Below are 230,686 nucleotides of genomic sequence, written 5' to 3' on the forward strand. Positions count from 1 at the left end.
AGCTCTCCAGCTGTGCGGTGAACGCCGCCGGGGACTCGTCCGGCCGCGCCCCGGCCACCGGCGTGGCGAGCGCCGCCCGCGCCTCGGGGATCCCGGTGAGCAGCGCACTGGGCCGGGCGACGGTGAACGCGGGCGCGAACCGCGCCCAGTCGATGTCGGCGACGGCCACGCAGGTGTCGTCGTGGTCCAGCGCCTGCTGGAGCGCGACCACAGCCGGGCCGGGGCGCAGCGGCCGCACCCCGCGCCTGCGAAGCTGCTCGTCGGCGGCCCCGGGGGACGAGCCGGCCCACGGCGCCCAGGCGATGGAGGTGCCGGGCAGGCCGCGCTCCCTGCGCGCCTCCACGAGGGCGTCCATGGCGGCGCCGACCGCCGCGCGGACGGCGAAGCCGCCGCCGCCCCAGGTGGCCGCGGTGGAGGAGAACACCACGAACGCCTCGAGTTCGGGAACGGTGACCGCCCCGTCGAGAAGCCGGGCGAGTCCGGTCTCCGCGCGCACGGCCCGCGCCAGCTCGGCGGGCTCGGTCTCGGCCAGCGGGACGCCCACGGCGGTCGGCAGCGCGATGTGCACGACGGCGGTGAGATGGCTCAGGCGTGCGAGGTGCCCGATCCGGGCGCCCAGGTCGGGGCAGTCCTCCACATGGTCGGGCAGCACGGTCACCTTCGCGCCCGCGGCGGTCACCCGCTCCTCCACGACCGCTGCCTGCTGGCCGCCCGCACCGGCGAGGACCACGTGGTCGGCGCCCTGTTCGGCCAGCCAGCCGGCCACATGGGCGGCGTGCTCGCCCGCCGCGCCGGTCAGCAGAACGGTGCCGTGCGGGGTCCAGTTGCGCACCGGCTCCCGGCCCTCGGTGCGGGCGCGCACCAGCCGGCGCCCCACTACTCCCGAGGCGCGCACGGCGAGCTGGTCCTCGCGGTCCGCTGCGCCGAGCACCCCCACGAGGCCGTCGAGCGCGGCCTCGTCCAGGGCGGCCGGCAGGTCGACGACGCCACCCCACCGCTCGGGGTGCTCCAGCGCCACGACCCTTGCCAGGCCCCAGAGCTGAGCGGCGACCGGATCCGGGGCGGGGTCGGTGCCCGCGGTGCGCACGGCGCCCGCGGTCAGACACCACAGCGGCGCGGAGACGCCGTTGTCACCCAGTGCCTGCAACAGGGCGACCGTCGCCGCGAGCGCACCGTCGGGGCAGCTCCCGTCCGCGGGTTCGGACAGCGCCTCCAGTGACAGCACGCCCTCCAGCGGGGGCAGCGCGGGGTCGGGCCACAGCCGGTTCACGGCGTCGGCGAGGGTGTCCCGGTCCGCGCCCGCGAGGGGCACGCGGAGCACCTCGGCCCCGTGGGCGCGCAGCGCCCGTGTCACGTCCGCCGCGGGGGCCGTGTCCGGGCCGACGACCAGCCAGCTGCCGTGCAGCGACACGGATCCGGGGACCGTGACCGGCTCCCAGGCCGTCCGGTAGCGCCAGTCGCCGGTCAGCGTGGAGCGCGTGTGGCGCTTGCGGTACGCGGCCAGGGCCGGAAGGACCGTGCGCAGCGCGGCCTCGCCCTCCTCGGGCGCGTCCAGGAGCCGTGCCACCGCGGCGGGCCCGCCGTGTTCCACCGCGCTCCAGAAGCCGCCGTCCTCGGCCACGGGTTCCGGCACGTCGGCGCGGGCCTCGGGGGGCGCGGGCCAGTACCGCTGCCGCTGGAAGGCGTAGGTCGGCAGGTCGACGCGGCGGGTGCCGCGGCCCGCGAACACGGCGTCCCAGTCGACGGTCCTGCCCTGCACATGGAGTTCGGCGAGCATGTTGAGGAGCGCGTGTGCCGCGGGCCTGTCGCGTCGCTGCGCGGCGGCGAGCAGCGGCTGCCGGGCATCGGTACGGTCGGCCAGGCAGCCCCGGGCGAGCGCGGTCAGCACCCCGCCGGGCCCCAGCTCCACGAACGTGGTGACGCTGTCGTCGCTCAGCCGCCGCACGGCATCGGCGAAGCGGACGGTCTCCCTGACCTGCCGGGTCCAGTACTCGGCGGAGACCGCCTGGTCCGCGGTGAGCCGTTCGCCGGTCAGTGTGCTGACGACGTCGATCTCCGGACGACGGAACGTCAGGCCCTCGGCGACGGACCTGAAATCGGCCAGCATCGCGTCCATGTGGGCCGAGTGGAAGGCGTGGCTGGTCCGCAGCTCCTTGTGCCTGCGGCCGCGCGCCGTCCACAGCGCCGCGACCTCGTCGACCGACGCGCGGTCGCCGGAGACGACGACGGCCGCGGGGCCGTTGACGGCGGCGATCGACAGGGCGGCGTCGGGGCGGCCCGCGAGCGAGCCGCGCACCTGCTCCAGCGACTCCCGCACCTCCTGCTCCGACGCCTCGAAGGAGACCATGCTGCCGCCCGCGGGCATCGCCTGCATCAGCCGGCCGCGCGCCGCGACCAGCGTGCAGGCGTCCGCCAGGGAGAGGACGCCCGCGACGTGCGCGGCGGCAAGCTCTCCCACCGAGTGACCGGCCACCGCGTCCGGGCGTATCCCCCATGACTCCAGGAGCCGGTGGAGAGCCACTTCGAAGGCGAACAGCGCGGGCTGGGCGTACTCGGTCCGGTCGAGCAGGTCCGCGTCGGTGCCGGACATCACCGCACGCAGCGGCGTCCGCAGGTACGGGTCGAACCGGGCGCAAGCGGCGTCCAGGGCTTCGGCGAACGCGGGGAACAGCGCGTGGAGTTCCTCGCCCATGCCGAGGCGCTGGCTGCCCTGCCCGGTGAACAGGAAGGCGGTGCCGCCCGCGACGCGCACCGCGCCTCGGACCACACCCCGGCCCGGCTTGTCCGCGGCCACCGCGGTGAGCCCCCGCAGCAGAGCGGCGTGGTCGGCCGCCAGGAGCACCGCGCGGCGGTCCAGGGCCGCGCGGGACCCGGCGAGGGTCCGCCCGAGGTCCGCCAGCGGTACGTCCGGGGTCTCGCGCAGCCGGTCGATGAGGCGGGCCGCCTGTCCGCGCAGCGCCTCGTCCGTGCGCCCGGACACCAGGATCGGCACGACGGGCAACGGGGTGCCCGCGGCCCCGGCGTCCGAACCATCCGGGGCTTCGGTGGGTTGCGCGTCCGGGGCCTGCGTGGATTCCGAGTCCGGGGCCTGTTCGAGGATCAGATGGGCGTTGGTGCCGCTCAGCCCGAAGGCGGAGACCCCGGCCCGCCGGGGCCGCCCGGTGTCCGGCCAGGCGACGGCCTCGGTCAGCAGCGACACGGCGCCGCTCGACCAGTCGACGTGCGGGGTCGGCTCGTCGATGTGCAGGGTGCGCGGCAGCACGCCGTGGCCGAGCGCGAGGACCGTCTTGATCGCACCGATGGCCCCGGCGGCGGCCTGCGTGTGGCCGATGTTCGACTTGACCGTGCCGAGCAGCAACGGCCGCTCGGCGGGCCGCTGTCGGCCGTACGTCGCGAGCAGCGCCTGCGCCTCTATCGGGTCGCCCAGCGTCGTGCCCGTGCCGTGCGCCTCCACCGCGTCGACATCGGCGGGCGCCAGTCCGGCGTCGGCGAGGGCCTGGCCGATCACCCTGCGCTGGGCCGGGCCGCTGGGCGCGGTGAGGCCGTTGCTCGCGCCGTCCTGGTTGACGGCGCTGCCCCGCACCACGGCCAGGACCTGGTGGCCGTTGCGCCGTGCGTCGGACAGCCGCTCCAGGAGCAGTACGCCCACGCCCTCGCCCCAGCCGGTGCCGTCGGCGGCGGCCGCGAACGACTTGCACCTGCCGTTGCCCGCCAGCCCTCCCTGCTTGCTGAACTCGACGAACGCGCCGGGGGACGCCATGACCGTCACACCGCCCGCGAGCGCCAGCGAGCACTCGCCGCCGCGCAGCGAACGCACGGCCATGTGGAGCGCCACCAGCGACGAGGAGCAGGCAGTGTCCACGGTCACCGCCGGCCCCTCCAGGCCGAAGGTGTAGGAGAGCCGGCCCGAGAGGACGCTGCCCGCGCTGCCGGTGAGCAGGAAGCTCTCGCTGCCCTCGGCGTCGCCGTACATGCCCGCGCTGTACCCCGATGACGAGGCGCCCACGAACACCCCTGTGTCGGTGCCCCGTACGGACGTGGGGTCGACCCCGGCCCTTTCGAGCACCTCCCAGGCGGCTTCGAGGAGGAGCCGCTGCTGCGGGTCCATCGCCAGCGCCTCGCGGGGGCTGATGCCGAAGAGCACCGGGTCGAAGGCGTCGGCGTCGTGGACGAAGCCGCCCTCCGGAGTGATGCCCGAATCCTCCAGGCCGCGCAGCCAGCTCGCGTCCCAGCCGCGCCCGTCGGGGAAGCCCGACATGGCGTCCTCGCCGTCCAGGACGAGCCGCCAGAGGTCTTCCGGTGACCGGACGCCGCCCGGGAGGCGGCAGCTCATCGCCACGACGGCGATGGGCTCGGTGCGTTCGTCGACGAGGCGCTGGTGCTGCTGACGCAGCCGCTCGTTCTCCACGAGAGATGTCCTCAGCGCCTGGACGATCTCTTCGACCTGCGTCCCCATCATCTGCTCCACACTGGTCGTCGCATCGGCAGTTCTCGCATCGGCAGTTCGCGCGTCAGCAGCTCGCACATCGGCACCTCGCGCGTCAGCAGCTCGCGCATCGGCAGTTCACGCGTCGGCAGTTCCGACATCAGGCGTCCTTCGTCCCCGTCGCCATCCGGACGAGGTCATCGATGTCCATGGCGTTGATCTCGTCCACCCGGTCCCCGGACCTGGGCACCTCCCGCCCCGCCCCGGCCTCTTCCCCGTCGGCGCCCCCGGCGAGGCGCAGCAGCTGGTCCAGCAGGCCTGCCGCGCGGATCCTGGCGATCGGCAAGGCGGCGAGCACGGCACGCGCCTCGGCGTCCTGCGAGGTCTCGGCGCCCGCGGCATCGGGCCCCGCGTCCGCCGGCAGCAGTTCGCGGCGCAGCCGGTCGCGCAGCGCCACCGGGGACGGCTCGTCGAAGACCACGGTGGTCTCGAGACGTACGCCGGTGGCCGCGGTGAGCCGGTTGCGCAGATCGACCGCCATGACCGAGTCGAACCCCAGCTCCTTGAAAGCCCGTCGGGGCTCCACCGCGTCGGCGGAGGGGTGCCCCAGCGCGGCAGCCGCCTCGGTGCGCACCAGCTCCAGGAGCGTCCTGTCGCGCTCCGCGTCCGACGCCGATGCGAGCCGCTCCCGCAGAACGGCGGCCGGCGAGGCAGCCGTTTCCTTGATCGGCTCGTCGGTCCTGAGCGCGGCGGCGGCCTCGGGGACGTCCTCGATCAGCGGCCGGGCCCTGGAGATGGTGAAGGCCGGCGCGAACCGCGTCCAGTCGATGTCGGCGACGGTCAGACAGGTCTCGCCCTGCTCCACAGCCTGGACGAGCGCCCGCACGGCCGACTCGGCCGCCATCGGCCGCAGTCCGCGGCGTACGAGGGTGTCCTCGGCGGCGTCGTCCACCATGCCGCCGCCCGCCCAGCCGCCCCAGGCGACCGAGGTCGCGGGCAGCCCCCGGGACCTGCGGTGCTCCGCCAGGGCGTCGAGGGAGCAGTTGCCGACGGCGTACGCGCCCTGCGCGGCGCCGCCCCAGACGGCTGCCCCCGAGGAGAACAGGACGAAGGCGTCCAGCGAACCGTCGGCGAACAGTTCGTCCAAGTACGCCGCGCCGGCCGCCTTCGCCGCCATGACGCGGGCGAACTGCGCCGGGTCGGAATCCCTGAGGCCCGCCTGCAGCGTCTCCCCCGCGGCGTGCACCACCGAGCGGATGGGCGCGCCGTCGGCCGCCTCCACCTCCTTGACCAGGGCGGCCAGGGCCGTACGGTCCGCGACATCGCAGGCCGCGAGGGTCACCCGGACTCCCATGGCGGTGAGTTCGGCCTCGAGCGCGGCCGCGCCGGGAGTGTCGGCGCCTCTACGCCCGGTCAGTACCAGGTGCTCCGCGCCGTGCCCGGCGAGCCAGCGGGCGACGTGACCGCCGAGGGCGCCCATGCCGCCGGTGACCAGCGCGGTGCCGCGCGGCTGCCAGGGCTTCGCGGCCTTCGTACGGTCGACGGGTGCCCGCACCAGCCTGCGTACGACCACGCCCTGGGAACGCACGGCCAGTTGATCCTCGTCACCGGCCCCGGCGAGCAGTCCGCAGACCCGTGCGGCCGACTGCTCGTCGAGCACGGCCGGCAGGTCGATGAGGCCGCCCCAGCGCTCGGGGTGCTCAAGACCGATCACCCGGCCGAGCCCCCAGGTCTGCGCCTGGACCGGCCGCGCGAGCGGCTCGGCGCGGCTCACCGCGACCGCGCCCCTCGTCAGGCACCACAAGGGTGCGGTGACGTCCAGGTCGGTCATGGCCTGGACGAGGGAGGTGGTCGCCGCGACGCCCGCGGTAACCACCGGGTGGAAGGGGTCGGGGCGTTCGTCCTGTGCGAGGAAGGAGAGGACGCCCTCGACGGGTCCGTCGACGAGCGCGTCCCCGAGCCACTGGAGGGCCATGGCGCGTCCCGTGTCGTCGGCCTCGAAGGACACGCGTACGGTACGCGCCCCGCGCCGGGCCAGCTCCTGCTCCACCGCACGAACGGGCTCGTCGTCCTTCACGCCCTGGGAGGTGACGATCAGCCAGGTCCCGGACGGCCCGCCGCCGCCCGGCGCGACGGCGCGCTCCAGCGGCTTCCAGACGACGCGGTACCGCCAGCCGTCCACGACGGACTGTTCGCGTTGCTGCCGTCGCCAGGAGGACAGTGTGGGCAGCACGTCCGACCAGGAGTCCCGGCCGTCCGCGCCGATCCCCAGGGTGTCTGCGAGCGTCCCGAAGTCCTGGTTCTCCACAGCGTCCCAGAACGCCGTGTCCACCGGGTCACCGCCGTGCGCCGCCGGGGCGGCTAGGACCATGGGCTTCGGCCAGTAGCGCTGCCGTTGGAAGGGATAGGTCGGCAGGTCCACATGCGTGGCCCGCTGCCCCGCGAACACCGCCTCCCAGTCCAGCTCGACGCCGTGGACGTGTGCTTCGGCCGCCGAGGTCATGAAGCGGTGCGCCTCGTCCTCGTCGCGACGCAAAGTGCCCAGGGCGACCGCGTCGCTGTCCGCCGCGTCGAAGGTCTCCTGCAGCCCCAGGTTCAGCACCGGGTGCGGGCTCACCTCGATGAACACGGACAGACCATCACTGGCAGCCGCCCGCACCGCCCGCTCGAACTCCACCGTGGAGCGCAGATTCCGGTACCAGTAACCGCCGTCCAGACCCGACGTGTCATCCAGCAGCGCACCGGTCAACGTCGAATAGAACGGCACCCGGCCCGACACCGGCACCACACCCGCCAGCAGACCCGCCAGCTCCTCCTCGATCAGCTCCACCTGAGCCGAGTGCGAGGCATAGTCCACCGCGATCCGCTTCGCCCGCACGCCTTGTCCCGTGCAGGACACCACCAGCTCATCCAGTGCCCCCGGCTCACCCGACACCACCACCGACGACGGACCATTCACCGCCGCCACCGAGATCCGGCCGTCCCACACGGTCAGGCGCTCACGCACCTCCGCCACCGGAAGCGACACCGACACCATCCCGCCACCACCCGACAACGCCAGCAGGGCCTTGGAGCGCAGGGCCACCACCCGCGCACCGTCCTCCAGCGACAAGCCCCCGGCGACCACCGCCGCCGCGATCTCACCCTGCGAGTGACCGATCACCGCCGCCGGCACCACACCACACGCCCGCCACAACTCCGCGAGCGACACCATCACCGCCCACAGGACCGGCTGCACCACATCCACCCGGTCAAACCCAGGCGCACCCTCCCCGCCACGCACGACATCCAGCAGAGACCAGTCCGTGAACGACTCCAACGCCGCACCGCACTCCGCCATCCGCCCCGCGAACACCGACGACGACTCCAACAACCCCGCCGCCATACCCACCCACTGCGCACCCTGACCCGGGAACACGAACACCGGACGCACAGCCCGGCCCGCCACACCCCGCACCACGCCGGCAGCCGAACCACCACCCAGCGCCACCGACTCCAGACCCGACCGCAGCTCCTCCACACCACCCGCAAGCACCACCGCACGATGCTCGAACCGCGACCGGCCAAGCGCCAACGACCGCCCCACAGCAGACAACTCCGCCAGTGAGCCACCGCCATCAACAGCCAGCCGCAACCGCTCCGCCTGCGCCCGCAGCGCATCCTCCGACTTGCCCGACAGCACGAACGGCACACCCGCACCCACCACCGGAGCAGACCCGGCCACGGACTCCGACACCACAGACTCCAGCTCCGGAGCCTGCTCGATGATGGTGTGGGCGTTGGTGCCGCTGACGCCGAACGACGACACCGCCGCGCGGCGCGGTTGTCCGGTCTCCGGCCAGACCACCGGCTCGGTCAGGAGCTCGACGGCACCGGCTGACCAGTCGACGTGGGAGGACGGCGCGTCCACGTGCAGGGTCCGGGGCAGGACGCCGTGCCGCATCGCCATGACCATCTTAATGATGCCCGCGACACCGGCGGCCGCCTGGGTGTGGCCGATGTTGGACTTGACGGAGCCGAGCAGCAGCGGCCGGTCGTCGGGCCGGTTCTGCCCGTACGTAGCGAGCAGCGCCTGCGCCTCGATCGGGTCGCCCAGCGTCGTACCCGTACCGTGCGCCTCCACCGCGTCCACGTCCGCCGCCGACAGGCCCGCGCTCGCCAGCGCCTGGCGGATCACGCGCTGCTGCGCGGGGCCGTTGGGGGCGGTCAGACCGTTGGACGCGCCGTCCTGGTTCACCGCGGAGCCACGGACCACCGCGAGGACCTCATGGCCGTTGCGGCGGGCATCGGAGAGGCGCTCCACCAGGAGCATGCCGACGCCCTCGCCCCAGCCGGTGCCGTCGGCGGCCTCGGCGAACGCCTTGCACCGGCCGTCCGTGGCCAGGCCGCGCTGGCGGCTGAACTCGATGAACGCCGACGGGGTCGACATCACGGTCACACCGCCGGCCAGCGCCATGGTGCACTCGCCCGACCGCAGCGCCTGGACCGCCAGGTGCAGGGCGACCAGCGACGACGAGCACGCCGTGTCGACCGTGACGGCGGGCCCCTGGAGTCCCAGGGTGTACGAGACGCGGCCCGAGACCACGCTCGCCGCGTTGCCGGTGCCGACCAGCCCCTCCGCGCTCTCGGCGGAGCCCAGCAACATTCCTGTGTAGTCCTGGCTGTTGGTGCCCGCGAAGACGCCGACGCGTGTGCCCCGTACCGAATCGGGGTCGATCCCGGCGCGCTCGAAAGCCTCCCAGGACGTTTCGAGGAGCAGCCGCTGCTGCGGGTCCATCGCCAGTGCCTCGCGCGGCGCGATACCGAAGAACGCGGCGTCGAACTCGGCCGCGCCTGCCAGGAACCCGCCTTCGCGGACGTACGAGGTGCCCTGCTGTTCCGGGTCCTCGCTGTAGAGCCGGTCGATGTCCCAACCCCGGTCGGCGGGCAGCGGGGAGATGGTGTCGGTGCCCGACTCCAGGAGCCGCCACAGCTCCTCCGGCGACTGGGCGCCGCCGGGGAAGCGGCAGCCCATGCCGACGATCGCGATCGGGTCATCGTCGAGGGCGGCCGGGGCCGCGAGCGGCTGGTCGTGCGCGGGGTCGGTACTGGTGCCCGCCAGTTCGTCGCGCAGGTGCCGGGCGAGGACGAGCGGGGTCGGATAGTCGAAGACCAGCGTGGCGGGCAGGGCAAGGCCGGTGCTGCTGCCTAGCAGGTTGCGCAGTTCCACAGCGGTGAGCGAGTCGAAGCCCAGGTCGCGGAAGGCGCGGGAGGGCTGTACCGCCTCCGTGGACGTGTGCCCGAGCACGGCTGCGGCCTGCCCGCTGACCAGGGCCAGCAGGATCTGCTCGTGCTCTCCCGCGGAGGCGCCCGACAGCCGGGCGCGCAGCGCTTCGGTGCCCTGTTCGGCCGACTTCGGCGCGGCGTCGGAGGCCGGCAGGGCGCGCACCTCGGGGAGTTCGCCGATGAATGCGGAGCGCCCGCTCGCCAGGAGCGTGGGGGCGAAGCGCGCCCAGTCCACGTCGGCGACGACGAGGTGGGCGGCGCCGTGTTCGACCGCCTGGCGGAGCGCGGCCATGGCCTGCTCGGGCGGCAGCGGCGGCATGCCGCCGCTGCGGACGCGTTCGGCGACCACCGGGTCGGCGGCCATGCCGGCCCCCGCCCAGGCGCCCCAGCCGATGGACGTGGCGGGCAGGCCGTGGGCGCGGCGGTCGGCCGCGAGCGCGTCGAGGAAGGCGTTGCCCGCCGCGTAGGCGCCCTGGCCGGCGTTGCCGAAGGTGGCGGCCAGCGAGGAGAAGAGGACGAACGCGGACAGGTCCAGGTCGCGGGTCAGTTCGTGGAGGTTGAGCCCGGCGTCGACCTTCGGCCGCAGGACCTTGACGACCTGCTCCGGGGTCATCGAGGCGAGCATGCCATCGTCGAGCACTCCGGCCGTGTGCACCACCGCGGTCAGCGGCTCGTCGGCGGGCAGCGATGTCAGCAGGGCGGCCAGCGCGTCGCGGTCGGCGGCGTCGCACGCGGCGACGGTGACCTCGGTGCCGAGCCCGGTCAGCTCGGCGACCAGCTCGGCGGCGCCGGGGGCGTCGTTGCCGCTGCGGCTGACGAGGACGAGGCGGGCGGCTCCGTTGCGGGCCAGCCAGCGTGCTGCGACGGCGCCGAGCGCGCCGGTGCCGCCGGTGACCAGGACGGTGCCGGAGGGCTGCCACGCCGTCCGGGTGGCCGCCGGTCCCGGGGCGGGCCTGGTGAGCCTGCGGGCGTGAACTCCCGTGGGGCGGATCGCGAGTTGGTTCTCGCCGTCGCGCGCCGCGAGGACGGCGAGCAGGCGACGTCCCGCGCGGGCGTCCAGCACGTCGGGCAGGTCGACGAGACCTCCCCAGCGTGCCGGTTCCTCGGCCGCCACGACCTGGCCGAGGCCCCAGAGCATCGCCTGTTCCGGGTGGGTCAGCGGGTCGGAGGCGCCCACGGAGACCGCACCGCGGGTGGCGAGCCACAGGGGCGCGGCGACCTGGGCGTCGCCCAGCGCCTGCACCAGTGCGAGGGTACGGAGCAGGGCTTCGGTGCCGTCCGCGCCACCGTTGGTCGGGCCCGTCAGGGACAGGACTCCGGCGACCGGCAGGGCCCGGCCCGGCTCGTCCGGTCCGCGCAGGGCTTCCCGGAGCCGCTCGGCGAGCGTGGCCCGCTCGTCATGTACGGCCCGCTCATCGTGTCCGGCCGTTCCGCCGGGTGTCCTCAGCCGTACGACGGTGGCACCCCGCCCGGTCAGGGCGCCGGCGGCCGCGTCGGTGGTGTCGTCGTCGGGGCCCACGACGAGCCAGGTACCGGCGGGCGCGGCGTCCTCGGCCTCCGGCACGGTCCGCCAACGGACCTCGTAGCGAAGGGAGTCGAGGGCGGACTGCTCCCGCCGGGCGCGCCGCCACTCGGCCAGTGCGGGCAGCACGACGCTCAGCGGCTGGTCCCCTTCCAGGGCCAGCGTCCCGGTCACGGCGTCCAGATCCGTGCGCTCCACGGCGGACCAGAATCCAGCCTCGGCGGGGTCCTCGCCGGCCGCGCCATCGGGGGCCGCCGTCCACATCAGGGACTCGGGCCAGTACCGGCTGCGCTGGAACGCGTAGGTGGGCAGGGGGACTTGACCGGCGCCGGGCAGGACGGCGGACCAGTCCGGGTTCCGTCCGCGCACGTGCAGGCGGGCCAGTGCGGTCAGTGCGGCCCTGGTCTCGGGGCGGTCGCCGCGCAGCACGGGGAAGGCGACGGCGGGTTCGGCCGCCGGGTCGGCGGTGCGGCCCGCCAGGCTGTCCGCCACCAGGGCGGAGAGCACACCGTCGGGACCCAGTTCGACGAAGGTGGTGACCCCCTGCTCGGCCAGGGTGCGGACGCTGTCGTCGAAGCGGACGGCCTGGCGCACATGGCGCACCCAGTGCTCGGCGGTGCAGATCTCCTCGGCGGGGACGATCGCGCCGGTGACGTTGGAGACGATCGGGATCCGCGGCGGACGGAACGTGATCCCCTGGGCGACCGCGCGGAAATCGTCGAGCATGGCGTCCATGTGCGGCGAGTGGAAGGCATGGCTCACCCGCAGCCGCTTGGTCTTGCGACCCTCGCCCTCGAAGTGCGTGGCAATCTCGAGAACCGCCGCCTCATCACCCGAAATCACCGTGGCGGACGGTCCGTTGAGCGCGGCGATCGAGACACCCTCGACCAGCAGCGGCAGGACCTCGTCCTCCGCCGCCTGGAGCGAGACCATCGCCCCGCGCTCCGGAAGGGCCTGCATCAGGCGGCCCCGGGCGGCGACCAGCGTGCCGGCGTCCTGGAGGGAGAGGACGCCCGCGACATGGGCGGCGGCCAGCTCGCCGATGGAGTGGCCCGCGAGCAGGTCGGGTTCGACACCCCAGTGGCGGAGGAGCCTGGACAGCGCGACCTCGACGGCGAACAGGGCGGCCTGGGTGTAGGCCGTCCGGTGCAGCAGACCGGCCTCGTCGCTCGCCTCCTCGGCGTACAGGACGTCGCGCAACGGGCGATCGAGGTGCGGGGCCAGCTCTGCGCAGACCTCGTCGAACGCCTCGCGGAACACGGGGAAGCGGGCGGCGAGTTCACGTCCCGTGCCGAGCCGCTGGCTGCCCTGCCCGCTGAACAGGAACGCGAGCTTTCCCTCCGTCACGGTGCCGCGCACCGGCCCCGCCTCGTCGGCCACGAGGGCGTCGAGGCCGCGCAGCAGCTCGTCGCGGTCCGCGCCGACGACGACCGCACGGTCCTCGAAGGCGGTGCGTGTGGTCGCCAGCGAGTGGGCGACGTCGACGGGGTCGTACTCGGGGTGCGCGGCGAGCAGAGCCCGCAGCCTGGCCGCCTGTCCGGCGAGCGCCGCCTTTCCGCGCGCGGATATCACCCAGGGGACGAGGCCGGGACGTACGTCCGCTGTGTCGCAATGTACGACTGCGTCGGGGCGTACATCCGCTGTGTCGGGGAGTGCGTCCGCGTCGGTGTCGGTGCGCCCGGCCTGCTCGTCGGCCTGTTCGATGATGACGTGGGCGTTGGTCCCGCTGATGCCGAACGACGAGACGCCCACGCGACGCGGCTCGCCCGTCTCGGGCCAGTCGGTCCGTTCCGTCAGAAGCCGCACCTGACCGGCCGTCCAGTCCACATGCGGTGTCGGGGCGTCCACGTGGAGGGTGGGCGGCAGCACTCCCTGCCGCATCGCCATGACCATCTTGATGATCCCGGCGACGCCGGCGGCGGCCTGCGTGTGACCGATGTTCGACTTCACCGATCCCAGCCACAGCGGGCGCTGCGCCGAGCGCTCCTGACCGTAGGTGGCCAGCAGCGCCTGCGCCTCGATGGGGTCGCCGAGTACCGTGCCGGTGCCGTGCGCCTCGACCGCGTCGACCTGCTCGGGGCCCAGGCGCGCGTCGGCGAGCGCCTGCTCGATGACGCGCTGCTGGGAGGGGCCGTTGGGCGCGGTCAGGCCGTTGCTCGCACCGTCCTGGTTGACCGCGGAGCCGCGGAGCACGGCGAGGACGCGGTGGCCGTTGCGTCGGGCGTCGGAGAGCCGCTCCACGAGGAGCAGCCCGACGCCCTCGGCGAAGCCGGTGCCGTCGGCCGCCGCGGCGAACGCCTTGCAGCGACCGTCCAGGGCGAGTCCGCGCTGTGCGCTGAAACTGCTGAACATGCCCGGGGTCGCCATCACGGTGACCCCTCCCGCGAGCGCCAGCGAGCACTCGCCCTTGCGCAGGGCCTGGGCGGCGAGGTGCAGCGCCACCAGCGACGAGGAGCACGCGGTGTCCACGGTGACCGCAGGCCCTTCGAGACCGAGGGTGTACGAGACCCGGCCGGACACCACGGCCGCGGCGCTGCCCGTGCCCATGTACCCCTCGAGCCCTGCCTCCGCCCCCATCAGCAGATAGGGGTAGTCCTGGCCGTTCGTGCCGGCGAAGACACCGGTCCGGCTGCCGCGCAGCGACTCCGGATCGATGCCCGCCCGCTCGAACGCCTCCCACGCCGTCTCCAGGAGCAGCCGCTGCTGCGGGTCGGTGGCCAGGGCCTCGCGCGGGCTGATGCCGAAGAACGCCGCGTCGAAATCGCCCGCGTCCTGGACGAAGCCGCCCTCGCCCGCGTACGACGCCCCGTCGGGCGCGGGCTGGAACACGCTGTCCAGGTTCCAGCCGCGGTCCGAAGGGAAGGGCGACAGGCCGTCGGTGCCCGCGGCGACCAGGTCCCACAGATCCTCCGGCGACCGCACGCCGCCCGGGTAGCGGCAGCTCATGCCGATGATGGCGATCGGCTCGGTGTCACGCTCCTCCATCTCGCGGATCCGCTCGTGTGCCGCTTCGAGATCGGTGCTGACCCGCTTCAGGAAGTACCGGAGCTTTTCTTCGTTCGCCATCGGGCGACCCCTCTGTCAGGAACTGCGGTGATCGTGGTGGGTGCCGCTGAGGGCGTTCAGGAGATGCCGAACTTCTTGCCGAGGAGCTCGAACATCTCGTCGTCGGAGGCGGATTCGATCTCCTCGCCGACCGGAGCCTCGTCGGCGGACCCGCCCTGCAGCCGGGCCATCAGTGCCTGCACGCGGCGCACCACCCGGGCCCGTCCCGCATCGTCCGGCGCGACCCCGGTCAGTTCCTTCTCGATCCGGTCCAGTTCCTCCAGCGCGGTCACGGCCATGGTCTCCCCGTCGCGTACGAGCTGCTCGCGCAGGAACCCGGCGAGGCGCTGCGGCGTCGGGTAGTCGAACGCCAGGGTGACCGGAAGCTTGAGGCCGGTCTTGGCGCCGATGCGGTTGCGCAGCTCGACGGCGGTGACGGAGTCGAAGCCCATCTCGCGGAAGGCGCGCTTGACCCCCACGGCCTCGGGTCCGGTGAGTCCGAGCACCGCCGCGACCTGCTCGCGCGCGGCCTCCAGGAGCAGTGCGTCCTGCTCCGCCTCGGAGAGCCCGGCGAGCCGCTGCACCAGCGCCGACTGCTCCTCACCGCCGGATCCCACCCGGCCCGTGCCGTCCTGCGCGATGCGGCGCACCTCGGGCACGTCGGCGAGGAGCGGGCTCGGCCGGGTCGCGGTGAAGGCGACGAAGAACCGCTCCCAGTCGATGTCCGCGATCAGCAGGCAGGTGGCGTCGTGCTCCACGGCCTGCCGCAGCGCGCCCGCGGCCGCCTCGGGCGCCATCTCGCGCAGCCCGTGCCGGTTGAGGGTCTCGCCGAACTCGCCTTCCGCCATGCCGCCGCCGCCCCAGGCGCCCCAGGCGATGGAGGTGGCCACCAGACCCGCGGCCCTGCGCTCCTGGGCCAGCGCGTCGAGGTAGGCATTGCCCGGTGCGTAGTTGCCCTGGCCCGGGGTGCCGACGATGCCGCCGAACGAGGAGAACAGCACGAAGGCCGACAGGTCGTGGTGGCGTGTCAGCTCGTCCAGGTTCCGCGCGGAACTGGCCTTGGCGTGCAGGGAGTTGGAAAGCTGGTCCGGGGTGAGCGTGTCGAGCAGGCCGTCGTCGAGCGCGGCCGCTGTGTGCACGACGCCGGTCAGCGGATGCTCGGCGGGCACGGCGGCGACGACCTCCGCCAGCGCGTCCCGGTCACCCGCGTCGCACGCGGTGACGGTCACACGGGCGCCCAGCGCGGTCAGTTCGTCCCGCAGGGCCTGGGCGCCGGGCGCGTCCGGGCCGCGACGGCTGACCAGCAGCAGGTGCTCGGCGCCCTCGCGGGCCAGCGAGCGCGCGACGTGCCCGCCGAGCGCGCCGGTTCCGCCGGTGATGAGCGTCGTGCCCTTCGGGTCCCAGCGCCGGGTGCCGGGGGCGGCGCCGAGCCGGGCGCGGTTGAGGCGGCGTACGAATGTGCCGGACTGCCGCACGGCCAATTGGTCCTCGTCACCGGCCCCGCCGAGCGCGCCGCTCAGCATCGCGGCCGTCCGTTCGTCCAGGGTCGCCGGAAGGTCGATCAACCCACCCCAGCGGTCGGGGTGTTCGAGCGCGGCGACGCGCCCCATGCCCCAGGCCATGGCCTGCTCGGGTCCGGCGATGGGGTCGGCGGGTCCCACCGACACCGCGCCGCGCGTGGCACACCAGAGCGGCGCGGACACTCCGGCCTCGCCGAGCGCCTGCAGCAGTGCGACGGTGGCCGCGTAGCCACGTGGCACGTCCGGCAGTTCGGGGTGCGGCGCGTGGTCGAGCTGGAGGAGCGACAGCACGCCCGCGATGTCGGCGGGCAGGTCGTGGCCGGCGAACAGGTCGCGCCGCAGCTTGCCCCCGTCGACCGTCACGGGCAGCACCTGGGCGCCGTGGTCGGCGAGCGCCGCGAGGCACCCAGCGGTCAGGGCGTCCTCGGCGTGGGTCTCGGGCACGACGACGAGCCAGTGGCCGGACAGCCGGGCGGCGGACGCATCGGGCAGCGGACGCCAGGCGACCTCGTACCGCCAGTCGTCGACGGTGGACAGCTCGCGGGTGCGGCGGCGCCACGAGGACAGCGCGGGCAGCATCGCACCCAGGGCCGAGCGGGCGTCGTCGCCGCCCTCGATGTCCAGTGTGCCGACGAGGCCGTCGAAATCCTCCTGCTCGACAGCGGACCAGAACTGGGCGTCGGCGAGCGACAGCTCGGCCGCCCCGCCGACGGGCGCCTCCATGACCGGACGCAGGTCGTCGATCCAGTAGCGCTGCCGTTGGAAGGGGTAGGTGGGCAGGTCCACGCGGGTGGCCCGCTGCCCCGCGAACACCGCCTCCCAGTCCAGTTCGACACCATGAACGTGTGCTTCGGCCGCCGAGGTCATGAAGCGGTGCGCCTCGTCCTCGTCACGACGCAGGGTCCCCAGCGCCACCGCGTCGTCCCGGCCCGCCTCCTCGAAGATCTCCTGCAACCCCAGATTCAACACGGGATGCGGGCTCACCTCGATGAACACGGACAGACCATCACTGGCAGCCGCCCGCACCGCCCGCTCGAACTCCACCGTGGAGCGCAGATTCCGGTACCAGTAACCGCCGTCCAGACCCGACGTGTCATCCAGCAGCGCACCGGTCAGCGTGGAGTAGAACGGCACCCGGCCCGACACCGGCGCAACCCCCGCCAGCAGACCCGCCAGCTCCTCTTCGATCAGCTCCACCTGAGCCGAGTGCGACGCATAGTCCACCGCGATCCGCTTCGCCCGCACGCCTTGTCCCGTGCAGGACACCACCAGCTCATCCAGTGCCCCCGGCTCACCCGACACCACCACCGACGACGGACCATTCACCGCCGCCACCGAGATCCGGCCGTCCCACACGGTCAGGCGCTCACGCACCTCCGCCACCGGAAGCGACACCGACACCATCCCGCCACCACCCGACAACGCCAGCAGGGCCTTGGAGCGCAGGGCCACCACCCGCGCACCGTCCTCCAACGACAGACCCCCGGCGACCACCGCCGCCGCGATCTCACCCTGCGAGTGACCGATCACCGCCGCCGGCACCACACCACACGCCCGCCACAACTCCGCGAGCGACACCATCACCGCCCACAGGACCGGCTGCACCACATCCACCCGGTCGAAGCCCGGGGCGCTCTCCTCGCCACGTACGACATCCAGCAGAGACCAGTCCGTGAACGGCTCCAACGCCGCACCGCACTCCGCCATCCGCCCCGCGAACACCGGCGACGACTCCAACAACCCCGCAGCCATACCCACCCACTGCGCACCCTGACCCGGGAACACGAACACCGGACGCACAGCCCGGCCCGCCACACCCCGCACCACATCCCCAACAGCACGCCCCTCGACCACCGCCGACAACGCACCCACCAAAGAACCCACATCACCCGCAAGCGCCACCGCACGATGGCTGAACTTCGTCCTGCCCGTGGCGAGCGAGTATCCGAGATCCGCTATCCCGACCTCTGGATGGCCCGTCACATATGTCTGCAAGCGGCGGAGTTGATCCTCAAGGGCCTGTTCCGTGCGGGCGGACAGGACAACCGGGAGCGGCACTCCGTCCAGCGGTGCCCTGCGGTCCGTGTCCTGCTGCTCACCCTCCTTCCGCTCACCCTCCGGCTGCTCACCCTCCGGCCGCTCCGCCTCGGGCCCGTGCTCCTCCGGCGGTTCCTGTTCGATGATGACGTGCGCGTTGGTGCCGCTGACTCCGAAGGAGGAGATGCCGCCGCGGCGCGGCTGGCCGGTCTCCGGCCAGGGCGTGGGGTCGGTCACCAGGGCCATGCGCCCGTCGGACCAGTCGATGTGCGTCGTGGGGTTCTCGACGTGCAGGGTGGGCGGCAGCGTGCCGCGCTGCACGGCCATGACCATCTTGATCAGCCCCGCCGCTCCCGCGGCGGCCTGGGTGTGACCGATGTTCGACTTGACCGAGCCGAGCCACACCGGGCGGCCTGCGGGTCGGTCCTGGCCGTACGTGGCGGCCAGCGCCTGCACCTCGATCGGGTCGCCCAGCGTCGTCCCCGTGCCGTGCGCCTCCACGAGATCGACCTGGGCCGGGGACAGGCGCGCGTCGGCCAGGGCCTGGCGGATGACGCGCTGCTGTGCGGGGCCGTTGGGGGCGGTGAGGCCGTTGCTCGCGCCGTCCTGGTTGATCGCCGAGCCGCGGACGACGGCCAGCACCTTGTGCCCGTTGCGCCGGGCGTCGGAGAGCCGCTCGACCAGGAACATGCCGATGCCCTCGCCCCAGCCCGTGCCGTCCGCGTCGGCGGAGAACGCCTTGCAGCGGCCGCTGCTCGACAGTCCGCGCTGCCGGCTGAACTCGGTGAACGCGCCGGGGCTCGACATCAGGGTGACCCCGCCGGCCAGTGCCATGGAGCACTCGTTCCTGCGCAGCGACTGGCAGGCCATGTGCAGCGCCACCAGCGACGAGGAGCAGGCCGTGTCGACGGTGACGGCGGGGCCGTTGAAGCCGAAGGTGTAGGCGACCCGGCCGGAGGCGACGCTGCTGGTGTTGCCGACGCCGAGGTAGATCTCGGTGCCCTCCGGCGGGACGAACACCGTGCTGCCGTAACCCTGGTAGGAGGTGCCGACGAACACGCCGGTCTGACTGCCGCGCAGGGTCGACATGTCGATGCCGGCCCGCTCGACGGCCTCCCACGACGCTTCCAGGACGAGCCGCTGCTGCGGGTCCATCGCCAGCGCCTCGCGCGGGCTGATCCCGAAGAACTCGGGGTCGAAGTCCGGGATGTCGTAGACGAATCCGCCTTCGAGCGTGTAGCTGCGGGCGGGCTCGTCGGGGTCCCGGAAGAAGAGCCCTTCAAAGTCCCAGCCGCGGTCCTCGGGGAACGGGGAGAGCGCGTCGACCTTCGACATCATGATCTGCCACAGGTCTTCGGGGGTACGCACGCCGCCCGGGAAGCGGCAGCTCATCGCGGTGATCGCGATGGGCTCGCTGTCCTTGGTCTCGGCGGCGTGCAGCCGGCCGCGGGTCTCCTGCAGGTCGGCGGTAACCCGCCGCAGGAAATAGCGGAGCTTGTCGTTGTCGGTCATGGCCTGGGTCCCCCCTCGGAGCGGTTCGGTCGGGTGCTGCGGTGTGTTCACGAGATGCCGAACTCCTTGCCGAGGAAGTCGAAGATCTCCTCGTCGCTCGCGGCGTCCAGGTCCTTGGGCGCCGCCGACGGTTCCGCGGCGACCCGGACATCGCCCCACTTCGCGAGCATGTCGTTGAGCCGCAGGGTGATCCGTGTGCGCTGCTCGTCGTCGGAGCCGACGGCGGCGAGCAGGTTCTCCAGGCGGTCGATGCCCGCGAGCACCGGTGCGTCCGAGGCGCCCGCCACGTCCGGGACGACCTCGGACCGCAGGTACGCGGCCAGTTCGGCCGGGGTCGGGTAGTCGAAGACGAGCGTCGCGGGGAGTCGGAGACCGGAGGCCGCGTTGAGCCGGTTGCGCATGTCGACGGCGATGAGCGAGTCGAAGCCCAGCTTCTTGAAGGCCATGTCCGGTTCGACGGCCGCCGCCGACGCGTGGCCGAGCACGGCCGCGGCGTGGGTGCGGACCAGGTCGAGCACCACGCGGTCGCGGTCCTCCTCGGAGAGCCCGGCCAGGCGCTGTGCCAGGCCGACTCCGCCGGTGCCGGTGGCGTCGTCGCCCGCGGCGGCGCGCGGCGCCGCGGCACGGACCAGCTTCCGCATCAGCGGCGGCAGCGTGCCGGCCATCGCCTGGGCGCGCAGGGCCGTGAGGTCCAGGCGCACGGGCAGCAGCAGCGGTTCGCCGGCCGCCGTGCCGAGGTCGAACAGGGTGAGGCCCGCCTCGGTGCTGAGGCCGGTGACCCCGCCGCCGCTCATGCGGAGCACCTCCGCGTCACTGAGGTGTCCGGTCATGCCGCTGGCCTGCGCCCAGAACCCCCAGGCGAGGGTGGTGGCCGGGAGCCCGGCCGCGCGGCGGTGGTGGGCGAGCGTGTCCTGGAAGGCGTTGGCCGCGGCGTAATTGCCCTGGCCGGAGCTGCCGAGGGTGCCCGCGGCCGAGGAGAACATCACGAACGCCTTCAGCGCGCTGTCCCGCGTCAGCTCGTGCAGGTGCACGGCGGCGTCGACCTTGGGGCGCAGCACCGCGTCGAGGCGTTCGTCGGTGAGCGAGGTGATGACACCGTCGTCGAGAACGCCGGCGGCGTGCACCACCGCGGTCAGCGGGTGCGCGTCGTCGATGTCCTCGACGACGCGCGCCAGTTGGTCCCGGTCCGCCGTGTCGCAGGCGACGGCGTGCGCTTGGGCGCCCGCGTCGCGCAGTTCGGCGAGCAGTTCGGCGGCGCCGTCGGCGGCGGCGCCCTGCCTGCTGAGGAGCAGCAGGTGGCGTACGCCGTGCCGGTCGACGAGGTGGCGGGCGAGGGAGCTGCCCAGGGTGCCGGTGCCACCGGTGATGAGTACGGTGCCCCGGTCGTCGAAGGCGGTGTCGGGCGCGGGATCGGCCGCCGGTCCGGTGCGGACCAGGCGGGGCACCAGCACGGTGCCTTCGCGCAGGGCGAACTGCGGCTCGGGCAGGGTGAGCGCCGCGGGCAGGGCCTGCCACGAGGCCTCGCTGTCGTCGGCGTCCACCAGGACGAACTGGTCGGGGTGTTCGGCCTGCGCCGAGCGGACGAGGCCCCAGGCCGGTGCGGCGGTCAGGCCGTCGACGGTCTCGCCCGCGACGGTGGCCACCGCGCCCGAGGTGCGGATCACCAGCCGTGCGGCGGTGAGGCGTTCGTCGGCCAGCCAGCGCTGGAGCAGGGCGAGCGTGGCACGGGCGACCGTGTGCGCGTCCTGTGCGATGTCGCCTGTCGCGTCACCTGTTCCGGCACCCGTCGTGTCCGTCGCGGCGTCGCCCGCGGTGAGGGCTCCGAGGGTGACGACCACGGCGTCGGGCAGCGGGGCGCCCTTCTCGACCTCCGTGAGGAGTGCGGCCAGGTCCGGGTGGGTGTCCGTGCGCACGCCCGCCGCGGTGAGGGGCGCGGGGTCGGTGCCCAGGACCGCCCAGTGCAGGCCCGTGGGCACGGCGGCCACGGGGGCCTCGGCCCACTCCAGCCGGAACAGCGAGTCGTGGTCGCCGTGTCCCGCGGTCTTGAGCTGCCGGGGGTCGACGGGGCGCATGTCCAGGGAGTCGACCGTCGCCACGGGGGCGCCCGTGCCGTCGGCCACCTGGAAGGCGATGCCGTTGGCGCCGCTCGGGGAGAGCCGCACGCGCAGCACCGACGCTCCGGTCGCGTACACGCGCACACCGCGCCACGCGAACGGCAGCCGCGGCTTGCCCGCGTCCTCGCCGCGTCCCTGACCCGGGCCGAAGGTGCCGAGCCCCATCGCCTGCAGGGCGGCGTCGAACAGCGCCGGGTGCAGCCCGAAGTCGGCGGCTTCGGCGCGGCCGTCCTCGGGCAGGGCCACCTCGGCGTAGATGTCCTCGCCCGACTGCCAGGCGGAGCGCAGGCCCTGGAACATCGGGCCGTAGTCGAAGCCGAGGAGTGCGGCCTGTTCGTAGACGCCTTCGAGTTCCAGCGCGGTGGCCGCGGGGGGCGGCCAGGCCGCGAAGTCGAAGCCGGGGTCCGGCGCGCCGTCGCGGACGGCGAGCACACCGGTGGCGTGCCGCAGCCAGGGGCGTTCGCCGGAGTCCTCCGCGGCGGGGCCGGCGGGGCGGGAGTGGACGGTCAGCGGGCGGTGTCCGGTGCCGTCCGGCGCCCCCACCACGAGCTGCACCTGGATGGCGCCCCGTTCGGGCAGCACCAGCGGTGCCTCCAGGGTGAGTTCCTCCACTAGGTCGCAGCCGACCTGCTGGGCCGCGCGCAGGGCCATCTCCACGAAGCCGGTGCCCGGCAGCAGGATGGTCTCCATGACGACGTGGTCGGCGGTCCAGCGCTGCGTCTGCGCCGACAGCTGTCCGGTGAACAGATGGCTGTCCGTGTCGGCGAGCGTCACCGCGGCGGCCAGCATCGGGTGGTCGGTCGCGCCGAGCCCGATGGAGGCCGCGTCACCCGGGCCGCCGGTCCTGATGGGCAGCCAGTAGCGGCGGTTCTGGAAGGCGTACGTGGGCAGGTCGGCCCGCCGTGCGTCGCGTCCGGCGAACAGTGCCGTCCAGTCGAGGCCGGCGCCGTGGACGTACGCGGTGGTCAGCGACGTGAGGAAGCGTGCGGGGCCGCCCTCTTCCCGGCGCAGCGAACCGAGCACGGCGCCGTTCGTCTGTGCGTCGTCCAGGGTCTCCTGGAGTCCGACGGCCAGGACGGGATGGGGGCTGATCTCGACGAAGACGGAGTGGCCGGAGCGGAGCAGTCCGCGGGTGGCCTCTTCGAGCCGGACGGTCCGGCGGAGGTTGCGGTACCAGTACTCGGCGTCCATGACCGTGGTGTCCAGGAGTTCACCGGTCACCGTGGAGTGCAGCGGCACGTCCGAGGCGCGGGGGGTGATGCCGGCCAGGACCTCGCCGAGCCGCTCGTGGATCCGCTCCACGTGGGCGCTGTGCGAGGCGTAGTCGACGTCGATCCGCTTGGCCCGCAGGCCCTCGGCGGTGCAGGTGGCGAGCAGGTCGTCCAGTGCGTCGGCGTCGCCGGAGACCACGACGGACGAGGGGCCGTTGACTGCCGCGACGGACAGCCTGCCGTCCCAGCGGGCGATCCGTTCCCGCACCCGGTCGACCGGTTCCGGCACCGATGCCATGCCGCCGAGGCCGGAGAGTTCCAGGATCGCCTTGCTGCGCAGTGCCACCACGCGGGCGGCGTCGTCCAGGGACAGCGCCCCGGCCACGCAGGCGGCGGCGATCTCGCCCTGCGAGTGGCCGACGACGGCGGCGGGTTCGACGCCGCCCGCCCGCCACAGCTCGGCGAGCGACACCATCACCGCCCACAGCGCGGGCTGTACGACGTCGACCCGGTCGAAGCCCGGTGCGCCGGGCTCGCCGCGCAGCACGTCGAGCAGCGACCAGTCGGTGTACGCCGAGAGGGCCGTCGCGCATTCACGCAGCCGCTCGGCGAACACCGGTGAGGAGTCGAGGAGTTCGAGCGCCATGCCCGCCCACTGGGCGCCCTGGCCGGGGAAGGCGAAGACGACCTTGGGCGGTTCGGCGGGGGCGGTGCCCTGGACGAGTCCGGGGGCTCCGGTGCCGTCCGCGAGGGCGGCGAGCCCGTGCAGCAGCTCGTCCCGGTCACCGGCGACAAGCGCGGCCCGGTGGGCGAGCCTGGCGCGGCCGGTGGCCAGCGACCAGCCGACGTCGGCGAGGGCTGCGTCCTGGTGGGCCAGCAGGTGCGAGCGGAGCCGGGCGGCCTGCTCGCGCAGGGCGTCCGCGGAGCCCGCGGACAGCACGAACGGCAGCGCGGGCGTGCCGATCAGGGGTTCGTCGGCGGCCGCGGCCGGTGCGTCCGCCGCCGGGTCGGCGGCGGGCTCCGTACCCGCGTCGTCGCCCTGTTCGAGGACGACGTGCGCGTTGGTGCCGCTGATACCGAAGGAGGACACGGCCGCGCGGCGCGGCCTGCCGGTCTCGGGCCACGGCACTGCTTCCTGGAGCAGCGACACCGCGCCCGCCGTCCAGTCGACGTGGGAGGTGGGCTCGTCCAGGTGGAGGCTGCGCGGCGCCGTTCCGTGCCGCATCGCCATGACCATCTTGATGATCCCGGTGACGCCCGCGGCCGCCTGGGCGTGGCCGATGTTGGACTTGATGGAGCCGAGCAGCAGCGGCCGGTCGGCGGGGCGGTCCTGGCCGTAGGTGGCGAGGACCGCCTGGGCCTCGATGGGGTCGCCCAGCTTGGTGCCGGTGCCGTGCGCCTCGACGACGTCGACGTCCGCGGTGCCGAGCCCCGCGTTGGCCAGGGCCTGGCGGATGACGCGCTGCTGGGAGGGGCCGTTGGGCGCGGTGAGGCCGTTGCTCGCGCCGTCCTGGTTGATCGCCGAGCCGCGGAGCACCGCGAGCACCGGGTGACCGTTGGCGCGGGCGTCGGACAGCCGCTCGACGAGCAGCACGCCGACGCCCTCGCTCCAGCCGGTGCCGTCGGCGGACTCGGCGAAGGCACGGCAGCGCCCGTCCGAGGCGAAGCCGCCCTGCCCGCTGAGCCCGGCGAAACCGGCCGGGGTGGCCATGACCATGACGCCGCCGGCCAGCGCCATCGAGCACTCGTCCTGCCGCAGCGCCTGGGCCGCCAGGTGCAGTGCCACCAGCGACGAGGAGCAGGCGGTGTCGACGGTGACCGCCGGGCCCTCCAGTCCGAACGTGTAGGAGACGCGGCCGGAGATGACGCTGGCGGTGGTGCCGGTCAGGATGTACCCGGCGTTGCTGTCCTCCGCCTGCTGGAGCAGTCCGGTGTAGTCCTGGCCGCTGGAGCCCACGAAGACGCCGGTGCGGGAGCCGCGCAGCGAGGTCGGGTCGATGCCCGCCGCCTCGACGGCCTCCCAGGCGGACTCCATCATCAGCCGCTGCTGCGGGTCCATCGCGATCGCCTCGCGCGGCGATATCCCGAAGAACGCGGGGTCGAAGTCGCCCGGGGCGGCGAGGAATCCGCCGCTGAGCCCCTCGATGTCCCAGCCGCGCTCAGCGGGTACGTCGGTGATGGCGTCCACGCCGTCGGCCACCATGCGCCACAGGTCCTCGGGGGTTTCCACGTTCCCCGGCAGCCGGCAGCTCATGCCGACGATGGCGATGGGTTCGTCGCTGTCGACGGCCCTGACCGGGCCGGGGGTTCCGGCGGGTGCGGCCGATCCCGCCAGGAGCGAGGCCACGTGCGCGGCGAGCGCGGCGGGGGTCGGGTAGTCGAAGACGAGGGTGGAGGGCAGGCGCAGCCCGGTGACGAGGTTCATGCGGTTGCGCATCTCGATCGCGGTGAGCGAGTCGAAGCCGAGGTCGTTGAAGGCGCGTCCGGCGCCGATCTCGTCCGGTGCGGCGTAGCCGAGTACGGCGGCGGCCTGGGTCCGCACCAGCTCCAGGACCGCTGCCGCCCGGTCGTCCTCGTCGAGGCCCGCCAGTCGCTGCGCGAGTGGTTCCTCGCCGGAGCCGCCGCTCTGCGCGGCGGGCCTGGCCGGCAGCCGCACCAGGCCGCGCAGCAGCGGCGGCACGGCGTCGGCCGTGGTGGCACCGCGCAGCCCGGACACGTCCAGGGGTGCGGGCACCAGGGTCGCGTCGTCCAGGGTGCGTGTGGCGTCGAACAGGGCCAGGCCGTCCGCCGACTCCAGCGAGCCGACACCGGACCTGCCGATCCGGCTCAGCTGGGTGTCGTCGAGGCTCGCGGCCATGCCGCTGCGCTCGGCCCACAGGCCCCAGGCGAGCGAGGTCGCGGCGAGGCCGCGGGCGCGGCGGTGCTGGGCGAGGGAGTCCAGGAAGACGTTGGCCGCGGCGTAGTTGCCCTGTCCCGCGCCGCCGAGGGTGGCGGCGACCGAGGAGAACATGATGAACGCGGACAGGTCCAGGTCCTTGGTGAGTTCGTGCAGCGCGACCGCGGCATCCACCTTGGGCCGCAGCACCGCGGTGACGCGCGCCGGCGTCAGCGCGTTGAGCACGCCGTCGTCGGTGATGCCCGCGGCGTGCACGACGGCGGTCAGCGGATGCTCGGCGGGGACGGCGGCCAGGAGCTCACCGAGCCGGGCCCGGTCGGCCACGTCGCAGGCCGCGACGGTCACCGTGGCGCCGAGGCCGGTGAGTTCGGCCTCCAGTTCGGCCGCGCCAGGCGCCTGCGGGCCGCTCCTGCTGACGAGCAGCAGCCGCTCGACTCCGTGCGCGGTGACCAGGTGCCTGGCGAACAGCTTGCCGAGCGTGCCGGTGGCGCCGGTCATCAGAACGGTGCCGCCGGGCCTGCCGAGGAGCGGTGCGTCGGCGGGGGCCTCGGGCGCCGCCGCGCGGGCGAGCCGGGGCACCCTCACCTGTCCCGCCCTGATGGCGCACTGCGGTTCGCCGCCGGCCAGGGCCTGCGGGAGCGCGCGGTGCGAGGCGGGCAGTCCGTCGAGGTCGACGAGGGTGAACCGGCCGGGGTTCTCCGACTGCGCCGAGCGGATCAGGCCCCACACGGTGGCCTGTGCGACGTCCTCGACCTCGTCGTCGGCGGTGGCGCCGACCGCGCCTCTGGTGACGAAGACCAGGCGGGTGTACGCGAACCGGTCGTCCTCTACGAGGATCTGGGCGAGCGCGAGGGCACGGGCGGCGGCTCCGTGCGCCGACTCGACGGTGTCCGTGCCGGGTTCGGACACACAGGGGACGAGGAGAACGTCGGGCACCGGCCCGCCCGCCTCGACGGCCTCGCCGAGCTCCACCAGGTCCGGGTACCGCAGGTTCGCGGGCAGCCCGAAGGAGATGTCGCCGAGGACGGCCCAGCCGCTGGTGTCCGGCGCCGTGCCGGTCTCCGTGAGCACCGGCCACTCGACGCGGAAGAGACGGTCGTGGTGGGCACTGCGGGCGACGTCGAGCTGCTCGGCGGAGACCGGGCGCAGCGCCGTGGCCTCGACGGAGGCGACGGGTGCCCCGGTGCCGTCGGCCAGCGCGACCGACACGGTGTGGCTGCCGGTCGGGGTGAGCCGCACCCGCAGCTCGGCGGCGCCCGCGGCGTACAGGGAGACTCCGGTCCAGGAGAAGGGCAGCCGCTCCTGGCCGGACTCCGTGCCGTCGTCGGAGCCCAGCATGGCCCGCGAGTGCATCGCGGCGTCGAACAGGGCGGGGTGCAGGCCGAACCTGCCGGCCTCGGCGGCCGGTTCCTCCGGCAGACGGACCTCCGCGAAGACCTCTTCGCCGCGCCGCCACACCGACCGCAGGCCCTGGAAGGCGGGCCCGTAGCCGTAGTTGGCGGCGTCGAGCGTGGCGTAGAAGTCGTCCATGGGAATCCGGACGGCCTCCGGGGGCGGCCAGGCGGTGAAGTCGCTCCAGTCGGGTGCCGCGGCCTGGCCGGGGGCGAGCACTCCGCTGGCGTTGCGGGTCCAGCCGTCCTCGCTCTGTGCGTCGTCGGCCCGCGAGTGGACGTACAGCTCGCGGTGTCCGCTCTCGTCGAGGGTGCCGACGCTCATCTGTACGGCGACGCCGCCCTCGGCGGGAAGGATGAGCGGCGCCTCCAGGTTGAGCTCCACGATCTGCCCGCAGCCGAGCTGGTCGCCGGCGTGGATGGCCAGCTCGACGAAGGCGGTGCCGGGCAGCAGGACGGTGCCGAGGACGGTGTGGTCGGCGAGCCAGGGGTGGGTCTGCAGGGAGAGTCTGCCGGTGAACAGCATGCCGTCGTCGCCGGCCAGGGCGACCGCGGCGCTGAGCAGCGGGTGCTCGGCCGAGCGCAGCCCCATGGCGGTGGCGTCGCCGGCCCAGGCGGCGGACAGCTTCGGCCAGTACGGCGCCCGCTGGAAGGCGTAGGTGGGCAGCGCGGTCATGAGCGCGCCGGTGCCTTCGAAGAGGGCCGTCCAGTCCGGGCCGCTGCCGTGGACGTGCAGTTCGGTGAGGGCGGTGACGAGCGCATGGCCCTCGGGCCTGTCGGTGCGCAGCGCGGGGACGAAGGCGGGCTCCGCGGCCCCCGCGGGGAGATCGGTCAGGCAGTCCTGGCCCAGGGCGGTCAGTACGCCGCCGGGGCCGATCTCCAGGAACGCGGTGACGCCGTGGTCGGCGAGCGCCCGGATCCCGTCGTGGAAGCGGACGGCGGCACGGACGTGGCGCACCCAGTAGTCGGGGTCGGCCAGTTCCTTGGCGGCGATGACGCCGCCGGTCACGTTCGAGACGAGGGGCAGTTCGGGCGCGCGGAACTCCAGGGTCCCCGCGAACTTCCCGAACTCTTCGAGCATGGCGTCCATGTGCGGCGAATGGAAGGCATGGCTCACCCGCAGCCGCTTGGTCTTGCGCCCCTCGCGCTCGAAGTGCGCGGCGATCTCGAGAACCGCCGTCTCATCACCCGAAATCACCGTGGCGGAAGGCCCGTTGAGCGCGGCGATGGACACTCCGTCGACCAGCAGCGGCAGGACCTCGTCCTCCGCCGCCTGCAAGGACACCATCGCGCCTCCGGTCGGGAGCGCCTGCATCAGACGACCCCGCGCGGCCACCAGAGCGGCAGCGTCTTCGAGGGACAGCACGCCGGCTACGTACGCGGCCGACAGCTCACCGATCGAGTGACCCAGCAGGTAATCCGGCTTCACGCCCCACGACGTCACCAGCTCGAACAGGGCGACTTCGAGGGCGAACAGACCGGCCTGCGTGAACTGCGTCCGGTCCAGCAGCTCACCCTCGCCCTCACCGAAGACGACCCCACGAAGCGGCGTCTCCAAGTGCCGGTCCAGCTCCCCGCAGACCGCGTCGAAGGCCTCGGCGAACACCGGGAACGCCGCGTGGAGCTCACGCCCCATGCCGACCCGCTGCGAGCCCTGCCCGGAGAAGAGGAAGCCGAGCAGTCCGCTCTCCGGGGCGGTGCCGCGGGTCACGCCGGCGGCCGACTCCCCGGAGACCAGCGCCCGCAGGCCGCGCAGCAGGCTCTCGCGGTCCGTGCCGACGACGGCGGCCCGGTGGTCGAGGGCCGCACGGCTGGTGGCGAGCGAGAAGGCCACGTCCAGCGGGCTCGCTTCGGTGGTCTCCGCGTACGAGAGGACCTGCGCGGCCTGTGCCAGCAGGGCCTGCTCTGTCTTGCCCGACACCGTCCACGGCAGCACGGGGAGCCCGGCCGCCGGGCCGGTCTCCTGCGGTGCGGGGGCCTCCGCGGCGGGCGCCTCCTCGATGACCGTGTGGGCGTTCGTCCCGCTCATGCCGAACGAGGAGATGCCGAACCGCTTCGGGCGGTCCGTCGCGGGCCAGGGCGTCGCCTCGGTCAGCAGCCGGACCGCACCGGCCGACCAGTCGACGTGCGGGGTGGGTTCGTCGATGTGCAGCGAGCGGGGCAGCGTCCCGTGCCGCATCGCCTCGATCATCTTGATGATGCCCGCGACACCGGCGGCCGCCTGGGTGTGGCCGATGTTGGACTTGACGGAGCCGAGCAGCAGCGGCCGGTCGTCGGGCCGGTTCTGCCCGTACGTAGCGAGCAGCGCCTGCGCCTCGATCGGGTCGCCCAGCGTCGTACCCGTACCGTGCGCCTCCACCGCGTCCACGTCCGCCGAGGACAATCCGGCGTTGGCCAGGGCCTCTTGGATGACGCGCTGCTGCGAAGGCCCGTTGGGGGCGGTCAGACCGTTGCTCGCACCGTCCTGGTTCACCGCGGAACCGCGTACGACCGCGAGGATCCGGTGGCCGTTGCGGCGGGCGTCGGAGAGGCGCTCCAGGAGCAGCAGACCCGCACCCTCGGCCCAGCCAGTGCCGTCGGCAGCCTTCGCGAAGGCCTTGCAGCGGCCGTCCGTGGCCAGGCCGCGCTGCCGGCTGAACTCGATGAACGCACCGGGCGTCGACATGATCGTCACGCCGCCGGCCAGCGCCAGCGAGCACTCGCCCTGTCGCAGCGCCTGCGCGGCCAGGTGCAGCGCGACCAGCGACGACGAGCAGGCCGTGTCGACGGTGACGGCGGGACCCTCCAGGCCGAACGTGTAGGACAGCCGCCCCGACACCACGCTGGCCGCGGTGCCCGTCAGACCGTAGCCCTCGACGCTGTCCGGCGAGAACTGCAGCAGCGACGCGTAGTCCTGGCCGCTGGACCCGGCGAACACGCCGACGCGCTCACCCGACAGCGACAGCGGGTCGATGCCCGCCCGCTCGAACGCCTCCCACGCCGTCTCCAGGAGCAGCCGCTGCTGCGGGTCCATCGACAGCGCCTCGCGGGGGCTGATGCCGAACAGGCCCGGGTCGAACTCCGTCGCCCCGTCGAGGAATCCGCCCGACTGCACATAGGACGTGCCCGCGGCGTCGGGGTCGGCGTCGTAGAGCCGCGTGGTGTCCCAGCCGCGGTCGTCCGGGAAGGGCGACATCGCGTCGCCGTCCTCGGCGACGAGCCGCCACAGGTCCTCGGGGCTCGCGACCCCGCCGGGGAAGCGGCAACTCGTCGCGACGATCGCGATGGGCTGCTGCTCCTCGGACTCCACCTCGCGCAGACGCTGCCGGGTCTGATGGAGGTCGGCCGTCACCCGCTTGAGGTACTCGAGGAGCTTTTCGTCAGCCACCATTACCGCTAACCCCTTTGTATAGAACCGAAGTACGGTGCCGTCGCATCAGGAGGCCCCAAGTTCGTTGTCGATGAATGCCAGGACCTCGTCGGCCGAGGCCGACTGCAGCTTCTCGGCGACGGCGGCCCCGTCACCCCCTGCGGGCTCCTCGTCCCAGCCGGCGAGGATGTCCCTCAGCCGCGCCCCGATCCGGTGCCGCGCGGTGCGGTCCGCTGAGAGCGTCGCAAGGCTCGCCTCGAGCCGGTCGAGCTCCGCGAGGACCGGCACGGTCTGCGGCTCCGCGTCGCGGCCCGCCTCGCCCTTGAGGAAGGCGGCGAGGATGACCGGCGTGGGGTGGTCGAACGCCAGCGTCACCGGCAGCCGCAGGCCGGTGCGGGTGCTGAGCCGGTTGCGCAGCTCCACGGCGGTCAGCGACTCGAAACCGAGGTCCCGGAAGGGCCGCTTGGGTCCGATGGCCTCGATGTCGGTGTAGCCCAGCGCCCCGGCCGCCTCGGTACGCACCAGCTCCAGGAGCATCTGGCCGATTTCCACGTCCGAGAGCTCGGCCACGGCACGCCGGAACTCCGCCGTGTCGTCCGCGCCGGTCTCCCCCGCCTGCTCGGCCGCCCGCGCGATCTCCCGCATCTGCGGCACATCACCGATCAGCGGGCTGGGCCGGGCCGCCGTGAGCGCGGGACCGAAGCGGTCCCAGGCGATGTCCGCCACCAGTTGCACGGGACCGTCCTGTGCCACCGCCCGGTACAGCGCCGTGACCGCGGGCTCGGTCGGCAGGGCGGCAAGACCGCGCCGGCTCGTCCGCTCCAGGAACGTGTCGTCGTCGAGGGCTGGACCGCCCTCGGCCCAGGGGCCCCACGCGATGGACGTGGCGGCGAGTCCCAGCTCCCTGCGGTGCTCGGCGAACGCGTCCAGGTAGGCGCCAGCCGCGGCGAAGGCTCCTTGCCCCGCGCCGCCGACCGTGCCGGCGACACCGGAGAACAGTACGAACGCCGAGAGGTCGAGTTCCCGCGTCGCCTCGTGCAGGTTGCGCGCACCGGTGGCCTTGGCCCGCAGGGCATGGGCGAGACGCTCGGGGGTCAGCGCGTCGACGACCCCGTCGTCCAGCTCGCCCGCGGCGTGCAGCACCGCGGTGATCCGTTCCCCGTCGGCCATCAACTTGCCTACCAGAGCGGCCAGTTCATCTCGGTCGGCAACGTCGCACGCGGCGACCGTGACCCGCACGCCCATCTCCGCGAGCTCGTCGCGCAGCCGCTCGGCGCCCGGCGCCCGCAGCCCACTGCGGCCGATCAGGACGATGTGTTCCGCGCCGCTGCCGCCGAGCCGGCGGGCCACCCGCGTCCCTATCGCCCCGGTGCCGCCGGTGAGCAGCACCGTGCCCTCCGGTTCCCAGGTCCGGCCCGCCGCCGTCGCCGGCGCGGGCAGCAGCCGCCGGGCGAACACGCCCGCCGACCGCACCGCCAGCTGGTCCTCGTCGCCGCCCGCGGCGAGCAGCGCACCCAGCCGGGCCACCGCACGCTCGTCGAGCACCTCGGGAAGGTCGATCAACCCGCCCCAGCGGTCCGGGTGTTCGAGCGCGGCCACGCGGCCGAGCCCCCACACCTGCGCCTGCGCCGGGCGTGCCGCACCGTCCCCGGGACCCGTGGACACCGCCCCGCGTGTCAGGCACCACAGCGGCGCCGTCACGTCCGCGTCGCCCAGCGCCTGCGTCAGGGCCAGCGTGGCGGCCAGACCGGCCGTGGTCTCCGGCAGCCCGGGGACCGGCGCCTCGTCCAGGGCGCACATCGAGAGGACGCCTTCTACGGTGGTGCGGCCGTCCAGCGCTCCGGTCAGCTCCCCGGCCAGCGCCACGCGGTCGAGCACGTCGCCCGGCACGCACTGCACGACGTCGACTCCCAGCCCGCGCAGTCCTTCCGCGACGGCCCCGACTGCCTCGCCGGCCTCACCGCCCGCGCCGGTCCCGGGTGCCACAAGGAGCCAAGTCCCGCTCAGGGACGCCGCGTTCTCGGCGAGTGGCTTCCAGTGGATTCGGTGCCGCCAGGAGTCGGCGGCGGCGTTCTGACGTCGCTGCCGCCGCCACGACGAGAGGGCCGGAAGCACCTCGCCCAACGGAGAGTCCGACACCTCCTCCAGGTCCAGCGTCGCGGCCAGCGCCGCGAGATCGCCCTGCTCGACGGCGTCCCAGAACTCGGCGTCCACCGGGTCCGCCACGCCTGCGGCCGGGAGGGCCATGGCCTCGGGCCAGTAGCGCTGCCGTTGGAAGGGGTAGGTGGGCAGGTCCACGTGCGTGGCCCGCTGCCCCGCGAACACCGTCTCCCAGTCCAGCTCGACGCCGTGGACGTGTGCTTCGGCCATCGAGGTCATGAAGCGGTGTGCCTCGTCCTCGTCGCGGCGCAGGGTCCCCAGCGCCACCGCGTCGTCCCGGCCCGCCTCCTCGAAGATCTCCTGCAACCCCAGATTCAACACCGGGTGCGGGCTCACCTCGATGAACACGGACAGACCATCACTGGCAGCCGCCCGCACCGCCCGCTCGAACTCCACCGTGGAGCGCAGATTCCGGTACCAGTAACCGCCGTCCAGACCCGACGTGTCATCCAGCAGCGCACCGGTCAACGTCGAATAGAACGGCACCCGGCCCGACACCGGCACCACACCCGCCAGCAGACCCGCCAGCTCCTCCTCGATCAGCTCCACCTGAGCCGAATGCGACGCATAATCCACCGCGATCCGCTTCGCCCGCACGCCTTGTCCCGTGCAAGAGGCCACCAGCTCATCCAGCGCCCCCGGCTCACCCGACACCACCACCGACGACGGACCATTCACCGCCGCCACCGAGATCCGGCCGTCCCACACGGTCAGGCGCTCACGCACCTCCGCCACCGGAAGCGACACCGACACCATCCCGCCACCACCCGACAACGCCAGCAGAGCCCGCGACCGCAGAGCCACCACCCGCGCACCGTCCTCCAACGACAGACCCCCGGCGACCACCGCCGCCGCGATCTCACCCTGCGAGTGACCGATCACCGCCGCCGGCACCACACCACACGCCCGCCACAACTCCGCAAGCGACACCATCACCGCCCACAGGACCGGCTGCACCACATCCACCCGGTCAAACCCAGGCGCACCCTCCCCGCCACGTACGACATCCAGCAGAGACCAGTCCGTGAACGGCTCCAACGCCGCACCGCACTCCGCCATCCGCCCCGCGAACACCGACGACGACTCCAACAGCCCCGCCGCCATACCCACCCACTGCGCACCCTGACCCGGGAACACGAACACCGGACGAGCCGAGGACCCCGCCACACCACGCACCACACCGGCAGCCGAAGCACCACCCAGCGCCACCGACTCCAGACCCGACCGCAACTCCTCCACACCACCCGCAAGCACCACCGCACGATGCTCGAAACGCGACCGGCCAAGCGCCAGGGCGTTGCCGAGGTCCTTGAGCGGGACGTCCGGGGTATTGGCCAACGCAGCCTGGATGCGCTCCGCTTGGGCCCGCAGCGCCTCGGCCGAGCGGGCCGAAACAACGAGCGGCAGCACCGTGTCCCCGAAGGGGGGCGTGGTGTCGCCCGGCGCGGCGGCCTCGACAGCCGGTGCCTCTTCAGCCGGGGCCTGCTCAAGGATCACGTGGGCGTTGGTGCCGCTGATTCCGAACGACGAGACACCCGCACGGCGCGGCTCTCCCGTCTCCGGCCAGGACGTCTGCTCCGTCAACAGCTCGACAGTCCCTGCCGACCAGTCCACATGGGTGGAGGGTTTGTCGACGTGGAGCGTCCGCGGGAGCGTTCCATGGCGCATCGCCTGCACCATCTTGATCACGCTCGCGACGCCCGCCGCGGACTGCGAGTGACCGATGTTCGACTTGACCGAGCCCAGCAGCAGCGGCCGGTCTTCCAGACGCTCCTGCCCGTACGTCGCGATCAGCGCCTGCGCCTCGATCGGGTCGCCCAGCGTCGTACCCGTACCGTGCGCCTCCACCGCGTCCACCTGCGACGACGACAGACCGGCGTTCGCCAGCGCCGCCCGGATCACCCGCTGCTGCGACGGACCGTTCGGAGCCGTCAGACCATTGGACGCACCGTCCTGGTTCACCGCGCTGCCCCGCACCACCGCGAGAACCCGGTGACCGTTGCGCCGCGCGTCCGAGAGCCGCTCCACCAGCACCATGCCGACGCCCTCGGACCAGCCCGTGCCGTCCGCCGCGTCCGCGAACGACTTGCACCGACCGTCGGCAGCCAGACCGCGCTGTCGCGAGAACTCCGCGAAGATGCTGGGGTTCGTGAGTACGGTCACGCCGCCGGCCAGCGCCATGGTGCACTCGCCCGACCGCAGCGCCTGCGTCGCCAGGTGCAGCGCGACCAGGGACGACGAGCACGCCGTGTCGACGGTCACCGCAGGCCCCTCGAAGCCGAACGTGTACGAGACACGGCCGGAGATGACGCTGGTCGCGTTGCCGGTCAGCAGATGCCCCTCGGCGCCCTCGGGCAGTCGCATCCCGACCCCGTAGTTGGACGAGGCGGTACCGGCGAACACACCGATGTGGTGGCCCCGTACGGAGTCGGGGTCGATGCCTGCGTGCTCGAAGGCCTCCCAGGAGGTTTCCAGGAGCAGCCGCTGCTGCGGGTCCATGGCGACTGCCTCGCGCGGCGAGATCCCGAAGAACGCCGGATCGAACTCCGCCGCACCGTAGAGGAATCCGCCCTCCAGCGTCGCCGACGTCCCGCCGTCGGCCACCTCCGAGTAGAGGCCGTCCAGGTCCCAGCCACGGTCGGTGGGGAAGGCCGAGATGCCGTCGGCTCCGGTGGCCACGAGGCGCCAGAGGTCGTCGGCGTTCGCCACCCCGCCCGCGTAACGGCAGCCCATGCCGACGATCGCGATCGGCTCGTCGTCCGCGAGTCGCGTCACCGGAGCGACCGCCGCGGGCTCCGGCTGCGTGCCCAGGGCCTCCCCGAGTACGTAGTCGGCCAGCGCCTCGGGTGTGGGGTAGTCGAAGATCAGGGTCGCGGGCAGTCGCAGGCCGGTGGCCCGGTCGAGCCGGTTGCGCAGTTCGACGGCGGTCAGCGAGTCGAAGCCGAGGTCCTTGAACGGCCGGGTGACGCCCACCCCTTCGACGCCGCTGTGGCCGAGGACCGCGGCCGCCTGACCACGCACCAGGTCGAGCACGGCCTTGCCGCGTTCCGCGCGGGACAGTCCCGCGAGGCGCTGCAGCAGCTTCACCGATCCGGCGAGCGCTCCCGCCCGGCGCCGCGAGCTGGTGCGGACGAGTCCGCGGAACACGCCGGCGAGCGCGCCGACACCGGCCTGGGCGCGCAGGACGGCCAGGTCCAGGTGGACGGGGAGCAGCGCCGGGCGGTCGAGGGCGAGCCCCGCGTCGAACAGCTCCAGACCTTCGTCGGCGGTCAGCGGAACCACTCCGGACCGGGACATCCGGCTCGTGTCGCCGTCGTGCAGCCGTCCGACCATGCCGTCCGCGATGCCCCACGGGCCCCAGGCCAGTGATGTGGCCGCGAGGCCGCGGCCCGCGCGGTCCTGTGCGAGGGCGTCGAGGAACGCGTTGGCTGCCGCGTAGTTGCCCTGTCCCAGCGAGCCGAAGGTTCCGGCGACGGAGGAGAACAGGACGAACATCGACAGGTCAAGGTGTTCGGTGAGTTCGTGCAGATGCACCGCGGCGTCGACCTTGGGCCGCAGCACGGCGTCGAGCCGGTCGGCGGTCAGCGAGGACACGACGCCGTCGTCGACGACACCGGCGGCGTGCACCACTCCGGTCAGCGGCCGCTCATCGGGAATCGCGCCGAGCACCGCGGCAAGTCCGTCCCGGTCCGCGACGTCGCAGGCCGCCAGGGTCACCTCGGCACCGGCCCGGGTCAGCTCGGCTGCGAGCTCCGCCGCACCCGGCGCCTCGGCGCCTCGGCGGCTGGTCAGTACCAGGCTGCGTACGCCGTGCCGGGCGACGAGGTGCCGCGCTATCAGGGCACCGAGGGCGCCGGTCGCGCCGGTCACCAGGACCGTGCCGTGCCGCTCGGGCTCTGTCCCCGGCACCGACACCTGCTCCGACGCGGACTCGGGCTCGGCGGGGGCTTCCTGGGGCGTGGCCCGGGCGAGGCGCGGTACGAGGACGCGGCCCTCGCGGACCGCCACCTGCGGTTCCCCGCCGGCCAGGATCTCGGTGAAGACGTCCAGGGAGGTGTCGTCCAGGTCGGCGAGGAGCAACCGTCCCGGGTTCTCGGACTGGGCGGACCGCACGAGACCCCAGGCAGCGGCGCCCGCGAGGTCGACCGGGCCCGCGCCGTCGCCCGCGGTGACCGCGCCCCGGGTCACGACGGCGAGGAGCGCGTCGCCGTACCGCTCGTCGGCCAGCCACTCCTGCACCGTCGCGAGGACGGCGTTCGCGATGTCACGCACGCTGGCGGCCAGGCCGTCTCCGGTGTCGTATGCGGGGGTGTAGAAGACGACGTCCGGCACCCGGTCCAGGGAGGCGAGGTCCTCGTACGTGGGGATGCCGAGCGCTTCGAACGCGGCCGACTCCCCCAACAGCGCCCAGTCCCTCGCGCCTTCCTTCGACGACGCCGAAGCCGACGCGGAGCCCGACGCGGAGCCCGACGGTGACACGGGTGCCGTCCGCGGCGACCACTCCAGGGTGAACAGGGCGTCCGTAGTGCCGGTCTCGCTCCGGAGCAGCTCGGGCGAGACCGGGGCGAGCCTCACACGGTCCGCCACCGCGACCAGTCCGCCGGTCTCGTCGGCCACGGCCACCGAGACGCCCTCGCGTGCGGGACGAACCCGTACGCGAAGCGCGGTCGCGCCCACAGCCGCCAAGGACACTCCGGACCACGCGGACGGCACACCGCCCGGCGCCGCGTGCAGGGCGGCGTCGAGGAGCGCCGGGTGCAGACCAAAACCGTCGACGTCCGTACCTTCGGGCAGCGCGACCTCGGCGTACAGCTCGTCGCCGCGCCGCCACAGCGACCGCAGCGCGCGGAACTCGGTGCCGTGGTCGTAGCCCTCGTCGGCGAGGTCGTCGTACACGCTCTGCGCCGTCACCTCGACGGCGTCCCGCGGCGGCCAGACGGCGAAGTCCGCCTCGTCCACCGACTGCGGCCGGGCAGGGGCCAGTTCGCCCGTGGCGTGCAGGTTCCACTCCGCCTCGGGGCCGTCGGCCTCGGCTCGCGCGTACACCTCCACCGTGCGGCGCCCTGCCGCGTCCGCCGCGCCCACGGCCAGCTGGACGGCGACACCCGCCCGCTCCGGAAGCACCAGCGGATTCCGTACGTTCAGCGTGGCCAGCGAATCGCAGCCGAACCGCTCCCCCGCGTGCAGCGCCAGCTCGACGAAGACCGTGCTCGGCACGACGACCGTGCCGTACACCAGATGGTCGCCGAGCCACGGGTGCGTCTCGACCGAGAGCCGCCCGGTGAACAGGAACCCGTCCGAACCGGCCAGCCGCAGCCCGGCCGCCAGCAGCGGATGCCCGGCACCACTGAGGCCCGCCGCCGTGATGTCGCCCACGGGGGCGGCGGGAGCGGAGAGCCAGTAGCGGTCGTGCTGGAAGGCGTAGGTGGGCAGGTCGATACGGCGGGCGCCGGTACCGGTGTAGTACGTCGGCCAGTCAACTGCCCTGCCGCGTACGTGGAGTTCCGCGAGGGCGGTGAGGAGTGCGTCGGGCTCGTCTCGGTTCTTGCGGAGGGCGGGCACGAAGGCGAGCTCGCCGGAGTCAGAGGCAACACAGTCCTGCGCCATCGCGGAGAGCACACCGTCCGGGCCCAGCTCCAGGAACGCGGTCACGCCTTCCGCTTCCAGAGTGCGGATGCCGTCCAGGAAACGAACGGCCTCACGCACGTGACGCACCCAGTACTCGGGATCCTGGATCTCCTCGACCGACAGGACCTCACCCGTCACATCGGACACGATCGGAAGCTGCGGGGCATTGAAGGTCAGGCTCGCCGCGACCGCCCGGAAGTCGTCCAGCATCGCGTCCATACGCGGCGAATGGAAAGCATGACTGACCCGCAGCCGCTTGGTCTTACGACCCTCGCCCTCGAAGTGCGCGGCGATGGCAAGCACCGCCTCCTCATCGCCTGAAATCACGGTGGCGGACGGCCCGTTGAGTGCGGCGATGGACACACCGTCGACCAGCAGCGGCAGGACCTCGTCCTCCGCCGCCTGCAACGACACCATCGCGCCGCCCGTCGGGAGCGCCTGCATCAGGCGACCCCGGGCAGCCACCAGAGCGGCAGCATCTTCGAGAGAGAGCACCCCGGCCACGTAAGCGGCCGACAGCTCACCGATCGAGTGACCCAGCAGATAGTCCGGCTTCACGCCCCACGACGTCACCAGCTCGAACAGCGCAACTTCCAGCGCGAACAGGCCGGCCTGCGTGTACTGCGTCCGATCCAGCAGCTCACCACCCTCGAAGACCACCTCGCGCAGGGGCCGGTCCAGGTGACGGTCCAGCTCCGCGCACACCTCGTCGAACGCCTCGCTGAAGGCGGGATACGCCTCGTAAAGCTCCCGTCCCATACCGGCCCGCTGCGAACCCTGACCCGAGAACAGCACACCCGTCCTGCCAGAAGTCACCGAGCCTTCCACGGTCCGCTCACCGATCAGGACCGCACGGTGCTCCAGCACCGCACGCGACGTCACCAGCGAAAATCCGACATCGAGCGGCGACAGGCCGGGGTTCTCGGTGACGAACGACCTCAGCCGCTCCACCTGCGCCGCCAGCCCCGCCTCCGACTTCGCCGACACCACCCACGGCACCACCGGCAACACCACCGGAGCCACAACCACCGCCGGCTCCTCGACCTCCGGCGCCTGCTCCAGCAGCACATGCGCGTTCGTACCGCTGATACCGAACGAGGAGACACCCGCACGACGCGGTGCGCCGGTCTCCGGCCACTCCACCGACTCCCTCAGGAGCTCGACGGCACCGGCAGACCAGTCCACATGCGAGGACGGCTCGTCCACGTGCAGGGTGCGCGGGAGCACGCCGTGGCGCATCGCCTGCACCATCTTGATCACGCCCGCGACACCGGCAGCCGCCTGCGTGTGGCCGATGTTCGACTTGATCGAACCCAGCAGCAACGGCCGGTCCTCCGGACGCTCCTGCCCGTACGTCGCGAGCAGCGCCTGCGCCTCGATCGGGTCGCCGAGTCGGGTGCCCGTGCCGTGCGCGTCCACGGCGTCGATCTCATCGGCGGTGATGCCCGCGTTGGCGAGGGCCTGGCGGATGACGCGCTGCTGGGACGGTCCGTTGGGCGCGGTCAGGCCGTTGGAAGCGCCGTCCTGGTTCACCGCACTGCCCCGGACGACCGCGAGGACGTCATGGCCGTTGCGGCGGGCGTCCGAGAGACGCTCCACCAGGACCATGCCGACGCCCTCGGACCAGCCCGTGCCGTCGGCGGCCTCCGCGAACGGCTTGCAGCGGCCGTCGGGTGCCAGACCGCGCTGACGGCTGAACTCGACGAAGATGCCCGGGTCGGCCATGACGGTGACGCCGCCGGCCAGGGCCATCGTGCACTCGCCCGACCGCAGCGCCTGCACCGCGAGGTGCAGGGCGACCAGCGAGGAGGAGCACGCGGTGTCCACCGTGACGGCCGGGCCTTCCAGGCCGAACGTGTAGGCCACCCGGCCCGACACGACGCTGGTCGCGCTGCCGGTCAGGGCGTTGCCCTCGAAGCCCTCGGGCAGCTGGGCCCCGGCTCCGTACACGTTCGAGGACGCGCCCGCGAACACTCCGGTCGCGCTCCCCCGGACGGTGGCCGGGTCGATGCCCGCCTGTTCGAAGGCCTCCCAGGCGGTTTCGAGGAGCAGTCGCTGCTGCGGGTCCATGCCCAGGGCTTCACGCGGCGAGATCCCGAAGAAGCCCGGGTCGAAGTCGCCCGCTCCGGACAGGAAGCCGCCCTCGCGCACGACGGTCATGCCGGTGTCCGCCGATTCGGCGGGATTCAGCCGGGCGGCGTGCCAGCCGCGGTCCTCGGGAAACGCCGTGATCGCGTCGCCGCCGTCGAGCAGCAGCCGCCACAGCTCGTCGGGCGAGCGTACGTCGCCGGGGAATCGGCAGCTCATGCCGACGATGGCGATGGGGTCGCCGTCCGCGGCGGCCGCGTCGGGCAGCGTGCTCGTGGTCTCCGGGACGACGCCCAGGACCTCGGTCAGGAGGAAGGCCGCGAGCGCGGCGGGGGTGGGGTAGTCGAAGACGAGGGTCGCGGGCAGTCGCAGGCCCGGGACACTGAGCGCGGCGTTCAGACGGTTGCGCAGCTCGACGGCGGTCAGCGAGTCGACACCCAGTTCCTTGAACTGCTTCTCCGAGCCCACCGTTTCGGGCCCGGCGTGGCCGAGCACGACGGCTGCCTGGGTGCGGACGAGGTCCAGCATCTCGCGGTCGCGTTCCTCCGGGGCGAGCCCCGCGAGTCGCTGTCCGAGCGTAGACGCGCCCGCCGCGGCGGCCAGGGCCTTGCGCCGGCCGGGGGCTCGGACGAGCCCTCGGAACAGGCCGGGCAGCACGCCCGCGGTGGCCTGTGCCTGGAGAGCGGTGAGTTCCAGGGCGACGGGCAGCACGGCGGCGCGTGCGCCGTCCAGGGCCGTGTCGAAGAGGGCGAGGCCCTGCTCGTCGGTGAGCGGCAGGATGCCGGAGCGGGTCATCCGCTCCACGTCGGCCGTGTCGAGCCGGCCGAGCATGCCGTCCGCCGAGGCCCACGGGCCCCAGGCCAGTGAGGTCGCGGTCAGCCCGTGAGCCCTGCGCTGCTGGGCCAGGCCGTCGAGGAAGGCGTTGGCGGCCGCGTAGTTGGCCTGGCCGGGGCCGCCGAGTACGCCCGCCGTGGAAGAGAAGGTGACGAACAGGGACAGGTCGAGGCCCGCGGTCAGTTCGTGCAGGTGGGCCGCGCCGTCGACCTTGGGACGCAGTACCGTGTCGAGCCGCTCGGGCGTCATCGACGAGACCACTCCGTCGTCGAGCACCCCGGCGGCGTGCACCACGCCGGTCAGCGGCCGTTCGTCGGGGATCGCCGCGAGGACCGCCGAGAGCGCGTCGCGGTCGGCGACGTCGCAGGCGGCGAGTGCCACGTCGGCGCCGGCCGACTTCAGTTCGTCCGCCAGTTCCCTCATGCCGGGCGCGTCCGCACCGCGACGGCCCACCAGCACCAGGCCGCGTACGCCGTGCTCGGCCACGAGGTGGCGTGCCACCAGGGCGCCGAGCGCGCCGGTGGCACCGGTGACGAGCACCGTCCCGTGCCGCTCCACGGGCTCGGGCACGGTCAGGACGACCTTGCCGACGTGGCGGGCCTTGGCGAGGAAACGGAACGCCTCCGGGGCGTGGCGTACGTCCCACGTGCGGATCGGGAGCGGCTTGAGCGCGCCGCTCTCGAAGAGTGCGAGGACCTCGGTCAGCAGTTGGCCGATCCGCTCGGGCCCGGCCTCGATCAGGTCGAACGCCTGGTACGCGACGCCGGGGCACGCCTCGGCCACCGCGTGCGCGTCGCGGATGTCGGTCTTGCCCATCTCCATGAACCGGCCGCCGCGCGGCAGCAGGCGCAGCGAGGCGTCCACGAACTCCCGGGCGAGGGAGTCCAGGACGACGTCGACGCCGCGTCCTTCGGTGGCGTCGAGGAACCGGCCCTCGAAGTCGAGGGTGCGGGACGAGGCGATGTGCGCGTCGTCGAGCCCGAGGGAACGCAGCACGTCCCACTTGCCGGTGCTCGCCGTGCCGTAGACCTCGGCCCCCAGGTGCTGGGCGAGCTGCACGGCGGCCATGCCGACGCCGCCGGCCGCGGCGTGCACGAGGACGGACTCCCCGGACCGCAGTCCCGCCAGGTCGACCAGCGCGTAGTAGGCGGTCATGAAGACGACCGGGGCCGATGCCGCTTCGGTAAAGGACCAGCTGTCCGGGATCCGTGCCAAGGTGCGGCGGTCGGTCACCGCCACCGGGCCGAACCCGCCGGAGAAGAGACCCATGACGCGGTCGCCGGGCGCGAGTCCGGTGACGCCGGGGCCGACCTCAAGGACGACACCGGCGCCCTCGATGCCCATGGTGGCGTCACCGGGGTACATGCCGAGGGCGATCAGGACGTCGCGGAAGTTGACTCCCGCGGCGCGCATGCCGACCCGGACCGCTCCGGGGGCGAGCGGCGCGGCGGCGTCGGAGCACAGGGTCAGGGCGAGGTTGTCAAGAGTGCCCTTCTCCGTGATGTCGAGCCGCCACGGGCCGTCGCCGGACGGGGGCACCAGGGCGCCGTCGGACGTGACGCGAGCGAGCCGCGGCACGAGGACATCGCCTGCCCGCAGGGCCAGTTGGGGCTCGCCCGTGGCCAGCGCCGTGGTCAGCACGGCGTACGAGTCGTCGTGTCCGTCGAGGTCGACCAGGACCAGGCGGCCGGGGTTCTCGGACTGTGCCGAGCGGATCAGTCCCCAGGCCGCGGCACCCGCCAGGTCGGACACCTCGTCCTCGCCGCTCGCCGCGACGGCGCCGCGGGTCGCGACGACGAGCGGGATGTCGTCGGCGAAGCGCGTGTCGGCCAGCCACTCCTGGATCAGCGCGAGCAGCTCCTGGACGTCGCGGCGCACACCGCTCGCCAGATCGGCCGCAGCCTCGGAGGCGTGCAGGACGACGACAGCGTCGACGTCCTGGGACACGGAGGCCAGATCCCGGGCCGGCTCGGCACCGTGGGGCACCGCCCGGTCCTCGTCGCCGAGCAACGCCCACCGCCGGGCGGGCTCGTCCGCGGGCGGCGGCGACACGGCCAGCGGCGACCATGCGAGGTGGAACAGCTGGTCCGGCTCGGTACCGGGCACCGCCAACTGCTCGGCGGACACCGGACGCAGCACCAGGGAGTCCACGCGGGCCACGGGTGCCCCGGTGCCGTCGGCGACCTCCAGGCCGACGCCCGACACCGTGGGGGTGATCCGCACCCGCAGCGCGGCGGCACCCACCGCGTACAGCGACACTCCGGACCAGGCGAAGGGCAGGCCGACGCCGGCGGCCGCGCCGGCGTTCTCCTTGGCTGCGTTCTCCGCACCGTGCAGGCCCAGCGCGTGCAGGGCGGAGTCGAGCAGCGCGGGGTGGAGCCCGAACCGGTCGGCGTCCGCGCCGTCGGGCAGCGCGACCTCGGCGAAGATCTCCTCACCGCGCCGCCATGCCGCGCGCAGCCCCTGGAACACCGGCCCGTAGCCGTAGCCACGCTCCGCCAGGTTCTCGTAGTGCCCCTCGACGGCAACGGGAACGGCGTCCCGCGGCGGCCACGCGGCCGGCTCTCCTCCGTCGGCGGCATCGGCGGCGGACGCACCGGCGACGACATCGGCCGACGCCAGCATGCCTGCCGCGTGCTGCCGCCACGGCGCCTCGTCGTCACCTTCGGCGGGCCGCGAGTGCAGGGCGACGGAACGCCGCCCGTCCGCGTCCTCCGCACCGACCGTCACCTGAACCGCGACTCCGCCGCGTTCGGGCAGCACCAGGGGCGCCTGCAGCGTCAGCTCTTCGAGGACACCGCATCCGAGGCGCTCGCCGGCCTGCAGCGCCAGCTCCACGTAGGCCGTGCCCGGCAGGAGGACAGAGCCCAGGACCACATGATCGCCAAGCCAGGGGTGCGACTGCAACGACAGCCGCCCCGTCATCATCAGGCCGTCCGCGTCGGCGAGCGTCATCGCCGCACCGAGCATCGGGTGCCCCACCGACCGCAGCCCGAACGCGGTCGCGTCACCGGCCCACACCGCAGCGGCGGGCCAGAAGTGGTCGTGCTGGAAGGCGTAGGTGGGCAGGTCGATACGGCGGGCGCCGGTGCCGGTGTAGTACGTCGGCCAGTCAACTGCCCGGCCGCGTACGTGGAGTTCGGCGAGGGCGGTGAGGAGTGCGTCGGGCTCGTCTCGGTTCTTGCGGAGGGCGGGCACGAAGGCGAGCTCGCCGGAGTCAGAGGCAACACACTCCTGCGCCATCGCGGAGAGCACACCGTCCGGACCCAGCTCCAGGAACGCGGTCACGCCCGCGGACTCCAGGGCGCGGATACCGTCCAGGAAACGGACCGCCTCACGGACGTGGCGCACCCAGTACTCGGGATCCTGGATCTCCTCGGCCGACAGGACCGCACCCGTCACGTCGGACACGATCGGCAGCTGCGGTGCGTTGAAGGTCAGTTCCGAGGCAACCGCCCGGAATTCGTCGAGCATCGCGTCCATACGCGGCGAATGGAAGGCGTGGCTGACCCGCAGCCTCTTGGTCTTGCGACCCTCGCCCTCGAAGCGGGCGGCGATCTCGAGAACCGCCGCCTCGTCACCGGAAATCACCGTGGAGCGTGGTCCGTTGAGCGCCGCGATCGAGACGCCCTCGACCAGCAGCGGCAGGACTTCGTCCTCCGCCGCCTGCAACGAGACCATCGCGCCGCCCGCCGGGAGCGCCTGCATCAGACGACCCCGCGCCGCCACCAGCTCCGCCGCGTCTTCCAGCGACAGCACCCCGGCCACGCAGGCGGCCGACAGCTCACCGATCGAGTGACCCAGCAGATAGTCCGGCTTCACGCCCCACGACGTCACCAGCTCGAACAGCGCCACTTCCAGCGCGAACAGGCCGGCCTGCGTGAACTGCGTCCGGTCCAGCAGCTCACCACCCTCGAAGACCACCTCGCGCAGGGGCCGGTCCAGGTGACGGTCCAGCTCCGCGCACACCGCGTCGAACGCCTCGCTGAAGGCGGGATACGCCTCGTACAGCTCCCGCCCCATCCCCGCCCGCTGCGAACCCTGACCCGAGAACAGCACACCCGTCCTGCCAGAAGTCACCGCGCCTTCCACGGTCCGCTCACCGATCAGCACCGCCCGGTGCTCCAGCACCGCACGCGACGTCACCAGCGAGAACCCGACATCGAGCGGCGACAGGCCGGGGTTCTCGGCGACGAACGACCTCAGCCGCTCCACCTGCCCCGCCAGCCCCGCCTCCGACTTCGCCGACACCACCCACGGCACCACCGGCAACACCACCGGAGCCACAACCACCGGCTCGGCCTCCACCGGCGCCTGCTCCAGCAGCACATGCGCGTTCGTGCCGCTGATACCGAACGAGGAGACACCCGCACGACGCGGTGCGCCGGTCTCCGGCCACTCCACCGACTCCCTCAGGAGCTCGACGGCACCGACAGACCAGTCCACATGGGTGGACGGCTCGTCCACGTGCAGGGTCTGGGGCAGAACTCCCGCCCGCATCGCCATGACCATCTTGATGATCCCGGCGACGCCCGCGGCGGCCTGCGTGTGACCGATGTTCGACTTCACCGAACCGAGCCACAGCGGACGCCCCTCGGGGCGCTCCTGGCCGTACGTCGCGAGCAGCGCCTGCGCCTCGATCGGGTCGCCCAGCGTCGTACCCGTGCCGTGCGCCTCCACGGCGTCGATGTCCGCCGCCGAAAGGCCCGCGCCGGCCAGGGCCTGGCGGATGACGCGCTGCTGGGACGGGCCGTTGGGCGCGGTCAGGCCGTTGGAAGCGCCGTCCTGGTTGATCGCCGAACCGCGGACGACCGCGAGGACCTCGTGGCCGTTGCGGCGGGCGTCCGAGAGGCGCTCGACCAGCAGTACACCCACACCCTCGCCCCAGGCAGTGCCGTCCGCCGCCTCCGCGAACGCCTTGCAGCGGCCGTCAGGAGCCAGGCCGCCCTGCCGGGAGAACTCCACGAACGTGCCCGGCATCGACATGACGGTGACGCCGCCCGCCAGCGCCATCGAGCACTCGCCGTCGCGCAGGGCCTGCGCCGCGAGGTGCAGGGCGACCAGGGACGACGAGCACGCCGTGTCCACCGTCACCGCCGGGCCCTCAAGGCCCAGCGTGTACGAGACGCGGCCGGACAGGACACTCGCCGAGCTGCCCGTGGCGCCGTAGCCCACGACCTCGTCACCCGCGCCGCCCAGCACATAGCCGTAGTCCTGGCCGTTGGTGCCGGTGAACACGCCGATACGGTCGCCCCTGAGCGACGTCGGGTCGATGCCCGCCCGCTCGAAGACCTCCCAGGAGGTCTCCAGGAGCAGCCGCTGCTGCGGGTCCATCGCCAGCGCCTCACGCGGCGAGATACCGAAGAACGCCGGATCGAAATCCGCCGCGTCATGCAGGAAACAGCCCTCTGCGACGTAGGAGGTACCGACGCCGTCGGGGTCCGGGTCGTACAGCGAGCCCAGGTCCCAGCCGCGGTTCTCCGGGAAGCCCGATATGCCGTCGGCACCGGCCGTGAGCAGCTCCCACAGCGCTTCCGGAGACTCCGCTCCACCGGGGAAACGGCAGCTCATTCCGACGATGACGATCGGGTCGTCGGCGCGGTCCACGGCCACCGGCGCGCTGTCCGCCGCGACGGCGCCTTCGCCGAACACCTCGGTCCTGAGATGTCTGGCGAGTACCGCCGGGGTCGGGTAGTCGAAGATCAGGGTGGCCGGCAGAGAAAGACCGGACTCCTTGGTCAGCCGGTTGCGCAGCTCGACCGCCGTGAGCGAGTCGAAGCCCAGCTGCTGGAACGCCCGGTCGGCCGGCACCGCGTCGGCGCTGCGGTGCCCGAGGACGGCCGCGGTCTCGCGGCGTACCAGTTCGAGCAGTTCGGCGTCGCGCTCGGCGGTGGAGAGGCCCGCGAGCTGTCGCCGCAGCTCGGAGTCCGCGTCGTCGTGCGCGCCCCCGGCGGCGCCTTCGGAACTCTCCGCGAGCTCGCGCACCTCGGGCAGGCCCGTGAGGAGCGGGCTCGGGCGCATCGCGGTGAACGCGGGCGCGAACCGCTCCCAGTCGACATCGGCCACGGCGACATGGGTGTCGTCCTCCGTCAGCGCCTGGTGGAGCGCGGTGACCGCCGACTCCGGTGCCAGCGTGGGCAGTCCACGCCTGCGCAGCTCCGCCTCGCCGACGTCCTCGATCATGCCGCCCTCGCCCCACGGCCCCCAGCTGATGGAGGTCGCGGTCAGGCCGCGGGCCCGCCGGTCCTGGGCGAGGGCGTCGAGGTGAGCATTGGCCGCGGCGTAGGCAGCGTGACCACCGCTGCCCCAGACGGCGGAGATCGACGAGAACAGCACGAAGGCATCCAGTCCCTGGCTGTCGCCGTCGCCCGGATACCCGCCGCTGTCCGGGGCACCGAACAGGGCATCGAGGTGCGTGGCGCCATCCACCTTCGCCCGCAGCACCTCGGTGAATTCCTCGGCGCTCATGTCGGACAGCGCCGTCATCTGCCCCAGGCCGGCAGCATGGATGACGGAGCGGACCGGCGTACCGGCCTGCCGGAGACCTACCACCAGCTCTTCCAGCGCTTCCCGGTCGCTCACGTCACACGCGGCGACCTCCACCACCGCACCCAAGCCCTCCAGCTCGGCCACCAACTCGACCGCGCCAGGAGCGTCCGGACCACGACGGCTCGTCAGCACCAACCGCTCAGCACCGTTACCGGCCGCCCAACGAGCCACATGCGCACCCAGCGCACCCGTACCACCCGTCACCAGAACCGTCCCACGCGGCGACCAACCACCCGACGCAGCACGACTGCTACCAGGCGCGTGCACCAGGCGACGCCCGTACACACCCGAAGCACGTACCGCGAGCTGATCCTCACCAGCAGAACCGGCACCGGTACCGATGCCCGTGCCTGTGCCGGTCAGCGCGGCACACACACGGGCCACCGCCCGCTCGTCCAACGTCTCGGGCAGATCGATCAACCCACCCCAACGGCCCGGCTGCTCCAGCGCGGCCACCCGCCCCAGACCCCACACCTGCGCCTGCACCGCATCCACCGCACCATCGGAGCGGCCCACCGACACCGCACCCCGCGTCAGACACCACAACGGCACGGACAGCTCCGCATCGCCCAGCGCCTGCACCAGCGCCAACGTGCCCAGCGCCGCACCCTCCCGGCCCAGGGCCAGCAACGACACCACACCGGCGAACCCGGAGGCATCCTCGGCAAACCGCGCAGCCAGCGCCCCACGGCTCACCTCACCACCCTCCACCAGCCACTCCACGACCTCGCCGCCACGCGCACGCATCCCCGCAACCACCGGATGATCCGCACACGCCGACGACGACACCACCAGCCACCGCCCGGACAGCCCGGCACGATCCGCACCACCCGGAACCGGCTGCCACGTCACCCGGTAACGCCACGCATCGGCGACCGCCACCTCACGGGACTGCCGACGCCACGACGACAGGACCGGCAGCGCCGCGCCCAACGACTCCAGCTCGTCCGAGCCCAGAGCCGCCGCGAAGGCATCCACGTCCTCCTGCTCCACCGCGGCCCAGAACGCACCGTCCGCCGAGGAGGCGAGCGAGGTGGACGCATCCGCCATGAATGGCGAACCGGCCTCCGGCCAGTAGTGCTCGTGCTGGAAGGCGTAGGTGGGCAGATCCACGCGACGCGCACCCGAGCCGGCGAAGTACGCCGACCAGTCAACGGTCTTGCCATTCACGTGCAGTTCAGCGAGGGCGGTGAGCAGGCTCTTGTGCTCCTCACGACTCTTGCGCAGAACGGGTACGAAGGTGAGCTCATCGCTCCCCTCGGAGCCGGCCGTCACGCAGTCCTGCGCCATCGCGGACAGCACGCCGTCCGGGCCCAGCTCCAGGAACGCGGTCACGCCTTCGGCTTCCAGCGTGCGGATGCCGTCCAGGAAACGGACGGCCTCACGGACATGGCGCACCCAGTACTCAGGGTCCTGGACCTCCTCGGCGGACAGAACCTCACCCGTCACGTCCGAGACGATCGAAACCTGCGGGGTGTTGAAGGTCAGGCTCGCCGCGACCGCACGGAAGTCGTCGAGCATGGCGTCCATGCGCGGCGAGTGGAAGGCGTGACTGACCCGCAGGCGCTTGGTCTTACGACCCTCGCCCTCGAAGTGCGCGGCGATCTCAAGAACCGCCGCCTCGTCACCCGAAATCACCGTGGATCGTGGCCCGTTGAGCGCCGCGACAGACACACCCTCGACCAGCAACGGCAGGACCTCGCCCTCCGCCGCCTGCAACGACACCATCGCGCCACCGGTCGGGAGCGCCTGCATCAGACGACCCCGCGCGGCCACGAGGGCGGCAGCGTCTTCGAGGGACAACACCCCGGCCACGTACGCGGCCGACAGCTCACCGATCGAGTGACCCAGCAGATAATCCGGCTTCACACCCCACGCCTCTACGAGACGGAAGAGCGACACCTCCAGCGCGAACAGGCCCGCCTGCGTGAACTGCGTCCGATCCAGCAGTTCGCCGCCCTCGAAGACCACCTCACGAAGAGGCGTCTCCAGGTGCCGGTCCAGCTCCGCACACACCGCGTCGAACGCGTCCGCGAAGACGGGATAGGCCTCGTACAACTCCCGGCCCATACCGACCCGTTGCGATCCCTGGCCCGAGAACAGCACACCCGTCCTGCCGGGCGACACCGAACCCTCGGCCACCCGCTCGCCGCCGATCAGCACCGCACGGTGCTCCAGCGCCGCGCGCGTCGTCGCCAGCGAGAAACCGATATCCACCGGCGACGGCTCAGAGCCTCCGGGGCGCTCCGCGACGAACGACCTCAGCCGCTCCACCTGCGCCGCCAGTGCCGCCACGGAGCGTCCCGAGACCAGCCAGGGCACCACCGGCAACGACACCGGAGCCACAGCCGCCTCCGGCTCCTCCGCCTCCGGCGCCTGCTCGACGATCACGTGGGCGTTCGTGCCGCTGATCCCGAAGGACGAGACGCCCGCACGGCGCGGCTCGCCCGTCTTCGGCCACTCCACCGGCTCGCTGACCAGCTCAACAGCCCCGGCCGACCAGTCCACGTGGGAAGACGGTTCGTCCACGTGCAGGGTCTTGGGCACCACACCATGGCGCATCGCCATGACCATCTTGATGACGCCCGCGACACCGGCGGCGGACTGCGTGTGACCGATGTTCGACTTGATCGAACCGAGCAGCAGCGGCCGGCCCTCGGGGCGCTCCTGACCGTAGGTGGCCAGCAGTGCCTGCGCCTCGATGGGGTCGCCGAGCATCGTACCCGTACCGTGCCCCTCGACGACGTCGACCTGTGTCGGGGAGAGCCGGGCCCCGGACAGCGCCTGGCTGATGACGCGCTGCTGGGACGGCCCGTTGGGGGCAGTCAGACCGTTGGACGCGCCGTCCTGGTTGACGGCGGAACCGCGGATGACCGCGAGGACCTCGTGGCCGTTGCGGCGGGCGTCCGAAAGGCGCTCCAGGAGCAGCAGGCCCACGCCCTCGCCCCAGCCCGTGCCGTCCGCCGCCTCCGCGAACGCCTTGCACCGGCCGTCCATGGCGAGGCCCCGCTGACGGGAGAACTCCACGAAGACACCGGGGTTGGACATGACGGTGACGCCGCCGGCGACGGCCTGGGTGCACTCGCCCGAGCGCAGGGCCTGGATCGCCCAATGCAGGGCGACCAGGGACGACGAGCACGCCGTGTCGACGGTCACCGCAGGACCCTCGAAACCCAGCGTGTAGGAGACGCGGCCGGAGAGGACGGATGCCGCGTCGCCGGTCAGGGCGTGCGCGTCCGAGCCCGGGGCGGCCCCCGCTCCGATGCCGTACCCCTGGGTGGAGGCTCCGATGAAGACGCCGGTGCGGCTGCCGCGCACGGAGAGCGGGTCGATGCCGGCGCGCTCCAGTACCTCCCAGGTGGTCTCCAGGAGGAGCCGCTGCTGCGGGTCCATCGCCAGCGCCTCACGCGGGCTGATCCCGAAGAGGCCCGGGTCGAACTCGGCGGCGTCGTAGAGGAATCCGCCCTTGTTCGCGTAGGAGGTACCCACGTGTTCCGGGTCGGGGTCGTACAGCTTCTCGAGGTCCCAGCCGCGGTCCGTGGGGAACTCCGCGACGGCGTCGCCACCGGACGCCACCAGTTCCCACAGCTGCTCCGGGGAGCGCACGTCACCGGGGTAGCGGCAGCTCATCGCGACGATGGCGACGGGCTCCGACTCCTCCGACTCGGCATGGCGAAGCCGCTGGCGCGTCTGCTGGAGCTCGGCGACCACCCGTGCCAGGTATTCGCGCAGCTTCTCTTCATCCGCCATCAGTACATCGCTCCCGTGAGTCGTGCAGGAAAGTTCGTGCTTGTCACGTCAAGAGATCCCGAGGTCGTTGTCGATCAGGTCGAACAACTCCTCGTTCGTCGCGGACTCGAGCCTCTCCGCGGCGTCCGTCCGGTCCTCGGGCCCGTGGGTCTCGTTGAGCCTGGACAGGAGGGATTCCAGGCGCATGACCACCCGTACGCGCCCGATGTCGTCGTGTGCGCGGGCGGCGAGGACCTGTTCGAGGCGGTCGAGTTCGGCGCCGGGAGGCAGATCACCCTCCGTGTCCTGCAGGATCTCTGCCTGCAGGTGGCGGGCGAGCGCGGCCGGCGTCGGATGGTCGAACACGGAGGTCGCGGGCAGTCGCAGGCCGGTCGCGGCGTCGAGCCGGTTGCGCAGCTCGACAGCGGTGAGCGAGTCGAAGCCGAGTTCGCGGAAGGCCCGGCCCGGTTCGACTCCGTCCGGCGTCGCATGCCCGAGTACCGTCGCCGCGTGCTCCCGCACCAGGTCGAGGAGCAGCCGTTCCCGGTCGGCCTCGGCCAGCACGGTCAGTTCCGCGCGGAGCGCGTGTACCTCGCCCGTCTCCTCGGCCCGGCCCGCGTCCGGAGCCGCCATAGCCCTCACCTGCGGAAGGTCGCCGATCAGGGGGCGCTCGCGGGCCATGGTGAAGACGGGGGCGAAACGCTCCCAGTCGACATCGGCCACCACCACGGACGTGTCGTCGTTCTCCAGGGCCTGCCGCAGCGCGGTCATGCCCGTATCCGGCTGGATGAGACGCACGCCCTGGCGGTCGAGGAGAATCTTCGCGTCGTCGCTGACCATGCCGCCACCGGCCCACGGGCCCCACGCCACCGACAGGGCGGGCACGCCCTCGGCCCTGCGCTGTTCGGCGAGGGCGTCCGTGTAGGCGTTGGCCGCCGCGTAGGCGCCGTGGTCGCCGACGCCCCAGATCGCCGAGACGGAAGAGAAGTAGACGACCGCGTCGAGGTTCTCCCGGTCGAGGAGCTCGTCCAGGTGCCTGGCCCCCGCGACCTTCGCCGACGCGATGTCCGCGAAGAGTACGTCGTCCGTCACCGCCAGGGGCGCGAGCACGCCGACTCCGGCGGCGTGCACGACGGTGCGCACCACGTCGCCGTCCGCGGCGAGCTTCTCCAGGAGCGCGGCCACCGCCGCGCGGTCGGTCACGTCGCACGCCGCGACGGTGACCCTGGCGCCCGCTTTCTCGATGTCCACGACCAGGTCGTCGACGCCTGCGGCCTTGCCACCGCTGCGGCTGGTGAGGACGACGTGCTCGGCCCCGCCGCCGGCGAGCCACCGCGCGACATGGCCGCCGAGCGCGCCGGTGCCTCCGGTGATGACCGCCGTGCCCGACGGCTTCCACGGCCTGGCGGGCACCGGACCGTCGAGCGGAGCGGGCACCACGCGCCGGGTGAGCACACCGGCCTCGCGCACGGCCACCTGGTCCTCGTGGTCGGTCCGCGCGAGAACGGAAACCAGGCGGTTCAGCGCGGTCGCGTCCACCCGCTCCGGCAGGTCGATCAGGCCGCCCCACAGCTTCGGGTGCTCCAGCGAGGCGACCCGCCCGAGCCCCCACGTCTGGGCCTGCGCCGGCCGCGCGAGGACATCGGAGCGGCGCACCGAGACGGCGGTCCGCGTGGCACACCACAGGGGCGCCTCAAGACCCAGCTCGGTCATCGCGCGCAGCAGGGCCAGCACGGCGAACGAACCGACGGGCAGCGCATCGTGCGCGGGGTGCGGCCGCTCGTCGAAGCTGAGCAGCGACAGCACTCCGGAGAGCGTCCCTGGCTCGGCGACCGCTTCGCAGAGCCGCTCGGCGACGTCCTTCACGGTGTCCCTGCCGCCGTCCACGGGCAGCACGGTCACGTTCGCGCCGTGCTCGCGGAGCGCGGTCGCGCAGTCGGTCAGGGCTGTGCTCGCGGCATCCGCCTCGGGCACCGCGAGCACCCACGTCCCGTTCAGCAAGGAGGTCTTCTGCGCGGCCGTGGCGCCCGAGGTTGCCGAGGTGCCCTGGGTGCCCGCATCCGCGAGCGGGTGCCACGTCACGCGGTACCGCCATCCGGCGACGGCCGAGTCCTCGCTGCGCTTCCGGTGCCAGCTGGAGAGGGCGGGGAGCACGCTCGCCAGAGTGGACTCTCCGCTGTCCGCGAGTTCGAGGGTCCTGGCCAGCTCGTCCACGTCGCCGCGCTCGACCACGCCCCAGAACTCGGTGTCCACCGGGCCCTGTCCACCATCCGTCCGGACGGCCACCGGTACGCGCGCGGCGCTCGGCCAGTAGCGGTCGTGCTGGAAGGCGTAGGTGGGCAGGTCTACGCGGCGGGCGCCGGTACCGGTGTAGTACGCGGTCCAGTCAACTGCCTTGCCGCGTACTTGGAGTTCCGCGAGGGCGGTGAGGAGTGCGTCGGGCTCTTCACGGTTCTTGCGGAGGGCGGGTACGAAGGCGAGCTCGCCGGAGTCAGAGGCAACACAGTCCTGCGCCATGGCGGAGAGCACGCCGTCCGGGCCCAGCTCCAGGAACGCGGTCACGCCTTCCGCTTCCAGAGTGCGGATGCCGTCCAGGAAACGAACGGCCTCACGCACGTGACGCACCCAGTACTCGGGATCCTGGATCTCCTCGACCGACAGGACCTCACCCGTCACATCGGACACGATCGGAAGCTGCGGGGCATTGAAGGTCAGGCTCGCCGCGACCGCACGGAAGTCGTCCAGCATCGCGTCCATACGCGGCGAGTGGAAAGCGTGGCTGACCCGCAGCCGCTTGGTCTTACGACCCTCGCCCTCGAAGTGCGCGGCGATGGCAAGCACCGCGTCCTCGTCGCCTGAAATCACGGTGGCGGACGGCCCGTTGAGTGCGGCGATGGACATACCGTCGACCAGCAGCGGCAGGACCTCGTCCTCCGCCGCCTGGAGCGACACCATCGCGCCACCGGTCGGGAGCGCCTGCATCAGACGACCCCGAGCCGCCACCAGCGCCGCAGCCTCTTCGAGGCACAGCACCCCGGCCACGTAAGCGGCCGACAGCTCACCGATCGAGTGACCCAGCAGATAGTCCGGCTTCACCCCCCACGCCTCAACCAGACGGAAGAGGGAAACCTCCAGCGCGAACAGACCCGCCTGCGTGAACTGCGTCCGATCCAGCAGTTCGCCGCCCTCGAAGACCACCTCACGAAGAGGCCGGTCCAGGTGCCGGTCCAGCTCCGCGCACACCGCGTCGAACTCGTCCGCGAAGACGGGATACGCCTCGTACAACTCCCGCCCCATGCCCGCCCGTTGCGAACCCTGACCCGAGAACAGCACGCCCATCCGACCCGGCGAAGCCGAGCCCTGAACCGTCCGCTCGCCCAGCAGCACCGCCCGGTGCTCCAGCACCGCACGCGACGTCACCAGCGAGAAACCCACATCCACCGGCGACAGCTCAGAGCGCTCGGCGACGAACGACCTCAGCCGCTCCACCTGCGCCGACAAGGCTCCCGCGGAACGTGCCGACACCACCCACGGCGTCACCGGCAGCGCCACCGGAGCCGTAGCCTTCGCCGGCTCCTCGGCCTCCGGAGCCTGCTCCAGGATCACGTGCGCGTTCGTACCGCTGACGCCGAACGACGACACCGCGGCGCGCCGCGGTTCGCCCGTCGCCGGCCAGTCGACCGAGTCCGTGAGGAGTTCCACGGCGCCCGCCGACCAGTCCACGTGGGAGGACGGCTCGTCGACGTGCAGGGTCTGCGGCAGTACGCCTTCGCGCATCGCCATGACCATCTTGATGACGCCCGCGACGCCTGCGGCGGCCTGCGTGTGGCCGATGTTGGACTTCAGCGAGCCCAGCCACAGGGGGCGGTCCTCCGGACGGTCCTGGCCGTACGTCGCGATCAGCGCCTGCGCCTCGATCGGGTCGCCCAGCGTCGTACCCGTACCGTGGCCTTCCACGACGTCGATCTGTGCGGGTGAGAGGCCCGCCCCTTCGAGGGCCTGGCGGATGACGCGCTGCTGGGAGGGGCCGTTGGGTGCGGTCAGGCCGTTGGACGCGCCGTCCTGGTTGACGGCGGAGCCGCGCACGATACCCAGCACCTGATGGCCGCTGCGGCGGGCGTCCGAGAGACGCTCCAGGAGCAGCAGGCCCACGCCCTCGCCCCACCCCGTGCCGTCCGCCGCCTCCGCGAAGGACTTGCACCGGCCGTCCGTGGCCAGCGCGCCCTGCCTGCTGAACTCCATGAACGCCGCGGGGGTCGACATCACGGTGGCGCCGCCCGCCAGGGCCATAACGCACTCGCCCGACCGCAGCGCCTGCACCGCGAGGTGCAGGGCGACCAGCGACGACGAGCACGCCGTGTCCACCGTCATCGCCGGGCCTTCCAGGCCGAACGTGTAGGAGAGGCGGCCCGACACGACGCTGGCCGCGTTGCTCGTGGCGAGGGAACCCGCACCGGCGTCGGCCGAACCGAGCAGGACCGTCGCGTAGTCCTGGCCGTTGGTTCCGGTGAACACGCCGGTGCGGCTTCCGCGTACCGATGCCGGGCTGATCCCGGCGCGCTCGAAGGTCTCCCAGGCGGTCTCCAGGAGCAGCCGCTGCTGCGGGTCCATGCCCAGGGCCTCGCGGGGCGAGATGCCGAAGAGGGAGGCGTCGAACTCCGCGACGTCGTGGACGAATCCGCCCTCGTGGGCCTGGGTGGTGACGGGCTGCCCGTCGTCGCCGCGGTACAGCCGGTCGATGTCCCAGCCGCGGTCGTGCGGGAATTCGCTCATCCCGTCGCCGCCCGATGCCACCAGGCGCCAGAGGTCCTCCGGGGTCCGGACGCCACCCGGGTACCGGCAGCCCATGGAGACGATGGCGATGGGCTCGTCGTCGGCGTGTGCCGACAGTCGGTCCGCCGTCTCCCCTGCCGCTTCCGCGGTCGGGTCGGCGGCGCCGAGCTGGGGTGCGAGGAGGCGCAGGGCGATATCGCCCGATGTGGGGTGGTCGAAGACGAGGGTGGTGGGCAGGGTCAGGCCGGTGGCTGCGTTCAGACGGTTGCGGAGTTCGACGGCGGTGAGCGAGTCGAAGCCCAGCTCGCTGAAGGCCCGGTCCGGGGCGACGGCGTCGGGCGACGGGTGGCCGAGCACAGCCGCGGCCTCCGCCCTGACCAGGTCGAGCAGCGCCCGGTCGCGTTCGGCCGTCGACAGCGCGGCTAGCCGCTCGCGCAGCGCCTCCGCGACGTCCCGTCCGCTCGCGCCGTCGGCCTCCGGCGCCCGCAGGGCTTCGGCGGCTTCGGGGATGTCATCGATGAGGGGCCTCGGCCGCGCCATGGTGAAGGCGGGTGCGAACAGCGCCCAGTCGACGTCCGCGACGGTCAGGCAGGTCGCCCCCGCACCGACCGCCTGGACCAGGGCGCCGACCGCGAGTTCCGGGTCCATTCCGCCGAGTCCGCGGCGGGCGAGCATCTCCTGTGCCGTGCCCACGGCCATACCGCCTCCGGACCAGCCGCCCCAGGAGATGGACGTGGCCGTGAGGCCGCGGGCCCGACGGTGCTCCGCGAGGCCGTCGAGGTAGGCGTTGCCCGTGGCGTAGGCGCCCTGTCCGGCGCCGCCCCACACACCGGCGCCGGAAGCGAAGAGGACGAAGGCGTCCAGCGAGTCGCGGGTGTCGGCGCCGAAGATCGCGTCGAGGTTGGCGGCGCCGGTCGCCTTGGCGGCGAGGGCGTCGGCGAAGGCGGCCGGGTCCGCGTCGGCGAGCCCCGCCTGTGTGGTGACGCCAGCGGCGTGGACCACCGTGCGGATGGGCCTGCCGTCCGCCTCCTGCACGCGGGCGACGACTTCGGCCAGCGCCTCGCGGTCGGCGACGTCGCAGGCCGCGATCGTCACCCGGGCGCCCGACGCGGTCAGTTCGGCCTCGAGTTCGGCGGCACCTGCCGTCTCCGCGCCCCGTCGGCCGGTGAGTACCAGATGCTCCACGCCGGCGCGGGCGAGCCACCGCGCGGTGTGGGCGCCGAGGGCGCCCAAGCCTCCGGTGATCAGGGCCGTGCCCTGCGGGCGCCAGGGCTCGGGCGTCTGGTCGTCGCCCTCCGGAGCCCGGACGAGACGGCGTCCGAACACGCCGCCCGAGCGCAGTGCCACCTGGTCCTCGCCGGCCGGGTCCGTGAGGACGCCCGGCAGTCTCGACCAGGCACGTGCGTCCAGTGCATCCAGCTCCGCGGGAAGGTCGATCAGCCCGCCCCAGCGGTCGGGGTGCTCCAGGCCGAAGACCCGGCCCAGCCCCCAGGTCTGCGCCTGCACGGCGCCGGAGACCGATTCGGACCTGCCGATGGACACGGCGCCGCGCGTCACACACCACAGCGGAGCGTCCACGCCCTGCTCCACCAGGACCTGCATCAGAGCCAGCAGGGCGGCGACACCGCCAGGGAGCGTCGGGTGGGCGTGGTCGGGTGCCTCGTCGAGCGCGGTCAGCGACACGATGCCGGCGACCGGCCGGCCCTCGGGCAGCGCTCGGCGCACCGCCCGGGCGAGTTCAACGCGGTCGGCACCGCCTGCCGCGACGGGCACCGTCACGACCTCGGCGCCACCGGCGGAGAGCGCCCGACCGACGGCCTCCGCCGTCTCGTCGGCTCCGGCATCGGGCACGACCAGCAGCCAGGGCTCGCCGATTCCGGTGTCCGTCCGAAGCTTCAGCGGCTTCCAGGTGATGCGGTAGCGCCAGCCGTCGACCTTCGACGCGTCCCGCCGCTGCCGCCGCCACGCGGACAGCACGGGCAGCAGGTCGCCGAGCGCCGCCTGTGTCTCGTCCTCGACGCCGAGCGTGCCGACCAGCGCCGCCAGGTCTCCCTGCTCGACGGCCTCCCAGAACCGGGCGTCCACCGGATCGGCCGGGGCGACGACCGAAGCGGGGGCATGCCCCTGCGGCCAGAACTGCTGGTGCTGGAAGGCGTAGGTGGGCAGGTCGACGCGGCGGGCGCCGGTGCCGGCGAAGTACGTCGTCCAGTCAACTGCCTTGCCGCGTACGTGGAGTTCGGCGAGGGCGGTGAGGAGTGCGTCGGGCTCGTCACGGTTCTTGCGGAGGGCGGGTACGAAGGCGAGCTCGCCGGAGTCAGAGGCAACACAGTCCTGCGCCATGGCGGAGAGCACGCCGTCCGGGCCCAGCTCCAGGAACGCGGTCACGCCTTCCGCTTCCAGAGTGCGGATGCCGTCCAGGAAACGAACGGCCTCACGGACGTGACGCACCCAGTACTCGGGATCCTGGATCTCCTCGACCGACAGGACCTCACCCGTCACGTCCGAGACGATCGACAGCTGCGGGGCGTTGAAGGTAAGCCCCTGCGTGACCGCACGGAAGTCGTCCAGCATCGCGTCCATACGCGGCGAGTGGAAAGCGTGGCTGACCCGCAGCCGCTTGGTCTTACGGCCCTCGCCCTCGAAGTGCGCGGCGATCCGCAGGACAGCCGCCTCGTCACCCGAAATCACCGTGGAGCGCGGACCGTTGAGCGCGGCGATCGAGACGCCCTCGACCAGCAGCGGCAGGACTTCGTCCTCCGCCGCCTGCAACGAGACCATCGCGCCGCCCGCCGGGAGCGCCTGCATCAGACGACCCCGCGCAGCAACCAGAGCGGCGGCGTCTTCGAGAGACAGCACACCGGCCACGTACGCAGCCGACAGCTCACCAATGGAGTGACCCAGCAGATAATCCGGCTTCACCCCCCACGACGTCACCAGCTCGAACAGCGCCACTTCCAGCGCGAACAGACCCGCCTGCGTGAACTGCGTCCGATCCAGCAGTTCGCCACCCTCGAAGACCACCTCACGAAGAGGCCGGTCCAGGTGACGGTCCAGCTCCGCACACACCCCATCAAACGCGTCCGCGAAGACGGGATACGCCTCGTACAACTCCCGCCCCATGCCCGCCCGTTGCGAACCCTGACCCGAGAACAGCACACCCACCCGACCCGGCGAAACCGAGCCCTGAACCGTCTGCTCACCCAGCAGCACCGCCCGATGCTCCAGCACCGCACGCGACGTCACCAGCGAGAAACCCACATCCACCGGCGACAGCTCAGAGCGCTCGGTGACGAACGACCTCAGCCGCTCCACCTGCCCCGCCAGCCCCGCCTCCGACTTCGCCGAGACAACCCACGGCACCCCCGGCAGCGCCACCGGAGCCACAACCACCGCCGGCTCCTCGGCCTCCGGCGCCTGCTCCAACACCACATGCGCGTTAGTGCCGCTGACGCCGAACGACGAGACGCCCGCACGGCGCGGCTCACCCGTCTCCGGCCATGCCACGGACTCGGTGAGCAGCTCAACAGCCCCTGCCGACCAGTCGACCTGGGGCGTCGGCTCATCCACGTGCAGGGTCTGCGGCAGCACACCCTCCCGCATCGCCATGACCATCTTGATGATCCCGGCGACACCCGCGGCGGCCTGAGTGTGACCAATGTTCGACTTCAGCGAACCGAGCCACAGGGGCCGGCCCTCCGGACGGTCCTGGCCGTACGTCGCGATCAGCGCCTGCGCCTCGATCGGGTCGCCCAGCGTCGTACCCGTACCATGCGCCTCCACCACGTCGATCTGTTCGGGGGCGAGCCTCGCGCCGGCCAGGGCCTGGCGGATGACGCGCTGCTGGGACGGGCCGTTGGGCGCGGTGAGTCCGCTGCTCGCGCCGTCCTGGTTGACCGCGGAACCCCTTACGACGGCCAGCACTTGGTGTCCCAGGCGGCGTGCGTCGGAGAGGCGCTCCACCACGAGCACGCCCGCGCCCTCGGCCCAGCCCGTGCCGTCCGCGCTCGCGGCGAAGGACTTGCAGCGGCCGTCGAACGACAGGCCGCGCTGGCGGCTGAAGTCCACGAACGTGCCGGGAGTCGCCATGACCGTCACACCGCCGGCCAGCGCCATCGAGCATTCGCCCGACCGCAGCGCCTGCACCGCGAAGTGGAGAGCGACCAGGGACGACGAGCACGCCGTGTCCACCGTCACCGCAGGCCCTTCGAGGCCCAGCGTGTAGGAGACGCGGCCGGACAGGACACTGCCCGAGTTACCCGTACCCAAGTAGCCTTCCACGCCGTCCGGTACGGACTGCAGCTGGCTGATGTAGTCGTGGTACATCAGGCCCGCGAACACCCCCGTCCGGCTCCCCTTGAGCGAGGTCGGGTCGATGCCGGCGCGCTCGAAGGCCTCCCAGGACACTTCGAGGAGCAGCCGCTGCTGCGGGTCCATCGCCAGCGCCTCGCGCGGGCTGATCCCGAAGAAGCCGGGGTCGAAGGCGCCGGCCTCGTGCAGGAAGCCGCCTTCGTGCACGTACGACGTGCCGGACTCGCCCGGGTCGGAGCTGAGGAGCCCTTCCACGTCCCAGCCACGGTCGGTGGGGAACGGGGATATCCCGTCCCCGCCCGCGGCGACAAGCTCCCACAGCTGCTCGGGGCTGTTGACACCACCGGGGTAGCGGCAGCTCATGCCCACGATCGCGATGGGCTCGCGCTCCCGGTCCTCCATCTCGCGCAGCCGATGGCGAGTCTCGCGCAGGTCCGCCGTGGCCCGCTTGAGGTAGGCGAGGAACTTCTCCTCGTTCGCCATGGGGTGTCACTCCTTGAAGAGGTGATCGACGTGGATCGGGATGTTCGAGGGGGTGGAGGTGTCCGGGGTGTGCGGAGGCAGAGATGGAGGGAGCCCGGAACCCTCAGGACGTTTCGAGCTCCTCGTCCAGCAGGTCGAAGATCTCGTCGGCCGTGGCCGATTCGAGGTCCTGGCCGCCCGGTGCGTCGCCCTCGGCTCCGCCGCCGTTCCAAGCGGACATGAGCCCCCGCAGCCGGTCGGTGACCGCGGCCCGGTCGGCGTCGTCCGACGCGACTGTGGCCAGAGCCCTTTCCAGCCGGTCGAGCTCGGCGAGGAGGGCCAGCGCCGAGCTCGCCCCGTCCTCGACGAGCTCGTCCCGCAGGTGGGCGGCCAGCGCTTCCGGGGACGGGTGGTCGAAGACCAGCGTCGAGGGGAGCCGCAGGCCGGTCTCGGCATTGAGCCGGTTGCGCAGCTCCACCGCCGTGAGCGAGTCGAAGCCGATCTCCAGGAAACCGCGGGTGACTTCCACGGCCGCGGGAGAGCCGTGGCCGAGCACGTCGGCGATGGCGGTGCGCAGGATGTCGAGCAGGATCCGGTCTCGCTCCGCGGTGTCCGCGGCGGCCAGTCGCTGCTTGAGGTCGGCTGCCGACGCGCCCGCCGGACCGCTCTTGCCTGCCGCCGTCGGCCGGACCGGTCCGCGGATCAGCCCGCGCAGCAGCGGCGGGATCGCGTCGGGCCGCACCTGCGGGGAGCCCGCGGTGAGCCGCGTCGGCATGAGCACCGCGTGGCCCGCCGTCCGGCCGGTGTCGAACAGCTCGATGCCCTGTTCCTGTGTGAGGGGCGCGAGCCCCGAGCGGGCCATGCGGGCGATGTCGGCCTCGTCCATCCGGCCTGCCATGCCGCTCTCCGCCCAGGGGCCCCAGGCGAGGGAGACGGCGGGGAGGCCCTGGGCGCTCCGGTGCTGGGCCAGTCCGTCGAGGAAGGCGTTGGCGGCCGCGTAGTTGGCCTGTCCGGGGCCGCCGAAGGTGCCGGCGGCCGAGGAGAACAGTACGAATTCCCGTACCGCGAGTTCCATGGTCAGCTCGTGCAGGTGCCAGGCGGCGTCGACCTTGGGACGGAGCACGTCCGCGAGCCTCTGCGGGGTCAGGGACGCGAGGACGCCGTCGTCCACGATGCCCGCGGCGTGCACCACCGTGGTGAGCGGGTGCGCCGCGGGGATCTCCGAGAGCACCGCGGCGAGCGCGGAACGGTCCGATGTGTCGCAGGCGGCGAAGGTGACCTCCGCACCCGACTCGGCCAGCTCCTCGGCGAGTCGCGCCGCGTTCGGCGCGTCGCCCCCGCGACGGCTGACCAGCAGCAGGTGGCGCGTGCCTCGCTCGGCGAGGCGACGAGCGACCAGGCCGCCGAGGAAACCGCTGGCGCCGGTGATCAGCGCGGTGCCCGGCTGACCGACGGTGTCTCCCTGGTCTGCGTCTGCCTGATCTGCGTCTTCCCGGTCGGCGGCGTCAGGGTCGACCACCGACTCGGCGTCCAGCTCGGCGACCGCGACGCGGTCCAGGCGCGGGACGAGTATCTTCCCCGCACGGACCGCGAGTTGCTGCTCACCGCAGGCGACGGCCGTCACGAGGCTCTGCGCGGACACGTCCGCGTCGTCGATGTCGACGAGTACGAACCTGCCCGGAGCCTCGGACTGCGCGGAGCGCAGCAGCCCCCACACGGCCGCCTGTGCCAGGTCGGTCACGTCCTCGCCGTCGACCGCTACCGCGCCCCGCGTCGCGACGACCATCAGGACGTCGGTGAACCGCTCGTCGGCCAGCCATGCCTGGACGGCTTCCAGGGCCTCGGCCGTACGTTCATGAGCGGCGTCCGAGGCGGCCGTGTCCGTGGCGGACGGGGCGAAGGCGAGCAGGACGGCGGGCGGCGGAGTGGGCGCGGCCGCCAGGTCGTCGAGGCCGGCGAAGGCGTCTACGCCGACACCGGATGCCGCGAGACCGAGGTGGTCCGCCCCGAGCACGGCCCAACGGGCGTCGGGGAAGGTGCGGTCGACCGCGGCGGGTGACCAGCCGAGGCGGAACAGCGAGTCGTGGTGCGTGGACTGCCGCGCGCCGTCGAGCTGTGCCGATGTGACGGTGCGCAGCACCAGGGACTCGATGACCGCGACGGGCGCGCCCTTCGGGTCCGCGAGGGTCAGTGAGACCCCCTCCGGGCCCTTGGCACCCGTGGACCCGTTGGCACCCGTGGAGTCCTGGGAGCCCTGGGCGTCCTTGGGGGTGATCCGCACGCGGAGGGCGTCGGCGCCCGCCGCGTACAACGTCACGCCGTTCCAGGCGAACGGCAGACGGTTGCGGCCCCCGCCGTCACCGTCGGCGTCGTGCGACGTGCTCAGGCCCATCGCGTGGAGCGCCGAGTCGAGGAGCGCGGGGTGCAGTCCGAACCGTGCCGCCCCGGTCTCCGTGCCGTCGGGCAGGGCGACCTCGGCGAAGACCTCCTCGCCGAGCCGCCATGCCGCACGCAGCCCCTGGAACACCGGGCCGTAGCCGTAGCCGATGGCTGTGAGGTAGTCGTAGAGCCCGTCGACGGGCACTTCGGTGGCGCCTTCCGGCGGCCAGACCGTGAGGTCGCCCGCGTCGGGCCGGTCGCCGCCCGACGTGAGGGTGCCGCTCGCGTGGCGCGTCCAGGACGCCTCCGCCCGGCCGAGGTCGCGGGAGTGGATCTCCACGGCCCGGCGGCCTGCCTCGTCGGCGGGGCCCGCCCACAGCTGGAGGCCGACGGCCCCTTCGGGGGACAGGACGAGCGGTGCCTCGATGGTCAGTTCTTCGAGGTGGTCGCAGCCCACGTCGTCACCGGCCTTGACGGCCAGTTCGACGAACGCGGTGCCGGGCATCAGCACCGTGCCCATCACCGTGTGGTCGGCGAGCCAGGGGTGGCTGTCCAGCGACAGCCGGCCGGTGAAGACGTACTCGTCGGAGTGGCCCAGCTCGACCTTGGCACCCAGCAGCGGGTGATCGGCCGTCCCGAGCCCCGCCTGCCGGACGTCTCCCGCCGCCGCACCGCCTTGGAGCCAGTACTGACCGTGCTGGAAGGCGTACGTGGGCAGGTCGACCCGGCGGGCACCGGTGCCTGCTTCGGAGAAGTACGTCGCCCAGTCAACTGCCCTGCCGCGTACGTAGAGCTCGGCCAGCGCGGTGAGCAGGCTCTCCGATTCTTCGCGGTTCTTGCGCAGAACGGGTACGAAGGTGAGCTCATCGCCGCCCTCGGAGCCGCCGCTCACGCAGTCCTGCGCCATGGCGGAGAGGACTCCGTCGGGGCCCAGCTCCAGGAACGCGGTCACGCCCTGGGCTTCCAGAGTGCGGATGCCGCCCAGGAAACGGACGGCCTCACGGACATGGCGGACCCAGTACTCCGGGTTCTGAGTCTCCTCGGCCGACAGGATCTCACCCGTCACGTCCGAGACGATCGAAAGCTGCGGGGCATTGAAGGTCAGGCTCTCCGCGACCGCACGGAAGTCGTCCAGCATCGCGTCCATACGCGGCGAGTGGAAGGCATGACTGACCCGCAGGCGCTTGGTCTTGCGACCCTCGCCCTCGAAGTGCGCGGCGATCTCGAGAACCGCCGCCTCATCACCTGAAATCACCGTGGAGCGCGGGCCGTTGAGGGCCGCTATCGAGACGCCCTCGACCAGCAGCGGCAGGACTTCGTCCTCTGCCGCCTGCAACGAGACCATCGCGCCTCCGGTCGGGAGCGCCTGCATCAGACGGCCCCGCGCGGCGACGAGAGCGGCAGCGTCTTCGAGGGACAACACGCCGGCGACGTACGCGGCCGACAGCTCACCGATCGAGTGGCCCAGCAGGAAGTCCGGCTTCACGCCCCACGACGTCACCAGTTCGAACAGCGCCACTTCCAGCGCGAACAGACCCGCCTGCGTGAACTGCGTCCGATCCAACAGCTCACCGCGCTCGAAGACCACCTCGCGAAGAGGCGTCTCCAAGTGCCGGTCCAGCTCCGCACACACCGCGTCGAACGCGTCCGCGAAGACGGGATACGCCTCGTACAACTCCCGCCCCATGCCCATCCGCTGCGAACCCTGGCCGGAGAACAGCACGCCCACCCGGCCGCGCGCTCCCGCGTCCCGTACCAGTCCTGCGGCAGTTCCCTGGTCGGCGAGGGCGGTGAGCCCGTCGAGGAAGGCGTCGCGGTCGGTCGCGACCAGCACGGCTCGGCGTTCGTGGACGGATCGGGTGGTGGCCAGCGAGTACGCGACATCCAGCGGATCGAGGCCGGGGTCGGCGACGACCGTCGTGCGCAGGCGTTCCGCCTGGCCGCGCAGCGCTTCCTCGTCCCGTGCGGACAGCACCCACGGCAGTGCCGCGGGCCCGCCCTGTGTGCGGGGCGCGGGCGGTGCGATGGCGGCGGGGGCCGGCTCCGGGGCTTGTTCCAGGATGACGTGGGCGTTCGTGCCGCTCACGCCGAACGAGGAGATGCCGCACCTGCGGGGGTGGTCGGTCTCCGGCCAGTCCCGCCGCTCGGTCAGGAGTTCAACGGCGCCTTCGGTCCAGTCCACGTGGGTGGAGGGCTTGTCCACGTGCAGGGTCTTCGGGAGCACTCCGTGCCGGAGCGCCATGACCATCTTGATGATCCCGGCGACCCCCGCGGCAGCCTGCGTGTGACCGATGTTCGACTTCAACGAGCCGAGCAGCAGCGGCAGTCGGCCGTCCCGGTGCCTGCCGTACGTCGTGAGGACGGCCTGCGCCTCGATGGGGTCGCCCAGCGTGGTGCCGGTGCCGTGCGCCTCCACCGCGTCCACCTGGTCCGCGGTGAGGCCCGCGTTGACCAGGGCCTGGCGGATGACGCGCTGCTGCGAGGGTCCGTTGGGGGCGCTGATGCCGTTGCTGGCGCCGTCCTGGTTGATGGCGCTGCCCCTGACGACGGCCAGCACCCGGTGGCCGTTGCGCTCGGCGTCGGACAGCCGCTCCAGGAGCAGTACTCCGACGCCCTCGCCCCAGCCCGTACCGTCGGAGGCTTCCGCGAACGCCTTGCAACGGCCGTCGGACGACAGGCCGCCCTGGCGGCTGAACTCGGCGAAGACCGCCGGCGTCGCCATGATCGCGGCGCCGCCGGCCAGCGCCATGGAGCACTCGCCCTGGCGCAGTGCCTGCGCGGCCATGTGCAGGGCGACCAGCGACGACGAGCACGCGGTGTCGATGGTGACGGCCGGGCCTTCGAGGCCGAGGGCGTAGGCGATGCGGCCGGAGATCACTGCGGTGGCCGTGCCGGTGAGGAGGTAGCCCTCGACGCCCTCCGGCGGCTGGTGGACGTCGCTCGCGTACCCCTGCGACGAGGCGCCGATGAACACACCCGTGCTGCTTCCGCGCGCGGAAGCGGGGACGATCCCGGAGCGCTCGAAGGCCTCCCAGGAGGTCTCCAGGAGGAGCCGCTGCTGCGGGTCCATCGCCAGCGCCTCACGCGGGCTGATCCCGAAGAACCCTGCGTCGAAGGCGGCCGCACCGCTGAGGAAGCCACCCATCGGCGTGAAGCCCGGACCACTGCCGTCGTCGGCGAAGGCACGCTCCCAGCCGCGGTCGGCGGGGAACCCGGAGATGGCGTCGGTGCCGGTGGCGGCGAGGTCCCACAGCTGTTCCGGCGTCCGTACGTCACCGGGGAAGCGGCAGCCCATGCCGACGATGACGATCGGGTCGTCGTCGGCGGCAGCGGCACCGGCGGTCGGGGCCGTCGCGGCGGTGTCGTCCTCGTGGCCGAGGGACTCGGCGAGCAGGTATTCGGCCAGGACGGTCGCCGTCGGGTAGTCGAAGACCAGGGTGGTGGAGAGCCGCAGGCCGGTGGCGGCCTTCAGGCGATTGCGCACCTCCACGGCGGTCAGCGAGTCGAAGCCGACCTCGCGGAAGGCCCGGTTCGCCTCCAGCGCCATGGCATCGGCCAGGCCGAGCACGGCAGCGGCCTCGGTGCGTACGAGGTCGAGAACCGCGGCGGGACGCTCGTTCTCCGGCAGTTCGGCGAGGCTGCGCTGGAACGCGGAGAGGTCGCCCGTCTCGGCGGCCTCGACGGCCGCCGCGTCGTCGAGGATCCGGCGCACTTCCGGCAGGTCCGCGAGGAGCGGGCTGGGCCGGGCCACGGTGAACGTCGGTACGAACCGTTCCCAGCGTACGTCCGCGACCGTCAGCATGGTCTCGTCGTGCCCCACCGCGTCCTGCATCGCGTCGATGGCGAGCTCGGGGTCCATCACGGGCAGACCGCGTCTGCTCAGGATCTCCTCGGCCGAGCCCTTGGCCATGCCGGCGCCGCCCCACGCGCCCCAGGACATCGCGGTGGCGGCCAGGCCGTCGGCGCGGCGCTGCTGCGCGAGCGCGTCGAGGTAGGCGTTGGCCGCGCCGTACGCTCCCTGGCCACCGCTGCCCCAGATGCCGGAGATCGACGAGAACAGGATGAAGGCGTCCAGCTTCTCGTCGCCGAAGACCTCGTGGAGGTGGGCGGCGCCAAGGACCTTCGCCCGGAGGACATCGGCGTACTCCGCGCGACTCGTCTCGGTGATCACGCTGAGCTGGCCGACACCGGCGGCGTGCACGACCGCCGTGACGCGGTCGCCCGCGTCGCGCAGCCCCTGGACCGTCGCGGCCAGCGCGTCGCGGTCCGCCACGTCGCACGCGGCGAGGGTGACCCTGGCACCGAGTGCGGTCAGCCGCTCCTCCAGTTCCCGCGCGCCGGGGGCGTCGGCGCCCCTGCGGCTGGTGAGCACGACGTGCTCGGCGCCCTGGTCGATCAGGCGGTGCGCGATGAACGATCCCAGGGCACCCGTACCACCGGTGATCAGCACAGTGCCGCGCGGCGTCCACCGGGTCCCGGCGGAGCCCTGGCCGGGCCTGGCGCGCTGGAGGCGGCGCCCGAAGACACCGGACGCGCGCACCGCCACCTGGTCCTCGGCATCCTCGCCACCGCTGAGCACGCCACAGATCCGGGTCCACGCGCGGTCGTCGAGGATCTCGGGCAGGTCGATCAACCCGCCCCAGCGCTCCGGGTGTTCGAGGGCGACGACACGGCCGAAGCCCCAGTTCATGGCCTGCTCGGTGCGGACAGGGCCGTCCGAGCGGCCCACCGAGACCGCGCTCCGGGTCAGGAGCCACAGCGGGGCCAGGCGTCCCGCGTCACCCAGTGCCTTGACCAGCTCGACATTGGCCGCGAGGCCCGCCGGGATCACCGGGTGCTCCGGGTCCGGCCCGTGGAGCAGTGCCAGCAGGGACACGACCCCGGCCGGCTCCGGCGCGTCGGCCAGCCGGGCGGCAAGAATTTCGCGGTCCACCTCGGTGCCGGAGACGGTGAGCACCGAGACGTCGGCACCGTGTCGCGTCAGCCCGCGCACGGTCTCGCCCACCGTCTCGTGGTCGGCCTCGGCGGCGGGGACGACGAGCAGCCAACTGCCGGACAGGGCGGGCGCGGCCGCCGTCACGGGCTTCCAGGTCACTCGGTAGCGCCACGCGTCGACCGTCGACTCGTCCCGTCGCTGCCGCCGCCACGACGACAGCACCGGGAGCACTTCGCCGAGCGAGTCCCGGGTGGCACCGCCGAGTTCGAGGGTCTCGGCCAGCGCTTCCAGATCGCCGCGCTCCACGACGTCCCAGAATTCGGCGTCCACCGGGTCCGCCGCTCCCGCCACGGAGACCTCTTGGGCCTCCGGCCAGAACTGCTGGTGTTGGAAGGGGTAGGTCGGCAGGTCCACATGCGTGGCCCGCTGCCCCGCGAACACCGCCTCCCAGTCCAGCTCGACGCCGTGGACGTGGGCTTCGGCCGCCGAGGTCATGAAGCGGTGCGCCTCGTCCTCGTCACGACGCAGGGTCCCCAGCGCCACCGCGTCGTCCCGGCCCGCCTCCTCGAAGATCTCCTGCAACCCCAGATTCAACACGGGATGCGGGCTCACCTCGATGAACACGGACAGACCATCACTGGCAGCCGCCCGCACCGCCCGCTCGAACTCCACCGTGGAGCGCAGATTCCGGTACCAGTAACCGCCGTCCAGACCCGACGTGTCATCCAGCAGCGCACCGGTCAACGTCGAATAGAACGGCACCCGGCCCGACACCGGCACCACACCCGCCAGCAGACCCGCCAGCTCCTCCTCGATCAGCTCCACCTGAGCCGAATGCGACGCATAATCCACCGCGATCCGCTTCGCCCGCACGCCTTGTCCCGTGCAAGAGGCCACCAGCTCATCCAGTGCCCCCGGCTCACCCGACACCACCACCGACGACGGACCATTCACCGCCGCCACCGAGATCCGGCCGTCCCACACGGTCAGGCGCTCACGCACCTCCGCCACCGGAAGCGACACCGACACCATCCCGCCACCACCCGACAACGCCAGCAGGGCCTTGGAGCGCAGGGCCACCACCCGCGCACCGTCCTCCAGCGACAAGCCCCCGGCGACCACCGCCGCCGCGATCTCACCCTGGGAGTGGCCGATCACCGCCGCCGGCACCACACCACACGCCCGCCACAGCTCGGCGAGCGACACCATCACCGCCCACAGGACCGGCTGCACCACATCCACCCGGTCAAACCCAGGCGCACCCTCCCCGCCACGCACGACATCCAGCAGAGACCAGTCCGTGAACGACTCCAACGCCGCACCGCACTCCGCCATCCGCCCCGCGAACACCGACGACGACTCCAACAACCCCGCAGCCATACCCACCCACTGCGCACCCTGACCCGGGAACACGAACACCGGACGCACAGCCCGGCCCGCCACACCCCGCACCACATCCCCAACAGCACGCCCCTCGACCACCGCCGACAACGCACCCACCAAAGAACCCACATCACCCGCGAGCACCACCGCACGATGCTCGAACCGCGACCGGCCAAGCGCCAACGACCGCCCCACAGCAGACAACTCCGCCAGTGAGCCACCGCCATCAACAGCCAGCCGCAACCGCTCCGCCTGCCCCCGCAGCGCATCCTCCGACTTACCCGACAGCACCAACGGAACAACCGCACCCACCACCGGAGCAGACCCGGCCACGGACTCCGACACCACAGGCTCCACCTCCGGAGCCTGCTCCACGATCACATGCGCATTCGTGCCGCTCATGCCGAACGACGAGACGCCCGCACGGCGCGGCTCTCCCGTCTCCGGCCAGGCACGCTGCTCGGTGACCAGCTCCACCGCACCCGCGGACCAGTCGACGTGGGAGGACGGCTCGTCCACGTGCAGGGTCCGGGGCAGCACTCCGTGGCGTACCGCCTGGACCATCTTGATCACACCGGCGACACCTGCGGCGGCCTGGGTGTGACCGATGTTCGACTTCAACGCACCCAGGAGCAGGGGCTGTTCGGCGTCCCTGCCCTGGCCGTACGTGGCCATGAGCGCCTCGGCCTCGATGGGGTCGCCGAGACGTGTGCCCGTGCCGTGTGCCTCCACCGCGTCGACGGCCTGGGCCGAGAGGCGGGCGTTGGCGAGGGCCTGGAGGATGACGCGCTGCTGTGACGGGCCGTTGGGGGCGGTCAGGCCATTGGACGCGCCATCCTGGTTCACCGCGGAGCCACGTACGACCGCGAGGACCTCGCGGCCGTTGCGGCGGGCGTCGGAGAGGCGCTCCAGGAGCAGCACGCCCACGCCTTCGGACCACGACGTGCCGTCGGCCGTCGAGGCGAACGACTTGCAGCGGCCGTCGGCGGCGAGCCCACCCTGGTCGCTGAAACCGTAGAACGCCGCAGGGGTGGACATGACGGTCGCGCCGCCGGCGAGCGCCAGGGAGCATTCGCCGGACCGCAGGGCCTGCACGGCGAGATGCAGCGTCACGAGCGAGGTGGAGCAGGCTGTGTCGACCGTCACGGCGGGCCCTTCGAGGCCGAGCGTGTAGGCGATGCGGCCGGAGACGACGCTCGCGGACGTGCCGGTCAGGACATAGCCGCCGGTGCCTTCCGGCGGCGGCTGGAGCAGCGTCGAATAGTCCTGTCCCGTCGTGCCGGCGAAAACGCCGGTGCGGCTGCCCTTCAGCGTGTCGACCGTGATCCCGGCCCGCTCGAAGGCCTCCCAGGACGTTTCGAGGAGCAGCCGCTGCTGCGGGTCCATCGCCAGCGCCTCGCGCGGCGAGATCCCGAAGAACGCCGGGTCGAAGCCGCCGACGCCGTCGAGGAAGCCGCCCTCCATGGCGAACGAGGGGCCCCCGGAGTCGGTGGCGTCGCCGAGGCTCTCCCAGCCTCGGTCGAGCGGGAACGAGGAGATGGCGTCGACGCCCGAAATGGTCAGCTGCCAGAGGTCTTCGGGGCTGCGCACGCCGCCCGGGTAGCGGCAGCTCATGCCGACGATCGCAATGGGCTCGAGGTCGGCCGCCTCGAGTTCCTGCAGACGCTGACGGGTCTGGTGCAGATCCGCGGTAACCCACTTGAGGTAATCCCGCAGCGTCTCTTCGTTCGCCATTCAATCCCACCCTGAGCAGTCAGCACTTAATAGCGATGGAGGACCGGGAACTGGGTGGAAAGTCGTTCGACGCCCCCACTACTGGAGGAGGAATTCCTCGGCATGAATTGACCGAGACCACACAACCCTTAACCCATAGCCTTCACATTGCGCATCCTCGAAAGCCGACACGCTCCTGTAATTGCATCGGCATTCCAGCAGATCAACTCGCAATGTGAAGCTATTCGACCCCCTCTTGGCCGCACAACCCCTATGGGTTCGGCCCGTCCCCCTAGCCAACCGCCCCTGTCGGTCCAGGGGTCGGCGGCGGGTACGGTGCCCAGGAGCCGGGCCTCGCCGCCCGTTTCGGGCGGGTTCCGGGTCACGGGCCCGCAGGGGGCGGGGCGCGGCGGCAGCCCGCTCGGCCGCCGCCGCGTGGCTGGCCGCACCCGCCCCGCCGGTGGGCGGGGCGAGTCTGGGGCCGTCAATTCGAGCGGCCGAGCTTCTGGTTGATGAAATCGAAGATCTCATCGTCCGATGCCGATTCGAGCTCCTGACTCACATCGGCCTGTTCGGTCTCAGCTCGCCCGTCCGACCACTTGGCGAGGAATGCCTGGAGTCGCATCGCGACCCTTGTCCTCGTCAGGTTGTCGGGCTCCTTTTCTGACATGGCGGCCTCGAGCTTGTCCAGTTCCGCGAGGAGCAATACGCCCGAGGCGTCCGACGCATCCGAGTCGAACCGGAGTTCCGTGTACAGGAACGCGGCCGCCGCTGCCGCCGTCGGACGGTCGAAGGCCAGGCCCGCCGGCAGCCGGAGCCCGGTGGCCCGTGACAGCCGGTTGCGGAGTTCCACGGCCGTCAGGGAGTCGAATCCGAGCTCCCGGAAGACCCGGTCGGCTCCGACCTCGTCCACCGGGTGGCCGAGGACTGCCGCCGCGTGGGTCCTCACCAGCCGCACCAGTTCGGCCTCCCGCTCCGGCTCGGACATGGCCTCCAGCCGTCGGCGCAGCTCGTCGGCGACGTCGTCGTCGACGTCCGTCGGCTCGGCGCCGCCCGCCAGGGCATCCGCGGCCTCCGGCAGCTCCGCGAGGAGCGCGCTGGGGCGCATGGCCGTGAACGACGGCGCGAACCGCGCCCAGTCCACGTCGGCGACGGTGAGCAGCGGGTCGGCATCGGCGACCGCTTGGCGCAGCGCGGTGAGGGCCAGCTCCGGCGCCATCGGGGGCAGGCCCCGCCTGCGCAGCAGCTCCGCCTCCTCGGCCTGCCCGGCTTCGCCGTCCCGCACGGTGCCTTCCGTCGTGTCGCCGTCGGCCCACGGACCCCAGGCCACCGACGTCGCGGCGAGGCCGCGCGCCCGGCGGTTCAGCGCCAGTGCGTCCAGGTAGGCGCCGGCCGCCGCGTACACGCCCTGGCCGCCACCGCCCCAGACACCGGCGATGGTGGAGAAGAGGACGAAGGCGTCCAGTTCCGTGTCGGCGAGGACCGCGTCGAGATGGGCGGCGCCGACCACCTTGGCGGCCAGCCGTTCGTCGGCCTCCTCCATGCGGATGGTGTCGAGCGGGGCGAGGTGGTTGCCGCCGACGGTGTGCACCACCGCCCGCACGGGGCCGCCCTCGTCGGCGAGCCGCCGGACCAGCGCGTCGAGCGCCTCGCGGTCGGTCACGTCGCAGTGCGCGACGACCGCGCGCTCGCCGAGCGCCGTCACCGCCGCCTCGACCGGTTCCTGCCCTTCGGGGGTCATCAGAACCACCCGGTCGGCCTCGGTGCCGGCCAGCCAGTGCGCGACGTACGAGCCGAACGGCGTCGTGGCATCGGTGACGAGCACCGTGCCACGCGGGGCCCACTCGCCGCCCGTGGTGTTCGCCGACGCCCGCAGGAGCCGGGGCACGAACACTCCGGCGGGGCGCACCGCGGCCTGGTCCTGGCCGCTGCCGCCGCCGATGAGCGCGAGGATTCGGTCCACCGCCCGCTCGTCCGCGTTCGCAGGCAGGTCGATCAACCCGCCCCAGCTCTGCGGCTGTTCCAGCCCAGCGACCCGGCCGAGGCCCCACAGCTGGGCCTGTGCCGGTTCCGGCGCCGCGTCGGAGCGGCCCGTGTTCACGGCTCCGCGGGTCAGGCACCACAGGGGCGCCTTCACACCCGCGTCGCCCAGTGCCTGCACCAGGTCCAGCGTGGCCGCCATGGGCTCCTGGCCGAGGGCCAGCAGGGAGACGACGCCCGCGATGCCCTCGGGGCCCGCGGCCTCGCCGGCTCCGGCAAGCTGCTCGGCCAGTCCGGTCCGGTCACGTGTGCCCGGGTCCACGGACAGCCGGGCGGCGGCGGCGCCGTGCGCCTCGATCCCGGCGACGACCGGGTGGCCGAGGTGCTCGTCGGCTGCCACGACCAGCCAGGTGCCGGACAGCGGCACACCCGTGTCGTCCGCGACCGCCTTCCATGCGACCCGGTAGCGCCAGGCGTCGACCGTGGACTGCTCGCGGGACTGGCGGCGCCACGACGACAGCAGTGGCAGCACCTCGCCCAGCGGCTGGTCCGCGGTGAGTCCGGCCCCGTCGACGAGTCCGGACAGGTCCTCCTGCTCCACCGCGGCCCAGAACCGTGCGTCCATCGACGACACGGCATCCGTCTTCGGGGCGGCGGGACCGCCCGGCTTCGGCCAGTAGCGCTGCCGCTGGAAGGCGTAGGTGGGCAGGTCGACCCGGCGGGCGCCGGTTCCGGCGCAGTACGCGTTCCAGTCGACTGCCGTGCCGCGCACGTGGAGTTCGGCGAGGGCGGTGAGCAGGGCCTGCGGCTCGTCGCGGTCCTTGCGCAGGGCCGGTACGAAGCCGAACTTCTCCGGGTCGACGGTGGTGTCGGTGAGGCAGTCCTGCGCCATGGCGGAGAGGACTCCGTCCGGCCCCAGCTCCAGGAACGCGGTCACGCCCTGGGCTTCCAGAGTGCGGATGCCGCCCAGGAAACGGACCGCCTCACGGACGTGCCGGACCCAGTACTCAGGGTCCTGGACGTCCTCGGCGGACAGGACTGCACCCGTCACGTCGGACACGACGGCCAGCTGCGGGGCGTTGAAGGTCAGTCCCTCCGCGACCTTGCGGAAGTCTTCCAGCATCGCGTCCATGCGCGGCGAGTGGAAGGCATGGCTGACCCGCAGGCGCTTGGTCTTGCGACCCTCACCCTCGAAGTGCGCGGCGATCCGCAGGACCTCCGCCTCGTCACCCGAAACCACCGTGGAGCGCGGGCCGTTGAGGGCGGCGATGGACACGTCATCCGTCAGCAGTGGCAGGACCTCGCTCTCGGCAGCCTGGAGGGACACCATCGCCCCGTCCGTCGGAAGCGCCTGCATCAGACGGCCCCGGGCGGCCACCAGCTCCGCCGCGTCTTCGAGAGACAGCACCCCGGCCACGTGCGCGGCCGACAGCTCACCGATCGAGTGACCCAGCAGATAGTCCGGCTTCACCCCCCACGCCTCGACGAGACGGAAGAGCGCGACTTCGAGAGCGAACAGACCGGCCTGCGTGAACTGCGTCCGATCCAGCAGCTCGCCCACACCCGCACCCTCGCCCTCATCCTTGCCCTCGTCGAAGACGACCTCACGAAGGGGCCGGTCCAGGTGCCGGTCCAGCTCCGCGCACACCGCGTCGAACGCGTCCGCGAAGACGGGATACGCCTCGTACAGCTCCCGGCCCATACCGGCTCGCTGCGAACCCTGACCCGAGAACAGCACCGCGAACTGTCCGGACGTGACCGAGTCCACGATCACGTTCGAGTCCGTGCCGTCCTCGGCCAGTGCCTCGATGCCGCGCAGCAGTGCGTCCCTGTCCTTCCCGACGACGACGGCCCGGTGGGCCAGCGCGGCGCGGCTCGTGGCGAGCGAGAACGCCACGTCCGACGCGTCGAGTCCGGGCCGGCGCAGCAGGTGCGACCGCAGGAGCCTGGCCTGCGCCGTGAGGGCGCGCGCCGACTTCGCGGACAGCATCCACGGCAGGACCGGGGACGACGAGGCGGTCGGGGCGACCGGCCGCGGCTCCGCGTCGACGTCGGGCGCGGGAGCCTGCTCGATGATCGTGTGGGCGTTGGTGCCGCTGATGCCGAACGAGGACACCGCCGCGCGCCGCGGTCCGCCCGTCTCGGGCCAGGCCACCGACTCCCTCAAGAGCTCGACGGCCCCCGCCGACCAGTCCACCTGCGTGGACGGCTCGTCGACGTGCAAGGTCCGCGGCAGCACACCGTGGCGCATCGCCATGACCATCTTGATGATGCCGGCGACACCGGCGGCGGCCTGCGTGTGACCGATGTTCGACTTCACCGAGCCGAGCAGCAACGGCTGTTCCTGCGTCCGCTCCCGGCCGTACGTCGCGAGCAGCGCCTGTGCCTCGATCGGGTCGCCGAGCCTGGTGCCCGTACCGTGCGCCTCCACCACGTCCACCTGGGACGCCGACAGACCGGCCGAGGCGAGGGCCTGGCGGATGACGCGCTGCTGCGCGGGCCCGTTGGGGGCGGTCAGACCGTTGGACGCACCGTCCTGGTTCACCGCGCTGCCGCGCACGACCGCGAGGACCTCGTGGCCGTTGCGGCGGGCGTCCGAGAGACGCTCCACCAGCAGCATGCCGACACCCTCACCCCAGGCCGTGCCGTCCGCCGCATCGGCGAACGCCTTGACGCGCCCGTCCTCCGCCAGACCGCGCTGGCGGGAGAACTCGATGAACGCGCCAGGCGTCGACATCACGGTGGCACCGCCGGCCAGGGCCAGCGAGCACTCACCCGACCGCAGCGCCTGGATCGCCAGGTGCAGCGCCACCAGGGACGACGAGCACGCCGTGTCCACAGTGATCGCGGGTCCTTCGAGGCCGAACGTGTACGAGAGCCTGCCCGACACGACGCTTGCCCCGTTGCCGGTGCCCATGTGGCCCTCGGCACTGTCGGCGGACATGAACAGCAGGGCCGAGTAGTCCTGGCCGTTGGTGCCGGTGAAGACTCCGGTGCGGCTTCCGCGCAGCGACTCCGGATCGATGCCCGCCCGCTCGAACGCCTCCCAGGAGGTCTCGAGGAGCAGCCGCTGCTGCGGGTCCATTCCAGTGGCCTCGCGCGGCGAGATCCCGAAGAAGACGGGGTCGAAGTCCCCCACGTCACGTAGGAATCCGCCCTCGGCCACATACGAGGTGCCCGCGTGGTCAGGGTCCGGGTCGTACAGCGAATCGAGGTCCCAGCCCCGGTCCACCGGGAATCCGGTCACCCCGTCCGTACCGGCCGCCAGCAGTTCCCACAGCTCTTCCGGCGTACGGACACCGCCCGGGAAGCGGCAGCTCATGCCGACGATCGCGATCGGGTCGTCCGGGTCGGTCACCACCGTCGCCGTCGCCGCTGCCGCCATCGCCTCGAGGGCGTCGACGTGCTCGGCCTCCTCGCCGAACAGCTCGGCCCGCAGGTGTTCGGCCAGAACCGTCGGGGTCGGGTGGTCGAACACCATGGTCGCGGGGAGCTTGAGCCCGGTCGCCTTGGCCAGGCGGTTACGGAGCTCCACCGCGGTCAGTGAGTCGAAGCCGAGCTCCCGGAAGGTGCTCGCCGCGGTGACCGAGTCCGCGCTTCCGTGTGCGAGGACGACCGCCGCCTGGCTCCGCACCAGTTCGAGCAGTGCCCGGGTCCGCTCCGCTCCGGTGGCCGCGGCCAGCCGGTCCCGCAGGGCCGAGGCTTCGTCGCCCGCCGCCGCGGTCACCTCCTCCTGGAGGTCCCTCACCTCGGGCAGGCCCGTGAGCAGCGGGCTCGGGCGCAGCGCGGTGAACGCGGGCGCGAACCGCGTCCAGTCGACATCGGCCACGGTGATGTGGGTGTCGCGCTCGGCGAGCGCCTGTTGCAGGGCGGCAACGGCCCGCTCCGGAACCATGGCGGGCAGCCCCCGGCGCAACAGCTCCGCCTCGGCATCGCCCGCCGCCATGCCGCCGTCGGCCCACGGGCCCCAGCTGATGGAGGTCGCGGTCAGGCCGCGGGCCCGCCGGTCCTGGGCGAGGGCGTCAAGGTGGGCGTTGGCCGCGGCGTAGGCGGCCTGGCCGCCGCTGCCCCACACGCCGGCGATCGAGGAGAACAGGACGAATGCGTCGAGCTCCTCGTGCGGTTCGGAGGTATTGGACGTGTCGGAGGTGTTCGAGGTGTACCCCGCGAAGACGGCGTCGAGGTTCGTCGCGCCGGTCACCTTGGCGGACAGGACGGCCGCCAAGGCGTCGTCGTCCAGCGTGTCCAGCGGGTGCGAAGCGGCCACACCCGCGGTGTGGATGACGGAGCGGACCGGCGTACCGGCCTGCCGGAGACCTTCCACCAGCTCTTCCAGCGCTTCCCGGTCGCTCACGTCACACGCGGCGACCTCCACCGCCGCACCCAAGCCCTCCAGCTCGGCCACCAACTCGACCGCGCCAGGAGCGTCCGGGCCACGACGGCTCGTCAGCACCAACCGCTCAGCACCGTTACCGGCCGCCCAACGAGCCACGTGCGCACCCAGCGCACCCGTGCCGCCCGTCACCAGGACCGTCCCACGCGGCGACCAACCACCCGACGCAGCACGACTGCTACCAGGCGCGTGCACCAGGCGACGCCCGTACACACCCGAAGCACGTACCGCGAGCTGATCCTCACCAGCAGAACCGGCACCGGCACCGGCACCGATGCCCGTGCCTGTGCCGGTCAGCGCGGCACACACACGGGCCACCGCCCGCTCGTCCAACGTCTCGGGCAGATCGATCAACCCACCCCAACGGCCCGGCTGCTCCAGCGCGGCCACCCGCCCCAGACCCCACACCTGCGCCTGCACCGCATCCACCGCACCATCGGAGCGGCCCACCGACACCGCACCCCGCGTCAGACACCACAACGGCACGGACAGCTCCGCATCGCCCAGCGCCTGCACCAGCGCCAACGTGCCCAGCGCCGCACCCTCCCGGCCCAGGGCCAGCAACGACACCACACCGGCGAACCCGGAGGCATCCTCGGCAAACCGCGCAGCCAGCGCCCCACGGCTCACCTCACCACCCTCCACCAGCCACTCCACGACCTCGCCGCCACGCGCACGCATCCCCGCAACCACCGGATGATCCGCACACGCCGACGACGACACCACCAGCCACCGCCCGGACAGCCCGGCACGATCCGCACCACCCGGAACCGGCTGCCACGTCACCCGGTAACGCCACGAGTCCACGGTCGACAAGTCGCTCGACCTGCGCCGCCAGGAGGAGAGCACAGGCAGCGCCGCGCCCAACGACTCCAGCTCGTCCGAGCCCAGAGCCGCCGCGAAGGCATCCACGTCCTCCTGCTCCACCGCGGCCCAGAACGCACCGTCCAGGTCCGACGACGGCGAGGCCGCAGCGGCCCCGGCACCGCCCATCAGCAACCCGCCGCCCTCCGGCCAGAAGCGCTCGCGCTGGAAGGCGTAGGTGGGCAGGTCGACGCGGCGGGCGGTGGTACCGGCGAAGTGCGCCGGCCAGTCAACTGCCCCCCCTTGTACGTACAGTTCGGAAAGCGCGGCGAGGAGCGCGTCGGGCTCTTCGCGGTTCTTGCGGAGTACGGGTACGAAGGTGAGCTGCTGCTCGTCCTCGGAGCCGGACGTCACGCAGTCCTGCGCCATGGCGGAGAGCACGCCGTCCGGGCCCAGCTCCAGGAACGCGGTCACGCCTTCGGCTTCCAGCGTGCGGATGCCGTCCAGGAAACGGACCGCCTCACGGACGTGCCGGACCCAGTACTCCGGGTCCTGGATCTCCTCGGTCGACAGGACTGCACCCGTCACGTCGGACACGACGGCCAGCTGCGGGGCGTTGAAGGTCAGTCCCTCCGCGACCTTGCGGAAGTCGTCCAGCATCGCGTCCATGCGCGGCGAGTGGAAGGCATGGCTGACCCGCAGGCGCTTGGTCTTGCGACCCTCACCCTCGAAGTGCGCGGCGATCCGCAGGACCTCCGCCTCGTCACCCGAAACCACCGTGGAGCGCGGGCCGTTGAGCGCCGCGACAGACACACCATCGACCAGCAGCGGCAGGACCTCGTCCTCCGCCGCCTGGAGCGACACCATCGCCCCGCCCGCCGGGAGCGCCTGCATCAGACGGCCCCGGGCGGCCACCAGCTCCGCCGCGTCTTCGAGAGACAGCACCCCGGCCACGTGCGCGGCCGACAGCTCACCGATCGAGTGACCCAGCAGATAGTCCGGCTTCACCCCCCACGCCTCGACGAGACGGAAGAGCGCGACTTCGAGAGCGAACAGACCGGCCTGCGTGAACTGCGTCCGATCCAGCAGCTCACCCGCACCCTCGCCCTCGTCGAAGACCACCTCGCGAAGAGGTGTCTCCAAGTGCCGGTCCAGCTCCGCGCAGACCTCGTCGAACGCCTCGCTGAAGGCGGGATACGCCTCGTACAGCTCCCGGCCCATGCCGACCCGCTGCGAGCCCTGACCCGAGAACAGCACACCTGTCCGGCCAGGAGTCACCGAGCCTTCCACGGTCCGCTCACCGATCAGGACCGCACGGTGCTCCAGCACCGCACGCGACGTCACCAGCGAGAACCCGACATCGAGCGGCGACAGATCGGGGTTCTCGGCGACGAACGACCTCAGCCGCTCCACCTGCCCCGCCAGCCCCGCCTCCGACTTCGCCGACACCACCCACGGCACCACCGGCAACACCGCCGGAGCCACAACCACCGCCGGCTCATCGACCTCCGGCGCCTGCTCCACGATCACGTGCGCGTTCGTGCCGCTGATACCGAACGAGGACACCGCAGCACGGCGCGGTGCGCCGGTCTCCGGCCAGGCACGCTGCTCGGTGACCAGCTCCACCGCTCCGGCGGACCAGTCCACCTGCGGCGTCGGCTCGTCCACATGGAGCGTCTCGGGCACCAGCCCGTGCCGCATCGCCTGCACCATCTTGATCACACCCGCCACACCGGCAGCCGCCTGCGTATGACCGATGTTCGACTTGATCGAACCCAGCAGCAACGGCCGGTCCTCCGGACGCTCCTGCCCGTACGTCGCAATCAGCGCCTGCGCCTCGATCGGGTCGCCCAGCCTTGTACCCGTACCATGCGCCTCCACCGCGTCCACCTGCGACGACGACAGACCCGCACTCGCCAACGCCGCCCGGATCACCCGCTGCTGCGACGGACCGTTCGGAGCCGTCAGACCATTGGACGCACCATCCTGGTTCACCGCCGAACCACGGACCACCGCGAGAACCCGGTGCCCATTGCGGCGGGCATCGGAGAGCCGCTCCAGCAGCAGCATGCCGACACCCTCACCCCAGCCGGTGCCGTCGGCCCCGGCCGCGAACGACTTGCAGCGACCATCAGCAGCCAGACCACGCTGACGCGAGAACTCGATGAAGCTGCCGGGCGTGGCCATGACGCTCGCGCCGCCGGCGAGCGCCATTGAGCACTCGCCGGACCGCAGCGCCTGCGCCGCGAGGTGCAGGGCGACCAGGGACGACGAGCACGCCGTGTCCACCGTCACCGCAGGACCCTCAAGGCCCAGCGTGTAGGAGACGCGGCCGGAGACCACACTGCCCGAGGTGCCTGTCGCGAGGTATCCCTCGACTCCTTCGGGCACGGTGGCCAGTTGCGCCACGTAGTCGTGGTACATCAGGCCCGCGAAGACGCCGGTGCTGCTGCCGCGCAGCGAGCCCGGGTCGATGCCCGCGGACTCGATGGCCTCCCAGGAACCTTCGAGGAGGAGCCGCTGCTGCGGGTCCATCGCCAGCGCCTCACGCGGCGAGATCCCGAAGAAGCCGGGGTCGAACTCGGCGGCATCGTGCAGGAATCCGCCCTCGCGGGTGAACGACGTGCCGGGACGGTCCGGGTCGGGGTCGTACAGCGCGTCCACGTCCCAGTTACGGTCCGTGGGCAGTCCGGTGATTCCCTCGCCACCGGTGGCCACCAGGTCCCAGAGCTTGTCCGGTGACTCGGCGCCACCGGGGAACCGGCAGCTCATACCGACGATGACGACCGGGTCGTCCGCCGTGTCGACGGCCGCGCGAGCCGCAGGCACGACTCTTGCCGTCTGGACGCCGACGATCTCGGTTCGGATGTGATCGGCCATTGCGACCGGTGTCGGATAGTCGAACACGAGGGTGGCCGGCAGGCGCAGCCCGGAGGCCCCGCTCATCCGGTTACGGAGTTCGATGGCCGTGAGCGAGTCGAAACCCAGCTCGGTAAAGGCCCGCTGGGGCTGCACCGCGTCGCCTGAGGCATGGCCGAGCACGGCGGCAGCCTCCGCACGCACGAGGTCCAGCACGAGGTCACGCTGTTCGGTTTCGGGGAGTGCGAGGAGCGTACGCGCGAAGGACTCGGACTGATCCGCACCCGACTCCGCCACCCGCCGACTCGGCACCCGCACCAACCCACGCAACAGCAACGGCGTCAACTCCGGACGCGCCCGCAACGCCGCCAGATCCACCCGGACCGGCACCACCACCGACGCATCCACACCCCCCGCCACATCGAACAACCCCAAACCCTGACCCGACGACAACGGCACCAGACCACCCCGCGCCAACCGCCGCAGATCCCCCTCACCCAACTGCCCCGTCATCCCACTCGCCTGCGCCCACAACCCCCACGCCAACGACTGACCCACCAGACCCTCACCACGCCGCACTTCCGCCAACGCGTCCAGGAACGCGTTCGCCGCCGCATAGTTCGCCTGACCCGCACCACCGAACACACCAGCCGCAGACGAGAACAGCACGAACAACGACAGATCCAAGCCACGCGTCAACTCATGCAGATGCCACGCCGCGTCCACCTTCGGACGCAACACCGCACCCAGACGCTCCGGAGTGAGAGAGGACAGCACACCATCGTCCAGGACACCGGCCGTGTGCACGACACCCACCAGCGGATGCCCGGCAGGTATGTCTCCCAGCACCGCCGCCAGAGCCTCACGGTCGGCCACATCACACGCGGCCACCCGCACCGAAGCACCCAGATCAACCAGATCCGCCACCAACTCTGACGTTCCCGGAGCCTGATCCCCACGACGCGACACCAGAAGCAGATGCCGCACACCCCGCTCCGTCACCAGATGCCGGGCCACCAGACCACCCAGAACGCCACTGGCACCGGTCACCAGGACCGTGCCCCCACCATCCAGATCACCCACCGGCCGCTCAGCCGCGGCAACCGCCCGGGACAGGCGCGGCACGAACACCTCACCCCGCCGCACCGCCACCTGCGGCTCACCCGAAGCCACAACGGCGGACAGCAACGTTTGCGACGCCTCGTCCTCATCATCGAGGTCGACCAGGACGAAACGGTCCGGGTTCTCCGACTGCGCCGAACGCAGCAGACCCCACACCGCAGCCTGCACCGGATCCGGCACCTCGGACTCACCACAGGCAACCGCACCCCGCGTCACCACGACCAGCCGCCCCTGACCAGCCTCCTCATCCGCCAGCCAGCCCTGCGCCACCTCCAACGCCCGCACCGCCACCTCATGCGCCCGCGCAACCACACCCTCCGCAGTACCCGCAGCACCGACACTCAGGTCCTCGACCCGCACCCCAGACGCATCCACATCCACATCCGCAGGCACAGACACCGCCAACCACTCCACCCGGAACAACGCATCCCGAGCCACATCACCACCACCCGCACCCCGCAACTGCTCAGCAGTCACCGGACGCAACGCCAACGACTCCACCGACGCCACATGCGCACCCGTGCCATCAGCCAGCAACAACGACACACCCGAACCCGAACGCACAATCCGCACCCGCAACACCCGAGCACCCACCGCCGAAAGCGACACCCCCGACCACGCAAACGGCAGCCCCACGCCGCCCTCGACCGCCTCCGGGTCACCATCGGCAGCGAGCCCGATCGCGTGCAAGGCCGAGTCAAGCAGCGCCGGATGCAACCCGAAGCCCTCGGCGTCCGCCCCCTCGGGCAGCACCACCTCGGCGAAGACATCACCGCCCTGTCGCCAGGCCGAACGCAGACCCTGGAACAGCGGCCCGTACTCGTAGCCCGAATCGGCGAGTTCCTCGTACAGAGCGTCGATCGTCACCGCCTGGGCGCCCGCCGGCGGCCACTGAGCCAGCCCTTCCGTCACCGGCGCGGCAACCTCGGCCAGCACACCGCTCGCGTGCCGCGTCCAGACTCCGTCCACGGCATCGGCGGGACGCGAGTACACCGTCAGCTCGCGTCGTCCGGACTCGTCGGCCGCGGCGACCGCGACCTGGACGGCGACTGCGCTCTGGTCGTTGAAGACCAGCGGAGCCTCGATGGTGAGCTCTTCCACCAGGCCGCATCCGACCTGGTCAGCTGCGTGCAGCGCCAGTTCCACGAACGCGGTGCCCGGCAACAGCACCGAGCCCCACACCGCGTGATCCGCCAGCCACGGATGCGTCTCGACCGACAGTCGGCCGGTCAGCAGGATGCCATCGGTACCCGCGAGACCGACCGCACTCGACAGCAGCCCGTGGTCGACCGAGTCGAGTCCTGCGGACGACACGTCCAGGTTCCCCTGCCCGAGCGCCCCACTCAGCCAGTAGCGCTCGCGCTGGAAGGGGTAGGTGGGCAGGTCCACATGCGTGGCCCGCTGCCCCGCAAACACCGCCTGCCAGTCCAGCTCCACACCATGGACGTGGGCCACGGCCATCGAGGTCATGAAGCGGTGTGCCTCGTCCTCGTCACGGCGCAGGGTCCCCAGCGCCACCGCGTCGTCCCGGCCGGCCTCCTCGAAGATCTCCTGCAACCCCAGATTCAGCACCGGGTGCGGGCTCACCTCGATGAACACGGACAGACCATCACTGGCAGCCGCCCGCACCGCCCGCTCGAACTCCACCGTGGAGCGCAGATTCCGGTACCAGTAACCGCCGTCCAGACCCGACGTGTCATCCAGCAGCGCACCGGTCAGCGTGGAGTAGAACGGCACCCGGCCCGACACCGGCACCACACCCGCCAGCAGACCCGCCAGCTCGTCCTCGATCAGCTCCACCTGAGCCGAGTGCGACGCATAATCCACCGCGATCCGCTTCGCCCGCACGCCTTGTCCCGTGCAAGAGGCCACCAGCTCATCCAGCGCCCCCGGCTCACCCGACACCACCACCGACGACGGCCCGTTCACCGCCGCCACCGAGATCCGGCCGTCCCACACGGTCAGGCGCTCACGCAGCTCCGCCACCGGAAGCGACACCGACACCATCCCGCCGCCGCCGGACAACGCCAGCAGGGCCCGCGACCGCAGGGCCACCACCCGCGCACCGTCCTCCAGCGACAGACCCCCGGCGACCACGGCCGCCGCGATCTCACCCTGCGAGTGGCCGATCACCGCCGCCGGCACCACACCACACGCCCGCCACAGCTCGGCGAGCGACACCATCACCGCCCACAGGACCGGCTGCACCACATCCACCCGGTCAAACCCAGGCGCACCCTCCCCGCCACGCACGACATCCAGCAGAGACCAGTCCGTGAACGGCTCCAACGCCGCACCGCACTCCGCCATCCGCCCCGCGAACACCGGCGACGACTCCAACAGCCCCGCCGCCATACCCACCCACTGCGCACCCTGACCCGGGAACACGAACACCGGACGAGCCGAGGAACCGGCCACACCACGCACCACACCCGCGCCCGAACCGGCGCCCAGCGCCACCGACTCCAGACCCGACCGCAGCTCCTCCACACCACCCGCAAGCACCACCGCACGATGCTCGAACCGCGACCGGCCAAGCGCCAACGACCGCCCCACAGCAGACAACTCCGCCAGTGAGCCACCGCCATCAACAGCCAGCCGCAACCGCTCCGCCTGCGCCCGCAGCGCATCCTCCGACTTACCCGACAGCACGAACGGCACACCCGCACCCACCACCGGAGCAGACCCGTCGGCCACCGACACCGACACCACAGACTCCAGCTCCGGAGCCTGCTCCACGATCACGTGCGCGTTCGTGCCGCTGATACCGAACGAGGACACCGCAGCACGCCGCGGCTCACCCGTCACCGGCCAGGCACGCCGCTCCGTGACCAGCTCCACCGACCCCGCCGACCAGTCCACCTGCGACGACGGCGCATCCACATGCAGCGTCTCGGGCAGCACTCCATGGCGTACTGCCTGAACCATCTTGATGATGCCGGCGACGCCTGCGGCGGCCTGCGTGTGGCCGATGTTGGACTTGATCGAGCCGAGCAGCAGCGGCCGGTCCTCCGGGTGCTCCTGGCCGTACGTCGCGATCAGAGCCTGTGCCTCGATCGGGTCGCCGAGACGGGTACCCGTGCCGTGCGCCTCCACCGCGTCCACCTGCGACGCCGACAGACCGGCGTTCGCCAGCGCCGCCCGGATCACCCGCTGCTGCGACGGACCGTTCGGAGCCGTCAGACCATTGGACGCACCATCCTGGTTCACCGCCGAACCACGGACCACCGCAAGGACCTGGTGACCATTGCGGCGGGCATCGGAGAGCCGCTCCACGAGGAGCATGCCGACCCCCTCGGACCAGCCCGTGCCGTCAGCCGCGTCGGCGAACGCCTTGCAACGGCCGTCGGCCGCGAGGCCCCGCTGCCGCGAGAACTCCACGAACGTCGCCGGGGTCGCCATGACGGTGACACCGCCGGCCAGCGCCATCGTGCACTCGCCCGAGCGCAGCGCCTGGATCGCCCAGTGCAGGGCGACCAGGGACGACGAGCACGCCGTGTCCACGGTCACCGCAGGACCCTCGAAGCCGAACGTGTACGAGACACGGCCGGACGCCACGCTGCCCGAGTTGCCCGTGCCGATGAACGCCTCGACGCCGTCGGGCACGGAGCCGAGCCGGGCCGCGTAGTCGTGGTACATCAGGCCCGCGAAGACACCGGTCCGGCTGCCGCGCAGCGAGGCCGGGTCGATGCCCGCACGCTCGACTGCCTCCCAGGAGGTCTCCAGGAGGAGCCGCTGCTGCGGGTCCATCGCCAGCGCCTCACGCGGTGAGATGCCGAAGAACGCCGGGTCGAACTTCCCCGCCTCGTAGAGGAATCCGCCCTCGATGGTGCGGGACTTGCCTTCCTGGTCGGCGTCCGGTTCGTAGAGGCCGTCCAGGTTCCAGCCACGGTCGGTCGGGAATCCCGCGATTCCGTCCCCTGCCGTGGCGACCAACTGCCAGAGGCCCTCGGGGTCGGTCACCCCGCCGGGGTAGCGGCAAGCCATGCCGACAATCGCGATCGGCTCGTCATCCGCGAGTCGCGTCGCCGGAGCGGCCGCGGCCGCCTCGGGCTGCGCGCCCAGCGCCTCCGCGACCAGGAACTCCGTCAGTTCGCTCGGCGTCGGGTAGTCGAAGACGAGGGTCGCCGGCAGGCGGAGGCCCGTCGCCGTGTTGAGCCGGTTGCGCAGTTCGACGGCGGTCAGCGAGTCGAAGCCGAGCTCCTTGAACGCGCTCCGGGACTTGATCGACTCGCCGGAGCCGTAGCCGAGCACCGCCGCGACCTGACCGCGGACCAGGCCGTCGACGAAGCGGATCCGCTCGTCGGGCGACAGGCCGGACAGGCGTACGGCGAAGCTCGATCCGGACTCCCCCGACGTGGCCGCACGGCGGCCAGGGACACGGACCAGCCCGCGGAAGAGGTGTGGCACCCCCTCCGTCGCGGCACGCTTGCGCCACACCGGGAGGTCGAGCCGCACGGGCACCAGCGCCGCGCGCCCCGCGCCTTCGGCGGCGTCGAAGAGTTCGATGCCCTGCTCGGCAGAGAGCGGCGGAACGCCGGACCGGGCCATACGCTGCGCATCGGCATCGTCGAGCCGCTCCAGCATCCCGCCCTCGGCCCACGGACCCCAGGCCAGCGACTGACCCGCCAGACCCTCACCACGCCGCACTTCCGCCAACGCGTCCAGGAACGCGTTCGCCGCCGCATAGTTCGCCTGACCCGCACCACCGAACACACCAGCCGCAGACGAGAACAGCACAAACAGCGACAGATCCAAGCCACGCGTCAACTCATGCAGATACCAGGCCGCGTCCACCTTCGGACGCAGCACCGCAGCCACCCGCTCCGGGGTGAGGGAGGACAGCACACCGTCGTCCAGGACACCGGCCGTGTGCACGACACCCACCAGCGGATGCCCGGCAGGTATGTCTTCCAGCACCGCCGCCAGAGCGTCACGGTCGGCCACATCACACGCGGCCACCCGCACCGAAGCACCCAGATCAACCAGATCCGCCACCAACTCTGACGTTCCCGGAGCCTGATCCCCACGACGCGACACCAGGAGCAGATGCCGCACACCCCGCTCCGTCACCAGATGCCGGGCCACCAGACCACCCAGCGCACCACTGGCACCGGTCACCAGGACCGTGCCCCCACCATCCAGATCACCCACCGGCCGCTCAGCAGCAACAACCGCCCGGGACAGGCGCGGCACGAACACCTCACCGCCCCGCACCGCCACCTGCGGCTCACCCGAAGCCACGACCGCGGGCAGCACCGCACGCGACGCCGCATCGCCGTCGAGGTCAACGCTCAAGTCTCCGGAAGTACCTTCGGCCAGTGGGTCGAGATCGGCAAGGACGAAACGGTCAGGGTTCTCCGTGTGCGCGGTCCGCAGCAGACCCCACACCGCAGCCTGCACCGGATCCGGCACCTCGGCCTCACCACAGGCAACCGCCCCACGGGTCACGACCACCAGCCGCGACTGTCCGAACTTCTCATCCGCCAGCCAGCCCTGCACCAGCTCCAATGCGCGACCGGTTACTTCATGCGTGCGGCCAACGACGTCACCGGCGCCACCGATGCCGTCGACCGTGCCCACACCCGCACTCGTACTCGTACCCGTACTGGTTCCGGCGAACGACACCGCCACCACGCCCGGCACCGACTCGCCCGCACCGAGTGCGGCGGCGAGCGCCTCCAGGTCGGCGTAGCGCACACCGGGCACGGCAACCGCGTCGCCGAGCACGGCCCAGCGCGCCTCGACCCGCTCCTCCGTCACCGCGTGGCCGACCCAGTCCACCTGGAACAGGGTGTCACGGGTTGCGCTGTGGCCGGCCGAGGCAACCTGCTCCTGCGACACCGCGCGCAGCGCGAGCGAATCGACGTGGGCGACCGGGGCACCGGCGCCGTCGGCCACGGTCAGGGACACACCGGAGCCCGCAGGGCTGATCCGGACCCGCAGGACCGTCGCCCCCACAGCGGAGACCGAGACCCCGCTCCACGCGAACGGCAGCCCCGCCGCACCGGACTCCGCGCCGGCGTCGATGCCACCCGGCAGGCCCAGGGCGTGGAGCGCGGCGTCGAGCAGCGCCGGGTGCACACCGAACCCGGTGGCATCCACCCCTTCGGGGAGAGCCACTTCGGCGTACACTTCGTCGCCCTTCCGCCAGGCGGCCCGAAGCCCCTGGAACACCGGGCCGTATCCGAGGCCCAGTTCCGCAAGGTCGTCGTACAGACCCGTCACCTCGACGGCGATCGCGTCGAGCGGCGGCCACTGCTCCAGCGCCTCACTCACGGCCACGGGTCCCGCGGACAGCGTTCCGACCGCGTGCTGTGTCCACTCCGCGTCGGCGTCCTCCGCCGGCCGCGAATGCACCGTCAACGCACGGCTTCCGTCACTTTCGACAGCACCCACGGCCACCTGCACGGCCACCGCGCCGTGTTCAGGGAGCACCAGCGGCGCCTGGAGCGTCAGATCACCCAATACCCCACAGCCGACGGCTTCTCCCACGTGGAGCGCCATGTCCACGAACGCAGTTCCCGGCAGCAGCACCGAGCCCATCACCACGTGATCGGCCAGCCACGCATGCGAGTCGACCGACAACCGACTCGTGAAGAGGAACTCGTCCCCCTGAGCCGGCACCACCTTCGCACCCAGCAACGGGTGCTCCCCCGCGCTCTGCCCCAGCGCTCGCGCATCACTCAACCCCACCGGCGACGACACCAGCCAGAACTGCTCATGCTGGAAGGCGTAGGTGGGCAGGTCCACGCGACGGGCACCGGTGCCGTCGAAGTACGCCTTCCAGTCAACTTCCTTGCCATGTACGTGGAGTTCGGCGAGGGCGGTGAGGAGTGCGTCGGGCTCGTCACGGTTCTTGCGAAGGGCGGGTACGAAGGCGAGCTCGCCGGAGTCAGAGGCAACGCAGTCCTGCGCCATGGCGGAGAGGACTCCGTCCGGGCCCAGCTCCAGGAACGCGGTCACGCCCTGGGCTTCCAGAGTGCGGATGCCGCCCAGGAAGCGGACGGCCTCACGGACATGGCGGACCCAGTACCCCGGGTTCTGAATCTCCTCGGCCGACAGGATCTCACCCGTCACGTCCGAGACGATCGAAAGCTGCGGGGCATTGAAGGTCAGGCTCTCCGCGACCGCACGGAAGTCGTCCAGCATCGCGTCCATACGCGGCGAGTGGAAGGCGTGGCTGACGCGCAGCCGCTTGGTCTTACGACCCTCGCCCTCGAAGTGCGCGGCGATCTCGAGAACCGCCGCCTCGTCGCCGGAAATCACCGTGGAGCGTGGTCCGTTGAGGGCGGCGATGGACACTCCCTCGACCAGCAGCGGCAGAACCTCATCCTCCGCCGCCTGGAGCGACACCATCGCCCCGTCCGCCGGGAGCGCCTGCATCAGACGACCCCGCGCCGCCACCAGCTCCGCCGCGTCTTCCAGCGACAGCACCCCGGCCACGTACGCGGCCGACAGCTCACCGATCGAGTGACCCAGCAGATAATCCGGCTTCACCCCCCACGACGTCACCAGCTCGAACAGCGCCACTTCCAGCGCGAACAGGCCGGCCTGCGTGAACTGCGTCCGGTCCAGCAGCTCACCACCCTCGAAGACCACCTCGCGCAGGGGCCGGTCCAGGTGACGGTCCAGCTCCGCGCACACCGCGTCGAACGCCTCGCTGAAGGCGGGATACGCCTCGTAAAGCTCCCGTCCCATACCGGCCCGCTGCGAACCCTGACCCGAGAACAGCACACCCGTCCTGCCAGAAGTCACCGAGCCTTCCACGGTCCGCTCACCGATCAGGACCGCACGGTGCTCCAGCACCGCACGCGACGTCACCAGCGAAAATCCGACATCGAGCGGCGACAGGCCGGGGTTCTCGGTGACGAACGACCTCAGCCGCTCCACCTGCGCCGCCAGCCCCGCCTCCGACTTCGCCGACACCACCCACGGCACCACCGGCAACACCACCGGAGCCACAACCACCGGCTCGGCCTCCGCCGGCGCCTGCTCCAGCAGCACATGCGCGTTCGTACCGCTCACACCGAACGACGAGACACCCGCACGACGCGCGTCCCCCGTCTCCGGCCACGCGACGGACTCGGTGAGCAGCTCAACAGCCCCTGCCGACCAGTCGACCTGGGGCGTCGGCTCGTCCACGTGCAGGGTCCGGGGCAGAACTCCCGCCCGCATCGCCATGACCATCTTGATGATCCCGGCGACACCTGCGGCGGCCTGAGTGTGACCAATGTTCGACTTCAGCGAACCGAGCCACAGGGGCCGGTCCTCCGGACGGTCCTGGCCGTACGTCGCGATCAGCGCCTGCGCCTCGATCGGGTCGCCCAGCGTCGTACCCGTACCGTGCGCCTCCACCGCGTCCACCTGCGACGACGACAGACCGGAGTCGGCCAGGGCCTGGCGGATGACACGCTGCTGGGACGGGCCGTTCGGAGCAGTCAGGCCGTTGGACGCACCGTCCTGGTTCACCGCGCTGCCGCGCACGACCGCCAGCACCTCGTGGCCCAGGCGGCGTGCGTCGGAGAGGCGCTCCACCAGGAGCATGCCGACGCCCTCGGACCAGCCCGTGCCGTCCGCGCCGGCCGCGAACGACTTGCAGCGGCCGTCGGAGGCGAGGCCGCCCTGGCGGGAGAACTCGATGAACGCGCCGGGGGTGGACATCACCGTCACACCACCGGCCAGCGCCATCGTGCACTCGCCCTTGCGCAGGGCCTGGACGGCCAGGTGGAGAGCGACCAGCGACGACGAGCACGCCGTGTCGATCGTCATCGTCGGTCCCTCAAGACCGAAGGTGTACGCCACTCGGCCGGACAGGACACTGCCCGACGTACCGATCCCGAGGAAGCCCTCGACGCCTTCCGGCACGGAGGCGACCTGTGAGGCGTAGTCGTGGTACATCATTCCGGCGAACACGCCGGTACGGCTGCCGCGCAGGGACGTCGGGTCGATACCGGCCCGCTCGACGGCCTCCCATGTCGCTTCGAGGAGGAGCCGCTGCTGCGGGTCCATCGCCAGCGCCTCGTTCGGCGAGATGCCGAAGAACGCCGGGTCGAACTTCCCCGCGTCGTAGAGGAATCCGCCCTCAGCCGTGTACGACGTGTCGCGGCTGTCCGGGTCGGGGTCGTACAGTCCGCTCACGTCCCAGCCACGGTCGGTCGGGAACGGCGCGATGCCGTCGCGGCCGTTCACCGCCAGCTGCCACAGGTCCTCCGGGCTGAGCACCCCGCCCGGGTAGCGGCAGCTCATGCCGACGATCGCGATGGGTTCGTCCGTCGCACCCAGCACCGCGGGGAGCCCGTGGTCCAGGTCGTCCTCGCGCGGCGCGACCTCGTCCAGGATGAACTCGGCCAGCGCTTCCGGCGTGGGGTAGTCGAATACGAGCGTCGCTGGCAGCCGCAGGCCGGTCTCGGCGTTGAGCCGGTTGCGCAGCTCCACCGCCGTGAGCGAGTCGAAGCCGAGCTCCTTGAACGCCTGCCCCGGCACAACGGCGTCTCGCGACGCGTGACCGAGCACGAGAGCGACCTCACCGCGCACGAGCTCCATGACCATGGCTGTACGGTCCGCCTCGCCGAGGCCACCAAGCCGGTCCGCGAGCACCGACTCGGCCGCGGCCGACTTCGCGGTACGGCGATTCGGGACGCGTACGAGGCCGCGCAGCAGCGGCGCCACACCATTGGACGCGGCACCCCGGCGGAGCACCGCGAGGTCGAGCCGGAGCGGAAGCACCGCTCCACAGCCCGTGAGCTCGGCGGCGTCGAAGAGAGCAAGGCCCTGCTCCGCCGTGAGTGCGGGGAGGCCGGCACGGGCCATGCGCTGCAGGTCGGCGTCGCCGAGCCGCCCCAGCATCCCGCCTTCGGCCCACGGACCCCAGGCCAGCGACTGACCCGCCAGACCCTCACCACGCCGCACCTCGGCCAACGCGTCCAGGAACGCGTTCGCCGCCGCATAGTTCGCCTGCCCAGCCGAACCCAGCGCCGCAGCCGCAGACGAGAACAGCACGAACAGCGACAGATCCAGACCACGCGTCAGCTCATGCAGATGCCACGCCGCGTCCACCTTCGGACGCAACACCGCACCCACCCGCTCCGGGGTGAGGGAGGACAGCACGCCATCGTCCAGGACACCGGCCGTGTGCACGACACCCACCAGCGGATGCCCGGCAGGTATGTCCCCCAGCACCGCCGCCAGAGCCTCACGGTCGGCCACATCACACGCGGCCACCCGCACCTCAGCACCCAGCTCCCCAAGCTCGGCGATCAGCTCCGAAGTCCCCGGAGCCCGCTCACCACGACGCGACACCAGAAGCAGATGACGCACACCCCGCTCCGTCACCAGATGCCGGGCCACCAGACCACCCAGAACGCCACTGGCACCGGTCACCAGGACCGTGCCCCCACCATCCAGATCACCCACCGGCCGCTCAGCCGCGGCAACCGCCCGGGACAGGCGCGGCACGAACACCTCACCGCCCCGCACCGCCACCTGCGGCTCACCCGAAGCCACAACGGCGGACAGCAGCGTTTGCGACGCCTCGTCCTCATCATCGAGGTCGACCAGGACGAAACGGTCCGGGTTCTCCGACTGCGCCGAACGCAGCAGACCCCACACCGCAGCCTGCACCGGATCCGGCACCTCGGACTCACCACAGGCAACCGCACCCCGCGTCACCACGACCAGCCGCCCCTGACCAGCCTCCTCATCCGCCAGCCAGCCCTGCGCCACCTCCAACGCCCGCACCGTCACCTCATGCGCCCGCGCGACCACGCCCTCCGCAGTACCCGCAGCAACGACGCTCAGGTCCTCGACCCGCACCCCAGACGCATCCACATCCACGTCCGCAGGCACAGACACCGCCGACCACTCCACCCGGAACAACGCATCCCGAGCCACATCACCACCACCCGCACCCCGCAACTGCTCAGCAGTCACCGGACGCAACGCCAACGACCCCACCGACGCCACATGCGCACCCGTGCCATCAGCCAGCAACAACGACACACCCGAACCCGAACGCACAATCCGCACCCGCAACACCCGAGCACCCACCGCCGAAAGCGACACCCCCGACCACACAAACGGCAGACCCGGCGAACCACCCTCGCTCGTCCCGCCGTCCCCGGACGTCAGTCCCATGGCGTGCAGCGCGGCGTCCAGCAGTGCGGGATGCACGCCGAACCCGTCGACGTCTCCGTCCTCGGGGAGGGCCACCTCCGCGAACACCTCGTCATCGCGCTTCCAGACGGACTGCAGCCCCTGGAACACCGGCCCGTACCCGTATCCCAGTCCGGCGAGGCCTTCGTAGAAGCCCTCGACGTCCACGGCCACCGCATCGCGTGGGGGCCACTCCTCAAGCCCCTCACCCACGGCCTCGGCCTCGGCCTCGACCGACAGGACACCCCGGGCATGACACACCCACTCGCCCTCGGCATCATCAGCCGGCCGCGAATGCACACTCACCGCACGACGACCGTCCGCACCCGCCGCCGCCACCGACAACTGAACCGACACCCCACCACGCTCAGGCAGCACCAACGGCGCCTCCAGCGTCAACTCCTCAAGACCCCCACAGTCAACCCTCTCCCCCGCGTACAACGCCAGATCCACAAACGCCGTACCCGGCAACAACACCGAACCCAGCACCACATGATCCGCAAGCCACGCATGCGACTGAAGGGAGAGGCGGCCCGTCAGCACGAGCCCGTCACCCTCGGCCAGCGATATCGCCGCGCCCAGGAGCGGGTGCTCCGTGGAGTGCTGACCGACACCGGTCATGTCGCCGAGAAGCGTCATCGGCGCCGCAGCCCAGTACCACTGTCGCTGGAAGGCGTACGTCGGCAGGTCGACACGGCGTGCACCGGTACCGGCGTAGTAGGCCGGCCAGTCGACGCCCGTGCCACGTACGTACAGTTCGGCCAACGCGGCAACCAGCGAACCCGGCTCCTCACGATCCTTCCGGAGCACAGGCACAAAGGTGATCTCGCCGGAATCGGAGGAGGCGCAGTCCTGCCCCATCGCGGACAGCACACCGTCCGGACCCAGCTCCAGGAACCTGGTCACACCCTCCGCTTCCAGCACCCGGACCCCGTCCAGGAAACGGACCGCCTCACGCACGTGACGCACCCAGTACTCAGGGTCCTGGAGCTCCTCGGCCGACAGGACCTCACCCGTCACGTCCGAGACGATCGACAGCTGCGGGGCATTGAAGGTCAGCCCCTGCGCAACTGTCCGGAAGTCGTCGAGCATCGTGTCCATACGCGGCGAGTGGAACGCATGGCTGACCCGCAGGCGCTTGGTCTTGCGCCCCTCGCCCTCGAAGTGCGCGGCGATCTCAAGAACCGCTTCCTCATCACCTGAAATCACCGTGGAGCGCGGGCCGTTGAGCGCCGCGATGGAAACACCCTCGACCAGCAGCGGCAGGACTTCGTCCTCCGCCGCCTGCACCGAGACCATCGCGCCTCCGGTCGGGAGCGCCTGCATCAGACGACCCCGGGCAGCAACCAGCTCCGCCGCGTCTTCCAGCGACAGCACCCCGGCGACATACGCGGCCGACAGCTCACCGATCGAGTGACCCAGCAGATAGTCGGGCCGCACGCCCCACGACGTCACCAGCTCGAACAGCGCCACTTCCAGCGCGAACAGGCCGGCCTGCGTGTACTGCGTCCGATCCAGCAGCTCACCACCCCCGAAGACCACCTCACGAAGAGGCGTCTCCAAGTGCCGGTCCAGCTCCGCACAAACCCCATCAAACACGTCCGCGAAGGCGGGATAGGTCTCATACAGCTCCCGGCCCATACCCGCCCGCTGCGAACCCTGACCCGAGAACAGCACACCCGTCCTGCCCGCCAAGGCCACACCCCGCACAGCCCGGTCCCCGACCAGCACCGCCCGATGACCCAGCACCGCACGCGACGTCACCAGCGAGAAACCCACATCCACCGGCGACAGCTCAGAACGCTCGGCAACGAACGACCTCAGCCGCTCCACCTGCCCCGCCAGCCCCGCCTCCGACTTCGCAGACACCACCCACGGCACCACCGGCAACACCACCGGAGCCACAGCCGGAGCCGCAACCGGAGCCACAGCCACCTCCGGCTCAGCCTCCACCGGAGCCTGCTCCAGCACCACATGCGCGTTCGTACCGCTGATACCGAACGACGAGACGCCCGCGCGACGCGGCGCCCCCGTCTCCGGCCACGCCACCGACTCCGTCAGCAGCTCGACGGCACCCGCCGACCAGTCGACGTGCGAGGACGGCTCGTCCACGTGGAGGGTCTGCGGCAGCACACCCTCCCGCATCGCCATGACCATCTTGATGATGCCGCCCACGCCGGCCGCCGCCGCGGCGTGGCCGATGTTGGACTTGATCGAGCCCAGCCACAGGGGGCGGCCGTCGGCCCGTTCCTGGCCGTAGGTCGCGATGAGCGCCTGGGCCTCGATCGGGTCGCCGAGACGGGTGCCCGTGCCGTGCGCCTCCACCGCGTCCACCTGCGACGCGGACAGGCCGGAGTTCGCCAGGGCCTGGCGGATCACACGCTGCTGGGACGGGCCGTTCGGAGCCGTCAGGCCGTTGGACGCACCGTCCTGGTTGATCGCGCTGCCCCGGACCACCGCGAGGACCTCGTGGCCCAGGCGCCGTGCGTCGGAGAGGCGCTCCACCAGGAGCACGCCCACGCCCTCGGCCCAGCCCGTGCCGTCCGCCGCCTCCGCGAAGGGCTTGCAGCGGCCGTCCGCCGCGAGGCCGCGCTGGCGGGAGAACTCCACGAACGCGGCCGGGGTCGCGAGGAGCGCGACGCCGCCCGCGAGCGCCATGCTGCACTCGCCCTGGCGCAGGGCCTGCGCGGCAAGGTGCAGGGCGACCAGGGACGACGAGCAGGCCGTGTCGATGGTCACGGCGGGGCCCTCAAGGCCCATCATGTACGCGATGCGGCCGGAGACCACGCTGGTCGCGGTGCCCGTGATGAGGTGGCCTTCGCCGCCCTCGGGGGTCTGGGCGGCGCCGGCGCCGTAGCCGGACGAGGAGGCTCCGGCGAAGACGCCGATCTGCTCGCCACGCACCGACGTCGGGTCGATGCCGGCGCGCTCGAAGACCTCCCAGGAGGCTTCGAGGAGGAGCCGCTGCTGCGGGTCCATCGCAAGGGCCTCACGCGGGGAGATCCCGAAGAAGCCGGCGTCGAAGTCGCCCGCCCCGTGCAGGAAGCCGCCTTGGAGGGTGTAGCTCGTGCCCGGGTTGGCCGGGTCGGGGTCGTAGATGCCTTCCAGGTCCCAGCCGCGGGCCGTGGGGAAGCCGGTGATGCCGTCGCCGCCTTCGGCGAGGAGCCGCCACAGGTCCTCGGGGCTCTCGACCTCGCCGGGGTAGCGGCAGCTCATGCCGACGATGGCGATCAGGTCGTCGTCCTCGGCGGGCGCGGTGTCGCCGGCCGGAGCGCGGGTGCCCGCGGCGGACGACTGGCGGGTGTCGGACGCGCCGTACCCGTCGCCGAGTTCGGAGGTGAGTTCGGCGTCGAGGAACCGGGCGAGGACGGCCGGCGTCGGGTGGTCGAAGACCATGGTGCTCGGGAGGCTCAGGCCCGTCTCGGCGGCGAGCCTGTTGCGCAGTTCGACCGCGGTGAGCGAGTCGAAGCCGAGCTCGCGGAACGCCCGGTCGGGCTCGACCCCGTCCATCGAGCCGTGCCCGAGTACGACTGCGGCCTGGCCCCTGACCAGCTCGGTCAGTGCTTCGGTGCGCTCGGTCGCGCCCAGGTGCCCGAGCCGTTCGCCCAGTGGGGACGTGCCATCGGCCGGGCCGCTCGTCCCGTCGGGTCCCGCAGGGGTCGTCAGCGCCTCTCGCGCCTCGGCGAGGTCGCCGATCAGCGGGCGGGGGCGGGCCGCGGCGAAGACCGGCACGAAGCGCGCCCAGTCCATGTCCGCGACCGTCACCAGGGTGTCGTCGCAGTCGAGTGCCCGCTGCAGCGCGGTGATCGCGGGGGCGGGCGCCATGGAGCGGATGCCCAGGCGCAGCAGCTGCTCGCCCTCCTCGCCGTCGGCCATGCCGCCGCCGGCCCAGGCGCCCCAGGCGACCGCGGTCGCCGGGACGCCGCGTGCCCTGCGGCGCTGGACGAGTCCGTCGAGGTAGGCGTTGGCGGCGGCGTAGCCACTCTGGCCACCGCTTCCCCAGACTCCGGCGACGGAGGAGAAGACGACGAAGGCGTCGAGGTCGTGGCCGTCGAGCAGTTCGTCCAGGTGGACGGCGCCGGAGACCTTGGCGGACAGCTCCGCGGCGAGTGTCTCCGTGGTGGCTTCGGACAGCAGCGTGGCCGTGCCGACGCCCGCGGCGTGCACGACGGTCCGCAGGGCGCTCTCCTCGCCGTCCGTGTCCGGCGTGGCGGTGGTCTGCTCGATCAGTGCGGCGACGGCTGCGCGGTCGGCGATGTCGCAGGCGACGACGGTCACCTGGGTGCCGAACTCCTGGAGTTCCTCGACGAGTTCGGCGACTCCGGGTGCGTCGGGGCCCCGGCGGCTGGTGAGGATCAGGTGCTCCGCACCGCCCTTGGCCAGCCAGCGGGCCACGTGGCTGCCGAGCGCGCCGGTGCCGCCGGTGATGAGTGCGGTGCCGCGGGGCGTCCACGTCGAGCCGTCGGTGTTCTCCCCTCGGGGGGCGCGGACGAGTCGGCGTACGAAGGTTCCGGAGGAGCGCACCGCGGCCTGGTCCTCGCCGCCGTCGGCCAGGACCGCGCACAGCCGGGCGGCCGCACGCTCGTCGAGCGTGGCCGGCAGGTCGACGAGTCCGCCCCAGCGGTGGGCGCACTCCAGGCCGACGACCCGGCCGAGTCCCCACAGCGCGGCCTGGGCGGCGCTGGTCAGCGGGTCGGAGCGGCCGACGGAGACGGCTCCGCGGGTACCGAGCCAGAGCGGCGCGTCGATCTCCGCGTCGCCGAGAGCCTGTACCAGTGCCAGCGTGCCGGCCATGCCGGCCGCTACGACGGAATGGGTGGGGTGCGGCTCCTCGTCCAGGGCCAGGAGGGAGAGCACGCCGGCCGGCTGCCCGGAGTCCCGAAGGACCTGGGCGAGTTCGTGCGCGATTGCCGCGCGGTCGGTGGCGGCGGCGTCGATCTCCAGCGGCAGCACCGTGGCGCCGTGCGCGGCGAGGGCGTCGACCGTGCTGCGCACCAGGCCGTCAGTGCTGCACACCGAGGGGTTGTCGCCGTCGCCGCGAGGGACGGCGACAATCCAGTTGCCCGCCAGCGCGTTGCCCGACTGCGCGTTGGCCGCCAGCGCGTTGACCGACGGCTGTCCGGCGGGGCCGGCCGTGACAGGCTTCCAGCTGATGCCGTAACGCCACTCGTCGGCCGTGGAGTTGTCGCGGCTCTGCCGTCGCCAGGCGGCGAGCGCCGGGAGCGCGTCGGCCAGCGGGGCGGAGTCGTCGGGGCGTACCGCGTCGACGAGCGACTGCAGGTCCTCGCGTTCGACGGCGTCCCAGAACCGGGCCTCTTCGGGAGTGTTGCCGCCCTCGCCGCCCACGACAGGCTGGTCCTCGGGGACGTGCGGCCAGTACCGCTGCCTTTGGAAGGCGTAGGTGGGCAGGTCGACGCGGCGGGCGCCGGTGCCCGAGAAGTACGCCGCCCAGTCGACCGCCTTGCCACGCACGTGCAGTTCGGCGAGCGCGGCGGCGGACGTGCGCGCCTCGTCGCGTCCCTTGCGGAGCGCGGGGACGAAGAGGGTGTCCTCGGTGCCGGATCCGGACGTGACGCAGTCCTGGGCCATGGCGGAGAGCACTCCGTCGGGGCCCAGTTCCAGGAAGGCGTTCACACCCTGGGTCTGCAGGGTGCGGATGCCGTCCAGGAAGCGGACGGCGCCACGGACGTGGCGCACCCAGTACTCCGCCGTACGGATCTCCCGTGCGGGGATCACCACGCCGGTGACGTTGGAGACGATGGCGATCTCGGGCGCGTTGTAGGTGAGGCTCTCCGCGACGGCACGGAAGTCGTCGAGCATGGCGTCCATGCGCGGGGAGTGGAAGGCGTGGCTGACCCGCAGCCGCTTGGTCTTGCGGCCCTCGCCCTCGAAGTGCGCGGCGATTTCGAGAACCGCCGCCTCGTCACCGGAAATCACCGTGGAGCGCGGACCGTTGAGCGCCGCGATGGAAACACCCTCGACCAGCAGCGGCAGGACTTCGTCCTCCGCTGCCTGCAACGAGACCATCGCGCCACCCGCCGGGAGCGCCTGCATCAGACGGCCCCGAGCCGCCACCAGCTCCGCCGCGTCCTCCAGGGACAGCACCCCGGCGACATACGCGGCCGACAGCTCACCGATCGAGTGACCCAGCAGATAGTCCGGCTTCACGCCCCACGACGTCACCAGCTCGAACAGCGCCACTTCCAGCGCGAACAGGCCAGCCTGCGTGTACTGCGTCTGATCCAGCAGTTCGCCAGCCTCGAAGACGACCTCGCGGAGAGGTGTCTCCAGGTGACGGTCCAGCTCCGCACAGACCGCGTCGAACGCATCCGCGAAGGCGGGATACGCCTCGTACAGCTCCCGTCCCATTCCGACCCGCTGCGAACCCTGACCCGAGAACAGCATCGCCAGGCGTCCGGGTGCCGCCACTCCGCGCACCACTGCCGGGCCGTTGCCGAGATCGCTCAACTCACGTACGCCGTCCACGAGTCCGGAACGACCGTCGGCGAGGATCACCGCGCGGTGTTCCAGGGCGGCACGTCCGGTGGCGAGCGAGTAACCGACGTCCAGGGCGCCGGATTCGTGTGCGGTGACGTTGTCCAGGTGGGCGAGGAGTTCGCTCGCCTGTGCCTTGAGCGCCTCGCCGGTCGCGCCCGAGACCAGCCAGGGGACGATCGGCAGGGTCCGGTTCTGCCCGGACCCGTCGGCATCGGGTCCGTCCTCGCGCGCGGGCGCCTGCTCGACGATGACGTGCGCGTTCGTGCCGCTCACGCCGAAGGAGGAGATGCCCGCGCGGCGCGGCTGCCCGGTCTCCGGCCACTCCACCGCCTGGGTCAGCAGCTCGACGGACCCGGCCGACCAGTCCACGTGCGGCGTCGGCTCGTCGACGTGGAGGGTGCGGGGCAGGGCCGCGTGCCGCAGCGCCATCACCATCTTGATCACACCGGCGACGCCCGAGGCAGCCTGCGCGTGACCGAAGTTGGACTTCATCGAGCCGAGGAACAGCGGCCTGCCCTCCGGCCTGTCCTGACCGTACGTCTCCACGAGGGCCTGGGCCTCGATGGGGTCACCGAGGACGGTGCCGGTGCCGTGGGCCTCCACGGCGTCGATCTGCGCGGGCGAGAGGCCGGCGTTGGCCAGCGCGGCCCGGATGACCCGCCGCTGCGAGGGGCCGTTCGGCGCGGTCAGGCCGTTGCTCGCCCCGTCCTGGTTCACGGCCGAGCCGCGGATCACCGCGTAGATCTCGCGTCCGTTGCGGAGGGCGTCGGAGAGCCGCTCCACCACCAGGACACCCACGCCCTCGGCCCAGCCGGTGCCGTCGGCGGCGGCCGCGAAGGACTTGCAGCGGCCGTCCGCCGCGAGGCCGCCCTGCTGGCTGAACTCCGCGTAAGCGCCTGGGTTGTTCATCACGGTCACACCGGCGGCCAGCGCGAGGGAGCACTCGCGCTGGCGCAGTGCCTGCACCGCCTGGTGGAGGGCCACCAGCGACGACGAGCACGCCGTGTCGATCGTCACGGCCGGGCCCTCCAGGCCCAGGGAGTAGGAGACGCGTCCGGAGACGACGCTTCCCGCGGTGCCGGTGACGTAGTAGCCCGCGACGTTCTCGTTCGACTGCCGCAGGCTCGTCTCGTACCCGGACGACTGGGCTCCGACGAAGACACCGGTCGCACTGCCGCGCAGCGACGAGGGGTCGACTCCTGCCCGCTCCAGGGCCTTCCAGGACTCCTCCAGGAGCACGCGCTGCTGCGGGTCCATCGCCAGCGCCTCGCGCGGCGAGATCCCGAAGAAGCCCGCGTCGAAGTCCGTGACCCCGTCGACGAAGCCGCCCTCGAAGGTGACCGCGTTGGCGTGGGCCTCCTCGTAGAGCCGCTCCAGGTCCCAGCCGCGGTCGGTCGGGAACCCGTTGACCGCGTCGGTCCCGGACGCGACCAGGTTCCACAGGTCCTCGGGGCTCGTCACCCCGCCCGGGTAGCGGCAGCTCATCCCGGTGATCGCGATCGGTTCCCGCGCCGCATCGGTGAGCTGGGTGTTCTCCCGCCGCAACCGGTCGACCTCTTTGAGCGACGCGCGCAGCGCTTCGAGAACCTTGTCAGCCGAACTAGCCATCATGCACTCCACACTTCACGCGTCATCAGGATTCGCCGTCGCCCAGCGCCATCTGGATCAGGCTCTCGGCGTCCATCTCGTCGATCGACTCGGTCTCGTCGCCCGCGGGCGGAGGGGTTTGCGCCCCACCGCGCCGGTCCGCGAGCTTCAACAGGGTGTCCAGCACTCCGGCGGCCCTGAGTTGGTCAAGCGGCACTGTCGCCAGTGCGCCACGGACGGCGGCCTCGTCCAGGTCGTCATGGCCGCCGGGGCCGCCGTCGGTGCGTGTCCCGTCCCCCTCGGGGAGCAGCTTGCTCCGCAGGTACGTGACCAGCGCCGTGGGCGTCGGGTGGTCGAAGACCAGTGCGGCCGGAAGCCGCAGGCCCGTCGCCTCACCCAGTCGGTTGCGCAGCTCCACCGCGGTCAGGGAGTCGAACCCGAGGGTGCGGAACGCCCGGTCGGACCGTACGTCGGTGGGTGCGGCGAGCCGCAGCACGGTCGCCGCCCGCTCCTGCACGAGTTCCAGGAGCAGGTGTTCCTGTTCGAGTCCGGAAAGCTCGAGGAGGTTCTGCCGCAGCGTCTCGGCGCGGTCGGCGCCGGTGGACGCGGACGCGCCGTCCGCCTCGTCCTCCTCGGGTGCGAGCGCCGCCCGCACCTCGGGCAGGTCGCCGATCAGCGGGCTCGGCCGCAGGGTCGTGAAGGCCGTGGCGAATCGCGGCCAGTCCACGTCGACCGCGACCACCGGTGCCTCGTCGTGCTCGATGGCCTGCTGCAGCGCGGTGATCGCGAGGCCGGGCGCCATCGGTGCCAGGCCGAGACGGGTCAGCTGCTCGCCGGTGTCGCCGGCGGCCATGCCACCGTCGGCCCACTGGCCCCATGCCACGGATGTGGCGGCCCAGCCGCGGGCACGGCGGCGCAGGGCCAGCGCGTCCAGTGCCGCGTTCGCCGCGGCGTACCCGGCCTGCCGGGCGCTGCCCCACACTCCGGCGATGGAGGAGAACAACACGAACGCGTCCACCGTCCCGCCGAGCAGCTCGTCGAGGTGGGCGGCGCCGGCCGTCTTGCCCGCGAGGACGTCGGCGAACGCTGCCGGTTCGGTGTCGGCCAGGGCGGCGCTGTCACTGACGCCCGCCGTGTGCACGACCGCGCGCACGGGGTCGCCCTCGGAGTTCAACCTCTCGATCAGCGCGGCCACTTGGCTGTGGTCGGCGACATCGCAGGCCTCCACCGTCACCTTGGCGCCGAGCTCCGTCAGCTCCGCCTCCAGCTCGGCCGCTCCGGGGGCCGCGGCGCCCCTGCGGCTGGTCAGGACGAGCCGTTCCGCTCCCCGTTCCGCCAGCCATCGGGCGACGTGGCCGCCCAGGGCGCCGGTACCGCCGGTGATCAGTACGGTGCCCTCGGGACGCCACGGGCGTACGGCGGGCGCTCCGTTCAGCGGGGCGCGGACGAGGCGTCGGCCGAACGCACCTGCCGAACGCACCGCGATCTGGTCCTCGCCCGCGCCGCCGACGTCGCCGGTGCCCGGTCCGGATGCCTCCGCCGTCCGCCCCGCGAGGATTCCGCACAGGCTGTCGGCGATCCTGGCGTCGACCCCGTCGGCCGGCAGGTCGACGAGACCGCCCCAGTTTCCGGGGCGCTCCAGGCAGACGACTCGTCCGACGCCCCAGACCTGGGCCTGCGCCATGCTCACCGTGCGGTCCGTGGTGCCGACCTGGGCGGCGCCCATGGTGGCGCACCACAGGGGCGCCTGGAGCTCCACGTCGTCGAGGGCCTGCACCAGCGCGAGCGTCGACGTGACGCCGACGGGAACCGCGGGGTGTACCGGGTCGGGCGCTTCGTCCGCGCCGAGGAAGGACAGCACACCGCCGATGCGGGACGGGTCGACTGTGCAGCTTTCCGTAGGGTTCCCCTCCAGGAGTTCACCGAGAAGTCCGGCGAGCGCCTTGCGTCCGGCGTCGGCGGAGGACACCGCCAGGGTCACGACGTGGGCACCGTGCCCGGACAGGGCACGACCACAGGCGGAGACCGAGGCGTCGTCCCGCAGCACGTCGGGAACCAGGACGATCCATGTGCCGGACAGTTCGGCCGACTTGGCCTTCGGCAGCGGCTTCCAGTCGACGCGGTATCGCCAGCCGTCGACGGTGGAGCTGTCGCGGCTGTTGCGCCGCCAGGAGGCGAGGGCCGGCAGGACCGCGCGCAGCGGCTCCGCCTCGGCCTTGTCCAGGGTGCCCATCAGGGCGTCCAGATCCTCACTCTCGACGGCCTGCCAGAACTCCGCCTCGTGCGGAGCCATCCCGCTCTGCTCGGGCGCGGTGGTGTCCGTGGTCTCGGGCCAGTAGCGCTGCCGTTGGAAGGGGTAGGTGGGCAGGTCCACATGCGTGGCCCGCTGCCCCGCGAACACCGCCTCCCAGTCCAGCTCGACACCATGAACGTGTGCTTCGGCCGCCGAGGTCATGAAGCGGTGCGCCTCGTCCTCGTCACGACGCAAAGTGCCCAGGGCGACCGCGTCGCTGTCCGCCTCCTCGAAGATCTCCTGCAACCCCAGATTCAACACGGGATGCGGGCTCACCTCGATGAACACGGACAGACCATCACTGGCAGCCGCCCGCACCGCCCGCTCGAACTCCACCGTGGAGCGCAGATTCCGGTACCAGTAACCGCCGTCCAGACCCGACGTGTCATCCAGCAGCGCACCGGTCAACGTCGAATAGAACGGCACCCGGCCCGACACCGGCACCACACCCGCCAGCAGACCCGCCAGCTCCTCCTCGATCAGCTCCACCTGAGCCGAATGCGACGCATAATCCACCGCGATCCGCTTCGCCCGCACGCCTTGTCCCGTGCAAGAGGCCACCAGCTCATCCAGCGCCCCCGGCTCACCCGACACCACCACCGACGACGGACCATTCACCGCCGCCACCGAGATCCGGCCGTCCCACACGGTCAGGCGCTCACGCACCTCCGCCACCGCAAGCGACACCGACACCATCCCGCCACCACCCGACAACGCCAGCAGAGCCCGCGACCGCAGAGCCACCACCCGCGCACCGTCCTCCAACGACAAGCCCCCGGCGACCACCGCCGCCGCGATCTCACCCTGCGAGTGACCGATCACCGCCGCCGGCACCACACCACACGCCCGCCACAGCTCGGCGAGCGACACCATCACCGCCCACAGGACCGGCTGCACCACATCCACCCGGTCAAACCCAGGCGCACCCTCCCCGCCACGCACGACATCCAGCAGAGACCAGTCCGTGAACGACTCCAACGCCGCACCGCACTCCGCCATCCGCCCCGCGAACACCGACGACGACTCCAACAACCCCGCCGCCATACCCACCCACTGCGCACCCTGCCCCGGGAACACGAACACCGGACGAGCCGAGGAACCGGCCACACCACGCACCACACCCGCGCCCGAACCGGCGCCCAGCGCCACCGACTCCAGACCCGACCGCAGCTCCTCCACACCACCCGCAAGCACCACCGCACGATGCTCGAACCGCGACCGGCCAAGCGCCAACGACCGCCCCACAGCAGACAACTCCGCCAGTGAGCCACCGCCATCAACAGCCAGCCGCAACCGCTCCGCCTGCGCCCGCAGCGCATCCTCCGACTTACCCGACAGCACGAACGGCACACCCGCACCCACCACCGGAGCAGACCCGTCGGCCACCGACACCGACACCACAGACTCCAGCTCCGGAGCCTGCTCCACGATCACGTGCGCGTTCGTGCCGCTGATCCCGAACGAGGACACCGCAGCACGGCGCGGTGCGCCCGTATCCGGCCAGGCACGCTGCTCGGTGACCAGCTCCACCGCTCCGGTGGACCAGTCCACCTGCGGCGTCGGCTCGTCCACATGGAGCGTCTCGGGCACCAGCCCGTGCCGCATCGCCTGCACCATCTTGATCACACCCGCCACACCGGCAGCCGCCTGCGTATGACCGATGTTCGATTTGATCGAACCCAGCAGCAACGGCCGGTCCTCCGGACGCTCCTGCCCGTACGTCGCAATCAGCGCCTGCGCCTCGATCGGGTCGCCCAGCCTTGTACCCGTACCGTGCGCCTCGACGACATCGACATCTGTGGCGTCGAGTCCGGCGTTGGCCAACGCGGCCCGGATCACCCGCTGCTGCGACGGACCGTTCGGAGCCGTCAGACCATTGGACGCACCATCCTGGTTCACCGCGGAACCACGGACCACTGCCAGGACCTGGTGCCCATTGCGGCGGGCATCGGAGAGCCGCTCCACGAGGAGCATGCCGACACCCTCGCCCCAGCCGGTGCCGTCGGCCCCGGCCGCGAACGACTTGCAGCGACCGTCGGGGGCGAGCCCACGCTGGCGGGAGAACTCCACGAAGGTGCCCGGCGTCGCCATCACCGTCACGCCACCCGCAAGTGCCATCGAGCACTCGCCCGACCGCAGCGACTGGATCGCCCAGTGCAGCGCGACCAGGGACGACGAGCACGCCGTGTCCACAGTGATCGCCGGTCCCTCCAGACCCAGCGTGTACGAGACACGTCCTGACATCACGCTGCCCGCGGTGCCGGTGCTGAGGTAGCCCTCCAGGCCCTCTCCGACCGTGCTCGCGTGCGCGGCGTAGTCGTGGTACATCAGGCCGGCGAACACGCCCGTGTCGCTGCCCCGCAGGGCCAGCGGGTCGATGCCCGCGGACTCGACCGCCTCCCACGACGACTCCAGGAGCAGGCGCTGCTGCGGGTCCATCGCCAGGGCCTCGCGCGGCGAGATCCCGAAGAACGCTGCGTCGAAGTGCGTGGCGTCGTGCAGGAACCCGCCCTCGCGGGTGTACGAGGTCCCTGGGCGGTCGGGGTCCGGGTCGAAGAGTCGGTCCACGTCCCAGCCGCGATCGGACGGCAGGCCCGATATGGCGTCCCCAGAGGTGGACAGCAGCGTCCACAGGTCCTCCGGGTCGGTGACCCCGCCGGGGTAACGGCAGCTCATGCCGACGATCGCGATCGGGTCGTCGTCCGCCACGGCGACCGTGCCCCGTACCTCGGCGGGCCCCTGCTGGGTACCGAGCGCCTCCGCCACCATGAAGTCGGCCAGCGCGGCCGAGCTGGGGTAGTCGAATACGAGCGTCGCGGGCAGCCGCAGGCCGGTGACGGCGCTGAGCCGGTTGCGCAGCTCCACCGCGATCAGCGAGTCGAACCCGAGGTCGTTGAAGGCGTGCTGCGGCGCGATCGCGTCGCCGGAGGTGTGCCCCAGAGCCTGGGCGACCTCGTCACGCACCAACTTCAGTACGTACTGGTGGCGTTCGGTTTCGGGGAGTGCGAGGAGCGTACGCGCGAAGGACTCGGACTGATCCGCACCCGACTCCGCCACCCGCCGACTCGGCACCCGCACCAACCCACGCAACAGCAACGGCGTCAACTCCGGACGCGCCCGCAACGCCGCCAGATCCACCCGGACCGGCACCACCACCGACGCATCCACACCCCCCGCCACATCGAACAACCCCAAACCCTGACCCGACGACAACGGCACCAGACCACCCCGCGCCAACCGCCGCAGATCCCCCTCACCCAACTGCCCCGTCATCCCACTCGCCTGCGCCCACAACCCCCACGCCAGCGACTGACCCGCCAGACCCTCACCACGCCGCACTTCCGCCAACGCGTCCAGGAACGCGTTCGCCGCCGCATAGTTCGCCTGACCCGCACCACCGAACACACCAGCCGCAGACGAGAACAGCACAAACAACGACAGATCCAAGCCACGCGTCAACTCATGCAGATGCCACGCCGCGTCCACCTTCGGACGCAACACCGCACCCAGACGCTCCGGAGTGAGAGAGGACAGCACACCATCGTCCAGGACACCGGCCGTGTGCACGACACCCACCAGCGGATGCCCGGCAGGTATGTCTCCCAGCACCGCCGCCAGAGCCTCACGGTCGGCCACATCACACGCGGCCACCCGCACCTCAGCACCCAGATCAACCAGATCCGCCACCAACTCTGACGTTCCCGGAGCCCGCTCACCACGACGCGACACCAGAAGCAGATGACGCACACCCCGCTCCGTCACCAGATGCCGGGCCACCAGACCACCCAGAACGCCACTGGCACCGGTCACCAGGACCGTGCCCCCACCATCCAGATCACCCACCGGCCGCTCAGCCGCGGCAACCGCCCGGGACAGGCGCGGCACGAACACCTCACCGCCCCGCACCGCCACCTGCGGCTCACCCGAAGCCACAACGGCGGACAGCAGCGTTTGTGGTGTCTCATCCCCGTCGAGGTCGACCAGGACGAAACGGTCCGGGTTCTCCGACTGCGCCGAACGCAGCAGACCCCACACCGCAGCCTGCACCGGATCCGGCACCTCGGACTCACCACAGGCAACCGCACCCCGCGTCACCACGACCAGCCGCCCCTGACCAGCCTCCTCATCCGCCAGCCAGCCCTGCGCCACCTCCAACGCCCGCACCGCCACCTCATGCGCCCGCGCAACCACACCCTCCGCAGTACCCGCGGCACCCACGCTCAGGTCCTCGACCCGCACCCCAGACGCATCCACATCCACATCCGCAGGCACAGCCACCGCCGACCACTCCACCCGGAACAACGCATCCCGAGCCACATCACCACCACCCGCACCCCGCAGCCTCTCTGGCGAGATCGAGCGCATGGCCAGCGAGTCCACCGACGCCACCGCGGCGCCCGTGCCGTCGGCCAGCAACAGGGACACCTCTGCGCCGTGGCGGCGGAGCCGGACGCGCAGGGCGCGGGCGCCGACCGCGTGCAGGGAGACACCGGACCACGCGAACGGCAGCTCGACGGCGCCCTCGCCGTCCTCGGGCCGGCCCTGCGGGCCGAGGCCGATCGTATGCAGCGCGGCGTCCAGCAGGGCGGGGTGCAGGCCGAACCCGTCGACGCCGGTGTCGCCGGGCAGTGCGACCTCGGCGTAGAGGTCCTCGCCGTGCCGCCACGCCGACCGCAGCCCTTGGAAGAGCGGACCGTAGGCGTAGCCGGTCTCGGCGAGGGTCTCGTAGTGGGTGTCGACCGGGATGGCCTTGGCCCCGGCCGGCGGCCACTGGGCGAGGGTCTCCGCGGTGGGCGGGGCGGTGGACAGGTTCTGCCGGGTCACCGTTCCGGTGGCGTGGCGGGTCCAGCCGTCGTCCTGTGCGTCGGCGGGGGCGGAGTAGAGGTGCACCGTGCTGCGGCCCGAGGGGTCCGGAAGCGTGGCGGTCACCTGGATCGCGACGGCACCGGCGTCCGGCAGGACCAACGGCGCCTCGATGGTGAGCTCTTCGAGCAGGTCGCAGCCGATCTGGTCGGCGGCGTGCAGCGCGAGGTCGACGAACGCCGTGCCGGGCAGCAGGACCGAGTCGAGCACAGTGTGGTCGATGAGCCAGGGGTGCGTGTCGGACGACAGCCGTCCGGTCAGTACCAATCCATCGGTGTCCGCCAGGGTCATCGCCCCGGACAGCAGGGCGTGGCCTGCCGGGCGCATGCCTGCCGAGGAGACGTCGGTGCTCGCCCCGTCGGCCGGCGCGAGCCAGTAGCGCTGCCGTTGGAAGGGGTAGGTGGGCAGGTCCACGCGGGTGGCCTCCTGCCCCGCGAACACCGCCTGCCAGTCCAGCTCGACACCATGAACGTGGGCTTCCGCCGCCGAGGTCATGAAGCGGTGTGCCTCGTCGACGTCGCGGCGCAGGGTGCCCAGCGCCACCGCGTCGTCCCGGCCGGCCTCCTCGAAGGTCTCCTGCAGGCCGAGGTTGAGCACCGGGTGCGGACTGACCTCGACGAAGACCGTGTGCCCGGCGTCCAGCGCCGCGTGCGCGGCCGATGCGAACCGGACCGTGGAGCGCAGGTTGCTGTACCAATAGCCGCCGTCGAGTTCGGCCGTGTCCAGCGGGCCGCCGGTCACCGTGGAGAAGAACGGCACCGTGCCCGAACGCGGGGAGACGCCCTTCAGCGCTTCGGCCACCTCGTCCGCGATGGACTCGACCTGGGCCGAGTGCGAGGCGTAGTCCACCTCGACGCGCTTGGCGCGCACGCCGACGGCCTTGCAGGAGTCGACCAGTTCGGCCAGTGCGTCCGACTCGCCGGAGACGACCACCGAGGCGGGGCCGTTGACGACGGCCACAGAGATGCGGCCGTCCCAGGCGGCCAGTCGCTCACGCACCTCCTCCAGAGGCAGCGACACGAACACCATGCCGCCCTTGCCGGAGAGTTGGAGCAGCGCCCGGGCGCGCAGGGCCACCACACGCGCGCCGTCCTGCAGCGACAGGCCACCGGCGACGCAGGCCGCCGCGATCTCGCCCTGGGAGTGGCCGATGACCGCCGCGGGCGCCACGCCGCAAGCCCGCCACAGCTCGGCGAGGGAGACCATCACCGCCCACAGGACCGGCTGGACCACGTCGACGCGGTCGTAGCCCGGGGCGCTCTCCTCGCCGCGTACGACGTCCAGCAGAGACCAGTCCGTGAACGGCTCCAGCGCCGCCGCGCACTCCGCCATCCGCCCCGCGAACACCGGCGAGGACTCCAGCAGCCCGGCCGCCATGCCCACCCACTGCGCACCCTGACCCGGGAACACGAACACCGGACGCACGGGTCCGTCCGCGGCGCCTTGTACCAGGTCGGGGGTCGCTCCGCCCGCCGCGAGGGCCGCAAGACCGGAGCGGAAACCGTCCGCGTCCTGTGCCACGACCGCCGCCCGATGGGTGAAGCGCGCCCTGCTCGTCGCCAGAGCCCGACCGAGCACGGCCGGTTCGGGTGCCTGCGTGCCGTCGATGAGCTGCCGCAGCCGCTCGGCCTGGGCCCGCAGTGCGTCCTCCGACCTGGCGGACAGCACCAGGGGCACGTCCCCGCTCACGACGGGAGCGAGAGCGGCGGCGGGTGCCTGGTCCAGGGCCTGCTCCGGAGCGTGCTCCGTGACCTGCTCCGGAGCCTGCTCCAGGATGACGTGGGCATTGGTGCCGCTGATGCCGAACGAGGAGACTCCGGCCCGGCGCGGCTCGCCGGTCTCCGGCCAGTCGGCCGGCTCGGTCAGGAGCGCGACCGTCCCTGCCGACCAGTCGACCTGGGGTGTCGGCTCGTCCACGTGGAGGGTGCGCGGCAGCACTCCGTGGCGCATCGCCATGACCATCTTGATGATGCCGGCGACGCCTGAAGCGGCCTGCGCGTGGCCGATGTTGGACTTCAGCGAGCCGAGCAGCAGCGGCCGGTCCTCCGGGCGCTCCCGACCGTACGTCGCGATCAGCGCCTGCGCCTCGATCGGGTCGCCGAGACGGGTACCCGTGCCGTGCGCCTCCACCGCGTCCACCTGCGACGCCGACAGACCGGCGTTGGCCAACGCGGCCCGGATCACCCGCTGCTGCGACGGACCGTTCGGAGCCGTCAGACCATTGGACGCACCATCCTGGTTCACCGCCGAACCACGGACCACCGCAAGGACCCGGTGCCCATTGCGGCGGGCATCGGAGAGCCGCTCCACGAGGAGCACGCCCACGCCCTCGGACCAGGCGGTGCCGTCGGCGCCAGCGGCGAAGGCCTTACAGCGGGCGTTGACGGCGAGGCCGCCGTGCCCGCTGAACTCCGTGAAGACTCCCGAGTCGGCCATGATCATGGCTCCGGAGGCCAGCGCCATCGAACACTCGCCCGAGCGCAGCGACTGGATCGCCAGGTGCAGCGCGACCAGCGAGGAGGAGCAGGCCGTGTCCACCGATACCGCGGGCCCTTCCAGGCCGAAGGTGTAGGCGACGCGCCCGGACACGACACTGCCCGCAGTCCCGGTCAGCACATGCCCGGCGACACCTTCCGGCAGTTGCGCGAGCGAGGTGGCGTATCCGGAGGACGAAGTGCCGGTGAAGACGCCGGTCCGGCTGCCGCGCACCGTGGCGGGGTCGATGCCCGCGCGTTCGAAGACCTCCCAGGAGGCTTCGAGGAGCAGCCGCTGCTGCGGGTCCATCGCGAGCGCCTCACGCGGCGAGATGCCGAAGAAGCCCGCGTCGAACTCCGCGGCGTCGTAGACGAATCCGCCCTCCTGGGGCAGGCCGTCGGCCCCGCCGTCCGCGGTGGTCGGCAGTCGCCAGCCACGGTCCGTGGGGAAGGCCGCTATGCCGTCCGTCCCCGTGGTGACGAGCTGCCACAGGTCCTCCGGCGAGCTGACGCCGCCGGGGTAGCGGCAGCTCATCGCCACGATGGCGATGGGTTCGTCGCTGTCCGCCGTGCCGGTGCGCACCACGGCCGCGGACGTCCCGTCCGTGCCGGGCGTCTTGACCAGTTCGGCGTGCAGATGGTCGGCCATGACGGTCGGCGTCGGGTAGTCGAAGATCAGTGAGGCGGGAAGCCGCAGGCCGGTGGCCGCGCCCAGGCGGTTGCGCAGTTCGACGGCCGTGAGCGAGTCGAAGCCGAGGTCCTTGAAGGCCCGGTCCGGGCGCACGGCGCCCGCCGACGTGTGCCCGAGCACCGCGGCGGACTGGCTGCTCACCAACTCCACGAGGGTCTGCCGCCGTTCGGCCTCGTCGAGTCCGTGCAGCCGCTGGACGAGGGTGGAGGCCGTCTCTCCCGCAGCGGCCGCGCCGCGCCGCCTGCCCTGCCGGCGTGCGCCCGCGAGCCCATCGAAGAGGGCGGGCCGTGCGGTCCTGCCGCGCAGGGCCGCCGGGTCCGGCTTCATCGGTACCAGCAGCGCTTCGTCCACGGCCAGGGCGGCGTCGAAGAGCGCGAGGCCCTCCTCCGCCGTCAGTGCGCGCAGCAGCCCGCCGCGCGGGGTGCGTCCCGCGTCCGTCCCGCGCAGTTGGTCGATCATGCCGCCGGCCTGCTCCCACGGGCCCCAGGCCAGGGAAGTCGCGGCGAGGCCCTGGGCCCGTCTGGCCCGGGCCAGGGAGTCGAGGAAGGCGTTCGCGGCCGCGTAGTTGCCCTGTCCCGGCGCCCCGAGCAGTCCGGACGTCGAGGAGAAGAGGGCGAACACGCGCAGGTCGAGGTCGCGGGTGAGCCGGTGCAGGTGCCAGGCCGCGTCGAGCTTGGGCCGCAGCACCGCCTCAAGACGGTCGCCGGTGAGCGAGGAGATGACGCCGTCGTCGAGGACTCCGGCGGCGTGGACCACGCCGGTCAGCGGGTGCTCGGCGGGGATGCCGGCGAGCAGCGCGGCGAGCGCGTCGGCGTCGGCGGCGTCGCAGGCCGCGAGGGTGACGTCGGCGCCGAGTCCGGTGAGTTCGGCGGCCAGCTCCCGTGCGCCCGTGGCGGCCGCGCCGTTCCGGCTGGTGAGCAGCAGGTGCCGGACGCCGTGCGCGGTGACGAGGTGCCGTGCGAGGACAGCTCCGAGCGCTCCGGTGCCGCCGGTCACCAGGACGGTCCCAGTGCCGTCGAGCGACTGCGGGACGGTCAGCACCACCTTGCCGATGTGGCGCGCCTGGCTGAGGAACCGGAAGGCCTCCGGGGCGCGGCGCACATCCCAGTCGCGCACCGGCAGCGGGCGTAGTGCGCCGCGTTCGAAGAGCGCGACCACCTCGGCCAGCATCTGTCCGATCCGCTCGGGTCCCGCCTCGATGACGTCGAACGCCCGGTAGTTGACGCCGGGGTGTGCGGCGGCGACCGCTTCCGGGTCGCGGACGTCGGCCTTGCCCATTTCCACGAACCGGCCGCCGCGCGGCAGCAGCCGCAGCGAGGCGTCCACGAACGGTCCTGCGAGGGAGTCCAGTACGACGTCGACGCCGCGTCCCTGGGTGTCGGACCCGAACTGTTCCTCGAACTCGAGCGTGCGCGAGGACGCGATCCGTTCGTCGCTCAGCCCCAGTTCCCTGAGGGTGTCCCACTTGCCCTGGGAGGCCGTGCCGTAGACCTCGGCGCCCAGGTGCTGTGCCAGCTGGACGGCGGCCATGCCCACGCCGCCCGCGGCGGCGTGCACGAGCACCGATTCGCCGGGCTGCAGCGCGGCCAGGTCGACCAGGCCGTAGTAGGCGGTCAGGAACACGATGGGGACCGAGGCCGCCTGGGTGAACGACCAGCCGTCGGGAATCCTGGCGACCATCCGGTGGTCGGTCACCGCGGTCGGCCCGAAGCCGCCGCTGAGCAGGCCCATGACGCGGTCGCCGGGCGCGATCCCGGTGACATCGGGGCCGACCTCGACGACGACGCCCGCGCCCTCGATGCCCATCGTGGCGCGTCCCGGGTACATGTCGAGCGCGATCAGTACGTCGCGGAAATTCAGCCCTGCGGCGTGTACGGCGACGCGTATCCTGCCGCTCTCCAGGCCGTCGAGGGCCTCCGGGTGGGGCAGCAGGCCCAGGCCGTCGAGGGTTCCCCTGTTCTCGCTGTCGAGCCGCCAGGCGGGGACGCCGGGCGGCGGCAGCAGTGCGCCGTCACGCCCCGCGCGCACGAACCGGGGTGCGTACAACGTCCTTCCGCGCAGGGCGAGTTGCGGCTCTCCGCTGTCGAGCGCCGTCCGCAGGGCCGGTACGTCGAGTGCGTACGGCTCCTCGGCGTCGAGCAGGACGAATCGGTCCGGATTCTCCGACTGGGCCGAACGCAGCAGGCCCCACACGGGGGCGGCGGCCAGGTCGGGCGCAGCGGCCGAGCCGGGCACCGTTGCCACGTCACCGTCGGGGCCGGCTGCACCCCTGGTCAGCACCAGCAGCCGGGCGGCGTCGAACCGCGGGTCGGCCAGCCACTGCTGCACGAGTGCGAGCGCGCGGTGCGCGGCGTGGTACGCGGCGGTGTCGTCGTCCGCCCCGGCGGGACGTGCGGTGAAGTCGGCGATCACGACGTCGGGCACATCGGCACCGCCGTCCACGTCATCGCCCAGCGCGGCGAGGTCCACGAAGGCGTCGAACGCCTCGAAGGCCGCGGGCCGCCCGTCCTCGTCGGCAGCGAGCGCGACAGCCCACCGCGCCTCGTCGGACGGCCGTTCCGCCCTCGGACCGGCTTCGGCGACCTCGGTCCAGTCCAGCTGGAACAGCCCGTCCATGGCGGCCGTGGCCCGGGTCCCGAACTGTTCGGCGGACACCTCGCGCATTGCCAACGTCTCGACAACCGCCACGAGTTGACCCGCGCCGTCCGCCAGGTGCAGCGACACCGCGTCCCGTCCCGCCGGGCTGATCCGCATTCGCAGCGTGGTGGCGCCGGTGGCCCGCAGACAGACTCCTCCCCAGGAGAACGGCAGCCAGCCGCGTCCGTCGGCGTCAACCGGTTCGCCGGCCGCATCCCGCTCCGCGGCGCCGCCGAGCAGCCCGCTCACCGCAAGGGCGTGCAGTCCGGAGTCGAGCAGCGCGGGGTGCACGCCGAAGCCGGCCACGTCGAGGTCGGCCACCGCCACTTCGGCGAGCACCTCGTCGCCTCTGCGCCAGGCCCTGCGCAGCCCCTGGAAGGCCGGGCCGTAGCCGAACCCGCGCGCGGAGAGCTGCTCGTACACGTCATCGACGCCGATCGGGGTGGCGTCCCGCGGCGGCCATACCCGTAGCTCGTCCCGCACGAGCGACGCGGCGGCGTCCTCCGCTGCCGCGTCGGCCGGCGCGAGGAAGCCCGTGGCGTGCTGGGTCCAGTCGCTCTCGTCCTCGCCGTCGGGCCTGGAGTGCACACCGACGGACCGGCGGCCTTCCGCCTCCGGGGCACCGACCACCACCTGGACCTGGACCCCGCCGGACGCGGGGAGCACCAGCGGCGCCTGCAGGGTCAGCTCCTCCACCGTTTCGCAGCCGACGCGTTCGCCCGCGTGCAGTGCGAGGTCGACGAAGGCCGTGCCGGGCAGCAGCACCGCACCCATGACGGCGTGATCGGCGAGCCACGGCTGCCGCTGCGCAGACAGCGAACCGGTGAACAGGAACTCGTCGGTGTGCGCGAGACCGACCGCGGCACCGAGCAGCGGATGCTCGCCCGTACGCAGTCCGAGCCCGGTCACGTCACGGGGCGCGGCCCAACTGCTCCTCGGCCAGTAGCGCTCGCGCTGGAAGGCGTAGGTGGGCAGGTCCACGCGACGGGCGCCCGTACCGGCAAAGTACGCCTGCCAGTCAACTGCCCCTCCGCTTACGTGAAGTTCAGCGAGGGCATTGAGCAGGCTCTCCGGCTCGTCGCGGTTCTTGCGAAGGGCGGGTACGAAGGTGAGCTCGCCGGAGTCAGAGGCAACGCAGTCCTGCGCCATGGCCGAGAGCACGCCGTCCGGACCCAGCTCCACGAACGCGGTCACGCCGTCCGCTTCCAGGGTACGAATGCCGTCCAGGAAGCGCACCGCCTCACGAACGTGCCGGACCCAGTACTCCGGGTCCTGGACGTCCTCGGCGGACAGAACCTCACCTGTCACGTCGGACACGATCGACAGCTGCGGCGCGTTGAAGGTCAGGCTCGCCGCGACCGCACGGAAGTCGTCGAGCATCGCGTCCATGCGCGGCGAGTGGAAGGCGTGACTGACCCGCAGGCGCTTGGTCTTGCGGCCCTCGCCCTCGAAGTGCGAGGTGATCTCAAGAACCGCCGCCTCGTCGCCGGAAATCACCGTGGAGCGTGGGCCGTTGAGGGCCGCTATCGAGACGCCCTCGACCAGCAGCGGCAGGACCTCGTCCTCCGCCGCCTGCAACGAGACCATCGCGCCGCCCGCCGGGAGCGCCTGCATCAGACGACCCCGCGCCGCCACCAGCTCCGCCGCGTCCTCCAGGGACAACACTCCGGCCACGTGCGCGGCCGACAGCTCACCGATCGAGTGACCCAGCAGATAATCCGGCTTCACACCCCACGCCTCTACGAGACGGAAGAGCGACACCTCCAGCGCGAACAGGCCCGCCTGCGTGAACTGCGTCCGGTCCAGCAGCTCACCCGCACCCTCGCCCTCGTCGAAGACCACCTCACGAAGCGGCGTCTCCAAGTGCCGGTCCAGCTCCGCGCACACCGCGTCGAACGCGTCCGCGAACGCCGGGTACGCCTCGTACAGCTCCCGGCCCATACCGGCCCGCTGCGAACCCTGACCCGAGAACAGCACCGCCACCGGCTCGTCCTCGCCCGTGGTGGAGCCCACCGCGTCGGCGGTGCCGGGGTCCTCCGCCAGTACCGCGGCGCGACGCAGCAGGGTCTCGGTGTCCTTGCCGATGAGGACGGCCCGGTTCTCCAGCGCGCTCCGGGTCCGCGCCAGCGAGTAGCCGATGTCCACGGCGTCGAGGCCGGCGCCGTCGGCGTGCGCCAGCAGGCGTCCGGCCTGGGCGGCGAGTGCCGGCAGGGACTTGGCCGAGAGCAGCCACGGTACGACCGGCAGGGACACCGTCGCAGGCTCGGTGGCCTGCTCGGCCTCCGGCGCCTGTTCCAGGATCACGTGCGCGTTGGTACCGCTCATGCCGAACGAGGAGACGGCGGCGCGGCGCGGCTCGCCCGTCTCCGGCCACTCCACCGGCTCCGTGAGCAGTTCGACGGCCCCGGCCGACCAGTCCACGTGGGAGGACGGCTCGTCGACGTGCAGGGTGCGCGGCAGCACGCCTTCGCGCATCGCCATGATCATCTTGATGACGCCCGCCACACCCGCGGCACCCGCCGTGTGACCGATGTTCGACTTCAGCGAGCCCAGCCAGAGCGGCCTCCCGCCGGTGCGCTCCTGGCCGTACGTCGCGATGAGGGAACGCGCCTCGATCGGGTCACCGAGGCGGGTGCCCGTGCCGTGCGCCTCCACCGCGTCGACCTGCGCGGCGGAAAGGCCCGCGTTGGCGAGGGCGTCCCGGATGACGCGCTGCTGCGAGGGGCCGTGCGGAACGGTGAGCCCGCTGCTCGCGCCGTCCTGGTTGATCGCCGAGCCCCGGATGACGCCGAGTACGCGGTGGCCGTTGCGGCGGGCTTCCGAGAGGCGCTCGACCAGCAGCATGCCGACGCCCTCGCCCCAGCCGGTGCCGTCCGCCGCCTCGGCGAACGCCTTGCACCGTCCGTCCTCGGCGAGGCCCCGCTGCCGGGAGAACTCCAGGAACGCGCCCGGGGTGGCCATGACCGCCACGCCGCCCGCGAGCGCCATGGCGCATTCGCCCTGGCGCAGTGCCTGGGCGGCCCAGTGGAGTGCCACCAGCGACGACGAGCACGCGGTGTCCACGGTCGCGGCGGGGCCCTCGAAGCCGAGGGTGTAGGCGATGCGGCCCGACATGACGCTGGCGGCGCTGCCGATGGCCAGGTAGCCGCCGAGTTCGGCCGTGTCGTTGTGCAGGAGCGAGGCGTAGTCCTGCGCGTTGGATCCGATGAACACCCCGGTCCGGCTGCCGTGCAGGGATACCGGGTCGATTCCCGCCTGTTCGAAGGCCTCCCAGGAGGTTTCGAGGAGGAGTCGCTGCTGCGGATCCATCGCCAGTGCCTCGCGCGGCGAGACACCGAAGAACTCGGCATCGAAGTCACCGACGGAGCTGAGGAATCCGCCCTGATTGGCATAGGACGTGTCCGGGTTGTCCGGGTCGGGGTCGTAGAGCCCTTCCACGTCCCAGCCGCGGTCGTCGGGGAAGTCCGATATCGCGTCGACGCCGTCGGCGACCAGCCGCCACAGCTGCTCGGGCGAGCGGACGTCACCGGGAAAGCGGCAGCTCATGCCGACGATGGCAATCGGCTCCTGCTCCTCGGACTCCGCCTCTTGGAGCCGCTGCTTCGTCTGGCGAAGCTCAGCGGTCATCCACTTCAGGTGGTCCAGGAGTTTCTCGTCACTCGCCATCGAAACAGCACCGCCCCTTGAGAAAAGCTTGGTTTGCACACGCGTTCACCGGTTCGGTCAGAACTTCCCGAACTCGCGTTGGATGAGGTCGAACATCTCGTCCGATGTCGCCGACTCGAGGTCGGAGTCCATCGCCGCGGCCGCGGGCTCGCCCGCTTCGGGCGGCGGCGACGTCATGCGGACCTGTGCTCCGCTCCACGTCGTCAGCAGGCCCTGCAGCCGCTCTGTGATGTCCACGCCGTCGACGTCATCCGTGGACAGGCCGGAGAGCATCCGCTCCAGCTCGTTGAGCACGGCGGCGACCGAAGTCGAGACCTCCGCCGAGAGTTCCTGCGCGAGCTCGGCGCGCAGATACTGCGCCAGCGCGGCAGGGGAAGGGAAGTCGAAGAGCAGGGTGGTGGACAGCCGCAGCCCGGTGTGCCGGGCCAGCCGGTTGCGCACCTCGACCGCCATGAGCGAGTCGAAACCCAGTTCGACGAAGCCGCGCCGGGGCCGGACCACGTCCGCCGTGGTGTGCCCCAGCACGTCCGCCGCCTCCGTGCGCACCAGCTCCAGGAGAATGCGGTTCTGCTGCGACTCGTTGGCCTGCGCGAGCCGTCCGCGCAGCTGGGCCGCCGCGTCGCCGCCGCGGCCGTCGCCGTCCGCGCCGCTGTGGTCCTGCTCCAGAGCCCTTTGCACGTCGGCCAGTTCGCCGAGGAGCGGGCTGGGCCGCCGTGCGGTGAAGGCGGGGGCGAGCCGCTGCCAGTCCACGTCCGCGACCGTGAGGAGCGTCGCGTCGTCCGCCAGCGCCTGCTGGAGCGCGCCGACGGCCGACTCCGGTGCCATCACGGCGAGACCTCGCCGAATCAGTTCCCCGCTGGTCCCTTCGGCCATACCGCCCTCGGCCCACGGCCCCCAGCTGACGGAGGTCGCGGTCAGGCCACGGGAACGCCGGTCCTCGGCGAGGGCGTCGAGGTGAGCATTGGCCGCGGCGTAGGCGGCCTGGCCGCCACTGCCCCACACACCGGCAATGGACGAGAACAGCACGAAGGCATCCAAACCCTCGCCGTCGTCCGGACTACCGCCACTGTCCGGACCGCCGAACAGAGCGTCGAGATGCGTGGCGCCGTCCACCTTCGCCCGCAGCACCTCGGTGAATTCCTCGGCGCTCATCTCGGACAGCGGCGTCACCTGTCCCAGGCCGGCGGCGTGGACGACGGAGCGGACCGGCGTACCGGCGTCCTTCAGCCCTTCCACCAGCCCGGCCAGCGCTTCCCGGTCGCTCACATCACACGCGGCGACCTCCACCGCCGCACCCAAGCCCTCCAGCTCGGCCACCAACTCGACCGCACCCGGAGCATCCGGACCACGACGGCTCGTCAGCACCAACCGCTCAGCACCATTGCCGGCCGCCCAACGAGCCACATGCGCACCCAGCGCACCCGTACCACCCGTCACCAGAACCGTCCCACGCGGCGACCAACCACCCGACGCAGCACGACTGCTACCAGACGCACGCTCCAGACGACGCCCGTACACACCCGAGGCGCGTACGGCGAGCTGGTCCTCGCCGCCCGCATCGGCGAGGACGCCGCACACCAGCCCCAGCGACACCTCGTCCACCACCTCGGGCAGATCGATCAACCCACCCCACCGCTCCGGGTGCTCCAGCGCGGCCACCCGCCCCAGACCCCACACCTGCGCCTGCACCGCATCCACCGGACCGTCCTCCGGCCCCACCGCCACCGCACCACGCGTCACACACCACAACGGCCCCGACACACCCATGTCGCCCAACGCCTGTACCAGCCCCAGCACCGCAAGGCCCGGCTCGGTCTCCCCCGGCCCCAGCAGCGACACCACGCCGACCTCACCGGAGAGCCCCGCCACCCTCGCGCCCAAGGCATCGCGGTCGACCACATCGCCTGCGCCCATCGGCACGACCACCACCTCGGCACCGAGCTTCAGCAGCGCGGCGACCAACGGGTGATCGACATCGGCGTCCCTGCACACCACGACCCACTGCCCCGGCACGGCCTCGGCCGCTTTGTGCCCGGTCGGCTTCCACGTCACCTGGTAGCGCCAGGAGTCCACACCGCCCGCCGCACGGGCCGCGGCCGGCTCCTTGAGCCAGAAGTGCTCGCGCTGGAAGGCGTACGTCGGCAGGTCCACGCGACGGGCGCCGCTGCCCGCGAAGTACGTCGGCCAGTCGACCGCCCTGCCACTCACGTGCGATTCCGCGAGGGCGGTGAGCAGGCTCTCCGGCTCGTCGCGGTTCTTGCGGAGGGCGGGTACGAAGGTGAGCTCATCGCCACCCTCGGAGCCAGCCGTCACACAATCCTGCGCCATCGCGGACAGCACGCCGTCCGGACCCAGCTCCAGGAAGGCAGTCACGCCTTCCGCTTCCAGCGTGCGGATGCCGTCCAGGAAACGGACGGCCTCACGGACATGGCGCACCCAGTACTCAGGGTCCTGGACCTCCTCGGCCGACAGAACCTCCCCCGTCACGTCCGAGACGATGGCGACCTCGGGCGCGTTGTAGGTCAGGCTCTCCGCGACGGCACGGAAGTCGTCGAGCATGGCGTCCATGCGCGGGGAGTGGAAGGCGTGGCTGACCCGCAGCCGCTTGGTCTTGCGGCCCTCGCCCTCGAAGTGCGCGGCGATTTCGAGAACCGCCGCCTCGTCACCGGAAATCACCGTGGAGCGCGGGCCGTTGAGCGCCGCGATGGAAACACCCTCGACCAGCAGCGGCAGGACTTCGTCCTCCGCCGCCTGCACCGAGACCATCGCGCCTCCGGTCGGGAGCGCCTGCATCAGACGACCCCGGGCCGCCACCAGCTCCGCCGCGTCTTCCAGGGACAGCACCCCGGCGACATACGCGGCCGACAGCTCACCGATCGAGTGACCCAGCAGATAGTCGGGCCGTACGCCCCACGACGTCACCAGCTCGAACAGTGCCACTTCGAGTGCGAACAGGCCGGCCTGCGTGTACCGCGTCTGATCCAGCAGTTCGCCAGCCTCGAAGACGACCACGCGGAGAGGTGTCTCCAGGTGACGGTCCAGCTCCGCACAGACCGCGTCGAACGCATCCGCGAAGGCGGGATACGCCTCGTACAGCTCCCGTCCCATTCCGACCCGCTGCGAACCCTGACCCGAGAACAGCACACCGGTCCTGCCTTCGGCGGCCACGCCCCATATGGTCCGCTCGCCGATCAGCACCGCACGGTGCTCCAGCACCGCACGCGTCGTCGCCAGCGAGAAACCCACATCCACCGGCGACGGCTCAGAGCCTCCGGGGCGCTCCGCGACGAACGACCTCAGCCGCTCCACCTGCGCCGTCAGCGCCGCCTCGGACTTCGCCGCGACCACCCACGGCACCACCGGCAATGTCACCGAAGCCTCGGTCGGCTCCGGCGCTTCCGCCTCCGGTGCCTGCTCCACGATCACATGCGCGTTCGTGCCGCTGACGCCGAAGGACGACACCGCCGCGCGGCGCGGCTCGCCCGTCTCCGGCCACTGCACCGGCTCCGTGAGGAGCTCGACGGCGCCGGCCGACCAGTCCACGTGGGAGGACGGCTCGTCGACGTGCAGCGTTCGCGGCAGTACGCCGTTGCGCAGCGCCAGGACCATCTTGATGATCCCGGCGACCCCCGCGGCAGCCTGCGTGTGACCGATGTTCGACTTCAACGAGCCCAGCCACAGCGGGCGTTCGCCGGTGCGCTCCTGGCCGTACGTCGCCAGCAGCGCCTGTGCCTCGATGGGGTCGCCCAGTGCGGTGCCCGTGCCGTGCGCCTCCACGGCGTCGATGTCCGCCGCCGAAAGGCCCGCGCCGGCGAGGGCCTGGCGGATGACGCGCTGCTGGGACGGACCGTGCGGCGCCGTCAGGCCATTGCTCGCGCCGTCCTGGTTGACCGCGCTGCCCCGGACCACCGCCAGGACCTCGTGACCGTTCCTGCGGGCGTCCGAAAGGCGCTCCACCAGCAGCATGCCGACGCCCTCGGACCAGCCCGTGCCGTCCGCCGCCTCCGCGAAGGACTTGCAGCGGCCGTCCCCGGCCAGGCCGCCCTGGCGGGAGAACTCGGCGAAGGTCACCGGGGTGGCCATCACCGTCACGCCGCCGACCAGCGCCATGGAGCACTCCCCCGCGCGCAGGGCCTGCGCCGCGAGGTGCAGGGCGACCAGGGACGACGAGCACGCCGTGTCCACTGTCATCGCCGGGCCTTCCAGGCCGAAGGCGTACGAAATCCGGCCGGAAAGCACGCTCGTCGCGTTGCCGGTCAGCAGGTGGCCGCCCAAGCCCTCCTCTTCACCGGAGTTCGGCCCGGACGCGTAGCCCTGGCTCGCCGCTCCCGCGAAGACCGCGACCCGGCTCCCGCGTACCGAGGTCGGGTCGATGCCCGCGCGTTCGAACGCCTGCCACGCCGTTTCGAGGAGCAGTCGCTGCTGCGGGTCCATCGCCAGCGCCTCGCGCGGCGAGATCCCGAAGAAGTCGGCGTCGAACTCCCCCGCATCATGCAGGAACCCGCCCGAGCGAACGAACGTGGCCCCCGGATCCGTCACCCATCCGCGGTCGACCGGGAACCCGGTGATCCCGTCGTTCCCCGACGCCAACAGCGACCAGAGGTCTTCCGGGGACCGGACGCCGCCGGGCAGGCGGCAGCTCATGCCGACAATCGCGATCGGGTCGTCCCAATCGGTCGTCGTGGCCGAGGGAAGCGTCTCCCCCGCGGTCTCCGCACCGTCCCCGACGAGCCGCGAGCGGAGGTGTTCCGCAAGGACCTTGGGGCTCGGGCAGTCGAACACCAGGGTGGTGGCGAGTTCGAGGCCGGTCTCCTTGCGCAGGCCGTTCCTCAGTTCCACTGCGGTCAGGGAGTCGAACCCCAGCTCCTTGAATGCCCGGTCCGCGGACACCTTGGCCGTGTTCGCGTGCCCCAGGACGGCCGCGACCTGCCGCCGGACCAGGTCGAGCAGAACCGTGTCCCGTTCGGCGCCCGACAGGCCGAGGAGTCTCGTCCGCAGCTCGGACTGCCCGGGGACGTCGGCGTCGGCGTCCGCGTCGGTGCCGCCGGCCGCGTCGCGGTCATCGGCCGCAACGCGCTCATCGGCCAGCTCGCCGAGAAGAGCGCTCGGGCGCAGCGCGGTGTACGTTGCCGCGAACCGTGTCCAGTCGACGTCGGCCACGGTGACGTGCGTGTCGCCCTCGGCGAGCGCCCGCCGTAGGCCGTCCAACGCCTTGACCGGAGACATCGCAGCCAGGCCACGGCGGTTCAGATGCGCCGCAGCCTCACCCTCGGCCATGCCGCCCTCGGCCCACGGCCCCCAGCTGACGGAGGTCGCGGTCAGGCCACGGGAACGCCGGTCCTCGGCGAGGGCGTCGAGGTGAGCATTGGCCGCGGCGTAGGCGGCCTGGCCGCCACTGCCCCACACACCGGCAATGGACGAGAACAGCACGAAGGCATCCAAACCCTCGCCGTCGTCCGGACTACCGCCGCTGTCCGGACCGCCGAACAGAGCGTCGAGATGCGTGGCGCCGTCCACCTTCGCCCGCAGCACCTCGGCGTAGTCGTCCGCCCCTGTCTCGGCGAGAGCGACGAACTTGTTGACACCGGCGGTGTGGACGACGGAGCGGACCGGCGTACCGGCGTCCTTCAGCCCTTCCACCAGCCCGGCCAGCGCTTCCCGGTCGCTCACATCACACGCGGCGACCTCCACCGCCGCACCCAAGCCCTCCAGCTCGGCCACCAACTCGACCGCACCCGGAGCATCCGGACCACGACGGCTCGTCAGCACCAACCGCTCAGCACCATTGCCGGCCGCCCAACGAGCCACATGCGCACCCAGCGCACCCGTACCACCCGTCACCAGAACCGTCCCACGCGGCGACCAACCACCCGACGCAGCACGACTGCTACCAGACGCACGCTCCAGACGACGCCCGTACACACCCGAGGCGCGTACGGCGAGCTGGTCCTCGTCACCCGGATCGGCGAGGACGCCGCACACCAGCCCCAGCACCACCTCGTCCACCACCTCGGGCAGATCGATCAACCCACCCCACCGCTCCGGGTGCTCCAACGCGGCCACCCGCCCCAGACCCCACACCTGCGCCTGCACCGCATCCACCGGACCGTCCTCCGGCCCCACCGCCACCGCACCACGCGTCACACACCACAACGGCACGGACAGCTCCGCATCGCCCAGCGCCTGCACCAGGGCCAGCGCGCCCAGCGCCGCACCCTCCCGGCCCAGGGCCAGCAACGACACCACACCGGCGAACCCGGAGGCATCCTCGGCAAGCCGCGCAGCCAGCGCCCCGCGGCTCAGCTCACCGCCCTCCACCAGCCATTCCACGACTTCTCCGCCACGCGCACGCATCCCCGCAACCACCGGGTGATCCGCACACGCCGACGGCGACACCACCAGCCACCGCCCGGACAGCCTCTCGCCACCCAGGACACCGAGCACCGCTTCCCACGCCGTCCGATATCGCCATGCGTCAGCCGACGACGACATCGACAGCGCCACGCTCTCCGGCCAGTAGCGCTCACGCTGGAAGGCGTAAGTGGGCAGGTCGACACGGCGGGCGCCCGCGTCGGCGAAGTAAGGCGTCCAGTCAACGGCCTTCCCGTTCACATGCAGTACAGCGAGCGCGGTGAGCAGGCTTTCCGGCTCTTCGCGGTTCTTGCGCAGAGCGGGTACGAAGGTGAGCGCCCCGCCCTCGGAGCCGCCACTCAGGCAGTCCTGCGCCATGGCGGAGAGGACGCCGTCCGGGCCCAGCTCCAGGAACGCAGTCACGCCTTCGGCTTCCAGAGTGCGGATGCCGTCCAGGAAACGGACGGCCTCACGGACGTGCCGGACCCAGTACTCGGGATCCTGGATCTCCTCGGCCGACAGGACCTCACCTGTCACGTCCGAGACGATCGAAAGCTGCGGGGCGTTGAAGGTCAGCCTCTGCGTGACCGCACGGAAGTCGTCCAGCATCGCGTCCATACGCGGCGAGTGGAAGGCGTGGCTGACGCGCAGCCGCTTGGTCTTACGACCCTCGCCCTCGAAGTGCGCGGCGATCTCGAGAACCGCCGCCTCGTCGCCGGAAATCACCGTGGAGCGTGGTCCGTTGAGGGCGGCGATGGACACTCCCTCGACCAGCAGCGGCAGAACCTCATCCTCCGCCGCCTGGAGCGACACCATCGCGCCGTCCGCCGGGAGCGCCTGCATCAGACGACCCCGCGCCGCCACCAGCTCCGCCGCGTCTTCCAGCGACAGCACCCCGGCCACGTACGCGGCCGACAGCTCACCGATCGAGTGACCCAGCAGATAGTCCGGCTTCACGCCCCACGACGTCACCAGCTCGAACAGCGCAACTTCCAGCGCGAACAGGCCGGCCTGCGTGAACTGCGTCCGATCCAGCAGCTCGTCCTCGCCCTCGCCGAAGACCACCTCGCGAAGAGGCCGGTCCAAGTGCCGGTCCAGCTCCGCGCACACCGCGTCGAACGCCTCGCTGAAGGCGGGATACGCCTCGTACAGCTCCCGCCCCATCCCCGCCCGCTGCGAACCCTGACCCGAGAACAGCACACCCGTCCTGCCAGAAGTCACCGAGCCTTCCACGGCCCGCTCACCGATCAGCACCGCACGGTGCTCCAGCACCGCACGCGACGTCACCAGCGAGAAACCCACATCCACCGGCGACAGCTCAGAGCGCTCCGCGACGAACGACCTCAGCCGCTCCACCTGCCCCGCCAGCCCCGCCTCCGACTTCGCCGACACCACCCACGGCACCACCGGCAACACCACCGGAGCCACAACCACCGCCGGCTCGGCCTCCACCGGCGCCTGCTCCACGATCACATGCGCATTCGTGCCGCTGATACCGAACGAAGAGACACCCGCACGACGCGGTGCGCCGGTCTCCGGCCACTCCACCGACTCCCTCAGGAGCTCGACGGCACCAGCAGACCAGTCCACGTGCGAGGACGGCTCGTCCACATTGAGGGTCTGCGGCAGCACACCGTGCCGCATGGCCAGCACCATCTTGATGATGCCGGCGACACCTGCGGCGGCCTGCGTGTGGCCGATGTTCGACTTGATCGAACCCAGCAGCAGCGGCCGGTCCTCCGGACGGTCCTGCCCGTAGGTCGCGAGCAGCGCCTGCGCCTCGATCGGGTCGCCCAGCGTCGTACCCGTACCGTGCGCCTCCACCGCGTCCACCTGCGACGACGACAGACCGGCGTTCGCCAGCGCCGCCCGGATCACCCGCTGCTGCGACGGACCGTTCGGAGCCGTCAGACCATTGGACGCACCGTCCTGGTTCACCGCCGAACCACGGACGAGGGCAAGCACTTCATGGCCCAGGCGGCGTGCGTCGGACAGGCGCTCCACCAGGAGCACGCCCACGCCCTCGCCCCAGGCCGTTCCGTCCGCCGACTCGGCGAACGCCTTGCAGCGGCCGTCCGGGGCCAGGCCGCCCTGGCGGGAGAACTCGATGAACGCGCCAGGGGTGGACATCACCGTCACACCACCGGCCAGCGCCATCGTGCACTCGCCCGACCGCAGGGCCTGGATCGCCCAGTGCAGGGCGACCAGCGACGACGAGCACGCCGTGTCCACCGTCACCGCAGGACCCTCAAGGCCCAGCGTGTACGAGACGCGGCCGGACAGGACGCTGGCCGAGCTGCCCGTGGCGCCGTAGCCGGCGGTGGACTCGGTCGCGGTGTCCATGAGGTGCGCGTAGTCCTGGCCGTTGGTGCCGGCGAAGACCCCGGTACGGCTGCCGCGCAGAGACGTCGGGTCGATTCCCGCCCGCTCGACGGCCTCCCATGTCGCTTCGAGGAACAGCCGCTGCTGGGGGTCCATGGCCAAGGCTTCGCGCGGCGAGATGCCGAAGAATTCCGCGTCGAAGTCCGGGGCGTCGTGGAGGAATCCGCCCTCGCGCGTGTACGAGGTGCCCACACCTTCGGGGTTCGGGTCGTAGAGGGCTGCCAGGTCCCAGCCACGGTCCTCGGGAAGCCCGCAGACTCCGTCCGCTCCGGTGGCCAGCAGCTCCCACAGCTCTTCCGCCGAGCCCACGCCGCCGGGGAACCGGCAGCTCATGCCGACGACGACAATCGGGTCGCCGTCCGTACCGCCCACGTCACCCGTGGCGCGGGTACCTTCCGATCCGTACGGCGACGGCCCGCTGTCGCCGCTCTCCGTCAGTTCCGACCAGAGGTGACGTGCCAGCGCCTCCGGGGACGGGTGGTCGTACACGAGAGTCGTCGGCAGGCTCAGCTCGGAAACCGCGTCGAGCCGGTTGCGCAGTTCCACCGCGCTCAGGGAGCTGAACCCCAGGTCCAGGAACGCCCTGCCCGGGGGCACCGCTTCCGGAGACGCGTGGCCGAGGAGCGCGGCGGCCTCGCTACGGATCACGTCGAGGACGAGACGCAGGCCGTCCTGTTCGGGCATGCCGCGCAACCGGGCGGAGAGCGCCGACGAGCGGCGGTCGGACTCCGCCGCCCGGCCGGTGGCGCTGTCCTGGGCGGCGTCGCTGAGTTCGGGCAGCAGATCGCGCAGGAGCGGGTTGGGCCGTCGGGTCGTGCGCTGTTCGGCTGCCCGTTCCCAACGGACGTCCGCGACGGCAAGGGTGGTCTCGTCGTCCTGGAGTGCCTGCCGCAGTGCCACTAGGGCGAGTCGGGGGTCCATCGCGCCGACCCCGGTGCGTGCGAAACGCTCCTCCTGGCCCTCGCCGAGGCCGCTGCCCCGCCAGTGGCCCCACTGGAGCGAGGTGGCCGTGAGGCCGTGGGACCTGCGGTGCTGGGCCAGCGCGTCGAGGAACGCGTTGGCCGGGGCGTAGTTCCCCTGGCCCGCGCCGCCCAGTACACCGGCGACGGACGAGAAGAGGACGAAGGCGGAGAGGTCCGTGCCGAGGTCACGGGTGAGCTCGTGCAGGTTCACCGCGGCCCGTACCTTCGCCCGGAGGGCACGGTCGAGTTGGCCGGTGGTCAGCGTGTCGAGCAGCCCGTCGTCCAGGAGCGCCGCGCTGTGGAAGACCGCCGTCAGTGGCAGTTCGGCCGGGACCGTCGCGAGCAGTGCGGCCAGCGCGTTCCGGTCGCCCGCGTCGCAGGCGGCCAGAGTGACCTTGCTGCCCTTGGCTCCCAGTTCCGTCGCGAGGTCCTGTGCGCCGGGGGCGTCCTGGCCCCGCCTGCTGACGAGCAGCAGGTGTTCGCAGCCCTGGTCGGCGAGCCAGCGGGCGACATGGGCGCCGAGCGCGCCGGTCCCGCCGGTGATCAGTACGGTGCCGTGTGGCGGTGTCCACGCCGTGGCCGTGGGGTCCGCCGCGTCCGGTCCGGGCCGGTCGGGGGCGAGTCCGGGGCGGTGCGGGGCGTGCGCCAGCCGGCGGGCATGCAGGCCGGTGGCGCGGACGGCCAGCTGGTCCTCGCCGTCGGCAGCAGTGAGAACCCGGCGCAGGCGGTGCGCCGACCGCCGGTCCAGTTCGGCCGGGAGGTCTACCAAACCGCCCCAGAGCTGGGTGTGTTCGGCGCTGATGACGCCACCGAGTCCCCAGAGCAGGGCCTGCGTCGGATCGGTCACCCGGTCGGTCCGCCCCACCGACGCGGCTCCGCGGGTCGCGATCCACAGCGGGGCCTTGTGGAGCGACTGCTGGAGGGCCTTCTCCTCGATGTGGGCGAGGGCCTTCACGAGGGTGAGGGTGCTCGCGAGGCCGGCGGGCACCGCGTCCGCGCCGGGGTGGGCGCTCGTGTCCAGGGCGAGCAGCGAAAGGATGCCGGTCACCGCTGCCGGTTCGCCGCCTCCCTCGGAGTCGGCGTCGGCGAGCGCGGTGCGTATTCGTGCGGTGAGCGCCTCGCTGTCGTGTCCGGACCCGACCCGCACGACCCTGACGTCGGCGGGGGCGAGCGCGCTGACGCACTGCTGTACGTACTGCTCGATCTCCGAGGCGTACTCGGCGACGTACTCCGCCTCGGGATCCGCGACGTACTCCGTGTCGGGCTTCGTGTCGGGCTTCGTGTCGGGCTCGGCGACGTACCCCGTGCCTGGCTCCGGTGCGATCACGAGGCAGGTCCCGGAGAGGACCCCTGGCCCGGCGGGCTCGGAGATCCGCTGCCACGTCACGCGGTAGCGCCAGGCGTCGACCGTGGCGAGGGCCGTGCGCTGCTGCCGCCACGAGGCGAGGGCGGGCAGCGCGGCGGCAAACGATTGCTCCGTGTCCACCGCGAGCGTCCGGGAGAGTGCCTCCAGGTCCTCGCTCTCGACCGCTGCCCAGAACGTGCCGTCCTCGGGGGCGGCACCTGTCGCCGTTCCGCCGCCGGAGCCACCGGCGGTTCCGGCGGAGTCGGCGGGGTCGGTGCTGTGCGGCCTGCTCACCGCATCGAGCCAGTAGCGGCGGTGCTGGAAGGCGTACGTGGGCAGGTCCACGACGCGGCGCGGGCCGGTCCCGGCGAGCACGGCGCGCCAGTCGACCTCCACACCGTGCGCCCACGCCTCGGCGAAGGAGAGGAGCAGCCTGCGGGTCTCGTCCTCGGCCCGGCGCAACGTACCCAGCGCCACGGCGTCGCTGCCCAGCGAGTCGAACGTCTCCTGCAGTCCGAAGCCGAGCACGGCATGCGGACTCACCTCGACGAACACTCGGTGCCCCGCCGCGAGCGCGGCCCGCGTCGCTGCCTCGAACTCGACCCTCGACCGCAGGTTCCTGAACCAGTAGTCCGCGCCGAGCTCCACCGTGTCCAGCGGCCCGCCCGTCAGCGTCGAGTAGAACGGCACGGCCGCGGACCGGGGAGCGAGCCCCGTCAGGGCCTGCGCCAGTTCCTCCCGTACACCGTCGATCTGCGCCGAGTGCGAGGCGTAGTCCATGGGGATGCGCCGCGTCCGCACGCCGGCCGCCGCGCACTCGCCCTCCCACTCCTCCAGGGCGTCCAGGTCACCGGAGACCACCGCCGAGCCCGGCCCGTTCACCGCGGCCAAGGACAGCCGGGACCCGTACCGCACCACGCGCTCGCCGACCCAGTCCGCGTCCCGTGCCACCGAGGTCATCCCGCCGCGGCCCGACAGCGGCAGCGTCACCCTGCGCCGCAGCGCCACCAGCCGCGCCCCGTCCTCCAGCGACAGGCCGCCCGCCACCACGGCGGCCGCGATCTCGCCCTGCGAATGGCCCAGTACTGCGCCCGGCACCACGCCCACCGACCGCCACACCTCGGCCAGCGACACCATGATCGCCCACAGCACCGGCTGCATGACGTCCACGCGGTCCGACGACGGCGCGCCCTGCTCTCCCCGCACCACGTCCAGCAACGACCAGTCCACGTACGGCGCCAGGGCCGCTCCGCATTCCGTCAGCCGCGCCGCGAACACCGGCGAGGACTCCAGGAGCCCGGCGGCCATGCCCGCCCACTGCGCGCCCTGGCCGGGGAACACGAACACGGGCCGCGTCGCACGACCCGCCACGCCGCGCACCACGCCGGGAGCCGAGCCGCCCTGCGCCAGCGCCGCCAGGCCGGCCCGGAAGTCCGCCTGCCGCTCGGCGATCACGGCCACGCGGTGCTCCAGCTGGGCCCGCGTCGTCGACAGGGACCAGGCCACGTCGGCCAGATCGGCCACGCCGACCACATTGGTCACTTCGGCCAGATCGGCCACGCCGGCCACATTGGTCACGTCGGCCTCATCGGCCGCGTCGTCGGGGGCCGGCTGTTCGGCCTCCGGACGGTCCTCCAGATAGGCCAGCATCCGCGCGGCCTGGCCTGCGACGGCCTCCGGCGACTTGCCGGACAGCACCCACGGCAGGACGTCGCTCGTCACCGGTGCCAGATTGCCGTGTGCTGCGTGGGCGGACCCGCCCCCGTTCGCCGCGCGCACCTCGGTGGCGCTCTTCGAGGCGCTCGGCGAGGCTCCCTCCTCGGCGCGTTCCGAGGGGGCCTGCTCAAGGATCACGTGGGCGTTGGTTCCGCTGATACCGAACGACGAGACGCCCGCGCGACGCGGCTCCCCCGTCTCCGGCCACGCCACCGACTCCGTCAGCAGCTCGACGGCACCCGCCGACCAGTCGACGTGCGAGGACGGCTCGTCCACGTGCAGGGTGCGCGGCAGCACACCCTCCCGCATCGCCATGACCATCTTGATGACGCCCGCGACACCGGCGGCGGCCTGGGTGTGCCCGATGTTCGACTTCAACGAGCCCAGCCACAGCGGGCGTTCGCCACGCCGCTTCTGGCCGTACGTCGCGATGAGCGCCTGCGCCTCGATGGGGTCGCCCAGTGTCGTACCCGTGCCGTGCGCCTCCACCGCGTCGACGTCGTCCGCCGAAAGGCCGGCGTTCGCCAGCGCCTGGCGGATGACGCGCTGCTGAGAGGGTCCGTTGGGGGCGGTCAGGCCATTGCTCGCGCCGTCCTGGTTCGCGGCCGATCCACGGACCACCGCGAGCACCCGGTGGTTGTTGCGGCGGGCGTCCGACAGGCGCTCCAGGAGCAGCATGCCGACGCCCTCGCCCCAGCCGGTGCCGTCCGCCGCGTCCGAGAACGCCTTGCAGCGGCCGTTCGCGGCGAGTCCGCGCTGCTTGCTGAAGTCGATGAACGTCGCCGGGGTCGTCATCACCGTGACCCCGCCCGCGAGCGCCAGGGCGCATTCGCCCGACCGCAGCGACTGCATCGCCAGGTGCAGGGCGACCAGCGACGACGAGCACGCCGTGTCCACCGTCACCGCAGGGCCTTCGAGGCCCAGCGTGTACGCCACCCGGCCGGTCACCACGCTGCTCGCGGTGCCGGTGCCCAGGAAGCCGTCCACGCCCTCGGGCACCGCCCCGAGGCTCGCCGCGTGGTTGTGGTACATCACCCCGGCGAACACGCCGGTACGGCTGCCGCGCAGTGACAGCGGGTCGATCCCGCCCCGTTCGATGGCCTCCCAGGTCGCTTCGAGAAGCAGCCGCTGCTGCGGATCCATCGCCAGCGCCTCACGCGGCGAGATCTTGAACAGCTCGGCGTCGAAGTCGCCCGCGTCGTGCAGGAACCCGCCTTCTTGCGTGTACGACGTGTTGGGGCGCCGCATCTCCGGGTCGTAGAGGGATTCGACGTCCCAGCCGCGGTCCGCGGGGAACTCCGTGATCCCGTCCCGGCCCGCCGCGGCCAGTTCCCACAGCTCCTCGGGGGAGCCGACGTCGCCGGGGTAGCGGCAACTCATCGCCACGATCGCGATCGGCTCGCGATCCTTCTCCTCCACGGCACGCAGTCGCTCGCTCGTCTCGTGGAGCTCGGCAGTCACCCGCCGGAGGTATTCGCGGAGCTTGTCCTCGTTCGCCATCAGCGAGTCACCTGCCGAACTTGTTGTCGATGAAGTCGAACAGCTCGTCGTCTGAGGCTGTGTCGAGGGTGTTGCCCACTTCGTCCGTCGTCACCGCCGCCTGCCCGCGCGCCTCGTTCCACTTGGCCACGAGCGCGTTCAGCCGGGCGGTGACCTCAGCCACCGGCTCCTCGTCGGCCGTGTCCAGATCGGCGAACACGGCCTCCAGCTGGTCGAGTTCGTCGAGCACGGAGCGGGCTGCGGCCTTCGCCGGAGCGGCCTCGCCCAGGATGTGCTCGGCGAGCATCATCGGCGTGGGGTAGTCGAAGACCAGCGTCGCGGGCAGCCGCAGGCCGGTCTCGGCGTTGAGCCGGTTGCGCAGTTCGACTGCGGTGAGGGAGTCGAAGCCCATCTCCGTGAAGGCGTCATGGGGTTTGACATCCGCACCCCGGGCGTGCCCCAGCACCTCCGCCACACGGTCGCACACCAACTGGAGTGCGAGCAGCTCACGTTCGGCGTCGGGCAGGGGACGCAGCCGGTCGGCGAAGGTTCCGCCGCCGCCACCGGAGACGGAGCGCCCGTCGGCCGCACGTGGGGCCGCCCTGCGGACAAGCGAGCGGAACATGACCGGCAGCGGCGTGCCCGCCGACTGCCGGCCCAGCGCGGCCAGGTCCAGCCGGACGGGGACGAGCACGGCCTCCGGCAACGCACCGGCGGCGTCAAAGAGTTCGATGCCCTGCTCGGCAGAGAGCGGCGGAACGCCGGACCGGGCCATACGCTGCGCATCGGCATCGTCGAGCCGCTCCAGCATCCCGCCTTCGGCCCACGGACCCCAGGCCAGCGACTGACCCACCAGCCCCTCACCACGCCGCACTTCCGCCAACGCGTCCAGGAACGCGTTCGCCGCCGCATAGTTCGCCTGACCCGCACCACCGAACACACCAGCCGCAGACGAGAACAGCACGAACAGCGACAGATCCAAGCCACGCGTCAGCTCATGCAGATGCCAGGCCGCGTCCACCTTCGGACGCAACACCGCAGCCACCCGCTCCGGGGTGAGGGAGGACAGCACACCATCGTCCAGGACACCGGCCGTGTGCACGACACCCACCAGCGGATGCCCGGCAGGTATGTCTCCCAGCACCGCCGCCAAGGCGTCACGGTCAGCCACATCACACGCGGCCACCCGCACCTCAGCACCCAGATCAACCAGATCCGCCACCAACTCTGACGTTCCCGGAGCCCGCTCACCACGACGCGACACCAGAAGCAGATGACGCACACCCCGCTCCGTCACCAGATGCCGGGCCACCAGACCACCCAGAACGCCACTGGCACCGGTCACCAGGACCGTGCCCTGGCCGTCCAGATCACCCACCGGCCGCTCAGCCGCGGCAACCGCCCGGGACAGGCGCGGCACGAACACCTCACCCCGCCGCACCGCCACCTGCGGCTCACCCGAAGCCACAACGGCGGACAGCAACGCCTGCGACGCCTCGTCCTCATCATCGAGGTCGACCAGGACGAAACGGTCCGGGTTCTCCGACTGCGCCGAACGCAGCAGACCCCACACCGCAGCCTGCACCGGATCCGGCACCTCGGACTCACCACAAGCCACCGCACCCCGCGTCACCACCACCAACCGCCCCTGACCAGCCTCCCCATCCGCCAGCCAGCCCTGCGCCACCTCCAACGCCCGAACCGCCACCTCATGCGCCCGCGCAACCACACCCTCCCCGACACCCGCAGCACCCACGCTCAGGTCCTCGACCCGCACCCCAGACGCATCCACGTCCGCAGGCACAGCCACCGCCGACCACTCCACCCGGAACAACGCATCCCGAGCCACATCACCACCACCCGCACCCCGCAACTGCTCAGCAGTCACCGGACGCAACGCCAACGACTCCACCGACGCCACATGCGCACCCGTGCCATCAGCCAGCAACAACGACACACCCGAACCCGAACGCACAATCCGCACCCGCAACACCCGAGCACCCACCGCCGAAAGCGACACCCCCGACCACGCAAACGGCAGACCCGGGGAGCCATCCTCGACTGCCTGGAATCCCGCACCCGAAACAGCCATGGCGTGCAGAGCGGCATCGAGCAGCGCCGGGTGCAGCCCAAAGCCGCCAGCCTCAAGACCGTCGGGGAGGGCCACCTCCGCGCACACCTCGTCATCGCGCTTCCAGACGGACTGAAGCCCCTGGAACACCGGCCCGTAGTCGAGTCCTTGAGCCGCGAGACGGTCGTACACATCGGCTGTCTTCAACTCGACGGCATCATGCGGAGGCCACACCTCCAGCCCGTCACCCGCACCCACGGTCCCGGCGTTGTCCGACAGCACGCCCTCCGCGTGCCGCGTCCATTCGGCACGCATGTCGTCGGACGGACGCGAGTACACGGTGAGTGCCCGGCGTCCGCTCTCGTCGTCGGGGGCGCCCACGACGACTTGCACCTGCGTGTCGACCCGCTCCGACAGAACCAGGGGCGCTTCCAACGTCAACTCGTCCAGCGATCCACACTCGACGTACTCGCAGGCGTGCAGCGCCAGGTCGACAAATGCCGTACCGGGCAACAAGATCGTGCCCTTGACAACGTGATCGGCAAGCCAGGGGTACCTGGCCAGCGACAGCAGGCCGGTGAACACCACGCCCGCGCCCCCGGCCAGCGGAACGGCCGCACCCAGAAGCGGATGCTCGTCCGGACTCTGCCCAAGACCACTTGCGTCGCCGTCGTACGCACGCTCATCCGTCAGCCAATAGCGCTGGTGCTGGAAGGCGTAGGTGGGCAGATCCACGCGACGGGCGCCGGTGCCGGCGTAGCAGGAAGTCCAGTCGACCGGTGTGCCGCGGACGTGGAGTTCAGCGAGTGCGGCGAGCAGGCTCTCCGGCTCCTCACGACTCCTACGCAGAGCGGGTACGAAGGTGAGCTGCTGCTCGTCCTCGGAGCCGGACGTCACGCAGTCCTGCGCCATCGCGGAGAGCACGCCGTCCGGGCCCAGCTCCAGGAACGCGGTCACGCCTTCGGCTTCCAGCGTGCGGATGCCGTCCAGGAAACGGACCGCCTCACGGACGTGCCGGACCCAGTACTCGGGATCCTGGATCTCCTCGGTCGACAGGACTGCACCCGTCACGTCCGAGACGATCGAAAGCTGCGGGGCGTTGAAGGTCAGTCCCTCCGCGACCTTGCGGAAGTCGTCCAGCATCGCGTCCATGCGCGGCGAGTGGAAGGCATGGCTGACCCGCAGGCGCTTGGTCTTGCGGCCCTCGCCCTCGAAATGCGCGGCAATGGCAAGCACCGCGTCCTCGTCACCCGAAACCACCGTGGAACGCGGACCGTTGAGGGCCGCGATGGAAACGCCCTCGATTAGCAGCGGCAGGACCTCGTCCTCCGCCGCCTGGAGCGACACCATCGCCCCACCGGTCGGGAGCGCCTGCATCAGACGACCCCGAGCCGCCACCAGCGCGGCAGCATCTTCGAGAGAGAGCACCCCGGCCACGTACGCGGCCGACAGCTCACCAATGGAGTGACCCAGCAGGAAGTCCGGCTTCACGCCCCACGACGTCACCAGCTCGAACAGTGCCACTTCGAGTGCGAACAGGCCGGCCTGCGTGAACTGCGTCCGATCCAGCAGTTCGCCACCCTCGAAGACCACCTCGCGAAGAGGTGTCTCCAAGTGCCGGTCCAGCTCCGCGCAGACCGCGTCGAACGCCTCGCTGAAGGCGGGATAGCTCTCGTACAGCTCCCGGCCCATGCCGACCCGCTGCGAACCTTGACCCGAGAACAGCACACCCGTCCTGCCGGGCGACACCGAACCGTCAACGACCCGCTCACCGAGAAGCACCGCACGGTGCTCCAGCACCGCACGCGACGTCACCAGCGAGAACCCGACATCGAGCGGCGACAGATCGGGGTTCTCGGCGACGAACGACCTCAGCCGCTCCACCTGCCCCGCCAGCCCCGCCTCCGACTTCGCCGACACCACCCACGGCACCACCGGCAACACCGCCGGAGCCACAACCACCGCCGGCTCATCGACCTCCGGAGCCTGCTCCACGATCACATGCGCGTTCGTACCGCTGATCCCGAACGAGGACACCGCAGCACGCCGCGGCTCACCCGTCACCGGCCAGGCACGCTGCTCGGTGACCAGCTCCACCGCTCCGGCGGACCAGTCCACCTGCGGCGTCGGCTCGTCCACATGCAGCGTCTCGGGCACCAGCCCGTGCCGCATCGCCTGCACCATCTTGATCACACCCGCCACACCGGCAGCCGCCTGCGTATGACCGATGTTCGACTTGATCGAACCCAGCAGCAACGGCCGGTCCTCCGGACGCTCCTGCCCGTACGTCGCAATCAGCGCCTGCGCCTCGATCGGGTCGCCCAGCCTTGTACCCGTACCATGCGCCTCCACCGCGTCCACCTGCGACGACGACAGACCCGCACTCGCCAACGCCGCCCGGATCACCCGCTGCTGCGACGGACCGTTCGGAGCCGTCAGACCATTGGACGCACCATCCTGGTTCACCGCCGAACCACGGACCACCGCGAGAACCCGGTGCCCATTGCGGCGGGCATCGGAGAGCCGCTCCAGCAGCAGCATGCCGACACCCTCACCCCAGCCGGTGCCGTCGGCCCCGGCCGCGAACGACTTGCAGCGACCGTCAGCAGCCAGACCACGCTGACGCGAGAACTCCACAAACGTGCCCGGCGTCGCCATCACCGTCACGCCACCCGCGAGCGCCATCGTGCACTCACTCTTGCGCAGCGACTGGATCGCCCAGTGCAGCGCGACCAGGGACGACGAGCACGCCGTGTCCACCGTCACCGCAGGACCCTCAAGGCCCAGCGTGTAGGAGACGCGGCCGGAGACCACACTGCCGGAGTTCCCGATGCCGAGGTAGCCCTCGACGTCGTCGGGCGCCGTCCTCAACCGGGACGCGTAGTCGTGGTACATCACACCAGCGAAGACGCCGGTGCTGCTGCCGCGCAGCGAACCCGGGTCGATGCCCGCGGACTCGATGGCCTCCCAGGAACCTTCGAGGAGCAGCCGCTGCTGCGGGTCCATCGCCAGCGCCTCACGCGGCGAGATGCCGAAGAAGCCCGCGTCGAACTCCGCGGCGTCGTACAGGAACCCGCCCTCAGTCGCGTACGACGTACCCACCTGACTCGGATCACTGTCGAACAGCCCTGAGATGTCCCATCCCCGGTCGGTCGGGAACCCGGAGATCCCGTCCCCTCCCGAGGCCACCAGCCGCCAGAGGTCGTCCGGCCCGGCAACCGCACCCGGGTAGCGGCAGCTCATGCCCACGATGGCGATCGGCTCGTCGTCAGCTACTTCCACAGCCGCGCCGACGGTGATCCCTTCGGCGGTTCCCAGCGCCTCGGCCAGCACGAAGTCGGCCAGCGCCGCAGGACTCGGGTAGTCGAAGATCAAGGTGGCCGGCAGGCGAAGGCCGGTCGCCGACACGAGCCTGTTCCGCAGTTCGAGCGCCGTGAGCGAGTCGAAGCCGAGATCCTTGAATGCCTGCCCCGCCACAATCGCGTCCCCGGACGCGTGGCCCAGCACTGTCGCGATCTGCGCCCTGACCATTTCGTCGACCAGTGCGGCCCTCTCGCTCGCGGGCACCGCCGCGAGACGCTCCGCAAGCGTTGATCCGCTGCCTCCGGTACGGGCCGCGCGCCGCCGGTTCCCCTGCACGAGGCCCCGCAGCAGTACGGGAAGCGTGCCTGCTCCAGCACGTCGGCGCAGGGCGGGAACGTCCAGCTTGACGGTCAGGAGTGCGGCCCTATCCGTACCGTGGGCCGCGTCGAACAGGGCGAGACCGTCTGCGGGTGCCAACGACATCACGCCGTCCCGCGCCATGCGCTGCAGGTCGGCGTCGCCGAGCCGCCCCAGCATCCCGCCTTCGGCCCACGGACCCCAGGCCAGCGACTGACCCGCCAGACCCTCACCACGCCGCACCTCGGCCAACGCGTCCAGGAACGCGTTCGCCGCCGCATAGTTCGCCTGCCCAGCCGAACCCAGCGCCGCAGCCGCAGACGAGAACAGCACGAACAGCGACAGATCCAGACCACGCGTCAGCTCATGCAGATGCCACGCCGCGTCCACCTTCGGACGCAACACCGCACCCACCCGCTCCGGGGTGAGGGAGGACAGCACGCCATCGTCCAGGACACCGGCCGTGTGCACGACACCCACCAGCGGATGCCCGGCAGGTATGTCCCCCAGCACCGCCGCCAGAGCCTCACGGTCGGCCACATCACACGCGGCCACCCGCACCTCAGCACCCAGCTCCCCAAGCTCGGCGATCAGCTCCGAAGTCCCCGGAGCCCGCTCACCACGACGCGACACCAGAAGCAGATGACGCACACCCCGCTCCGTCACCAGATGCCGGGCCACCAGACCACCCAGAACGCCACTGGCACCGGTCACCAGGACCGTGCCCCCACCATCCAGATCACCCACCGGCCGCTCAGCCGCGGCAACCGCCCGGGACAGGCGCGGCACGAACACCTCACCCCGCCGCACCGCCACCTGCGGCTCACCCGAAGCCACAACGGCGGACAGCAACGCCTGCGACGCCTCGTCCCCGTCAAGGTCGACCAGGACGAAACGGTCCGGGTTCTCCGACTGCGCCGAACGCAGCAGACCCCACACCGCAGCCTGCACCGGATCCGGCACCTCGGACTCACCACAGGCAACCGCACCCCGCGTCACCACGACCAGCCGCCCCTGACCAGCCTCCTCATCCGCCAGCCAGCCCTGCGCCACCTCCAACGCCCGAACCGCCACCTCATGCGCCCGCGCAACCACACCCTCCCCGACACCCGCAGCACCCACACTCAGGTCCTCGACCCGCACCCCAGACGCATCCACATCCGCAGGCACAGACACCGCCGACCACTCCACCCGGAACAACGCATCCCGAGCCACATCACCACCACCCGCACCCCGCAACTGCTCAGCAGTCACCGGACGCAACGCCAACGACTCCACCGACGCCACATGCGCGCCCGTGCCATCAGCCAGCAACAACGACACACCCGAACCCGAACGCACAATCCGCACCCGCAACACCCGAGCACCCACCGCCGAAAGCGACACCCCCGACCACGCAAACGGCAGACCCGGCGAACCACCCTCGACCGTCTCCGGAGCAACTCCGGCGGCGAATCCGACCGCGTGCAGGGCGGCGTCCAGCAGTGCGGGATGCACGCCGAACCCGTCGACGTCCGCCCCCTCGGGCAGAACGACCTCGGCGTAGACGTCGTCACCCTGCCGCCAGACGGACTGAAGCCCCTGGAACAGGGGCCCATAGCCGAGGCCTTGGTCCGCCAGCCGGTCGTACACATCAGCCGTCTTCAACTCGACGGCGTTACGCGGGGGCCACTCCTCAAGCCCCTCACCCGCGGCCCCGGCCTCCACCTCGACCGACAGGACACCCCGGGCATGACACACCCACTCGCCCTCGGCATCATCAGCCGGCCGCGAATGCACACTCACCGCACGACGACCGTCCGCACCCGCCGCCGCCACCGACAACTGAACCGACACCCCACCACGCTCAGGCAGCACCAACGGCGCCTCCAGCGTCAACTCCTCAAGACCCCCACAACCAACCCTCTCCCCCGCATACAACGCCAGATCCACAAACGCCGTACCCGGCAACAACACCGAACCCAGCACCACATGATCCGCAAGCCACGCATGCGACTGGAGGGAGAGCTGTCCGGCAAACAGCCAGCCATCTTCGTCCGCGAGCGAAACGACCGCATCCAGCAACGCGTGCTCCACGAGCCGCGCTCCGAACCCCGTGCCATCGACGGCATCCGCCGGAAGGGACTTCAGCCAGTAGCGCTCGTGCTGGAAGGCGTACGTCGGCAGGTCGACACGGCGTGCACCGGTACCGGCGTAGTAGGCCGGCCAGTCGACGCCCGTGCCACGTACGTACAGTTCGGCCAGCGCGGCAACCAGCGAACCCGGCTCCTCACGATCCTTCCGGAGCACAGGCACAAAGGTGATCTCGCCGGAATCGGAGGAGGCGCAGTCCTGCCCCATCGCGGACAGCACACCGTCCGGACCCAGCTCCAGGAACCTGGTCACACCCTCCGCTTCCAGCACCCGGACCCCGTCCAGGAAACGGACCGCCTCACGCACGTGACGCACCCAGTACTCAGGGTCCTGGAGCTCCTCGGCCGACAGGACCTCACCCGTCACGTCCGAGACGATCGACAGCTGCGGGGCATTGAAGGTCAGCCCCTGCGCAACTGTCCGGAAGTCGTCGAGCATCGTGTCCATACGCGGCGAGTGGAACGCATGGCTGACCCGCAGGCGCTTGGTCTTGCGCCCCTCGCCCTCGAAGTGCGCGGCGATCTCAAGAACCGCTTCCTCATCACCTGAAATCACCGTGGAGCGCGGGCCGTTGAGCGCCGCGATGGAAACACCCTCGACCAGCAGCGGCAGGACTTCGTCCTCCGCCGCCTGGAGCGACACCATCGCCCCGCCCGCCGGGAGCGCCTGCATCAGACGACCCCGGGCAGCAACCAGCTCCGCCGCGTCTTCCAGCGACAGCACCCCGGCGACATACGCGGCCGACAGCTCACCGATCGAGTGACCCAGCAGATAGTCGGGCCGCACGCCCCACGACGTCACCAGCTCGAACAGCGCCACTTCCAGCGCGAACAGGCCGGCCTGCGTGTACTGCGTCCGATCCAGCAGCTCACCACCCCCGAAGACCACCTCACGAAGAGGCGTCTCCAAGTGCCGGTCCAGCTCCGCACAAACCCCATCAAACACGTCCGCGAAGGCGGGATAGGTCTCATACAGCTCCCGGCCCATACCCGCCCGCTGCGAACCCTGACCCGAGAACAGCACACCCGTCCTGCCCGCCGAGGCCACACCCCGCACAGCCCGGTCCCCGACCAGCACCGCCCGATGACCCAGCACCGCACGCGACGTCACCAGCGAGAAACCCACATCCACCGGCGACAGCTCAGAACGCTCGGCAACGAACGACCTCAGCCGCTCCACCTGCCCCGCCAGCCCCGCCTCCGACTTCGCAGACACCACCCACGGCACCACCGGCAACACCACCGGAGCCGCAACCGGAGCCACAGCCACCTCCGGCTCGGCCTCCACCGGAGCCTGCTCCAGCACCACATGCGCGTTCGTACCGCTCACGCCGAACGACGAGACGCCCGCGCGACGCGGCGCCCCCGTCTCCGGCCACGCCACCGACTCCGTCAGCAGCTCGACGGCACCCGCCGACCAGTCGACCTGGGGCGTCGGCTCGTCCACGTGGAGGGTCTGCGGCAGCACACCCTCCCGCATCGCCATGACCATCTTGATGACGCCCGCGACACCGGCTGCCGCCTGTGTGTGACCGAGGTTCGACTTGACCGAGCCGAGCAGCAGCGCGCGGTCGCCCGACCGTTCCTGGCCGTACGTGGCAAGCAGCGCCTGCGCCTCGATGGGGTCGCCCAGCGTCGTGCCCGTGCCGTGTGCCTCGACCGCGTCGACGTCCGCGGCCGTCAGGCCCGCACTCGCCAACGCCGCCCGGATCACCCGCTGTTGGGACGGGCCATTGGGCGCCGTCAGGCCGTTGGACGCGCCGTCCTGGTTGACGGCGGAGCCGCGCACGATACCCAGCACCTCATGGCCCAGGCGCCGCGCATCCGACAGGCGCTCCACCAGGAGCACGCCGACGCCCTCGGACCAGCCCGTGCCGTCCGCGCGCGCCGCGAACGACTTGCAGCGGCCGTCGGAGGCGAGGCCGCGCTGGCGGCTGAAGTCCACGAAAGTGCCAGGGGTCGCCATCACCGTCACGCCACCGGCCAGCGCCATCGTGCACTCGCCCTTGCGCAACGACTGCACCGCCAGGTGCAGGGCGACCAGGGACGACGAGCACGCCGTGTCGATGGTCACGGCGGGGCCTTCGAGCCCGAAGGCGTAGGCCACGCGGCCGGAGACGACGCTGCCCGAGTTGCCGACGCCGATGAACGCTTCGACGCCGTCGGGCACTGCCCCGAGCCGGGCCGCGTAGTCGTGGTACATCAGGCCCGCGAAGACGCCGGTACTGCTGCCGCGCAGCGAGGTCGGGTCGATGCCGGCGCGCTCGAAGACCTCCCAGGAGGCTTCGAGGAGGAGCCGCTGCTGCGGGTCCATCGCCAGCGCCTCACGCGGGGAGATCCCGAAGAAGCCGGCGTCGAAGTCACCCGCCCCGTAGAGGAAGCCGCCTTCTTCGGTGGCCGACTTGCCGTCCTGGCCCGCGTCGGCCTCGTAGAGACCGCCGAGGTTCCAGCCTCGGTCGTCCGGGAAGCCGGAGACGCCGTCGGTGCCGGTGGAGACGAGCTGCCAGAGGTCCTCGGGGCTGGTCACGCCGCCCGGGTAGCGGCAGCTCATCCCCACGATCGCGATGGGCTGCTGCTGCTCGGCCTCCATGTCGCGGAGGCGTTGTCGCGTGCGGCGCAGATCCGCGGTCGTCCTCTTCAGGTAATCACGGAGCTTCTCTTCTTTTTCCACTCAACCCAACCCGTCGCGGCGGTCAGCAGGTGAATATCGGCCCACCATCAAACGGTCTGTCAACGAGCCTCAATTCGTCATCGATGGGCACCAATGAGCGTCATTGAGCTCGGCCGGTCCCGTGGAGTGGCACGTCTGGCGTGTTCCGACCGGAATACCCGAGTGGCTTCTTCGGTGAATTCGCAGCACCGCACACTCCGAAATGATCCTCCCTACTCGGGGAATCTACGGGTGGCTCGTCGAACCGGACAACCCCTACGCGGTTGCCGCAGCCCCCTAAGGCTGTCCCGTAATCCCTGGCGGGTGTGCGACGACAGCCCTTAGCCGGGAACCCCCTACCCGGAGTGCGTACCCCGGGCGAGGAGGAGTGCGCCGCGCAGGGAGGAGAGCCCGCCGAGTGCGGCGGCCCGGACGGGGGCGAGCGGGTGGCCGGGCCTGGTGAGGGCGGTCGCGGCGGCTGCCACCCGGTCGGTGTATCCGGGCAGGCCGTCGGCGAATCCGCCACCGATCAGGGCCAGGGAGGGGTGCACGAGTTCGTTGAGGTTGACGACGGCGACGGCCAGGGCGGCGCAGCTTTCCTCCACGGCGGCGACGGCCCAGGGCTCGTCGTCGCGCAGGCCTTGCCCGAGTTCGTCGAAGGTCGTCGTGGTACCGCGCAGCCGCGCCGCCCTGCGCAGGGTGGCCGGGCCGGATGCGATGGCCTGTACGCAGCCGTGGCGGCCGCAGTCGCAGCGCGGTCCTGTCCTGTCGACGATCATGTGGCCGACTTCGCAGGAACCGCGGTCCGCGCCGGGGCAGAGCCGGCCGTCGAGGACCGTGCCGCCGCCGATGCCGGTGCCGACGCCGAGGTAGACGAGGTTCCGGCAGCCCGCCGCGTCGGCCTCGGCGAGGGCGGCGAGGTCTCCGTCGTCGGCCCAGGCGACCTCGCTCCCGGGGAACAGGGGGTGGAGCGCGCCACGCAGGTCGAGTCCCGTCCAGGAGGGGCGGTTCGGCCAGGTGGTCACCCGGCCGGTGCCGTCGACGGTTGCGGGCATGGCGATGCCGACGGAAGCGACCGGGCCGGGCGTTCCGGCGAGGAGCGCGCGGACCTGCGTGGCGAGGACGGACAGATCGTCGCGTGCGGACAGGTCGTCGCGTGCGGACACGTCGCCGCGTGCGGTGCTTTCGGGGCTCGGCCAGGGGAACACGGCCTCCTGGGATTGCGTACCGTTCTCGGCGCGCAGGGCGACTTTGGTGCCGCCTATGTCGATTCCCAGATACGTCACCGTGTTCTCCATGGCCGGGCTCCCTCGTCCGCTATTCGCCGGAAGTGTTTCCGGTGGCGGGCACGGCGAGAATGTCGAAAGAAAGGTTGAGGTATCGGGCGGTCATGCCTTTGTCGACGGTGATGCCGAATGCGTACCTGTCGATTCGGGTGGTGGCGCTGAAGCGGATTCCTTCGGCCCTGTATTCCGGCTGTCCGACGGTGAGTTCGACGGGCTGAGCGGTGGCTTTGACGGTCAGTTCTCCGCGCAGGACGTATCCGGCGCCCGTGTCCTGGACGGCGTTCGAGGCGAAGGTGAAGTGGGGGTGCGCCGCGGTGTCCAGGTACTTGGGTGAGCGCACGACCTTGTCGCGGCTACCGCTGCCGGTCGTGAAGCTGTCGGCGGCGACGACGGCCGTGGCCGACGACTGCGTGGGATCGGCGGCGATGTGCACCTGGCCCGAGGCGAGGGCGAACGTTCCGTCCACGGCGCCCAGGCCGAAGACGTGTCGTGTGGTGAAGGCGATCGTGCTGCGTCCGGCGTCGATGGTGTAGGTGCCGGGTGCGGGAGTGGTGGGCTGGTCGTCAGTCGTGCGTGGCATGTGAGTCCTTGGGGGAGGTGGTGGGTCTGCGGCGTCCGGAAGAGGTCAGCGGCGTCCGAGAGGGGTGCGCTCGGTCGTGGCACCCTCGTTGCGCAGGTCCACGGGGAGATCCTTTCGGCGCTTCACGTTGAGCTTCCGGTAGACGCGTGTCAGGTGCTGCTCCACCGTACTTGCGGTGATGTGCAGTTTCCCGGCGATCTCTCGGTTCGTGCAGCCCATCACGGCCAGTGCGGCGACCCGCCGTTCGGAGCCGGTGAGGGAGGTGATGCCGTCGGCGCCCACAGGAGCCGGCTCGAATCCGCCGAATCCGCTGAAGTCGCCGGAGGCCGCCATGAGTTCCTTGCTCAGCGGACCCGCGTCGCACAGCTTCGTCACGTGCCAGGCCCTGCGGAAGACCATGCGGGCCCGCCGGTGTTCGTCGAGTGCGTGATAGCTGCGGCAGAGGTCGACGAGCACCCTGGCCTGTTCGTAGCCGTCGCCGCAGTCCTCCAGGAGGTCCAGTGCTTCGGTGAGCAGTTCGGGCTGTCTGCTGACGGGGCCGAGCGCGGCCAGGAGGCGCAGTGCCGAGCCGCGGGCGCGTGGATCGTCGGCACCGGCTCTGGTCAGCTCGTCGTAGACGAGGCGCTTGGCCTGGTCCGGGTTGCCGAGGCGCAGCCAGGCCTCGGCGGCTCCGGTGCGCCAGGGGATGAGCGCCGACGCGTCCAGGCCCCAGGCGCGCATGAGTTCGCCGCAGGACAGGAAGTCGGCGAGGGCGGCGTGCGGGTGGTTGGTGGCGAGGTGGAAGTGTCCGCGGGCGTCGAGATAGTGCAGTCCGTATCGGCTGCGGAACATGGCGTCGGTCGTGGAGTGCGTGAGGCACTTCGCTGCTTCCTCGTAGTCGCCGGTTCTGGTGGCGGCGAGGACGAGGCTGCCCAGCGGCAGGCCGATGGCGATTCCCCAGGCCTTGGGCGCGAGGTGGGTCAGTGCCTGGCGTGCGTGGTCGGCGCCGGCCGTCAGGTCGCCCTGTCTGATGGCCGCTTCGGCGCGCATGGCGGCCAGCGTCGCGGTGCGCACCGGGGTCTGCCGGGGGGCGGCCGGGTCGTTCAGGCGGTCGCACCAGTCCGCGGCGCTGCCGGGGCGCCCGGCGCAGATCAGTACGGACAGGGCCAGTTGGACGGCCTCTTCGGTCCAGGGGCTGCGGCGGCCGACGCCGGTCTCCGCGAGGATCTGTTCGGCGCGGTCGGCGGCCTGCCGGTCGGGGCCGCGGGTGATCAGGTCGCCGAGGTCGGCGGCCGAGCGCCACCACGGGTCGCTGAGCGGGGTGAGCAGGTGGCCGATGTCGCCGCCGCGGGTGAGGGGGTGGCGGCTTCTGCGGGCGAGCGGGGGGTGGGTGGCGGCCAGCCACCTTTCGATGTCGCGGGCTTCGGTCCATTGGTCGCCCGCGGTGCTCCTGAGGTGTCTGAGGACGGTCTCGGCCTCGTCGGTCCTGCCGTGCCAGAGCAGGTGCCTCAGGAGGACGAGGCGGTCGCCTTGGTCGAGCCGGCCGCTGCGTACGGCGGCGACGAGCGGGGTGAGGTGGCGGGCCGCGGCGGAAGGGCTGAGTTCCCATTCGGCCTGGGCGAGGCGTGCCCTGATGGCCGGCCTGTCCTGTTCGTCGGGGCTCGATCGGTGGGCGAGTTTGAGGCACTCGGTGGCCAGCCATGGGTCTTCGCCGAGCATCGCCTGTTCGGCCGCTTCCAGGAGCACCCGCACCGCCCAGGGGCCGTGGGTGTGCCTGGCTTCCACGAGGTGCCGGGCGACGCTCATCGTGGGTGCGCCCCGGTCGTGCATCAGCTGGGCGGCGCGGCGGTGCAGGGCGAGGCGGTCCTGCGGGGAGATGTCGTCGACGACCGCGGCACGGGCCACCGGGTGGCGGAAGGCGCGCTTGTCGATGAGTCCGGCGGCGTCCATGTCGTGCAGGGCCCGGCTGACGGTCTCCGTGTCGAGCCCGGCCAGCTGGCTCAGTTCGTCGACGCCGCACTCCTCGCCGAGCACGGCGAGGGAGCGGGCCACCTGGAGGACGGCGAGCCGGTCGCGGTGCAGGCAGCTCAGCAGGGCGAGTCCGTATCCCTGGGCGCGGGGCTCGCCGGCGATGTGCCGGTCCTCGATGAGGGCGTGCAGGAGCAGGGGGTTGCCTCCGCTGGCGCGGAAGAACGCGTCGGTGTCCCAGGGTGACGCGTCGTCGGTGCTGGTCTCGGCCGGAGGGGCGTCGGCGGTAAAGGTGTCGGCCAGGGGGGTGTCGTCGGCGGGTGTCCCGGCCCCGCCCTGCAGCACCGCGGCGACGCCTTCGCGGGTGAGGGGTGCGAGGCGCAGCTGGTGGAAGTGCGGCTGCCTGCGCAGCTCGGCGCGGAACGGCGAGTGCTGCCTCTCGAACTCCGCCTCGTCGGTGAGGACCACCAGGACGCGGGCCGAGGCGAGCCGGCGCGCGATGTAGAGGAGGCAGTGCAGGGAGGGGACGTCGGCGTGCTGGACGTCGTCGACGGCGATCAGCAGGGGCGCCCGGGCGGCGAGGTCGAGGACGGCCACGCCGAGGCCGTGGACGATGCGCACGACCGCGGCTTCGACGGCGTCGTGGTCCGGCCGGGAAGGGGCGTCCGCGGACGCCCCTTCCCTCAGTAGCCATTCCACTCGGGCGCTGAGTTCGCCCGGCAGGGCGTCGCTGCGCAGGAGTTGGCTGAGCACCCCGAAGGGCAGGGACTGCTCGGCGCGCGAGCAGGTGGCGCGGAGTACGCGGACGTCCTCGGGGGCCCGGTCCGCGCACACTCTCAGGAGTTCGGTCTTGCCCGTCGTCGTCGGGCCGTTCAGCAGGACGATCTGTCCCCGCCGTCCGCGGCACTCGTTCATCAGCCGGTCCAGGTACCGTACCTGTTCGTCCCGCTCGACCAAACGCACCCGTTCACCCCTGCCCCCGCTGTGTGCACCGCCGGTTGTAGCTGCCCGTCACTCCGCCGGCTTGTGCGCGACGGCCATGACGTAGTCGATGCCCGCGAGTTCCTTCTTCAGGAGCTCCTGGTCGCTCCAGTTGCGGGACATGCCCTTGTAGCTGGTGGAGTTGACCTTGGCCTTGTACGAAGGGCTGGCGAGCCTGTTGACCATGAACTGGCGGTACTGCTCCCACACGCGGTCGCGGATGGAGTCGACGCGTGCCTGCTCGAAGCCGGCTTCGCCGAGCTCCTTGGTGTAGGTGTCGGCGGTGTACCAGTTGGCCTCGTCGTAGCTGATGAGGATCCAGCTCAGGGCGCGCGACTTGAGTTCCTTGCGCACCACGTCGTCGTTGGTGGGCAGGACGTCGGCGACGGCGAGGACACCGCCGGGCCGCAGCACGCGGAACGCCTCCTTGAAGAAGTCGCTGCGCGGATAGAAGTGGAAGGCGGATTCGAGGGCCACCACGCGGTCGAAGGTGTTGTCGGGGAAGGGGATGTCGGTGGCGGAGCCCTGCTGGAAGTCGAGCTTGTCCGCGACTCCTTCCTTCGTGGCCCTGTTGCGTGCGTGCTCGATCTGGTGGGGTGTGATGTTCAGACCGTGGATCTTCTTGGGCTGTCGGTTGCGCAGCCAGGAGAAGTCCTGGTCGCCGTAGCCGAATCCGAGGTCGAGGACGGTGTCGCCGCTCTGCATCCCGGCGGCGTCGGCCAGTTTGGTGGCCATTTCCTCGGCTGCTTCGTCGAGACTGGTGACGCCGTCGTTCCAGTAGCCGAAATTGCAGTACGTCGTGGTGCGCTCGACGAACTCGAAGCTCGGCGGCATGAACTGGTAGAGGCGGCGGGTCCGTTCGACGGGGTCGCCCGTCGTCATCATCTTGACCAGCTTGCCGAACTGCTTCACTGCTTCGAACATCTGCGGAGCTGCCTTTCCCGTGCTGTGTGGCATGAGGGGAGTTCAGGGCTGCGTGTGCTCGAGTCGGCCACGCAGATCTTCGACGAGCGCGGCCAGGTCGTCGCGGTCGCGGGTGGTGCCGAAGAGGTAGAAGTCGGGGCGTACGAGCATGCCGGTCGCGGTGCCGGCGGCCGCTTCGGCGAGGTAGGGGAGGTAGACGTCGTCGATGTCGACGACGTCGTGCTCCCCGGCCTTCTCCGGGGCCGTGCCCGCGGGCAGCACCCGCACCGGACGGGTGCCCAGGGCGTCGAGGAACGCCAGGTCCGCGGGGTCGAGGAGGAGCTGCGGGTCCTCGGTGCAGAGCAGGGTGAATCCGGTGCCGACGATGTCGTCGAAGAGGCCGGTTCTGCCGCCCCGTGCCACTCGGGCCTGCGGGACGAGGTCGCCCGCGCCGGGCTGGGGTGCTTGGCCGGTCCCGGTGCGCAGCAGTCCGCCGGTGAGCGACTGGGCGAGGGCGGGGCCGCCCGGCGCCGCCTGGTCGCGGCCGCCGCGGGCACGGGCGCGGGCGGCCAGCAGGAAGGCGTCGCGCCCCGCGGCCGCGGCCCGGTCGGTCTGGCAGATCACCTCGCCCAGGGCGATGGACGTCTCGATGGCCGACCGTACATGGGAGCTGCGTTCGACGGTGTAGGTGTCGAGGAGCTGTTCGTCGGCGAGGCCGCCGAGTACCAGGTGCAGCTTCCAGGCGAGGTTGACGGCGTCGCGGAAGCCCGAGCACATGCCCTGCCCGACGAAGGGCGGCATGACGTGTGCGGCGTCGCCCGCGACGAGGAGCCGGCCCGAGCGCCACTGGTCGGCACAGCGGGCCTGTGTGGTGTAGACGGCGTGCCGTTCCAGGGTGGCGTTGTCGGGGTCGAGGCCGAAGAGTCCGAGGAGTTTCCAGACGTTGTCGATGTGGCCGAGTTCTTCGACGGTCTCGCCGGGTACGCGCATGAACTCCCAGCGCCGGTGCCCGGGTCCTGCCGAGACGGCCGTGCGCGGCCGGGCCGGGTCGCAGATCTGCAGGTTGTTGGGCTTGTACTCGCGCTTGTCGTGTGTGACGACATCGCAGATCAGCCAGTCGTGGGCGAAGGAGTAGTCGGTCACGGCGGGGTCGATGCGGCCGCCGACGAAGCTGTTGGCGCCGTCGCAGCCGATCACCCAGCGGGCGGAGTACGTGTGCCGGCCGCCGTCGGCGTCCTCGGTGACGACGTCGACCCGGTCCTCGTGCTCGGTCAGGTCCACGGCGGTCCGACCGCGGTGCACGGTGACGCCGGGCAGTTCCGCGCCGCGTTCGGCGAGCTCCGCCTCCAGGCCCGGCTGGTACATGGATGTCGACTCGGGCCAGCCCGAGGGGCTCTGTCCGGGTACGTCCATGTGGATGAGGGTCTGGCCGCGGCCGTTCTCCCACACGTACTCGCCGGTGGGTTCGCGGATGCCGTCCAGGCGGTCGGCGACGCCCGCGGCGGCGAGGATCCGGGCCGCCTCGCCGTCGTACGCGACGGCCCGGGGCATGCTGTACGGCTGCGGCCAGCGTTCGACGACCGTGACGGTGTGACCGTGCTGGGCCAGCAGGATCGTCGCCAGCTGGCCGACGGGACCGTAACCGACGATCAGCACATCGGAGTTCACCACTTCTGTTCTCCCTGAGCGTTCACGCGAAGGGCCCGGACCATGTTCAGGACCCCAGTTCGTTGTCGATGAGCCCGAAGATCTCGTCGTCGGTGGCCGAGTCGAAGTCGAAGTCGTCGTCCTCGGCGCCGAGTTCGTCGGCTCCGCCGCCCAGGGACCACCACTTCGCGGTCAGTGCCTCCAGGCGGGCCACGACGTGCGCGTGCAGTTCGCCGTCGGCGCCTGCCGTGGCGAACGCCGCATCCAGCCTGTCGAGTTCGGTGAGGACCGCAGGTCTGGCCCCGGGGACCGTGCCGAGCCTGTCGCCGAGGTGGTCCGCGAGGACGGTGGGGGTGGGGTAGTCGAAGATCAGCGTGGCGGGCAGCCGCACACCGGTGGCGGCGGTGAGGCGGTTGCGCAGGTCCACGGCTGTCAGCGAGTCGAAGCCGATGCCGCTGAACGCCTGGTCGGCCTCGATCGACGCGGCGGTGTCGTGGCCGAGTGCGATGGCCGCCTCGGTGCGCACCAGGTCGAGGAGTGCCTCGGCCCGTTCCGCGGCGGGCAGGGCGGTCAGGCGCTGGGTGAGCGAGGGCCCTTCGGCGGCCGCGGTGGCGCGTGCGGTTCTGCGCGGGGCGCGGACCAGGCCGCGCAGCAGCGGCGGCAGGTCCGCCGGGTCCGCGTCGCCGAGTGCGGCGAGGTTCAGTCGGGCGGGCATCAGCTGGGCGTGGCCCGACCGCAGGGCGGCGTCGAGGAGTCGCAGGCCCTCTTCGCTGCTCAGGGCGTCCATGCCGGCGCGTCCGCCGCGGCGCAGTTCGCCGGTGCCGAGCTGCCGTGTCATGCCGCTCGTCCGTGCCCACAGTCCCCAGGCGAGGGAGGTGGCCGGCAGGCCGTGCGCCTGCCGGTGCTGGGCCAGGGCGTCCAGGAAGGCGTTGGCCGCGGCGTAGTTGGCCTGGCCCGGGGTGCCGAGGAGGCCGGACGCGGAGGAGAACAGGACGAAGGCGGCCAGGTCGGTGTCCCTGGTCAGTTCGTGCAGGTGCCAGGCGGCGTCCGCCTTGGCCCGCAGCACGGGCTCGAACCGTTCGGGGCCGAGGGAGGTGACCACGCCGTCGTCGAGGACGCCGGCGACGTGCACGACGGCGGTCAGCGGGTGAGCGACGGGGATCGCTGCGAGGACGGCGGCCAGGGCGTCACGGTCGCCCGCGTCGCAGGCGGCGAGGGTGACCCGGGCGCCCTGCTCGGCCAGTTCGGCGCGCAGGGTGCGGGCGGCTTCGGAGGCGTCGCCGGTCCTGCTGACGAGCAGCAGGTTCCGTACGCCGTGTTCGGCGGCCAGGTGCCGGGCGACGAGGCCGCCCAAGGTGCCGGTGCCTCCGGTGATCAGGACGGTGCCCTCGGTGTCGAGGGTGCGGCCGTGTTCGGGTGCGGTGGCGGGCAGTCGGACGAGGCGGGGCACGAGTGCGCGGCCCGCGCGGATCGCGATCTGCGGTTCCCCGGAGGCGACGGCGGCCAGGGCGGCCGTCCGCGAGGCTTCGTGTCCGTCGAGGTCGGCCACGGCGATGCGGCCGGGGTGCTCGGACTGCGCGACGCGCACCAGGCCCCACACGGCGGCCATCGCAGGGTCGGGGGCGTCGCCGGTCCCGGTCCCTTCGGGCCGGCAGCCGCCGCGGGTGAGGATCAGGAGGCCGGGTCCTTCATGCCTCTCGTCCCCTTCGTCCAGGTGGTTCTGGACGGCCCGCAGGACGCGCTCGCACAGTTCACGTGTCCGCTCGGGGCCTTCGGCCGCCGTGGTGTCGGTGAGGTCGACGAGGAGCGGGCCCGGGGACTGCGGGCTGCTGTCGGTCAGGGGCAGCGGGGTCCAGTCGAGGTGGTGCATGAGGTCGTGCGGGGTCCGGTGGCCGCGCAACTGGTCGGCGGCGACGGGCCGGAACACCAGCGAGGCGAGCGAGAGGACCGGTGCGCCCGCGGGGTCCGTGGCCTCCAGGGAGAAGGCGTCGGGTCCCGCCGGGGCGAGCGTGACGCGCAGCGCGGTGGCTCCGGAGGCGTGCAGGGTGAGGCCGTTCCAGGCGAACGGGAGGAGCAGCCGGTCCTTGCCGATGCCGGACAGGGCGCCGAAGCTCGCCGCGTGCAGGGCGGCGTCGAGGAGCCCGGGGTGCAGGCCGAACTCCTGGGCGTCGGTGACCCGTTCTTCGGGCAGGGCGACTTCGGCGTGGACCTTGTCGCCGTGGGTCCAGACGCTGTGCAGTCCGCGGAAGAGCGGTCCGTACGCGTATCCGGCCTCGCGCATCGCCGGGTAGAAGCCGTCGGCGTCGGCGCTCCGCGCGGCCGGCGGCGGCCAGGTCCCGGTGGCGGTCGGCGGGGCGTCGGCCGTGGCGGGGGCGAGCAGGCCGTCGGCGTGCCGGGTCCAGGGCGTGTCGGGGGCCGCGTCGGCCGGGCGGGAGTGGACGGTCACGGGCCTGCGGCCCGTCCCGTCCGGGGCGGCGACGGCTATCTGGAGCTGGACGGCGCCCTGTTCGGGCAGGACGAGCGGGGCGGCGATGATCAGTTCGTCGACGTGGGAACAGCCGGTCTCGTCGCCGGCCCGTACGACGGCGTCGACGAGTGCGGTTCCGGGCACCAGGACGGCGCCGCCCACGGTGTGGTCGGCGAGCCAGGCGTGGGTGGACAGGGAGAGCCTGCCGGTGCAGAGCACTCCGCCGCCGTCCGGCAGGGTGACGAGGCCGCGCAGCAGCGGGTGTGCCGCGTCGGCGAGTCCGGCCGCGCCGGCGTCGCCCGCCGCCGTGCCGGGGTCCAGCCAGTAGCGGCGGCGTTGGAACGCGTAGGTGGGCAGGTCGACGCGGCGGGCGGCGCTGCCTGTGAACAGCGGGGCCCAGTCCACGGGGACGCCGTGGACGTGCAGCCGTGCGAGCGCGGAGACGACGGCCCGCGGTTCGCTCTGGTCGCGCCGCAGCGTGGGCACGGCGGCGACGGCTTCGCCCGCTTCGGCGAGGCAGTCCTGGACCATCGCGGTGAGCACTCCGCCGGGGCCGAGTTCGAGGAACGTACGGACTCCGTCGTCGTGGAGGGTGCGTACGGCGTCGTGGAAACGGACGGGCCGGCGGATCTGGTCGGTCCAGTAGTCGGGCGAGCACAGGGTCCCGGCGTCCGCGGACGCGCCGGTGCTGGTCGAGACGAAGGCAGTGGTGGGCGGCCGGAAGGTGAGCCGTTCCACGACGGCGCGGAAGCCGTCGAGCATCGGCTCCATGAGCGGCGAGTGGAAGGCGTGGCTGACGTGGAGCCGCTTGGTGACGTGCCCCCGTGCGGCGAGTTCCTCGGCCAGCCGCAGGACTTCGGTCTCGTCGCCGGAGAGCACCACGGACGAGGGGCCGTTGACCGCGGCGACGCTCACCCGGCTCTCGAGGCCGGCGAGCAGTGGCAGCACATCGTCCTCGGGCGCGTCGACCGCGACCATGGAGCCGCCGTGCGGGAGCGCCTGCATGAGCCTGCCGCGCGCGGCGACCAGGGCGCAGGCGTCGGCCAGCGAGAGCACTCCGCCGACGTGTGCGGCGGCGATTTCACCGACCGAGTGTCCGGCGACGACGTCGGGACGTACTCCCCAGGACTCCATGAGCCGGTACAGCGCCACTTCCACGGCGAACAGCGCGGCCTGGGCCATCGCGGTCTGCTCCAGGAGCGCCGGGTCGTCGCCGAAGACCACGTCGCGCAGGGGGCGGGGCAGCCGTGGGTCCAGTTCGGCGCACACCTCGTCGAAGGCTTCGGCGAACACCGGTTGGGTGGCGTCCAGTTCGCGGCCCATGCCGATGCGCTGGGCGCCCTGTCCGGTGAAGAGCACCGCGCAGCGTCCGGTGGCCGCGGCGCCCTGAGTGAGCGCGGCGGCCTGTTCGTCGCGGGCCAGGGCCCGCAGTCCGGCGAGGAGCCCGTCCCTGTCGTCGGCGACGACGACGGCCCGGTGCTCCAGTGCGGAGCGGGAGGTGAGGGAGTACGCGATGTCGGCGGCATCGGGTGCCGGGGTCCCTTCGGCGAACTCCACGAGGCGTTCGGCCTGGGCGCGCAGCGCCTGCGGGGTGCGGGCGGAGAGCAGCCACGGCACGGTGGGCAGCTGCCGCGATCGGGTCGGGTCGTCGGCGTGCTCCGGGGCCGTGGCGGTTGGGGTGCCGTCCTCGGCGGGGGCCTGTTCGAGGATGACGTGGGCGTTGGTGCCGCTGATGCCGAACGACGACACTCCGGCCCGTCGTGCCCGGTCGTCGACGGACCAGTCGCGGGGCTCGGTGAGCAGTTCGACGGCGCCGGTGGTCCAGTCGATGTGCGGGGACGGCTCGTCGACGTGCAGGGTGCGGGGCAGCACGCCGTGCCGCATCGCCATCACCATCTTGATCACGCCTGCCACGCCGGCGGCGGCCTGGGTGTGCCCGATGTTGGACTTCAGGGATCCCAGCCACAGCGGGTGGTCCGCCGGCCTGTCCTGGCCGTAGGTGGCGAGGAGGGCGTGTGCCTCGATGGGGTCGCCCAGGGTGGTGCCGGTGCCGTGTGCCTCCACGGCGTCCACGTCGGCCGCGGTCAGCCCGGCGTCGGCGAGGGCCTGCCGGATGACGCGCTGCTGCGATGTGCCGTTGGGGGCGGTGAGTCCGTTGCTCGCGCCGTCCTGGTTGATGGCCGTGGCGCGTACGACGGCCAGGACCGGGTGGCCGTTGCGGCGGGCGTCGGACAGCCGCTCGACGAGCAGGAGGCCCGCGCCCTCGGACCAGCCGGTGCCGTCGGCCGAGGCGGCGAAGGCACGGCACCTGCCGTCGGTGGACAGCCCCTGCTGCCGGGAGAACTCGACGAATCCGTCCGGTGTCGCCATCACCGTCACGCCGCCGGCCATGGCCAGGTCGCACTCGCCCGACCGCAGGGCCTGGCAGGCCATGTGCAGGGAGACGAGGGACGACGAGCAGGCCGTGTCCACGGTGACGGCGGGGCCTTCGAGGCCGAAGGTGTACGCCACGCGTCCGGAGAGCACGCTCGCCGCGTTGCCGGTGACGAAGTACCCCTCGACGCCGCGCCGGTCGGGGCTCTGTCCGGAGCCGTAGTCCTGGTGCATGGCGCCGACGAACACGCCGGTCCTGCTGCCGTGCAGGGACTGCGGGTCGATGCCCGCCCGTTCCAGGACCTCCCACGCCGTCTCCAGGAGCAGCCGCTGCTGCGGGTCCATCGCCAGTGCCTCGCGGGGCGAGATCCCGAAGAAGGCGGCGTCGAAGTCGCCCGCGTCGTAGAGGAAGCTCCCGTGCCGGACGTACGACTTGCCGGTCTTGGCGGGGTCGGGGTCGTAGAGGTCGTCGACGTTCCAGCCGCGGTCGGTGGGGAACGCGGCCACGGCGTCGCCGCCGGTGTCGACGAGTTTCCACAGGTCTTCCGGGGAGGCGATGCCGCCCGGCAGTCTGGTGCTCATGCCGACGATGACGATCGGGTCGTCGTCGGGTCCGGCGGCAGCCGGGTCCGGCACGGGCGGCTGCTCGGGACCGGTCCCGAGCAGCCGGCCGCGCAGCCGGTCCGCGAGGGCCGTGGGCGTCGGGTGGTCGAAGACCAGCGTCGACGGCAGCGTCAGCCCGGTCGCCTCGGCCAGGCGGTTGCGCAGTTCGACGGCGGTCATGGAGTCGAAGCCCTGGTCGCGGAAGGCGCGGGTGGCGTCGACGGCGTCGGCGCCGGTGTGGCCGAGCACGGCGGCGGCCTGGGCGCGGACCAGGTCGAGCACGGTCCGGTCGCGTTCGGGCCCGGTCAGCGCGGCGAGCCGGGCCGCCAGGCCGGTGGCGGGCCGCTGTTCGTCCCCGTCGGGCGTCGTGGGCGCGGCCTGTGCGGCGCGTACGTCGGGCAGGTCCTGGAGGAGGGGGCTCGGGCGGCTCATGGTGAACGCGGCGTGGAACCGCGCCCAGTCCATGTCCGCGACGGCCACGCAGGTGTCGTCGTGCTCGACGGCGCGCACCAGTGCGGCGAGGGCGCTGTGCGGGTCCATGCCGAGCAGGCCGAGCCGCCGCAGTCGTTCGGCGGTGCCCGCCTCGGCGCCGAGTCCGATGCCGCCTCCCCACGAGCCCCAGGCCACGGCCGTAGCGGTCCGGCCCGCGGCACGGCGCCGTTCGGCGAGGGCGTCGAGGTAGGCGTTGGCCGCGGCGTAGGCGCCCTGGCGGCCCGCTCCCCATACGCCGGCGCCGGACGACATGAGGACGAACGCGTCGAGGGGGGTGTCGCCGAGGAGTTCGTCGAGCAGTGCCGCGCCCGCGGCCTTGCCGGCCAGGACCCGGGTGAACTCCTGGGCGTCGGTGGCGTCCAGGGGGCTGTCCTGGCCCACGCCCGCGGCGTGCACCACCGCGGTGAGGGGGTGCTCGCCGGGGGCGTTCGTCAGGAGGTCCGCAAGAGTGTCGCGGTCGGTGGCCTCACAGGCGGCGACCGTCACGCGTGTTCCCCGGGCGCGGAGTTCGGCGGCCAGTTCCTCGGCGCCCGGTGCGTGCGGGCCGCGCCGGCTGGTCAGGATCAGGTGTTCGGCGCCGGCCTCGGCGAGCCGGCGTGCCGCCTCGGCGCCGATGCCGCCGGTGCCGCCGGTGACCAGTACGGTGCCGTGCGGTTCCCATCGGCGGGCGGGGGGCGCGTCGCCGAGGGGTGCGGGGGTCAGGCGACGCGCGAAGACTCCGGTCGGCCGTACGGCCAGCTGGTCCTCGCCGTCACGCCGGCCGAGCGCTCCGGCCAGTCTGCTCAGGGCCCGCTCGTCGAAGGTCTGCGGCAGGTCCACGAGGCCGCCCCAGGTCTGCGGCCGCTCCAGGGCTGCGACCCTGCCGAGGCCCCACACCATGGCCTGTGACGGGCTGATCGCCGGGCCGCCGGGGCCGGTGGTGACGGCACCGCGGGTGAGCGTCCACAGGCGGGCGCCGCTGTCCGTGTCGGCGAGGGCCCGCACCAGCGCGGCCGTTCCCGCCAGGCCCGCGGTGTGGCCGGGGGCCTCGGGCACGGCGCGTTCGTCGAGTGCGAGGAGGGACAGCACTCCGTCGAAGTCGCCCTTCTCGTCGGCGTGTTGCCGGATGACCTCGGCGAGTCCGCCGGCTTCGGCGTGGCGCGGGTCCACGTCGATCCGCTCGAACCGCGCGCCCAGGGCCCGCAGCCCGTCGAGCAGCGTGTCCGGGTCCTGCCCGCCGGTGGCGGGATCGGTGGCGCCCGCACCGGTGGTGGGGACGACGGCGAGCCAACGGCCCGTGAGGGTTCCCGCGGTATCACCGGCCAGCCGCTGCCAGGTCACGCGGTAGCGCCACGCGTCGGCGGTGGACCGTTCCCGGTGCCGTCTGCGCCAGTCGGAGAGCACCGGCAGCGCGGCGGCGACCGCGCCCAGGTCGGCGCCCGTGTCCTGGCCTTCCGCGCGCAGGGCCGTGGCGAGGGCCTGCGGGTCGGCACTGTCGACGGCTTCCCAGAACGCCGCTTCGGCGGGGTCCGCTGTCGTCGTGGCACCGGATGCGGGGGCCGCTTCGAGCCAGTAGCGGCGGTGCTGGAACGCGTAGGTGGGCAGTTCCACGTGGCGCGCGCCGCTGCCGTGCGGGGACGGCGACCAGTGCACCGGGAGGCCGCGCACCCAGGTGGTGGCGAGCGAGGTGAAAAAGCGCCGCGGGCCGCCCTCGTCGCGGCGCAGTGTGCCGCACGCCAGTGCTTCGGCACCGGTGTGCTCGACGGTCTCCTGGACCGCGGGGGTCAGCACCGGGTGCGAGCTGATCTCCAGGAAGAACCCGAAGCCCTGCGCCAGCAGGGCGCGGGTGGCTTCCTCGAAGCGGACGGTCTGGCGGAGGTTGCGGTACCAGTACCGCCCGTCGAGTTCGCGGGTGTCCAGCCAGCGGTTGTCGACGGTGGAGTAGAAGGGGATGTCCGAGGAGCGCGGGGCGATCGGCTCCAGCGCCCGGAGGAGTTCGTCCTCGATCTGTTCGACGTGCGCCGAGTGCGAGGCGTAGTCCACGGGGATGCGGCGCGCCCGCACCCCGTCCTCGGCGAGTTCGGCGGCGAGGGCGTCCAGTGCGTCGAGGGTCCCGGCGAGGACGACCGAGGAGGGGCTGTTGACCGCGGCCGTGGCGATCTGTTCCCCGTACCCGGTGGCGGAGAGGCGTCTGGCGGCCTCGTCGGAGGCGAGCGCGACCGGCATCATGCCGCCGCGGCCCGCCAGGTGCTGGGCGATGGCCCTGCTGCGCAGCGCCACCACTCGGGCCGCGTCCGGCAGGGACAGCGCCCCCGCCACGCAGGCGGCGGCGATCTCGCCCTGGGAGTGGCCGACCACCGCGTCGGGTTCGACGCCGTGGGAGCGCCACATCCGGGCGAGGGAGACCATGACGGCGAACGACGCGGGCTGGACGACGTCGCAGCGGTCGAGGGTGGGTGCTCCGGGGACCTGCCGGACGACGTCGAGGAGCGACCAGTCGACGTGCGGTGCGAGCGCGTCGGCGCACTCCGTCATGGCCTGGGCGAACACCGGTGAGGAGTCGAGGAGTTCGGCGCCCATGCCGGCCCACTGGGAGCCCTGGCCCGGCAGGACGAACACCACCTTGCCCTCGAGGTCCGCGCTGCCGGTGAGCACGCTCGGCGTGGGGGTGCCTTCGGCCAGGGCGGCAAGGCCGTGCCGGGCTTCTTCCCGGTCGGCGGCCACGACGACGGCCCGCTGCTCCAGGGCTGCGCGGGTGGTAGCCAACGCCTGTGCCACGTCGGCGAGTTCCTGCTCGGGCCGGGTGGTCAGATGGGCGTCGAGGCGGGCCGCCTGGGCCTGCAGTGCCTGGTGTCCACGCGCGGAGACCGGCAGTGTCAGGGGGCCTTCGCCGCCCGTCCGCTCGCCGTCGCCGTCCGGGACGGGCGCGGGTACGTGCTCCAGGATGACGTGGGCGTTGGTGCCGCTCACTCCGAACGAGGAGACCGCGGCCCTGCGGGGCCGTCCCGTCTCCGGCCAGGAGCGTGCCTCGGTGAGCAGTTCGACCGCGCCCGCCGTCCAGTCGACGTACGAGGAGGGCTCGTCGACGTGCAGGGTCTGCGGCAGCACACCGTGCCGCATCGCCATGACCATCTTGACGACGCCGGCCACGCCCGCGGCGGCCTGTGCGTGCCCGATGTTGGACTTCAGCGATCCGAGCCACAGCGGGCGGTCCGCAGGCCGGCCCTGGCCGTAGGTGGCGAGGAGTGCCTGGGCCTCGATGGGGTCGCCCAGGGTGGTGCCCGTGCCGTGTGCCTCTACGGCGTCGACCTGGTCGGTGGTGAGCCGGGCCTGGGCCAACGCCTGCCGGATCACCCGCTGTTGAGCGGGTCCGCTGGGTGCGGTCAGGCCGTTGCTCGCGCCGTCCTGGTTGATCGCGGAGCCGCGCAGCAGTGCGAGGACCTGGTGGCCGTTGCGCCGTGCGTCCGACAGCCGTTCCAGGAGGAGTACGCCGACGCCCTCGGACCAGGAGGTGCCGTCCGCGGCCTCGGCGAACGCCTTGCACCTGCTGTCCGGGGCGAGCGCGCGCTGCCGGGAGAACTCGACGAACGAGCCGGGCTCGGCCATGACGGCCGCGCCGCCGGCCAGTGCCATGGTGCAGTCGCCCGCGCGCAGCGCCTGCGCCGCCAGGTGGAGGGCCACCAGGGAGGAGGAGCACGCGGTGTCGACGGTGATCGCGGGGCCCTCGAGGCCCAGGGTGTAGGCGACGCGGCCGGAGACGACGCTGCCCGCGGTGCCGATCCCGAGGTAGCCCTCGGTGCCCTGCGGGGCGTGTGCGACGCCGCTTCCGTAGTCGTGGTGCATCAGGCCGGAGAAGACGCCGACGTGCTGGCCGCGCAGTGACGTCGGGTCGATGCCGGCCCGCTCGAAGACCTCCCAGGAGGTTTCCAGGAGCAGCCGCTGCTGCGGGTCCATGGCGAGCGCCTCGCGCGGCGAGATCCCGAAGAAGGCCGCGTCGAAGTCGCCGGCGTCGTGGAGGAATCCGCCCTCGCGGACGTACGTCGTTCCCTGCCGGTCGGGGTCGGGGTCGTAGAGGGCGGCGATGTCCCAGCCGCGGTCGGCGGGAAACCCGGTGACGGCGTCGAGGCCCTGCTCCACGAGCTGCCACAGCTGTTCGGGGGAGGTGACGCCGCCCGGCAGCCGGCAGCCCATGGCCACGATGGCGACGGGGTCGTCGTCGGCGGCCGGCGGGACCACGGGGACGGGGGCCGGCACGGCGGTGTCGTCCAGGAGGACGTCGCGCAGGTGGCGGGCGAGCGCGGCCGGGGTGGGGTGGTCGAAGGCCACGGTGGCCGCGAGGTGCAGGCCGGTCGCCCCGGCCAGCCTGCCGCGGAGCTGGACAGCGCCCACGGAGGTGCAGCCGTGCTCCTTGAACGCCCGGTCGGCGCCGATGGCCTGGCCGCCGGTCAGGCCGAGGACCTGCGCGGCGTGGGTGCGTACGAGGTCGAGGAGCACCCGGTCGCGTTCGGCGTCCGGCAGGGCGGTGAGCTCCTGGCGCAGGGCGGCACCGTCAGCGCTGTCCCGGGGGGCCGAGCGCTCGGTCACCTCGATGATGTCGCGGAGCAGCGCGGGTATCTCGTCGGCGCGCAGCGCCTCGGGGACCGTGCGCAGCGCCATCAGGACGGCGTGGTCGGCGGTCCTTGCCGCGTCGAGCATGGCCCGGCAGTCGTGCGCGGAGAGCCTGCCGATGCCTGTGCGGGGCGCCGGGGCGCCGTCGGCGCCGAGTCCGTCGCCGGGGCCCCACGCCAGGGAGAGCGCGGGTTGCCCGACCGCGCGGCGGTGCTGGGCCAGGGCGTCGAGGAAGGCGGCGGCCGCGCCGTGTCCGGGCTGCCCGGCCTCGCCGAGCAGCCCGGCCGCCGAGGAGAAGAGCACGAAGGCGGCGAGGTGGTCGTCGGCGGTCAGCTCGTGCAGGTTGAGGGCGGCCGCCGCGGCGGCGGGCAGGAAGCCGGTGGTCCGCGGTTCCTGACGACCCCAGGTGTGGAACACCGCGGTGAGGGGCCGTTTGTTGCGGGCCAGTACGTCCGCGAGCGCGGCGCGGTCGGTGAGGTCGCAGGCCTCCAGGGAGACCCGGGCGCCGGCGCGGATCAGCTGGGCCTTGAGGTCGGCCGCGGCGCTGTCCGTCTCCCCTCCCCCGCTGACCAGCAGCACATGGCGTACGCCGTGGCCGATGACCAGGTGGCGGCCGGCCTCGGCGGCGGCCGCGCCGTCGGCCTCGCTGATCAGTACGGTGCCCCGGGGGTCGAGGGCGGGTTCGCGCGCGTCGGCCGCGAGGGTCGCCGCGCGGGCGAACCGGGGCAGCAGGACGACTCCGGAGCGCACCGCGAACTGCGGTTCGTCGTGGAAGAGGGCGAGCGGCAGCGCGGCGGCGGTCCGGTCGTCGCCGTCCAGGTCGGCCAGGACGAGGCGGCCGGGGTGTTCCGTCTGGAGGCACCGCACGTGGCCCCACAGGGCGCTCTGCCACAGGTCGGCGATGTCCTCGTCGGGCGCGGAGGCGACCGCCCGGCGGGTCGTCAGGAGCAGCGTGCCGTCGGCGAACCGCTCGTCGCGGAGCCAGTCCTCCAGGTCGCGGGCGTGCTGCCGCAAGCCGTCGTGCCCGGCGTCCCGTCCCGCGGCGAGCACGGTGACGTCCGGGGCGGGTGCGCCTGCCGTCACCGCGGTGCGCAGAGCCGCCGGGTCGGGGTACGCGGTCGCTTCCAGGCCGCGGTCGAGGAGTTCGGCGGTGAGGTGTGCGGTGTCCCGGCCGACCAGCGCCCAGCGTCCTGCGGGCACGGCCGGCGGGGGGACGGAGGTCAGGGGGACCCAGTCGAGGCGGAACAGCGACTCGTAGTGGCTGGTGCCGGACGCGCGCAGCCTGGCGGGCTGTTCGAGCAGGACATGGCGGGTGATCTTGCCGGATGCGGTACGGGGCACCTCGGCGATCTCGTAGAGCTCCTCGGGCACCTTGAAGTACGAGAGCTGTTCCCGGCAGGCGGCGAACAGGGCCTGCGGGTCGATTCCTTCGGGGCCGGGGACGATGCAGGCCACCGGTACTTCGCCGAGCGTCTCGTGCGGTTTGCCGACGACGGCGACGTCGGCCACGCCCGGCACCCGCCGCAGCACCGACTCGACCTCGCCGGGGTGGATGTTCTCGCCGCCCCGGATGATCAGTTCCTTGATGCGGCCGGTCACCGTGAAGTACCCGGCGGCATCGCGGCGGGCCAGGTCGCCGGTGTGGTACCAGCCGTCCTGGATCGCCTGGGCGGTGGCCTCGGGCTGGTTGTGATATCCGGCCATCACGCTCGGGCCGCTCACCCAGACCTCGCCCTCGGTCCCGCTGCCCACGTCCAGGCCCGTCTCCGGGTCCACCAGGCGCACGCCGAGGCCGGGTACGGGCAGGCCGCAGGAGCCCTCGACGCGGGCGCCGCTGGGCCAGTTGATCGTGATCGAACCGCAGGTCTCCGTGGAGCCGTACGCGTCGAGCAGCGGGGCGCCGAACGCCTCCTCGAAGGAACGGCGCAGCTCCGCCGTGGTGATCGCGCCGCCGACCAGGCACATGCGCAGCTCGGGTGCGGTGAAGCCCTGCCGTCGGGCGGCCCGGACCAGGTGGTGGTACATGGTGGGCACTCCGGCCAGGAAGGTGGCGGAGTCCTCCTTGAGCGCGTCGAGGACCTCTTCGGCCTCGAATCCGTCGACGATCCGCGCGCTCGCGCCTACCGCGGTGACGCCCAGCACACAGGCGATGTGGGACAGGCTGTGGAAGAGCGGCAGCGGCCAGAGCACGCGGTCGTCGGCGGACAGTCCGGGGACGGGGGCGTAGCAGGCGGCCACGGACCACAGGCAGTTGCGTTGTGTGGACAGCACGCCCTTGGGCCGGCCGGTGGTGCCCGAGGTGTAGAGCATCCAGGCCAGGTCGTCGAGTCCGAGGTCGTCCCGCGGCCCGGTGGCGGGTTCGGTGGTGGCCAGCGCCTCGAAGGCGAGGCTTCCCGCGGGCGCGTCGGCGGGTACGCCGCGGCTGCCGATGACCACGACGCGCAGGTCGCGGCGGTCGTCCAGGACGCGGGCGAGCTGCGGGAGGTGGGCGGCGTCGGTGATGATGACGCGGGCGCCGCTGTCGTCGAGGAGGTGGGTCAGTTCGGCATCGGTGGCACGGGGGTTGAACGGCGAGCCGATCGCGCTGGCCCGGGTGATGGCGAGGTAGCTCTCCACCATCTCGACGCAGTTGCCGAGGTAGATGGCCGCACGGTCCCCCGGCTGCAGCCGCAGTCCCGCGAGGTGGCCCGCCAGCCGTCCGGTGCGCTGTTCCAGCTCGGCGTAGGTCACGCTCCTGCGAGTGTCCAGAAAGGCGACCTTGCCCCCGAACCGATCGGCGTGTGCCCGCAGGAGTTCGGGCAGCGGCCGGATCAGTTCAGTACGCAACATGTCACCACATCCGTCGGTTGAGCGGAGTACCTCGCGCGGCCCGTATCCGCCGCCGGCTCACGGCGCAGGGCCGGTCGTCGATCAGTGTCGCGGCACGACGCGCTGTTCTGTACCCCTGTCCTCCCCCTAGGTCATCCCTATGTTTCTCCCGTACCGCGAAGGAGAAGTTCCCGGAACCCCAGCGCGAAGAACGCCCGGCGCGGCGAACTCCCCGGCGCGGCGAATTTCTCGGTCTCCGCGCATTCGACACCTCCGCGGTACGCGCATTTCGGAATGCGGCCGCATTGTGTGCCGGGAGAATGCTAACTTGATCTTTAACCTGTGCGGCGTGGACGTGGGGTCGTTGGCTTCTTCGTTCGTCGCTTTGCGGGGGCCGTTTTGCCGACCGTGTGCACGTCGTGGCGTGGGGTTGGCCGGGTGTTCTTGCGGCCGGGTGGCCGGCCTGGGCCGGGGTGGGAGGATTTCGGTGCTCCGGCGGGACAGGCTGCCTTGGGGCGGAGGTGCCGGAAATCGCGGCGGACTCGTGCGGGGGTGAGTCTGTCGGGCGGGCTCGGTTTCTCCCACGGCCGCCGGAGGTCGGCTGCCAGCGGGCGGGCCAGACGTAGCTGGGTGAAGACGGCGAGGATCAGCCAGGTCCAGCGGTCGGCTGCTTCGGGGGTGCGGATCTTGGGGCAGGTCCAGCCCAGGGTCTGCTTGAAGAGGCGGAAGGTGTGCTCGATGTCGAAGCGCCGCAGGAATGCCTGCCAGAGCAGGTCGACCTGGGTGGCGGTGGCGTCGGTGCCCGACCACCACAGCCACACCGGCTTCGGTGTCGCGCCGCTGGGCAGGTGCTCGACCTGCAGGCGGATCACGGTCCCCTCGATGACCGGCAGGGAGCCCAGCTGGGCGGTCCAGGCCGAGCGGTGGGTCAGTCTCGGGTGGAGCCGGTCCCAGGCCCGTGCGGTGGCGGTGCCGTAGAGACGGGTTGCGGTCACCGTCTGCGCGTCGGGTGTGTTCCAGGTGGTCGGGTCGCCGAAGACGAACTCGCCGCCGTGGCGGGGCGGGCGGCCCCGGGCGCCGGGCTCGCGGGGCGGGACTGCACGGCGCAGGACGCGGTCCGAACGCATCCGGCCCAGCACCTGCACCGGCAGATCCTTCAGCAGGAAGGCCAGCCGTGGCACGTCGTATCCGGCGTCCACCACGATCAGAACGTCCGGATCGCCGTCCTTCCACTGCCCGGCCGCCATCAGCCGCTCGACGAGCTCACGCATCTGCCCGGCCGTGACCGTGGCAGCATCATCCCCCGGGGCCAGACGCAGCGCGTCCAGCGGCGCCGTCCACGAACTGCGGCCCGTCTCCAGTGCGCAGATCACCGAGTACGGCCAGCCGGGCACGGGAATGTGCTGGTCCTTGCCCCGCCCGTAGGTGTGACACAGGATCCGCTGCGGTGAGGTGTGCGCGCTGGGCCGCAGCCAGCAGGTGATATCGGCGGCCAGGACCAGCCGGCCGTCCGCCGATCGCGGCAGAGGCACCGCGGTCAGGGCCCGCCGAAGCCGGGCCACATCGACCTCGCCCGCGGCCAGAGCGTCGTAGAGCCCACCATGCCCGCGACGATGCTCGCCCACCAGCGACAGCTCCACCAGCGACCGAACCGGACCATCGGCGCACAACACGGCGTCCGCGAGCTCGAACAACGCATCCGCCCGCCTGGTCAGACAGGAATAGAACTCACCCCGGAAGCGTGACAGTTCCGCAAACGGATCCTGCCGTACGACGCGATGCGACAGACTCATTCCCACGGCCTTCGTGCTGAGTGTTGTGTGTTCCTTGGTCGGATCACATGCTCAGACGAAGGCCGCCTGCACGTACGGCAGTTACCGGTCCGAGTGATCAAGTACGAGGACTCGTTCGGGCCCCGAGGTTAAAGATCAAGCTAAGGGCTGTCCGGTAATCCCTGGTGGATCAGCGTGCGGCGTCAGACGCGGTGCGTCGCAAGGCGGAGGGACGCCCGAATACTGGATGTGTTCGGGCGTTCCGACAACGCGGCGAGGGATGGGGTCTCCCCTGCTCGAGCGCAGCCGAGAGCTTGGGGAAGTGGCTGTCGTCGCACACCCGCCAGGGATTACGGGACAGCCCTCAGGGCCCGGCCGTCGTGGACGGCCGGGCCCTGCTTGCGGTGCGGTCAGCAGGTGGCGACCGCCGGGCACAGAGCGAGCAGATCTGCGGGCTCGCGCAGCACGGCGTCGGGCCCGGCGGCCAGCAGGGCGGCCGCGTCGCTCTCGCCCCACAGGACCGCGACGGCCGCCACGTCGGCGCCACGGGCGCTGGCCAGGTCGGTCACGGCGTCGCCGACCATCATCGCACTGCGTGCCTCGGCGCCCAGCAGGTCGAGGGCGTGCAGCACGATGTCCGGTGCGGGCTTGGGGTGGGCGATCTCGTCGGAGCCGATGACGTGGTCGAACAGGTCGAGGACGCCGAGCTGCTGGAGCAGCGAACGGGCCCGGGGACCGCTCTTGCCCGTGGCCACGGCGAGCCGGAAGCCCCGCTCCCGCAGGGTGCGCAGCAGCTCGGGGATCCCGTCGAACATCGGGACCAGGTGGGCCATGCGGTAGCTCTCGCGGACGAAGGGCTCCTCCATCTCCAGCGGGAGGTCCATGATCCGCATGATGTCGGGGAAGTAGCGGCCCAGGTGACGGTTGTACTCCTCGAACGGCGCCGGGCCCTCGCCCACGACCTCCGCGTAGGCGATCGAGAACGCCTTGCGCATCACCGCGGTGCTGTCCACGATGACCCCGTCGAGGTCGAAGACCACGACACTCTTGGGGTGTTCCAGGGGTGCGCTGGTCACGGTCGTGGTGTCCTGGGCGAGGCCGGTGAGGCTCGGGTACATGCGGTGCTCCCTCGTTGTCGCGTGCTGCCGGGCGACGTGTCCGCGGGCCGAGGCGTAGAGGCGCTCGATGACCCCGATGGTCCTGCGGGCCTCGGCGACGGCCCGGCCTCTGCTGTCCGGGTCGGCCAGCTCGGCCGGGAGCGCGTCGAGCTGCCGGCCGTACTCGGCGCCGATCGGGTCGTGTACGACGGGCACCTCGGTGATCTCGCCGTCGCGGGTGTGTGTGAGGGCCGATCCGTCGTGGCGGTTCGGGCTGAAGCCGAAGGTGCAGCGAAGTGTCGCGGTGCCCTCGCTGCCCTCCACACGGATGAGCGTGACGTCGAGCGGCTCGTGCGAGGCCCAGCTCGCGCGCAGCGAGACGGATAGGCCGTCCTCCGTGACGAGGAATCCGCGCGCGGTGTCCTCGACGTCGGCGGCCACCTCCGGTGCGCCGTGCGACTCGTCGTCGTTGCGCCAACGGGCCTGTGCGGTGGAGCTGTTGACAAAGTCGCCGGAGACCGTGCCGGAGACCTGCTCGACCGCGGCGGCGCCGAGCAGCGGCGAGACGGCATCGAGCAGGTGCCAGCCGAGGTCCACCAGCGCACCGCCGCCCGAGAGCTGGGCCTGGGTGAACCAGCCGCCCGCGTCCGGCACTCCGCGCGCCCTGACCCAGGACGCGTCGATGTGGCGGACGCGCCCCACGGAGCGAGCCTGTTCGTACAGGGCGCCGATGTCGGCGCGGAAGCGGGCCGCACTGCCGGCCAGCAGGACGGCACCGCCCTCGCGTTCGGCGGCGGCCAGCCGGTCCGCCTCCTCGGAGGTGAGGCACACCGGCTTCTCCACGAATACGGATATGCCCTTGGCCAGCAGCTTCTCCGCGATGTCGGCGTGCAGATGGTTGGGCACCGCGACGACCGCGAGGTCCACGGAGTCCGGGGCGAGCTCCACGACGTCCGTGAGCAGCGGGACGCCTCGGTGCTCGGGGCCTTCGACTGCCGGGTCCACTACGGCGGTGACTTCGTAGGACGGGTGCTCGACGAGCCTGGGCAGCCAGATCGACCGGCCCGCCCAGCCGAGACCGACCACCACCGTGCGTACGGGCCTCCCGCCCGCCGGCCCCCCGGTCGGCCGCTCGCTCATGCCGTGGCCACGGTCTCGGCGATCACCGACGCGATGTCGTGCATCTGCTGTTCGGTGCCGAGCAGGGTGCGGTGGTGCAGCCAGATGGAGTCCCGCGTGAGGGCCTCGGAGTTCGGGCACCGGCGGGCCAGCTCGTCCACCGAGAGGTCCGGGGCGTTGGTCTCCCAGAACCCGTCGCTGCGGTAGACGGCGCGGAAGCCGACGAAGGCCGGCAGGCCGCGCTCGATCAGGGTGTCCACGAGGGCGTTGCGCCGCTCCTCGCCGAGCTCGGGGACCCGGAACATGGCCATGTAGTGCGGGTTGCGGTCGTTGCGCTCGTCCCTGGACTGCGGCACGACGCCCGGTATCTCGGCGAGCAGGCTCTCCAGGAGCGGCCACCGCTGCTCGCGCGTGTCGATCTGGCCGCCCAGGCGGGCCAGTTGGGCGCGCAGCACCGAAGCCGTGAACTCGTTCATGCGGAAGTTCGACCCGGATGTGCCGTGGAAGTACTTGCGGTCGGTGCGCGGTCGCCCGCAGCTGTGCCGCAGGAACGCGGCCTCGTACTGCTCGGCGTCGGGGAAGAGCACCGCGCCACCCTCGCCCGCGGTCATCAGCTTGCCGTTCTGGAAGCTGAAGGCGGCGACGGAGCCGAGCTCGCCGACCTTCTGCCCGCGCCACTGCGCGCCGTGGGCGTGCGCGGCGTCCTGGATCAGCGGCACGCCGGAGTTGGCCGACAGCTTCTGCAGAGCGTCCATGTCGGCGAAGTGCCCGGCCATGTGCACCGGCATGATGGCCCGGGTCCGGGGGGTGATGGCCGCCTCGACGGCAGCCGGGTCGAGGCAGTAGGTGTCCAGGTCGACGTCGACGGGGACGGCGACGGCCCCCAGCCGCTGCGCCGCCTGCGAGGACGAGATGAATGTGAAGGCGGGGACGATGACTTCGGTTCCCGGGCCGACTCCGAGCACCTGCAGCGCGAGCTCCAGGGCGTGCGTGCCGTTGGTCACCGCGAGCGCGTAGGGAGCGCCGTGGTACTCGGCGAACTCCCGCTCGAAGGTCTCGACCTCGCTGCCCCCGATCCGCCACCACTGGCCCTGTTCCAGCGCGCGTTGCAGCCCCGTCCGCTCGGTGTCGTCGAACTGGGGCCAGGCGGGGAATTCAAACGTCTGCGGTGAACGACCGGTCATGATCTCCACACTTCCTCACGGATTCACTTCACTTGAGCCCGAAGCTATCCCAGGAAAAGAATCGCCCACCCCCCTCGATTACCCCCTAGAACCCCCCTCAATGAGAACTCGCGACGAAAGTCGACGACATTCCGAAAAGGACCCCCTGTCCGCCATTCGACGGACAGGGGGCACACCGGAATTCATAGGGGTTCTCAATTCTGCACGCCGCCCTAATATTCAGACAGGTCGCCGCCGCGCGCTTCCCCCCGCCCGCCGCGACGACCCGTGGCACGGCCCGGTCCGCGTCCCCCCGTCGCGGTCCGGGCCCATTCCCCGTGGTGGCCGCCGAGCACCGGAGGGGTGAGTCCGGCCGGGTGGCGGCGTGGGCTCGGCCCCGAAGCGCATGCCCGGCCGAGTGGCGGCGTGGATTCCGCTCCGGGGTGTCCGGATCACACGGCGGGGAGCGCGTAGATCCGCTTCCCGTGCATCACGGCCAGCCGGTCGCCCCCCGCCACCACGTACCACTGCTGGATGTCGCCGGTCTTGTCGTTGTAGGTCCAGCGCAGCTTCCCGGTCGCCGCGTCGAAGGAGTGCACGCCGCCGTCCTCGTCGAACTCGGTCGCGCCGTACAGGACGCCCTTCACCTTGGCGAACTGCCACGCCTGCGTCGCCGATTCCCGCAGGTCCTCGTTGTGCCAGAGCTGCTTTCCCGTACCGGGATCCACCGCCCACATGCCGCGCGCGCTGTCGGCCGCGTAGAGCACCCCGTCCAGGACGTGCGGGTCGTTGAACGAGCTGAACTCCTCCGTCCGGAGCGACCAGCGTTCCTTGCCCCCGGCCAGCTCGAAGGCCCGCAGCCGTCGGCCGTCCGCGACGATCACCAGGTCCTTGTGCACGGCGAAGCGACGGTTGTTGGACCGGCTGATCTTCTTCGTCCACACCTGCCGGCCGGTCGCCGTGTCGCGGACGGTCACGTTCTCCCGGTAGTCGGTGTAGACCAGGCGCCCGTCGACGGCCGCGGCGGTAATTCCGAACTCCTCGGTCCCCGCATCGCGCTGCTCGCTCCAGGCGATCTTGCCGGACGTGGTGTCGATCGCGGCGATCACGTTGTTCGGCGTCGTGAAGTCCTTCTCCAGGATGCCGGCGAGTACGTACACATGGCGGTCGTCGGCCGCGATCGGGCGCGGCTGCTCGTACTGCTTGCCCAGGCGGCTGCGCCAGGTCTCCTTGCCGGTGGCCGGATCCAGTCCGACCACGTCGCCGTCGTACTCGGCGCTGGCGAGGTAGAGCGTGCCGCCGCCGAGGATGAGCTTGGCACCGGGTGTGGTGACGCCGCGGCGCGACCACTTCTCCTTGCCGCTGACCATGTCCCGTCCCACCAGCGGGTCGCCCGACACCAGGGCCACGTTCCCGATCACCGCGAGCGCTTCGTTGCCGGACAGGCTGGTGTTCGCGGCAGCCGCCCGCCACAGCGGCTCGGGCGCGGTGCCCGGCGGCGGGGTGGTGAAAGTGTCACCGCTCCTGCCCCCGCCCGGCTTCGAACCGCCGCCCGGGACATCCGCTTCCTCCTCGGGGCCGCACCCCACGACAACGGCCCCGAACACGGCCAGCCCCAGCCCGGTCCCGGCCAGCCTGAGTATCCGCCTGCGCGACACCACGTGTCCGTCACGACTGCCCATGCCTGTTCCCACTTCCGTCCAACTGTTCCGACGTCCCCCAGGGACCCCTTGAGCGTCGCCAGGCTAACCATCGATTTTCGGCCGACTGCCGGATGGCACACAGCCGGGACACAGCCGTGAAGATCTCGTCACAGGGCAACCGTCGCGCCACCCGCACCGCCGTTCCCGGGCGCCCCGAAGCGCGCCAGGCAGTGCCACACCTTCTTGACCGCCTGTGGGTCGTGGTGGCTGTCGCGTGCCGCGTCTCCGACGAGACGAGGATCGAGTACGCCACCGACGGCGATCCGTGTGCCCAGTTCGACGTACTCCCGACCCCGGTAGCCGGGGTGGAGGCGAAGCGTCTCGGTCCCGAGGCGGAAACCCGGGTGCCACTCGACGGGGCAGCCGAGACGGCGTGCCGCGGCCTCGACAGCCGTGCCTCGGTAGCACGGGTCCAGGACCAGCGCCTCCACATGCCGGTCCAGCAGGACCGGTCCGTGCACCTGGGCCTCGATGTAGTCGTCGAGGTCGTCCTGGCTGTCGCCCAGGGCGAGGTCGATGAGCCCCATGCGGGCCGCGACCCCGAAGTCCGAGGGTTCGAGGAAGCTGTCCGGGTAGCAGAACGTGGTCCGCGCCAGTGTCCGCGCGGTCAGCCGGAAGTGCGCGGAGCCGAACCGCGGCGCACCTCCGACCGGCTTGCGGCGGAAGTTCAACGCCCCGTACACGGGTCGCTCAGGAGCGGATGCCGCGTCGTACGCCCCACCGAAGATCCTGCTCTCCCAGCGCCACCGGTCCCCACCGGGATGAGCGGTCAGTCCGCCGTTGCTGGTCCCCGTGACGAACTGGGAGCTGTAGACACCGTCTTCGGCCAGGGCTTCGAGGATCGGCCTGCCGTGCAGCAGGCGGTCCGGGTGGAAGTTGAGGGTCACCCGCAGCGCCGGGTCCAGCGGAGGACCCGACGCAAACTCCGCGACGTGACGGATGGCCATTGTCTGCGGCGTGCAGGGCGCGTCGGAGCTCATCCGCGCAGTGTCTCCCGGGCCGCTCGACCGGCACACCTGGATTCCCCATGGCCGGCACCGCGGACCGGCCCCGGAGCTCAGGTCAGGGACTTCCCGGACTCGACGACGACCCCGTAGAGGTCGGAGATCGTGGCGAGCGCGCTGTGATGGATCTGGTCGGCCGTCAGCTCGGTGCCCGCCGAACGCAGCGGGCGCGTCGCGCAGGCGTCGGCGACCACCGTGGGCCGGTTTCCTCGCAGGAACGCGCCCTCCGTGGTGAACGTCACGCACATGTGCGTCATGAAGCCCGCGACGATGACGTCCTTGTTGCCGGCGGCGTCGACGTGCTCGGCCAGGTCGGTGTCGACGAAGGCGTTCGGGGCCTTCTTCACGACTACGGGCTCGCCCTCGACGGGCGCCACGCTCTGGTGGATCCGGCCGATCTCCGCCCGGATGTCGTAGGGAGTGCCCTCGCCGCCGTCGTTGATGACATGGATGACCTTCGTGCCCGCCGCGCGGGCCCTGCCCAGCAGCGCGGCGGCCGAGTCGAGCGCGGTCTGCCAGCCCTCCAGCTCCATCACGCCACCGACGTAGGTGTTCTGGTAGTCGACCAGGATCAGGGTCGAATCGGCGAGCGACGCGGGTGTCTCGTCGAAGCCGTTGAGTTCGCGCAGAGTCGTCGTAGCCATGGAATTGCCGCCTCAGGTCTTGTGCCGCGCTGCGTGCCGCCTTGCACGCCACGTCTTGTGCCGCGCTGCGTGCCGCGCATCGAGCCAGGATTCGTCGCCCACCCACGCGGTGAGCTGTCTCCAGAACGCTACGGTCGGCCAGGGCGTGTCGGCAATGCCATCTAACATGCAGATACCGACATCGCGACGCGGCTGCCCACCGGGCGGAGACCCCCGCGAACGCCGGGACCGCATGAACGCCGAGAGACCATGAACGCCGAGAGACCCATGAACGCGGAGACCCCATGAGCGCCGTCGAACGACTCGTCGTCATCGTCCTCTTCGAAGGTGTCGACCTGCTCGACGTCACCGGACCACCGGAGGTCTTCGCCCTTCTGCGACGCGAGACGGACGACGAGTCGGGCTACACCGTCGTTCTCGCCGCCGAGACCATGGACCCCGTCACCACCTCCGCCGGCGTGCGCATCCTCCCGGACACCAGCTTCGAGCGGGCGGCCGCGAGGAACATCGACACCCTCCTGGTGCCCGGGTCGGTGGAGGTGGACGACCGGCGCCGGGTTCACGCCCTCACCGATCCCGTCGTGGTCGGCTGGGTGAAGAGACTCGCCGCCGGAACGCGGAGGGTCACATCCGTCTGCGTCGGAGCACACATCCTCGCCGCCGCCGGACTGCTCGACGGCAAGCGCGCCACCACCCACTGGTCGACCGCGCAACAACTCGCCGCCGACCACCCCGAGGTCGAGGTCGACGCGGACCCGATCTTCATCCGCGAAGGCGACGTGTGGACCGGTGCGGGCATCAGCGCCTGTCTCGACCTGTCGCTCGCCCTCGTCGCCGACGACTTCGGGGAGACCGTCGCGCTGCGCGTCGCCCGGCAGCTCGTGATGTATCTGAAGCGGCCGAGCGGACAAAGTCAGTTCAGCGTTCCCCTCGAACCGGTCTCCACGACCCGGCGCATCGAGGACCTCCGTCACCACATCATGGGCAATGTCGGCGCACCGCTCACCGTCGCGGAGCTCGCCGCGCACGCCCATGTCGGCGAGCGGCAGCTCACCCGGATCTTCAAGGCCGAGCTCGGCATGACCCCGAGCTCGTACGTCGAATCGGTCCGCGTCGAACGGGCACGCAACCAGCTGGAATCCACCGACGCCACCCTGGAACGCATCGCGTCCACCTGCGGGTTCGGCACGACCGACACCCTCATCCGAGCGTTCCGCCGGAAGCTGGACACCACACCGACGGAGTACCGGCTCCGGTTCCGGGCCGGCACCGATGACCTGGCGCCACGGGGCGGCCCAGGACGGAAGAGCTGAGAGCCGTCCCCGATAGGTTGACGTGCATGACGCACAACGAGGACGAACGGTCGCGAGCACACCGCCGTTGCCCGCCCGCTCCAGGTCGTCCAGCGTGCAGCGGTCGCTCGCGCCGGGGGTGTGCCCGCCGCAGATGTGTGTTGCGGCATCACCCTGCTACGAGTCCACGGGCCATGGTCCTGCCGTCACCGTTTCGCGACACACTTGGGCCCGTGTGCGGGCCTGATGAGCCGAGGATCTACGCCGTGTCCGTCACCGCGCGCAGTGCGAGCTCCCGGCTCTTGCGCACGTGGAGGAGGGTGATCGCCGCCGCCGCGTCGGCGTCTCCCGCGGCGATGCGTTCGTACATATCACCGTGTTGGGCACGCATGGGGGCGGGTTCCGTGTTCAGGCCGAAGAGCAGTCGCAGCTGACCGTTCAGCCGCTGCATGAGCTGGGCCAGCAGCGGGTTGTCGGCGAGGGTCACGATCCCGTCGTGGAAGGCGGTCCCGGCGCTGTTCTCCCGAGTCCGGTCCCCGGCGGTGGCGGCCGCCTCCGCCTTTTCCAGTGCGGTCCGCAGCTCCGCCAGGGCGCCGGGCTCACCGGGTGCGGCCAGGGCGACGCGGCGGGCGGCGAGGCGGGACGCCTGGATGGCCAGCGGCTCCCACACGTCGTACAGGTGCTCCACCTCGGCGCGCTCCAGCCGGCGCACCCGCACGCCGCTGTGCGGCAACAGGTCGAGCAGCCCTTCCTCCACCAGGGCCCGCAGCGCCTCGCGCACCGGCACCCGGGACATCTGGAGGTCCTGGGCGATCTCGCGCTCCACCACCCGGGTGCCCTGGGCATAACTGCCGTCGATGATGCGATCCCTGACGGCCCGGCGCGCGACCTCGCTCAACGGGGTGCGCGTCGCCGGGGCGGACGGTTGTTCCCCGTCGCCCTTCCGGCCGGTACCTGCCGTCACGTGTGCCGTCCTCCCTGTGCCTTCCCGGCGCCCCGGCCTGACCCGGGGCGTCCCGTCACCTTATGCGTGCGCTGGGGCGACGGGGCGCCACCGGGGTCACCGGGGTCACCGGGGTCACCGGGGTCACCGGGGTCACCGGGATCCGTCAGACCAGTCGGCCGTCGCGGGCGACCACGCGTCCACCGTGCACCACCATGTCGCGCGCGGGCATGTCCACCACGACCTGCGGCAGGCACTCGGCGCGGACCAGGACGAAGTCGGCCGGCGAGCCCGGGGAGAGGTCGGCGCGGGGCAGCCGCATGACATCGGCACCGCCGTGCGCGCCGGCTTCGTAACAGGCGGACAGCTCCTTGTCGAGGCGCACATCCGTGACCCAGCCGAGCAGGTGCGTCCGGTGGAACATGTCCGCGTTGCCGAAGGGGCTCCAGGAGTCGCGCACCCCGTCCGAGCCGAGCCCGACGCGTACGCCGTGCTCGCGCAGCTTCTCGATCGGCAGGACCAGCGACGCGCTCGGCGCCACGGTGGTCAGGGCGATGTCCAGATCGCTCAGGTCCGCGGCGGTCCTCGCCAGTTCGGCGTCGGAGAGACCGGGCAGGCAGAAGACGTGACTGACGGTCACCTTGCCCTTCAGGGACAGGGCCCTGGTGCGGTCGATGATGGCGCGCAGCACCGTCGTGCCGTTCTCGCCCCGGTCGTGGAGGTGGATGTCGACGCCGACGCCGTACCGGTCCGCGAGACCGAAGAGCAGGTCCAGCTGCTCGTCCATGGCGTGGTCGAAGCTGATCGGGTCGAGTCCGCCGACCATGTCGATGAGTCCGCTGCGGGCGGCCTCCGTGAGCAGTTCCGCGGTGCCGGGGGTACGGATGACGCCGTGCTGGGGGAAGGCCACGATCTGCACGTCGAGCGCGTGCTTGAGCCGCTCGCGCGCCTGCGCCACGCCTTCCACGGAGGCCAGGCCGTAGGCCGGGGCGATGTCGGCGTGCGCCCGCATGGCGCGCGTGCCGCGGGTCACGGCGTGCGACATGAGCGCGTACGCGCGCTCGGACACCGGGCGACGCTGACTGCGGAACAACTCCGCGTCCTGCTGGGCGAGTTCGGCGATGGTGTCGGCCGGCTTGCGCGACACCCACTCACCGCCCCACGTCGTCTTGTCGGGGTGGATGTGCGCGTCGACCAGGGCAGGCAGGGCGATGCGCCCGCCGCCGTCGATCACCTTGGCACCCCTGGAGGCCCGGTCACGGGCGATGCGACCGTCGACGACCGTGAGGTCGACCGGCTTCGCCGCGCCCATGGGCCGCACGTCGCGGAAGACCACCACGTTCCGGGGCTCACGGCGCGCATCGCCGCGGGAGTCGGCCACGGCCGACGGGATGCCCGCGGACATGGCGACACCGGCGCCCGCCAGGGATGCGGCACCCGCGAGGACACCACGTCGGGACGGCGGGGTGGGAGGGGGCGTCATGGGACTCCTTCGGCTTGGTACGGGACAGCGGTACAAGCGGGACACGGGACAGCAGTACGACGGGGCAGTGCCGCAGGGATCTCCCGGCGGGCGCTGCTCCTCGTCCGTTCGATGCGAACGGATCCAGTTTGTATACCAAGACGGTAGGCCGAACAAGGCCCGGGGGAGGCCATCGCAGCATTCGTCCGGAATTCACCTCGCGAATCTCTCGCCTCACAGACATTGGTATACGAATATTTCGCCCCGAAGCAGGGCCGCCCGGAACGGGCCGGACCTTCGGCACCGACGAGGTGGTCCGTCGGCGCTTCCATTCGCGGACGCGCGCGTCGGCACGGCCCTGTGGTTGCTGCCGCTCCGCTGCGGCTACTGCCGCTACCCCCGGCCTGTTGGCCTCTCCGGTGGCGATCACCTGGGCGGCCGTCGGCACGTCGGCGACGCCCGGCCTGTTGGCCCTGGCCCGGCGGGCCACCCGGGTACGTACGCCCCGAGCGGCCGCGGAACCGGTCAGGGTGTCGTGGACCGGCCGCTCGCCCCCTGGCCGTCGGCGGCCGCTGTCCCACGTGCGGCCTCGGTCTCCCGTACGGCCTGGGTATCGCGCGTGGCCGCCGGCTCGCGTGCGGCCTCGGTCTCTCGTACGGCCTCGGCGATGGCCAGGAAGTCCTTCTTCAGGATCGCACCATGGTTGCTGGCGACCTTCGCGCTGACCCTGATGTTCGGGTTGCGGGCGGTCACCCCGTCGAGGCCGGCACGAATCCGCTCCTGCTCGTCACCGCGGCTTCCCAGTGACGTACCCGAAGCGACCACGTACCGCACCGGAACGGTGATGCCGTCCAGCACGGGGCCCAGCTCGCGCTCGCGGGAGAGCCTGCCGAGCTCGATGTTGCTGTTCGCCTGCTGCTCGGGGGTCATCCGCGGGGTCAGGCCCGTCGGGCGCAGCAGCGGTGTGAACCAGCCCATCCGCCGGAACAGCTTCCGGATCCGCTGCTCCATGGCCTCGTCGAGCCAGTCGTGCGGGAAGGCGCCGTCGACCAGGACCGCGCCCAGGGCTCGGTCCGGATTCCGGCCGGCCCAGTGCGCCGCGACGACCGCTCCGTAGGACCAGCCCACCACCAGCGCCCGGTCCACCCCCCTGGCCGCGAGAACGGCATCGACGTCCCGTACGGCGGCGGCGAAGGAGTAGTCCGCCGAACGCTTCGATTTCCTGCCGCGAGCCCGCTCGTCGTAGGTGATGTGCCGCCATCCCGTGCCCAGTTCGGCGATGGTCCGCCGCCAGTACCCCTGAGTGGCGAACTGACCGTTGAGGTAGAGCACGGGGATTCCGGGACCGCCGGTGTCGGTGACGGCCAGGGCTGTGTCGTCCACCGGCACCATGCCGGTCCAGGCGGATTGCTCGATGGTGGTCATGGTTCCTCTTTCTCCGGGGCCGGAAGTGGATCGGGGACGGTGCTTTCAGAGGCTGCGGGCGTCGATGTCGCCGTGGTCGGTGGTCGCGTGGATGTTCAGACCGACGTCACCGTCGGCGTTCTTCAGCGCGTTGTGGATCCGGCCGTAACCGGTACCGGCGTCCAGGGAGGCCGAGACCCCGGCAGCGGCGCCGACCGACACGTCGCCCATCTGGGTACGCAGCACGACCGCGCCGCGCACGGCCTCGGCGATCCGGATGTCGCCCCGTCCGGTGCTGATCTCCGCCGGGCCGCCCAGCCGGCCGATCGAGACGTCGCCACCGGAGGTGGTGACGCGGACGCCTGCGGCCTCGTCGACCTTGATCGCGCCCTGCGCGCCCTCGAAGGCGATGTCGCCGAACCGTCCGACGCCCCGGAATTCGGCGCAGGACGACTTGACCTCGACCCGGGATCCGGCCGGCAGCTGGACGGTGACCTCGATGGATCCGGAGGGTCCGAAGTACTGGCTCTCAGCCGCCGGGGCCGCGATCCGCAGGACGCCATCGGCATAGGCGACCTCGGCCCGCCCCGCAGCCTTCACGTCGCGGCTCTTCGAGGCGTTCGCCGGCAGGACCTCGACGGTGGTGTCGGCCCGGTCGGCGGCGATGACCTGCACGCGCCCGGCGGGGATGTCCAGGACGGCGGAGATCGGGGTGGCGGTGTCGAAGTTCTGCATCGTGCTCTCCTCTTGCGTTCATCGTTTTGCGTTCCTTGTTTCTGACATCGCAAACGCTACGTTGCATTCAATGATCGAGCAACAAGCGTGTTGCACTCAACCATCATCATCGCAGCTCAGAGGCATAATATCGTTGCAACGATTCTACTTTTAATGCAACGTCGACCACCTCACCCGTTGCATTGGATGGAGAGTGAACGCTATGCTGGAGGTACAGAGGAAGCGAAGGGAGATCGTGGTGCCGGGAGGCAGACTCACCCAGCAGGAACGCCAGCAGATCGCGCTGGGGGTGGCCGACGGGCTCGCCTACGCCGAGATCGCCAGGCGTCTGGACCGCCCCACCTCGACGATCACGCGCGAGGTGATGCGCAACGGCGGCCCCACCGCGTACCGCGCCGACCTGGCCCACCGCGCCACCGAACGCCGCGCCCACCGGCGCAGGCAGGCCGCCCCTCGTGGACCGCGGACGCCCGAGCAGGCCCACGGACGGGACGCCGAGGCCGTGCGCGAGTACGAGGAGGTGTTCACCACCCTCCTGATGCAGCAGGGCCTGCCCCAGATGATGGCCCGGGTGCTGACCTGCCTGATCACCAGCGACGCGGGCAGCCTCACCGCGGCCGAACTCGTCCAGCGCCTCCAGGTCAGCCCGGCGTCCATCTCCAAAGCGATGGCGTACCTCGAAAGCCAGGGCCTCATCAGCCGCGAACGGGACGAACGCCGCCGCGAGCGCTACCTCGTCGACGACGAGGTCTGGTACCGGTCGATGATCGCCGCCGCCCGGGCCAACGCCCAGCTGGCCCTGACCGCCCGGCAGGGTGTCGGCGTCCTCGGCCCCGACACCCCGGCCGCCGTCCGCCTGGAGAACATCGCCCGCTTCGTCGACTTCGTCGGCGAGAGCATCGCCCGCGCCGCGGAGCAGGCCCGCGAGATCCTCTACACGAATCCCGAGACGGCTTCGGGCGGCGCGGCCACACCACATTCGGAACATTCGGACCGCGGATGAGCAGCTGCCGGGTCCGCCCTGCCACCCCGTCAGGCCGTCGGGACATCGACGGAGTGGCGGGGCGGACGGCGGCGAGGGTGTCGGCGGGGGCGTCAGTGGTACATCAGCCGAACATCAGCGGAACGGCAGCACGAGGGTCGAAGCTGTGGGCAGACCGGCCGCCGCCCCCGGCAGCAGTCGCAATGTGCGGTATGTGATCGGAACGACGCGGCGGTGCCACGCGTTCGCGCAGCAGCCGCACACCACATGCAGCAGCGCCCCGACACTCCCCCGTTCGGGGCGCTGCGCCGTCGTGAGGGCGCGGGCCGGCCCGCTACGGACGGACGCCGACCGATCCGCCGTCCCCGCCCCCGTCGCCTCCCCCGCCGCCGTCCGGTCCTGAACGGTGCGTGTGCGGGGCCGGAAGGGTCCGGCCCAGGCGGGCGAGCGGGGACAGGGCCATCAGGGCGGGGGACACCATCAGCCCCGCGGCCGTCACCAGGAGGGCGGTGCGCGGCGCCCACTCCTGCGCGAGGAGGCCGCCGAGCAGCGAGCCGACCGGAGTGAGGCCCATGCCGGCGAAGGTGATCGTCGCGGCCACGCGGCCTTGCATCCCGTCCGGGGTGACGGCCTGCCGGACGGCCATGACCGTGACGTTCACCAACTGGCCGAAAGCTCCGAACACGAGGTTGACCGCGATGAGCGAAGGGACCGTCACCGTGGCGGGGCCATGCAGCGCGGGCACACACAGCAGCACGCCGTCGCCGAGTACCGCCGCCGACACGAGCACCGCGCCGTGGCCGAACCGGGCCGGCAGCCGGGCGGCGAGCAGCGAGCCCAGCAGCGCCCCCGGTCCCGTCGCCGCGAGCGCCACCCCGACGGCGGTGCCCGAGAGGTGGAGTTCGCGGGTCAGGAAGAGCAGATGGACGGTCATCATCGCGGCGAAGGAGAACTGGAAGGCGGCCGAGGCGAGTCCCACCGTCCGCAGCACGGGATCGCCGACGACGAAGCGGAGCCCCTCGCCGATCCGCCGCCGGACCCGAGGGGGACGTGCCAGGTGCTGCGGGGCGGGTTCGTGGCGGCGGATCCGCTGGATCGAGAGGAACGACAGCGCGAAGAACAGCGCGCCGGAGGCGGCGGCGACCGGCGCCGAAAGCAGGGAGACCAGCATGCCGCCGAGGGCGGGGCCGCCGGTCTGGGCCGCGGAACGGCTGCCCTCCAGCGCGCTGTTGCCGCGTACCAGCCGATCGCGTCCCACCAACCGTACGAGGGACGCCTGGTAGGCCACGTCGAAGAACACGGACAGGGTCCCGACGGCGAAGGCTCCCACGAACAGAACCGGCAGCCCCAACAGGCCCAGGAGACCGGCCACCGCGACCGCTCCCAGCGCCACGGCCCGGCCGAGATCGGCCAGGACCATGACCGTACGGGTCCGCCATCTGTCCACCCACGCGCCGACCAGGAGCGAGAAGAGCAGGATCGGCAGCTGCCCCACCGCGCGGAGGCAGCCCAGCCGGCCCGCGTCGGCGTCGAGGGTCGGAACGGCGATCAGCGGCAGGATCACCAGGCTTGCGTGTTCGCCGAGTTGGGAAGCCGTCTGGCCTGCCCAGAGTCTGCGGAAATCAGCGTCCCGCCACAGGCCGGGCGGATCGGAACGCCCGGCATCGGACACGCGGAACGAAGAGGAGGAGGGAACGGAGGAGAAAGGAACGGACGAGGAAGCGGACGGCACAGGAATCCCTCGGGTCGCCGAAGAAGGTGCCCACCACCCGGCGTACGACGGCCGCGCCGACGGTCCGGGGTGGGGGAAGGCTCGCTGTGCCGCGCATCGGAGGCAGCACGCGATGACAGGCCGGTCGGCCTACGGTGTCAACGCGTGCTCGGGCGACCGGGCATGTCCTGGCTCCTCGTGGGTCATTCGCTGCCCGGAAGTCGGGCGGCCCCAACGGTACTGTCCGCGGGCCGATAATCTGAGCCGTATGGACGAGATCGACGGGGTGGAGGTCATCGCGTTCGCGGACGCCGAGGCGTTCGAGAACTGGCTGGCCGAGCACGGCACACGCAGCACCGGCATATGGGTCAAGGTGGCCAAGAAGAAGTCCGGCATCGCGACGGTCACCGACGACGAGATGGTCGACATCGGTCTGTGCTACGGCTGGATCTCGGGACAGCGCCGGTCGCTCGACGAGCGGTACTACCTCCAGAAGTACCTGCCGCGCCGCCCCAGGAGCCTGTGGTCGCAGGTGAACGTGGACAAGGTGGCGAAGCTGACGGCCGCGGGACGGATGCGTGAGCCCGGGCTGGCCGAGGTGCGCAGAGCCCAGCAGGACGGGCGGTGGGCGGCAGCGTACGAGTCACAGCGAACGGCGACGGCACCGCCCGACCTGGTGGCGGCACTCGACGCGGATCCCGGGGCCAGGAAGGCGTTCGAGGCCCTCGACCGGTCGGGGCGCTACCAGCTGATCCTGCCGTTGCTCCAGGCGCTCACCACGGAGACCCGGAAGGCCCGGCTCGACAAGGCCCTGCACCGGCTGGCGCATCCAGATCCGACGGAATGGGCCAAGGGCGGTGCCCGGTTGCGCAAGGGCGGTGCTCGACTGCGCGACGGCGTCGCGGATGATGGCGGGCTGCTGGTCCGGACCGAGGCGTGTGGCCGTATCGACGCCGGCCGATCCGACTCGGCAGGCGCAACGGCCCGGCGGGCGATGAATCGGCGGGGCGATAACTCGGTGTTCGTGGCGGGCCCATCGGAGTTAACCTGCGCCGCATGACTGAGAACGATCTTCCGCCGCGCCTGACCCGGCTCACCTTCCACGGCCCGCTCTCCGAGGCGCGAGCCGCGCGGATTGTCGACAGGCTCGGCCGGGCCGCCCCTGCTCGGGTCCTGGACATCGGTTGTGGCTGGGGGGAGCTGATGCTCCGCGTCCTCGACGCGATGCCGGGGGCGACCGGAATCGGCATCGACCTCAACGGCGAGGACCTCGCCCGGGGACGCGCGAATGCCGAGGCCCGTGCGCTGACCAGTCGTGTGGAGTTCGTCGAGGGTTCCGCCGGGGAAACGTCCCACGGGCCCGCCGACCTCGTCCTGTGTCTCGGGTCCAGTCACGCCCTCAGCGACGAGGAACCGCCCGGGCACAGTGCCGACGCGCTGCGTGCGCTGCGCAGGATCGTCGCACCCGGAGGTCGGGTCCTGCTCGCCGAGAGTTTCTGGCAGCGCTCCCCCACCTCCGCCGAACTGGCTGCGATGTGGCCGGACGCCCGTGCCGACGAACACCACGATCTGGCCGGACTCGTCGATGTCGCGGTGGCCGCCGGGTTCCGGCCCCTCTGGGTCGAGACGGCCGACAACGACGAGTGGGAGGACTTCGAGTCCGGCTATCAGTCGGATGTGGAGGAGTGGCTGGCCACTCACCCGGACCACCCGCTGGCCCAGCAGACGCGCGAGCGCATCGACCGGCACCGGGCGAGCTGGCTGAGGGGTTACCGGGGGGTGCTCGGGATGGCCTACCTCACGCTGGTCCCCGTGGAGCGCACGGACTGAACAGCCCCAGGGTGTGAAGCTGTTTGGTCACGCGGCCTGATCGATCGGGCGAGGCTACGGGATCTTGAGACCACGAGCAGCCCATGGAAGGCTCATGCCGCATGATCGATGAATTCGCGAAGGACAATCTGCACGGGAGACTGCGGCGGGACCGCAAGGCGCTGCTCTGGAAACTCGACGGCTTGTCCGAATACGACGCCCGCCGACCTTTGACAGCGACCGGGACCAACCTCCTCGGCCTGGTCAAACACGTGGCCACCGTCGAGGCCAGGTACTTCGGCGAGGTCTTCGACCGCCCTTCCCCGGAACCGCTGCCCCGATGGCAGGACTACAACGGCAGCGATCTATGGGCGACCGAGGACGAGACCCGCGATCAGATCATCGGGTTCTGCCGGCGCACGTGGGAACACTCGGACGCGACGATCAACGAGCTTCCCCTCGACGCCCCCGGCCACGTGCCGTGGTGGCCGGAGCCTTATCCCAACACGAACCTGTTCGCCACCATGGTCCATGTCCTCGGCGAGACCAACCGGCATGCCGGGCACGCCGACATCCTGCGCGAGGGCCTCGACGGCCGGACCGGGGTGCGCCCCGAACACGAGAAGCAGATCGACGAGGAAGCCCGTACAGCCTACTGCGCGAAGATCGAGCAGGCCGCCAGGTCGGCCGCACCAATCAAGGCTTAGTTAGACATACCAGGCAGCCTGACATCAGCTCCCCTACCGGCGCTTGCGATTTCCGAGCACCCGGCCACCTGATATGCCCGCGTCACCCGATGTGGGCGTTCAGTCCACGCCTTCGTCGTCCTCGTCCAGCTCGGGCGCGTCCGGGTCGCGCAGCGGGCGCAGGGCGCCGGCCGCCGGGGTCGAGGCGGTGAAGCTGTAGCGGCCGAGCAGGTTCAGGTTGCGGTGCTTGAGCGGGGAGAGCCGGGTGATGTCCTCCTCGCGGATCTCGTGGCCCTCGGCCTGGAGCTGGGCGACGGCGGCGTCGATGTAACGGGTCGTCCAGAGCACGATGGCGTTGAGGACCAGGCCGAGCGAGCCGAGCTGGTCCTCCATGCCGTCCCGGTACGCCTGGTGGATGGTGCCGCGCTTGCCGTGGAACACGTCCCGGGCCAGCTTGTGGCGGGATTCCTGGACGGTGAGCTGCCGGTTCATCTGCCTCCGGTAGGTGCCGTCGACCGGGTCGACCACGCGCGCAGGTGCTCGGTCCTGGCGATCCGCCCGTACTCCGCGAACGCCGCACCCAGCGGAGTCGGGCGCCCCTCGCGTCCGAACATGCGCAGCAGGTCGTAGGCGCGGACCTGGTTGGTGACCAGGGAACCGGCGACCTTCAGCGTGTCCGGCCAGTGCGTGATCACCTTGTTTCAGGTTCACGCGGTTGCGGGCCGGGTCTTCCAGCGCGCCGTAGCTGCCCGTCTCGACGCCGGGCATCGTGGCCCGCCAGAACCGCTGGTCGTCCAGGTCGCGGAACCGCGGGCTGAAGTTGTAGCCGAGGATCTTGAACAGGCCGAACACCATGTCGGAGTAGGAGGCGTTGTCAGTGGCCACCGTCTCCGGCTTCACCCCGCCGTCCAGGTTCAGCAGCGCGTCCAGGATGTGCAGGGAGTCGCGCGGGGTGCCGGGGACGACCATCTGCCCGATGCCCGCGACCTGGTCGTTTACTGCGTTGAGCCAGGTGATGCCCCGCTTGAACCCGAAGTACTTCGGCGACGGCGCCGCGCTGACGGTCCGGACGGGGACGACGAACCGCAGTCCGTCGACCGAGGCGAGCAGGCCCTCGCCCCAGAACTTCACGACGGGCACGGCGGCCTGGGCCTCGATCAGCCGCGCGTTCGCCGCGGCGATGGTGTCGGCGCGCAGGCAGTACTGGTCGACGTGCACGAGCCGGGCCCGTGTGAGCACCTCGTAGCCGGGATTCACCACCGGGCCAGGCCGATGTTGCACGCCTAGGACACCAGCAACGCGACCACCGAGGTGGACAGGTCCTTCATCCGGGTGGTGCCGTCGCCGAGGTGGACGAAGTCGTCGAGGAAGCTGGTCCAGGCGTTCACCTGGAACAGCAGGTCCGGCAGGTCGATCTTCGGGAGCATCCGCTCGACCCGGCGGCGCAGCCAGGTCAGGGACTTCGGCTCGCCGAGCGCGCCGAGCTTGTCGACGTTCAGCTTCACCCGCCCGTCGTCCTGGACCTCGATGGAGACCTTCGCCGTCGGCCCCGCCTCCTCCAGGCGCTCGGCGAGCTGCTTCCACCCTGCGTCCAGGCCCCGCACCAGCTCCGCCAGATGTTCCTCCACGGGCATGTCCAGGCTCAGCCCGGCCAGCACGTCCTCTTCGACGGCCGCCCACTCAGGCCCGTCCAGCAGGCGGGCACGCGGGTCGGACCAGCGGTGCGAGGGCGCCCCCACTCCGTGTCCTCGTACGGGTGGTAGCCGTAGGCGTCCCGGATCTCCCACGCGTGGTCGTACAGCGTCTGACGCCGCTCGGTGTACCGCTTGACCACCGACGGGTCCTTGATGCCAAGCTGCGCGGCCAGGTGCTCGACCACCGGCCACGGCACCGCGAGCGGGTCCTCCAGGAACAGGCCGACGTACCGCACCGTGCACATCTGGAGCGCGAAGCCGAGCTGGTGGTGCTTCGTGCGCCGCAGGGCGATCAGGTCCCGGTCCACGTCGTCCAGGAAGAAGAACCGCTCCAGCTCGGGGCTTGTCGGCTCCTCGGCGAACGTCCCGTACGCCTCGGCCTGCTCATCACTCAGAAATTCCACCGGCACGAGCCGGACCGTAGCCAGCACCGGAGCAGGCCCGGAAGCGTTTCACCGGACCCCAGCGGCGAAGTGGATCACTGTGCTGGCCGACCATGATCGTTCTCACCGATAACCGCTGTACCGATGTTCCCCGAGGCCGGATTACTGACCGCACTTCGGTCGGGCCGACGCGTGAGCAGCGCGTGAGAGGCCGGCCCGGATACACAGCCCTGGTTGTCAAGCGAGCAGGGTGGAGCGGTGGCCACTTGCCATCGCTGTGGGCACCGCTCCGGGAGCCCGGGGCACCGCCTCCAACACGGAACTTGAGACCTGCGCGGTCGTCTACGCGGCGAAGCCGATGTTGGTGACGTACTCGTACTGACCCCACTGAGACCCCAGGTCGACGATGACGTCCTCCCAGGCGTCGTCCAGACCCTGATGGTCGCCGGATGCCCAGGCCTCGACGATGCGGTCCCAGCGGCGGACGTTCATCGTGCGGTACTCCACCATCCGCTGGAGCGGTCGCGGCACCTGCGACTGGTTCAGCGGATGGATCTCCACCCGCGTCCCACCATCGGCGTTCAGGCGCCGCAGGAGATGCCGGGCGACGTTCTGGCGGCGGACCTGGCGGTAGGCGGCGTCGATGCGTTCCAGGTTGGCGTTCGACGGCCGGCGCTTCTCCTCCAGCCACGCCTTCAGCGTGCGGTCGGTCACCGTCAGCCCGGCGTCCCTGGCCGCCCTGCGGCTGTGTTCCGTCCTCGTGAGGTAGTGCAGGCGCGCCATCAGACCACGCTTCACGGTCACCGGAGTGACGATGCCGCCCGACAGCTCGTCGAGCTTGCGTGCGACGGCGTCACTGCCCTTGATGCCCCGGGCGCCGAACTTCCCGAAGTCGATGGTCCTCTCAGGCATCTACGCCTCCTCTCCCGGCAGATCCCCGATGTTCCCGGCGCTCCCGGTGACCTCGGCGTCCTCGGTTTCGTCGCTGCCCGCGGTGTAGGTGTCCTTCATCTTGACCTCGGTCACGCCGCGCCCTTCGGGGAAGACACGGTGCCAGTCACCGATCACGTGGAGCTCGTCGGTGCCCATCGCGCGTACGACGGTGAGCCCCTCGTCGTGGGCCTTGAGGGCTTTCAGCCAGAGGTTGGAGAACGCCTGGCTGCGGATGATGTGCATCCAGTCCGGGCGGTAGAGCTCCCGGTTGTAGTTCGACTCCCCCATCGTGGAGACGAACTTCGAGTACATCGCCTTCACGTACTCCAGCGTCACCTCGTCATCGGCGGCGATCGCCGTGTCCCTGGCCTCCTTGAGGGCGACGCGGAACTTCTCCAGCAGGTTCTCCGTGGCCCCGGACGTGTACGACTCGTGGATCTCCGGGGGCGCGCACAGGGCGTGCTTCGGGCCGGAGAGACGCAGCAGGAGGCGCAAGGTCGGTTCGGTGACCCACAGCGGGCCGGGCTCGTCCCGGTTGCCGATCGGGTTGGGCAGCACCGCCCCGTGTTCCCATGCGGGCGGGGTGATGAGGTGGACGCCGGCGCGGCGGCGGTCGTGGGCGAATCCGGCGCTGTGTTCCAGCTGGCCGAGCGGGAGGTGGGTCTTCAGAGCGGAGAGGTAGGCGCCGTTGATGTCGAGTGCGGTCACCTCGTGGCGGCCGGGCGGCAGTTCGCGGCGGGTCCACTTCGGGCGCGCCTCCCAGATCCGGTCCGCGCCCTTGGAGGTCTGCTTGCGCAGGATGTCCGGGATCCACGGGTGCGCGACGATGTCGTACCGCGCGCCCTTGCGGGTCTCGTCGAGCAGCCGCATCGCGTCCGGGATCGCCCGCTTCAGCAGCGCGGCGAGGGCGGCTTCGACGTCGCCCCGGTGCTCGGCGAGCGCCGCCTGAACCGCCTGCCCGATCAGGTCCCCGGGCCCGGACTCCTCCTGGAACGCACGCTTGGCCGGGCCGCGGGAGGGCCGGGCGGGGGGCGGGGTGGGCGGCGTCGCGGTGGACGGTGCAGCGGCGGGCCGCTCGACGGTGGACGGCGTCGCGGTGGACGGCGCGGCGATCGGCTGCGTCGCGGTGGACGGCGCGGTGGTCGCGGGGCGGCAGTCGGACGGGTCCAGGTGCTGGGCGAAACCCGCCACCCGGTGTCTGGCCGGTGCTCCGCACAGCACACACGGCTCGGCGGCGGCGAGCGACTCCACCTCGTCCCCGGCCTCGCTCTCGTCCCCGCCCTTGTCCTCCACGGGCGCCGCTTCCGGCTCCGTCCCGGCGGTGAGCTTGGCGGCCAGTCCGTCCAGCAGATACGCGTACTTGGCGCGGATCTCGTCCGACGGGTCGCGGCCGCCCTCCCACGCACCGACGGTGCTGGGGCTCACGCCGAGCGCTCGGGCCACCTGGGCCTTGGAGAGCCTGGCCTGCTCCCGCAGCTCACGCCGGACGTCCGGCGGTGGGAGTTCGGCCTGCGGACCGACGTCCGCGAGGAGCGCGTCGATGGCGTCGAAGTCACTCACCGGAGCGCTCCCTTCGCGGCGACTGGAAAGTCATGGGGCCCGTCAGATGTAGGTGACGGGGTTACGGGACAGATGCGGGCTACTGGTCGGGCGGCCGACGCGGGGGTCTTCACGCAGGAGTTCGCCCTCAAGAGCGTAGCGGTCACCATGCTTGGAGATGCCGATGATCCTGGCGACCGCGAGGACCGTGCCTTCGGTGTTGATGATCTGCACCTCGTCCTGCGACAGGGCCCGGTCGGCGTTGAACTTCCAGATGCCCCGGCCTGCTTCCCACGCCTCGTCCTCGCTCATGCCCCGGCGCCACCCGAGGGTGGTCCGCATCAGGCGGTCGTCCCGGGCCGCCGCGCGCTCGGCACCGATCTGGATCTGCAGCACCCGTCCACCTCCCGGCGGAATACTGTTCAACTTGTTGGAAAGTTACCATGCACGCCGTCGGAGTGGGGCGCGGCGGGCAGCGGCGAGCCGTTCGGCGCGTCACGAAGGAGCCGGACCACCGCCCGGAGAAACTCTCGCCATGACCGACGCAGCGAAAGCAGTCCTCGAAGGCGGACCCGACGACCTCCCCGACCGGATCGTCCCCCTCGCTACACCCGGACCCGACATCAAGATCCCGTTCCGTGGCGGGTACGAACACTTCAGGTCCACGGCACGCCACCGGGAAACGGCCGAGGGGCAGTTGCCCGTCTACGAGTGGTGGGAGCGCACGGAGGTCCCTGGGTAAGCCTCTCCGGGAGACCCTCTCAGACGTCCTCCGCCGCGTCACGGGGCAGGAGGCGCCGGCACAGCTCGCCGATCAGCTCACTCGCGGAACCCGCGAGGACGTCCTGCACGGTGAGGTCGTCCACGATCATGCCGTACGCGGCGAGGTACAGCAGGATGACGTCGACACGGTCACCGGGCAGACCCGCGTCCTGGTGGAAGCGGCTGTTCTCCTCCAGCGCCGCGCGAAGGATCTTGTAGAGCTCGGCACCCAGTTCGGGGCGGCGGACACCCTCCGGGCGCAGCTCCATCATGGCGAGATAGCTGCTGCGGTCGGCTTCCATGCGCTGGTGGACCTCGCGCAGCAGTTGCGCGACCAGTTCGGGGGACGACGGGACGGCCAGGGTCTGGGCGGCCTCGGCCGGGTCCGACCGCTTCCCAAGCCCGGCACCCGACGGTGACCAGGACGGGAACACAGCACAACAGAGCACAACACAGGCCGCGGATGGCCGGTGTCGGTCGGCACAACACGACCACCGGATGATCAGTCCGGGACACCGGCCGCTCCGCGGCCATGCAGTTTCAGGCAGTAGGCCAGGCGACCCAGCGCGACCCAGCCCGGCCCAGCGTGGCTGTGCACAGCTCGTTGTCAGCGGAATGTTCACAAAGAACACGACCAGCAGCGCCCCCACATACCGTCAGCCGCTGCCCAGAACCACTGTCCGGGACGATGTCGCCAAGGGCAGGACGATCTGCGAGGCACCGCTCCTGCGGTACTCCTGCGGACTGACCCCCCGCACCCTCTTGAAGGCCGAGCTCAGCGCGAACGCGCTGCTATAGCCGACCTGATGCGCCACCGTGGCAACCGTCGCGTCCGATTCGCGCAGCAGATCGGCGGCCACGGCGAGCCGCAGGGTGGTCAGGTAGGTCATCGGCGGCTCCCCCACGACCTCGGTGAAGCGGCGAGCGAGGCCCGCCCGGGAGACACCGACCTTGCGGGCCAGCGATTCCACCGTCCACGCGTGGGCCGGATCACCGTGCAGAAGCCGCAGTGCGGGCCCCACCCTGGCGTCGGACCGGGCGTGGTACCAGGCCGGCGCACCGGCGTCCGGCTCGGCGAGCCAGGCGCGCAGCACATTTACGAAGAGCAGGTCGAGGAGGCGGTCGAGGACCAGCTCCTGTCCCGGCTCGTCGCGGCCGATCTCCTCGGCCAGCAAGGGTACGAGCGGGGTGTCGTCGAGGTCGGCGGGCAGCACCAGGAGGGTGGGCAGGGCGCCCAGCAGCCGGCGGCCGATCTCGCCGGGCGCCTGGTACGTGCCACTGAGCATGACGGACGAGCCCTGCCCGAGCGGGTCCCCCCAGGTCCGCACCCCCAGGGCCATGGTGTCGGTGACGTCCTCGCCGACGGTGGTGCTGCAGCGCTGATCCGGGCCGACGGTGATCTGGACGGGGGTGTCCTGCGCGTCGGCGATCGTGTACGGGTCGGGGCCGCGCAGCACGGCGATGTCGCCGGGACCGATGAGGGCCGGCACGCCGCCGTCGGGCATCACCCAAGCGCTGCCCCGGACCATGGTGGCCAGGGAGATCGGAGCGCGGTCCTCGACGCGGAGCGACCAGGGCGGGTCGAAGACCGACTTGAGCAGGAAGGCGCCGCGCGCCTTCGGCCCGTCCAGGAGTCCGGTGAGCACGTCCATGTGGTGATCCCCATTCGGCTTGAGGGCGCGGCGCCGGTCCGAATCCGTACCAGGCACTCTCCGATGGTGCCGGGTGCTGCTGCCGGGCGTTGTCAGACGTTCCAGACGCCGGTGGCGGCAGCATCCTTCGCGAAGGCCGAGAAGTCGCGCGGCTTGCGGCCGAGGACCTCCTCCACGCCGTTGACGACGCCGGCGTTGCGCCCGTCGAGGATCAGGGTGAACAGGTCGGCGAACTCGACAGGCAGCCCATTCTCCCGCAGGCCCGCCCGGTAGTCGTCGAGGGCGACCGGGGTGTACGTGATCTCCCGGCCGGTGACCTGTGACAGTTCGGCGGCCACATCGCGGAAGCTCAGCGACCGGGGCCCGGCCAGCTCGTACGTCCTGCCGATGTGCTTGTCGTCGGTGAGGGCGGCGGTGACGACTTCGGCGACGTCGTCGATGTCCACGAACGGCTCGACCGCGTCGGCGGTCGGCAGCGCGAGTTCACCGGCGAGGACGGGCTCCAGGAAGAAGCTCTCGCTGAAGTTCTGGTTGAACCAGCTGGCCCGTACGACGGTCCAGTCGGCGCCCGACTCCTTGAGCTTGTTCTCGCTGTTGACCGCGCCCTCTTCACCACGTCCGGAGAGCAGTACCAGCCGGCGCGCGCCCTTCTTCACGGCGAACTCGGAGAAGGCGCCGATGGCTTCCGCGGCTCCGGGGAACCCGAGGTCGGGGTAGTAGGTGACGTAGACGGCACCGACGCCGTCGAGCGCCGCGTCCCAGGTGTCGGGGTCCTCCCACACGAAGGGAAGTTCGGCGTTGCGGGATCCCACACGCACCGGCAGCCCCTGTGCGGTGAGCCGCTCCGCCACGCGGCGCCCGGTCTTTCCGGTGCCGCCGATCACCAGGATCGTCTTCGGATCGGCCCGCTGAATGTTCTGCTCAATGTTCTGCTGAGTGCGCTGCTGAGTGCTCTGCTGAATGTTCTGTTCGTTCGTCATGCCGATCAGTCAACGCCTGTCCGGCGAGACGAACCATAGCCACAACGCTCAATTCCATACGCGTGCGTCTACGGACGGCTCCGGAGCCGTCCCGGTTGACGAACGGTGAACGTGGACGACAGCGCCCGAAGGATCAGGCGTCGCCCTTGAGACGGTCGCGCTGGATCCGGTGCGCGAGGGTACGACGCACGGAGGCCGATGCGGTGGCAGGGGTAGTGGTGGCGGTAGTGGGCTTCGGGGGGACGTCGAGGCCGCGGCTGATCCTGTCGTACGCGTCCTGGTAGCTGCCGGGCACCGTCGCCCGGTGCAGTCGCAGGTCCTCCTCGACGAGGCGTCGCAGCTCATCGACGTTCTCGGGAGTGAAGCGCTTCTTGCCCCGGGCGATGGCGTCGACGTAGCGGGTGCAGCGGGCGGTGTCGCCGAGGGTCTCCGAGATCTCCTCGGCAAGGGCCCACAGGCGCCCTTCGAGCCATGGGGTGTCGTGCTGGTCGAGGGAGAGCGCCATCGGGGACGGCGGTTCGTCGTCCAGCCGGTATTTCGCCATCTGCTTGGACACGGCGGGCTGACTCATGGCCGCGAGCCGGGCGATCCTGTCCTGCGTCCAGCCGAAGCCGATGAACAGCTTGATCATTTCGGCGCGCAGCTTCCGCATCTCCTCGCCCGCGCGAATGACCTCGTTCATGTCGGCGAGCAGCCGCCCGGCCTGTTCCTCGGTCAGCGCCCCGGGCATCGGGTGCGTGCTCTCTTCGCCTGCCATGAGTCGGTTATACACCCCGCTCCCTCCAAGTTATAACCGGGTTGTACAACCTCGTTATAAATGACATGGTCCCTGCCATGCCCACCTTCTTCGCACCTGACGGGACCCGACTCGCCTACCGCATCCACGGAGACGGCAATAGTGACGGCGATGGCTATGGCGATCGCCGTATCGACGGCGATCGCGACCCGGTCGTCTGCATCCCCGGAGGTCCCGCGGACTCCCGCTACCTCGGTGACCTCGGCGGCCTGTCCGCGCACCGCCGGCTGATCGTCCTGGACCTTCGCGGCACCGGACGGTCCGCGATCCCCGACGACACCTCCTCCTACCGCTGCGACCGCCTCGTCGAGGACGTCGAGGCCCTGCGCACCCACCTCGGACTCCCCCGGATCGATCTGCTCGGCCACTCGGCCGGAGCGAACCTCGCGACGCAGTACGCGGCGCGTCACCCGAAGAACGTCGGCAGGCTCGCCCTGATCGCCCCTGGCACCCGGGCCCTCGGGGTCTCGATCACCGGGGAGACGCGACGTGAAATCGCTCGGCTTCGCAGGGACGAGCCGTGGTTCCCGACCGCGTACGCCGCCCTGGAGGCGGTCACCCAGGGAACCGGCAGCGACCGGGAGGCCATCAGCCCCTTCTTCCACGGCCGGTGGGACGCCGCGGCGCGGCAGCACGAGGCGTCCAGTCGGCCGGACAACGAGGAGGCCGTCGCCCTCTTCGCAGCCGAGGGGGCCTTCACGCCGGACGACACTCGTGCGGCGCTCGCCGGCTTCGAAGCCCCCGTACTGTTGCTCGCCGGAGAGTTCGACGTGAACAGCCCGCCCCGGTCGGTGGCCGAGGCGGGCGAGTCGTTCCGCGACGCCGTGCTCGTCGTGCAGCCGGGGGCAGGTCACTACCCCTGGCTCGACGACGCGGACCGGTTCACGGCAACCGTCGCAGCGTTCCTGGGGTGACGGGGGTACGCACAAGCCCGGGTAATTCCCGTACTCGCGCACTCGCGCGGTGCCACTGCCCCGTGGCACCGCGCGAACCGCTCCTACTCCCGCGCGAACCGCTCGAACGCTTCGCGCAGAGCCGCGCTCATGGCGGCACTGCCCTTGTGGCCCGAATCCTCGATGACCACGAGTTCCGAGCCGGGCCAGGCATGGGCAAGTTCCCAAGCCGTGTCGAGCGGTGCGCTGATGTCGAGGCGGCCGTGGATCAGGACACCGGGGATGCCCGCCAGACGTCCCGCGTCACGGATCAACTGCCCCTCCTCCAACCAGGCTCCGTGCGCGAAGTAGTGCGAGCAGATCCGTACGAGCGCCAGTACGGCCCGGGGCGGCCTGCCGCCGTACGGGTTGGGCGTGCCGTTCGGCTCCGCGGAGACCACCGCGTCCTCCCAGGCGCACCAGTCGGTCGCGGCCTTGACCCGTACGTCCGGGTCGGGGTCGCCCATGAGCCGCGCGTACGCCCCCACGAGGTCACCGTCACGGTCTGCCTCGGGGACACCGTTCCGGAATCGCTCCCACGCTTCCGGGAAGAACCGGCCCGCACCCCGGTAAAGCCAGTCGATCTCGTAGCGGCGGGTGCTGGTGACAGCGGCGAGGACGATCTCCGACACCCGCTCCGGATGCCGCTCGGCATACGCGAGACCGAGCGTGGACCCCCAGGATCCGCCGAACAGCAACCACTTTTCGACACCGAGGTGTTCGCGCAATTGCTCCATGTCCGCGATCAGATGCTCGGTGGTGTTGAGCTTCATGTCGGTGGTGGGGTCGGCAGCATGGGGTGTGCTCCGGCCGCAGCCACGTTGGTCGAAGAGGATGATCCGGTAACGCTCCGGGTCGAAGGACCTGCGCGCGCCCACCGAACAGCCCGAACCGGGGCCGCCGTGCACGACGAGAGCGGGCTTTCCGTCGGGGTTTCCGCAGGTCTCCCAGTAGATGAGGTTTCCGTCGCCGGTGTCGAGCATCCCGTGGTCGTAGGGATCGATCGGCGGGTACGAGGCCGTCATGTCCGGTTCCCCTTCATCGAGTTCGTCGTAGACACAAGGTCGTGGACACAAGCTGGACAGCTTACGCTCGTGTCGATGTCGTCACCTGTTTGACCGGTGACGAATCGCGTGGAACAGTCATCTCGCCCGGGCACCGCGGCGCCGCCCGGGACGGCCGCCCGGCAAAGCTCGCGTCCACTCCACCGCCACACCCATGTCCGCACTTCGACGTCAGCATCCCGGCGTCCGTACTTCGACGCCGGCCCTCGACGTCTGCACTTCGACGTCGGCATCCCGGCGTCCGCACTTCGACACGCACGGAGGGCTTCAGATGATCAACAGGCGCACCTTCAGCAAGGCCCTGGGGCTGGGCACCGGCACGGCCGCCGCCACGCTGGCGGGCCTGGCAGGCTCCCCGGCCGCGTCCGCCACCGCACAAAGCGGGACCGCCGGGACACCTGTCACGCCCACGGCCGGACCCGGTTCGCTCACGCCCTTCGCGGCCCCGAAGCAGGTCAGGGCCGGTCTGCTGAACGTCGGCTACGTCGAAGCGGGCCCGGCCCACGGCCCCGCGGTCATCTGCCTGCACGGCTGGCCCTACGACATCCACAGCTTCGTCGACGTCGCTCCGCTGCTGGCGGCGGAGGGCTACCGCGTGATCGCCCCCCACCTCCGGGGCCACGGCACGACGCGCTTTCTCTCCGCCCGCACCTTCCGCAACGCCCAGCAGTCGGCGATCGCGCTCGACATCATCGCCCTCATGGACGCCCTCAAGATCGAGAAGGCGGTGCTCGCGGGCTTCGACTGGGGGTCTCGGACCGCCGGCATCATCGCGGCCCTGTGGCCGGAACGCTGCAAGGCCCTGGTGTCGGTGGGCGGTTACCTCATCACGAACCTCGCGGCCAACCTGGAGCCGCTGACGCCGACGGCCGAGCACGCCTGGTGGTACCAGTACTACTTCGCCACGGAGCGGGGCCGTAAGGCCATGGAGGACCCGACGAAGCGGCACGACCTGAACCGTCTGGTCTGGGACACCGTCTCCCCGACCTGGGACTTCGACGACGCCACTTTCGAGCGCACGGCCGCATCCTTCGAGAACCCCGACTACGCCGACATCGTGATCCACAACTACCGCTGGCGGCTGAGCCTCGCCGACGGCGAGCGCCGTTACGACCGCTTCGAGGAGCGGCTCGCCACGCGGCCGGTCATCGAGGTGCCGACCATCACCCTCGACGCCGAGCGCGACCCCTTCACCGCACCGGGCGACGGATCCTCGTACCGCGACAGGTTCGCCGGTGCCTACGACCACCGCGCCCTGAAGGGCATCGGCCACAACCTGCCGCAGGAGGCGCCCGTCGACTTCGCACGGGCGGTCGTCGACGTGGACCGCTTCTGACGACGCCGTCGCCCAGGCCACAGCTACAACCGCAGCCATGGCTACAACCGCAGCCACAGCCACCACCTCAGCAGCCACCTCAATTCGTCACCGGCTTGACAGGTGACGCACGCGGTGTGACGCTGATATCAGCCCAGCGCCACAGCGCGATCCGCCACCGATCGAGCGGAGTCCGGCCATGCACACCTCAGACACTGTGAACACCACCGCCGCGAGCACCACCGCAGCCGTGAACACGACCGCAGTCGCGAACACCGAGAACACGACGGACAGTGCCGCGGCGGCCCGGCACGAGCGGTTCGGGAAGCTGCCCGAGCGCGTCCCCTACCAAGACATGGTCGAGGTGAAGCCCGCTTCGCCGAAGGAGTCCGTGAGGGATGCGTACGACCCGGAGGCCTCGTGGATGTCCTTTTCCTGCCTGGCCGCCGACCTCGGTCTGTAGCCGGTCGTCGCCGTCCGTCCGCCCCTCGCGCGTCCTCTCGCCCAGCCCCTCGCCCGGCGAATAAATCGCGAGGAGCCGCCGAGGGGCTGCTGCTAAGCTCGCGAAAACGTTGATCGTGTATCGAGGAGACCAGACATGGTGGGTGACGACGACATCTCGGGGTGAGACCCCGATCTGTCAGGCCACCGGCCGATGCCCAGGAGCATCGCCGTCGTGGCCGTTCAGTCGTCCCCTTCTTCCATGTCCCGGGCAGCAGTCCGTGCCTGCCCGTATCTCATTCGAGGTCTCTCCATGTCCGACGCCGCCATCATCTGCTCGAACCTGTCCTTCGCCTGGCCCGACGACACCCCGGTCTTCGACGACCTCTCCTTCACCATGGGCAGCGGCCGGACGGGCCTGGTCGCGCCCAACGGCTCCGGCAAGAGCACCCTCCTCAAGCTGATCGCCGGCGAACTGCGGCCCGGCACCGGTTCCGTGTCCGTGGGCGGCACGCTCGGCTACCTCCCGCAGAGCCTCCCCCTGACCGGTGATCTCACGGTGGCCGAGGTCCTGGGCGTCGCCGAGGTGATCCGGGCCCTGGACGCCGTGGAGTCCGGGGACGTGGGCGAGGACCACTTCACGACCATCGGCGACGACTGGGACATCGAGGAACGCACCCGCGCCCAGCTGGACCGGCTCGGCCTCGCCGACCTCGCCCTCGACCGGAGCCTGAACACGCTCAGCGGCGGCCAGGTCGTCTCGCTCGGCCTGGCCGCCCAGCTGCTGAAGCGACCCGACGTACTGCTGCTCGACGAGCCGACCAACAACCTCGACCTCGACGCCCGTCACAAGCTCTACGACGTGCTGGAGGACTGGAACGGCTGCCTGCTGCTGGTCAGCCACGACCGGGCACTGCTCGACCGCATGGAGCGCATCGCCGAACTCGGACGCGGCGAACTGCGTTTCTACGGTGGCAACTTCACCGAATACGAAGAGGCCGTACGGGCCGAGCAGGAGGTCGCCGAGAAGAACATCCGCAACGCCGAACAGGAGCTGAAGCGGGAGAAGCGGGAGATGCAGCAGGCCCGCGAACGCGCCGAACGCCGCGCGAGCAATGCCGCCCGCAACCTCAAGAGCGCGGGCCTGCCACGCATCTTCGCCGGAAACATGAAGCGCGGCGCCCAGGAGTCGGCGGGCCGGTCGGGCCAGCTGCACTCGTCCCGGGTCACCGATGCGAAGGCCCGGCTGGACGAGGCGGGACGCGCCCTGCGCGACGAGCAGCGCATCACCCTGGACCTGCCGGACACCGATGTGCCCACCGGACGCACACTCGTCCTCGCCGAGCAGATGCAGGTACGCCACGGCGGACGGGCCCTGTTCGCCGAAGCGGGCGTCGACCTGACGGTCCGTGGCCCCGAACGCATCGCGCTGACCGGTCCCAACGGCTCCGGCAAGACCACACTGCTGCGGCTGCTCAACGGCGAACTGGAGCTGGACAGCGGGCAGATCAAGCGGGCCGACGGCCGGATCGCCTACCTCTCGCAGCGGCTGGACCTGCTGGACCTCGACCGAACCGTCGCCGAGAACTTCACCGCTTTCGCACCGCACCGGACCGAGGCGGAGCGGATGAACCTGCTTGCCCGCTTCCTCTTCCGGGGCCCCCGGGCCCATCTCCCGGTCGGGGTGCTGTCCGGCGGCGAGCGGTTGCGCGCCACGCTTGCCTGCGTGCTGTGCGCCGAACCGGCTCCGCAGCTGCTGCTCCTGGACGAGCCGACGAACAACCTCGACCTGGTGAGCGCGGGCCAGCTGGAGAGCGCCCTGGGCTCGTACCGGGGAGCGTTCGTGGTGGTCAGCCACGACGAGCGTTTCCTCGCCCGGATCGGCGTGGACCGGTGGCTGCGGCTGTCCGGCGGCGAGCTGACGGAGACCGGAGCGCCCGATACGGGAGGTCCGGAGGCGTGAACCGCTGATGTGCCGACCGGGCCCGCGCCCGAGGTGGGTGACCACCCGGCGGGCCGAACATCGATCACATCAGGTGGAACACCATGTCCCGACCGGCCCTGCTCGCCCACGACATCGTCCGCACCCTGGGGACCGCACGGATCCTCGACGGCGTCTCCCTCACCGCCTCCCCCGGCCACCGCATCGGGCTGATCGGGGAGAACGGCGTCGGCAAGTCGACGCTGCTGCGTCTGCTCGCCGGGGTGGACGAACCCGATGCCGGGAGCGTCACACGCCCGGCCGACCTGGGCTTTCTGCACCAGGAGCTGCCTTTCGACAACGCTTCGACTATCGCCGACGTCCTGGACGAGGCGCTGTGCGAGGCCCGCGACGACCTGGCCGAGCTCGAACGTCTCACCGAGCGGCTCGCCCACGTACCGCAGGACTCCTCCGACTACGCCGGACTGCTCGACGCGTACGGCCGACGGCTCGAACAGGCCCAGGAGCGGGAGGTCTGGGACGCGGACCGGCGTGCCGCGATCGTGCTCGACGGGCTCGGTCTCGGCGCGCTCCGGCACGACCGGGCGCTCGGTTCCCTCTCCGGCGGGCAGCGCGGCCGGCTGGCGCTGGCCGCGCTGCTGGTCCGGCGCCCTTCGGCACTGCTGCTGGACGAGCCGACCAACCATCTCGACGACGGCGCCGCCGCGTTCCTGGAGGAGCAGGTACGCGGTCTGCCCGGGGTCGTCGTGGTGGCCAGCCACGACCGGGCCTTCCTCGACGCCGTCTGCACTGATCTGGTCGATCTCGACCCGGCCGTGGACGGCCCGGTCCGCTACGGCGGCAACTACAGCGCTTACCTGGCCGAGAAGCGTGCCGAGCGGGAGCGCTGGGAACGGCGGTACGCCGAGGAACAGGAGGAGCTGGCGGCGCTGCGCCACTCGGCCGGTGTGACCGCGCACCGCGTAGCGCCAGACCGGGGGCGGCGCGACAACGAGAAGATGGGTTACGGCCACCGGGGCGGCCGGGTGCAGAGCCAGGTCTCGCGGCGGGTGCGCAATGCCACCCGCAGGCTGGACGGGCTGGAGCGCAGCCGGATCGGTGAGCCGCCGCAGCCGCTGCGCTTCCACGGGACCGCTCTCGCCGTCACCGCGCCCGCCGAGGATCTGGTGGAGGACGCCCTCGTCTCCCTGCGCGATGTGCATGTGCCGGGCCGGCTGACCGTCGAGCGCCTGGACGTACCGGCGACCGGGCGCCTCCTCGTCACGGGAGGCAACGGCACGGGCAAGTCGACACTGCTGTCCGTGCTCGCCGGGCGGCTCGCGACCGAGGGCGACGTACGACGGCGGCAGGGGCTGACAGTGGGACTGCTGGCCCAGGACACCGTGTTCGGCAGGCCCGACCGGACCGGGCGTGAGACCTACGAGTGCTCGCTCGGCGCCGATCGGGCCGAGGCGGTCCCGCTGGGCTCGCTGGGTCTGCTGCACGAGGCGGATCTGGACAAGCCGGTCGGCCGGCTGTCGGTCGGTCAGCGCCGCCGGCTCGCGCTGGCGCTCCTGGTGGCGCGTCCGCCGGAGCTGCTGCTGCTCGATGAGCCCACGAACCACTTGTCCCCGCGGCTGTGCGACGAGCTGGAGGACGCCCTGGGCACGGGGGCCGGCGCGATCGTGCTGGCCAGCCACGACCGTTGGCTGCGCGGGCGCTGGCAGGGACGCGAGATCCGGCTGGGCTCCGGCGGGTAGCTGTGGACGGCAATTGCGGGCGAGGGCACGGGGAGGGCCGCCGGTCCGGTGGGGGGCGAATCTTGCCGCCCCCGCCGGTCCGGTGGGGGCGGGGGCAAATCTTGCCGACCCGATAGTCACCTGCCAGAATGGTGATGTGAATCTGGATCACGTCTTCGTATGCGGAAACCCGGCGCTCGACTTCGCCGCGACACTCCGGGCACGGCGCTCGGTGCGGTTCGAGATGTTCGTGACGCCGGAGCGGCTGCGGGCGTGGTACCTGGAATCCGGCATCGTCGACGCGGTCTCCCCGGGCGACCGGGCCGACGTCGATCGCGCGACGACCGTACGGGAGGCCGTCTACCGACTGGTCACGTCCCGCCGGCTCGGCGAGGAGTACGACGACGAGGCACTGGACGTACTGAACGGCGCGGCACGCAAGCCCCCCGCGACACCGCAGCTCACCGCCTCGGGGCGCTGGACGGAAGCGACGCCGGACGAAGCCCTGTCCACCGTGGCACGCCATGCGGTCGAGCTCCTGAGCGGGCCGGACGTACCCCTGCTCAAGGAGTGCGGCAATCCCGAGTGCACCCGTATCTACATCGACCGCTCCCGGGGCATGCGACGGCAGTGGTGCGGCATGGAGTCCTGCGGGAACAAGATCAAGGCGGCCGCCTACCGCGCACGCAAGAAGAGCGCGCACACCACGGCCGCCACGCGGTAACGGCCGGCCGGAGGAACAGGGCGGAGGCGGGCCCGGCCGAAGCCGGGGATCCGGGGCGTCCCCGCTCGGCCTTCGACCTCGCCGCAGCCAAGCCCGAACCGTCCGGCCCGGAGCCGGAGACCGTTCCGGCCTACCTGGCCGATGCCGGCGACCACGACGCCCTGCCCGACGCCTTTCTGGACGCACACGGCGATTGGGAGAAGCGGCGGACCTGGTCGGACGAGACAACCCACGCCATCCACGAGTCCCAGTTCCAGTTGGACCGGTTTGGGCTCGACCTCCCGCGCGTGCGGGAGATCGCGTCGCAGATGGATGGGGGCACGGTCATCAAGCACGTCCGCCGAACAGCCCGTATCGGAACCGGCTTTGTGCGGCCTCGGTTCCGAAATGGTCTCTGCCCTCGACCGGCTCAGTGAGCCGGTCGAGGGCAGAGAGCAGGCTCAGCCGGGGGTGACGGTATACGTGAAGGACTGGGAGGAGTCACTGCCGCCGGGGCCGGTGACGGTGACGGGGACCGTGCCCGTGCCGCCTGGGGAGTAGGCGACGATGGTGCTGTCGTCGATGATGTTGTAGGAGGTTGAGTCGGGGCCGTACGACACATCGACGACATCGCTCAGGTTGGTGCCGGTGATGTTGGAGGCCGTTCCGCCGTAGTCCGGTCCGGTGATGGGAGTCATGCCGGTCACCGTCGGGGCGCCCACATAGGTGAAGGTGAGCCCGTTGGTGGTGCCGCCCTTGGTCGTGACACTGACTCCGACGATCTGGGGGGTGGTCACGGGCGGCACCGTGACGTTCAGCGTGGTGTCGTTCACCACTGTGGGAACCGCGGTGTTGGAGCCGAAGGACATCGACGTGGCCGTCGTCAGACTCGCACCGGTGAGGGTGACCGGGATGCCGCCGAGTGGCCCCACGGTCGCACTGAGACTCGATTTGGACGGGAACGTGATGTAGTAGTACCAGACCGGGGATGTCGTGCCGCCCGGCGTGGTGACGATGACCTGGGCCGCGGCATTGTTCGAGGGTGCCACAGCGGTGATCTGGGTGGCGCTGTCGACCACGAACCCGGCCGACTTGGTTCCGAACTGCACACTGGTGGCGCCCGTGAAGTTCGTTCCGGTGATGACGACCTGGTTACCACCTGAGGTGGGTCCCTGGTTCGGATTCAGAGTGACCACGACGCTTCTCCTTCGCACTGCGTGCTTTCTTCCCGGAAAAGGCGACCCCGCATGCGGAAGTACGACTGGGCCTATGAGCGTCGGCGCCATATCAGTGAAGGCGGATCCTCGCGCAGGGCATCCCTTGTACGAAAACTGAACCAGGCATTCCACGAATGAAGTAGGGCTCATATGATGCAATCAGTGGTGAATGCTATAATATGAATTACTTCCTGAAGTGGCGAACTGTGCGCCCGAGCGCCCCGGTTGACCCCTTATATCGAGTCACGGCGGGTGGGACGATCCATGGAACACATGGAATCGACTCCTGAGATCATGAGCGCCAGGTTATTGAATCCCAGGCCCTGGACTCCTCAACTCGCTCTGACACTCACCGAATCCGGGAGTTCGGTCGGGAGGAGCCAGCATGTCCGCTTTGAAAGCCCCGCCGGTTGTCCAGCAGTTCGGGAGTCCCCCGGCCGCCGCCATGGCCGCCGCCGAAACGATCCCGGTAGGACCGGCACCCCACTCCATCGCCATGCGGCCCGACGGTCTGCGCGCCTATGTGACCAACTCGGGTGCCGACACGTTGAGCGTGATCGACACCGCTGCCGGTGCTGTCACCACCATCAGCGTGGGGGCCGGCCCGTGGGACGTGGCGGTCACCCCCGACGGTCTGCTCGTCTACGTGACGAAGCCCGGCTCGGGGACCGTCGGCATCGTCAGCACGGCCACCAACACCCTCATCGGTACCGTCAGCGGCCTCACCGCGCCGCGCGGGCTGGCCGTCACGCCCGACGGAGCCCATCTCTACGTCGCGAACTCCGGCGCCCATACGGTGAGCGTCATCAGCACTGCCACCAACGCCGTCACCGCCACCATCACCGTGGGGAACAGCCCACAGGCCGTCACAATCCGTCCCGACGGGCTGCGCGTCTACGTCACCAACTCCGCCGACGGCACCGTGAGCGTGATCAACACGCTCAGCAACACGGTCACGGCCACTGTGACCGGCTTCAACGTGCCCCTGGGCGTGGCTGTCACCCCCGACGGGGCCCACCTGTACGTGGCGAACTCCGGCGGCACCACCGTGAGCGTCATCAGCACGGCCACCAACACCGTCACCGCCACCATCACCGTCGCGACCAGCCCGGTCTATCTGACCGTCTCCCCCGACGGGACACTCGTCTACGCGACAATGACCGGCGCGGGTTCGCTGACGGTGATCAACCCGAGTGCCAACACCGTCGCCGAAACGCTCCCAGGCTTCGTCGAGCCCCACGAAGTGGCGACCACACCGGACGGTGGCTACCTCTACGTCGTCGACCACGGCAACAACACGGTCGGTATTCTGAGAAGGCCCGCCAGCATCTCCCCCAACATCGGCCCCCGTGGCGGCGGAACGACTGTGATCATCAAAGGCCGGGGCTTCCTCGGGACCACCGCCGTCCGCTTCGGGACTCGGCAGGCCAAGAGCTTCGCCGTGGTGAGCAACACCACGCTGACTGCCATCACCCCTTCCACCATCAGATCATCCGTACCGATCACCGTGACCGCCAGCGGCGGAACAGCGATCATCGGCCATTTCTTCTACCGACGGCTGCCTGTCCTGACCCAGATCTCCTCATCCGTCGGATCGACGAACGGGGGAAACGTCCTCACCCTCACCGGACTCCGATTCATCGGTCTCAAGTACGTGTGGTTCGGCACCGCCACGGCCGTCGCCACCGTCCTTTCCGACACCGCGCTCACCGTCACCGTCCCGGCATCGCCCCTCGCCCACACCGTCCCCGTCTACCTGGTCAACCCAGGAGGCGTCTCCAACAGCCTCTCCTACACCTATGCCGACACCCCCACGATCACCGGCATCAGCCCATCCTCGGGGCCGCGCACCGGAAGCCGCATCGTGAACATCAACGGCACCTCTCTGTCCCAGGTCAACCACATCACCTTCGGCGGCGTCCCGGCCCTCTCGTTCAAGGTCATGTCCGCCAACAAGGTCCAGTCGGTCACACCGCCGACGGCCACACCCGGCCCCGTGGCCGTGGTCGTGACGACCTCCGCCGGCGCCACGTCCACATCCCCCGCTCCGTACACATACACCTGACAGCAGCCGGCTGAAGCTTCTCGACGCGCCGGCCCTGCAGTTCCGAACCGTTGCCGCTTAGGTCGCGCGGATAGGGGCGGTGTTGGTACCCCGGCAGCAGTACAGGCACAGGTCTTGACGATCATGAAGTTGCAACGCTCCGTGATCACCGGGGAGACCTGTGCCTGCACTGCCATCATGGCTGGCCGAACCGCTCTGGAGCCAATTCGCCGCCCTGCTGCCCGAGCGGCCGGAATATCACCCGGACCATCCGCTGGGCTGCCACCGCCCGCGGATCAGCGACCGGATCGTCTTCGACAAGCTGCTGCAGTTCCTGCGGTTCGGCTGCTCCTACCAGGCGATCGCCGACACGATCTGCTCGGCCACCACGATCCGCACCCGCCGCGACGAGTGGATCCGGCTTGGCATCTTCGCCCGGCTCAAACAGATCGCGCTGGAGTCCTACGACCGCATCGTCGGCCTCGTCCTCGACCAGATCGCCGTCGACGGCTCCATCACCAAAGCCCCCGGCGGCGGTGAAGCCGCCGGACGCTCCCCGGTCGCCCGCGGCAAACAGGGCCTGAAACGCTCTGGAATGACGGACGGTTACGGCATTCCGCTGGGCCGCGTTCTGGCTGGAGCGAACCGTCACGACTCCCCGCTGCTCGCCCCGACCCTGGACCGCCTGGACGACCTGGGGCCGCTGCCCGACGGCATTACCGTGCACCTGGACGCTGGCTACGACTCGGACAAGACCCGCGCCCTGCTCGACGAACGCGGCCTGCACGGCCGCATCGCGCACAAGGGTGAGAAGGCACCGATCCAGGCAAGCCAGCGGTGGCATGTCGAACGGACCCACGCCTGGATCGGTGCCTTCTGCCGCCTCGCCCGCTGCTACGAGCGCCGGGCCACCGTCATCGACGCTTTCTTCGACCTGGCCGACACCATCATCACTGTGCGCAGCCTGATCCGTCAGGCATGGACAACCCACCGATGGGACGAACGCCCGAACCGCCGCCCATGACCACACGCCTATCCGCGCGGCCTCTTAGAGTTCCGCCCATGACGACAATAGACAGGGCAACACCGGTGGTTGCATTCACCGGCGCCGTCAAGGAGTTCGGCGCGGTACGCGCCGTCGACGGGCTCGATCTCACCATCGGACCGGGTGAGAGGGTCGCCCTCCTCGGTCGCAACGGCGCGGGCAAGTCGACGGCGATCGGCCTGCTGCTGGGTCTGGACGACCCGACCTCCGGCACGGTGGAACTCTTCGGGCGGGCCCCGAGCCATGCGGTGAGCGACGGCCGGGTCGGCGCGATGCTGCAGGATTCCAAGCCGGTTTCCCGGGTGACGGTGCGTGAACTGGTGTCCTTCGTGACCCGTACGTATCCGAACCCGATGGCAGTCGACGAGGCGCTCGAGCTGGCGGGCCTGACCGAGCTGGCCGGCCGGCGCGCGGACAAGCTCTCCGGTGGCCAGGCCCAGCGGGTCGCCTTCGCGGTCGCGCTGGCCGGGGACCCCGATCTGCTGGTGCTGGACGAGCCGACGGCCGCGCTCGACGTGGAGGCCCGCCGGCTGTTCTGGCAGTCGATGCGCGCATTCACCGACCGCGGCAAGACGGTGTTGTTCTCCACGCACTATCTGGAGGAGGCGGACCAGAACGCCGACCGGATCGTCGTCATCGACCGCGGTCGGCTGATCGCCGACGGCAGCGGCGCCGACATCAAGCACACGGTGGGGTCCAGCATGGTCTCCTTCACCGCGCCGGACGGGCCACTGCCGGACGAACTGGCCGCGCTGCCCGGTGTTCTGTCGGTCGAGGTCGTCGACGGCCGGGTGCGGCTGCGTACTTCGGACTCGGACGCGACAGTGAGTGCCCTGCCGGGCGTGATGACGCCACGGGGGGTCTCGAAGTCGCCCCGGCGGGCCTTGAGGACGCGTTCCTGGCCCTGACGGCGCACCACTCGGGTCGTGACGCGCGCCGCCCGTCCGCCCCCTCCGCCTCGTCCGGTTCCGCTGCCCAGACCCCGAAGGCAGGCGCGTGATGGCCAGTTCGATCGCCCTCGTTTCCAGCTACGTCAATCTTGAGCTGCGTCGTACGTTCCGTGACACGGGCTTCGTCATCTTCGGCATCGGCACTCCGGTGCTGATGTACATCATGTTCACCAATGTCGGCGGCGGTTCCGGCGGAACGGACGACTGGGCCGTGACCGCGATGGTGGGGCTGGCCGCGTACGGTGCGCTGAGCGCCGGGCTCAGCTCGGGCACGGCGGTCGCCGAGGACAAGGCCGTGGGCTGGCTGCGGCAGCTGCGGATCACGCCGCTGTCCCCGGCGCAGGTGGTCCTCGGGCGTGCGGTGACCGGCTCGCTGATGGTGCTTCCGGCAATCGTGGTGGTCCTGCTCACGGCCATGATCATCAACGGTGTGCGGCTGGATGCCTGGCAGTGGCTCGTGCTGACGCTGCTGCTGTGGGTCGGCTCACTGCCGTTCACCATGCTCGGGATCGCCAACGGCTACCAGCTCTCCTCCCAGACCACCAACGTCACGAACATCGTCTGCAACCTGGCGCTCGCGCTGGTCGGCGGGCTGTGGTTCCCCATCACCGAGTTCCCGGGCTGGATGGCCTCGGTGGCCAAGTGGACGCCGGGTTACCGCTTCGGCGAACTGGGCTGGAACACGACGGACGGCGTGGCGCCGAGCGTGACGGGCATCGCGGTGCTGGCGGCCTGGCTGCTGGTCTTCGGCGCGTACGCGGCCTATGCCTACCGCCGCTCGGGCCGCAAGGCGTAGGACTCGTATTCTCCGCTGCCACAGCCAGGTGCTGTAAGGCTTGCCGGGCAGCCGCTCCTTCTCTCCCGCGCCCGCGACCGCCCCCGAAGGAGCCCCACGCCAGGGCCTGGTCCTGTCCGCCGGAATACCGGCGGACAGGACCAGGAGGCCGGGCGGTCCCGGGTGCCGGGTCGGTGCCGGGCGATCCCGCCGGCTCGGCGGGCCTCCCCACCGCCATGCCGCAGCCCCCCGACGTCGCCCCTCGACACGGAATCCAGAGCGGCAAACCAGCCACGCGGTTTTCTTCCCTGCGGATGACCTCATCTGCACCACCGCACTACCGCCAGTAGTGGGGGCTGCCCGGAAAACCGCTCCCGGCGCCGCCGCCACCCGACCGGGTGACCCTCCGCGCCACCCGCGCGCGCCCGGGACCTGGCCCGCCCCTCGCGAGCACGGAAAGCAAAGCCCTGGCGGGCGAGCGTGAGGGAACGGTAGAAGTTGAACGGGTGGTATGTATCTTTGGCGTCCCGCGAGGAACTCACACTTTCTCGCCACCGTCGTTTTGGGGGAAAGATGACTGCGGCAGCAACCCAGCTTGCTCACCCGCTCACGAACGAGGCACCCGTACGGGACGGCCAGACGGCTCCGGCGATCCCACCGCCGCTGTTCCGCTTCCCGTCCCTGACGACCACGGTGCCCAAGGAGTTCGTGCACCGGGCGGCCGTCGCCGAAGTCATACTCACCGATTGGAAGCGCGAGGACGACACCCACTTCAAGGTGACGGCCCAGTGGCCTCGCGGACACAGCTTCTTCAGCCCCATAGACGGCCACCACGACCCGCTGCTGGCAGCGGAAACGATCCGTCAGGTGGGCTCGCTCCTCGCGCACGCGGAGTTCGGCGTTCCGCTCGGCCATCAGTTCCTGATGTGGGGCCTCGAGTACGCGGTCGAGCCCGACCAGATCCTCATCGGCGACACACCCGCCGCCCTCGGCATCGACGTCATCTGCACCGAGGTGAAATGGCGCGGCGGCACCCTGGCCGGACTCCGCTACGAGGCCGTGATCCACCGTGACGGCAAGCCGGCCGTGCGGGGAAGCGCCTCCTACACCTGCACCACACCGGCCGTGTACCGCAGGCTTCGGGGCGGCCGCTGCACCCCTGAAGGCCCGTCCCAGCTCCCCCTCACGGCCCCCGTCTCACCCCGGAGCGTCGGACGCATGTCGCCCGTCGATGTGGTGCTCGCCCCCTCCAGGGGGACGAATCGCTGGCAGTTGAGAGCCGACACCCGCCACCACGTCCTCTTCGACCACCCGGTCGACCACGTTCCGGGCATGGTCCTCCTGGAAGCGGCCCGGCAGGCGGCGGCAGCAGCCCTCAGAAGTCCCACGATGCTGCCCATCGGCATCTCCAGCGAGTTCCACCGGTACGCCGAACTGGACACACCGTGCAGGATCCAGGCGCAGCACCTGCCAGGCACGGCCGATGGCGTGAATTCGGTCCTGGTGACCGGCCACCAGGACGGGAACCTCGTGTTCACCTCCACGGTGAAGGCGCTGTCGCCCGAGAGCTGATCCGCCCACACCGATGCCTTCACCCCTCAGGAGGCCACTTCGGCAGCGAAGGCATCCGCATGATCCCCGGCCCACTCTCCGAACGACCGGGGCGGCCGCCCGGTCACCTCACGGACCCCGTCCGCCACGGCCGCCTTGGCTCCGTCCCGCTGCCGCTGCGCACTGCTCAGCAACGCATCCGCGAGCTCGGGCGTGTAGCGGCGCAGCAGAGCGGCGTGCGCTTCCTCCGGACCCAGTTCCTCGAATCGCAGCGGCACCCCGAGCACCTGCGCGAGCAGCCGGGTCTGTTCCACCGCGCTGATCGCCTCCGGCCCGGTCAGCGTGTGCACCGCGCTCTCGTGTCCGCCCTCGGTGAGTGCCCGCACCGCCACCTCGGCGATGTCGGACGGGTCGACACACGCGTTGGCCGACGTTCCGTACAAGGCCCGCACCACGCGCTCCGAACGGACCGGCCCTGCCCACGACAGGCAGTTGGACATGAACGAACGAGGCCGCAGCACGGTCCACTCCATCCCGGACCGCCGCAGGAGATCCTCATTGGCACGCTGCCAACGGGTGATCAGGTCGTCGGCCCGCACATCGGTGACCGCCGCCGCGGACAGCTTCACGACGTGGCGCACCCCTGCCTCTCGCGCCGCCCGGAGAAAGACCGCATCGTCGTCGCCTGCGACCCGGTTCGTGACGAGGAAGGCCTTCCGTACCCCGAGCAACGCACGGGCCAGCGAGTCGGGATCGGCGTAGTCGGCGGCCACGGCCTCCGCCTCGGGCCGTGTGACCGTGATGCCTGCGGGGTTCCTCGTCATGAGCCGCAGCGGTACGCCTGGCGGGAAGGAACGCACCACTTCCCGGCCGACCGTCCCTGTCGCACCTGTCACCAGAATCATCGGCACATACCCTTTCCGTCCCGGCCTCCCGACAGGTTCCGGGGAACAGACCGCCGCGCCGCTGTTCGCGGTGTCACCGGCCCCATGGCGCGAATTGATCATGTTGTACCCCCATTCATTCTCGGAACCGATCGTTGTAAGATACAAACTAGCCGGTTTTTTTCGTGAGTTACGGTGTTCTTTGAGGCATCAACCGTGTAAGTGGAGGGGGCGAGAGTGGCGAAGCAGGATCGAGCCATCCGTACACGTCAGACGATCCTGTCGGCAGCGGCCAAGGTGTTCGAGAAGAACGGCTACCAGGCAGCCACGATCACCGAGATACTGGCCGAGGCCGGAGTCACCAAGGGTGCTTTGTACTTCCACTTCCAGTCCAAGGAAGAGCTGGCCCAAGGCGTCCTCGGCGAACAGGACCAGCGTCTGGCCGTCCCCGACCGTGCCTGCAAGACGCAGGAGGTTGTGGACGTCATCATGCTGCACGCCCACCGGCTGCAGACGAACCCCATGGTCCGCGCCGGCGTACGGCTGTCCCTGGACCAGCAGGCACACGATCTCGACCGCAGCGGCCCCTTCCTGAACTGGGGCGAGGTCTTGAGCGGGCTCCTGGAGAAGGCGCAGGCCCAGGGAGAGCTCCTCCCGCACATCTCGCCCCAGGAGACCTCCGACGTCCTGGTGGGCAGTTTCGCCGGCATCCAGGCGATGTCCCAGGCGCTCAGCAACTACCAGGACCTCGCCCAGCGGGTCTGCTTCCTGTTGCGGCACATCCTCCCCAACGTGGTGCTCTCGTCCGTCCTCGCCTCGGTGGACCTCTTGCCCACACGAGGGGTGGCGGTCTTCACCGAACTGGCCGAAGAGCTCGACAACAAGGTCGGCGCCCCGGTCGGTTAGGGCCCGTCGACGGACCGGGACCGGACGGAAGACCTCAGGGTCTTGTCCGGATCAGGCCGACACTCTTTCCGGGGCCGGGGCCGCCACCGGCCCCGTGCTCGCGTCCGTCCCGAAGAACGCAGCCAGTGCGTCGGCCAGTGGTCCGCCGCCGTCCGACGCCCAGGCGACGTAGCCGTCGGGGCGCACGAGCAGCGCTGAACACGGCACGGCGTGCGTCGGCAGGCAATGGACCACGCGCAGGGACTGCTCCCAGGCCCGGGCCGTGTCCGCGTAGCGACCGGCGACGGCCCCGTCACTGTCGCCGAAGATCAGCAGGAGCGGTTCGCCGCCCTCCCCCAGCAGTCCGATCACATCCGACGGGCCCTTGTCGGTGGTCAGCTCGATATTGTGCAGAAAGGTTCCTTCTCGGGGGGAGCCGTAGCGGGGGTTCGTCGGGAGCACGGTGTCCTGGGCACTGATCATCCCGCTGAGGTAGTCATTGCCGCCGCCCGACTCCAGGAGCCCGTTGAAGAGCGTCCGCAAGGCGTCGAGTTCGGTGCCGGGGCGCATCAGCGCGACCTGGGCACGGGTGTTGTCGATGACCCGCTGGGCAGCGGGCCGACGTTCCGGGCCGTAGGTGGCGAGCAGTCCGTCGGCCGCGGCCCCCCGCACCACCAGGGCAAGCTTCCAGCTCAGGTTGAGGGCATCCAGCACGCCCGTGCTCAGCCCCTGCCCGCCGATCGGGAAGTGCACGTGCGCGGCGTCCCCGGCCAGGAAGCAGCGTCCGGCGCGGTACGTCCGTGCGAGCCGGGTGTAGTCGCTGAACCGGCTGAGCCAGCGCGGGGCGGTCATCGTGATGTCGCGTCCGGCGATCCACGAGGCCTCCTTGCTCAACTCATGCAGGGTGAGCGGCAGATGACGGTGGGAAGAACCGTCCCCGCTGGCGAGCGCATGGATGAGGGTGCGGCCGTCGGGGCCGCTCTTGGCTACGAGCCAGCCCCTGGGCGTACGGTGCCAGCCCACCGGAACGGTCTCCTCGTCCGGGATGCGGACCATGCCCGTCATCACGGACATGGTCGGTGAGTTGACGTCGGAGGTGATTCCCGCCAACTCTCGGACCGTGCTGCGGGCCCCGTCCGCCCCCACCACGTACGCGACCGTGAACGTCCTGAGTCCCTCGGGACTATCAGCGGTGACCCGTACCTCATTGTGATCCTGCACCATGTCCGTCACCCGGTGCTCGCGCAGCACTCGCGCGCCGTTGGACCGAGCCCGGGCCTCGAAGAACCGTTCGAGTTCGACCTGGGGGGACTTGAGGATCGGGTCGGGTTCCGTCTCCGGGGCGGTGATGGACAGACCCGGAATGCCCGCGAAATGGAAGGGCATGGTGGCCGTCCGGCCGGTGGCCCCGGACGCCGACTCGAAGAAGTAGCCACGCCGGGCCAGGCACTGCACCGCCCGGGCGTGGAGCGTGGTGGCCTTGGGCCGTTCGGAGGTGGCGGCCTCGGACTCGAGGACCACCGTGTCCACACCCTGCGCGGCCAGCTCCGCCGCGGCCAGCATGCCGACCGGGCCTCCCCCGACCACCATCACCTGTGCACGTATTCGGCCGGTCATCCTGGGCCTCCCCCACATTCATTCCGCCCGGAGCGTCCCCACGCCCCTGGTCATCAACGGACCACATACGGAAATGCAAGAGAGGACCTCGGCCCATCCAGAACGCTGGGGCGCCCCTCCGCCAGAAAAATATACCGGTTGGACGGTTGTTCCTTGCAACGCTGCCACCCTCATCGGAGCGGAAGCCTCACCGGAGAAGGGCGTGCTCCGCACCGAGCCGCGGTCAACGCGGGTACCCCTTCAACGGGCCCCGGGGCTGGGCACACCGTCTACAACGGGAGGGTTATGCCCATTTCCTGCATCGCGGGGGAAGGGGGCCCGCCCTCGGAACGGGCGGTCTTGCGCCCCTTGCGGCCGGGCGTCAACGTGCGTGGGTCAACGGCCTCGGCCGGCGCTCCGATGGCGTACAGGCCGTCAGGGGCGCTGTCGCGGTCGTGCGGCAGCAGCCAGAAGACCCGGCGGCGGAAGGTACCGGACGAGCGCGACGGCTTGGCCTGCGGCCCCAGCTGGGTGTACCCGACCATGCGACCGTCGCGGTGGTAGGCAGGCTTCCCCCGACGGGTCGGCAACCGGTCGAGGCTCTGTCGTACGTAGTCGAGATCGCCGATGTCCTCGAGCCAGACGAGGTCGACTTCATGGCTGATCTCGTCCTCTGCGATGAGGGCGCTCATGCTGTCTCCTGATCAGCGAGCAGTCCAATGCCCGGGTAGTACTTCCGCTGGTTGGACAGGATCATCTCCTTGGGCGATGCCAGCCCCACCGCTTCGCGAACCCTGGCCGCAAAGGCTCGCGACGAGACGGCCGGGGCACCCTCATTGTGACACCAGGACTTGTAGGCCGCGTAGAGCGTCGCTTGTTCCGCTCTCAGATCGGGGTCGACCCTGCAGGATTCACTCAGGAACCGCCCGGTATGGTCCTCGGTCTCGGCGTAGGCCGTCGTGGCGATACGGACCCGTTCGGGACCGGTCAGGACCTTCTCACCGGCCAAGTACCGGCGGGCACCCTCGATGAGCCAGTTGAGGATGCCCGGCCCCTCCTCGGTGACGAGGATGTCCGCCAGGTTGTCGATCTTGCGGTCGTCGGAGACGACGCGTTCGAACGGGATGAGCCGCATGCGCCGCCAGAACGCGAAGCCTCCGGTGCCGACTTCCGGTCGGTGGTTGCCCAGCAGCCAGAGCTTGTGCGTCGGCTCGAAACTGAAGAAGTCCTGCCGCATGCGCCGTGCCTTGATGCGGTCACCACCGGTCAGGAGCTTGACCCTGGCCTCGTCGAACTTGTCCCCGGGCTTGACCTCGCTGCACACGATGACCCGACGGCCGTGCAGTTCGGCCAGGTCGGTGGGATGCCCCTCGTAGGGACGGGCCATCAGGAAGCCGGGCGGCGCGGCGTCGGCGTAGTCGCCGAGCAGTTTCATCAGGACGTCGAGCAGCACCGACTTCCCGTTCTTGCCAGAACCGAATAGGAAGGGCATGACCTGCCCGCCGACATCACCGGTGATGGAGTAACCGAGCAGCAGGTGCAGAAAATCGACCATCTCCGCGCCGGCGTCGTCCTCACCGAAGGTGTCGGTGAGGAACCGGTGCCAGCGCGGCGTGGGCATGGGCTGCGGCGCCGCGCTGGTGGAGCGGGAGTGGAAGTCCTTGTTCGGGTCAGGTGTCCGGATCAGCCCTGTGTGCAGATCGATGATCCCGGCAGGGGTGCACAGCGCGTACGGATCAGCGTCCAGCCGCGCGGCGTTGAGCACCATGCCGGGGGCGGCCTTGGCCTGCGTGAGCATCGCGTTCATGCCGCTGGTACTCAGTGCGCGGCTGCGGTGGCGGTGCAGTGCCGCGCCGGTGTACACACCGCGCGGATCGGTGGCGGCGATACTTTCGGCCAGGTCCCCGGCAGCCCAGATCACCGTGTCGTCCTCGTCGCTCTGCCAACGGGTGCTGTCCCATCGGTACCAGCCGAGGCCCGGGACGTGGCGGTAGTCGTTGGCGTACAACTTGACGAACAGCTTGGCGTTGCCGCGGTCGGTGAGTGTGTCCGGCAGCAGCCCCTCCGCAGTCGCCTCGCCGACCGGGAGCCGATCCGCTGCGGGCTCGCCGTCCTGGGCCTGGGCAGCCCGCGGGGCGGGAACCTGCGCGAGGATCTGCGCGGCGACCGCCTGTGGGTCGAAGAGTGCGTTGTTGTCCCAGGAGATCACGCACGGCCTCCCGAGCACTGCGGGCGCAGCAAACCGGCGTTGAAGCCACTACGGATGATGGCTCCGTAACGGCGGGCCTGCCCGGGACGCGCGCGCTCCGCCGCCTCGCTCAGCGCCTGCTCGGCCGCAGCCTCCGAGAGGTGACCGTCGGCCACCAGCCACCCGGCGGTGTACGCGGCATGGTTGAGCTTCGCGGAGAAGGCAGCGCCACCCGGAACAGCCGCACAGGCAGTCACCTCTCCCAGAGCTCCGGAGAAGGCCCCGCCGGCCGGGCCGCGGCCCCCGCCCGCAGCGATGACCGCCTGACGCGCCCGGGGCGGGACAGGTCGCGGAGCGGGCACATCCGCAGGCGGAAGGTGCCCGGTGCGGGCCAGTTCGTGCGCCAGCCAGTTCGGAAGCGCCGCGGGCTCGTTCATCGGACCGACCGCCGTGTAGATCCCGGCGGCCGCGACGGTGCCCGGAACGACGGTGTACCCGCCATGGGCTCGGACATCGACCTGCCAGGCCAGGGCGCGGGAGCTGTTCGAACCGGTGGAGCACTGCCAACGGTGGCTGCCACGAGCGCGGTACCACACGTGAAGGCCCCCGGACGGCGTGCGTACACGCAAGGTCGTTTCGTCGTCCGCCGGGCTCACCGCACCCCGCAGCGCGGCCAGCACTCCCAGCGTGTGGAATCCGTTGGCCAGTCCGCCCAGATCCACGCTGCGGGGAATCGGGATGCCCGGCAGCAGCAGGTCCCGGTCCGGGGGCTGCTGTCCGTGCGCGTCGATGTCGATGACGACGAGGTTGGCGGGCCCACAGGCGACCCCGACCCCGAGGCCGGGGTGGGTGGACCACCATTGCTCGATGCGGGCGAAGTCCAGTGTGGCCGCGTGGAGTCCATGGCACCAGCGGCCGGCCTGGAGGCAGGCACACCCGCTGGGGTTGTGGCCGGGCCGGCGGCACTCCTCACAGTCCGCCGTCGGCGTCCCGCGTCCCGGTACCAGTGGATGAACCGGCCAGCCGCGGCTGGCACACCACCTGGCTAGGGCAACACCCGACGGAACGGCTGCGGGCAAGCATCCGTACTGCCCTGAGTCGCTGCATGAAACGTCCAGCTCATGAGCCATGCGCACCCCCGACCAGCGACCAAAGCGACTCAATGATGAACATAGATTATCGAAGGCTGCGGTGACCGAGGGGGTTCCTGGGAAGAAACAGTTTCATCATGCCGGAGCGAGGGCAATCCACTCGACCAGTGAGCCATCAGCGACCGAAGCGTCTGCGCGCCAGCGACTCGGAGCGCTTCGGTCGCTGCTCCAGCAGCTTCGAAAAACCCCAGGTCAGAAGCGTGCGGAGGCCAGAACAGCGACTGAAGCGACTCAACGCCTCTATATATGACGCACACGCGCACACGCGAATGTCTTCATATATCCGATCTTACGGTCGCTTCAGTCGCTGTTCTTCATGTAAAATCGCTCTGACCTGGGGTTTTTCTGAAGACTCAGCAAGCGACCAAGCTGCTCTTCGGTCGCTTCTTTTCAGTCGCTGCTCTTCGACTGCCTTGCATCGGTCGCTTTGTTTCGGTCGTCGGCCCCAGCGACTCAGCGTCTGAATCCGCCCCGGGAACGGCGACAGCGACTGGTCCGGACCCGGAGTACACATGACCGGAGCGACCGAAGCGACCGAAGCGACCGAAGCGACTCAAGCGACTCTGGATCGCGCTTATAGGCAGGCACGACATGCCTTCTACTGGGCAAGCAGCACGGAGACGAAATCCGGATCCAGGCCGGGACCAGAGTCGCTTCGGTCGCTCCGTGTTCCGGATCCTGGAGACACCGGGCACGGAGGCCTGCCCCGTCCAGGAGCGCTTTTACCCGGGGTGCCCGTGAGACGCCAACTCTGCCAACCGCTCATTCCAGGACACCCGTTCCGGTGCGGCGACCAGGTTCGCCCGAGCCCGGGCCAGGTCCGTCAGGAATTCTCCCAGCAAGTCCCGTGCCACGCGGTGACGCGCACTCGCCCCGGCCTTCTCCGCGGCTTTCCGCCGTGTCTCCGGTGTGGAGTGCCGGTCCGTCTTCCTCAAGGCCACCTGGTAGACCCTCTCGGCAGCGTCATCCGCCGACTCGCTTACGGCCAGGCACTGCAGTGCCCGGTGACGCCGCTGTCGTAGCAGTTCCTCGGCCAGCTGCTGCAGCTCGTGAGCCCGCACTCCCGGATCGGCGGAGGCGTCGGACGTCTGTGCGTGCTGGACGAGGCTCCGGGTGTCCCGTTCGACCTGTGCCGTCATCTCCGCCACGGCTCGAAGATCCAGCGGGTCAACACGCAACGCGACAACGAGGTCCACAGCCTGGCCGATCAGGTCGTCCGTCCGCTTCCGGAACGCGCACACCGGGCACTCCCCCGCGCTGTCGGGCAGGCCGCAGTCCCGGCAGGCCATCGCCGCGCGCGCGTCCTCCGCTGCTGCCAATTCCTGTCGGCGCTGCTCCGCGGCCGTACGCCGCAGGACGTGGCCCTGGGCATCGGCTTCGTGGCGAACGGCCTGAATGGCCGCCTTCGAGCGGAAAGCATCCCGCAGCCGCCGCTCGACTTCCGCGCGCCGCAGCTCGGGGGAGGCTGCTGCGAGCTGTACGGCAACGGTGGCTGCGATGGAGCGGCGCGTCGATCGTCGATCGTCGATCAGGCACGCGCAGCTTTCACAGGGTCCGCCGCTGCCCATCCGGTAGCCGTCGTCGCACAGATGCGACCAGCAGCCGGAACGCTGAGGAAGCCCTCGATGCAACAGCCAGCCGGTCAACTGCTCCACCGCATGGGGTCCCTGCCGGTCGATGCGTCGAGCCAGCCGTGCGGCCAGAGCCCGAGCCGCGAACACGGGGCCGACGATCCCGCTCAGACGGACAAGCTCGGAACGTACGGCATTGGCAAGCCACTTGGCCGTCGAGATCCGGGGAATGCGGGCCCACAAGTGGGCTACCGGAGCCAACGCCTCGGCAAGATCCAGCGGAACCTCCGCCACCCGTACGAAGGCCGCGCTGCGGGTCCCGCTCCGTTGCTTCAGAAGGCCCTCCGGCTTGTCCCCGCGAAGCGGGCCGGTTCCGGAAGAATCCTCGCCCGCGTACGCGCGTTCCCGCCGACGGCCCTCACCCTCGACGGCAGAGCCGGAAAAGACCTTACGATCACCCGCAGAAGACCTGGAGAGATCAGCCACAGGTGCGTGGGCAGTGTGGAGGTCTGCACAAGCAGACCGGCCCGACAGCTCCTCAGAACCTCCGCTGACCTGCCCGTTCACGGAACGGGCGGTCGGCTGATCCCCGAATGCACAATCGTCGGCCGCCAGGAGCAGATTCTCCAGACTCTCCTGTGCCCAGCCTTCGCCAGACAACGCCGCCTCCGCCACCCCGGCATCCGGTTCGGCGCATCGCGAGCACAGCCCGTTGTCCGCCGCCACGTCTTCGGCCACCGGTGAAGCCTCATCGACGTCTACGGGAGCCACCGCTTTCCGAACCCGAGCATGCGCGGCCGCCACAGCCGGCACCCGCAGCCGATCGCGACCAGGCTGCTCCGTGTCCTGCAGCTCCAGGTGACCGGCAGCCACCAGGCGGTCCACGACCCCTGCCGCAGCGCCGACCGAACAGCCGAGGAGCCGGGCCACCGTCGTGTCGGCCCGCCGCCCCCCCCTGGGAACTCGCCCCGGAGCCATGCGTACGCGGCCGTCCCTGCGGGCCTCGAGCGAGAGCAACAGCATGGCCAAACGGTCCGTCGGGGCGCCTCTCCCCCGGCGTTGCGCCATGAACCCCGGCGGCGTCGCCGCTCTGCCCGGAGGCGACCACCCCGGACACGTCACCGCCTCGCAGAACCGCAGCAGCGTTGCCAACTCCCGTTTGTTCAGCATGGCCAGAGGCCGACCGTCAGCTGCTGCCCGCGCTTCGCGAAGCGGCAACAACTCCAGGCGGAGCCCTTCCGTCTGTCCCTCATCGGTCCGCTTCGGCTTGCACAGCACGGCATCGGTCGCCTTCAGTCCGGGAACTGCGGTGTGACCGACGTGCGAGAGCGAACAACCCAACCAGCCGCCGACGTCGCGGGAGGCCATGTCCACCACCGCGGACCCCGCCGGTGCCTTCGCCAGCAACACCACCGCGGCCAGTTTGACGAGATCGCTTCGCCCGGCCAGTCGAGAGTCCTTGAGCAACGAATGAACGGCCGACGCAAGCACCGTATGCATCGCAGGGGACAGCGCCAGTGGCTCATTCGCCTGGCCATCACCCGAGGAATCCGAGGCCGAGGTGTCTCTAGCGCGCGGGATCCAGCGGGATGTATCTGCCCGGGAGGGCGCGGGTGGGAAAGGGGCCGGGAGGTGCCGTGCATCATCGGCTTCGGGCACGACTGATCCAGCCCTCGGACGGGTAGCTATGATCTGCTCCTGTCGAGGAGAAAGAGGGCGTAGTCCATCGCAACCGGGGCTTGCTGGTTCATGGCGCAACAGCCGGGTGTGCGACGCGATTTCAGTGAGGAATTGGAGTCGTGCTCACCTCTTCGACGGAGCAGTGGAGCCCGGGACCGCAGATCCCGGGCCGAGCTGTTTCATCACATCCTTCGTCGGCGCTGTTCCGGCTGGAGCAGCGCCGACGAAGGGGGTCGGGCCGAAGACAGGTGAAGGCCGGCAACGCACAGCACCCCACGCTCCTGCGCTTGCCTACGAAGCGCTCCTGAGGCTGTGCGGCTGATCATTTCGCGCCTGGGCCGAAGTGTTTGAGTTGAGGCCCGAACTCGTTGAGAAGACTCGTGGAATCGAGGGGACGCCTGACAAGGCCTCCACCGGGGAGCACGTAGAGCTCAGCCCATGGCGATCGCGTGTCCGCACTCCGCCATTCGATGAGACGGATATTCGAGTCCGGGTGCTGGGCGGCGACATGCTGGACAACCTTCGCGTGCGCGGCTTCATCCAGCGGAGCGGCAGCGGATGCGAACACGGTGACCTGCTGGGGAACGGTACTGAAAGTGCGCAGGCAGACAGCGGTTGAGTCGTCCACCGTGACCGTGGTTTCCATGATCTGGCGAGGCCAGTGGAAGAGGGTCTCCAGGTTCGGAGGGAGTTCGGCGATCCACTCCCCGAGCGGCACTGCCACGAACATCGAGCGTTGGCGATTCAGCACGAAAGCCGAGTGCGCTCCTGGCTCATGGGTGACTTCCACTCCATCCGGCGCTACCCAGAGGATGGAGTCCAACCGCGTGGCCGGGTCCCGTGCCGCTGCGCGTGCGGCGTTGACCGCAAGCGACTGCCACGGTTCCATCACCCGCGCCTCGCTCCTGGATCTGCTCTTGCCGGGCCACATCAGTTGGTCCACGAAGGCGAACACGCGTACGACGATCAGGTCCTCACCGTCGAGGGTGCTCGGATTGATCAGGCCGAGTGCCACGGCCTTGGTGACCCAGGAGCGATTGAGCTTGGCGGTATTCGCGAGAACAGCAGGCTGCACGTAGGCGGACAAGACGTCTCCAGCGCGTGAGTGTCCTTCTGGCTGTGGATCACCGTAGCGCATTTGGGGCCGATTTCCGTGTCACGTCGCGACACGCTCTCCAGTGCGATTCCCCCCGCCTTCTCTGAGTTCGGCGAGATCTGTCCGTTTCTACTGGCCTAACTTCGTGTCACGTCGCGTCAAAGATATGGCAGAGGCGACAGCGTGACGATACGTACATACAAGGACGCATCAATACCTGCACACGCACCTATGTGCATGCCTACGGAGATCACTACAGACATGACTACGTACCTATCGGACTAGCTACTGACCTACCTACTGGCCTACCTACTGAGTGGCCTATGAATCCAGCTTCCGGTATCGCTGGACCCTGCTCGAACCAATACGGACAAGGCGAAGCGCCAACCTCTCCGCGAGAGGTTGGCGCTTCGCCTTGTCCGGCCGCCGTGGCCGCAGCTACTTCGTAGGGCCCAGCGGGCCTTCCTCCTCGAGGTCCCGGAGGAATCGGTCAAGTACTCCCGAGTAGACATGGACTGCGAGTCTGGGGTGACCGGCGATCCGCAGTTCGTTCGCGAGCGGCGAGGCAATCGCGTACACCTCGGCGCTCACTCGGTGGCTCGCCTGCTTGCCCGTGCCTACGTCGGAGTCGCGAGAGAGCAGGAACTCCTCCGCGAGCTCCAGCTGATTCGCGATGGTGCTGGGAAGGTAGAGGCACATCGCGGCATCGACGTACTGAGCGGCCGTGAACGTCTTCCTCGCCGACGTGGAGTCCTGGGCGACTCGCCGACTGAGGACCGTCACGAGATCCGGCGCGAACCTGAACGCGTGTGTCTGCCAGGACTGTTTGCCCATCTTGAGGTCCACGCGGCTGTTTCGCCACGACCTGTGAATGGCTTCATGGGCGGGACCGAGCTTCGGTCCCCCACGGGGTGACCCGGCGCGCTTCTTCCGTACAGCAGCCGTATCCACGCTGCTCTCCGCCCGGGAGGCAGGCTCAGAAACAACTCTGTCGGGCGTCGAGGCAGCAGTGCTGGACGGTGTTCCCTCGCGATCCGGAGCAGAAGCATCAATCACTCGCCAGAACGCGGGGCCGACCTCTGCGGCTCCGGCAACATCGGGGCCATCGGCATCAGTGTTGTCGCGAGCAGCGGTCCTGGCCTCCAAATCCGAGCCGTCGGCAGGGCGATCGGCAGGAGGTGCGGACAACTCGGCGCTACGAGGTGACCGATACGTGTGGGTCTCCCCCGGTGCAGGCTCCTTCGTACCCTGTCCTTCGACGGGCTGGCTGGGGGCCGGCACCACGCTCGTTGCCTGCAGACGGGGCGGCGGGGCCGGTGACTGTTCGGCCGACGCCTGAGGCAATGGGGCGGGAGCATCAGCCCCCGATGCTCCCTGCCCGAGCACCGACCTTGCGACCACGGTCTGGGCACCGGCAAGGGCAGGGTTGTTGAGGATGGAACCTGGAGGCCTGGGCTTGAGAGCTGCCCGCTTGGCAGCCTTCTTGGCCGGCTTCTTGACAGCTTTCTTGGCCGGGCCGTTCGTTCCCTGACCCTCGGGCTCAGGCATCTGCACTCTCCTCGACCAGGATCGGGTTGGCGATCGTCCACTTCTCGTGCGGCAGGTCGATGCGGTCCAGGATCTCTTCGACCACGGCCGTGTACTGCTTGCCGCATGCGTGGTTCGGGAACCGGACAACGGCGGGTTTGCCGTAGATGTAGGACTCCGAGATACGGGTGTCCTTGCGAACGTCGGTGAAGAAAGGGAACAGGCCCCGGCCCGGTTCAGCGTTGATCCCGTCGCCGACCATCCCGTTCCGGATGTCGACGTCCTGGTTGGTCCACTTCGACTCCGGATTGGAGCGGTTCAAGAGCGCCCCCAGGAGCTGCGGCTTGCACTCTCCCCCGGTGTTGGTCTCGACCGCGTGCGTTGCCGCGCTGAGGACGAGCGCCCCCTTGATGGACTGGTATTCCGGGATACAGATCGTCACCACGTAGTCAGCAGCGGCCAGGGCGACCGCGTTGAGGTGGGAGACGGCCGGCGGGGTGTCGATGAGAACGAAGTGGAAGCCTCGGGCTTCTGCCAGCAGCAGATGGCGGAGCGTGGCCGTCTGCTTGTACGGCTTGGTGACAAACGCGTTCTGCGCCGCCGACATGGAAGCTTCTTCCGAGGCCAGCAGGCAGAGGCGACCGTGCCCGTCGAAGCCTTCCAGGACTTCGTCGGTGCGATCGAACATGGCCTGCTGAAGGTGGGCCCGAGGGAAGTTCTGCAGAGCCATCTGAAGGATGTACCCGAGGGACCTCTGCAGCTCCTCCTCGGCTTCCTGCTCGTCCTCCTGGCCGCCGAGCGTGACTCCGAGCGCTGTTCCGGCCTGGGCCTGGGGCTCAAGGTCGACGATGAGGACGTTGTAGCCGGCCATCGCCAGCCGGGCGCCGAGGTTGACCGTGGTGGTCGTCTTGCCGACTCCACCCTTCTGCGTAGCGATCGCGATCACCGTCGGCGCGGGACTCGCTGGGCCACCGACAACATCGATGGGGTTCTCAAGCGTGCTGGTCATCGCGAATGCCTCCCGAACTGGGCGAGGGGGTAAGGGACCACGCTTTGGGCGTCGCTGTCGCGTCGCGTCACGTGTTCTGGCGGTATAGGGGCGGTGGTTGAAGACAAAGGGTGTACAGCTTAGGGATTTTGCCTGAGAAATCGGTCATCTTCAGGATGCATCGTGTGTCTGCTGTCGTGCCTGCGTGTCACGACGTGACACGGGGGCACGATAACACCAAGGCGCAGAGGAAGAGGGTGAGTGAGGCGAGATTCAGGTGTGTCGCACGAGTGCAGCATGTGCGGAGCACTGGAGCGAGGGAGTAGCGGTAGGACGTTCTTGCCGGGGGTGAACATGCAGGACGTCATCGGCGTACGCGCCTCATGCGGTGTGTGGGCAGGGGCTCCGGCGCGAGGCGCAGGGCAAAAATGTCGAAGAGGATTGCAGCATCAGTCGCAAGAATAGCGGGCGGTAGCGCGCGAGATTCAACGCGAGCGTCAGTCAGAACTCAGATGCAGTGACACGGAACAGCGCCGAACGACGAAGGCGCGCAGAAGAGGGTGCGTTGCGACAAGGCTGTTGGCACGCATCGAAACCAAGCGGTGAGCCGACGACTGTAGATGCATGCGTGCATACCTGAATGCCTACAGAGATACATGAATGCATGCCTGCGTACCTACCAACATGCCTACACGCCTACACACGTAGCTACCGACCTAGCTACCGGCGTACCTACAAAGAAACCTACGAAGGTGGATGGGTCGAGATACAGCAACGAGAGTGCGTCATAGGAACGTGAGGGGGTTGCATGCGTAGTGATGTACGTACGGGCGAGATGAGGTGGATCGATCGTTGAGAGCACTGATTCGGCAGTACGTGCCTCGCTCGATGAATGTGAGAGCAGTAGGAGGAGCACATGCGATCCGAGGCAGACGGGACTTAACGCCATTCCGACGGGGAGAAGAGGGGAACGAGCCTGTGTGGCTGGAGGATGTGCAAGATGCATCACGGGCTGCGTGGATTCGCAAGGACGTGCTTCAGGGAAAGCGTGAGTCGGACTCACGTGAACTGCATGCTGGCCAAGGACGGTTCATAGGACGGCACACAGCACAAGCGCACTCTCGCGAGTGAGGCCAAACTGTCTGGATGCGCTGACATCGAGACGTGCACCCAGCTGCTGCACGTGCGAAGCGAAGGATCCCGGCGAGTGCACGGGGTGCACGGGTGATGGGCAGGTTCACAGCCTGCCGACACCAGATCTGAACTGCGCAGAACGCAGGCGCTGAGAAAGTTGTAGAGCGTCGAGAGCAGCGGAGGCTCGTCCGCGTGATCGGGGCCGCGCCAGCGTACGACTTCAGTCCTCCGGTCGTGGTGAACCGGCTCCTGTCGTCGCCGATCTCGCCCAGAACGCGGGCACCGACCTGGGACCGATCCCGGGAAAGCTCAGCATGATCGCCGCATCCGGGTGTGACCGAAAGGCCTCCTCGGTGGCACGCGCCAGGTCATCGACCGCCTCGCAGGCCGCGTTCAGCTGCAGCAGCAGGGCCTGAGCCTGCTTGCCCTTGGCGTCCTCGACGAGGGGCAGCTGCCGCGGGCTTCCTGGCGGAAGAGCTGCTGAAGTCGTTCGGCGTCCGTTTCGATGCCCCGGCGGCGGCCGGCTCGCCGGAGCATGGCGGTCAGCTTCCACATCTGCGGCTTGGCGGCCAGGGCAGGTGTGGGCGCAACGGCGAGGATACGGCGGGCATCCGGGCGGGTCAGGGCTCCCGGCTTGTCCCTGAACGCCTCGATCATCGCCGGGAAGTACTCCCTCAGCAGGGACCGCAGCTGATTGGCGACCTGCTCCGGTTCCAGACCGCATCCTGCTGTGCGCGGGCCAGGCCGGAGACCGCCTGGGCCAGGTCGGTGTCGGCGGGCAGCGGGCGGTGCACTGGCGCGTCGGTGCGGATGATGTTCGCCAGGACCAGGGCGTCGCCGGGGTCCGACTTCTTGCGGCTGACTCCGATCCGTGGCGGTCGCGGTAGCGGGAGGCAGCCATCGGGTTGACCGCGTAGATCTTCCGGGGGCCCTGCCGCAGCGTGGCGACCAGCAGGCCGCGGCTGGTCTCGATGGCCACCGGGATCGGCGCCTCCGCCGTGTCGCCGTGCTCGGCCAGAAGGTCCAGCAGCAATCGGTAGCCGTCCAGGTCGTCGTTGATCCGGCACTTGGCCAGCAGCTTGCCGGGTGTCGTCGACGAGCGCGACGTCGTGGTGTCCCTCCGCCCAGTCGATCCCGCAGAACACGTCCATGGATTCCGCCCCTTCTCCGGTGCTGTTCTCGAAGGCGAGCACGCGGGGCCGCACGGCGCACTAATTCCAGGGCTCCAAGGCCCGCCACCTCATCAGCCGTGCGCGGCACCGCCGGACCGCACGGGCGCGCGTCGTGTCCAGAGCTCGAAGCTCGTGAGGAGATACGCGTCACCGTGCGGCAGCTCATCCAACGAGGATCCCGAACCCGACGGGCCCGTGGGGGCAGAACGTGCGAGGACCGGCCGGCGCCCAGCGCCACCAGTCTCTACCAAGACCTCGCACGGTCGGAGGTGTCGCAGGGGCCACCACGGCACCGACCGGACCACACACGTCCTGCCTGGGGCTGGACAACGCCGCCCCGGCCCATCAGAGACCCAGAACCTCTAATCACCAACGAACTAGAAGTGGCCTACCGGGGAGAACACATGACAGGACAGCACCTACGGAACTGGACTGCGCAGGAGTAGCCGAAGCGGCCCTTGATGCACACAGGTCACTTCGCCAAGCCGTTTCTGCACGTTCCCGATCACCCCGCAGGGTGAGGACGACCTGGGACTGGGCAGGGGGTGGCTTTACCGCGGTAAAGTCACCCCATCCGAGACGTATTAGATGCTACTAACGTGTCAATGCCACCATTGGTCTTGAGCGTTAGTAAGGTGTCTCCCATGAGTTCTCCAGCCAACGACCGCGAGAAGGTCGTCTCGAAACTGCCGGGATGGCTCCGGCAGAACCTCAAGGTCAGAGCCGCCCAGCACGGCATCGAGATTCAGACCGCGGTCGAGCAGGGCATTGCCGCATGGTGCGACCTGGCAACAGGCCTCAAGACCGTCGACACCAGAGGCGCAGACTCCTTCGCGACCTTCCTGCCAGACGGACAGTGGGACACCTTCCGGCAGGCTGCGACCGACCGCGGCGTCTCTCTCATCCAGGGCCTTGCCCAATCGGTGCAGCTGTGGCTCGACACTCACCACGCCCCCGACATCGAGCGCCCAAGCATCACGCGGCGCATCATCGTCTGCAATCAGAAGGGTGGCGTCGGCAAGACCGCGATCACAGCTGGAACCGGCGAAGCTCTGGCAGAGAATCCCAACGCCCTGCACCCAGTTCGCATCGCCAAACAGCTCGCGGCCGCAGCCGGAGAGGCAGGTCCTCTCGAGGTCGAGAATCTGCCCGGCCTCGGACTGCGGGTTCTGCTCGTCGACTTCGACCCCCAGTGCCACCTCACCAATCAGCTCGGGGCCACGCCCCTGCCCATGAACGGCGACAGCCTCACCAACCACATGGCCGGCGACCCGAAGGGCGACCTGCGAGACCTCGTCGTGTCGATCGACGAGGAGGTCTTCGAAGGGCGCCTCCACCTGTTGCCGGCATGTAGTGACGCCTTCCTCCTGGACGTCCGTCTCTCCGCGGTCCGGGCCCGCGAAGCGGCCCTGGAGCGCGCTCTTGCACCCCTGGAAGCCGATTTTGACGTCATCCTGGTCGACTGCCCGCCCAGCCTCGGCCTCAGCATGGACGCGGCCGCCTACTACGGGAGGCGCCGCGACGGCGAAGCACCCGGTCAGTCCGGTGCGCTGGTCGTGGTCCAGGCCGAAGACAGCAGCGCCGACGCATACGAACTCCTCACCGCCCAGTTCGAAGACTTGCGCAGCGACCTTGCCATCGAGATCGACTACCTCGGCATTGTCGTCAACCTTTACGACTCACGGCGCGGCTACATCGCAACGTCCTCACTCCAGGGCTGGGTCGACATAAAGGATCCGCGAGTCGTCGGCCTCATCGGGGACCTCAAGGAACAGAAGGAAGCCGTCCGCGTGAAGCGGCCGCTGCTCGCGTACGCGCCACGAAGTCAGCAAGCAGTTGCCATGCGGGCGCTCGCACGGGAGGTCTCATGAGTAAGGCCGGCCAGCTCGGCACCGGACGTTTTGGCAATCCTCCTGGCGTCAGTGCACGGCGGCAGGCTGTGGCCGCAGCAACCGGAGCCGTCACTGTCGGAGCTTCCGACAGTCGCCTACGCACGATCCCTCTTGACCAACTCGTTCCGACCCGCTTCAACCCGCGTCGGAATTTTGGCTGCGACAGTGACCTGCTCGACTTCGGGTTGAAGCTGAAGAAGAAGCAGTTGCAGCCGGCAGTCGCCGTCACACGCGAGGCCTACCTCCGGCTGTGGGAGGGCGAAGCCGGCAGTGTCGGCACCGCCCGCTATGTCATCGCCAACGGCGAGCGACGCTATCGAGGCTCCCTGGCCGCTGGAATCGGCACCCTTGAGGTGGTCGTCGATGACGATGTGGCCAAGTCTCGGGCGGACTTCCTGGACGCTGTTCTCTCCGAGAACAATGACCGGGAAGACCTCGATCCGATAGAGCGTGCACTCGGCATTCAGACCATGGTCGAAGAGCTCGGCGGCAAGGCCAAAGTCGCGGAGCACTATGGCAAGTCCGGGGGCTGGGTGACTCAGCAGATGTACCTGCTCGACCTGGACCCTGAACTCCAAGCGCTGGTGAGTAGCGGGGATCTTCCGGTCCGTGAGACGCGCACCCTGGTGAAGCTTCCCCAGGAAGAGCAGCTGAGTGCCTGGCAGAACCGTGCCCTGGAGCGCGAGGAGGAGAGAGAGCGCCCCAGAATTCGCCGCCCCGCAACGGAACAGCCGCTGACACCTCCCGCGGCCCCCCACGCAGTCTTTACCGCGGTAAAGACTGCGCCGGCCGCCCCGCAGGAGTCCGTGGCCTTGCCTCCTGTTGAGGACTCGGTCCGGGAGGCGGGTGTACCGGTACCAGTGGCCTTCCGGTCTGCCGCTCACACGGCACCGCCAGGTCCGCAGCCCGAGGTGTCTCAGGGGCCCAACGCGGCGGAGACCCCCCTCCTCGAAACGCAGGTCCAGCCTCATGCAGCTGGTGAAGTCTTGTCTCCCTTTGTGCCCAGGGCGACAGACTCTTCGGCTCCGCAGCGACCTGCGATCAAGATGCCTTGGCACGACGGCAAGGCCGTTGCCGATCTGGTGTTCCGGAAGATGACACCTGAGCAGCGTCAGTCGATGCTGCTCAGGCTCGGTGAGCTGGAGGGGACGGCACTGCCCAACAAGCAGGTATGAGGGCCGCTTCCCAGCTCCAGCCCTTCATGCCCCGTTCTCCTGCCGATGTGCGGGGGAGCGGGGCCTCTTTGTCCTACGGTCGGATCGCCGATGGTGCAGACCACGGACACCGTGGCGACGGCCGGGACACTCCAGCCGTGTCCCAGTGAGGTGGCCGCGAGGAACCCGAGGTAGGACGCGGCGAGTACCACGCCTGCGAGAGCCAGCACGGTCCGCCGGGAAAGGCGGGACATCAGGACGGTGACCAGAACCTGCAGGGTGACCACGAGCATGGTGTTGGCCACGAAGATGGCTGCCGACCACACCGGGGATGCGTGCAACTGTGTCACCAGGACCAGCGGGAGCGCGATTTTCGGGGACGTTGAGGCAGAAGACGTAGACCACGTTGGCGGCCAGCAGCGCGCGCATCCGAGGTGCGGGCCCGTCGGCCCTGTCTTGGCCGAAATAGCGGCCGGATGCGCGCGCAGGTGGACCGACCATGCCAAGGCTGCCGCAGCGAGATAGGCGAGCCCGGTGACGGCTGCCAGCGCCTGCAATGCGGTGGTGCCGCCCGCCATGACGGCGCTGGGGGCCGACCTGCTGGCGGCCGTACTGCGCTGAGTAGCTTCGGTCTGCCAGAACGCGGGCGGCCGCCGCCTTCGCGACAACGTCCGACTCGGCAGGCGCCGTGCAGTACCGGCGCGACCGCCGGCTGCCCTCGGGCAGCCGGGCAGCGAACTGGCTGCACCGCCGGACGTTCCTCCTGGCCATATCCCCAGGGGACATCCTGTCCGGCCGTGCGGGCCAGTGCCTGTCACTCCTCGTCGATCGCGTCCTCGTCGCGAAGCGGACGCAGACCGCCGGGCCGGTCGGGGAGCTGGAAAGAGTAGCGGCCGAGCACGTTGACGTGGTGCCGGACGAACGGGAAGAGGCGGGCGATGTCCTCGTCGCGGACGTCGAAGCCCTCGGCGCGGAGCTGGGGGACGGCGGCGTCCATGTACCGGGTGTTGAGCAGAACAGGGCGTTGAGGACGAGGCCGAGGCGCCGATCTGGTCATATCCGAACTAGTCCAGCTCAGGGTCAGGTCCGCCTGCGAGCCGACGTTCACGACGGAAAGTAGTCGTGAAGGAGTTGGGTGGGCGCGTTCCGTCGGGCGTGTCGATCGCGTCGGCGCCGTGCGCTTCGCGGTCTTACTGCGAGAACGCGTAGGTCCGGACAGGGGCGAGGTGCAGTTCGTAGGGCCCGAAGCAGTCGGCCGCGAGGGTCGCGACCGGAGCACCGCAAGGGCAGGCCCGGTTGAGTCCCTCGTCGCCGGTCGGTCCGCAGCACCCAGTGCTGTTCTCCCAGTTGGGCAGTGGCTGAAGGCCGGCGGCGTCGTCGGGGTGCACCAGCACTGTCTTTCGGCCGCCCGCTGAAATGACGAAGCCTTCTTCCCAGCAGATTCGCGGTCCCCGCGACTGAGCCGGCTTCGGGTTCTTCTGAGCCTCCTGCACGACGTAGGGGGGTCCCCAGGGCTCGGGATCGATCGCGTGGCTGGCGGCCCCGCGGAACGGTGGAAGGTGCCCGGCGTTTCTCCTTGTCCCGGTCGCGCTCGCCGACGAGTTCTTCGCGAACACCTGCTTGCTTCGCAGCATCCGGTGGAACTGCTCCAGCACGCAGAACGTGTACGTCTTCCAGTCCACCGTGCCCGGCTCCAGGTGAGGGGCCGAGAGCACCAGGCGCCGCCACGAGCCGGCCCGGCCGGTGTCGATCTCGGCCGGGCCGGCCTTCTTGCGGCCCATGAGGTCCGGCAGCGACTTCAACGCGGTAAGGACCGGGAGCCCTTCCGGGGTGGTGCCGAAGTCGACGACCGCGACCAGGAGCTTGAGGAAGGGCCGGACCGTACCGAAGCGGCTGCCCAGCATGGCCCGCCACGCCTCGTCCGCGTCGGAGTCCAGCGGCGGGGGCAGCTCGAACAGCGCGGCGATCGCGGCGGCCAGCTCGTGCCGGGCACGACCGCCTCGATCCGCTCCCACATCGCCTCGAACGACTCCACCTTCGGGCCGGTGACCTCCCCGGCCGCCGCGTCGAACAGCGCCTTCGGGCCTTCCCCCGTCGTCCAGGCCAGCGCGTCCACCCACTCCCGCGACTCGGCCTGCGCCTCGGTGAACTCCCGGTACTCCAGGACCCGCCGCAGCTCACGCACATGCTCCAGCCGGGGTCCCCGCTCGCCGTACGCCTTCAGCACCGACGGATCACCGATGCCGAGCTACTCGGCGAGGTAGTCCACGACCTCCGCCGGCACGTCCGTCGGGTCGTCCAGGAACATCCCGAGATAGCTCGCGGTCACGAGCCTGGGCCCCGAAGAACAGGTGAAGTGCCTTCCACAGGCCCCTATCGCCGTCGCCGACGACCAACTCCGGGTCTCACATGTCCAGGCGGCGCCAATCGCGCAGCTGCTCGTTGAGTCCCTGTTTCAGTCCCTCGGAAAAAGCGCAGCTCAGGGGCGTCTGAGCTGTCTGAACAGGGGACTGAAGGGACTGAAGGGACTGAAAACTCCAGTTCCTGTCATCACGGGTGCGCGTACATGTGGACGCGCGAGAAACAAGGCTTCTATCGTGAGCAGTTCATAACTGCGACTTTGAGTCCCTTCAGTCCCTCGGTTGAGTCCTGAATGCCCTGTGACCTGCGTTTTTCTATGAGGGACTGAACGGGGACCAAAAGGCGACTCCGGCCTTCCGTCCCTCCCGGCGTACCTGGCCAGGACCCGACACGCCCGGCCGACCGGCCTGAGCGGCTGCTGGGCCAAGATGCAGGCACCGCAACCTCCCAGGTGGTGAAAGGGACTGAAGGGACCCAAGTCGGGAAGCGGCTACCCCCCGGCCCAGACCGCTGATGTAGGCTCTGATCTCATTGGAAATCTCAGTCCCTTCGGTCCCTCGTCTGGCGGTGGCACCGCTGTGACCTGGTCTTTTATCAAAGGGACTGAGCAGGCTCTCAGCCCCTCGGCAAGGAAGATCAGCGTGCCGCGTCACAGTGAGACCAGCGATCCCCGCTCCAGGGGAACCGCCAGTCCCTACGACGTTGCCCGCTGGTGCGCCGGAAACGGTTGGCCGGTGCACCCGCTGGCCCCGGGCCGCAAGACCCCGGCCGCCAACTGCCCGACGTGCCGCGACGAGCCCCACAGCCCTCAGAGCTGTCCCTGCCACTCCGTGGGCAGGTGGTGCCACGGCTTCCACGCGGCGACCACGAACACCGCTCTCCTGGACGCCTGGTGGGGCAGGTACCCCACGCTCGGAGTCGGGGTCTCCTGTGGTCCGGCAGGACTCGTCATCCTCGATATCGATGCTCACAGCGCTGAAGTGCCCGACCGGAACCGCCTCCTGCCCGGCATCCCGATTCACGAGGGCGTCAACCTGGCAGGCCTCGCCTCCGGGTTCGACACCATCGCGCTGCTGGCAGCCCTCCGCGGCCGACGCAGTCCCGCGGACGACGACTCGACCCTGCGCGTCCGGACTCCGTCAGGCGGACTGCACGTCTGGTACCGGACGCCCGCCGAAGGCCCGCGCTACCGCTCCTCGGTGGGCTCCAGCCCCAAGGTCGCCCTCGCCTGGCAAGTCGATGTCCGGTCCACCGGCGGCTACATCGTGACCCCCGCCACCCGCACCTCCGCCGGTACATACAGCCCGGTCGGCGCAGCCCGGCTCCCCGCCCCTCTGCCTGACTGGCTCGCCGTCGAACTCCGGCGCACGGGCCACCCGGTCGACCACAGGCCCACCCAAGCGCCGCCACCGCGCCCCGGGCCCCGGCGTCCGGCCCACCAGCGCGCCCACCGGCTCCTGGAACCGCTGCTCGACCAGGTGAAGGACTGCGCCGCCGCTCCTGAAGGCACCGCCTTCACCGAGAAACTCAACCGTGCCGCCTACACCGCCGGTGGTCTGGTCGCCTCCGGTCACCTCACCGACAGCCAGGCACGCGAGTTGCTGACCGCGGCCGCCGACGCCGCTCGGCCGCATCGAAGCCGCCACAGTCTTGCCGTCATCACCTCTGCCCTGTCCGCCGGCGCAAGCCGGCCGCTCCATTTCGAAGGACGTCCATGAGCAGCGCCGACAGCCCGCGCTTCGACGCCACTGCCGCGGCGCAGCAGATGCTCG

The 230,686-nt window shown here is 71.2% G+C and carries 64 protein-coding genes and 10 pseudogenes (2 of these 74 only partly in view); 22 read left to right on the forward strand and 52 right to left on the reverse strand.

The genetic code is table 11. The annotated features are described in order from the left end of the window. The 24 genes and pseudogenes from OHA19_RS43625 to OHA19_RS43740 all read right to left on the reverse strand — a co-directional run. Positions 1 to 4,435 (reverse strand): annotated as a pseudogene (locus tag OHA19_RS43625) (type I polyketide synthase) (its annotated part extends 1,193 nt beyond the left edge of the window); the annotation flags it as partial. A 20-nt stretch (positions 4,436 to 4,455) separates the two neighbouring features. Next, complete coding sequence (locus OHA19_RS43630) at positions 4,456 to 4,587, reverse strand: hypothetical protein (RefSeq protein ID WP_331754614.1); 132 nt, start codon at positions 4,585 to 4,587, stop codon at positions 4,456 to 4,458. Further along, positions 4,587 to 14,279: a type I polyketide synthase gene (locus tag OHA19_RS43635; protein ID WP_331754616.1), complete on the reverse strand. Its 9,693-nt coding sequence runs from the start codon at positions 14,277 to 14,279 to the stop codon at positions 4,587 to 4,589. Before OHA19_RS43635 ends, OHA19_RS43630 begins: the two co-directional genes overlap by 1 nt. A 56-nt stretch (positions 14,280 to 14,335) precedes the next feature. Further along, positions 14,336 to 19,378, reverse strand: a complete 5,043-nt coding sequence (locus tag OHA19_RS43640) for a type I polyketide synthase (RefSeq protein ID WP_405753512.1) — start codon at positions 19,376 to 19,378, stop codon at positions 14,336 to 14,338. After that, positions 19,375 to 30,306 carry an SDR family NAD(P)-dependent oxidoreductase gene (locus OHA19_RS43645; RefSeq protein WP_405753536.1) on the reverse strand — a complete coding sequence of 3,644 codons (10,932 nt, stop codon included), beginning with the start codon at positions 30,304 to 30,306 and terminating at the stop codon, positions 19,375 to 19,377. The genes OHA19_RS43640 and OHA19_RS43645 overlap by 4 nt, the downstream gene beginning before the upstream one ends. Positions 30,307 to 30,354: 48 nt before the next feature. Beyond that, positions 30,355 to 51,300 (reverse strand): type I polyketide synthase, encoded by a 20,946-nt coding sequence (locus OHA19_RS43650; RefSeq protein WP_405753539.1) that lies wholly within the window; start codon positions 51,298 to 51,300, stop codon positions 30,355 to 30,357. A gap of 45 nt (positions 51,301 to 51,345) precedes the next feature. Then, positions 51,346 to 60,840 carry a type I polyketide synthase gene (locus tag OHA19_RS43655; RefSeq protein ID WP_331754621.1) on the reverse strand — a complete coding sequence of 3,165 codons (9,495 nt, stop codon included), beginning with the start codon at positions 60,838 to 60,840 and terminating at the stop codon, positions 51,346 to 51,348. A 103-nt stretch (positions 60,841 to 60,943) separates the two neighbouring features. Continuing rightward, positions 60,944 to 71,239 (reverse strand): annotated as a pseudogene (locus OHA19_RS43660) (type I polyketide synthase); the annotation flags it as partial. 475 nt (positions 71,240 to 71,714) lie between these two features. Beyond that, positions 71,715 to 101,648, reverse strand: coding sequence for a type I polyketide synthase (locus OHA19_RS43665; protein ID WP_331754623.1), 29,934 nt, complete (start codon positions 101,646 to 101,648; stop codon positions 71,715 to 71,717). 25 nt (positions 101,649 to 101,673) lie between these two features. Beyond that, positions 101,674 to 118,290, reverse strand: a complete 16,617-nt coding sequence (locus OHA19_RS43670; RefSeq protein WP_405753514.1) for a type I polyketide synthase — start codon at positions 118,288 to 118,290, stop codon at positions 101,674 to 101,676. 213 nt (positions 118,291 to 118,503) lie between these two features. Further along, positions 118,504 to 142,978: pseudogene (locus OHA19_RS43675) on the reverse strand (type I polyketide synthase); the annotation flags it as partial. Between the two features lie 377 nt (positions 142,979 to 143,355). Next, positions 143,356 to 144,297, reverse strand: a complete 942-nt coding sequence (locus OHA19_RS43680) for an ROK family protein (RefSeq protein ID WP_331749025.1) — start codon at positions 144,295 to 144,297, stop codon at positions 143,356 to 143,358. Positions 144,298 to 144,316: 19 nt separating this feature from the next. Then, complete coding sequence (locus tag OHA19_RS43685) at positions 144,317 to 144,865, reverse strand: YceI family protein (protein ID WP_331749022.1); 549 nt, start codon at positions 144,863 to 144,865, stop codon at positions 144,317 to 144,319. A gap of 45 nt (positions 144,866 to 144,910) precedes the next feature. After that, positions 144,911 to 147,775 carry an AAA family ATPase gene (locus OHA19_RS43690; RefSeq protein ID WP_331754629.1) on the reverse strand — a complete coding sequence of 955 codons (2,865 nt, stop codon included), beginning with the start codon at positions 147,773 to 147,775 and terminating at the stop codon, positions 144,911 to 144,913. A gap of 48 nt (positions 147,776 to 147,823) precedes the next feature. Then, entirely contained in the window at positions 147,824 to 148,717 is an 894-nt protein-coding gene (locus OHA19_RS43695; RefSeq protein WP_331749016.1) for a methyltransferase domain-containing protein, read from the reverse strand. A 42-nt stretch (positions 148,718 to 148,759) separates the two neighbouring features. Continuing rightward, on the reverse strand, positions 148,760 to 150,367 hold the full coding sequence (locus OHA19_RS43700; RefSeq protein WP_331749013.1) for a bifunctional 3-(3-hydroxy-phenyl)propionate/3-hydroxycinnamic acid hydroxylase: 1,608 nt from the start codon (positions 150,365 to 150,367) through the stop codon (positions 148,760 to 148,762). A gap of 43 nt (positions 150,368 to 150,410) precedes the next feature. After that, positions 150,411 to 163,694 (reverse strand): type I polyketide synthase, encoded by a 13,284-nt coding sequence (locus OHA19_RS43705; protein ID WP_331754631.1) that lies wholly within the window; start codon positions 163,692 to 163,694, stop codon positions 150,411 to 150,413. A 314-nt stretch (positions 163,695 to 164,008) separates the two neighbouring features. Continuing rightward, positions 164,009 to 165,466: an NF041680 family putative transposase gene (locus OHA19_RS43710; protein ID WP_331754634.1), complete on the reverse strand. Its 1,458-nt coding sequence runs from the start codon at positions 165,464 to 165,466 to the stop codon at positions 164,009 to 164,011. A gap of 389 nt (positions 165,467 to 165,855) precedes the next feature. Continuing rightward, positions 165,856 to 166,563, reverse strand: coding sequence for an HAD-IA family hydrolase (locus tag OHA19_RS43715; protein WP_331750657.1), 708 nt, complete (start codon positions 166,561 to 166,563; stop codon positions 165,856 to 165,858). A gap of 54 nt (positions 166,564 to 166,617) precedes the next feature. After that, positions 166,618 to 167,682, reverse strand: a pseudogene (locus tag OHA19_RS43720) (Gfo/Idh/MocA family protein); the annotation flags it as partial. After that, positions 167,679 to 168,845, reverse strand: coding sequence for a DegT/DnrJ/EryC1/StrS family aminotransferase (locus OHA19_RS43725; RefSeq protein ID WP_331749001.1), 1,167 nt, complete (start codon positions 168,843 to 168,845; stop codon positions 167,679 to 167,681). The pseudogene OHA19_RS43720 and the gene OHA19_RS43725, both read right to left, overlap by 4 nt. A gap of 431 nt (positions 168,846 to 169,276) precedes the next feature. Then, a complete protein-coding gene (locus tag OHA19_RS43730) occupies positions 169,277 to 170,506 on the reverse strand; it encodes a PQQ-binding-like beta-propeller repeat protein (RefSeq protein ID WP_331748998.1) in 1,230 nt (409 codons plus the stop codon). A 128-nt stretch (positions 170,507 to 170,634) separates the two neighbouring features. Next, the gene (locus OHA19_RS43735) at positions 170,635 to 171,507 is read right to left on the reverse strand and encodes a DUF3626 domain-containing protein (protein WP_405722362.1); all 873 of its coding nucleotides are present in this window, start codon (positions 171,505 to 171,507) and stop codon (positions 170,635 to 170,637) included. Between the two features lie 77 nt (positions 171,508 to 171,584). Further along, complete coding sequence (locus OHA19_RS43740) at positions 171,585 to 172,175, reverse strand: isochorismatase family protein (RefSeq protein ID WP_331754636.1); 591 nt, start codon at positions 172,173 to 172,175, stop codon at positions 171,585 to 171,587. Between the two features lie 284 nt (positions 172,176 to 172,459). Here OHA19_RS43740 and OHA19_RS43745 point away from each other — a divergent pair, with 284 nt between their 5' ends. Then, the gene (locus OHA19_RS43745) at positions 172,460 to 173,488 is read left to right on the forward strand and encodes a GlxA family transcriptional regulator (RefSeq protein WP_331748988.1); all 1,029 of its coding nucleotides are present in this window, start codon (positions 172,460 to 172,462) and stop codon (positions 173,486 to 173,488) included. Positions 173,489 to 173,726: 238 nt separating this feature from the next. On the opposite strand, the gene OHA19_RS43750 is transcribed toward OHA19_RS43745, so the two are convergent. The 4 genes from OHA19_RS43750 to OHA19_RS43765 all read right to left on the reverse strand — a co-directional run bounded on the left by OHA19_RS43750 (position 173,727) and on the right by OHA19_RS43765 (position 178,011). Beyond that, positions 173,727 to 174,431, reverse strand: coding sequence for a GntR family transcriptional regulator (locus tag OHA19_RS43750; RefSeq protein ID WP_331748985.1), 705 nt, complete (start codon positions 174,429 to 174,431; stop codon positions 173,727 to 173,729). 145 nt (positions 174,432 to 174,576) lie between these two features. Further along, complete coding sequence (locus OHA19_RS43755) at positions 174,577 to 175,893, reverse strand: amidohydrolase family protein (RefSeq protein ID WP_331754639.1); 1,317 nt, start codon at positions 175,891 to 175,893, stop codon at positions 174,577 to 174,579. Positions 175,894 to 176,397: 504 nt separating this feature from the next. Continuing rightward, positions 176,398 to 177,297 carry an alpha/beta hydrolase gene (locus OHA19_RS43760; protein ID WP_331754641.1) on the reverse strand — a complete coding sequence of 300 codons (900 nt, stop codon included), beginning with the start codon at positions 177,295 to 177,297 and terminating at the stop codon, positions 176,398 to 176,400. 45 nt (positions 177,298 to 177,342) lie between these two features. Then, positions 177,343 to 178,011: a DUF4097 family beta strand repeat-containing protein gene (locus OHA19_RS43765; protein ID WP_331748976.1), complete on the reverse strand. Its 669-nt coding sequence runs from the start codon at positions 178,009 to 178,011 to the stop codon at positions 177,343 to 177,345. Positions 178,012 to 178,249: 238 nt separating this feature from the next. Between OHA19_RS43765 and OHA19_RS43770 the strand changes: the two genes are divergently transcribed. Next, positions 178,250 to 179,014 (forward strand): helix-turn-helix domain-containing protein, encoded by a 765-nt coding sequence (locus tag OHA19_RS43770; protein ID WP_331750654.1) that lies wholly within the window; start codon positions 178,250 to 178,252, stop codon positions 179,012 to 179,014. A gap of 313 nt (positions 179,015 to 179,327) precedes the next feature. Here OHA19_RS43770 and OHA19_RS43775 read toward each other — a convergent pair whose 3' ends face one another. Further along, complete coding sequence (locus tag OHA19_RS43775; RefSeq protein WP_331754643.1) at positions 179,328 to 180,665, reverse strand: MFS transporter; 1,338 nt, start codon at positions 180,663 to 180,665, stop codon at positions 179,328 to 179,330. A 307-nt stretch (positions 180,666 to 180,972) separates the two neighbouring features. Between OHA19_RS43775 and OHA19_RS43780 the strand changes: the two genes are divergently transcribed. From OHA19_RS43780 to OHA19_RS43790, 3 genes are all read left to right on the forward strand, one after another. Then, complete coding sequence (locus OHA19_RS43780) at positions 180,973 to 181,764, forward strand: YdeI/OmpD-associated family protein (RefSeq protein ID WP_331754644.1); 792 nt, start codon at positions 180,973 to 180,975, stop codon at positions 181,762 to 181,764. Continuing rightward, positions 181,761 to 182,534 carry a class I SAM-dependent methyltransferase gene (locus OHA19_RS43785; protein WP_331754645.1) on the forward strand — a complete coding sequence of 258 codons (774 nt, stop codon included), beginning with the start codon at positions 181,761 to 181,763 and terminating at the stop codon, positions 182,532 to 182,534. Before OHA19_RS43780 ends, OHA19_RS43785 begins: the two co-directional genes overlap by 4 nt. A gap of 101 nt (positions 182,535 to 182,635) precedes the next feature. Then, positions 182,636 to 183,220: a DinB family protein gene (locus tag OHA19_RS43790; RefSeq protein ID WP_331754647.1), complete on the forward strand. Its 585-nt coding sequence runs from the start codon at positions 182,636 to 182,638 to the stop codon at positions 183,218 to 183,220. A gap of 99 nt (positions 183,221 to 183,319) precedes the next feature. Here the strand turns inward: OHA19_RS43790 and OHA19_RS43795 are convergent. The 4 genes and pseudogenes from OHA19_RS43795 to OHA19_RS43810 all read right to left on the reverse strand — a co-directional run bounded on the left by OHA19_RS43795 (position 183,320) and on the right by OHA19_RS43810 (position 188,144). After that, positions 183,320 to 185,303: pseudogene (locus tag OHA19_RS43795) on the reverse strand (Tn3 family transposase). A gap of 315 nt (positions 185,304 to 185,618) precedes the next feature. Next, positions 185,619 to 186,188, reverse strand: coding sequence for a transcriptional regulator (locus OHA19_RS43800; RefSeq protein WP_331748964.1), 570 nt, complete (start codon positions 186,186 to 186,188; stop codon positions 185,619 to 185,621). Beyond that, positions 186,189 to 187,769: a helix-turn-helix transcriptional regulator gene (locus OHA19_RS43805; protein ID WP_331748961.1), complete on the reverse strand. Its 1,581-nt coding sequence runs from the start codon at positions 187,767 to 187,769 to the stop codon at positions 186,189 to 186,191. It lies immediately after the preceding gene. Between the two features lie 42 nt (positions 187,770 to 187,811). After that, positions 187,812 to 188,144 (reverse strand): hypothetical protein, encoded by a 333-nt coding sequence (locus tag OHA19_RS43810; RefSeq protein ID WP_331748958.1) that lies wholly within the window; start codon positions 188,142 to 188,144, stop codon positions 187,812 to 187,814. A gap of 139 nt (positions 188,145 to 188,283) precedes the next feature. Between OHA19_RS43810 and OHA19_RS43815 the strand changes: the two genes are divergently transcribed. Then, on the forward strand, positions 188,284 to 188,490 hold the full coding sequence (locus OHA19_RS43815) for a DUF5988 family protein (RefSeq protein ID WP_331748955.1): 207 nt from the start codon (positions 188,284 to 188,286) through the stop codon (positions 188,488 to 188,490). A 19-nt stretch (positions 188,491 to 188,509) separates the two neighbouring features. Here the strand turns inward: OHA19_RS43815 and OHA19_RS43820 are convergent, their stop codons facing one another. The 4 genes from OHA19_RS43820 to OHA19_RS43835 form a co-directional block, all read right to left on the reverse strand. Further along, complete coding sequence (locus OHA19_RS43820) at positions 188,510 to 188,944, reverse strand: TetR/AcrR family transcriptional regulator (RefSeq protein WP_331748952.1); 435 nt, start codon at positions 188,942 to 188,944, stop codon at positions 188,510 to 188,512. 222 nt (positions 188,945 to 189,166) lie between these two features. Next, the gene (locus OHA19_RS43825; RefSeq protein ID WP_331750650.1) at positions 189,167 to 190,162 is read right to left on the reverse strand and encodes an AraC family transcriptional regulator; all 996 of its coding nucleotides are present in this window, start codon (positions 190,160 to 190,162) and stop codon (positions 189,167 to 189,169) included. A 92-nt stretch (positions 190,163 to 190,254) separates the two neighbouring features. Then, complete coding sequence (locus OHA19_RS43830; RefSeq protein WP_405722352.1) at positions 190,255 to 191,142, reverse strand: NmrA family NAD(P)-binding protein; 888 nt, start codon at positions 191,140 to 191,142, stop codon at positions 190,255 to 190,257. 133 nt (positions 191,143 to 191,275) lie between these two features. After that, positions 191,276 to 191,899 carry a sigma-70 family RNA polymerase sigma factor gene (locus tag OHA19_RS43835; protein WP_405753518.1) on the reverse strand — a complete coding sequence of 208 codons (624 nt, stop codon included), beginning with the start codon at positions 191,897 to 191,899 and terminating at the stop codon, positions 191,276 to 191,278. Positions 191,900 to 191,976: 77 nt separating this feature from the next. On the opposite strand from OHA19_RS43835, the gene OHA19_RS43840 reads away from it, so the two are divergent. Continuing rightward, positions 191,977 to 192,852, forward strand: coding sequence for an alpha/beta hydrolase (locus OHA19_RS43840; RefSeq protein WP_331748945.1), 876 nt, complete (start codon positions 191,977 to 191,979; stop codon positions 192,850 to 192,852). 83 nt (positions 192,853 to 192,935) lie between these two features. On the opposite strand, the gene pip is transcribed toward OHA19_RS43840, so the two are convergent. Next, positions 192,936 to 193,895 carry a prolyl aminopeptidase gene (gene pip, locus OHA19_RS43845; protein ID WP_331754652.1) on the reverse strand — a complete coding sequence of 320 codons (960 nt, stop codon included), beginning with the start codon at positions 193,893 to 193,895 and terminating at the stop codon, positions 192,936 to 192,938. A gap of 310 nt (positions 193,896 to 194,205) precedes the next feature. Between pip and OHA19_RS43850 the strand changes: the two genes are divergently transcribed. From OHA19_RS43850 to OHA19_RS43870, 5 genes are all read left to right on the forward strand, one after another. After that, the gene (locus OHA19_RS43850) at positions 194,206 to 195,270 is read left to right on the forward strand and encodes an alpha/beta hydrolase (protein ID WP_331748940.1); all 1,065 of its coding nucleotides are present in this window, start codon (positions 194,206 to 194,208) and stop codon (positions 195,268 to 195,270) included. 178 nt (positions 195,271 to 195,448) lie between these two features. Beyond that, the gene (locus tag OHA19_RS43855) at positions 195,449 to 195,712 is read left to right on the forward strand and encodes a hypothetical protein (RefSeq protein WP_331754654.1); all 264 of its coding nucleotides are present in this window, start codon (positions 195,449 to 195,451) and stop codon (positions 195,710 to 195,712) included. Positions 195,713 to 196,003: 291 nt separating this feature from the next. Then, on the forward strand, positions 196,004 to 197,653 hold the full coding sequence (gene abc-f / locus OHA19_RS43860; protein ID WP_331750646.1) for a ribosomal protection-like ABC-F family protein: 1,650 nt from the start codon (positions 196,004 to 196,006) through the stop codon (positions 197,651 to 197,653). Positions 197,654 to 197,736: 83 nt separating this feature from the next. Then, positions 197,737 to 199,371, forward strand: a complete 1,635-nt coding sequence (locus OHA19_RS43865; RefSeq protein WP_331748934.1) for an ABC-F family ATP-binding cassette domain-containing protein — start codon at positions 197,737 to 197,739, stop codon at positions 199,369 to 199,371. 136 nt (positions 199,372 to 199,507) lie between these two features. After that, on the forward strand, positions 199,508 to 200,074 hold the full coding sequence (locus tag OHA19_RS43870; RefSeq protein ID WP_331748931.1) for a CGNR zinc finger domain-containing protein: 567 nt from the start codon (positions 199,508 to 199,510) through the stop codon (positions 200,072 to 200,074). A 440-nt stretch (positions 200,075 to 200,514) separates the two neighbouring features. Here OHA19_RS43870 and OHA19_RS43875 read toward each other — a convergent pair whose 3' ends face one another. After that, a complete protein-coding gene (locus OHA19_RS43875) occupies positions 200,515 to 201,249 on the reverse strand; it encodes an IPT/TIG domain-containing protein (RefSeq protein WP_331748928.1) in 735 nt (244 codons plus the stop codon). Between the two features lie 406 nt (positions 201,250 to 201,655). On the opposite strand from OHA19_RS43875, the gene OHA19_RS43880 reads away from it, so the two are divergent. From OHA19_RS43880 to OHA19_RS43900, 5 genes and pseudogenes are all read left to right on the forward strand, one after another. Beyond that, positions 201,656 to 203,335 (forward strand): IPT/TIG domain-containing protein, encoded by a 1,680-nt coding sequence (locus OHA19_RS43880; protein WP_331748924.1) that lies wholly within the window; start codon positions 201,656 to 201,658, stop codon positions 203,333 to 203,335. A gap of 160 nt (positions 203,336 to 203,495) precedes the next feature. Continuing rightward, positions 203,496 to 204,338, forward strand: coding sequence for an IS5 family transposase (locus tag OHA19_RS43885; RefSeq protein WP_331754656.1), 843 nt, complete (start codon positions 203,496 to 203,498; stop codon positions 204,336 to 204,338). A 38-nt stretch (positions 204,339 to 204,376) separates the two neighbouring features. Beyond that, positions 204,377 to 205,359: pseudogene (locus OHA19_RS43890) on the forward strand (ABC transporter ATP-binding protein). Beyond that, positions 205,359 to 206,105 carry an ABC transporter permease gene (locus OHA19_RS43895; RefSeq protein ID WP_331754657.1) on the forward strand — a complete coding sequence of 249 codons (747 nt, stop codon included), beginning with the start codon at positions 205,359 to 205,361 and terminating at the stop codon, positions 206,103 to 206,105. The pseudogene OHA19_RS43890 and the gene OHA19_RS43895 overlap by 1 nt, the downstream one beginning before the upstream one ends. Before the next feature lie 552 nt (positions 206,106 to 206,657). After that, complete coding sequence (locus OHA19_RS43900) at positions 206,658 to 207,656, forward strand: ScbA/BarX family gamma-butyrolactone biosynthesis protein (protein ID WP_331748915.1); 999 nt, start codon at positions 206,658 to 206,660, stop codon at positions 207,654 to 207,656. 26 nt (positions 207,657 to 207,682) lie between these two features. Here OHA19_RS43900 and OHA19_RS43905 read toward each other — a convergent pair whose 3' ends face one another. Then, a complete protein-coding gene (locus OHA19_RS43905; RefSeq protein ID WP_331748912.1) occupies positions 207,683 to 208,540 on the reverse strand; it encodes an NAD(P)H-binding protein in 858 nt (285 codons plus the stop codon). Positions 208,541 to 208,756: 216 nt separating this feature from the next. Here OHA19_RS43905 and OHA19_RS43910 point away from each other — a divergent pair, with 216 nt between their 5' ends. After that, the gene (locus OHA19_RS43910; protein ID WP_331748908.1) at positions 208,757 to 209,425 is read left to right on the forward strand and encodes a ScbR family autoregulator-binding transcription factor; all 669 of its coding nucleotides are present in this window, start codon (positions 208,757 to 208,759) and stop codon (positions 209,423 to 209,425) included. A gap of 51 nt (positions 209,426 to 209,476) precedes the next feature. Here the strand turns inward: OHA19_RS43910 and OHA19_RS43915 are convergent, their stop codons facing one another. The 9 genes and pseudogenes from OHA19_RS43915 to OHA19_RS43955 form a co-directional block, all read right to left on the reverse strand. Then, the gene (locus OHA19_RS43915) at positions 209,477 to 211,021 is read right to left on the reverse strand and encodes an FAD-dependent monooxygenase (protein WP_331754660.1); all 1,545 of its coding nucleotides are present in this window, start codon (positions 211,019 to 211,021) and stop codon (positions 209,477 to 209,479) included. Between the two features lie 269 nt (positions 211,022 to 211,290). After that, positions 211,291 to 211,692: a DUF6009 family protein gene (locus OHA19_RS43920; protein WP_331748901.1), complete on the reverse strand. Its 402-nt coding sequence runs from the start codon at positions 211,690 to 211,692 to the stop codon at positions 211,291 to 211,293. Further along, positions 211,689 to 213,209, reverse strand: a complete 1,521-nt coding sequence (locus OHA19_RS43925; protein WP_331748897.1) for a phage/plasmid primase, P4 family — start codon at positions 213,207 to 213,209, stop codon at positions 211,689 to 211,691. The genes OHA19_RS43920 and OHA19_RS43925 overlap by 4 nt, the downstream gene beginning before the upstream one ends. Further along, on the reverse strand, positions 213,206 to 214,318 hold the full coding sequence (locus OHA19_RS43930; RefSeq protein ID WP_331750643.1) for a bifunctional DNA primase/polymerase: 1,113 nt from the start codon (positions 214,316 to 214,318) through the stop codon (positions 213,206 to 213,208). Before OHA19_RS43930 ends, OHA19_RS43925 begins: the two co-directional genes overlap by 4 nt. 743 nt (positions 214,319 to 215,061) lie before the next feature. After that, positions 215,062 to 217,401, reverse strand: coding sequence for a hypothetical protein (locus OHA19_RS43935; RefSeq protein ID WP_331754663.1), 2,340 nt, complete (start codon positions 217,399 to 217,401; stop codon positions 215,062 to 215,064). Between the two features lie 511 nt (positions 217,402 to 217,912). Further along, a complete protein-coding gene (locus tag OHA19_RS43940; RefSeq protein ID WP_331762938.1) occupies positions 217,913 to 218,677 on the reverse strand; it encodes a hypothetical protein in 765 nt (254 codons plus the stop codon). Between the two features lie 447 nt (positions 218,678 to 219,124). Further along, on the reverse strand, positions 219,125 to 219,532 hold the full coding sequence (locus OHA19_RS43945; protein ID WP_331754665.1) for a hypothetical protein: 408 nt from the start codon (positions 219,530 to 219,532) through the stop codon (positions 219,125 to 219,127). A gap of 694 nt (positions 219,533 to 220,226) precedes the next feature. Continuing rightward, complete coding sequence (locus OHA19_RS43950; protein ID WP_331754667.1) at positions 220,227 to 221,222, reverse strand: ParA family protein; 996 nt, start codon at positions 221,220 to 221,222, stop codon at positions 220,227 to 220,229. Between the two features lie 1,289 nt (positions 221,223 to 222,511). Further along, a pseudogene (locus tag OHA19_RS43955) lies at positions 222,512 to 223,486 on the reverse strand (IS110 family transposase); the annotation flags it as partial. 665 nt (positions 223,487 to 224,151) lie between these two features. Here OHA19_RS43955 and OHA19_RS43960 point away from each other — a divergent pair. Continuing rightward, positions 224,152 to 225,378, forward strand: coding sequence for a ParA family protein (locus tag OHA19_RS43960; RefSeq protein WP_331748880.1), 1,227 nt, complete (start codon positions 224,152 to 224,154; stop codon positions 225,376 to 225,378). Further along, positions 225,375 to 226,574, forward strand: coding sequence for a ParB/RepB/Spo0J family partition protein (locus tag OHA19_RS43965; protein WP_331748876.1), 1,200 nt, complete (start codon positions 225,375 to 225,377; stop codon positions 226,572 to 226,574). Before OHA19_RS43960 ends, OHA19_RS43965 begins: the two co-directional genes overlap by 4 nt. Before the next feature lie 83 nt (positions 226,575 to 226,657). On the opposite strand, the pseudogene OHA19_RS43970 reads toward OHA19_RS43965, so the two are convergent. The 3 pseudogenes from OHA19_RS43970 to OHA19_RS43980 all read right to left on the reverse strand — a co-directional run. Further along, positions 226,658 to 227,131, reverse strand: a pseudogene (locus tag OHA19_RS43970) (MFS transporter); the annotation flags it as partial. A 236-nt stretch (positions 227,132 to 227,367) separates the two neighbouring features. Next, positions 227,368 to 227,594, reverse strand: a pseudogene (locus tag OHA19_RS43975) (Tn3 family transposase); the annotation flags it as partial. Positions 227,595 to 228,148: 554 nt separating this feature from the next. Next, positions 228,149 to 228,888: pseudogene (locus tag OHA19_RS43980) on the reverse strand (DUF4158 domain-containing protein); the annotation flags it as partial. 667 nt (positions 228,889 to 229,555) lie between these two features. On the opposite strand from OHA19_RS43980, the gene OHA19_RS43985 reads away from it, so the two are divergent. Then, a complete protein-coding gene (locus OHA19_RS43985; protein ID WP_331754669.1) occupies positions 229,556 to 230,632 on the forward strand; it encodes a bifunctional DNA primase/polymerase in 1,077 nt (358 codons plus the stop codon). Continuing rightward, positions 230,629 to 230,686 carry the beginning of a phage/plasmid primase, P4 family gene (locus OHA19_RS43990; RefSeq protein ID WP_331748866.1) on the forward strand. The gene runs 1,484 nt beyond the window's last position, so the window shows 58 of its 1,542 coding nt (coding positions 1-58); it begins with the start codon at positions 230,629 to 230,631; its stop codon lies off the right edge, out of view. The genes OHA19_RS43985 and OHA19_RS43990 overlap by 4 nt, the downstream gene beginning before the upstream one ends.

The sequence above is a fragment of the Streptomyces sp. NBC_00012 genome, from assembly GCF_045040875.1.
Lineage (GTDB): Bacteria > Actinomycetota > Actinomycetes > Streptomycetales > Streptomycetaceae > Streptomyces.

Bases quoted from the DNA above. Each gene is read 5' to 3' on its own strand.
- OHA19_RS43630 (WP_331754614.1), bottom strand. From the start codon at position 4,587: ATGTCGGAACTGCCGACGCGTGAACTGCCGATGCGCGAGCTGCTGACG.
- OHA19_RS43635 (WP_331754616.1), bottom strand. From the start codon at position 14,279: ATGGCGAACGAAGAAAAGCTCCGGTACTTCCTGAAGCGGGTCAGCACC.
- OHA19_RS43655 (WP_331754621.1), bottom strand. From the start codon at position 60,840: ATGGCGAACGAGGAGAAGTTCCTCGCCTACCTCAAGCGGGCCACGGCG.
- OHA19_RS43665 (WP_331754623.1), bottom strand. From the start codon at position 101,648: ATGGCTAGTTCGGCTGACAAGGTTCTCGAAGCGCTGCGCGCGTCGCTC.
- OHA19_RS43680 (WP_331749025.1), bottom strand. From the start codon at position 144,297: ATGGAGAACACGGTGACGTATCTGGGAATCGACATAGGCGGCACCAAA.
- OHA19_RS43685 (WP_331749022.1), bottom strand. From the start codon at position 144,865: ATGCCACGCACGACTGACGACCAGCCCACCACTCCCGCACCCGGCACC.
- OHA19_RS43695 (WP_331749016.1), bottom strand. From the start codon at position 148,717: ATGTTCGAAGCAGTGAAGCAGTTCGGCAAGCTGGTCAAGATGATGACG.
- OHA19_RS43705 (WP_331754631.1), bottom strand. From the start codon at position 163,694: ATGTTGCGTACTGAACTGATCCGGCCGCTGCCCGAACTCCTGCGGGCA.
- OHA19_RS43710 (WP_331754634.1), bottom strand. From the start codon at position 165,466: ATGAGTCTGTCGCATCGCGTCGTACGGCAGGATCCGTTTGCGGAACTG.
- OHA19_RS43715 (WP_331750657.1), bottom strand. From the start codon at position 166,563: ATGTACCCGAGCCTCACCGGCCTCGCCCAGGACACCACGACCGTGACC.
- OHA19_RS43725 (WP_331749001.1), bottom strand. From the start codon at position 168,845: ATGACCGGTCGTTCACCGCAGACGTTTGAATTCCCCGCCTGGCCCCAG.
- OHA19_RS43730 (WP_331748998.1), bottom strand. From the start codon at position 170,506: ATGGGCAGTCGTGACGGACACGTGGTGTCGCGCAGGCGGATACTCAGG.
- OHA19_RS43735 (WP_405722362.1), bottom strand. From the start codon at position 171,507: ATGAGCTCCGACGCGCCCTGCACGCCGCAGACAATGGCCATCCGTCAC.
- OHA19_RS43740 (WP_331754636.1), bottom strand. From the start codon at position 172,175: ATGGCTACGACGACTCTGCGCGAACTCAACGGCTTCGACGAGACACCC.
- OHA19_RS43745 (WP_331748988.1), top strand. From the start codon at position 172,460: ATGAGCGCCGTCGAACGACTCGTCGTCATCGTCCTCTTCGAAGGTGTC.
- OHA19_RS43755 (WP_331754639.1), bottom strand. From the start codon at position 175,893: ATGACGCCCCCTCCCACCCCGCCGTCCCGACGTGGTGTCCTCGCGGGT.
- OHA19_RS43760 (WP_331754641.1), bottom strand. From the start codon at position 177,297: ATGACCACCATCGAGCAATCCGCCTGGACCGGCATGGTGCCGGTGGAC.
- OHA19_RS43765 (WP_331748976.1), bottom strand. From the start codon at position 178,011: ATGCAGAACTTCGACACCGCCACCCCGATCTCCGCCGTCCTGGACATC.
- OHA19_RS43780 (WP_331754644.1), top strand. From the start codon at position 180,973: ATGGACGAGATCGACGGGGTGGAGGTCATCGCGTTCGCGGACGCCGAG.
- OHA19_RS43785 (WP_331754645.1), top strand. From the start codon at position 181,761: ATGACTGAGAACGATCTTCCGCCGCGCCTGACCCGGCTCACCTTCCAC.
- OHA19_RS43790 (WP_331754647.1), top strand. From the start codon at position 182,636: ATGATCGATGAATTCGCGAAGGACAATCTGCACGGGAGACTGCGGCGG.
- OHA19_RS43800 (WP_331748964.1), bottom strand. From the start codon at position 186,188: ATGCCTGAGAGGACCATCGACTTCGGGAAGTTCGGCGCCCGGGGCATC.
- OHA19_RS43815 (WP_331748955.1), top strand. From the start codon at position 188,284: ATGACCGACGCAGCGAAAGCAGTCCTCGAAGGCGGACCCGACGACCTC.
- OHA19_RS43825 (WP_331750650.1), bottom strand. From the start codon at position 190,162: ATGGACGTGCTCACCGGACTCCTGGACGGGCCGAAGGCGCGCGGCGCC.
- OHA19_RS43830 (WP_405722352.1), bottom strand. From the start codon at position 191,142: ATGACGAACGAACAGAACATTCAGCAGAGCACTCAGCAGCGCACTCAG.
- OHA19_RS43835 (WP_405753518.1), bottom strand. From the start codon at position 191,899: ATGGCAGGCGAAGAGAGCACGCACCCGATGCCCGGGGCGCTGACCGAG.
- OHA19_RS43840 (WP_331748945.1), top strand. From the start codon at position 191,977: ATGCCCACCTTCTTCGCACCTGACGGGACCCGACTCGCCTACCGCATC.
- pip (WP_331754652.1), bottom strand. From the start codon at position 193,895: ATGACGGCCTCGTACCCGCCGATCGATCCCTACGACCACGGGATGCTC.
- OHA19_RS43850 (WP_331748940.1), top strand. From the start codon at position 194,206: ATGATCAACAGGCGCACCTTCAGCAAGGCCCTGGGGCTGGGCACCGGC.
- OHA19_RS43855 (WP_331754654.1), top strand. From the start codon at position 195,449: ATGCACACCTCAGACACTGTGAACACCACCGCCGCGAGCACCACCGCA.
- abc-f (WP_331750646.1), top strand. From the start codon at position 196,004: ATGTCCGACGCCGCCATCATCTGCTCGAACCTGTCCTTCGCCTGGCCC.
- OHA19_RS43865 (WP_331748934.1), top strand. From the start codon at position 197,737: ATGTCCCGACCGGCCCTGCTCGCCCACGACATCGTCCGCACCCTGGGG.
- OHA19_RS43880 (WP_331748924.1), top strand. From the start codon at position 201,656: ATGTCCGCTTTGAAAGCCCCGCCGGTTGTCCAGCAGTTCGGGAGTCCC.
- OHA19_RS43895 (WP_331754657.1), top strand. From the start codon at position 205,359: ATGGCCAGTTCGATCGCCCTCGTTTCCAGCTACGTCAATCTTGAGCTG.
- OHA19_RS43900 (WP_331748915.1), top strand. From the start codon at position 206,658: ATGACTGCGGCAGCAACCCAGCTTGCTCACCCGCTCACGAACGAGGCA.
- OHA19_RS43905 (WP_331748912.1), bottom strand. From the start codon at position 208,540: ATGATTCTGGTGACAGGTGCGACAGGGACGGTCGGCCGGGAAGTGGTG.
- OHA19_RS43915 (WP_331754660.1), bottom strand. From the start codon at position 211,021: ATGACCGGCCGAATACGTGCACAGGTGATGGTGGTCGGGGGAGGCCCG.
- OHA19_RS43920 (WP_331748901.1), bottom strand. From the start codon at position 211,692: ATGAGCGCCCTCATCGCAGAGGACGAGATCAGCCATGAAGTCGACCTC.
- OHA19_RS43930 (WP_331750643.1), bottom strand. From the start codon at position 214,318: ATGGCTCATGAGCTGGACGTTTCATGCAGCGACTCAGGGCAGTACGGA.
- OHA19_RS43950 (WP_331754667.1), bottom strand. From the start codon at position 221,222: ATGACCAGCACGCTTGAGAACCCCATCGATGTTGTCGGTGGCCCAGCG.
- OHA19_RS43960 (WP_331748880.1), top strand. From the start codon at position 224,152: ATGAGTTCTCCAGCCAACGACCGCGAGAAGGTCGTCTCGAAACTGCCG.
- OHA19_RS43965 (WP_331748876.1), top strand. From the start codon at position 225,375: ATGAGTAAGGCCGGCCAGCTCGGCACCGGACGTTTTGGCAATCCTCCT.